The organism is Streptomyces sp. CNZ287 (assembly GCF_007827615.1).
In genome coordinates, this window is record NZ_VISV01000015.1 from 1 (window position 1) to 210,856 (window position 210,856).

Sequence of the window (210,856 nt, forward strand, 5' to 3'; positions counted from 1 at the left end):
AAATCCTCTACCTCCGCTTCTTCCGCGACATGACCCAAAGCAGCATCGCCGAACACCTCGGCATCTCCCAGATGCACGTCTCCCGCCTGATCAGCCGTACCTGCGAGCGGGTGTACGCGCGCGTGGAAATGGACCGGACCGCCGCGTAGATCGCCCTCCCCCCGCCGACCGCATCGGCTCCGGGAATCGGGGTACCCGCCGCGTCCGTACCCGCGAACGTCCCCGCGGGAGTTCACGGATCACACCGGCCGCGACGACGTGGTCGACCAGCTCCCTCGGCCCCGCCTGCTCGGTCATCATCGTGTATCCGATTTGCACCATAAGGGCAAGTCTCCCCGGTCGCGGCGAGCAGGGCACCTCTTGTCCGTTTGATGTCGTCCCGGGGGTGGCACACGATGGTGTGATCCGACCGAACGAAGCCGACAGGAGGCACACATGCCGAGCAGATCCAGCCAGAAACGGGAACGTCAGTACGAGCACATCAAGGAGGGTGCGCAACGGCGCGGCACCGGCACCCGGCGGGCGAAGGAGATCGCCGCCCGCACGGTGAACAAGGAACGCGCCCGCACCGGCGAGGCCCGCACCGCCAGCCGTACCTCCACCAGGGACATCTCCTCCGGCCGCAGGGGCGGTCTCCGCTCCCACTCGGGCCCCGGCGGGCCGACGTACGACCAGCTCTACGCGGAGGCCCGGCGCCGCAACATCCGCGGTCGCTCGTCCATGAACAAGGCCCAGCTCAAGCGCAAGCTCGGGCGCTGAGAGCCGCGGCCGGGACCCGGTCGCCACCCGTACGGCCGAGTGCGGGCGTCCGGGTCCCCGCACCCGCACCCGCGTCATCGAAAGGCCACAGCATGCCGACCAAAGTCTCGGACTACGTCCTCGAACGGCTGCGCGCGTGGAAGGTCGAGCACGTCTTCGCCTATCCCGGCGACGGCATCAACGGGCTCCTCGCCGCCTGGGGCCGGGCGGACAACAGTCCCCGGTTCGTCCAGGCCAGGCACGAGGAGATGTCCGCCTTCCAGGCCGTCGGCTACGCCAAGTTCTCCGGCCGGGTCGGCGTGTGCGCCGCCACGTCCGGGCCCGGCGCCATCCACCTCCTCAACGGCCTGTACGACGCCAAGCTCGACCACGTCCCCGTGGTCGCGATCGTCGGGCAGACCAACCGCAGCGCCATGGGCGGCTCCTACCAGCAGGAAGTGGACCTCCTCAGCCTCTACAAGGACGTCGCCTCCGACTTCTGCGAGATGGTCACCGTCCCGGAGCAGTTGCCCAACGTCCTCGACCGCGCCATGCGCACCGCCATCGCCCGCCGGACGGTGACCGCCCTCATCATCCCGGCGGACGTGCAGGACCTCGACTACTCCGCGCCCGAGCACGCGTTCAAGATGGTGCCCTCCAGCATCGACATGTCGAACTACGACCCCGTCCCGGCGGAGCCCGACATCGAACGCGCCGCGGAGTTGCTGAACGCGGGCGAGAAGGTCGCCATCCTCGTCGGCCAGGGCGCGCGCGGCGCCCGGCGGGAAGTCATGGAGGTCGCCGACCGGCTGGGCGCCGGCGTGGCCAAGGCGCTTCTCGGCAAGGACGTGCTCGACGACGAACTCCCCTACGTCACCGGGGCGGTCGGCCTGCTGGGCACCCGGCCCTCGTACGAGCTGATGCAGGACTGCGACACGCTGCTGGTCATCGGCTCCAGCTTCCCCTACTCCCAGTTCCTCCCCGAGTACGGCCAGGCGCGCGCCGTGCAGATCGACGTCGACGCGCACATGGTCGGTCTGCGCTACCCGTTCGAGGTCAACCTCGTCGGCGACGCCCGCGCGACGCTGCGGCGGCTCCTGCCGCAACTGCGGCAGGCCCGGGACGGCGGCTGGCGCAAGGGGATCGAGCAGAAGAACGCGCGCTGGTGGCAGGTCATGGAGCGGCGCGCCGCGGTCGACGCCGACCCGGTCAACCCCGAGTACGTGGTGCACTGCCTCAACGGCCTGCTGCCGGAGAACGTCATCCTCACCGCCGACTCCGGCTCCGCCGCCAACTGGTACGCACGCCACCTGCGGCTGCGCGACGGCATGCGCGGATCGCTCTCCGGCACGCTGGCCACCATGGGCCCCGGCGTCCCCTACGCGATCGGGGCGAAGTTCGCCCACGGCGAGCGGCCCGCGATCGCCCTGGTCGGCGACGGCGCGATGCAGATGAACGGCCTCGCGGAGCTGATCACGATCCAGAAGTACTGGCAGGACTGGGAAGATCCCCGGCTGATCGTGGCGGTCTTCAACAACCACGACCTCAACCAGGTCACCTGGGAGATGCGGGCCATGAACGGCGCACCCCAGTTCCTGCCCTCGCAGTCCCTGCCCGACGTGGCGTACGCGGACTTCGCGCGCTCCCTCGGCCTGGGCGGCATCCGCGTGGACAAGCCGGACAAGGTGCAGCACGCCTGGGAGACCGCCCTGGCCGCGGAAGAGCCCTGTGTCCTCGACTTCCACACCGACCCGGCCGTACCCCCCATCCCCCCGCACGCGACCCTCGACCAGATCGAAGCCGCCGCGGCCTCCGTCCTCAAGGGCGACAGCGACCGCGCCGCCATGCTCCGCCAGGGCATCAAGGCCAAAGCCCAGGAGATGCTGCCGGGCCGCGACCGCCGCGAGGAACGGTGACGCCCGCCCGGACCATGGGGAGACCGGCGACAGCCGTCGGCACCGTACGGGCCGAAGCGCCGGGGCAGACGGCAGTCGGCGGCGGTCACCGCCGCACCACCGGATAGGGCGGCGGCATGGATCACTCGCGCGCCCCGGTGCTTGAAGCACTCGGCCACTACCGGCGGGACGGCCTGCTCCCCTTCACCCCGCCCGGGCACAAGCAGGCCCGGGGCGCGGATCCCGAGGTGCGCGAGGTGCTGGGGGACGCCGTGTTCGCCTCCGATGTGCTGGCGATCAGCGGTCTGGACGACCGGCGGGCCTCAGGCGGCGTGCTGCGGGACGCCGAGCTGCTGATGGCGGACGCCGTACGGGCCGAGCACACCTTCTTCTCCACCTGCGGCAGCTCGCTGTCGGTCAAGGCGGCGATGCTGGCGGTGGCGGGGCCGTACGAGAAGCTCCTGGTGGGCCGGGACGCGCACAAGTCCGTGGTCTCCGGGCTCATCCTGTCGGGACTGCGCCCGGTGTGGGTCGAGCCGTCCTTCGACGACGAGCGGCACCTGGCGCATCCGCCGTCCCCGGCGGCGTACGAGCGCGCCTTCACCGAGCACCCCGACGCCCGCGGTGCGCTGGTGACCAGCCCGACGCCGTACGGCTCGTGCGCGGACCTGGCGGCGCTGGCCGGCATCTGCCACCGGCGCGGACGTCCGCTGCTCGTGGACGAGGCGTGGGGCGCCCACCTCCCGTTCTCCGACCGGCTGCCGACCTGGGCGATGGACGCCGGCGCGGACGTGTGCGTGACGAGCATCCACAAGATGGGCAGCGGTCTGGAGCAGGGCTCCGTGTTCCACCTGCAGGGCGACCGCATCGATCCCGCGGTGCTCCGATCCCGCGCCGACCTGCTGGGCACCACCAGCCCGTCGGTCCTCATCTACGCCGGCCTGGACGGCTGGCGCCGGCAGATGGCCCTGCACGGCCCCCGGCTGCTCGACCGCGCGCTGGACCTGGCCGCACACGTACGGGCGCGGATCGAGGACATCCCCGGACTCCACGTGGACGGCCACGCCGAATACGCCGGCACCGGGCTCGCCGCCGCCCTCGACCCGCTGCCCGTCGTCATCGACCTGGCCGGGCTGGACCTCTCGGGCTACGCCGCGGCCGACTGGCTGCTCCGGCACCACCGGCTCACCACCCACCTGGCCGACCATCGCCGCATCAGCACCCAGCTCACCCACGCCGACGACGAGTCGACCGCCGGCGCGCTGCTGGAGGCGCTACGGGACCTCGCCGCGCACGCCGCGGAACTCCCCCGGCCGGCGCGCGTCGCCGTGCCGTCCGCGGCCGAACTGCGCCTGGAGCAGACCTGCCTGCCGCGCGACGCCTACTTCGGCGCCGTGGCCGACGTACCGATCGGCGAGGCCGCGGGCCGGGTGGCGGCCGAGATGCTCACGCCCTATCCGCCGGGGATCCCCGTCGCCCTGCCCGGGGAGCGGCTGAACGGCCCGGTGCTGGACTACCTGGCCACCGGGATCCGCGCGGGCATGTACGTCCCGGACGCCGCGGACCCCCGGCTGCGCACGGTCCGGGTGCTCGCCGGCGAGGGGCCCGCACCGGGCGCCTGACACCGGGCCGGTAGCGGGTGTCTGAACGTCCGGCTGACGGGTACCGGGGAAGTCCGGCCCGACGGCACCGGGCCGTCGTACCCCCAGGCGAAGGAGACAGCCATGGCCGATCAGCAGGTCCACGAGATCATGACCGCGGCCCCGGTAGCGGTGGGCACGCTCACCGCGGTGCCGGAAGCGGCGCGCAGGATGCGCGACGACGACATCGGCGCCGTCCTGGTCACCGACGACAACGAGCTGCGCGGGCTGGTCACCGACCGCGACCTCGTGCTGCGCGTCCTGGCCGCGGGACGGGACCCCGGCAGCACCACCGTCGCCGACGCCTGCAGCCAGGAGCTGGTCAGCGTGGGGCCCCGCGAACGGGTGGACCACGCCGTGGAGTTGATGCGCGAGCACGCGCTGCGCCGGCTCCCCGTCGTCGACGAGGGCGGCGGCGTCCTCGGGGTCGTCTCCCTGGGCGACGTGGCGGTGGAACGGGACCCGGCGTCCGCCCTGAGCGACATCAGCATGGCGATGCCCAACAACTGACCCGCCCCCGCACCGGGCGCCGCCACCGGGACCGGACCCGTCACCGCCGGGTCCGGTCCCGTTCCGGCGCCTCGTCCGGGATGCCGAGTTCGTCTTCGAGTTGCCGGATGCGCTCGTGTACGTGCCGGGCGTCCAGGCGGCGCTCGTACCGGCTGCGCCTGGGACGTGCGGTGACGACGGTGACCACGATCCGCCCGGCGGCGTACACCGGGACCGTCAGCGGCCAGAGCAGCCCGGCGGCCACCGCGGCGGCCGTCACCCCGGGACGGTCGTGGGTATCGAAGTACCCGACCGGGTCCGTGCGCTCGCGGCCGTCGAGAAAGATGATCTGCCGCCGCAGGAGCCCGTAGAACAACCGGGCGGCAAGCGGTATGCCGGCCACGTAGCCGACCGTCCCCAGGACGGGGAACCACGACATCACGACGACGCTCCAGAACTCGACCGGCCGCGCGAACCCGCGGCCGCCTGAGCCGGGTACCGCGAAACCACCGCGGGCATGCGCCACGGCCGGGGCAGCCCGCCCTGCGGCGCCCGGCCGGGGCGGGCCCGCTCAGCGCGCGAGCAGGGTGCCGAGCGGCCCGAGGTCCAGGTTCAGGTCGTCGCGGGACAGCCCGTGCTCCGCGCAGAGTTCGTCCATGCGCTGGTCGAGCAGCATCAGCGTGGTGCCGATCCGCTCCACCTGCTCGTCGGTGAGGTCGTCCTGGTCGCAGCGGCGAAGCGCCTGCCGCTCCATGAGCTGACGGAGCAGTTCGACGACGGTCAGAACGAGGGAGACCAGGTCGCGGCCGACCCGGTCGGGGTCGAGGTCCAGCCGGCCGGCCGCCGGTTCGCGGGCCGTCCGGTGCGAGGTCAGCGTCACAGCGGACCCCCGTCTCCCCACGGAGCGGCCACGCGCTCGTTGATGGACGAGAGCAGCGCGTGCAGGGAAACGCGCACGAGCGGCACCTCCGCGATCGCCAGTACGAGGTCGCCGCTGACCACGACGCCCGTGTTGAGCACGCGGTCGAGCAGGTCCACCAGCGGCACCCCGATGGGGGCGCCGCGGTCCGGTTCCTCCCAGGCGACGACCTCGCCCACGTGTTCACCCACCGGCACCGGTCACACACCCGCTTCCGCGAACGAGTACGGCACCCACGGGCCGGTCAGTTCGATCTCGACGTCCCGGCACTCCGGTCTCTGCCGCAGGCGGCGTACCGCGTCGGCGACCTCGGCGGCGCGCGCCTCGTCGACCAGGTAGGCACCGTTCAGGAGATGCACGCCGCGCCCCGGGGTGTGGCCGGTGTCATGCGGACGCAGCCGCCGTCCGGCGACGGCGAGATCGGCGAAGACCCGGTCCACCTCCTCGACCGCCTGGAGACCGGCCTCCTGCCGCCGTTCCCGCTCATGCCGCGCGCCGCGCAGCCGGTCCAGATACGCGTGCCCCGGGCGGGCTGCCGTGCGCCCGTCGTCCCTGCGTTCCGGCGTGTGTGCGGCAGGCGCGGTGTGGCTCCCGGCCGGCCGCGCGTAGACCTTCACGCCCCACTCCGCCCGGCCAGCGATCCGCCGCAGGGCCGCGGTGAAGCGGTCCCGGTCGGCGCCGAGCGCGGCCGAGGCCCGCGCGTCGCCGCGATAGATCGTCGCCAGCGGGAGGGGCAGGACCGGTGCCGCGGTGGCCGCAGCGGCGACGACGGCGTGGTGGGCACGGGCGCAGCGTTCCAGCTCCGTACGGTCCGTCAGCCGCTCGCGCAGGGCGTCCTCGCCGAACTCCGCGGCCGGCACGTCCTGTACCACGGCGGCGAGATCGCCGAAGCGGAGCAGCCGCACGGGGGCGCCGGGCGCCTGCCCCGGCAACCCGGCCAGGGCGGACTCGTCACCGCCGCGGCAGACCGCGTAGACGTACGTGGCCGTGCTTGCGGGCGCGTCCGGCTGCGCCGCCCCGCGTACCGTCCCGGTCATCAGTGGTGCCCCTTCCGTACGGACTCCCAGCCGTCCGCCCCGGCACGCTCGGGCCGGTGGCCCTCCACGCTCGCCTCCAGCTCCGCGACGCGCTCGCGCAGCCGCGCGTTCTCCTCGTCGACGGCGTCGCGGTGCGCACGGGTGGAGAGCGCCGGATCGGTCTCCCACCAGTCGATGCCCGCCTTCTTGGCCGTCTCGACGGACGCGACGAACAGGCGGAGGCGGATGGTCAGCAGCTCGATGTCGAGCAGGTCGATCTTGATGTCTCCGGCGATGACGATGCCCTTGTCGAGGACGCGTTCGAGGATGTCGGCGAGGTTGGCCGGTCCCGAGGGGGTGGAGGGCAGGTGGGTGAGGGGCCGGTCAAGGACATGATCCGTCACCTTCTCCGGCCCCCTCGCCGCCGCCCGTCGTCCTCTTCTTCCTCGTCCTCTTCCTCCTCGCCGCCTTCGTCTTCCTCTTCTTCCTCGTCCTCTTCTTCCTCCTCGCCGCCTTCGTCTTTCTCTTCCTCCTCGTCTTCCTCGCCCTCGTACTGCTCGTCCTCCTCGCCTTCCTCTTCCTCCATGGCCTCCTCGTGGCTGCGCACGACCTCGCCGTCGCGGATCTCGCCGCGCCAGCCCTCCGCGTCCTCCGACTGGAGCGTGACGTAGCGCTGGAAGTGCTTGAGGTCGAGCCGGAGCCGGCGGCCCTGGGCGCGCCAGATGTTGCCGGTCTTCTCGAAGAACCCCGACGGGTAGTACTCGACGACCACCGTCACGCGCGTCAGCTCGTCGTCCAGGACGTGGAAGCTCACGGCGCCGCTCGTCGTTCCCTTCGACCCTTCGGACGACCAGACGATCCGCTGGTCCGGTACCTGCTCCGAGACGGTCGCGTCGAAGCTGCGGCTGGAGGGCCAGACGCGTACTTTCCAGGTGGTCTTGGTCTCGTCCTCGGGGTCCCGGGTGACGTTGCTGACGCCGTTCATGAAGCCGCCGAACTCCTCGAACTGCGTGAAGTGGTCGTAGACCACACGCAGTGGACGGCCGATGTCGACGTGCTCGATGATGTTGATCGCTTTGAGGTCGCCCGGCTTGCTCCCGCCGCCGTCCGCGCCGACGGCCTCCTTCGCCTTGCCCACGACCTTGTCCTTGGTGTCCTTCGCCTTCTCGGCCGCCAGCGCCTTCACGGGGTTCTCACCCTTGACGGCGCGGGCCGCGGTCTCGGCGAGGGCGCCGCCGCCGTCGTGCGCGAGCTTGCCCTCGGCGATGCCGGTGAGCTTGTCGGTGGCCTTCCCGACGGCGTGCTTGCCGACCGCGCCCAGGTACTCCAGGAGCTCGTCGCGCAAGCGCGCCAGCGGCGCGGCGTCTGCGGTCTCGTCGGTGTCGGTACTTCCGCGCTGCGGTGTCATGGCCGCTGCCTCCTTGAGGGCCGGTCGGCCGTCGTCCGCGCGCTCTTCGCGGTGCCGCGGCTGCCGCGCTCGGCACCGGCGGCCACCTTCTGCCGCGGCCCGGAGGTGGTGGGCCGGGCGGTGCCGGCCGTCTTCCTACGCGCCGGGGGCCTCCGCTTCGACTCGGCGGTGTGCCGGTCGCGGCTCTCGTCGTCCTCATCCCGCCCGGCATCTGCGTCACGGTCCTCGCGCTCCTCCCCCGGTGCGCCGAGGCGGTCCGTACGCTCGCGCAGCAAGTCGCTGAGGGACGCGACCCGGCGGTCGACGAGCGAGCCGATCGCCGACCGCGCGGCCGTCACCATCTGGTCCGTGCCCTGGCCGGACGCCGCCGCGAGCTGCGGCGAGTCCGCGATCCGCCGCGCGCCCGCGCCCAGCAGGTCCTGCGGGGCGAGCCGCCTGCCCGCGACGAGGGCGGCGACGGTGAGGGCGAGCTTGGCCTTCCTCGTCCTGCCGAGGAGGTAGCCCCCGGCGACTCCGGCAAGCATGGTCGTCCTGTAACTGTCTGTCATGACCCACTTCCTGGGCTCAGAGGGTGGTCGGGGTGGTGGGGGCCACCGGCGTGGCCGGGGCCGCCGGGTTCGGACGGCAGCGCCGCGAGGGCGGTGCCGGGCTGCTCCAGCAGGTCGAGAATGCGCTCCTCCTCGCGCTCGAACTCCTCCTCGCCGAGTTCCCCCGCCTCGTACGCTCGGTTCAGTTCGCCGAGCTGGACCCGCAGCGTGCCTGGGTCGTAGAGCTCCTGCTCCGCGGCGTCGAGCAGTCGGCCCGCGACCCACTCGACGCCCCGCACCGGCACCAGCGGCAGCAGCATCAGCCCGCTGAGCAGACCCATGTCAGCTCCTCACCGCTACGGGCCGCGGGGCGGTACCGGCGGCGGCACGGCCGCCCTCCCGGGGAACGAAGCTGTAGCACGGCAGCGGGCCCGTCAGCCGCAGCTCCACCAGGTCCCGCAGCTCGGCCGCCCTGCGGTCGACCAGCTCTCTGCAGCGTTCCGCGTGCGCATGCGGCATGAGATAGGAGGTGTTGAGCACGCACCCGGGCACCTCGGCGCCCTGGACGCGCTCGTCGGCGAGCACCGCCAGTTCCTGCGCGACGCCGTCGGCGGCTCGGGCGGCCCGCCGGGCGAGACCCTCGGCGATCGCCGAGCCGAGCCGGACGTTGCCCTCGTAGGTCGGCCGCCGGCGGACGTCCGCCGCCAGCCGCCGCACGGCCGGGTCGTCCCGTACGAGTGCTTCCACGCCGCCCTGTGCGGGCATGGCCTTGAGGTTCATCTCGGTGCGGCGGTCGAGCCGTCGCAGGGTGTCGAGGTGCGTCGCGGCCGCGGCGTCGAGGGCGCTCCGTACCGTCTCCTCGTCGTCGGCGACCATCCCGAACCGCATCGGCAGAACGGGGGCCGCCGCGCAGAGGGCCAGCAGCAGGTCCTGATGGCCGGTCAGATCGCGCCTGCGTGCGCGCAGATCGTGCGGGACGTCGCTGACGACCGCGGCCAGCTCGCCCGCGGGCAGCAGCCGGACCGGGGCCGGCGGCCTGCCCACGCCCCAGAGGCCGAGCGGCAGTGCCAGGTCGGCGTGGACGACCGCGTACACGTAGAGCGGAGAGGGGGCCACCGCTCACGCCGCCCTGGAGTGCCGGCCCGAACGGCCGGAGGTCTTCGAGGCGGTCTTCTTGGCGGTTTTCTTGGCGGCTTTCTTGGCGGTTGTGGAGCGGGTGCCCGAAGTACGTTTGCGGGGCGGTGCCTTCTCCGTCTCCTCCGCGTCCCGCTCGTCGTACTCGTCCTCCCGGTCGTCGTCCTCGTCGATCCCGATCGCCTCCTTCACTCGGCCGCCAAGGGACTTCGCGGCTTTCTTGGCCCCGGTGGTGGCGATGGTGCTGCGGGACATGCCGGCGAAGAGGTCCGGGACCGTCCTGGTGGAGGCGTCCTCGTTGAGGTCGAGGCGGTTGCAGATCTCGGCGAAGCGGAGGTAGGTGTCGACGCTGGCGACCACGATGCGGGCGTCGATCTTGAGGATCTCGATACCGACGAGCGACACCCGGACGAAGATGTCGATGACCATGCCGCGGTCGAGGATGAGTTCAAGGACGTCGTAGAGGGTTCCGGCGCGCGGGACACAGACTGCGGCCTCGTTGTATGTGGTGGTGGTCGTCGACATAGGGCTCTTCCTCTTCCAGGGGAACGGCGTCGCCGCCGTCAGTCGTCCCGCGCGCCGCGCCGGTAGCGCCTGATCCGCTCGTACTCGACGAGGCGCCCCCCGCTGTCGAGTTCCACCGCGTAGGTCGCGAGCAGGCTGGTCGTATCCGGGATCCGCGGCACCTCCAGCACGTCCACGTGTACCCGCCAGCCCTCCTCGGCCCGGCGCACGGCCGACACGCCTTCGGCTTCGTGGGTGATGAGGCGGGCCAGGCTGCGGCACGCGCGGCGGGCGGCCTCCTCGGGCTCGTCGACCGCGTGGTCGGCCTTGCTCCCGGAGGCGCGCTTCGAGGTTGACTTCGCGGCGGGTCGGGCCCGCCGTTCACGTTGCTCGGACACAGGGCCAGTCTGTGGCGGGTGCGACGCCCCCGCACGTGGTGGTGGTCCATACGGGGAGCGGGGCGGGCAACCGGCTTCGCGGCAGGTGCCCGCGTGCCCCGCGCGTACTCCCGGGCGGCACGAGCCCGGGGGTGCCGGCGTCAGGTGCGGCAGAGGCAGAAGGGGTGTCCGGCCGGGTCGGCGTACACGCGGAAGTTCCGCTCGCCGCCGTCGTCGTGAAAGTCCAGCGGCCGCGCCCCGAGCGCGAGGGCACGCGCCTGCGCTGCTTCCATGTCCGAGACGGTGAGATCGAGGTGGAGCTGCTGTGCGGTGTCGTCCGCGCGGGGCCAGGACGGCGGCCGGAGCCGGGCGCACGCTGGAAGCCGGTCCGGGTAGCGCCGGGCGTGCGGAGGTCGTACCAGATGTCGTTCACGCTGCGGGCCGTCGACGGCCTCGCGTACGGGCCCGCGCGACCCAGCGGGCAACGCGGCTCGGAGCCATACGGCTCCGGCATCGCGAGGCCGCCGGGCACGCCTCCCGGGTCAGTCGGTCGCCACCGCCTTGCCCCCGCGCGGCTTCTTGGCGCCCGCGTGCAGTACGTCCGCGTCACCCCGGACGTCCGCGGCGAAGGCTTCGGCGCTCGCCTCGGCGGCGATGTCGCTGATGTCCTCGTTGATCTCGTGCGCCGCCCGTTTCACATCGACCGCGAGTTTCACGGACGTCTTGATAGTGCCGCGGACGACCGGCCTGACCGCTTTCTTGACAAGAGGCGCGGAAACCACTCCGACCAAAAACACAGGAAGCACTGGGAGCATCGCCGACACCCGCCCTTTCACGTCCATTTCACGTTCCGACTGCCGATTCAGAGACTAGCGGACGAAGCGGACTTCCTACCACCATGACCTGCGAGCCTTCACTCTTTCGAGTGCCGCGGGATAGAGTCTTTCTTCCCCATCCCGGCTTGACCTATCGTTTCCCGCGTGAATGACCGAGAAAACCGGGACGACGACCTTCTCTATTCTGCGGAACTGCGGCATGCGGACGGCGAATACCTGCTCACCATCAACGACCACAGGTGCGGCGAAATCGAGGTCTTCCCGGTGTCACGCAAGGCCGTGAAGAGAATCCCCTTCTATCTTTCCGCGCTGCGCGGAAAGCTCCCCTGACCTCCGCTCAGACCCGCCGCTGCCGCACCACCCGCACACCCGCCCGGGGGCCTTCGAGCAGCGCGTGCGCCAGCACGCTGTAGAGGACGTCGTTCGGGCCGTCGGCGATACGGAGCCCGCGGATGTCGCGGAGGCGCTTCTCCATCGGAGTGTGGCACGTGTACCCGTCGCTGCCGTGGAGCTGGAGACCGAGGTCGACCGCGCGGTACGAGGCGTCCGTGGCCAGGGCCTTCGCCGCGGAGCACGCCGCCACGCCGGCCCCGTCCGCGTCCCGGTCGAGGCCCTCCAGCAGCGAGAAGCACCAGGCGGTGGCCGCCTGCACCTCCGCCGCCGCGGTACCGAGCCGGGACGCCACCGACGGGATGCTCGCCAGGGACGTCCTGCCGACGCTCTGCCGGCGGGTGCGCGCCATGGCCTCGTCGATCGCGGCGCCCGCCGCGCCCAGGCAGACCAGCGCCATCATCAGCCGCCAGCCGGCGAAGTGCGCGTCGAAGATCCGGCGGCCGTCGCCCGGGGCGCCGAGCAGCAGGTCGCGCCCGACCCGTACGCCGTCGAAGTGCAGATGACCCAGGCTCCAGCCGCGCAGGCCCAGCGGGGCGGCGGTCTGGGTGCGCACGCCTGGGGCGTCCATCGGCAGCCAGAGCGCCGACAGCGGCACCTCCCGCAGGGCCGCGCGGTCACCGGCGTCGGCGCCCTCCGCGGTCAGGGCGGCGGCCTGCTCGGGCGCGACCACCTTGCAGAAGACCACGAAGCCGACGGCCTCCTCCACCCGGCTCACCAGCCCCTTGGTGCCCGACACCACCAGGTGGTCGCCGTGGTCCACCGCCACGGTGCGCAGGCCGCGCAGATCCGAGCCTGAGTGCGGCTCGCTGGAGGCGACGCCCGCCAACTCGCCGCGCTCGACCACCCGGTCGCGTACCGCGTGGGCGACGGCGGGCGGACCGTAGCGCAGGGCCATCGCGCCGTGGCCGGAGCTGAAGACCTCGCGCGCGTCACAGTCGCGCCGTCCGGCCAGGTACATCGCGAGCCCCTGCGCCACCCGTTCGAGCCCCGGGGGCACGGCCGCGCCCCGGCCCCCGCCCGGCGCGTGGCCGGCGCCGTCGGCCGCGTCCCCGCCGCCGCCCCGCGCCGCCACGTCGAAGCCCGTCAGCCCGGCCCGGGCCGCGTGCCCGCGCAGTTCGAGCCAGGGCGGCCGGGGCGCCTCCTCCGTGACGGGCTCGGGCAGATGCCGGTCGAGGAAGTCCGTGACGCGGGCGGCGAAGTCCGCGAGCGCGGGGTGGCGGGCGAGGACGGCGCGGAGTTCCGGCGAGGGCACGTACGGGCCGCCGGGGGGCGGGAGTTCGCGGGCGGGGCGGGCCGGTGCGGCCCCCGGCCGTGCCGAGCCGGCCGGTGCGGAGGCCGCCCGTGGCGGTGTCATCGGCCACCGTCCACCGGCTCGGCGAGGCTGCGCGGCCGCATGTCGGTCCACGTCCTCTCGACGTACTCCAGGCACGCCTGCCGGGTGTCCTCGGAGAGGGCGACGCGCCAGCCCCGCGGTACCTCGGCGAAGGCCGGCCAGAGCGAATGCTCGCCCTCGTCGTTGACGAGCACCAGGAAACGGGCTTCGTCGTCCTCGAACGGATTGGTCGCGTGCGTCATTCCACGCTCCTGGTTCTCAACGGACGTTCACTGTCTCGGTTCAGCGGAATTTCTTGAGGCTCCGCGTGTCGTTACCGCCTGAAGGAATGACCACCTGCTACATGAGCGCCGGCCTGCCCGACCGGAGCTTCCACAGCGAGCTGTAGACGCCGCCGAGCGCGACCAGTTCGTCGTGCGTCCCGCGCTCCGCGACCGTGCCCCCGGAGCCCATGACGTAGATGCGGTCCGCGCACTGGACGGTGGAGAGCCGGTGGGCGATGACGAGCATCGTGCGGTCGGCGCCGAAGACCTGGAGGGCCCGCTGGATGGTGGCCTCGGTCTCGTTGTCCACGGCGGACGTGGCCTCGTCGAGGATGACGACCGGCGGGTCGCGCAGGACGGTACGGGCCAGCGCGATCCGCTGGCGCTGGCCGCCGGAGAGCGCCGCGCCCCGCTCGCCGACGCGGGTGTCGTAGCCGTCGGGGAGGCCGTCGATGAACGCGTGCGCTCCCGCCGTGCGGGCGGCGGCGACGAGTTGGGCCTCGGTCGCCTCGAAGGTGCCGTAGCGGATGTTCTCCGCGATGGTCGCGTCGAAGAGGAACGGCTCCTGTGCGACGTACCCGATCGCCCGGCGCAGGTCGGGCAGCGCCAGGGTGCGCACGTCGGTGCCGTCGAGCAGGACCTGTCCCCGCTCGGGGTGGCGAAAGCGCATGAGGAGCTTGGCGATGGTGGTCTTGCCCGCGCCGGTGGTGCCGACGAGAGCGGTGGTCCGGCCCGGCGGGATGATCAGCGAGGTGTCGCGCAGCACGGGTGCGCGGCCGGGATAGGCGAAGGTCACCTTCCGCAGCTCGATGCGCCCCCGCAGGCTGCGCAGGGGCAGTTCCCGGCCGGCTGCGGCCGGGTCACCGGTCCCGGCGCCCCCCTGCGGTTCCACGGGCAGCTCGTGCAGCCGCTCGATCCGCTCCAGGGCGGCGAGGGTGCGCTGGTAGTGGTCGGAGGCGCTGCCGACGCGGGACAGCTTCAGCATGGCGATGCCCGGGAGTTCGATCAGCGGGCCGAACGCCGCGATCGCCAGCTCGCCCCGCAGCACGGCCCGTCCGCCGAGCAGCACCGTGCCCACCAGCGCGGAGCCGCCGGCCAGCCGCAGGATCTGCGGCGGCAGCGCGGCGCTGCGCCCGGCGGACCTGTTGGCCTCGCTGCACCGGCCGTTCAGCTCGCCGATACGGGCGATCTCGTGCGCCTCCGTCGTGGCGGACTTGATGGTGGTGTGGGCGTGCAGGTTCTCGGTCACCCTGCTGTTGAGCTGCGCCCGGCGTTCGCCGCAGGCGGCGGTGTCGGCCACCGCGCGTTCGTGGAAGCGGAACGAGAGCCAGGCCACGAGCGGGATCGGCGCGAACGCGATCCAGGCGAGCTGCGGCGCGAGCAGCAGGAACATCGGGACGAGGAGCGCCAGTCCGGCGCACATCTGCACCACGTCGTGCATGTTCGTGCCGACGAAGGTGCCGAGCCGGCCGATGTCCTCGGACAGCACGGCGTTCACGCGGCTGACGCGCTCGTTCTCCAGGTCGGCCGGCGCCACGCTCTGGACGTGGGCGTAGGTGCGGGTGCGCCAGTCGTCCTCGACGTCCTGGGCCACCCCGCGCCAGGCGACTCCGGCGGCGTACCCGGTGCCCGCCATGACGGCGCAGGCGAGCGCGCCGGCGGCGGCGAGGGTGCCCAGTTGGGCGGAGATGCCGGCGATGCCGTACCGGGTGAGGGTGGCGCTGCCGCCGCGCGCGACGAGCAGCACGATCGAGGGGGTGAGCGCGAAGAGCGCCATCTCCGCCAGCGTGGAGAGGCCGGAAAGCAGCGCCGCCACGCCGAACTTGCGCCGGTGCCGCCCGACGATGCGCCGCACCGCGTGCCGCCGTGGTCCCGGCCCGTCCGGCCCTTCCCGGGCCCGGTCGGTTCTGCGCCAGGCACGCCGGACGACGACGGCCGTGGCGACGGCGGCGGCGCCGAGGGTGAGCAGGGGGCGCCTGAGGAACCGCAGCAGCAGCGGCCCGCCGGTGACGGCCGCCGCTGCCGCGCAGCCGAGGCCCAGGATCCGGGGAAGCCTGCGGGCGGTGCCTGCCGCACCGCGCGGTGGGCGGGCCTCGGGGAGGTACGCGGGCGGGGCGGCGGGGCCGTCGCCCAGGGCGTTCGCCGCGGGCGTGTGCAGGGCGGTGAGCACGCGGTCGACCGCGACGTACAGCAGCCGGGCGGCGTCGCGCGGGGCGAGGGTGTGGTCGTGCCGCAGCAGCACCCGGCCGGTGACCGGGTTGACGCGTACGTCCTCGATGCCGCGAGCCTGCCGCAGCGACGCCTCCGCGACCCGGGCAAGCCCCGGTCTGCCGCGGAAGAGGTCGACTTCCCAGCGCTGCCGGCCGGGCAGGATCGAGCGCGGCCGGGGCACGGCGCGGCCACCGTTCCCGCTGCGGGCGCGCGGTGCCGCCACGGCCACGCCGTTGGCGCGAGGGCCTGCGGCCAGGGTCGAGGTCATCGGAAGCAACCACCGGTTCTCTCATAAGGGGCGCCGCGGCGGCGGCGCGGACGGTCGGTCTCGTACGGCGGGCGTGCGCTAGCGCTTCATGAAGGTCCAGTACGCGTCGACTGCGGCCTCGTCGACGTCCGGGATCCCGACCCCGTACCGCCGCAGCAGCCCGACCGTCCGGCCGTTGTCGAACACCTGTTGGGCTCTCGTGCCGGCCGTCCCGGCCAGGTCCTCCAGGTATTCGCGGTACGGAGCGATCGGCAGCTCCCGGCCGCGTGCGCCCGCGGCGCGCAAGCGCCCCAGCCAGGAGGCGAGCGGGACCGCCGCGGAGCGCGTCCCGTGCAGCCGGCCGTGCCCCGCCATGAAGGCGCCGGGCCCGGTGCGGCGCGGGTGGTGCAGGTGGTGGACGGATCCCGGGCCGCCGTCGTCGCGCAGCACCAGCGTGACGACGGCGCGGGCGAGGACGTCGACGGGGAGCAGCGCCTCGTCGAGCGCGGGATCCACCGGGTGGCAGCCGAGTTCCGCGCAGCTCACCAGGAGCCGGGAGTACATGTCGTCGCGGTTGACGGCGCCGGTCGCGGAGTGCGCCCAGATGCGGCCCAGCCGGTGGATGCCGCCGCTCGCGCCGCGCGCGAACGCCCGCTCCACCAGCCGGTCGGCGACCCACTTGCTCGCGGAGTAGCCCTTGCCGTACGGGTGCTGCTCGCCGCCGGTCGGCGACTCCTCGGTGACGGGCGGGGCGCCGGCGCCGTACGCCCGGAACACCCCGAGGGTCGACAGGTGGTGGAACGCCTTCGGCCGCCCCTCCGCCGCCAGGCCCAGCAGGGTGCGGGTGCCCTCGACGTTGGCAGGTTTCAGCAGGGCGTACGGCGAGACGTGGTGGACGCGTGCGCCCGCGTGCACGATCGTGTCGACGCCGTCGCGCAGCCGGGCCCAGTGCTCCGGCCCCGCGCCGAGGTCGACGGCGCCGAGGTCGCCGGGGACGGCGACGGTCCGCGGGTCGCCCGCAGCGGCGCCGAGGCCGTACCCGCGCAGCGCCGCGGCCAGCCGCTCGTGTGCCTCGTCGGCGGTGCCCGCCCGGACGAGGCAGTGCACCCGGGCCGTCGTGGCCCCCAGCAGCTCCGCGAGCAGAAAGGCCCCGACGAAGCCCGTGGCGCCGGTGAGCAGCACCTCGCGGGGACCGCCGGCCGGCGGCGGGGCGCCGGTGAACCGCAGCGCGGGGCTGAGTTTCGCCTCGGAGTCCGGCACCCAGGAGGGCGCGGCCCGGGGTCCTTCCGCGCCGAGCTGCCGGGCGAGTCCGGCCGGGGTGGGGGCTTCCAGGAGCGCGGAGAGGCCGAAGGGGACGGCGAGCCGTTCACCGATGCGGCCGGCGAGCCGGGTGGCGAGCAGCGAGTGGCCGCCGAGCGCGAAGAAGTCGTCGTCGACGCCGACGGCGGGCAGGTCCAGCGCTTCGGCGAACAGCTCGCAGAGGGCCTTCTCGTACGGGGTGCGCGGCGCGCGGCCGGCGCCCGGGGACGCGGCGGGGGCCGGGGCCGGCAGGGCACGGCGGTCGAGTTTGCCGCTGGGCGTCAGCGGCAGCGCGGGCAGCGCCACGATCGCCGCCGGTACGGCGTGCGCGGGCAGCCGGGTGCGGAGGAAGGCGCGCAGCGCCGCCGTTTCCGGCTCACCGGCGGCGGGCACCGCGTAGCCGACGAGCCGGGTGTCGCCGCGCTGGTCGGCGCGGGCGACCACCGCGGCGCGGGCGACCGCGGGATGGGCGGCGAGGGCGGCTTCGACCTCGCCGGGTTCGACGCGGTGGCCGCGGATCTTGACCTGGTCGTCGGCGCGTCCCGCGAAGTCGAGCCGGCCGTCGCGGCGGGGGCGGGCGAGGTCCCCGGTGCGGTACATCCGCGCGCCCGGCGGGCCGTACGGGTCGGCCACGAACCGCAGGGCCGTCTCGCCTGGGCGGCGCAGATAGCCGCGCGCCAGGCCGGTCCCGGCGACGTACAGCTCGCCGGTCACGCCGGGCGGCACCGGGCGCAGCGCCGCGTCCAGGACGTACGCGCGGGCGCCGGGGACGGGCCGGCCGAGCACGGGAGTGCGAGTGGCGTCGAGCCGCGCCTGCACGCAGTCGACGGTGCACTCGGTGGGCCCGTACATGTTGTGGGCGGTCAGCCCGGGGACCGCGCGCAGCTCCCGCCACAGCCCTTCCGGCAGCGCCTCGCCGCCGAGGACGGCGAGGGCGGGCCGCGGTCGCCCGTCCGCGAACAGGCCGCGGGCGCAGAGGACCTGCATGTGCGAGGGCGTGACGTCGACGCTGTCGATGCGCCGTTCGGCGAGCCACGCCACGAACCGGTCCGCGTCCGTCCACGTACGGTCGTCCGGCAGGTGCAGCTCGTGGCCCGCGGTGAGGGCCGCGAGCTGCCCCCAGGAGGCGTCGAAGGACACCGAGGCGGTGAGCGCGATCCGCAGCGGCCGGCCGCCTGCGCGCCGGGCCACCGGGCCGAAGACCTGCTTCCCGTACCGCTCCGCGACCGCGGCGACGCTCGCGTGCCGCGCGACGACGCCCTTGGGCGCGCCGGTCGAGCCGGAGGTGTAGATGACGTACGCCGGGTGGCCGGGCCGCGGTCCCGGCGCGGGTGCCGTGCCGGGCAGCTCCGCCGGTTCGGCGGCCTGCGCCGGGTCGTCGAGCAGCAGCCGCGGGACGCCGGCACCGAGGGTGCCGGCGGAGGCGGTGGCGGTGTCCGTGAGCAGCAGCACGGGTCGGGCGTCGGCGACCATGGCGGCGAGGCGCGGGGCCGGGTAGCCGGGGTCGAGGGGCAGGTAGGCGGCGCCGGCCTTGAGGACCGCGAGCAGGGCCACGACGAGGTCGGCGGAGCGGGGCAGGGCGACGGCCACGATGTCCTCGGGGCCGGCGCCGCGGGCGGCGAGGGCGTGCGCGAGCCGGTTGGCGCGGGCGTCGAGTCCCGCGTAGGTCAGCTCCGTACCCGCCGCCGCGACGGCGACCGCGCCGGGGGTGGTGCGTACCCGCACGGCGAACAGCTCGGTGAGCGTGCGCGCGGGCGCCGCCTCGCGGTCGCCGTCCACGTCCGTACCGGCGTCGGCGTCCGCGTGGGCGTCGCCGTCCGCGTCTGCGTCTGCGCCGGTGCCGGCGCCGGCGGCCGCGCTGCCGACGAGGAGCCGGCGCTCGGCGCCGGACAGCACGTCGATGCGGCTGATCGGCAGCCCGGGTTCGGCCACGGCCGCCCGCAGCAGGCGCACCCAGCGGTCGGCGAAGTCCTGCACCGTGGCGTGGTCGAAGAGGTCGGTGGCGTAGTCGAGGGTGCCGGTCAGGCCGAGGCGTTCGCCCGCCGCGGAGCGCCGCTCGCCGATGCCGATGTCCAGGTCGAACTTGGCGGTCCGCGTGGGCACCCGGATCCGGGAGGTGCGCAGCCCGGGAAGCGTGAACTCCGCGGTCTCGTCGGCGTCGACGGAGAGCGCGATCTGGAACAGCGGGTGGCGGCCCGGGGCCCGGGGCGGGTTGAGCGCTTCGACGAGCCGCTCGAAGGGCACGTCCTGGTGGGCGTACGCGGCCAGCGCGGTGTCCCGTACCCGCTCCACCAGCTCCGCGAAGGCGGGGTCGCCGGAGGTGTCGGTGCGCAGCACCAGCGTGTTGACGAAGAAGCCCACCAGCTCGTCGAGCGCCTCGTCGGTACGGCCGGCGATGACGCTGCCGACCGGCAGGTCGGTGCCCGCGCCGAGCCTCGTGAGCAGCGCCGCGAGGCTCGCGTGCAGCACCATGAACAGGGTGGCGCCCGAGCGGCTGCCCACCTCCGCGAGCGCCGCGTGCAGTTCCGCGTCGATGTGCAGCAGGACCCGGCCGCCCGCGTACGAGGCGACGGCGGGCCGGGGCCGGTCGCGGGGCAGCGCGATCTCGTCGGGCAGGCCGGCGAGCGCCGCCGTCCAGTGGGCGAGCTGGCGGTGCAGCAGGCCGTCCGGGTCTTCCGGGGCGCCCAGGAGGCGGCACTGCCAGAGGGTGTAGTCGGTGTAACGGACCGGCAGCGGCGCCCAGTCGGGCTCCTCTCCGCGCAGGCGGGCGGCGTACGCGGTCGCCAGGTCGCGGGTGAGCGGGGCCATGGACCAGCCGTCGGCGGCGATGTGGTGGATGACCAGGCACAGGACGGCGTGAGCGGGGCCGAGCACGAACAGCTCGGCGCGCAGCGGCGGTTCGACGGCCAGGTCGAAGGTATAGCGCACGGCCTCCGCCAGCTTCCGCCGCAGCTCCCCCGCGCCGGCCACCTCGGTGACGGGCAGCGCGGGCCGGGCCGCGGCGGCGCCGAGGATCCGCTGCCGCGGCCCGGTGCCGTCGCCGCCGGTGTCGGGGAAGACGGTGCGCAGGCTCTCGTGCCGGGCCACGACGTCGCCCAGGGCCCGCTCCAGCGCGTCCCGGTCGAGTTCGCCGGTGAACCGCTGCGCGAGGGGGATGTTGTACGTGGCGGCCGGGCCCTCGGCGCGGTGCAGGAACCACAGCCGCTGCTGCGCGTACGACAGCGGTGCCGCCTCGGCCGCAGGCCCCGTCGCCGCGGTGAGCGCCGGCCGGGCCGGGCCGGCGCCGAACCGGGCCGCCAGCCGGGCGGGGGTCGGCGCTTCGAAGAGCGCGCTGAGCGCGAGGTCGGCGCCGAGGGCGGTGCGGATCCTTGCGACCAGGCGGATGGCCTGGAGCGAGTGGCCGCCGAGGGCGAAGAAGTCGGTGTCGGCGCCGACCCGCGGCACGCCGAGCACGTCGGCGAAGAGCTCGCACAGCAGCCGCTCGCGCGGGGTGCGCGGCGGCGCGCCCGCGGCCTCCTCCGGGTCCGGCTCGGGGGCGGGCAGGGCGTCGCGGTCGACCTTCCCGTTGGCGTTCAGCGGCAGGTCGCCGAGCATGACGAACGCCGCGGGCACCATGAAGCCGGGCAGCCGGGCGCACAGCCGCGCGCGCAGCAGGGGCCCGCTGAGGCCGTCCTCGGCGGCCACGACGTACGCGACGAGCCGCAGGTCGCCGCCCGGCGGGTCGCGGCGGGCGAGGACCGCGGCCCGGGCGACGCCGGGGCAGGCGAGCAGCGCCGCCTCGACCTCCTCCTGCTCGATGCGGAAGCCGCGGATCTTGACCTGGCGGTCGGCGCGGCCGACGAAGTCCACCTGGCCGTCGGCGCGCCAGCGCACCACGTCCCCGGTCCGGTACATCCGGGTGCCGGGCGGGCCGTACGGGTCGGCCACGAACCGCAGGGCGGTCAGCCCCGGCCGGCGCAGATAGCCGCGGGCCAGGGAGACCCCCGCGATGTACAACTCGCCGGATGCGCCCACGGGTACGGGCCGCAGCGCGCCGTCGAGGACGTAGAGGCGGGTGCCGGAGTGCGGCCTGCCGATGGGCGGGGCGGTGCCGTCGGGGGTGAGCGGGAGGCTGGTGGTCACCATCGCGGTGGTCTCGGTCGGCCCGTAGACGTTCATGAGCCGCCGGCCGGGGGCCCACCGCGCGACCAGCCCCGGCGGCACCGGCTCGCCGCCGACCGCGAGCGTCGTCACGGGGCTGTCCTGCTCGGCGACCGCGGTGAGCGCGGAAGGCGGCACGAAGGCATGGGTGATGCCGAAGCCGGGTTCCGTGAGGACGGCCAGCGGGTCGCCCCCGGGGGCGAGGACGAGGGTGGCGCCGGTGAGGAGGGCGACGCACATCTCCCAGGCGCAGGCGTCGAAGCCGGGCGAGGCCAACTGCGGGATGCGGCTGCCGGGGGTGATCCGCAGCCGCTCGGTGTGGAACGCGACGAGGGACGCGACGCCCGTGTGCGGCACCATGACGCCCTTGGGGCGGCCGGTGGAGCCGGAGGTGTAGATCACGTACGCGGGGCGGCGGGGGTCGACGACGATGCCCGGGTCGGTGGCGGGCTGCCCGGCGGCCAGCTCGGCGAGGGTGCGCGGGTCGTCCAGGACCAGCGCGGGGCGGGCGTCGGTGAGCATGAACTTCCGCCGCGCGGGCGGGTATCCGGGGTCGACCGGCAGATAGGCGGCGCCGGCCTTGAGCACGGCGAGTTCGGCGACGACGAGGTCCACCGAGCGCGGCAGCACGAGCGCGACGACGTCCTCCGCCCCGATCCCCCGGGCCGCCATGGCGTGCGCGAGCCGGTTGGCGCGGGCGTTCAGCTCCGCGTACGACACGGCGGTGCCGGCGGACTCCAGGGCGGGCGCCCCGGGCGTCCGGCGCACCTGTGCCTCGAAGAGCGCCGCGACCGGGGCGGGCGGTGCGGCGGCCGCGGTGGCGTCGCCGAGCGCGAGCAACTGCCGCCGCTCGGCGGCGGGCAGCGCCTCGAGCCGCCCGACGGGGAGGTCCGGATCGGCGTCGGCCAGATGTGCGACCGCGTCCAGCAGCCGCCGCTGGGTGTCCGCCAGTTCCGCCGTGCCGTACTCGCCGGGCGGGGCGTGCAGCCGCATGTGCGGGCCGGTGCCGTCCCGGCGGTCCCACACCATGATCATGAGGTCGGCGGCCAGCGGGAACGACAGGTTGTGGGCGGTGCAGCGGTGGCCGGCGAAGGAGATGTCGTAGTCGAAGCCGATGAGGTTGACCATCGGCGTGTACGCCGTGCCGGGGCCGCGGGACAGGCCGAGGTCGCGGTGCAGGTCCTCGGCGCGGTAGCGCTGGTGCTCGACGGCTTCCCGCATGCGGTCGTCGACCTGGGCGAGGAGGTCCCGCAGCGGCATGCCGGGCCGCACGGTCAGGCGTACGGGCACGCTGTTGGCCAGCATCCCCGGGGTGGTGCGGGAGGCCGGTCCCGTCCGGCCCGCGACGGTGAGGCCGACGACGACGTCGCGGGCGCCGGTGCGGCGGTGCTCGTACAGCGCGACGGCGGCGAACACCAGGCGGAAGCGGGAGACCCCGGCGCGCCGCGCGGCGGCGCGCAGCGCCTCGGGGCGCAGCAGCGGCAGCAGCGGGGTGCGCGGCACGGCCGGCTGCGCGGGGTCCGAGGCGACGGGCCCCTCCGCCCCGGGCCCCCCGGACGCCGGGCGCTGCTGCGGCAGCCGCGCGGCGGCGTCGTGCACGGCGCCCGCGTCGGCGGTGGCGGCGCGGGTCCAGCCGGCCAACTGCCGCTTCCAGTACGCCCGGTCCGCGGTCCGTTCCGCCGAGTCCTGGTACTTCCGATCGGCTTGGACCAGCGCCGCCAGCGGGCCGAAGGGCGAGGGCCCGGCCTCCCGGCCCCGCACGAGGGCCGTGTAGACCTCGGCGACCCGGCGGGCCACCAGCGCGTAGCCGAAGGCGTCGACCGCCGCGTGGTGGTACGTGTGATACCACCAGAACCGGTCGGGACCGAGCTTGAGCAGCGCGAAGCTGAACAGCGGTCCCCGCGCCAGGTCCATGGGCCGGGCCACGTCGGCGTCGGCCCACGCCCGCCCGGCCGCCTCGGGATCGGTTGCGCCGCTGAGGTCGACGAACGCGAGCTGCCACGGCGGTTCGCGCTCCAGCACCTGTACGGGACCGTCCGCGCCCGGCACCAGCCGTACGCGCAACGCGTCGGCCTCGCCGACGACATGGCGCAGCGCCGCCTCGAACAGGTCCCGCTCCACGGGCCCGTCGATCGCCAGGTACTCGCCGAGCCGCAGGGCGGACCGGTGGTGCGGGGAGTACTGCTCGGCGAGCCACACCTCCCGCTGCCCCGCGGTCACCGGCAGGGTGTCCGGTACATCGGCCGGCCGGTCGCGGACCGGCGCGCCGGCGCCGCCGTGCGCTGCGAAGACCTGGCTACGGGACAACGGCGTACCTCCTGCTGGTGCGGCAAACTCTGCTGGAGAACGGTGGCTTGGGGCGCTTAGGCCCGCGGAGGAAGATGTGGATCATCGTGCCAGCGGGTGCTGGACATTCCGGCACTCAGACCCACATAGCACTCGAAGGAGTGATCTGCGGTCCGATAGACCGACATCCGCCTCTCGCGGGACGATGCGCGCGCGTCGCCTCGGATGAAAGGACGGCGGCGCGAGTTCACCGCTCGGGACCCGGGGACATTCGAACGTACGAGTCGAGGGTGACGGCCACTCGTTCGGCGGTGAAGGGCCCGTTCGCGCTGCCAGACTTCAGGAGGGAACGCGCCGGTGGGGCGTGGGCGAGGCGGGAGCGGCACAGGGTGGGCGTGACCGAACGCGGTGCGGGCGGCCGTGCCGCTCCGGACGGGGCGGTGCGTGCGGGACCGCGGCACGTGGCGTGCGTGATGGACGGCAACGGCCGGTGGGCGCAGCAGCGTTCGCTTCCCCGTACGGCGGGTCACCGGGCCGCGGAGGCCGCGGTCATCGACGTCATCGAGGCGGCCAGGACCGCCGGCGTGGAGTGGCTCAGCCTGTACGCCTTCTCCACCGAGAACTGGATCCGCCCCGGCACTGAGGTCGAGTTCCTGATGCGGCTGGTGCGCAGGGTCGTGCGCACGCATGCGCCGCTGCTGCTCGCGCGCGGCATCCGCTGCCGTTTCCTCGGGGTCGCCGACCCGCGCATCCCCCGTGCACTGGCCCGGGACTTCTACGATCTGGCGGAGCTCACCGCCGGCAACCGGGGGATGACGCTCACCGTCGCCTTCGACCACGGCGGGCGCCGGGACATCGTCGAGGCCGCCAGGTCGCTGATCCGTAGCGGGACGCCCGCCGACGAGGTGACTGAGCGGCTCTTCGCGGACCACCTGCCCTTCCCCGACACCCCCGACGTGGATCTGGTCATCCGCACCTCGGGTGAGCAGCGCATCTCCAACTTCATGCTCTGGCAGGTCGCCTACGCCGAGTGGGTCTTCCCCCAGGTGCTGTGGCCGGACTTCCGGGCTCCCGACTTCCTCGCCCACCTGCACGCCTACCGGCGCCGCGACCGCCGCTTCGGCGGCGTACCCGCCCGGACGAACGGAGACCGGTCATGACCACCGAAACCACGGGAACGGCCGGCGGGGCGCCCCTGTTCGGCCCGGAATCGAAGTTCAGCGGCTTCTTCGACGACCCGCGCTGGGCCCTGGCCATCATCCGCGCCACCGTGCTGGAGGCGGCTCACCCGCAGATCGGCGCCGCCCTCGTCGACAACTCGGTCTTCGTCGCCCACCCCTGGCGCCGGCTCCGCAACACCTTCCTCAGCATGCGGCGCATGTTCGGCGCCGACCCGGCGGTACGCGAACGGGAGGCCGCCCGGCTCAACCGGCTGCACGCCCGCATGAGCGGCTCCGACTCCCGCGGCCGCGCCTACGACGCGATGGACCGCGCGATCCGCGCCTGGGTGGTCGCCACCCTCTTCGAGAGCGCCGTCACCATGTGCCGGCTGAGCGGCCAGCCGCTCGGCCAGGACACGATGGAGCGGATGTACGCCGAGTACCGCGCGTTCCTCGCCGCGCTCGACGGCGATGCCGCGGAACTCCCCGAGGAGCTGAACGACTTCTGGCCGTACTTCGACCGGGTCGTCGAGAACGAGCTGGAGAACACCGAGGCGGCCCGCGTCATCCTCTACCGGCTCTTCGACCACCTGCCCGCGCCCGCGCTGCTCGACGGCGCACCGGCACTGTGGGCGGCCGGGCGCGCCGTCGCCGGTCCGCTCATCGGCGCGATCACCGTGGCCTCGCTCCCCGAGCCGTACCGGCGCCGGGCCGGCCTGCCCGAGACGCCGGGCGCCGCCACCCTCATGCAGGGCGCCTACCTCGCCGCGGGGCTCACCCGCTTCCTGCCCGAGGGCTGGATCAACGCGGAGAGCATCATCGAAACCCTCTCGCTCCCGCCCGGCAGCGACGACCCCCGCGCCCGTACCGTGTCCGCCCTGCGCGCCCGGATGAATCGGGCTTCGGCCCTGCTCCGGCTCCTCACCCCCCTGGGCGGCGGCACCGGCCCCGGCCCGGCGCCTTCGGCGGCGACGGCAGAGCACCGGCGTTCGGCGGAGGAGTTCTTCCTCCGGGTGCTGGACCAGACCGGCGACGGCCACCTCGACTGGCCCGACCTCGCCGCCATGGCACGCGAACTCTCCACCCGCCTCGACCTGGACGAACCCGAGGAGGCCGGGCTATACGACGCCTTCGCCGCCTGGTGGCGCGAGCTCCAGGCCGCCCTCGACACGGACGGCGACGGCCGCGTCAGCGCCGAGGAGTACGCCACCGCCGTCCCCTCCCTCGCCGGACCCGCGCTCATCCGGGTCGCCGAGGTCCTCTTCGACGCCACCGACAAGGACGGCAGCGGAAGCATCGACGCGGAGGAATACCGAACCCTCTTCCGCACCGCCTTTCACCGCGATCTCACCACCACCGACGGCACCTACGGCCGCAGCGCCTTCGTGGGCGACTTCCTCTCCTTCATGGCGGGCCGCCGCGCCGGCACCCCGTACGACCCCCTCCTCGCCGACGCCTGACGAGTACCGGGAAGGCCGCGGCGCACCCGGCGGCCCGGGCGGGGCGAGCGTACGCGGACAGATACGAAACTTGCTTACGGTAAACATTTCCACCGGCTTCCTGGTCTGGCACCTGAATCTCCGCTGGCGGACGGCGATCGACCGGGCCCTCGCGCCGCTGGGACTGACGTCGTCGCAGTACGGCGTCCTGGCCTCACTCTCCGCGTTCTCGGCCGGCGGAGCCCGTCCGCGGCAGCGGGAACTGGCCGACTTCATCGGGCTGGAGCCGATGCACGTCTCCAAGCTGGCGCGGGCGCTGGAGCGGGCGGGGCTGGTGCAACGCACCGGCCATCCAGGCGACACCCGGGCAGTGCAGCTCACCGTGACCGAACGCGGCGCCGAGCTGGTCACCGCCGCCCGGGCAGAGGTCCTCAGGATCGAGGAACAGCGGTTGGCTCCCCTCGGCGGGCGCCACAGCGAGCAGAGCGCGGCGCTCACCGACATGCTGCTGACTCTGCTGCGCCACGCCGAGACCCTCACCAGCGAACCGGAACAGCCCACCTCGCACACAGAGGCACAGGACGAGGAGCTCTCATGAGCCTGCGACACACCGCCGGCCGCAACCTGACGGTCGCCGCTCTTCTGGTCGCCGCCGCCGGCTTCGCGGTCCAGATGGCGGCCGGAGTGACGGACACCCAGGCCATCCCGCCCGGGCTCGTCGCCATCCCGGCCGCAGCGGCGGTGGTCGCGCTCCCGCCCGGCCGCGGCCGGCGGCGGGCCGCTGAAGGCACCTCCGGGTGCTCCTCTCACCGCCCCCGGCGGGCAGCACCCGGAGCGTCGGCGACGAGCCCCACCGCCCGGCTTGCAGACCGCAGGTACACGCCACATGCTGAATGAGCACTCATGCGGAGGTGCGAATGGGCTGGACCGCAACCGACATCCCTGACCAGCACGGCCGCACGGCCCTGGTCACCGGCGCCAACGGCGGGCTCGGACTGGTGACCGCCAGGAACCTGGCGGTCAAGGGAACGCACGTCGTGATGGCCGTGCGGAATCAGAGGAAAGCCGCTGCCGCGGCCGAGAAGATCCGGACGACGGTCCCGGGTGCCTCGCTGGAGATTGTCGCGGTCGACCTGTCCTCGCAGGCGTCCGTGAAAGAGGCCGCCGGGCAGGTCCTCGCCTCTCACGACCGGCTCGACCTTCTGGTCAACAATGCGGGAGTGATGGCGATCGGCAAGGCGCGGACGGTCGACGGCTTCGAGATGCAGTTCGCCGTCGACCACCTGGGCCACTGGACCCTGACCGCGCTCCTGCTGCCCGCACTGCTGCGCACGCCCGGATCCCGCGTCGTGACCGTGACCAGCACCGCCCACCATCTGGGCCGCGCCGTCGACGTGACCAACCCCCATCTGGAGGGCCGCTACGGGCCGTGGCGCGCGTACGGGCAGGCGAAGCTGGCCAACTTCCACTTCGGGCTCGGACTCCACCGCGAGCTGCGGCGGGCGGGCGCGGGCACGGCAAGCCTGATCGCGCATCCGGGCCTGTCCCACACCGACTTGCAGGCGGTCAGCGTGCAGGGTTCGGAAGGCGGCGCCTCCCAGCGGTTCTTCCATGCCCTGGCACAGCGCACCGGCATGTCCGCCGACGACGGCGCGCTGCCGCAGCTCCGCGCCGCCACCGACCCGGCGGCCAAAGGCGGTGAGTTCTACGGGCCGCTGTGGGGCAACAACGGTCCCCCGGTCCGCAAGCCGGTGCTGCGCAGGATCGGGAGGGACCGGGCCGTCGCGAAGCTCTGGAAGGTCTCCGAGCGCGAGACCGGTGTCGCCCTCGACGTCCGCACCCCCGCCGGCGCGTAGCGGCGGCACCGGCCGACAAGGCGACCGCCGTCCACGCCGCCCTGCGCACCCTGGTGGCCCGCAACGACTGCCGCGGCGCGTCGATGAACGCGATCCCGATACCCGGGAGACGTCATGCGCGCAGTGCGTCCAGGCCCGCCAGCAGTTTGTCCGGGGTCGCCGGCAGGTCCCGCACGCGCACGCCCGTCGCGTTGTACACCGCGTTGATCACGGCCGCGGGCGAGCCCACGATCCCGATCTCGCCGATGCCGCGTGTGCCCATCGGGTTGCTGTGCGGGTCCTCCTCGTCCAGCCAGACCGCGTCCATGTCGCAGACGTCCGCGTGCGAGGCGATGTGGTAATCGGCGAGGTCGTTGTTCACCACGTGCCCGGTGCGCGGGTCCAGCACGGTGTGCTCGTGCAGCGCCATCGACAGGCCCATGGTCATCCCGCCGAGGAACTGGGAGCGGGCGGTGCGCGGGTTGACGATGCGGCCCGCGGAGAAGACCCCGAGCATCCGCGGCACGCGGATCTCGCCGGTGTCGGCGTCGACCCGCACCTCGGCGAAGTGCGCGCCGAAGGAGTGCAGCGCGTACGTCTCCTGGTCCGGGTTCTCCGGCGTGCCGGCGCGGGCCTCGGCGCCCGGCGCCGGGTCGTCGCCGTGCCGCTCGCGGAAGGCGCGGACGGCCGCGACCACCGCCGAACCCCAGGACGCGAGGCCGGAGGAGCCGCCCGCCACCGTCGCCGGGGGCAGGGCGGTGTCGCCGATCTGCAGCATCACGTCGTCGGGTGTCGCGTCCAGCGCGTCGGCGGCGATCTGGGTGAGCGTCGTCCAGGTCCCGGTCCCGATGTCGGCCGCGCCGATCCGCACCGTCCAGCGGCCCTCGCCCTCGTGGCGGACCAGCGCCTCCGAGCCCTGGCCCGCGTTGTACGGGTACGTGGCGGACGCCACGCCGAGGCCCACCAGCTCCCGTCCCTCGCGGCGGGCGCCGGGTGCGGCGGCGCGCCGGTCCCAGCCGAAGCGGCGGGCGCCCTCGCGCAGGCACTCCACCAGCTTCCGCCCCGACCACGGACGTCCGGTCTCCGGGTCCTCCGGCGGGTCGTTGCGTACCCGCAGCTCGACCGGGTCCAGGCCGCAGGCGGCGGCCAGTTCGTCCATCGCGCACTCCAGCGCGAAGAAGCCAGGGCACTCGCCCGGCGCCCGCATCCAGGAAGGCACGGGTACGTCCAGCGCCGCCAGCCGGTGCGACGTGCGGCGGTGGGCCGCGGAGTACATCATCCGGGTGCCGACGGCCGTCTGCTCGGCGAACTCCTTGATATGGGCCGTGTGTTCGACCACGTCGTGGCCGATCGCGGTGATTCGGCCGTCCGTCCCGCAGCCCAGCCGCAGGTGCTGGATCGTGGGGGTGCGGTGCCCGGCGAGCGTGAACATCTGCTGGCGGGTCAGCGCCAGCTTCACCGGCCGGCCCGGCACCGCCCTGGCGCACAGCGCGGCCAGCACGTCGTGCGCGTGCGGCATGCCCTTCGAGCCGAACCCGCCGCCGACGTGCGGAGAGATCACCCGAACCTGGTCGGCCTCCAGCCCGAACAGCGGGGCGAGGGCGGTGCCTACGGTGTGCACGCCCTGCGTGGAGGCGTAGAGCAGCAACCGCACCGCGGAGTCCGGCTGCCACACCGCCACCGTGGTGTGCGGCTCCATCGGGTTGTTGTGCTCCATCGGCGTCGTGTAGGTGACGTCGACGGTGACCGGGGCCCGGTCCATCGCCGCGTCGACGTCGCCGTCCTCGGTGTCGGTGGCGAAGAAGGGGTTGACGGTCTCCGGGGCGTACAGGTCGTCGCGGTCGGAGCGCAGCTCGACATCGGGTCGCTCGTCCTCGTAGGCGATCCGCACCAGGGAGGCCGCGTGCCGGGCGGTCTCCACGTCCTCGGCGACCACCGCGCCCACGAGCTGGCCGCGGAAGGCGATCATGCCGGACTGCAGCACCGCCAGTTCCTCGTCGCCGGTGTTCTCCAGCCGGGGTACGTCACGGGGGGTGAGCACGACCGCGACGCCGGGGCAGGCCGCGGCCGCCTCGGTGTCCACGCCGGTGATCCGGCCGCGGGCGACGGTGGCCTGCACGGGGTGGACGTAAAGCGGCTCTTCGAGGGGATGCTCGAACGCGTAGCGGGCGGTCCCGGTCACCTTGGCCGGGCCGTCCAGGCGCCGCAGCGGGGTGCCGACGGCGCGGGGGCGGAGTGTGGTCATCGCCTTGCCTCCGTGAGGTCGCGCAGGACCGCGACCATGGTGTTGCGCGCCAGCGGCACCTTGTACGCGTTGCCGTCACGTACCTCGGCGGCGGCCAGCTCGGCGTCGGCGGCCAGGCGGAAGGACTCCTCCGCCGCGGGAGCGCCGCGCAGCACGTCCTCCGCCCGCTCGGCGCGCCACGGCTTGTGGGCGACGCCGCCGAGCGCGATCCGCGCGTCCCGTACGACACCGCCGTCGTCCAGGTCCAGCGCGGCGGCGACCGACACCAGCGCGAACGCGTAGCTGGCGCGCTCCCGGACCTTGCGGTACGTCGACCGCCGGGTCATGCCGCTCGCCGGCGGCAGCTCGACGGCGGTGATCAGCTCACCGTGCGCCAGCACCGTGTCCCGTTCCGGGGCGTCTCCCGGCAGCCGGTGGAGATCGGAGAGCGGCAGCGTACGGGCGCCGTCGGGGCCCAGCACATGCACCGTCGCGTCCAGGGCGACGAGGCCCACCGCCATGTCGGAGGGGTGCACGGCGATGCAGAGTTCGGAGGCCCCGAGCACCGCGTGGTGCCGGTCCCAGCCGCCGATGGCGGCGCAGCCGGAGCCGGGCTCGCGTTTGTTGCACGGTGTGGTGACGTCCTGGAAGTAGCGGCAGCGGGTGCGCTGCAGCAGGTTCCCGCCGGTGGTGGCAGCGTTGCGCAGTTGCCCGGAGGCGCCGGAGAGGAGCGCCCGGGCCAGCGCCGGGTACCGCTGCCGTACCAGGGGGTGGGCGGCCAGGTCGCTGTTGCGTACCGTCGCGCCGATGCGCAGCCCGCCGCCGGGCGTCTCCTCCACCTCCGTGAGGGGCAGCCGCGACACGTCGACAAGCATGTCCGGCGTGGCGACGCCCAGCTTCATATGGTCGACCAGGTTGGTGCCGCCGCCGAGGAACACGGCGTCCGGGCGGGCGGCGACGGTGGCCACCGCCTCCCGGGCGTCTGCGGCCCGGCGGTACTCGAAGGGGATCACGACGCCCCCGGCGATGCCGTCACGGTCTGGCGCACCGCGGCGACGATGTTGACGTACGCCCCGCACCGGCACAGATTGCCGCTCATCCGCTCGCGGATCTCCTCGTCGTCCAGCGGTACGGGCGAGTCCGGCGCACCGGGCGGCATCAGGTCCCGGGTGGCGTGGCTGGGGTGGCCGGCCTCCGCCTCGTCGAGCATGCCGACGGCGGAGCAGACCTGGCCCGGGGTGCAGTAGCCGCACTGGAAGCCGTCCTGCTCGATGAACGCCCGCTGCACCGGGTGCAGTCCGCCGTCGCCACGCACCTCGCCGAGACCCTGGGCGGTGACCACCCGGTCACCGTCGTGCGCGACCGCGAAGGTCAGGCAGGCGAGCTGTCTGCGGCCCTCCAGCAGCACCGTGCAGGAGCCGCACTGGCCGTGGTCGCAGCCCTTCTTCGGTGAGGTCACCCCCAGACGCTCACGCAGCGCGTCGAGCAGCGTGGTGCGCGAGTCGACCGTCACGGACCTCTCCGTGCCGTCCACCCGAAGGGTGATCCGGTATTCCATATGCCGCCTCCCGGGGCGCGCTCCGGTGTCGGTCCCAGCGCTGGGGTACCACGCTGCGCCGGGCGAAACCCGGTGACCGCACCACGCGCACCGACGCTCACCACTGGACATTACAGACAAAAAATCCGGATCCGGGACCTATGGACCCGGGCGCGTGTCGGCGCGCCCCGACGGATCCGGCGCCGGGCCCCGCGACGACGGTGGAGGGCCGCCGCAGGCGGCCATGGGCGCGACGGGCGCCGTCCGGCCGCTACCGCGGAGGTGGGCGGGACGAGGTCCGGCCCGGCGTGGTTCACTCCCGGCCGTCGGGGATGCGCGGCGTCTCCGGGGAGGCGGTGTCCAGGGGTACCGACCAGGAGCCGACGAGCCCGAGTTGCACCGCCTGCCGCGGCAGCAGGGCGTCCATGGTCCAGTCGACCGCGACCCGGGCGCGCCCGGAGGGCATGGCCAGCAGGTGGTAGCCGCGGGTGAGGGCGGCGGCGAGCGGGCCCGCGATCTGGACGCCGAAGGGGTCGGCGGCCGCGTTGACGCCACCGAGGTCGACGGCGAAGCCGCGCGGACGGTGCCGGTAGGGCTGCTGCCGGCCGCCGGTGAGGGAGGCGGCGACGTTGCGGCCGGCGAGCCGGCCCTGGGGCATCGCGTGCTGCGCGGTCATCGTCGTGTACTCGCCGGGCCTGTCCGGGTCCGGCACGGCGGCGGCGTCGCCGCAGGCGTACACCTCGGGGTGCCCGGGGACGTTCAGGAACTCGTCGACGACCAGCCGGCCCTGCTCCAGCGGCAGGCCCACGGACTCCACCAGCGGGTCCGGCCGCACGCCCACGCACCAGATCAGCGAGCGGGTACCGACGAACTCGCCGTCGTCCAGGAGCACACCGTCGCTCGTCGCCTCCTTCACCGACCTGCCGGTGCGCACGTCGACGCCGCGCCGGCGCAGCACGTCGGTGGCGGAGCGGGACATCCGCTCGTCCATCTCCGGCATGATGCGCGGGGCGATGTCGAGCAGCATCCAGCGCGGGCGCGGGCCGTCGCGCCGGGCGTCGTAGCGGCGGTCCAGCGCCCTGGTGAACAGCGCGCCGTGCGCCGCCACCTCGGTGCCCGTGTAGCCGGCGCCGACGACGACGAAGGTGCGGCGCGCCGCGCGCTCCTCCTCGTCCTTGGTGCTTGCGGCCAGCTCGATCTGCCGGGTGACGTGATCGCGCAGGTACAGCGCCTCGGGGATGCCGCGGAAGCCGTGCGCGTGCTCGGCGACGCCAGGGACGGGCAGCAGCTTGCTGACGCTTCCGACGGTGACCACCAGCCGGTCGAACGGGGTCTCGCCGCGGTGGCCCTCGGGACCGGTCCACAGTACCCGTCCGGTGTCGAGGTCGACGGTGTCCACCTCGCCGAGCACCAGCCGCACGCGCGGCCGGAGCCGGGCCAGCGGGACGCAGATGTGGCGTGCTTCGAGCACACCGGTGGCGACGTACGGCAGCATGGGAACGTACAGGAAGTAGTCGTTCGGGTTGATGAGCACGATCTCGGCGCCGTCCGGCGCTCGCCGGGCCAGCGTGCGAGCAGCCTGGTAGCCGGCGAAACCGGCTCCCACGACCACGATCCGTTCGCGCGGCACGCGATCCGTCACCTCCGCGGGAAGACGACCACTCCTGCACCCGGGTCTCCCTGCAGCATGCGATCAAACATCCGGGGGCGCCACCCGGGCCCGTGCCCAGGTATCGCCACGGTCGCGCGGGCGGCTCAGCGGCCCGGTGTCCCCGGCCTCACGACGGGGAGCGCCGCCAGGCAGGCGGCGCCGATGAGCGCGGCGTCCGGGTCCAGTGCCGCGGTGAGCAGGGGCGGGGGCCGGGGCGGGCGGCGGTCGGCGGTGGTACGCGTGGTCCAGCGCGGTGCGCAGCCGCCCCGGTGCGCTGCCGAGGCCGCCGCCGAGGACGACCGCGGGCGGGTTCGAGGAGCCGGACCGCCATGGCGAGTACGGTGCCGAGCGCGGCGCCGGCGCCGTCGAGGACCCGGCCGGCCGCGGTGTCGCCTGCGGTCGCGAGGCGCGCCACCTCCCGGGCTCCGGGGGTGGCCGGGCCGCCGAGCGCGGCGTACCGCTCGCCGATGCCGAGCCCGGAGCAGGAGGACTCTCGGGCAACCGCCGCAACAGCGACCCGGGGGGCACCGCCGCCGCGGCCGTCCTGGTCGCCCTGCCCGTGCTCATCGCCTCCCTCGCCCTGCAGCGCCGCATGATCAGCGGCATGCTCGCGGGCGCCGTCAGGGAGTGACTTCGTGCCTGCCCCCTCGCCCCCCGCGTCTTCGCCACCCCCGACGGCCTCGGCGCGGCACTCGCCGCCGAGATCGCCGGCGGCATCGCCGCCGCCGGGCAGGCCGGCCGCCGCTACGTGCTGGGGTGCCCGGCGGTCGCAGCCCCCGCCCGGGCTACCGGGCGCTGGCCCGGCTGACCGGGGCCCGCGGACCCGACCTGCGCCACGTCGCGATCGCGATGATGGACGAGTACGTGCTGCCGGCGCCGGGCGGCGGCTTCCGGGACGTCGACCAGGCCGCGCACATCAGTTGCCACCGCTTCGCCGCCGAGGAGATCGCCGGACCGCTCAACGCGGCGGCCGGCCACGGCCGTTCGATGCCCGCCGACGCGGTGTGGTTCCCGTCCCCGCAGGAGCCGGCCGCGTACGACGCGAGGCTGGCGGAGGCCGGCGGGGTGGACCTGTTCCTGCTGGCCTCGGGCGCGTCCGACGGGCACGTCGCGTTCAACCCGCCGGGCACGGCGGCGGACTCGGGCAGCCGGATCACGGCGCTCGCCGAGACCACCCGCGCCGACAACATGAACACCTCCCCCGGCTTCTCCGACCTGACGGAGGTGCCCCGGCACGGCGTGACCGTGGGCGTACGCACCAACGTCGCGCACAGCCGCCGCGCGGTGATGGCCGTACACGGCCCGAACAAGCGGGAGGCGGCACGCCGGCTGGCCGCGAGCACCGAGTACGACCCGCAGTGGCCGGCGACCCTCGTCGTCGACTGCGGAACCCGGCGCTGTACGCCGGCGCCGCCGCCTTGGGCGGAGGGCCACGCCGTACGCGAGGAGCGGGGCGAGCGACTGAGCAGAACGCAGTGTGGCGTCTCCCGGCGGGCGATGGTTCCCCTGGCTCCGGACCGAAGTGCCGGTGCGGAGCCAGGGGAGAACCGGCGCACCGGGCGATGCCGGCAGGCCGTCCCTCCGTCAGGCGCGGGGGCCGTCGGAAGGCAGCGTGACGCGGTTCGGGATGGCGTCGTAGGCGCCCGTGTCGAGGGAGTTCACCGAGCCGTCCGCGACGGCGTCGACCAGGCCGCCGAGTCCGGTCTCGACAATCTTGGCGAGCATGCCGTTGCGCTTCATGCCGTCGTACTGGGTCTGCGAGGACGTCTCGAAGAGAACCACCGCGGAGCCGCGGAGCTGGTACGAACCGAGCGCGGTGCCCGGCAGGTTGGTGGACTGGGGGTAGAGGGTCAGCTTGCCGTAGGAAGACTCGCCCCGCTCCTGGAGAGCCTCGTAGACGGCGACGTTGGCCCGCTTGGAGGCGTCCAGGTCGAACTTGGGCCAGTTGCCGAACTCGGCCGGGTTGTCGATGAACTTGGCCGAGATGGACAGCGGCGACATGCTCTCCATGTCCTCGGTGGCGTAGCAGGACCACTGGTTGTGCAGGTCGACGAAGTAATCGACCGTGCCGAACTCCTGCTCCAGCGAACGGTAGACGTTCCGGGAGGTCTGCGCCTCGGGGGTGATGTACCAGCCGGTGTCGGCGCTGTTGCCCGGGAAGTCCTCTGCGGCGGGAACGTAGTCCAGGTTCGGGTTGAAGTCACGGTTGACGTCGAAACCGCCGACCCGGGAGTTGTAGTTCCACGCCGGGGACACACCCGCCAGTTGCGGGAAGTCGGCGACGACCTCGTTCCAGGTCATGTCGTTCTGCCGCTGGTCGAGCTCGCCTCCGTCGACGTTCAGCCGGGGGACGACCACCACGGTGACCTTCTCCCGCAGCTTCTTGGCCTCCGGGCTGTTGGAGCCCCACTGCTTGAGCAGTTCCAGGGCCGCTTCGGTGCCGTGCATCTCGTTGCCGTGGATCTGCGTCTGCACGTACACGACCTTGTCGCCCTCGCCGACGCGCGCGGTGTGGATGGCGCGGCCCTGGTTGGAGTACCCGGCCACCTCCACGTCGACGATGCCGCCGGTGCTGGTCTCCAGTTGCCGGAGAGCGGCGGTCAGTTGCCGGTAGTCGACGAAGCCGTTGTTGCCGGAACCGGATGCCTCGGTGCCGCAGTGGGACACCGGCGGGATCGCGCCGGCGGCGGGACTGTCGGCGGCGTTGGCGGCGAAGGTGGAGAGGCCGGCGATCAGGGCGGCGCTCGCCAGGGTGGCGGCCCAATTTCGTGCAGACATTCACTGCTCCTCAGGCGTCACAAGGCACTGCTGAGGGGGGCGTGCGTCACTCTAAACGCTCAAGAGACATCTGTGAACGGGACGACGCTCCTGTCGTATACGTACCTGGCCTGGTGGCGGCCGTCCTGCGCGCTGTGGGCCGCAGTCGCCGTCGAGGGGTGCGCAAGGTGGCTGCTGAACTCCGCCGAACGCGAAAGCACCGCCCGCGCCGGACACCGCTGCAGCACGGGAAATCAGGTCTACGCGCGGCCACCTGCGGGTACGTACTTGAAGCCAACTGCGCGTGCTGTCACGCTCGTTGGAGGTCCGGCACCCGGCCGGCCCACGCGCCACCCCCCACACCCGGCACCGGCAGGTGCCGACTCCCGGAGAGAGGTTCTTCCGTGGACACGTCCCGAATACCGCGCACCGCGCTGATCTCCGCCGTGGCTCTGGCCGCGGCGGCCACCGGTACCCTGCCCTCCGTCGCGGCGACGCCCGCCGAACCCGCAACGTCCTCCGTCGTCGCGTACGACGACACGTACTACAAGGACGCGCTCGGCAAGGAGGGCGACGAGCTCAAAAGCGCCCTGCACACGATCATCAGCGACCAGACCAAGATCTCATACAGCCAGGTCTGGGAAGCGCTCATGGAGACCGACGAGGACCCGGCGAACCCGGACAACGTCATCCTCCTCTACAGCGGTGTCTCGCAGAGCAAGGACTCCAACGGCGGCAACGCCGACGACTGGAACCGCGAGCACGTCTGGGCCAAGAGCCACGGCGACTTCGGTACCTCGACCGGTCCGGGCACCGATGTGCACCACCTGCGCCCCACAGACGTGACGGTCAACAGCACCCGCGGGAACAAGGACTTCGACTACGGCGGCAGCCCGGTCGACCAGGCCCCGGGGAGCTTCACCGACGACGACTCCTTCGAGCCCCGCGACGACGTCAAGGGCGATGTCGCCCGCATGATCCTCTACATGGCCGTGCGCTACGAAGGCAACGACGGCTTCGCCGACCTGGAGCCCAACGACCAGGTCAACAACGGCTCGTCGCCCGCCATCGGCAAGCTCTCGGTCCTCAAGGAGTGGAACGACCAGGACACGCCGAGCGATTTCGAGAAGAACCGCAACCAGGTGATCTTCGACCAGATCCAGCACAACCGGAACCCGTTCATCGACCACCCGGAGTGGGTCGACTCGATCTGGCCGTAACGATCCTCCAAGGCGTGACCGTGCGGTAGGGGAGTGACCGGATGACCAGGCCGGGGCGGGCGCTCCTCACCTCGGCCCGGGTGCCGGGGTGGACGGCCCCCGCGATGGAGTGGGCGACCAGCACGATGGTCGTGCCCGTCCCCCCTTGACGCGGTTCAGCTCCCGCGCCGGCGGGTCCACATCGCCGAACGGCTCGTCAAGCAGCAGCACCGGCCGCTCATGCAGCAGCGCGCGACACAGGACGACGCGCTGCTGCATGCCGCCGGAACGGAAGTGCCGGCACAGAAGAGCCAACTGGCGTTGCGTGGGCACCGACCGAGGAATTCGCCTGTTTGCGCGGCGGGCGCCGGGCCGGGTCAGCGCTGGGTGATCAGCGGTTCCCAGTCCCGGGGGGTGTTCTCGTACCGGGCTCCTGTGAGCGGGATCTTGTCGCGCCCCGCTGGGTCGGTCAGGACCAGCCGCTCGCCCATGCCCTGCACGCAGTTCCGATCCGGCGAGCATTCCCAGCGCACCAGGCGCCCGTCGTCGGCCCACGCGAGGGTCATGCTCCCGCTCGACCCGGGGACCGTCCGGCCGGTCCGTGTCTCCTTCACGGTCGCCCTCCATCCGTCGCCCACCGTGTAGTGGCGGCCGTCCGGGGACAGGCCGGCATGCGCCTGGTCCAGTCCCTCGTACGGGGGCGCCTTCTTCCTCGCCCGGCCTTCCAGGTCGTACCAGGTCACGATGGTGTCGCCGCCCGGCGCCCCCAGCACCCTCAGCGATGTGCCGTCCCGGCTCCACCGCACGTCCATACGGCCGACCCCGACGGACCTGCCGTCCGTGTCGACGCCCGTCGGACGGTACTCCTTCCGCCCCGAGTCGACGTCGACCAGGTAATAGCCGGTCCTCGCATGGGACGACGTATACCGATCCAGGTCATCCGTCTCGACATCCGGGTATCCGCGGTACGCGGTCACCACCAGCCGCTTCCCGTCCGGCGACCACTGCACCCCGCCCGCCTCGTGCTCCAACGGGATCCACTTCGTCACCTTTCCGGTGTCCAGCTCGAGGATCCCGACCCGGGACGCAGGCAGTGTCTTCTCCAGCACCGCCGCCTGCCGCATTCCGGGGGCGACGTCCAGCCAGCCCCAGCGCGTCTTCTCGTACTGCTGCGTCCCGGGGTCGTACAGATGCCAGGTGTACGTCGTCCGCTCGACACCGTCCCGCTCCTCGGTGCTCTGGTCCGCCTGGTACGCGGACACCGCGACGTTCCCGGCGGCGACCAGGCGGCGCGGCGGGGACTCGCGTGGGTGTGCGGACACGTCGTCGTTGATCATTCGCTCCGGCTCCGGGCGGACCGGCCGGTCGGTCTCCGCGAGCACCGGCACCGCCACTCCGCCCACCAGCAGCGCGAAGGCGGCGGCCGTCACCGTCACCGCGGTCGCCCGGCGCCGGCGGCGCCGTAGCAGGGCCCGGTCCGCCAGGTCCGGGCCGGGCGGGGGCGGTATCTCCTCGGCCCAATCGTGCAGGGTCTCCCGCAACAGCCGGTCAGCGTTCATTTCCGCACCTCCGAGGGTGAGTTGCCGAGTTCGGGGCTGCGGGAGGCGGCGCCGGGGTCCAGCTCCGGCACCAGCTTGCGCAGTTTGGCCAGGGCCCGGTGCGTCGTGCTGCGGACCGTGCCCACCGAGCAGCCGAGCAGCTCGGCCACCTCCCTTTCGGGGGCGTCCTCGAAGTAGCGCAGCACCAGCATGGCGCGCTGGTGTGGCGTGAGCCGGGCCAGCGCCCGGCGTATCTGGATCCGCAGCTCGGCGGCGTCGGCAGGGTCGTCGCGCACGGCTTCGGGAAGTTCGGCCACCGTGGTCTCGCGGCGCGTGCGTAAGAGCCGCCACAGGCTCACCTGCTGCCGGTAGAGCACCTGCCGCAGATACGCCTCGGGACTCTCCAACCTGCCCCACCGCGCCGCCGCCTTCACCAGCGCGGTCTGCAGCAGGTCCTCGGCGGCGTGTACGTCGCCGCCGGTCAAGAGGGTCGCCGTACGCATCAGCGCGGGCGAGCGCGCCGCGACGAACTCGCGGAAGCGGCGCTCTTCCTCATCATTCATGGTTCCCCGTGTTCGGTTGTCCTCGGCTCGTGGTCGCCTGTCACCCTCATGGACGCGTACGGGACCGCCCCGCTATGCCGGGTCCGTCGAGAAAATTCGAACAGCTCCGCCGCCCGTCCGCCCCCGTCAGCCCCCGTCAGCCCTCGCCCAGCGTCCGCCGCAGGCGGTCGGCCTCGGCCGGGGTGAGGGTGAGGGCTGGAGAACGAGCCGTTCAGGCGGCCGGGCCCTCGTCCACCTTGAGCGACGCACCGGTGACGTATCCGGCGTCCCGGTCCGGCCGTGGGCCAGCCATTCCGCGATCTTCCGCACTGCTGGCGGCAAGCCTGTGGACCGATGTGGGCAGGGGGTTGGCACGCGATGCAGACCCCTGGGGCCGATCAGACTGATCACAAAATTACACCCACTTGGGTGGCCCGGTAGGTGTCCTCGTTTTCGACCGGACTCTGTGGAGAAATCACAAGCGAGGCGGGCTGTCTGTTCATCGCCGATACCGCTGGGCAGGGTTCAGCTTCTCACGTTGCTCGCGCCGGTTCCGCTCTCGCCCGGCGTGCTCTTTCCCGGGCTCCGTCCCGGAATTGCTCCCCGCCGATACGAAGGCCGGTGCTCGATGGCGTCCATCTCCGCAGCCAGTCCTCTCTTCACTCTCGTCAACGTCTTCCCCGTGCATCGCCATGAGCAGAAACAGCTCTGCGATCGCATGGCCCAGGTGACGGAGGAGCTGATCCGCCACCTGCCCGGGTTCGTCTCGGCCAGCTTCCACCTGAGCCACGATGGCGAGCACGTCGTCAACTACGCCCAGTGGCAGTCGGAAGCGGATTTCCGGTCCATGCACGACGACCCGCGGCTGGCGGAGTACTTCGCGTACTGCCGGTCGGTGTCCCGGCCTGTCCCACTCTCCTGCGACGTCGTCCACTCGTACGACGCGGGCCGACCCGACGGAGCGTGACCATGGCGTATCGCGCTCTCATGGTGCTGAGGATGAACCCGGCGGACGCCCCGCACGTGGCGGCTGCCTTCGCCGAGCACGACGAAACCGTGCTGCCGCGCGAAATCGGCGTGCGAAGGCGCGTGCTCTTCCGGTTCCACGATCTCTACATGCACTTGATCGAGGCCGACGACGACATCATGGACCGCCTCTACCGGGCCCGGAGCAGCGCGCTGTTCCAGCAGGTCAACGAACGCGTCGGCCGGTTTCTCACACCATACGACGCCGCCTGGAAGGAGCTGAAGGACTCCCGGGCCCACATCTTCTACACCTGGGAAGCTGACACCCCCTGACCGGTCGTGAGGATCTCGACACCGCAGAAAGCGAAAGGACCAGTCATGGCTGAGACAAAGGGCGCCAGCGCCGCCGTGGCGAACGTGGCGCCGACCCTGCGGCAGGCAGGAAGCACACGGCCGTTGCTGACACCCGTCGACGGCGAAGAAGTACCGCTGGAATCGGACCAGGCGCTGCTCATCACCCGCGGCCAGCGCAACCGCATCGAGAACCGAACCCGGGCCCATCAGGACCCGGAGAAGCGCGAACGACAGCGAGGAAGGCGTGAGCGAGCAGGGCCAGGGTGACCCAGCGAGACCACGAGGTGAAGCGGCGGACTGGTGTTCGTCCAGTCCGGCCAGGCCCTTTCGGACTGAAAGGTCTCCTCCACCCGCCATCTTGACCTGGCGACGCGGACCAGCATGGTCAGGGGCACAGGGGCGGCGACCAGCAGCGGTAGTAGGCCAGTTCGCCAGTGGTGCGATTGCGGAGGAGCAACAGCTGGCGGCTGCGGACCCGGGGGTCGGCCAGCTCGATGACGGCCCAGTCGTAGAAGCGCTGTCCCTTGGCGCCAGCCCCGGCCGGCAGCTTCTGCCAGGCCCGCCTCGGCACCTTGGCGGCCAGGGCATCGGCCCGGAACGTCCCCGCACCGGTGGTGGCTTCAGCGGAGCAATCGACAGCGAGCGCGTAGCCGACCCCGCGCTCTTCCAGCGCGGACCGCAGCTTCGGGTTGCCGCCGTAGACCTCGCCCCCCGCGACCCAGCCCACGCGGTGCCCGGCGTCAAGGAACCGGCCGATCATGCGGGCAGCCGGCTCCGGCTTGGTCGCGAAGACGGTGTCCTCACCCAGGCCCGCGGCCCGACAGCGGGCCGGGTCGCCCGTCCATGAGCGCGGGATGTACAGCTCACGGTCCACCGCCGCATGCCCACGGCGGCCCGCGTAGGCGAGGTAGACCGCGACCTGCGCGCTCTCGATCCTCCCGGCTGTGCCGGTGTACTGACGCTGGACACCGACGGTGTGCGTGCCCTTCTTCACGTCCCCGGTCTCGTCGACCAGCAGTTCTTGCGCGGCAGGTCCGACAGCAGCCCCAGCACCGGATCCCTCACCCGGCGCCGGGGCTCAACCCGCGCGAACCGGCCCGCTATCCGGCCCATCAGTACCTCGAACGCCTCCTGCCAGCGGGCGGGGTCTACGCTGTGGCCTGCGGCCCACCGCATGATCTTCAGTCTTCACACACCGATGATCACCGGTGGCCGCACCCCTCTTCGCTACGCCTCGGTCACGACGTGCGAAGCCGGGGCCGCATCCCTTCCGCGTCCCACTCAGGGCACGCAGGTTCACCCGCCGGCTCGTGCCAGGAGTCTCAATGACGAAGTCAAGCCGCGTGCGTGACCGGCGGGGCGGAGGTGAAGACTCGTCCGTCACGCAGGAGTGCCCACAGCACGCTGGCTCGTCGCCGGGCCAGGGCGATGACGGCCTGAACGTGCTTGCAGCCCTCGCCGCGCTTCTTGAGGTAGAAGTCCCGGTTCGGCCCTTCGCGGATGATGCTGGTCTGTGCGGACAGGTAGAAGACCCGTCGCAGGCGGCGGCTGTAGCGCTTGGGCCGGTGGAGGTTGCCGGTGCGCCGGCCGGAGTCACGTGGGACGGGCACCAGCCCGGCCGCCGAGTCCAGATGGCCGGCATCCGCGTAGGCCGACAGGTCACCGGCCGCGACGATGAACTCGGCGCCAAGGATCGGGCCCACGCCGGGCAGCGACTCGATGATCTCGGCCTGCGGATGGCTGCGGAACCTCTCACGGATCTGCTTGTCGATCCGCTTCAGCCGGTCGTCGAGATCCAGGATCTGTGCCGCCAGGTCGGCGATGATCTGCGCGGCGACGTCCTCGCCGGGCAGGGCGCTCTGCTGCGCTCGGGCGGCTTCCAGCGCGGTCGCGGCCACCGCGTCGGCGCCGCGCACTGCGCGGTTGGCCAGCCAGGCCGCCAGCCTCGCCCGGCCACGGCGGCGGATCGCGGCCGGGGTCTGGTAGCCGGTCAGCAACACCAGCGCGCCCTTGTGGGCGGAGTAGTCGAAGGCCCGCTCCAGCGCGGGGAAGACGCCGGTGAGCACGTCGCGCAGCCGGTTGATCATCCGCACCCGGTCGGCCACGAGGTCGGTGCGGTGGGCGGTCAGCAGCGCGAGGTCGGCGGCCAGCTGGGCGGGCACGTCGATGGTGGCGAAGTCGTTGCGGTGACGGGTGGTCTCGGCGATGACGTAGGCGTCGCGGGCATCGGTCTTCGCCTCGCCCCGGTAGGCGCCCGACATGCGGTTGACGGTGCGGCCGGGCACGTAGACGGCCCGCTGACCGTGGGCCGCGAGCAAGGCCAGCAGCAGCGCGGAGGACGTGCCGGAGATGTCCACCGCCCAGTGCACCTCGTCCGCCAGGCCGAGGATCTCCCCCAGCGCGGTCAGGATCGCGGACTCGTCATTGTCGATCTTCTTCGACCACAGCGTCGCACCGGTCTCGTCGACAACAGCCGCCCAGTGGTGGCCCCTGCCGGCATCGACACCGGCCCAGACCTGGGCTTTCCGCTCGTTCACTCGATCCTCCTCGGACCATCCGGCATGTCGTCGGCCCGAGGAACACCCCGCTGTCGTCTCCGTAATCAGCGACCGCACACAGCGCGCACATCTCAATCAGCAGCCAGGGCGCCCCGGAGAACCGGACGGCCACTCCTGGGAAGCCACTGAAGGCAAGGACACATAAGCCACATCCGGCCCTCCCGGGCCGCCTAACAACCTACGGAGGACACATGCAACGCGGCGAAGTCTGGTGGGTCGCCTTCGACGAGCGACGCCCGGTCGTGCTGCTGTCGGACGAAGAGTCATCCGGGTTCCAGGCGATGCAGGTCGTCCCTCCAGCAGGTGTCGACATCAGCGGCCTCGGCGTTGAAGTGGCCGTAGGCCCCCTGGAAGGAGTGCCCTTCGACGGCGTGCTGCGGTTCGCGTTCCCGCGTCCAGGGTTGACACCTTGCACATGGCTGACCACCGTGGCCCGGGACGACCTGATCGAGCGGGTGGGCGTGTTGTCCCCCGCGAAGCTCAGCGAGATTGAAGAAGCCCTCCATGCCGCTGGACAGAGCAGGGAGTGGACCCCGATGACGGCTGCCAGACTCCACGAGATCAAAGATGCCCGCCGTCTCGGAAGACTCGATGAGTAGCGGACGCCTCTGCTGCCCAGCTCGATCTCGACCATGACCGACGGCAACCCCCTCCCCCCCAGGGCGTGTACAACAGACGGTGGAACTGGATCACGGAGTGACACCGAATGACTGATGTTGTACTCGAGGTTGGGAACGAGGGGCTGGCGGGGCGGGATGCCACCGCGGTGCCGGTCGTGGACGATCGGCTGGTCGGGATGCTGGTCGACCGGGTCCGGGCCGAGGGCTGCATCTGACCGGCGAGGGCGGGCTGCTGCCGCAGCTGACCAAGCGGGTCGTCGGGTCCGCTCTCGATGGCGAGATGACCGACCACCTGGGTTACGGGAAGCACGAGGCGGCCGGCCGGGATGGCGGCAACTCCCGCAACGGCCGCCGCTCGAAGACGGTGACCGCCGACGTCGGCCCGGTCGAGATGGGCGTCCCGCGGGACGTCGAGGGCAGCCTGGAGCCGCAGATCGTGAAGAAGCGGCAGAGGCGGCTGACCGGGGTGGACGAGATGGTGCTGTCGCTGTCCGCCAAGGGCCTCACGCACGGCGAGATCTCCGCCACCTGGCCGAGGGCTACGGCGCGGGCGTGTCGAAGTCGACGATCACCACGATCACCGACAGCGTGATGGACGGCATGGCTGAGTGGCAGAACCGGCCGCTCGTCTCGGGACGGTCTACCCCGTGCTGTTCGTGGACGCTATCCACGTGAAGATCCGCGACGGGCAGGTCGCCAACCGGCCGGTCTACGTCGTGATGGCCGTGACCGTCGAGGGCCACCGCGACATCCTCGGGATCTGGGCCGGCGACGGCGGCGAGGGCGCGAAGTTATGGCGGCAGATCTTCACCGAGCTGAAGAACCGCGGCCTTAACGACGTGCTGATGCTGGTCTGCGACCAGCTCAAGGGATTGCCTGATGCGGTGGAGACTGTCTGGCCCCGCACCATCGTGCAGACCTGCTTCATCCACCTCATCCGCAACAGCTTCCGATACGCCTCCCGCGCGGACTGGGACAAGCTCGCCAAGGACGTGAAGCCGGTCTGCACCGCGCCCAGCGAGGACGCCGCCACCAGCCGCTTCCTGGAGTTCTCCGGAGACCTGGGGCAAGAAGTATCCGGCGATCACCGGCTCTGGGAGAACGGCTGGGCCGAGTTCGTACCGTTCCTGTCCTTCGACGTGGAGATCCGCAAGGTCATCTGCTCAACGAACGCGATCGAGAGCGTCAACGCCCGCATACGCAGGACCGTCCGCGCCCGCGGCCACTTCCCCAACGAGCAAGCCGCCCTGAAATACGTCTACATGGCACTGATGTCGCTGGACCCCACCGCGAGTAATTGTCAAGACCTGTGGATGGGGTGGGGATGCCGCGTCGGGCTGCGCCGCGCCCGTCCCGAAGCGAAGCTTCTTTACTCCGCTCACTGAACCGCTCAGGAGAAGTCCGCGGCGGTGATGCCGTCGGGGTGTCCGGGCGGCCACTCCACCAACTCGATCCGGTAGCCATCCGGGTCGGTGAGCCACGACGTCTTCGGGCCGCGAGGGCCGCCCGGGTACTGGACAGGTTCTGGCTCCAGGCCGGCGTCGGTCAGCCGCTCCAGGGTGGCGGCCAGTGTGTCCACCTGGATCGCGAGGTGGTCGAAACCGCTGCCCACGTCGACGCGTCCGTCGACGGGGCGGTGGACCAGTTCAAGCGAGGCCGCTGGTTCGTCGGGGAGCTTGAGGATCACGAGGTGAGCCCCGTCGCCGATCTCGACGCTGCCCAGTTCGACGTAGCCCAAGGCGGTGTAGAAGCGGAGTGAGCGGTCCAGGTCGGTGACGCGGTAGGAGACGAAGAGCGTCTTCATGCGGCTTTCCCGGGTCGGCGCACCTGGTAGCGGAGGTGTGTGACGTCTCGGTCCTCCAGCCGTCGGACGAGGTCGAGTTCGATGTGATCACCACCGAGGTGGTCGAACAGCCGTCGACCGCCCCCGAGGAGGACCTGCACCAGGTGGATCTCCATCTCGTCGATCTGTCCGGCGCGGAGGAGTGCTTGGGCCGCCCCCGCCCCATGGACCATGACCGGCCGGTCCCCGGCGGCGGCGCGAGCCTGACGGGCGCATTCTTCGACGTCGGTGACGAAACGCGCGTGGCCGGGAGGCACGTCCCCGTCATCCACCTGATGGGTGAGGACGAGGATCGGCACGCCGTCGTGATGGTCGCCCTGCCAGCGCCCGGCGAGTTCGAAGGTCCGTCGGCCGGAGATCACCGCGCCGGTCGCCAGCGCTTCGCGGTAGACCTGGCCGCTCGGACCGTCGGATTCCCGGTCGTCGAGCCAGTTGAAGAGCCGTCCGCCGTCGCGTCCGAGCTCCTGACCTGGCCGATCGTCCGGGCCGGCGATGTAGCCGTCAAGCGACATCGACATGTACAGCCGAATCGGATTGCTCATTCTGGCTTCCATCTCTCCTCCATGGCATGGGCATGCTCTCCTTCTCGCCCCATCGGGGCGGAAGTGTCACGGTGGAAGACTTCAGGCAGCAGGCAAACTCATCGCACTGGCGAGGCGTACATCCAGAGCAGTCGATCAGTTGCGGTCATTCAGGCTGCGTGAGCCTCAGGGCGTTCGACGAGCCGACCGCGTTCGAAGCAAGCTCCGGCCCGTACGAGGGCGACCAGGTGGGGCGCGTTCACGGCCCGCCAGCGGGCCTGGGCGGACTCGACGAGCTTGAAGACCATGGCAAGCGCGGCGGCCGCACTGCCGGCGCCCTTGGTGACCTTGGTCCTGAGACGTACCGTCGCGAAGGTTGATTCGAGGGGATTCGTCGTGCGCAGGTGAACCCAGTGTTCGGCCGGCAAGTCGTAGAAGGCGAGCAGTTCGTCGACGTCGTCGGTGATCTTCTTGGCGGCCTTGGGCCACTTCGTGCCGTACGTCTTGTCGAACGCAGCGACGGCCTCGACCGCGTGCTCGCGGTCCTCGGCGTTGTATATGTCCTGCAGTGCCTTGCGCGCACCAGGCTGGGCCGACTTCGGCAGCGCGTTGAGTACATGGGCCGTTTTGTGAACCCGGCACCTCTGATGGCGGGCGTCGGGAAACACCCGGGCGAGGGCCTTCCAGAATCCGAGTGCTCCGTCGCCGACCGCGAGGACGGGGGCCCGCATGCCGCGCCAGGCGGCGTCTCGGAGCAGGTCGGCCCAGGACTCGGCGGACTCGCGGTAGCCGTCGGCCATCGCGATCAGCTCCTTGGTGCCCTCCGCGCGTACGCCCATGATGACCAGCACGCAGGATTTGGCCTCGGTCAGGCGTATGCGCAGGTGGATGCCGTCAGCCCAGACGTAGGCGTAGTCAGACCCGGTCAGGTCACGCTCGCCGAAAGCTTTGTCGTCGGCCTGCCACTGCCCGGTGAGCCTCGTGACGGTGGCGGGCGAGAGGCCGGCGGAGGAGCCGGGGAACTGCTCCAGAGCGGGCACGAAGTCACCCGACGACAGGCCGTGCAGATAAAGCAGAGGCAACACCTCGCTGATCTTCGGGGACTTGCGGGCCCAGGGCGGCAGGATCGCCGGGAACCGCTTGCGCTCTCCGGTCGCCTCGTCGACGCGCTTGTCATTGACCCGTGGGGCCCTCACCTCGATCGCCCCGGCCGAGGTCGTGACCTTCCGCGCCTGGCGGAAGCCGTTGCGCACGACCAGCCGCCGCCCGGACTCGTCCCGTTGATCGGCCAACTCGGCCATGTAGGTGTGGACTTCGGCTTCCAGCGCGGCGGCCAGCGTCCGCCGTGCGCCCTCACGGACGATCTCGTCAATCAGGGAGCCGCGTGGTGTCGTTCCGTCTTCGTTGACTAAGGGCTGTCCCGTAAATGATCTTTGAAGGGCTGAACGGCCTGCTGGTTCTGCGTCACCCGGCAAGGACGAGGTTGTGCAGGCGGGCGATGCCGAGCACGGCGTGGTGAACGCCGTCACCTTTCAGTCGGCAGTCGCGAAGGATCTTCCAGCCCTTCATCCGGGCGAAGGCGTGTTCTGCGCGGGCGCGGACTTTGCGGTGGGAGGCGTTGTGCTCCTCCTTCCAGTCCGGGAGTTCGGTCTGGCCTTTGCCGCGGCGGTGCGGGATGACCAGGCCGGTACCCGGTAGCCGCCGTCTGCGATGACGGTGGTCTTGCCGACGGCGTCTTTCGCCCCGGACAGTTCCCACGCCTTGCAGTCGTTGCGGTTGCCTGCGACTGGTCGGCCGACCGCGACGACGAGCCGGGTGTCGGCGTCGATGACGACCTGGTGGTTGGTGGAATACCGGTAGTTCTTGGACTCCTCGGCGATGGTGTGGTCGCGGGTGGGAACGAGGGTCCCGTCCACGATCAGCACGGTGTCCTTGCCGAACCGTCTGCGGGGCTGGAGCGCGAGCGCGGGCCGAGGTGGTCGATGATGCGGTCAGCGGCCGACTTGGACACCCCGAACAGGGGCGCCAGTTGGCGAAGCGTCAGGTTCGTGCGCCAGTACGCGGCGACCAGGAGCACGCGGTCCTCCAGCGGCAGGCTCCAGGGCCGGCCCTTGCGCACCGGATCCCGCACCCTCGCGCCGCAGAGCGGTGATCAGCTTGCCGAACTGCCGCGGGCTCAGCCCGGTGAACGGGGCTATCCAGGCCGGCTCCGACGCCGTGATCACACCAGACACGGCAAGATCATCTCACCCGTGACCAGCAGTTACGGGACAGCCCTTACCGTGAGCACGGGCGTGCCTTCCCGACCGACGTTCGCAGCGTCGGCCTACTCGATGACCATCACAGGATCATTCGGGAAGGTACGCCCTTCGAGCGCCAACCCGTGGCTGATCCACAGGTCTTGAGCATTGCTCCCCCACCGGCAAGGGCCGCCGACGCTGGACGATGCGCTGGAAAGCCCTCTTGAACGCCTTCGAGAGCGCCTTCGAAGGACGCCTGGCCACAGCCAGGCACAGACCCACCACAACCACAGATCAGCCATCTACTGGACACACCCAGCCGAGGACGACCGGCGATACGGAACCTGGCCGGCGGCGAGCGGCGCAGCACGGCCGGGGTCGGTCAAGGTAACGGGCTGGGCGACGTTCTGGGGCGGCTGGTGTCCCGGGCGACCAGGCCGGCTGCCCTCCAGCCGTCGCAGTTCGGCGTAGGGGATGCTGGCGCCGGAGTCCGCCGTCACTGATACCGCCCGCTGAGCAGAAATGATTACCTTCATGCCCCTCGCACTCGCATTCGTTGAACCTCCTACGCCATAGCCTCACTTCCTGTCGCGCGGGTTGCTCCGTATAGGTGAAATCTGCGGATTCACCGGCGCGTCTACCCCGAATTACCTGCGTTTCGGGTGAGGAATTGAAAGTTCCGCTACTTTCTGACCGAGGAGGATACATGGCTGAACGCATCGTTCGTCGACGCGGGTATCGAGAAGGACTCGGCGGCGAGATGGCTGCCGAGTTCCTGGGCACGTTCGTCCTGGTTCTGCTGGGTGTCGGGTCGGTGGCTGTCGCAGTCGCCGGTCTGCCGGGATCGGGCCGGCAAACCGGGGACTTCGGGCCCGCCAACTGGCTCATCATCTCGTGGGGATGGGGCCTCGCCGTGGTATTCGGCGTGTATGTGGCAGGAGGTATCAGTGGAGCTCACATCAATCCCGCAGTGACCCTCGGCTTCGCGGCTCGACGCGATTTCCCCTGGAGGAAGGTCCTGCCCTACTGGCTGGCGCAGGTCATGGGCGCCTTCCTCGCCGCCGCGCTCATCTACGCGACCTACAGGTGGGCCATCGACGCGGCCATCGAAAAGGAGGGTGTCCCGCGAGACGAATCGCTTCCCACATTCTCGATCTTCGCCACGTTCCCCGCTGAATACTTCGGAGACTCCTGGTGGGGTCCCTTGCTCGACCAGATCGTGGGGACCGGCATCCTGCTTCTACTGATCTGCGCACTCATCGACAGGCGCAATACTGCTCCGATGTCCAATCTCCATCCGTTCCTCATCGGTTTGGTGGTCGTCGCGATCGGTTTGTCCTTCGGCACAAACGCAGGGTACGCGATCAATCCCGCACGCGACCTCGGACCCCGATTGTTGACGTATTTCGAAGGCTGGGGCTCTATCGCTCTCCCCGGTACGTTCGAGTGGTTCAGCGGCTATTGGTGGATCCCCCTTGTCGGCCCGCTCATCGGCGGACTCGTCGGTGTCGGGGTGTACGACCTGCTCATCTCTCCGCTGATCAAGGCCAGGGGTGTTGAGCCCGAAGAAGGTCCCGCCACCGAGGAGCCGTAGAACACGGAGCAGGCTCCGTCCGGCAGTGGCGGCACCCGCCATGGAAACGACGCTCACCCCGCGCCTCGGTCGCCCGGATGACCGTACTCCACAGGCGCGCCCGCGCCACGACAATTCCATGGTCCGGTGCGGGCGCACTGCGTGACCAGGCAGCTGCTGGCCGAGCCGCCCCAGGCCTGGACCGCGGACTGGGCGGCGGCCGACCCGGACCGCTTCACCGTCCCCGACCAGCGCCTGTGGCCCAGCGACTCCTGACCGCCGGCCCCGATCCCGGCGCCCGGCTGTTCACCGGACCCCGCGGCGGCCGGATCACCACCGCCGTGCTGCGGGATGCCGCCCACTGGGACGACGTGGTCACCGAACTCGGCTACGAGCACTCCGCCGGCACGACCTCCGCCACACCGGCCTCACATGGATGGCCGACGCCGGAGTCCCCCTGCACATGCTGCGGATCATCGCCGGGGCACGGCTCACTGCTCACCACCCAGCGCTACCTGCACCCCGATCTCCAGGCCCTGACGCGGGCGGGGCAGTCACTCAGTGCCCACCTGTCGGGTGCGCCGCCCGCCTCGAAGGCGCTCGCGGCCACACTCCGCGCCTTGCAGGAACCACACGATTCGTCGAGGACCTGGACCATCTCCTCGGCGGTGGAGAGCCGGGGCAGGTGCCCGGTGACCGGGTGCTCGTCGTCGCGGGCGGCCGGGACGTGGGCGCGGGCCCACTCGTCGAGCTGCTGGCCGGTCCGGGTCGGTTCGAGCGCGGCTTCGTGGATGCGCGCCGGGCGGTAACCGGGTGCCGCCTGCTCGTACGGCTCGACCAGGCTCAACTGCCACTCGTCGACGGCGGCCTTGTACCGCTCGTGGGCGGACTGCCGCGTGATGCCGCGAGCCGCTCGCCGATCTCCTCCCAACTGGTGTGCTTCTGCCTCTCCCAGATGACGGCCCAGCGCAGCACGGTCTGGGCCTGCTCGACCGGGGCGAGCGCCTCGGAGACCATCTCGCCGGGGCGGATGAAGCTGTCGTCGGTGGCGACGCCGGCGGCGGCCTGGACCGCGAGGTCCTTCTACTCGAAGGACAGGACGATGCGGGCGAGGGCGGCGCGGCTGTAGGCGAACCGGTCGGTGTCGGGGTCGTTCCCCGGACTCGTTGGCCTGCTGTCAGGCTATGCCGGACAGCAGGCATCCGTCAGGCTGTACCTGACACATGCCTGGATGGCATCGGCCTGCGTCCGGAAGGGGGTCGGCCCTCCCTTCTGCTCAGTTGTCGGAATCCCAGTGCTCGTCTCCGATCGCGTTGGCCGCGAACTCACGGACGTTGTCGTTCACCTGACTCTGGTGGTCGCTGCCGAGCTGGCGATAGAGGTGCTCGAACTCCTCTTCCGACAAGGTCTCGACGTTCACCGCCAGCTCCATGACGATGGCGTCCTGCTGGTCTTCACTCAACGGTTCCTTGCCCATCTGCTCCCTCCCGAGGTCGTCCCCGACAGCACGCGGCCGGCGCCCGGGTACCTGTCACCAGCCGCAAACGTACTCTGGCCCACAGAAGGTACGTGAGGCAGAGAATGCCCTGTCGGGCGGTACGACGGGGGCCCGGAGACAGCTCGGATGTCTCCGGGCCACCACCTCCCGCGACGCGCCTTTGAGAGGCCGCGGGCGCGAGCTTCCGCGGTGGGCCGGGGCAAGGATCAGGCGCGTGCATCGAAGGGCCCTCGCGCTAACAGCGGCTACCACAATGAGGTGGATCCGTCCTGCTCGCCGCGTCCAAGGCGGCTGTGGGGACATCGCCATGGGTCGTGTCGGACGAGCTGCGGGATCGTGTTGAGCCGTTGCTGCCGCAGCGTGAGCGCAGGTTCAGGTATCCGGGCCGCGGGCCGTTGCCGGACCGGGGGTGCTTGTGCGGGATCCTGTACGTGCTGCGCACCGGGATCCAGTGGATGTACCTGCCGAAGGACCTCGGTTTCGGCTCGGGCATGAACAAGGCAGGCGTGTGGCAGAAGAGTCAACCCGCCGGGCTCCCACAGCGTTACGGTGACGGTGCATCCGCCGCGATCGTCCGCAAGCGGGTGGGCAGGGGAAAGATCACCCGTTGCGGGACACCCGGCCGTGGGGGTTCGACATCGAGGAGTTCGTGGCGATGGCCGAGCGACGGCAGAGCTAGTCAGGCAGCAGCGCCGGCCAGGCGCAAGCGCTGGTCAGGTCGGTTCGCACGCCCGGGGTCGCCTTCCGGACGGTCGACGCCCACGCCGACCGTCCGGAAGGCGACCCCGGCCAGCAGATTGGTCACTTCCATGGAAGCGAGTAGGGCCTCGGAAACCGAGGCACGCCAGCTCACGACGCTGGCTATGACCAACTACGGTCACTTCACCACCATGCGCGTGGAGAGCGGACGGGTGCGCGGGCTCTCCCTCCACCTGGAGCGCCTGCGGCGTGACTGCCGCGCCGTCTTCGGCACGGGGCTGGAGAAGGACCGTGTACGGGCCGCCGTCCGGGACGCCCTCGTCGACGCCCCGGACCCGGTCACCGTGCGGGTGACCGTGCTCGACCCCGGGCTGCGGCTGGAGCGACCGGGAGCCGAGGCACACCCGCAGTTCCTGGTGACATGCCGGCCGGCTGCCGTGGAGCCGCCGCCCCTGCGCGTGGGCACCAGGCCGCACTGCCGGGAGGTGCCGACGGTCAAACACACCGGCCTGTTCGGCGCGCTGCACGAGCGGCGGCTCTCCCAGTGCGCCGGATTCGACGACGCCCTGTTCCTCGACGGCCGGTCCGCCGTGTCGGAGGGCCCGACGTGGAACGTCGGCTTCTTCGACGGCGCCGGCCTCGTGTGGCCGACCGCAAACGTCCTCCCCGGCGTCACCATGGCCCTGCTGCGGCGGCACCACACCGGCGCGCAGCGCGCGGAGCTGATCGACACCGCACGCCTCGGCGGGATGGAGGCGGCCTTCGCCACCAACGCCGCGGTCGGCGTCCGCCCCATCGCCTCGATCGACGGGGTCGCGTACGACCCGGAACACCCCGTCCTGCACACGCTGCGCAAGGAGTACGAGTCCGTCATCCCTGAGCCCCTGTGACGCCGCCCCGGCGGAGGACCTTTCCCGGGGGACGACGAGCGGCCGCTAGAGGACGACGAGCAGCGTGGGGACGAGTAGTCCGACGAAGCCGAGGTCGAAGGCGTACAGCCCCAGCCTGCGGGCGGTCAGCCACTCCTCCCGCAGCGGGCCTTCGCGCAGTTGCCTCAGGTGGAGCCCGAGCGCCGGCAGCAGCGTCAGCAGGGTCCACCACGGCCAGCGCTCCGTCGCGGCGAGGAGGCAGGTGCTCCCCGCTGACAGGACGAAGAAGGCGACCATCGCCGACTTGTAGACCTGTTTCGGGGCGGTGGCCGCCAAAGTCCGGCGGTTGACGGACCGGTCCCCCTCCACGTCGTTGACGTTGGAGTAGCTGCTCACCATGACGAGCCACAGCCCGAGCAGGGCCGCCACCAGCACGGCGTCGGCGGACCATTCGTGCTGCGCGGCGGTGAAGGGCGCGAGGAGCCCGGACATCGTGCCCAGGAACAGGGCCGCCTCTCCCCCGCCCGGGTAGTAGCTCAGCCGCATCCCGCCGGAGTACTGGATGCAGCAGAGCATGACCCCGTACAGGACGTACGACTCCAGCGGCGCCTGCCAGTCGAGCGCCCAGAACGCTCCCAGCCCCGCCAGGATCGCGACCGTGGCCGCCGCGCTGACGAAGCCCACGGCCTCGCGCTCCGTCACCCGCCCGCTCAGAAGCGGCTTCATGGAGAAGTTGCGCTTCGTCTCGCCGCTGTTGTAGTTCCTGGCGTCGCTGCCGTTGCGGAAGCCCACCAGGTCGTCGAGCGAGCACGTGCAGGTGACGACCCCCATGGTGCCGACCAGGAACAGCAGCATCGCCAGCGTGGTGCCGGGGCGTTCGCGGGCCTGGGGTGTCAGCAGCAGCCACGCCATGCCCCACCCGTAGTAGTGCTGGTAGACGAAGAGCTTCGAAAGCCGGAAGAGGCCGCGCAGCAGTTCCCCCGTGGAGCGTGGCGGTGCGTCGGTGGTGCGCTGCGGGGCTATGCCTGGTTCCACGACCACGCCCCTCCCTCGCGACCCGAGGTCTGTCGTGACAGGCCCACATACCGCTCCGCGAGCTGCCGTGCCACGGTGTGGGAGTTGACGACCGCGTCCAGCCGTGCCTGTTGCAGCCGTACCGCGTACGGGTCGTCGTCCGGCGGCCGGTGCAGCAGGTCCGCCATCCAGTCGGAGAACTCCTCGGCCTCCCAGACGGCCGGCAGGCGCGTGGCGGAGTAGCCGTCCAGCGCGGCGCGGTCGCCGGTGGCGTACCAGGAGCGGAAAGCCTCGTTCAGCACGTGGACGTCCTCGACCGCGAGGTTCAGTCCCTTGGCGGCCGTGGGCGGGACGATGTGCGCGGCGTCCCCGGCGAGGAACAGCGGCCCGTGCTGCATCGGCTCGGCGACGTAACTGCGCAGCGCCACCAGGGACCGTTCCAGCACCCGTCCCTCGGTGAGGGACGTCTCGCCGTCGACGGCCAGGCGGGCGTGCAGTTCCTTCCAGATCCGCTCGTCGGGCCAGTCGCTCAGGGACTCCCCGGGCCCCACCTGGAGGTAGAGCCGGCTGATCTCGGGCGTGCGCATGCTGGCTAACGCGAAGCCCCGCTCGTGCACGGCGTAGACCAGTTCGCCGGATGTGGGTGGCGTGGCGGCGAGGATGCCCAGCCAGGCGCTGGGGTAGCGGCGCTCGTGCGCCGTCAGCAGCGCGGGCGGAAGGCACTGGCGCGAGATCCCGTGGAACCCGTCACAACCGGCGACGAAGTCGCAGGTGATCTCGGTCGGCCGGCCGTCCATCGAGCACCGCACCGTGGACGGGCCCTCGTCCTCGGCGAGGTCCAGGGCGACGTCCGCGACGCTGAAGCGGAGCTGACCGTCCGCCTCCTCTCGGGCCCTGATCATGTCCTTGACCAGCTCCTGCTGGCCGTAGACGTAGGTGCTGTGGCCGGTCAGCGCGGCGATGTCGAGCCGGTTCCGGTGGCCGGCGACGCGCAGTTCGAACCCGCCGTGCCGCATCCCCTCCCGGTCGAGCCGGTCTGCCAGCCCGCACTGCCTCAGCAGTTCGACCGTGGTGTGCTCCAGCAGCCCGGCGCGTACCCGCCTCTCCACGTACTCCCTTGTCCGGCGTTCCAGAACGACGGACTCCACGCCCTGACGGTGCAGCAGGTGCGACAGCAGCAGTCCGGCGGGACCCGCGCCGACGATGGCCACCTGTGTCCTGAGCTGTTTCACGGCCTACTCCCTGATCCTCTTTCGCCGGCGTTCGCGGCCGGTGGGCGCGTTCGCTGTGGCATCAGCGGGCGTCCTTCCTTTCCTGTCCTGGGAGGTTTCCGGCCCCGGGGGGCGGGATCCGGCCGGGCGGCTGCACCAGCCCGGCGTCCCTGCCCCGCGTGCGTGTCCCCCGGTGCCCTCTTCCCGGTGTCGCGGTCCCGGTGCTCAGCGCCCCGTCCTGATGAGGTCCACCGGCAGCCGCCCGGGGAACTCCGCCCCCAGCAGCCGCAGCAGCGGCGTCGCCTTCACCGCGATCTCCTCGAACTCCTCGTCCGGCTCGGACAGCGCGACGATCGCACCGCCCACCCCGTACTTCACCCGGGACGGGGTGACGACCAGGGTGCGGATGACGATGCTCAGGTCGCATGCGCCAGACAGTGAGAAGTAGCCGATGGCTCCGGAGTACACACCGCGCGGACCGGCCTCCAGCGAGTCGATGATCTTCATCGTGCGGATCTTCGGTGCCCCGGTCATGGACCCGCCCGGGAAGGCCGCACGCACGCACTCCACCGCCGAAACCGACGGCCTGAGCTGGGAGGTGACCGTGCTGACCAACTGGTGCGTGGTCGGGTGGGTCTCCACGTCGTAGATCCTGGGCACGCGGACGGACCCGACCTCGGCAGTGCGGCCGAGGTCGTTGCGCACCAGGTCGACGATCATCAGGTTCTCGGAGCGGTCCTTCTCGCTGGCCGCCAGGTCCTTGCGCAGCAGAATGTCCTCGCTCTCCGAGTCGCCGCGCGGCCGGGTGCCCTTGATCGGCTTGGATTCTGCCGTGCCGTCCGCCGAGATGCGCAGGAAGCGCTCGGGGGACGTGCTCAACACCGATATCTCCCCGAAGCGCAGCAGCGAGGCGAACGGCGCCGGCGTCAGGCGCCGCAGGAACTGGTAGCTCTGCCACGGCGGCACCGCGACGTCGGCCTGAAGCAGGTTGGTGAGGCAGATCTCGTACGTCTCGCCCGCCGCGATCTGCTCCTGGCAGTGCGCGATGAGCTCCAGGTACCGGTCCCGGTCATGACGCAGCCGCAGCGTCGCGTCCTTCGCAGGTGGCGGAACGTAGTGCGGCTCCTGCCCGGCTATCTCTCCCAGCCGCTCCGCGGTGTCGGCGAGCCACGCCCGGCCCGGGCCCTCGTCGCCGTCCTCGGTGAGCGCGAGGAGGTGGGTGGTGGACGTCGCGTGGTCGAACACCAGGGCCCGGTCCGCGAAGATCATCGCGGCGTCCGGCTCGTCCGACCGGTAGCTGGCGGCACCGCCGCACTCCGCCTTCAGCTCGTAGCCGAGATAGCCGACCCAGCCGAGCGCGAAGTCGCAGGGCAGCTCGGGGAGTTCCACACTGAGGGAGCGCAGGTCCTCCTCCAGCCAGGTGAATAACTCACCCCGCACGGTCTCGACGCCGGTGGACCGCTCCACCGTGACGCTCCCGTCCCAGGTGTCCGCCCGGGCGACCCGGGCCAGCGGACCCGAGGCATCACCCATGATCGAGAAGCGGCCGTGCTCGCTGGCCGCCGCGCTGCTGTCCAGCCAGAACGCGTGCTCGTGCGCCCCGAAGAGACGGTCGAAGGCGACCTCGTCGGACCAGCGGGTGGGCAGAGCCGTCGTCAACACGCGCAGACGCCGCGGACTCCGGGAGCGGGGAGCCACGGACCGGGAGGACGCCCTGGACGTCCCACCGGCTGCCGGCGTCGGCGCAGCGACGACGGCCGTGCCCCTACCCGCACCGCCGAACTCCTCGGCCAGCTCCCGGAAGTTGCGCAGCAGCCGGTGGCCGTGGGCGGTCGAGATCGACTCGGGGTGGAACTGCACCCCCCACAGCGGGCGGTCCCTGTGCTCGATCCCCATCAGCACGCCGTCGTCGGTCCACGCCGTGGGCCGCAGCTCCCAGGGCAGGTCGGTCACTGCGAGGGAGTGGTAGCGCACCACGTCGAACGGCTCGGGAAGCCCGGCGAACAGCCGATTGCCCTCGTGGAACACCGGTGAGACCCGGCCGTGTCGGGGTTCGGGCGCCCGCGTCACCCGGGCGCCGAACGCGTGGGCGATGCCCTGGTGGCCGAGGCACACGCCCAGGATCGGCAGCGAGCCATTATCGATGATCTCCTGGCATATGCCGAAGTCCTCCGGGCGCTCCGGCCTCCCCGGGCCAGGGGAGATGAGGACGCTGTCGAACTCCGCCAGCATCCCGGGGTCCCAACCCGCGTCGTCGTTACGGAGCACCACAGGCTCCCGGCCGTTTACTTCGGCCAGATAGTGAAACAGGTTGTAGGTGAATGAGTCGTAGTTGTCCACTAATAACGTGCGCATTGCAACCTCGAAATCCTTATGGGTCGGCCGCCTGAAAGCCGGATTCTCTCCGTTTCATCTGTGAACGGTGATGCGAGCACGTACCGGGGTCTGTTCACCTGCCGTGGAAGACGCACGGTGGAGGCGTGAAAAGGTGTGAGAGCGGCGCCCTTTCGTCACCATTCCACGAGGGCGAGCCCCACCGACATGCCGCCGCCGAAACCGGCGACGAGGACGAGTTCGCCCCAGTGTGCCCGCTCCGGCGGCGGTGTCGAGGAGGATGACGGGCATCGAGACGGTTCCGGTGTTGCCGCACTCGGTGAGGGTGAGGTGCAGGGAGGGCGTCGGGCAGGCCGAATTCCGCCTCGTGCGTCCGACGGGTCACGGGGAGGCGGCCGCAGCCCGCCGGGACGGAGTTGAGGTCGGCGAGCTTCCCTGAGGTGTGTGACGCGAGGTTGCGCAGTCCGGCGCCGTCCCGGCGCCGTGTACCGACGACCGGGGCTCCAGCGCAGGCTCCGAAGAGCACCACGGTGCGACGGTCGCGGGGGTTCAGTGGGCGCGAGTAAGTGTCGGCGCCGACGACCAGGGCGGGGCCCCCGGTCCGGGCGAGGAACGTCTCGACGGCGGCGAGGGCGAACACCTCGCCGGAGCAGACGGCGTTGACGTCGAGGTGGCGAAGACGACGGCCGAGAGGTCACCGGAGGTGCGGTCGGCCGGGTCGAGGGCGTGACGGGCCGCCGCGGTGGCCAGGTCCGCAGTCGCTTCCTCGGGAGCGGGCCAGCGACGCCCGTGGATGGCGGCCCTGCGGGCGATCCAGGCATCGCCGACGCCCTCGGCGGCGCCCACCTCGTCGTTGGTGCCGACTTGGTCGGGAATGCAGGGGAGCCGGTGCCGCGTATCGCGACGTCGGGCATGCGACTGTCCCAATCTCTAGAGCGGACGTGGGCGAGGGACCTCGTGGCCGGGGGCGCCGGCGTGAGAACCGGGGGGCGGACGCTACCCGCGGAACCCGCGCCCGGGCCAGACGGCGGACGCACCCGATTCGAGGCTGAACAGGCCATACCCCGACCGCGGCAGTTATTTGCCATAGGAGACGTGCCCTAAGCGTGACACCCAAGCGCCGCCCAATGGCAAGCCCGTCAGCCGCGATCGAGGACATCCGGAGTCATCTGTCCGACGAGTTCTGGTTCTTGACGGCATGACGCACAGTGAAAGGCGGAACGAACCGACGGAACCTGACCACAACCCCCCTTGCATACGGGAGTGCGGTCTGCAACCATGTTGCGCTGCCATGAGTCAATCGATCATGAATCCGGGCTTGCCGGGTGCTGATGAGCAAGAGGTGTTCTTCACGCGTTCCGACATGCGAACTCCTTTTCAGTTGAGCCGGTCGACAGCATGAATTGCTGGATCTCACCGAATCCCACCTCCCGCCCCCTTTGCATTGGGCTTCCCAGACTCTCCTCAGGGCCTAACGGAAGAAAGTAGTAAGTCATGCGTTTACCGCAGTCAGCCGACCTGCTCTACGGTCAGCTCGTCGCTCTGTCCGGCAAGGCGAAGCGCACCTGGGCAGCGGACCACACCTCGGCGGCGGTGCCCGTCCGGGACGGCGAGATCGACGTCGGCGAACTCGCCGAGGCGACACGGCGCTTCGCCCGCGGGGTGCAGGCCGCGGGCATCGCGGCGGAGGACTGGTGCGTCGTGCGCCTGGAGAAGCCGCTCGACGTCCTGGTCGCGGTCTGCGGCCTGACCGCCGTCGGCGCCGTGCCCGTGCTCCTCAGTCCGGGGCTGGAGGCCGATGCCGCCCACACGGCGTTGAAGACCGTGCCGCACTCCATGCACCTGCTGGTCGCCCGGGCACGCGCGGAGGAGTTCCCCGACGCCCTGGCCGTGGATGCCGCCCGGCTGGTCTGGGAGGACATCTGGGAGCAGGACGGCGAGGCCGGCACGGCCACGGACGCCCTCCCGCAGCATGGCGTGGAGCGCTCCCCCGACAGCCCGTACCTGGTGACGCACACCTCGGGCACCACGGGTGTGCCGAAGCTCGCCGTCCACACGCGTGCCAGCTTCTACCAGCAGTCGGTCATCCAGACGCGCATGCTGCGCCTGCTGCGGCTGCGCGGCTACGCGGCGTTCGCGACCTCACCCGTCCACATCCGCACCCTCTCCGCCCTCCTCACCGGGATCACGGCGGGGGTGTCCCTGCTGATACTGGGCTCGGAGCAGCGCGACAGCGTGCGTGAGCAACTCGAGCGCTGGCGGCCCGAGTACCTGGAGACCCACCCGAACACGTTCGTCACCTGGGAGGACCTGGCCGACGCGGGCGTGATGTCCTCGGTGCGGGTCTTCCTCGCGACGTTCGACGCCACGCACCCGCGCACGGTCGACCGCCTGCTCGCGGGCTCCCGCCGCCGGTTGGCGGTGTTCATGGAGGTGTACGCCCAGTCCGAGGTCGGCCCCATAGCCTTCCACGTGCGCACCCGCCGCCGGCGGCGCGCCGGCGTGGAGACTGAGCTGGCCGGCCACCGCGTAGGCCACGCCATCCCCGGGTACGCCGCCATCCGCGTCGTCGACGAGAACGGGACCGCGGTGCCGCGCGGTCAGGCCGGCAGGATCCAGGTGCGCGCGAAGGGCCGGTTCGCCGGATACCTCAACTTCCCCGAGAAGTTCACGCAGAACCTGTTCGAGGAGCGCTGGTGGGACACCGGTGACTGGGGTTCCCTGGGGCGTGGCGGCACGCTGCGGCTGCTGGACCGTCAGGTGGAGCGCCTGGAGGGCGCGCCCAGCGGGATCGCCCTGGAGGACGTGCTGCTCTCCCGGATCCCGGACCTCGCCGAGGTGGTGGTGCTGGAGACGGAGGAAGGACTGCTGCCCGTCATCGCCGGCCGGCCCGGTGCCGAGCCCGTCGGACCCGAGGAATGGTCCGCCGCGACCGGGGACATGCCCGCGCTGGCCGCGCCCCTCAGCGTCGCCTGGGAGGAGATTCCCAGAACGGCCACCGGCAAGGTGCGGCGCGAGGTGCTGCGAGGCCGCCTGGCCGACATGGAGAGGTGACCACGGTGAGTCGCCACGGATCGCTCACAGTAGGATTTCCACAACAACACACCGTTGCCATACACGAGAACCCACAGGGACGGTCCGTCGAGTGACAGCGAACGACATAGTTTTGCGCGGCGAGCTGCTGCGCAAGGAATTCCTCAGCGGTGACACCACCGTGGCGGCGCTCAAGGACTGCACCATAGAGGTCCTGGCGAGCGAGTTCGTTGCCATCGTCGGCAAGAGTGGTAGCGGTAAGTCCACGTTGGCGAACGTACTCTCCGGCCTCGACCGACCCACCTCGGGCACGGTCACCCTGCTCGGCAGGGACATCTCCTCGCTGGGCGAGGCCGAGATGGCCACATTACGAGCACGCAAGATCGGGTTCGTGCTCCAGAAGGACAATCTCATCCCCTCACTCACCCTTGCGGAGAACGTGGCCGCCCCCCTCGTCATGAGCGGTGTGAAGCTCTCGCAGGCTCTCAGAAGCGCCCGCGACATGCTGGGCGAGGTCGGCCTCGACCACCGCGCCGCGCAGTGGCCGAGTCAGGTCTCGGGTGGCGAGGCGCAGCGCGCCGCGATCGCCCGTGCCTGCGTCGTGGAGCCCGCGGTCGTGTTCGCCGACGAGCCGACGGGCGCGCTCGACGAGGAGAACGGCAGTCGAGTCCAGGAGTTGCTGCACAAGCTCGTGAGCACGCTCGGCGCCGCCGGGTTGATCATCACTCACGACATGGACCTCGCGACCGGCGCCGATGTGGTCGTCACCATGGCCGACGGTGCGATCGTCAACACGAAGCGGAAGGCGTGATGGCCGACCTCGACTCCGCGCGCCTCGTCGCGCGTGCCCTCGGGAGGAGTTGGCGGCAACGGCCGGCCCGGATGGCCTCGGCGATAGCCGCCGGCATCGGCGGCGTGCTGCTGACCACCGCGATGCTGCTGGTCTCCGTCTCCGTGCTCGATGCCATCAAGGGCGCGTCCATCAGCGGGATCCGGCCCGACGTCGTCGCCGTCGAGGCCCGTGCCCCCGGCGGCATGGACAGCAGCCTGATGGACCGCGCGGAGCAGCGGACGGGCGCGGAGGGCTCCCGCTCGGTGGTCCTCAGCACCACCGCGCAGACGTCCGCCGGCTCCGACAACGAGCCGGTCGTCCTCTTCGGTGTCGACGAGGCGCTCGCCGGCTTCGTCGACGACCAGCTCGCCGCGGAGGTCGGGGGCACCCCGCTCGGCGCCGACGAGGTCTTCCTCTCCGAGACGTGGGCCGGCGACCACGGCGTCCGCGAGGGCGACACGGTCCGCATCAGCTCGCCGGAGGGCGTCCAGACGTGGCGGGTGGCGGGCCTGCTCAGCGGGGACGTCGCCAACCGCGGCTCGGTCGTCATCGCCCCCCTGCCCACCGTCGCAGCCGCGTTCGACCGTGGCGACACCGCCGACGTGCTGCTCCTCGACCCCGGGAACGGCGACCGGGACACGGTCGCCGCCGAGGCCGAGGCGGCGGTCGACGGCGCCGCCGACGTCAAGCACCCCGAGGACCTGCTTTCCGGCTACAGCAAGACCTTCCAGACATCGGTCACCATCCTCGCGCTGTTCGCGGTGATCGCCGTGCTGACCGCCGCCGTGGTGCTCTTCCTCACCTGGCGGCTCGCCCTCGACGACGCCCGCTCCACGCTCGCCCGGATGCGGCTGTTCGGCGTCCGCACCCGTCACCTCATGCTGGGCTCGGCCGCCGTCATGGTGCCGCTGCTGCTCGGCACGTACGTCGTCGGTGCGGCCCTCGGCGTATGGGTCGGCACACTGCTCAGCTCGTTCACCGAGCAGATCACCAACCTCACGGGGCAGGCCGTGACCCCAGGCGTGCCCTGGCAGGTGCCGGTGGCGGGGGCATTCGCCGCCGCCGTGGTGATGTTCGCCGCCGCCTGGCTGTCCGGTGTACGCCGTTTCACGGCGATCACCGCGATCGAGGCGGTCACCGGTCGCGACCGGATCGCGCTGATGCCGGGCGGCACACGCCGGCCGCTCGTGGCCGGGCTGGTCACGGTCGCCATCGGGGTGCTGCTGGTCGCGTTCGGCGGCGAGATGGTCAGGTCCGCCAGCCTGCTGTTCCTGCTCGGCGGTGCGGCCTTGCTCTGTGTCGTGCTGCCCGTGGTCGTGGGCGCGTTGCTGCGGCGGGGCGAGCCGGGGCCGATGCGTCTCGGTGCCGGCAGGCAGCTCCAACTGAGCTGGCGGCGGAACGCGGTGCTCAGCATCACGTTCACCGTCGCCGTGGTGACCTCCATCGCCATGGCAGGGGTGTCCAGCAGCATCAAGGACGATGTGGGCGCGTCGGTGGACCGCTGGACCCAGAGCGAGCTGGTGGTCCAGGCCGCCGGGGTCGGGGAGAACCTCCAGAACGAGAAGTTCCCGCTGTCCCTCGGCCAAGAGCTGGGCGCCGTGGACGGCGTCGACGGCGTCACCCCGTTCACGTACGCCTACGTCACCCTGGACGGCAAGAAGACGCAGGTCTGGAACTGGCCCTCCGACCACGAGCTGTCCACGGACCTGGAGGTGGCCGAGGGCGAGGAGGACTTCCTCACCGCTCTCGGACCCGACGAGATCGCCATCTCCTCCAACTTCGCCCGCACCCAGGACATGGAGGTCGGCGACACCCTCGACATGCCGCTGCCCAGTGGCCAACGAGCCTTGCGGGTGAGGACGATCGTCGAGGACTCGGCCTCCGACGGCGGCATGCTGATCGCGAGCACCGCGCTCTACCGGGAGCTCGCCGCCACGGACGGGGTGTACGAGTACTTCGTCGGCGTGCGCGAGGGCGCGGACGTCTCCGAGGTCGCGGCAACCCTGGAGAACACGGTCGCCGAGCGCTACCCGCGGGCCAAGGTGCGCACCCAGGAGGAGGTGCGGGCCGCCTTCGGCGGCATCACCGCCCGCCTGGTGAGTGCCTTCGAGGCGTTCGCCTGGGTGATGTTCCTCCTCGCGGTCATGGTCGGGGGCGCCACGCTGGCGTCCGGGCTGGTCGAGCGGCAGCGTGGCCTTGCACTGACCCGGCTCGTGGGCGCGACGCGCAAGAGCGTCAGCCGCCAGCTCACCGCCGAGACGCTGCTGATCGCGGTGAGTTCATGGGTCGTGGCGCTGCCGGTCGGCCTCCTCGCCATCCCGGCGATGCTCGACGCGCAGGCGGGGCAGAGCGGGCTGTTGCCGCCGGTGACCGTGCCCCTGCTGCTCACCGTGGCCAGCCTGCCGCTGGTGGCGCTGTGCATGCTGCTTGCGCTGTGGGTCGCCGGTCCCCGCCGGGCGAACCCGCCGCTGCGGGAGCTACTCGCCCAGGAGTGACCTCCTCGCGCCTTGGTGACCCCGCCGGGGAGTGACCCGTTGTGGTGACGGCGCCGGGGCGATCGCAGGGTCGCCCCGGCGGCCTCCGCCCATTTCGCGGGGGCCGCTCCCGGCGCGGAGCGCCGCCGCGTTCGACGTCCTGCCGCCCCTTGGTGCGCGGCATCCTCTGCGCGGGGTGGTGGGGACCCCGCCGGCGAGTCGGGAAAGCCACCGGTGTACCCGCGCCCTGGCTCGCGTCGCCGTCCGCTTCCTGGGGCAGCGCAGCGCGGAGGTCAAGCCGTGCCACTCGTCTCGCTCCTCGACGCACACGGCGCCCGATACCGTCATCGACCACGCCCCCGGGGGGGCGCACCGAGGTGGTCAGCCGGCGCCGCGGCCACCCCGTGGCCCACGCGTGGCCCGGGACAAGCGCACGACCCTCGGGCTGACCACCGGCGTAGCGTGCTGGCCGGTGGGTGGTCAGGAGATCACTCGGGTGAAGAACGTCGCTTGGTGCCCCGGTGCTTTCCTGGCAACTGTGTGCCTGGATCAGATGGGAGCCGTGTCCGTCCCGCTTCCGAGACCTCCCTGGCGCGTGGTCGGCTCCGCGCTGGTACGTGCGCCTCTTCCCGGCCGTCCTCCTTTGCATCGCGGTCCTCCTCAACCTCGTGACCCCTGTCCACCTGACCTTCATCGGTCGGTTCGTTGCCGCGCCGCTGATCGCCGCGGCGATCGACACCCCACGGATCACCCTCGCCACCGCGGTGGCCACCATCGCGATCACCACGCCCTTCCTGACCGTGGTCAACGAACCTCCCAACCTCTCGGTGACGGAACGATGGGTGGTTGTGAGCACCGTCGTGGTGGTCTCGGGGCTCGCGCTGGCCGTCAACGCCGTCGTGACCGCAGCGCAGAGGCGCATGGTCAGTGACGAGCTACTTGCACGCACGACGCAGATTCGCCTCCGGCCCAGCTCGACCTAAGGGCTGGGGACTGCTGCATGACCGGGTGACAGCAGGGTTTATGCAGCCAGAGCTGCGGGCGGGCTCATGATGGTCTCGCACTCGGCCGAGAAGGCAACCCGAGAGGCAACCTCGATCAGCGCCACTGCCGAGCGACTGCGCGCCGCCACAAGAAATCCGGCCTCAGCCGAGGTCCACGTCGAGACGGTCGATGTCGGTGACCGCCACCTCCAGGCCCGCCGCACGGCGGCCGTGATCCTGGAAGTGGACGTGGCCGGCCTCGCGCCGAGGAGGGTGCGCAGCTCCGCCTCGGCTGCCCCGCGGTGGTCAAGTCCCGTCCAGCTGCTCCAGGCGGGCGAGCCACGTGGTCAGGAGGGTCCGCAGCTGGGCTGCCTCCTCGGGGGAGACTGCGTCGAGGAGGCCGCGCTCGTTGCGCATGTGGTCCGTGAAGGCCCGGTCGATCAGCTTGCGACCGGCCGATGTGAGGGCAACCACGCGGCCGCGACCATCGCTCGCCGAGCGGCGCCGGGTAACCAGCCCGTTGCGTTCCAGACGGTCGATCCGCTTGGTCATCGCGCCCGTTGTCACCATGGTGTGCGCAGCCAGTTCGCCGGGCGCCCGCTCGTACGGGTCGCCCGCCCGCCGCAAGGCCGCCAGCACGTCGAACTCGCCCTCGCTCAGCCCGTACTGGTCGTAGACGAGGCACAGTCGCCGGGTCAGCAGGGCACCCAGCCGGTGCAGCCGGCCGATCACCGCCTGCGGGGTGACGTCCAGGTCCGGGCGCTCCCGAGCCCACTCGGCCTGGATCCGGGCGACATGGTCCAGGGGTGCTGCGCTGTTCTCCTCCACAAGGTCCATACTAGCGCACTAGCTTCCAGGGAAGGTATATTTGCTTCCATGGAAGCTACCTTGCGCTGGTCGGTGATCACCGCGATCGCACCGGTGGCGTGGGGCACGACGTACTACGTCACCGGGGAGTACTTGCCGCCCGAACGACCGCTGTACGGCGCGGCGATACGGGCCCTGCCGGCCGGGCTGCTGCTGCTCGCCGTGCGCCGTGCGCTGCCGCGCGGCTCCTGGTGGTGGCGGTCCCTGGTGCTCGGTGTGCTGAACATGGGCGGGTTCTTCGCCCTCGTCTACGTGGCCGCGCAGCGCCTGCCGACCAGCGTGGCCTCGACCGTCATGGCCACCGCCCCACTGGTTATGACGGTGCTGGCCTGGCCCCTGGTCCGCGAGCCGCCGCGGGCACGCCATCTGGCAGCGGCGGTGGCGGGCGCGGCCGGCGTGTGCGTCATGCTGCTGACCGCGAGCGCGTCGATCGATCCCGTCGGCGTCCTCGCATCGGCGAGCGCCATGGCGATGTCCTCGTGCGGCTACCTCCTCGCCAAACGCTGGAGCGACGGCGCCGACACCCTAGCCACGACGGCATGGCAACTCGCGGCCGGCGGACTGATCCTGCTCCCGGCGGCCGCGGCCATCGAGGGCCGGCCACCGGCGCTCGATGCTCCGGCACTGCTCGGATTCGGCTACGTCGCCCTCGTCGCCACAGCGCTGGCCTTCGTCGCCTGGTTCGCCGGCCTGCGCCGGCTGCCGGCTGCGACCGTTGGCCTGGTCGGCCTCCTCAACCCGGTCACCGGCGTGCTGCTGGGCACCGCGGTCGCGGGCGAGACGCTGACCGGTCGCCAACTAGCGGGGCTGGCACTGACCTTGGCGAGTGTGACCCTCGCCCGTCCCACCACACGCCGAGCCGAGCGAGAGCGGACAGCCGACGCACCGCGGACCACCTCTGCATGCCCTCCAGGATCAAGGACAGCAGGCGGTTGATGTGGTCGATGACCAGGCGCAGTCAGGTCATCAGCGCCTCGAACGCCGGCTGGCTGGTGCAGGTTTCCTCGGCGGCCGCACGCACTCGGCGCAACCGGTCGTCGTACACGGCCGCGATCAGCGCTTGACGCGTCGGGAAGTGCCGGCAGAGCGTCGCGTTGCCGACGCCGGCGGCCGCGAGCGATCTCGTCCAGTGAGGCGGCACCCCACACAGGCGACCTCTTCGGAAGCCGCCCACCGGCCGGCACTTCGAGATCGCCTCATGGACAGGCCCGCGTGTCGGGACGGTCTGCTCCTCGAACACTCGATGACCGCAGAGCCCATCTGACCATGGACCGGCCCCGGCAATCGGTGCACGTGGCCGTCGGTACCGGCCCTCGCAGCCGCCGCTCCCCCGCGGGAGACGCACATCGGCGGCCCGAACGCCTTCATTGAGTACGGCTATCGGCTCCGCGTGGACCTCGGCCAGCAGGTCGGCGGTCTCGTAGGTGCGGGTGCACGACTTGGGGTTACCGACGAACTGGATGCTTTGGCTCCGCATGGGTGAATTCCAATTCACCTGATACGGTGAATGGAAATTCACCGCATCGTGTCGACTCGCCGGAGCGCGTAAATGACGGAACCCGCCCCGATACCCGGCCTGCGGGGTCGGTTCACCATCCCGTCACTGGCCTTCGGCGGGATCCTGATGGCGGTCATGCAGACCGTCGTCGTACCGCTCCTGCCGGACCTCCCGAGGCTTACTGGCGCCTCGGCAGGAACGGTGTCCTGGACGGTGACCGCGACACTGCTCGCCGGCGCAGTACTCACTCCGGTGCTCGGCCGGGCCGGCGACATGTACGGCAAGAAGCGGGTGCTCATCTCGGCGCTGACGCTGATGACGGTCGGGTCGGTGATGTGCGCGCTCTCCTCCGATATCACCGTGATCATCACGGCCCGTGCGCTACAGGGTGCGGCGGCCGCCGTGGTACCGCTGTCGATCAGCATCCTGCGCGACGAACTGCCGCCGGAGCGCCGCGGATCGGCCGTCGCGATGATGAGCTCCACCGTCGGGATCGGTGCCGCCCTCGGCCTGCCGCTGGCTGCCCTGGTGATCCAGTACGCCGACTGGCATGTGATGTTCTGGCTGACCAGCGCCCTGGGTGCGCTGGGGGTCGCAGCCGTCGCCTGGGCGGTACGTGAGTCGCCGGTCCGCGAGCCGGGCCGCTTCGACGTCGTCGGCACCCTGGGGCTCGCCGCTGGTCTGGTGTGCCTGCTGCTGGGCGTCTCCCAGGGCGGGCAGTGGGGCTGGACCAGCGGCCGCATCCTCGTCCTCTTCCCCGCCGCCGTGGTGGTCCTGGCCCTGTGGTCGTGGCATCAACTGTGCGCGAAGGCGCCACTGGTGGATCTGCGACTCGCAGCACGGCCGCGGGTCGGCCTGCCGCATGTGACTGCCCTGCTCACCGGCTTCGCGTTCTACGCCAACACCCTGGTGACGGCCCAGTTGGTGCAGGCGCCGAAGGCCACCGGCTACGGGCTCGAACTGTCCATCGTCGCCACCGGCCTGTGCCTGCTGCCCGGCGGTATCACCATGCTCCTGTTCTCGCCTGTCTCCGCCCGGATCTCCGAGGCCCGCGGGCCACGCGTCACCCTGGCGCTGGGCGCCGTCGTCATCGCCTGCGGCTATGCGGTGCGCATCGCCGACAGCCGCGATCTGTGGATGATCATCGCGGGTGCGGCGGTGGTCTCCACCGGCACCACCCTGGCCTACTCGGCGCTCCCCACCCTGATCCTGCGCGCCGTCCCGGCGGAGCAGACGGCCTCCGCCAACGGCGTCAACGTTCTGATGCGCACGATCGGCCAGGCCACGTCCAGCGCCGCCGTCGCAGCCATCCTGGTACACCACACCAGTGGAGTCGGCGGTACCCAAGTCGCCACGCTGCACGGTTACCTGCTGACGTTCACCATGGCCGGTGCAATCGCCCTCGTGGCATGCGCCGCAGCCCTGGTCATCCCGCGCGACGCGGCGGCGGCCAACCCGCCGCGCCAGGCACGCCGCAGGGTCCCCGCCGTCGCCCCGGAGAGGACCGGGAAGGGAGCGTAAGGGCATGAGCACCCCCGCACCCGCCCCCCGGCGGGACGCCGAGACGAGCAAGCTCGCCATACTCCGCGCGGCCCGGTACCTGCTGGCCCGGCGCCCGCATGCCGACATCACCTTGAAGGACGTTGCCGAACGCGCCGGGGTGAGCCCACCCCTGATCGTGAAGTACTTCGGCAACAAGAACGCTCTGTTCGCCGGAGTCATGTCCTTCGAAACCGACGCCAGTGCTCTGCTGGATGCCCCCCTCGGCGAGCTGGGTGCCCACATGGTCCGGCACATCCTCGAAGGCCAGCGCGAACGAGGTGTCGACCCGCTCCTGCGGATCGCTTTCGCTCCGCTGCACGGCCAGGACGGCGATGTCCTGCGGGTGAACTTCCGTAATCAGGTGGTGGATCATCTCGCCCTCCGCCTGGCCGGCCCCGACGCCGGGTTGCGTGCCGAGCTGGCCGTGGCCCAGCTGGTGGGCCTGGGCGTGATGTACGGGATCGCGCGCGGCCCCGCGCTGCGCGCGGGGGCGGCCGAGGACGTGGTGCGGCGCTTCGCCCCGACGGTGCAAATGCTGCTGACACCATGACGCTGTCAGACGGGCACCGTTCCAGCCGGCCTGCACAGCCTTGCCTCGCGCCCGTCGCCAGTCCTCCCCAGATCGCACGCGAGACCGGTCTCTCCGCCAGCAGCGGGCGCACCTGGTCCCCGTCGGCCGCGTTGTCGAGCACGGCGAGTACACGCCGGTGGGCCAGCAGATCCCGGTACCTCGTGGCCAATCGCGTCTGGTCGAGTCCAGCGAGGTGGCTGCCCGTCACCCCCGGCAGCCGCAGGAAACCTTCGAGGACGGCCGCCGGATCGGCGGGTGGCCGGCCGGGGTCGTGGCCCCGTAGGTTCACCCACAGGACGCGCTCAAAGTGCCCCTCGTCGACGAGCCGGCGCCCTGCATGAACCGTCAACGTGGTCTTGCCGACGTCAGCCATACCGTGCACGGCCACCACCACGGACGGTCCGGGCCGTGTGTCGCGACGGATCGTGCCGCCGCCGGTTCCCAGCGACGCTCTAATCCTGGCCTCAGGTTGATCGGGGACAATGAGCGGCAAAAACATCGACTGGAAGGGGGCGGGCCGGCGTGCGGATCATGATCGCGGATGATGAAGCGGCCATCCGTGAGTCGCTGGAGCGGGTGCTCCAGGTCGAGGGTTACGACACCAGCACCGTCGCCAACGGTTTCGCCGTGCTCGACGGGGTCGTTGGGGCCGACGGCGACACCCTGGATCTGCTGATCCTCGACGTGATGATGCCCCGCCTCGGCGGGTTGGAGACCTGCCGGCGGTTGCGGGCCGCGGGTCGGGATCTGCCGGTGCTGATGCTGACCGCCCGTGACCAGGTCTCCGACCGGGTCACAGGGCTGGACGCGGGCGCCGACGACTACCTGCCCAAGCCGTTCGCCACCGAGGAGTTGCTGGCCCGGGTGCGGGCCCTGCTGCGCCGGCGCACGCCGACCGACGGGGAGTCGCAGATCCTGTCGTTCGCCGACGTCCGGCTCGATCCCGACAGGTTCGAGGCGTGGCGGGGCGAGCGGCCGCTGCGCCTGACCCGGACCGAGTTCTCCCTCCTGCACCTCTTCATGAGCAACGCGACCCGGGTCTTGACCCGCGACGCGCTGTTCGAGGCGATCTGGGGCTTCGACATGAGCGCCACCGCCAACAACCTCCAGGTATACGTGAGCTACCTGCGCCGCAAGATGGAGGCCGAGGGTGAACCGCGATTGATCTACACGCTGCGCGGCCTGGGATACACGTTGCGGGAGACTCCTCCGTGAGCAGGCCCGCCGGCCGGGAACCGCGCCGGCTGACCCGATGGTGGCGGCGGCGGTCTCTGCGGAGCAGGCTGACGGTGATCGCGGCGACGGCCATCGCGGTCAGCGTGTTCGTGGCCTTCCAGGTGGCCAGCGAGCTACTGGCCTGGGAGCTGCAGGACACCGCGGAGGATCAGCTACGCGCCGACTCCCGCGTCCTGGCGACGAACGCTGAGCGCGCCGGTCTGGCGCAGGTCCAGCTACCGCCGTATCCCGGATCCGGTCGGCTGGTGCGGGTCATCCTGCCCGACGGCTCGATCCGGACGCCGGCCGGCCAACCCGCGCTGCCCCCGGTCAGCGAGCGCGCCGGGCGCGTGGCGCAGGGCGCGTCGGCCGACCTGATGGAGTCGGGCGACAGCGAGGAGGACGGCTACCTCATCTACACGCTGCGGGCGGGCGACGGCGCGGTCCAGGTGGTCCGCGTCACCGACGACGAACCGATCAACGAGTTCGGGTTGGGCATGCTGCTGATCGGGCTGCTCTGCGTGGTCGGCGGCGCCCTTGTCGGGCGGACCGTGGCGCGGACCGGGCTGGCACCGATCGACCGGCTGACCGCCGCCGCGGTACGTGTCGCGCACACCCGGGATCTCGACACCGACATCCCGGATGAGGGCGGTGGGGAGATCCGGCGGCTGATCCAGTCGATCAACGACATGCTCGCCGCGCTCCGGGACTCCCGGCGGGCCCAGCGGCTGCTCGCCGAGGACGCCGCCCACGAGCTCAAGACCCCGCTCACCAGCCTGCGTCTCAACGTCGAGCTGCTGATCCGGCTCGATCGGCGCGGCACCCTGGACAGCGCACTGCCGGCGGAGAGCCGGACCCGGCTGCTCAACGATCTCGGCGCGCAGGTGGCCGAGTTGAGCACCCTAGCCGCCGAGCTGACCGACCTGGCGCGCGGTGACGTCAGCGACGAGAGCACCGAGGTGCTCGACTTCGCCAACGTGGTGGTGGCCGCCGCGACCCGCGCGCGTTCCCGCGTGCCGGACATCGAGGTCGCGCTCGACGTGACCTCCGTGTGGGTGAGCGGGCGTCCCGCTGCGCTCGAGCGGGCGGTGCTCAACCTCATCGACAACGCCGGCAAGTGGTCCCCCGCGGACCAGCCGGTCCAGGTCCTGCTCCGTGCCCAGGGCGCGTCGGCGGTGCTTGAGGTCAACGACGCCGGGCCAGGCATCGACGCCGCCGACGTACCGCGGGTGTTCGACCGGTTTTACCGTGCCGACAGCGCCCGGGCGCTGCCGGGATCCGGTCTGGGGCTGTCGATCGTGCAGCGGGTCGTCGACGCCCACGGCGGCCGGGCCACCATCGCCCGCTCCGCACGCGGTGGCGCGCTGCTTCGGGTCGACCTTCCGGCCGCGGCCCCGCCCGCGATCACGCGGCTCACCTCCGGGGATGACACCGCGGTGCGCTGACCCGCCCCGGCGGCACGGCGCAGGACACGGGAGGGCGGCCCTCGGGCATGGCCCCGCGCGGCTCACCACCGGGGCAGGACACCGCGGTGCGCCGACCCCAGCCCGGCGCGTGGCGCAGGACCAAAGGGCGGCGACCGTCGGCCCATGAAAAGAATCCGGGACGGACCTGGGGCCCGTCCCGGATCTCGTCCGTGCCGCTGCGCTCACCGTTGCAGCGCGGGCTCCTTGTCGTCGGCGAGCGACTGTTGACCGTCCGGCGGCTCCGCCGCTGGACGGGACAGTCGGCTCGGCCACCAGATCCGCCGGCCGACCAGCAGGGTGAGGGCGGGCACCAGCACCGACCGCACCAGCAGGGCGTCGAGCAGCACGCCGAAGGTGACCAGGAACCCGACCTCGATCAGCATCACCAGGGGAAGTGAGGTGAGGACCGCGAACGTGGCCGCCAGGACAAGGCCGGCCGAGGTGATGACGCCACCGGTGGCGGAGAGGGCTTTGAGCATGCCCGCTCTGGTGCCGAGACGCACGGTCTCCTCCCGGGCCCGGCTGGCCAGGAAGATGTTGTAGTCGACGCCGAGCGCCACCAGGAACAGGAATGCCAGCAGCGGCACCGAATAGTCGACACCCTTGAACCCGAGGATCGTGTCGAAGACGAACACGCTACCGCCGAAGGCTGCGGCGAATGAGACGATCACGGTGGCCATCAGGACCAGCGGGGCCAGGATCGCGCGCAGCAGCAGCCCGAGGATGATCAGGACGACGGCGAGCACCAGCGGGATGACCAGCTTCTCATCGCGCTTGGTGGTCACCTCGGTGTCGAGGTTCTCCGCACTCGGCCCGCCGACGATCGCCTCCGCCCCGCTCACCGCGTGCACGGCGGTGCGCACCCGCTTGATCGTGTCGTACTCCGCGGCGGTGTCCGGCGCGTCCTTCGGGAACGCGGAGATGTTGGCCCATCCCTTGCTGGTCTGCTCCGGGATGGCCAGGGCCACACCGCGAGTGTCCTTGACGATGTCGAGCACCCGCTCCTGCTGCGCCGGCCGCGTGAAGATCGTCATCGGCTGGCCGCCAAGCTCCGGGAAGTGCTGGCGGAGAACGGTGAAGCCGGTGACCGAATCCGGCGCGGACAGGAACTGGTCCTGCTCCCGCAGGGCGCCGGTGTTGCCCGCCAGCCCGAGGGCGAGCACGCCGAGGACTCCGAGCGAGCCGAGCGTCGCCACCCACCGGCGGCGGCTGATGGCGGTGCCGAGCCGTCCCCACAGCCCCGGCTTCTCCTCCACGGCCGTGCTGAACCGCGGGATGGCCGGCCAGAAGATCCGCCTGCCGAGCACCACGAGCACCGCCGGGAACAGCGTCAGCATGGCCACCAGTGCGCACAGGATGCCGGCCGCGCCGATCGGGCCCAACCCGCTGGTGCTGTTCAGGTCCGCGACGAGCAGGCAGAGCAGGCCGGCGACCACGGTGGCCGCGGACGCGACGATGGCCGGCGCTGCGCCGCGTAGCGCGTGGACCATCGCGACCCGGACGTTCTCGTGGTGGTGCAGTGCCTCCCGATATCGGGCGATGAGCAAGAGCGCGTAGTCCGTGCCGACGCCGAATACGAGGATCGTCAGCAGCGCCGAGTTCTGGTCGTTGACCACGATGCCGAAGCCCTTGACGAGTAGGTAGACGGTCGCCATCGCGGTCAGTGCGGCCGCGCCCACGGCCACGAGCGGGATGAGCCACAACACCGGGCTGCGGTAGGTGAGGATGAGCAGGAGCGTGACGACGACGATGGTGGTGAGGAGGACCTGCAGGTCGATGCCGTCGAAGACGGCTTCCATGTCGCCGTCGATCGCACCCGGGCCGGTCACGTCGAGTTCCAGGCCGGAGGGGCGGTCCTTCGCGGCGTCACGCAACGGGCCGACGACGTCCTCCGGTGGGCCGTAGGTCGTGCTCACCTCAAGGCTGAACATCATCGCCTTGCCGTCAGTGGAGGGGCTCGTGGGTGAGCCCTCGTCGTCCTCGCCGGCCGCCGCCGTCGCCTTCGGGGGGTACCGCTTGGCAAGGGTGTTGTAGTGGCGCTCGACCGTCGCGCGGTCGGCGTCGGTCATGCCGCCGGCGCGGTGGTACACGAAGACGAACGTGTTGCTGTCACCGCCGGGGAGACTGTCGTCCAACGCCGCCACCTTGGTGGACTCGGCACTGGCCGGCAGGGTGTCTACGGCGCTGTCGGTGGTGACCGAGCTCAACTTTCCGCTCAGCGGCACCATGACCACCGCCAGCGCCACCCACAAGCCAATTACCAACCACGGCACCCACCGGCCCGCCAACCGGCCGGGCGGCGCTTCCCCGGACGGCGCTGCGTTGACTGCCATCACTGGCCTCCTACATACGGGTTGCATCGCCTATCTGGATGCCTGCTTGCTACCGAGCGAACCTGAGACGACTGTTAATACGCTGCTCAGGCCGGTTGGCCGAACCATGTGCCCAGCGCACGCACCAGCGTGGTGGTGTCGAGGTCCTGCCCGGTGGGCAAGGCCCGGGCGACACAGCCGTCGGGCCGGATGGGCAACGCGTCGACGTCCACCCGGCCCGTGCGGGCGGTGACGGTGCTGCCCCGTCCGCTCCACGCGGCCGCGGCGTCTCGGGCCTCCGCGCGGTCGACGAGGTCGAGCAGGGGCCCCCGCCCCTCACGCAGCAGGTCCGCCGACCGGTTCACCGCGGTGAGGACGTCCGGGTCGGGCCGCTCCAGCGTCAACTTCATGTCCGGGCACAGGGTGCCGACGAACCGGTGACCGTCACCCAGGTCGTACCGGGCGTCCATGCCGGCGAGCAGGTCGGCGACGTACCGGTGGGCGTCGTCGAGCAGGTCGGAGAACATCTCCCACAGCGCCCTCGTCTGCGGGCCGGGTCGCATCAGGGCCTCTGTCGGGCTGGTACGGCTGCCGAGGCCCTCGATCAAGGAGTACGCCCTGGCCTGTCCCCGGGCGGGCGACCGCCGAAGCACGGCGAGGAGTCCCGCTTCGCCAACCCCGAGACCTGGCCCGAGGCGGCGATCACCGCCCTCACTGACACCACCAACTACGGCAAGGCCGAAGCCCAGGCGTGGGACCGGGTCCACCCGAGGTCCTGGCAGGGCGCGCCGGTCGGCCCATCGCGCCCGCGCCCGCTGCCATCGGTTCGGAGGCGGAGGCCCTGTCGGCGGCGGGGGCGCAGGCGGTGCAGACACACGATCACGGTGGGGGACGTATCGCCCGCCTGGCAGGCGCACGGCAGCCTCCACAACGGCACCTTGCATGACGTCTCTGCTGGAGCGCCGGGCCTCGGTGTACGCGCCGACGAGTGGAACGGTTGTCCTGCGCCACCGGACCTTGAGCTCGTGCCATCGCAGGTTGAGTGACCCGTCAGTCCCACGAATTGAAGATCGCCGCGCCAGGAGTCGCGGGCTGCCAGTGCTTGATCTGGCGCCACTCCGCCGCCTTGGACAGAGCTGAAGTGTCTGCGTCCTCCAGCGAGGACAGGAGTTCCGCCGCAGTCGTCGAGCATCCGTCCGGCCTCTCCATCGCGACGATTGCGGACGGGTTCTAACGTTCGTCTCAGGTTCGCTCGGTAGGAAGTAGGCATCCAGATAAGCGATGCAACCCGTATGCAGGAGGCTGGTGATGGCAGTCGACGCAGCGCCGTCCGGGGAAGCGCCGCCCGGGCGGTTGAAGTTCGGGACGGCCACCAGGGCGACAGTGTTCCCTGTCGCCGCCCGCGGGTCGCACGCCGACAACAGTGCGGGGCCCACCGCGGCCGGCCCGCACAGCGCGCACGCGGGCGGGTCGTCAGTTCCACCCCAGCCGCTGCGCGTCGGCGAGCGGTTCCTCGACCTGAGGATGGCCCACCCCTAGACACCCGCGCCGCCGGAGGGTGGCGGCTCGGACGGGTACCGGTGCCAGGTGATCGATCCGGGCCTGACCACGACGGCGTTCCTGACCGGGACCCAATTCGCACCGGAGAACGTTGTCATCGCGCACCACGCCGTCGTGTACGCGGTGCCGTCGGGCGGCGCTGCCGTGGTGCGCGAGCAGGACGCGAAGACCCGTGGTCTCGGCTGGCTGGCAGTGTTTCGGCGGGACCGGCGTGGCCGGCGTCGAGGTCGAAGGGGGGCGCGGCGTGGGTGGACACCTGGGCGCGCCTGGCAACGACGAAGGGTCGATCTGAAGCATCTCGCAGACGGATGCCGTACGGATACCGCACCACACAAACACCTGAGGAGAGACTGACATGAAGTCTATGGGACGTCGCGGCTTTCTAGCCGCTTCCACGGCACTTGGCGCTGGTGCCGGCTTGTCCGCGTATGCCGCCGTTTCGGCAGCGGACGGGAACAAGACTGCGGACAAGACTGCGGACATTGCATTGCGAGACCGGGACCTGCCCTTCATCGGCACGGAGGAGACCTTTTCGACTCCCACGTTGTTGAAGCTGAACTCCATCAATCAGGATCACATAGCGTTCCTTGAGGAAATTGGCCTTTCGGATCTAGGTCAACGCCGCATCGGCGATATGGATGCGGGGGGACTCAACGTTCAAATCCTCTCTGCTCATACACCCTCCGTGCAAAATGTCCCTGAGCAAAGGGGCATCGACCTTGCCTATCGTCTTAACCGGCAACTTGTAGACGGGCCAATCGCTAAATATCCGGGCCGCTTCAAGGCTTTCGCCACCTTGCCCTTGCAGAGCCCGGAGGCGGCGGCGGACGAACTGGAACGCTCGGTTCGGGAAGATGGCTTCTTGGGCGCACTGACCAACGGACACATCGCGAAGAAGTATCTCGATCATCCCGATTTCGAGCCTGTGCTGGCACGTGCCGTTGCTCTCGATGTGCCGATCTACCTGCATCCCGGCTATCCAGCTGACGAGGTCTTCAAGATCTACTACAGCACCACACGGTCTGAATACACGGAAGACTACCAAGACTACATTCTCAGTGGGTCTGGATATGGCTGGCACCAGGAGGTGCTGACCCAATGCATTCGGATGATCACGTACGGGGTCTTCGACAGATTCCCCAAACTGAAAATCATCATCGGCCACATGGGCGAAGGTCTTCCCTTCTACTACGAGCGGATCGTCAATGACATGGGCGAGCCAACAGAAGACTCGCTCGAGAAGCCCATCGGGCAATACTTCCAGGACAACTTCTGGGTCACAACCAGCGCATTCCCCCAGACCGAACTGCTCCATCTCCTGCTGAATTACATAAGCGTGGATCGAGTGATGTTCGCAACCGACTACCCGTTCGCGGACATAAAGGAGCAGACCGACTGGTTCCGCGGAGTCGATTTGCCACGCGAAGACAAGGAAAAGATTGCGTTCCGAAATGCAGAGAAACTGTTCGGAATGAAAGTGCCCGTGAAGTGATACGCCAGCGTCGGCCGTAGTGAAAGAATGCTTTGCTGTGAGGCGAGAGTACGGCCGAAGTATGCGATGCGCGGCTGCCGCATCACGCGGTCCTCATGCAACGGCTCTGCTGGTTGATGGCTGCCGCTCGCCTCATCGGGGAAGCTTCGCGGTGCGTTCGGGGTGAGCCGCAGTCAAGTACCGCATTGCGGTCTGCGAGGAGATACCGAACAGGCGCATCAGGTGCAGCGGGTCGTCGACCTCGAGTGCCTCGTCGCGGATCCGGTCCTGCCGTAGCGTCTGCATCGTGAGTACGGTGGGCCGGAAGACGGCGGTGAACGTGGTCCGATGGGCGAGTGAGTGGTGTCTACCGCGGTCCATCGGTTGATCAGCAGATGCGGGTTGGTGGTCACTGGCCAGCGGCGGTGACGTTCGCGGAGCCACGCGGAGGCGCAGCGGTAGGTGAGTTCGTCCAGGTAGATGATGTGCCGTTTCCCGGGGCGCCGGACGATGAGGCGCTCACGGGACAGGTCGAGGTCGGTGAGCAGCAGGTGGCGGATGTCGGTGCCGCTGAGCGCATGGACGCAGACCAGCACCATCACGAAGCGCTGGAAGTCGTTCTGCGCATGGCTGAGGACGTCGGCCAGTCGGTCTGAGGGCACGGAAGGCGGGATCTTGTTGATCCCGGCGAAGACGAGGCCGCGGGTGGGATCGCGGAAGGTCACGCCCTCTTGCCGAAGGGCCCGGAAGACATTCCGCAGGACGATGTGGATTGAGCGGGCCGGCGTCCCCTTGCGGGTGGCGATGGCCCTTCTGACGTCGTCACGGGTGATCTCGCGCAGGCTCTCGGCGCCGTCCGCGAGCCAATCCTTGAGGATCGGGTCGAGGACATGCCGGTAGCGGGCATCCCGCTCGCGCTCCACAGCGGGATCGCCTGGGAGCACCTGCCGGAGGAACTCGGTGCCGGCTCCGGCGTGACCTGCTGACGCCGATTGGTCAAGTGGTCCGAGTGGGGCCGACGCGGGAGTGTGGCACCGGCTGTACGAGGTCCTCCTCGCCGAGCCGCGGTCGACGGCTCTCCCGCCCCCGCGTTGAAGGGCGAGCCAAGACCGGACGAAGTCTCGTCGGCCAGGGCAGGACGGGCAGCAAGCGTCACCCGACGCGCCGGCGCCATATCGGCGGCTTTCAGGTGGGGAGTCAAGGTGACCAGGTCTGTCCCACCCCCGAGCGCAGGGTAGGGAAGTTCGACGAGCCTCATCAGCCCCGGGTGGCCGATGGCCGCGTGGACGGTGTGGTCGCTACCCGGCGGGCCACCTCGGGGCGAACGTGCGGCACCGCGGAGTGGGGGCGTGCGTCGAGGGCGGTGAGGAAATCGGCCACCTCTTCGCCGGGCACGCCGGTCGTGAAGTAGGCCGACCACTCGGCCGGGCCGCTGGTGTCCCTGCGGGCGGCGCGCGGCGTTCGCAGTCCACTCCCGGAGCAACCACCTGTGTTGCCTCCTCACACCGATGATCCGCGCGCGGTCCCGTTCGTCCAGCGGCGATCGGGTTTCAGCCGGTCGTGACCACGAACCGGCTCCCGCCGCCGCGCGACCGGATCTCAGTGGCGGCTCGGCCGGGCGAGTGACGGCGGGACGTCCACTCGCCGTTCGCGGCACCCGGGCCTGCGCCTGCGCCGGCCCTCGTGCATGGGCGAGCGGCCGTGGTGCCGCGGCGGTGGAGTCCGGTGCCGCGGCCCGAGAGGGCGCCGGGGCGGAGCTGCGGCTCGAACCGCTCGGCATGGTGCCTCCCCGGCTGTTGCGTTCAGCCGGCCGGCCTCGTCGTCGGCTATCCTCATTCAGGATCAAACTCACAAAATACGCGTCCGCGCTCCGGCTCCTCAGGAGGTGCGTGGCCCGCTCCCCCGGGCGTAACCGGACGTGGCAGCAACACACCCGCCATGAACGGAAGTCCGCGTCATGGGGCTCGGCGGGAGCAACGGGCGCTCGGGGCCGGAAAGGTGAGCGACGCACATGACGAGCCACTGGATCGAAACCGCACCCGGAGAACCACGACCGCCGCTGCGTGAATGCGTCGCCGTGGACCTCGCCGTGGTCGGCGCCGGTGTCGTGGGCCTCTCCACCGCGTGGGAGGCGGCCGCCGCCGGCCTGTCCGTCGCCGTGGTGGAGGCCAGCCGGATCGCCGCAGGGGTGACCGGCCACACCACTGCGAAGCTGTCGGCGCTGCACAGCGAGGCGTACCGGAACGTACGGCGCGCGCACGGCCGCACCGCCGCCCGGCACTTCGCCGAGTCGCAGGCCGACGCGGTCCGCCGGGTGGCCGACCTCAGCGCGGAGCTGGGGATCGACTGCGAGCTGGAGCGGGCGCCCGCTTTCACGTACGCGCAGAGCAACGAGAGCCTGCCCGAGGTGCGGGAGGAGGCCGAGGCGGCGGCCGAGGCCGGGCTGGCCGTGGAACTGGTCGACGGCGACGGAACAACGGGACCGCCGTTCCCGGTGCGGGCCGCGGTCCGGCTCGACGACCAGATCCAGTTCCACCCCCGCAAGTACCTCCTTGGGCTGGCAGACGACCTGGCGGCCAGGGGCGGGCTGGTCTTCGAGGGCTCCCGGGTCACTTCGGTCTCCGCGGCCGACCCGTGCGTCCTGACCACGGCCGACGGCACCCGGCTGCAGGCGCGCGACGTCGTCGTCGCCACCCACTACCCGATCCTCGACCGCGCCCTGCTCTTCGCCAGGCTCAGGCCGCGGCGCGAGTTGGTCGTCACCCGCGTCATCCCGGAGGCCGACGACCCAGGCGGCATGTACCTCACGCAGGAGCAGCGCACGCGCTCGGCACGCACCGCCCCGTACGGTCCGGGCCGGCGACTGCTGATCGTCACCGGCGAGAAATTCACGCCGGGCGCACGGGACGTACGGGCGCGGCTGGAGCGGCTGAACCGATGGACGGACGAGTACTTCCCGGGCACCGAGCCGGCGGCCGGCTGGGCCGCCCAGGACAACTGGACCGGCGACCACGTTCCCTTCGTCGGCCGTCTGCACCCGGGCGCGCGTCACCTGTACGTGGCGACCGGCTTCGCCGGGTGGGGCATCAGCGGCGGCGTCATGGCCGGCCGGCTGCTCACCGGGCTGCTCACCGGCGACGAGCCGCCCTGGGCCGGGCTGTACGACCCGCGTCGGCTGCACCCCTTGCGCGAGGGCCCGCACCTGCTCGGCAACCAGGCCCACGTGGCCCGGCGCTTCGCCGGCGACCGGCTCTCGGGCGCCACGGCGGCCTCCGCCGACGACGTGCCGCGCGGCGGCGGCGCCGTCGTCCGCCACGGCACGGGCCACGTCGCCGTCCACCGCGACGCGGACGGCAAGCTGCACCGCGTCCGGGCCCGTTGCACCCACCTGGGCTGCCTCGTGCGCTTCAACGACGCGGAGACGACGTGGGAGTGCCCGTGCCACGGATCGCGCTTCGACGTCGACGGGCACGTACTGCAGGGGCCCGCCACCCGTCCGCTGCGGCCCACCGGACGCGAGGAGTCACGCGAAGAGGCGTGACGCCCGCCGCGCCGCCGCCACGGCTAGGGGTGCCGGCGGGCGGGAGAACCCGAGCGGTGGCGCGGCCTGAGACGGCGTCAGAGGGCGGCGTTGCTGTCCCTGTTCTCTTCGCGGAACGGGGACGATGCCGACGACGGCGAAGGCCATCGTGGAGTACGCGGCCGCCATCGAGGTGCCGAGGCCCTGGACGAGCGCATCGATGACGGCCGGGGTAGTGCCGCCGAAGACCGCGACGGAGAATTTGTAGCCGATGGAGAGAGCCGTACCGGATGTCCGTGGGGGAGAGTGCGGGCAGCGTCACCGACATGGTGCCCTGGAGGCAGATCAGGCTGCCGCCGAGCAGCAGCATGCCGCCGAGGACGGCGACGGCGGAGCCCTCGCGGAGCAGGAGGTAGGCGGGGGCCGTCACCACGACGAAGCCGACCATGTCGGCCATCAGCAGCGGCTTGCGGCCGACGCGGTCGTTCAGCCGCCCGACGGTGGTGACGACGGCGATCACCGCGACCATGGTGACGATGACGACGCCGAGTCGCTGGGTCCTGGGCCAGTCCAGGGCCTCGGTGAGATGTATCGGCATATAGGTGAAGCACCATGTCGTTGGCCCCGTTGGACGCGGCCACCACCGCGATGCACGGCAGGAGGGCCCGCCACTGCCCCGCCACGATCTGCTTGAGGGCGAGCAACTCAGCGGCGCGCCATGGCGCTACGAAGCCCGAGGCGGAGGGCCGGCGCAATGGCAAGGCCCGGCACTCCCTGGCGAGGATGAAGAGGTCCCGGACGGCTAGCGGATCGAAGCGGGCGGAGGAGTCGGCCAACTGCCGTGTCCGCCAGATGGCGCAACGCCTCGTGTGAGCGGAGAAGCGACGGGGCACCTGATGTGCATGCGTGTCGCGATTACCGGGGCGAGCCGGACCATCGGTTCCGTCGTCGTGCAAGGTCTGCGTGTCGAGGACGCCTACGGCCTCGCATGCCTGGCCCGGCGGCGGTCCGAGGGCCCCGACAGCCGTGGCGTCGACTGGCGCTCGGTGGACTTCAGCACCGTGGCTTGCCAGGACACGCTCGTCGGGGCGTCCACGGGCGCGGTCGTTCACTCGGCTTGGGGCTTTCAGCTGCCCCACGACCGCGCCTGCCTCACCGAACTCGGAATCGGCGGTATCCGCCGGATGCTCAGGGCCGTCGCCGAGACCGGCGTCCCCCACCTGGTCCACAAGTCCTCGTTCGGCGCCAGCTCTCCCAAGAAGGACAACCGTGGGGTCGAGCAGTCCTGGCCCGCCAAGGGCATGCCCAGCTCCTGGCACAGCCGGCATAAGCCGGCAGCCGAACGCCTCCTCGACCAGCACGCGGCCTCCGGCACCGGCGCGCTCGTCACCCGACCGTGGCCGGGGTTCGCCGGGCAGGGTGGCGCCGGCCTGCTCCCCGCTCTGGTATGCAGTGTCCGCCCTCGTACTCAGCAGGATGCCCGGCCTGCTGCCGGCCCTGCTGAGGGACCGAGGGCTGACTACCGCAACGGTTCACCCGACGATGTCGCCGTGGCGCTCCGCCAGCGCGTGGCGGATCCCTTCCATCTCACCGCCGATACGCCCGTGAGCGCGGCGGTCATCGCGGACGCGCTCGGTGCCAGGCCGGTGCACGTGCCCTTGGCGGCGGTCCGCGCCGTCATGCCGGCTGCTTGGCATGCGCGCCTGCAGCAGTTCGAGACCGGGTGGCCGGGTATGGCCTTTCGGACGGCCCGGACGCGCCTGCCGGGATGGTCGGGGGCATGAGGGAGGCCACGTCCGGCGGGGCGCCCGTGTTGCAGCCGCGCACCCGGCTTGGCGCGCTTGGCGACGCCACCCGCCGGGGTCCGGTGGCGGTGCGGCGACTCCAGTGACCACCGATGCCGCTCCGGCACGCCCCGGACCGTCGCCCGTGCTTGCGCTGCTCGCCGCAGCCCACGGCGGGCCCGCCCTGGCGGTCACCGCCGTCACGGCCCTGCTCGCGGTCCGCGCGGACCTGCAGCCGCTCGACGCCGTCGTCGTCACCGGAGCGGTGTTCACTGGTCAGTTGACGATCGGCTGGGGCAACGACCTGCGTGATCTCTCTCGCGACCGTGTTGTCGGCCGCACCGACAAGCCGCTGGCCACCGGCGCCCTCCCGGTCGGCTGGGTGGTGCGTGCCGTGGTCACCGCCGCGCTCGCGTGTCTCGTACTGTCCATGCTCTGCGGTTGGCGCAGTGCGCTGGTCAACGTCGTCCTCGGCACCGGTGCGGGCCACGTCTACAACCTCGGGCTCAAGGCCACCTCGTGGTCCTGGGTACCGTACGTCAGCGGCTTCGGGACGCTACCGTCGATCGTCACCCTCGCCGGCCCCACCCCGGTCTGGGCACCGCTGTGGATGATCGGTGCCGGGGCCGCGCTCGGCGTCGGGGCACATCTGCTCAACGCCCTGCCCGACCTCGCCGACGACGCACGCACCGGCGTCCGCAGCCTGCCCCACCGGCTCGGCGGACGGCGCTCGCGCGTCCTGGCCGCGGTGCTGCTGCCGGCAGCCTCGCTGCTCGCCGTGCTCGGTCCCGCCGGTACCCCCTCGTGGTGGGCAGGGGTGTCCCTCGCTCCGGTGGCCGTCCTCGCGGTGTTCACGCTGGTCGCCCGGGGGCGCACCCCCTTCCGGGCCGCGTTGGCCATCGCCCTGCTCGACGTCGTGCTGCTCGTGGCCGGCTGATGGCGTCAGCACCCGCTCACCCACACCGTCGAGCTCGGCCTCGGCCGGGCGCTCGTCGTACCCACTCGTCCGACCGGCCCGACCCGGGAGCCAGCATGACCATACGCGTCCTCAGCGTGCGCGGCATCCTGCCCGAGCACCGCTACCGGCAGGAGGAGATCACCGAGTCATTCGCCACCACGCTCGTCGAGGGCACGCTCGATCGCCGCGTCGTCGAGCGGCTACACCGCAACGCGTGCGTCGATTACCGGCACACCGTGCTCCCCCTGGAGGAGTACGCCCGGCTCGGGGACTTCGGCCGGTCGAACGATGTCTTCATCCGGGCCGGCGTCGAACTCGGCAGTCGCGCAGTGGTCGAAGCGCTCAAGGACGTCGGCCTCACGTCGGCCGACGTCGACTACATCGTGTCGTGCACGGTGACCGGCCTGGCCGTCCCCTCGCTCGAAGCCCGCGTCGCGGCCGAGATCGGGCTGCGCCCCGACGTGGTGCGCCTGCCCCTCGTCGGCCTCGGCTGCGTCGCCGGCGCGGCCGGCATCGCCCGCCTGCGCGACCTGCTGCGCGGCAACCCGGATGGGGTCGCGGTGCTGATGTCGGTCGAACTGTGTTCGCTCACCCTTCAGCGTGACGACACCTCGTTCGCCAACCTCGTGGCGAGCGGTCTCTTCGGGGACGGTGCCGCGGCGGTGGTCGCAGTCGGCCCCGAACACCCGCTGGCGCAGTCCGACGACCCCGCCCGCCCCGAGGTGCTCGCCTCGCGCAGCCGTCTCTACCCCGAATCGGAGCGCGCGATGGGCTGGGACATCGGTGCCGGCGGCTTCCGGATCGTGCTCGACTCCTCGGTCCCCGACCTGGTGCGCCGGTACGTCGGCGAAGACTTCCGCGGCTTCCTCGCCGAGCACGGACTGACCAGCGACGACCTCGGCTGGTACGTCTCGCACCCCGGCGGCCCCAAGGTCCTGGAGGCCCTGCAGGAAGCCCTCGGCGTCGAGCGGGACGCCCTGAGGGTGACCTGGGACTCACTGCGCCGGATCGGCAACCTGTCTTCCGCCTCGGTGCTGCACGTCCTGGCGGACACGCTCGCCCACCGCCCGCCCCCGCCCGGATCCCACGGGCTCATGCTTGCCATGGGCCCCGGATTCTGCTCTGAACTCATCCTCCTGCGCGCCCCCGGGGGTGAGGTGTGAGCGGCGAGATCCTGTTCACCGCCCTGGTCCTGGCCGTCGGCCTGGAGCGGGTCGCCGAACTGGTCGTCTCCCAGCGCAACGCCGCCTGGAGCATCGCGCGGGGCGGCCTGGAGTCCGGGCGAGGCCACTACCCGTTCATGGTGGTGCTGCACACGGGCCTGCTTGCCGGCGCGCTCGTGGAGGTGTGGGTGCGGCGGCCGGACACCGCACCGGTCCTCGCCTGGGCCATGCTCCTGCTCGTCGCGGCCTCACAGGCGCTGCGCTGGTGGTGCATCGCCACCCTGGGCCGGCAGTGGAACACCCGGGTGATCGTTGTGCCCGGCAGTCCGCGCGTGACCGGCGGCCCCTACCGCTGGTTCTCGCACCCGAACTACGTCGCCGTCGTCGTCGAGGGCCTCGCGCTGCCGCTGGTGCACTCGGCCTGGATCACGGCAGTCGTCTTCACCATGCTGAACGGATTCCTGCTCACCACCCGCATGCGGGTCGAGGACGCCGCCCTAGCGCGGCTGTCCTGAGGAGGCGCGCGTGGACCTGCTCATCGCCGGCGCCGGACCCGCCGGTCTCGCCACGGCCCTGCACGCGGCCCGGGCGGGGCTCGACGTCGCCGTCTGGGAGCAGCGCGCCGGCACCGTCGACAAGGCGTGCGGCGAAGGGCTGATGCCGAGTGCCGTCGCCGCCCTGACAGCGCTCGGCGTGCACCCGCCGGGGCACGACCTCCGGGGCATCCGCTACGTCGCCGGACCCCACCGGGTCCACGCCGACTTCCGGGCGGGCCCGGGCCGCGGGGTGCGTCGCACCGCGCTGCACACGGCGCTGCACGAGGCGGCACTTGCCGCGGGCGTGCGGGTCGAGCAGCGCGCTGTCCGCCGTATCGAGCAGGACGACGACGGTGTCGTGGTCGACGGCACCCGCACCGGCCACCTCGCCGCTGCCGACGGCCTGCACTCCCCGATCCGCCGAGCCCTGGGCCTGTACCGGCCGCATCGGGCCCACCGGAGGCACGGGCTGCGGCGTCACTACAGGCTCGCCCCCTGGAGCGATTACGTCGAGGTGCACTGGGCCCGTGACGCGGAGATCTATGTGACGCCGGTGGCCGACGACCTCGTAAGCGTCGCGGTGCTCACCACCGCCCGCAGACCGTACGACGACCACCTTGCCGCCTTCCCCGCATTGCAGGAGCGGCTGGCCGGAGTCGGCACCGCAGGGCCGGTGCGCGGGGCGGGCCCGCTCCGCCAGGCTGCGAGCGCGCGCACGGCCGGCCGGGTGCTGCTCGTCGGCGATGCCGCCGGCTACGTGGACGCGCTGACCGGCGAGGGCATCGCCCTGGCGCTCGCCCAGGCGTCGGCGGCGGTGCGAGCAGTCGCCGGCGGCGACCTGATGGCCTACGAACGGGAATGGCGGCGAATCACCCGGCGCTATCGCTGGCTCACCCGGGCACTGCTCGGCGCGACGAGGATGCCCCCGGTCCGGGCAGCACTGGTGCCCGCGGCGCAGCGGCTCCCGTGGTTGTTCGCCGCGGCCGTCGACGCGCTCGCGCATCCGGCACGGACGTGACTACGGGCATCTTCGCCGGCCTGATCTCCGCCACACCGGCCTCACGTGGATGGCCGACGCCGGGGTCCCCCTGCACGTGCTGCCGATCATCGCCTGACGCAGCGTCAGACTGACAACGCGTCAGCGAATCGCAAAAGGCCCTCTGATCTGGGATTTCTCCCACTCAAAGGGCCTCTTCACCACCGTCGGGACGGCGGGATTTGAACCCACGACCCCTTGACCCCCAGTCAAGTGCGCTACCAAACTGCGCCACGTCCCGGTGCCCGGACGACCTGGGGTTTCGCCCCGGCCGATCGCGCACGAGAACCATACCGCATCCACCCCCGGTTCCCGCAAAGCCGATTGTCCCGGCGGCTTCCGGGGGTCAGAAGAGCCAGAGGGCCGTGATCGCGGTGTTGTGGACGGTGTGGGCGACGATGCAGGGGACCAGCGAGCGGCGCCACAGGAGCAGGGCCGTGGTGACCGCCGCCAGGAAGGCGGCGAAGATCAGGTTGACCGGGCCGCCCAGTTCGTGGCCCGCGGTGAAGACGAGGGCGGAGAGGGCCGCGGCGGCGGTGAAGGTGGTGCGGCGCAGGCGGGGGGTCGGGATCGTCTCGCGGGCTCCCGGGGTGGCGAGGAAGGTGAGGAGGAGCAGGAGGGGAGCGCGGAAGAGGAGTTCTTCGTGGACGGGGGCCGAGAGGGCGCCGTCGAGCAGGTGGACGGTGGTGGAGGTGCCGGCCACGGCGGCGTTGCGGGGGTCCTCCGACGCGGGGGTGGCGGACAGGGCCGGGATACGGACGAGGAGTTCGGCTGCCGCCAGGCACAGGGCGCCCGCCCCGAGGCCGGCGGCCAGGCTGACCGTCGCCGTGCGGCGGGTGCCGGGGCGCAGGCCCAGGGCCGTGACGAAGCGGGCGGCGGCTGCTTTCAGGGACGTACGGGAGCCGGCGAGGAGCGCCGCGGCGAGGGTGAAGCCCGCGGCGAGGCCGATCGCCGGGGCGATGTCGCGGGTGGTGAACTTCCACGCCTCGTAGCCAGGCAGCAGCGTGAGGCTGATCGGGATCAGCAGTGCGGTGCACGTCAGCGCCACCCACAGGAACGTCACCGACAGCAGCCGCAGCACCCCTGGGTCGAGGTCGAGGCGGCGCATCAGCGCTGCTGTGCGGGTGGTCACGCGGGCGGGCTCCAGCGGGTCTGCACCGTGCGGGGGACGGCTCAACCGTAGGGACCGGGCCCGCGCGACGACCACGGCCTTAGGTCCCGAAGTGCCCCGCCGCTACTCCAGGCGCGCCACCCTGCCCTGCTCCCCCGCCGCCCAGCAGCCCAGGTCCGCGGAGCAGTCCACGGTGTCGTACGAACCGGAGTCGAAGCCGTGCCACGTGCGCCCGGCGTCGAAGGTGACGTCCGAGCCCGTCGGGCCCACGGCCAGGGCGGCGCCGCGGCTGTGCGGCAGCCAGGCCACGCCCGAGCGGTATTCCGGCGGCGGCTTGCGGGCGTCCGTCCAGCTCGCGCCGCCGTCGCCGGTACGGGCCGCCGCGTCGGGCGACGGGTTGCCGGGCTGGAAGTCGCCGCCGACCGCGAGGCCGTGGCGGGCGTCGCGGAAGGCGAGGGCGAAGACGCCGCGCGCCGGGTCGCCGGCCGGGATGCCGGACTCGGCCTCCGTCCACGTACGGCCGCGGTCGGCGGAGTGGAGGACGCGCGCGGTCGCGCCGCCGCCGGTGGCGAACCAGGCGTCCGAGCGGCCCGCGCTCACCAGGCACTGCCCGCTGGCCGCGAACGCCGCGTCGCCCGGCTGCGCGGGCGGCATGCCGTCGTCGGGGAGCACCTTCCACGACCTGCCGCCGTCGGACGTCGACAGGATGCGGAACCGGCCGTCCACCGGGTCGCTGAGCGCGAGCCCTTCGCGGCCGCCGGCGAAGAACGTGACGCAGTCGTAGAAGGCGCCGGGGTGGTCGTTGCGGAACGTCTCGGTCCAGGTCGCGCCGGCATCGTCGGTGCGGTAGATGCGGGAGTCCTCGCCGGGCCCGATGGACAGGGCGACCGCGCTGCGCCGTCCCAGCGCCTCGATGTCGCGGAACTCCAGCGCCTCGGTGCCCGGCGGCGACACGTCCCGCCAGCTCCGCCCGCCGTCCGTGGTGCGCAGCACCGTGCCGCCCGAGCCGGACACCCACGCGGTGTCGCGGCTGACCGCCGACAGCCCGCGCAGCCGCGCCTTGCTGCCGGTCTCCTTCAGCTCCCAGCCGGGCAGGTGCCGGGCGACCGGTTCGCGGTCGGTACCGGTGTCCGCGCCGGCGGCGGTATCGGTGGCGTCGACCGGTCCGGCGGCGAGCACGCACACGCCCAGGCAGGTGGCGGCCCTGTGCCTCAGAGTTCCCCGCAGCGTCATGGCGGAGGAACGTACCAGCCGCCGCACCGCTTGACGAGGGTGCCGCAGCGGGCGCGGGACGCGGCGGCCGGGCGCTCGCCGATCCCGTACGGCGCCCGTGCGGAGTCCGTACGGGCCCGGCTCACGCCTGCTCCGGCCACGCCTCCGGTGACGGGGACTGGCACGGGGCGGCGTCGAGGAGCCGGGCGACCGCGTCCGTCAGCGCGGCGCGCTCGCCCGCGGCCAGCCCCGCGGCCATGGCCGCGATCCGGGCCGTCACCCCGGCGTGCGCGCGGCCCGCCAGTTCCTCCCCCGCCGCGGTCAGCGCGATCCGGCACGCCCGGCCGTCGTCGGCGTCCGGGATACGGGCCACCAGGCCCCGCCGCTCGACGCGGTCCACCAGGCCGGTCAGCCCCGACTTGCCCAGGCGCAGCCAACGGCTCAGCTCGCTCATCCCCACCGGGCCGCTGCTGAGCGCGCACAGCAACTGGACCTGCTGCGGCGTGAGGCCGTGGTCGCGCCCGGCCTCCGCGAGAACGTGCTGCAGCGTGTGCGTCAGCCGTACCAGCGCGCTCGCCAGCGCGGCCGGGCCGGCGTCGACGGACGTCGCCGCCGCCGGCGCCGTCCGTCCCGTCCGTTCGCTCGTCATGGCACCTCCCGGGGACACGCCCCAGTTTGACACTAGTTCGCGGTGCGAAATAATCTGGTTCGCAGCACGAACCAAATTCCCTCCGCTGAGGAAGCGCCATGCCCGACTACGGCCACGATCTCCGCTTCGGCATCAACCTCATCCCCTCCAGCCAGGCCCCGGAGGCGACCGTCGCGCTCGCGCAGCTCTCCGAGCGCGCGGGGGCCGACCTGATCACCTTCCAGGACCACCCGTACCAGCCCGCGTTCCTCGACACCTGGACGCTGCTCTCGTACGTCGCCGCCCGTACGGACTCGGTCACCCTGTCCGGCAACGTGCATCCGCTCCCCCTGCGCCCGCCGGCCCTGCTGGCGCGCAGCGCGGCGAGCCTGGACCTGCTCAGCGGCGGCCGGTTCGAGCTGGCGCTGGGCGCCGGCGGGTTCTGGGACGCCATCGCGGCGCTCGGCGGGCCGCGGCGCTCGCCGGGCGAGGCCGTCGAGGCGCTGGACGAGGGGATCCGGATCATCCGCGACACCTGGGACACCGAGACCCGCGGCGGGATCCGCTTCGACGGGCGGCACTACCAGGTGCGGGGCGCCAAGCGCGGGCCGCGGCCGGCGCACGACATGCAGATCTGGCTCGGCGCGTACAAGGCACGGATGCTGCGCCTCGTGGGCCGCGCGGCGGACGGGTGGTTGCCCTCACTGCCGTACCTCGACTCGCCCGCCGTGCTCGCCGACGGCAACGCCGTGATCGACGAGGCGGCGGTGGCGGCGGGGCGGGCGCCGGGGGACGTGCGGCGGCTGCTCAACCTCGGGGAGGAGCACCCGGCCGACCAGCTCGCGGAGTTCGCGCTGACGTACGGCACGGGCACGTTCCTGATCATGACCAGTGAGCCGCGGGAGATCGAACGCTTTCTCGGCGAGGTCGCCCCGGCGGTACGCGAACTGGTGGCCGAGTCGCGTGGCAGCGGGGCCTGAGCCCGTGTCCGACGAGCGGGCGACGGCCCGGGTGCCGGCACCGCGGGATGGCGGCGGCCCGTACCGTACGGAGGAACGAGAGCACCGGTCCACTTCGAGAGCGGTGCTCTGGAACGAGAGCACCCGTCCCACCGTGCCCGAGGCGCGCGCACCCCGCCCCGGCGAGGACGTCTCCGCGGGACACCACCTCGTCGAGGTCCACGACCACCTGCGCGAGGAGCTGGTGCGGCTGCGCGAGCTGGTCGTCCAGGTGGCCGACGGCGCCCTCACCGCCTCCGCCGCCCGCTCGCACATCGCGACGATGACCCTGCGCCGGAACAACTGGTCCCTCGGCGCCCACTGCGCCGCGTACTGCCGGTTCGTCACCCTCCACCACACCACCGAGGACCGGCAGTTGTTCCCGGAGCTGCGCCGGTTCGACCCGCGGCTCGCGCCCGTGCTCGACCGGCTGTCGGAGGAGCACCTCGTCATCCACGACGTCCTGGAGCGCGTCGACCGCGCGCTCGTCGCCTTCGTCGCGGGCCCGGAGGGGACGGCGGAGCTGCGCGGCGCGGTCGGCCTGCTCGCGGAGGCGCTGCTGTCGCACCTGTCGTACGAGGAGGACGAGCTGGTGGCGCCGCTGGGCCGGTTCATGGCCGGCGGCTGACCCGGGCCCGGCTCCCCCCACCGGCTCACGGCCCGCACCGCTGTCCGCCCCTCCGGCGTCCGTCGCGGGGCGGATGTCAGCGGGGTGGGTGACGATGGGGACATGCTCTTCGCCGACCTCGCCCGTACCTCGCGGGAGATCGCCGCCACCCGGGCCCGCTCGGAGAAGACCGCGCTGCTCGCCGCGCTGTTCCGCGAGGCCGACCCCGCCGACGCGCCCCTCGTGGTCACGTACCTGGCGGGCCGGCTGCCGCAGCGCAGGACCGGCGTGGGCTGGAGCGCGCTGAAGGACGCGCCCGCCGCCGCCCGGCAGCCGCGGCTGACCGTGCGCGAGGTGCACGACGCGTTCGACGCCATCGCCGCCGTCTCCGGCAAGGGCGCCCAGGCCGAGCGGCGCCGGCTGGTGCACGAGCTGCTGGGTGCCGCCACGACGGAGGAGCAGCGCTTCCTCGCCGGGCTGATCGGCGGCGAGCTGCGGCAGGGCGCGCTGGACGCGCTCGCGGTCGAGGGCCTGGCGGCCGCGGTGGACGCCGACCCGGCGCGGGTGCGGCGCGCGGTGATGCTCGCCGGTTCCGTGGGCGCCGTCGCCGAGGCGCTGCTCGCCCGCGGGCCGGAGGCGCTGGCGGACTTCAAGCTGTCGGTCGGCAGTCCCGTGCAGCCGATGCTCGCGCAGTCCGCGAAGGACGTGGACGAGGCGATCGGCCGGCTCGGGCCGTGCGCCGTGGAGGAGAAGCTCGACGGCATCCGGGTGCAGGTGCACCGGGACGGCGACGACGTACGGATCTACACCCGCACGCTCGACGAGATCACCGCCCGGCTCCCCGAGGTCGTCGCCGCCGCCCGCGAGCTGACCGCGGCGGACGCCGTGCTCGACGGCGAGGTGATCGCCCTCGGGGACGGCGGGGACCCGCGGCCGTTCCAGGAGGTCGCCGGCCGGGTCGGCTCCCGGGTGGACGTGGCCGGGGCACAGCAGACGCTGCCGGTGTACCCGGTCTTCTTCGACCTCCTCGCCGTCGACGGCCGCGACCTGCTGACCGCGCCGATGCGCGAGCGCCAGGCCGAGCTGGCCCGGATCACGCCGGAGCCGCGCCGGGTGCGCCGGGTCGAGGTGGCCGACCCCGAGGACGCGGCGCAGCGGGCGGCGGCGCGGGAGTTCGCCGCGGTGACGCTGGCGCGGGGCCACGAGGGCGTCGTCGTCAAGGCGCTGGACTCGGAGTACAGCGCGGGCCGCCGCGGCGCGGCCTGGCTGAAGGTGAAGCCGGTGCACACGCTGGACCTCGTGGTGCTGGGGGCGGAGTGGGGCCACGGGCGGCGTACGGGCACGCTGTCGAACCTGCACCTCGGCGCGCGCCGCGAGGACGGCTCGTTCGCGATGCTCGGCAAGACGTTCAAGGGGATGACGGACGCGCTGCTGGCGTGGCAGACGGAGCGGCTCCAGGAGCTGGCGGTGGCGCAGAAGGACTGGGGGGTGGTGGTGCTGCCCGAGCTGGTGGTGGAGGTCGCGTTCGACGGGGTGCAGCGCTCGCCGCGCTATCCGGAGGGGGTGACGCTGCGGTTCGCGCGGGTGGTGCGGTACCGGGACGACAAGACGGCGGCGGAGGCGGACACGGTCGCCTCGGTCCTGGCGATGCTGCGCTGAGAACGGCGCCCGCCCCGCCGGGCCCGGGCGGTGGCGCGGGGTGGGTCGTTGCGGATCCGGCCGCCCGGCGGGACCAGGGGCGGCGGTCCGCGCGACCGCCGACCCCGGCCCCGTACCGGACCCGGGAGATCCCAACTCCGGCGAGCCCCGGCCACACGCGCCGGCCCGCAGCAGCGCCGGCGCGCGTCCCGCCCGCCCCACGCGACGTAAGCTGCCACTTCCTGGACACGCGATACGGGGCAGAACATGCAACTGGGGGACAACGGGGCGGAAGGGCCTGGGCGGATACTCGCCGGGCGCTACCGGGTGGTGACGCAGCTCGGACGCGGGGGCATGGGCACCGTGTGGCGGGCCGTCGACGAGCGGCTGGGGCGCGAGGTCGCGGTGAAGGAGCTGCGCGCGTTCAGCGATTCGGACGCGCGCGACCTCGCCGAGATGAGGCTGCGTACGGAGCGGGAGGCGCGCGCCGCCGCACGGGTGCGGCATCCGGGCGTCGTCGCCGTGCACGACGTGACGGAGCACGACGGCCGGCCGGTCATCGTGATGGAGCTGGTCGACGGCCCGTCGCTGGATGACGTGCTGCGCGAGCGCGGCGGCGTCACGCCGGCCGAGGCGGCGCAGATCGGGCTGAAGGTGGTCGATGCGCTCGGCGCCGCGCACCGTGCGGGGGTGCTGCACCGGGACGTGAAGCCGGGCAACATCCTGCTGGAGCGCGGCGGCCGGGTCGTGCTCAGCGACTTCGGCATCGCCGCCATGGAGGAGCCGGCCGACGGCAACAGCACGCATCTGACGCGCAGCGGCGAGCTCGTCGGCTCGCTCGACTACCTGGCGCCGGAGCGGGCCCGCGGCGAGCAGCCGGGGCCGCCCTCCGACCTCTGGTCGCTGGGCGCCACGCTGTACGCAGCGGTGGAGGGCATCTCGCCGTTCCGCCGTACGTCGACGTGGTCGACGATCACCGCGATCATCGTGGACCCGCTGCCGGAGCCGCGCCGGGCGGGGCCGCTCGCGCCCGTGCTGCAGGCGCTGATGGCCAAGGATCCGGGCGAGCGCGCCGACGTCGACCGGGCACGCGCCCTGCTGGAGCCGATCGCCGGGACGGCGGGGCCGCCGGCGGCGCAGGGGCCGGACACGGTGCGGCTGGGCCGGGTCCCGGCAGCGCCGCCGTCCGGCGCGTACGGGCCGCCGGCCGGGCTCGCGGCTCCCGGAGCCGCGGCCCCGCAGGGGCAGTTCGGCCCGCCGCAGCTCGGGCCGCCCGGGACGGAGTCACGTACCGCCGAGCAGACCGCGCCGCAGCGGCGCCGCGGCGGACGCCGGTGGGTGCCGGTCGCCGCGGCCGCGGCGGCTGTCCTGCTCGCGGGCGGGGGCGTGACGTACGCGCTCGCCGGGGGCGACGACGGCGAGCCGGCCGCGCGCGAGGAGACGGAGGAGCCGGCCGCCGAGGTCGTCTCGCCGTCGCCCGGGACGGGCGACGAGGGTAAGGAGCAGGACGGCAAGGGCGAGAAGGAAGGGAAGGAAGGGAAGGAAGGGAAGGACGGCAAGGACGACAAGGGCGGGGAGGAGAACGGGCCGGCCGCCGACGGCGACGGCTCCCCCGAGGAGGAGGGGGCCGCGGGCGGCGGCACCGGCGGTACGGACGGCGGTGGCGACAGCGGCGCGGACGACGGCTCCGGCGGCTCCGGCTCGGACGGCGGCAGCACCGGAGACGGCAGCGGCAGCGGTGGCGGCGACGCCGGCGGCGGGAGTACGTCGGGCGGCGGCACCGGCGACGGCTCGGCCCCCGACCCGTCGTGCACGCCCATCGGCGGCGGGAAGTACAACTGCGAGGTGTGGCGGACCGCCTCGTCGTACGACGCGGCGCACAACCCGGTGGGCACGCTCTACGCCGGCACCAACTACTTCTTCTGCCAGGAGAAGAAGTCCTACCGCGAGACGTCCGGCGAGTGGACCAACGTGTGGTGGGGCAAGACGGATGACGACTCGGGCAACGCGGGGGTCTGGGTCAGCGTCGTCTACATCAGGGGCGGTGCCAACGACGCCCCCGTCCCGGGGCTGCCGGTGTGCTGAGATGATCCCGGCGTGACCGACCTGAACGCCGCCGCCGTACGGGACCAGCTCGGCCTCGACGGCACGTACACGCCGTGGACCGACGCCCTGGCCTCCGCCCACCCCGCGCCACCGCCCGCCGATGTGCCGCGGGGCGCGGAGCTGACCGCGCTGCTGCGCGCCGTCGGCGTCCCCGAACGCGAGGACGCCGAGCTGACCGCCACGCTGGCGGAGGTGACCGCCGCGGGGTCGCCGTACGCGTGGCTGCTGGACCGCGCCGTCGCCGCGATGGCCGCCGCGATGGGGTCGGTCGGCGACGACCGGGGCGGTCCCGGCAGCGGTCCCGCGCTGCCCGCGGCGCTGGGCGCGGCGGGGCGCTGGTCCCACCGCGGTCTTCCTCGCCGCCGTGCCGGAGGTGCGGGCGTACCATGCGCGCCGCGACGTGCCGGACGACGTGTCCCGGGCGACGCTCGCCGACCTGGGCAACAAGGTGGGCGTCCACCGCCGGCTGCACGGCGAGGGCGGCATGGGCAACCAGCGGTGGATGACGCTCCCGTACGGCGGCATCCTCTACCGGCTCGGCCGGCTGCAGTTCAACCTCGACCGCGATCCGGACGCCGGCCACGGGCTCGAGGTGCACGTCCCCGAGGGCGGCCCGCTGGACCCGCGGGCGTGCGAGGAATCGTACGCGCGGGCCGCGGAGTTCTTCCCGCCCCGCTTCGGCACGTTCCTGAAGAGCGCGCCGGGCGGTGAGCTGCGGCTGAACTGCGCGTCGTGGCTGCTGGATCCGCAGCTCGGGGACTATCTGCCGGCCGACAGCAACATCATGCGCTTCCAGCGCAGGTTCACCCTCGATCCGCGGGAGCCGGCGCGCGTGCCCGAGCCGGACGAGCACGGGCTGGCGGTGCCCGACCGCGGGATCGTCGAGTTCGTGTTCCGGCGGGTGGTGCGTACGCCCGCGGACGTCGCGGCGCTCCCGGCGCGTACGACGCTGGAGCGCGCCGTGGTGGCGCACATCGCGGACGGGGGCCACTGGGGCGCGCCGCGCGGATCGTTCATGCTCCCGGTCCCCGGCTGAGAGACGCCGCGGCTCAGAACGCCCCGTGCCGCCCCTCCCCCGCGGCGAAGCGACCGGCCCCGGCCGCCGCCTCGCCGAGCGCGGCGGTGCCGTGGCGCAGCTCCGCCGCCATCGCCTCCGCCTCCGGCAGGCCGTGCTGCTCCAGCACGGAGGCGCGGTCGGCGCGCAGGCAGGTCTGCGGGAACCGGGCGATCTCCGCGGCCAGTTCCTCGGCCGCGGCGCGCGCCTGACCGGTCGGCACGAGCCGGTTGGCGAGCCCCATCTCGTACGCCTCGGGGGCCGGGACGGGGCGGCCGGTGAGGATGAGGTCGAGGGCGCGGCCGGTGCCGACGAGCCGCGGCAGGCGTACGGTGCCGCCGTCGATCAGCGGCACGCCCCAGCGGCGGCAGAAGACGCCGAACACCGCGTCCTCCTCCGCCACCCGCAGGTCGCACCAGAGCGCCAGCTCCAGCCCGCCGGCGACGGCGTGCCCGCTGACGGCGGCGATGACGGGTTTGGTCAGGCGCATCCGGGTGGGGCCCATGGGCCCGTCGCCGTCGGGCGCGACGCGGTTGCCCGAGGGGCTGCCGACGGCCTTGAGGTCGGCGCCCGCGCAGAACGTGCCGCCCTCGCCCCAGAGCACGGCGGCGCGGGCACCGGGATCGGCGTCGAAGTCCCGGAAGGCGGCGGCGAGTTCGGCGGCGGTGGGGCCGTCGACGGCGTTGCGGACGCCGGGGCGGGCGAGGACGACGGTGGTGACGTGGCCGGTGCGCTCGATGCGTACGTGTCCGCTCATGGCCGGACGTTACCAGCGCGTAGGGCGGCGGGAGTACGGGCCGGTGCGCCGCCGGTACGCCCGGTCCGTACCGTACGGGCCGGCCCCTTCGCTCAGGCCGGCCGGCCCGCGACGAGGTCCAGCGGCCCGCCGCCGTCCTCCAGCGCGCCGAGGCCGGCCCGCGCGATGGCGGCGCCGCGCGGCGGCAGCAGGTCGTCGAACTCGTCGGGTGCCGCCAGCCGCCAGTCCACGATCTCGGTGCCGTCGACCCGCACGCCTGCCAGGTCGGCGGCGTCCAGCACCCCGCCGTCGTACACGTACACGACGAGCGCGGGCGCGGGCCTGCGCGAGGCGAAGTCGACGGCGAGCAGCCGGCCCAGCGGCCGGTCGAGTCCGGTCTCCTCGCGCAGCTCACGCCGCGCCGCGGGGCGGGGGGTCTCGCCGAGGTCGCTGTCCACGCCGCCGCCCGGCAGTTGCCAGCGGCCGTCGTCGCGGTAGCCGGCGCGGACCAGCAGCAGCCGGCCCGCGCTGTCGCGCACCAGTGCGCCGGCGCCGACGAGCACGCGCGGGCGCACGGCGAGGTACGAGGACGGGTCCAGCGCGGCGGCGTGCTCCAGCTCCGCGCGGCGGCGTGCGGAGACGGCGGCGCACGAGCCGGGCTGCGGTTCGCCGCCGACGAGGTGGGCGACGGCGCCGGTGTCCCAGGCGTCGAGCGCGGCGCGCAGCCGGCGGGCGTCGAGGGCGGGCAGGGCCGCCAGAGCGGCGTCGCGGTCCAGCCAGCTCGTGGTGAGCCCGGCCGGGTCCCCGTCACCGGCGGCGCCGGGCGCGGCGGTCAGGGCGGCGGGCGGCGGCGCGGCCGCGTAGAGGTGGGCGAGCCCGGCGCGACCGCCGGCCGCGGGGACGGAGTCCACGGCGAGGAGCCGCCCGGCGGGCAGGTCGGCGCCGAGCGCGTCGCGCAGCGCGCGGGTCAGCGCCTCCTCCGGCGTCTGCCTGCCGGAGACGGCGACGCCCGGCAGCACGGGCTCGGCGTCGGCGGCCGGCTCGGCGGGCAGCAGCACGAGGACGCGTCCCGCGCGGTCCTGCACCACCGCGGTCGCGGTCACCGCGGGCCCGTGGGCGGCCTCGGCGTGCGGGGGCGGGCTGTCCGGCTGCGCGGCGGTCCCGGCGGTCGTGAGCATGTGACGGCTCCTCGGTTCGTGATGGGCGGCGGGCGGCCGGGCGTCAGCCGGGCCGGCCGCGTGCGTCAGGGTCTCCCGGAGACGAAGAGGTCGTCCGTGCCCGCGGGCCGCTGCCGCGCGAGCAGCTTCGCGGTCTGCGGCAGGTCGGCGCCGAGCCGGTCGTGGTAGCGGTGGTACGCCACCTCCAGCTCGGGGCCCATGGTGCGCTCCACCCGGCCGCCGCGGAGCGACGCGGGCGGGCGCTCGCCGAGCTGGTAGCGGGCGTGCAGCTCCAGCGCGTCGGTGATCCGCGGCTGCACCTCCGCGTACAGGTCCGTGCCCTGGTGGCAGGCGGTCTCGGCGATGTGCGCGGTGGCGGCGAGGGCGTGGCCGACGTGCATCAGGTTGCGGCACGCCTCCCGGGCCAGGCCCTCGGGGCAGGTGCGCTGGCCGAACCAGTGGGTGGTGATCTCCTCGGCGGTGTCGATCTGCCCGCCGGGCGGGGGCGTGGGCCGGGGCCCGTCGGCGCGGACGTAGAAGTACGCGGGCACGCGGGCGCGGAAGCGGCGCAGCGCAGCGTCGCAGGCGGGGCGGTCGTCGGGGAAGGCGGCGATGCAGGAGAGCCGGCCGTAGCGGCTGCGGCGCATCGCGCGGAACGCGCGGAAGGGTCTGTCGCCGTCCCTCACCCGGGAGCGTATGGCGCGCAGTCGGGGGCCGCTGACCAGCACCCCGGGGTGGCGGAACGGGGCCGCCTCGCGGTGCTGCCCGCGGGGCGGCGTCTCGGCGGGGCCGCCGGGCGCCACGACGGTGAGCAGCGCGAGGAGCAGGACCGCGAGGCGGCGGGGGAATCGACCGGGTGCCATGGCACACCTCCACCGTCAGACTCGAACGCCCGCTGTCCGTACGCATCCACAGTGGGGCCGAACGGGGGCGGCCGGGGGACCCCGTTCGGCGGCACGGTCCCGTCCGGCGTCAGCGCAGGTAGTTGTAGACCGTCGCCCGCGACACCCCCAGCAGCCCGGTGACCAGCCGGACCGCGCTCCTCACCTCCAGCAGTCCGCGGTCGCGCAGGTCGCGGACCAGCTCGCGGCGGTCTGCGGAGCCGAGCGCCCGGGGTGTCTGGCCGCGGGCGGCGGCGAACTCCTCCACCGCGGCGCTCAGTTCGTCCGCCGTACGCGCCCGCAGGGTCTCGGTCAGCGGCAGGCCGGGGTCCTCCACGGCGGTGAGCGCCTGGAGCGTACGGGCGGTGCGGTCGAGGACGGAGACGTCGAGGTTGAGGCAGAGGGCCGCGACGTAGGCGCCGGAGGAGTTCCGGATGCCGATCGACGTGCTCTTCGCGGGCCGGCCGTCGGGGAAGCGGTTGGGGTAGTTCTGGATGACCTCGGGGTAGTCCGGGTCCTCGATCCGGGCGAGGCCCAGCTCGGTGGCGGGGTCGCCGGGACCGCGGCCGGAGAGCGGGTTCTCGATGGTACGGACCGCGTGCCGCGGGTCGCGCAGGTCGTGCAGGACGACCTCGCAGACGCCGGGGAACATCCGGCCCAGGGCGGTGACGATCTTCTCGGCCTCGCGCAGCAGCAGTTCGTCCTCGGTGCTCATGCGCCGCCCCCGAACACCCCGGCGAGCACCGGCGCCGCCTTCAGCCCGGTGCCGGTGAGCAGCACGGCCGTCGTCTCGCCCGGCCGGATGGCGCCGCGGGCGCGGAAGACGTCGACGGCCGCGGCGGCGGTGGCGCTGGTCGGCTCGGCGTAGAGGCCGAGGGCGGCGAGGCGGACGACGGCGGCGCGGATGCCGTCCTCGCCGATCGCCGCCATGTCCCCGCCGGAGCGGCGCACGGCGCGCAGCACCTCCGGCAGCCGGACGGGCTCGCGGATGGCGGTGCCCTCGGCGATCGTCGGGGCGAAGCCGGTGGGTACGGGCCCGTCGGCGCCGGCGGCGAAGCTCGCGTGGATCGGGGCGCAGTTGGCGGGCTGGGCGGCGAGGATGCGGGGGCGGCGGTCGATGTGGCCGGCGGCGAGGAGTTCGCCGAAGCCGGCGTCGAGGCCGAGGACGGTGCTGCCGGCGCCCGCGACGGTGACGACGCAGTCGGGGGCGGCGAAGCCGAGGTCCTCCCAGAGTTCGTAGGCGAGGGTCTTGGTGCCCTGGAGGAAGAGCGGGTGCCAGTTGTGCCCGGCGTAGGGGACGGTGGCGGCCCTGCGTACGGCCTCGGCGGCGGTGGCGTCCCGGCCGCCGGGCACCAGCTCGACCTCGGCGCCGTACGCGCGGGCCTGCAGCACCTTCGCCGGGGAGGTGCCCTCGGGGGCCAGGATGCGGGCGCGGATGCCGGCGGCGGCGCAGTAGGCGGCGACGGAGGCGCCGCCGTTGCCGGAGCTGTCCTCGATGACCTCGGCGACGCCGAGCCGGGCGAGCGCGGAGATCATCACGGTGCTGCCGCGGTCCTTGAAGCTGCCGGTGGGGCCGAACCACTCCGGTTTGAAGAACACCTCGCCCCCGCCCCAGCGGCGGGCGAGCAGCGGGGTGCGCCCCTCGCCGAGGGAGACGGGCGCCTCGATGCCGAAGGGCAGGGCGGCGCGGTAGCGCCACAGGGAGCGCTCGGCGGTGTCGATGTCGTCCCTGCCGATCCCGGGCACGCCGCCGACCTGGAGGGGGGCGCCGTCGTCTGCGCGCCAGCGGAGGGCGTCGAAGGGGTACGTACGGCCGGATCGCTCGTCCACCAGATGAGTCATAGTGTCCAACCCTAGACGATCCGTCCAAGTCGTCGGGGACGCCGTTCCCGAACGGTCCCCCATGCCCCGGTGACGGCGGGCGCCGCGGTCACCACAATGGGCCGGGTCCGTGACGCCCACCCGGCCGGGAGGCCCGCATGCGGTTGCGCCGCCCCACCGTTCCCCTCGCCCTCGCCGCGATCCTCGCCACCGCGGCGGCCGCCGCGCCGCCGACGGCCGCCGGGACGGACGCGGCCGCGCCGCCGAAGTCCGCGGTGGCGACGGGCTACGGCGGCGCCGTGGCCAGCGTCGACGCCGACGCCACCGCGGCCGGGATCGAGGTCCTGCGCGACGGCGGCAACGCGGTCGACGCCGCCGTCGCCACCGCCGCCGCGCTCGGGGTCACCGAGCCGTACTCGGGCGGCATCGGGGGCGGCGGCTACTTCGTCCACTACGACGCGAGGAGCGGCCGGGTCGCCACCCTCGACGGCCGCGAGAAGGCCCCCCTTACCGCCGACGCGGAACTCTTCACCGAGAACGGCGCGGCGATCCCGTTCGACCAGGCGGTGACCAGCGGCCTGTCCGTCGGCGTGCCCGGCACGCCCGCGACCTGGGAGCAGGCCCTGCGGCAGTGGGGCACGACCTCGCTCGGCGAGGCGCTGGCGCCGGCGACGCGGCTGGCGGCGGAGGGCTTCACCGTCGACGAGACGTTCCGCGCGCAGACCGCGGCCAACGAGGCCCGCTTCCGCGACTTCCCCGCCACCCGGGAGCTGTTCCTGCCCGGCGGCGCCCTGCCGACGGTGGGCAGCACACTGCGCAACCCCGACCTGGCCGCCACCTACGGGCAGTTGGCCGACGAGGGCGCGCGGGCGATGTACCGCGGCGACCTGGGCGCGGACGTGTCGGACACGGTGCGCCGCCCGCCGGTCGACCCGGGCGCCGACCGGGTGGTTCGCGCCGGCGACCTGCGCCCGGCCGACCTGCGCGCGTACCGGGTGGCGCAGCAGCAGCCGACGCACGTCGGCTACCGCGGGCTCGACGTCTACGGGATGGCGCCCTCGTCGTCCGGCGGCACCACCGTCGGCGAGGCACTGAACATCCTGGAGGGCACCGACCTCGGCGAGCTGTCCGAGGCCCAGTACCTGCACCGCTTCCTGGAGGCGTCCCGCGTCTCCTTCGCCGACCGCGGCCGGTGGGTGGGCGACCCGCGCTTCTCCCGGGTACCGACGCGGGAGTTGCTCTCCCAGTCGTACGCGGACTCCCGCGCGTGCCTCATCTCCCCCGACGCGGTGCTCACCAGCCCGCTCGCCGCGGGCGACCCGCGCCGCCCGGACGCCTTCTGCACGGCGAAGGGCGCGCCGGAGGGCACGTCGTACGAGGGTCCGAGCACCACGCATCTGACGACCGCCGACAAGTGGGGCAACGTCGTCGCGTACACGATGACGATCGAGCAGACCGGCGGCAGCGGCATCACCGTGCCCGGCCGTGGCTTCCTGCTCAACAACGAGCTGACGGACTTCTCCTTCACGCCGTCCGTGCCGGGCGTGCCCGACCCTAACCTGCCGGGTCCGGGCAAGCGGCCCCGGTCCTCGATGGCGCCGACGATCGTCCTCGACGACGGTGAGCCGCTGCTCGCGACCGGCTCGCCGGGCGGTTCGACGATCATCACCACCGTGCTCCAGGTGCTGACGGGCCGGCTCGACCGCGGGCTGACACTGCCGGAGGCCATCGCGGCGCCGCGCGCCAGCCAGCGCAACACCGCCTCGACATCGGCGGAGCCGGGATTCCTCGGGCTGCCGGCGCGCGGTGAACTGGCGGAGCTGGGGCACCGGTTCACCGACGGCGGCGAGATCGGCGCGGCGACCGGCGTCGAGCGGCTGCCCGACGGGCGCTGGGTCGCGGCGGCGGAGCCGGAGCGGCGCGGCGGGGGCGCGGCGGCGGTGGTGCGGCCCGCCGGGCGGGACTGACCCGGGGCGGCGGTCACGACCGGGGCGGGGCGCGCGACGCCCCGCCCCGGTCGTCGTGTGTGCGGGTCATGTCCCGGCCCTTGACGGGCAGTTGGTACGTACCTAAGGTCACGGGCTGTCACGGTGTTCATGTGAACACTCAATGTTCATATATGCGAACGGATGGACCCCACCATGCAGGGCACCCCCACACCCGCACGCCATCGCCGCAGACCGCGTGCCGCACTGTTCGCCACCCTCGTCACGGCCGTCACCGCCCTGGTCGCCTCACTCCTCGCCGGGCCCGGCACCGAGCGCGCCGGCGCCGCGCCCGCGGCCTTCACCCACCCGGGAGTCACCGTCTCCCGGGGCCAGTTGGACTTCACCCGGGAGAAGGTCAACGCCGGCGCCCAGCCCTGGAAGGGCGCCTACGACCAGATGATGGGCAGCAGGTACGCGAGCCTCAGCCGTACGCCCAAGCCCCGCGCGGTCGTCGAGTGCGGCTCGTACTCCAACCCCAACTACGGCTGCACGGACGAACGCGAGGACGCGATCGCCGCGTACACCACCGCGCTGGCCTGGTACCTCACCCGCGACGAGCGCTACGCGCGCAAGTCCATCGAGCTGATGGACGCGTGGTCCGCGACGATCAGGGACCACACCAACAGCAACGCGCCGCTGCAGACCGGCTGGGCCGGCTCCTCCTGGCCGAAGGCCGCCGAGATCATCAAGTACACGTACGACGGCGGCTGGGCGAACGAGGGACGCTTCCGGGCCATGCTGCGCGACGTCTACCTGCCGGAGATCATCGGGGGCTCCAACTCCAACGGCAACTGGGAGCTGACGATGATGGAGGCGGCCGTCGGCATCGCCGTCTTCCTGGAGGACAAGGGCGCGTACGACCGGGCGATGCAGACTTTCCGCACCCGCGTGCCCGCGTTCGTCTACCTGGAGTCCGACGGCGAGCTGCCCCGGACGGTGCCGAAGCAGAACCTCGACACCCGGCAGAAGATCATCAACTACTGGCAGGGGCAGTCCACCTTCGTCACCGGGCTGACCCAGGAGACCTGCCGGGACTTCACCCACACCGGATACGGCCTGGCGTCGATCTCGCACGTCGCCGAGACCGCCCGGATCCAGGGCGAGGACCTGTACCGGACCGACGTCGGCGAGCGGCTGCGGCACGCGCTCGGCTTCCAGTCCCGCTACGAGCTGGGCGAGGCGCCGCCGGCCTGGCTCTGCGGCGGCAGCGTCGACCGCGGCCTCGGCCCGGTCACCGAGATCGGCTACAACGCCCTGCACCACCGGATGGGCATCGCCATGACCAACACCGGCCGCTACACCGAGCAGAGCCGGCCCGCCGGGGCGAACAACCTCTTCGTGGCCTGGCAGACCCTGACCCACGCCGAGAACCCGGCCTGACACACCACCGGCCCGCACGCGGGGGGCACGTGCGGGCCGGGGCAGGGGCGGGCGCGGCGGGCGGCGGCAGTGACGGTGCCCGCCGCGGGCCGCGGCCGGGAGGACCGCGGACCCGACGGGGGGACGGATCCGCGGCCGGCTCAGGAGCGGCGTCGGCCGATCCGCGTCAGCTGATGCGGTGCGAGCGGAAGAACCACGCCTGCTGCTCCAGGTCCTGCGTCGCGGTGATGAGCAGGTCCTGCGTGATGAGGTCGGTGTCGTCGGTGTCCGCCACCCGCTGCCGCATGCGTGCGGACGCCTTCTCCAGCATGTCGGTGACGTCGTCGATGACCTTCTGGTCGGAGATCTTCCCGGGCCCGATGTCGGGCAGCGGGCTGTTGGCGGCAATGGTCTTCGCCCGGCCGTCCGGGCTCACGCCCAGGGCCGCGGCCCGTTCGGCGAGGGTGTCGGCGTGCCCGCGGGCCAGCTTCACCATCTTGTCGAGCTGGAGGTGCAGCTCGCGGAAGAGGGGGCCGGTCAGGTTCCAGTGCGCCTGCTTGCCCTGGAGGGAGAGATCCAGCAGATCAACCAGCGCGCCCTGCAGCGCCTCGCCGGTGACGTCCAGGGCCTTCTTGTCGAGGATCGTGGTCATGTGTGGGCGCCTCCTTGCTCGTGCTTGTGGATCCCATCCTACATTAGACTTTGTCTAACTTCTTGTCAGGCTACGCCATTCGGGGACAAGGCGCCAAAGGCGGGGGCGGGGAGCGGCCGGGGCGGCGGTCGCGTACGAGGTCACGGAGGCGGCGGCGTACGCCCTCTTGTCCAACCGTATGGGCACTTCTATCGTTCGCTCAGGTCTCGGCGCACGGAAAGTGACTCAGTCATGTCAGAGCGCACAGGGCGCGGCAGGCACCGCCGCTACCGCCCCGGCCCGGTGTCGCGGGCCTCCCTCACCGTCACCGCGAGCGGCGCGGGGCTCGCGCTGCCGCTGGTCGCCGGCGCCGCCGCGCCGGCCGCGGGCACACCCGCGGACGCGCTGCACAGCCCGGCGAAGGACCGGGCGCAGGAGGGCCTGAAGCCGCCGTCCGACGGCGCGTTATCCGACCGCGCCGATACGGAGACGGCGGCGGACGGCAGCGCCGCCGCACCGCAGGGCGGGCGGGCCGGCACGGTCGGCAAGAAGCCCGGCCACCACGAGGTCGCCGCCGGGGAGACCCTGTCCGGCATCGCCGACCAGCACCGCGTACGCGGCGGGTGGCCCGCGCTCTACGAGCGCAACCGCGGCGTCGTCGGCGCCGACCCCGACCTCATCCTCCCCGGGCAGCGCCTCACCCTCCGCGGCGGTGCCGCGGCCCCGCCGAAACCACGCGCCGACTCCCCCGCGGCCGGGAAGAAGAAGTCCGGCGACGACGGGGCGAAGGCGGCCGGGACGAAGTCCCGCCAGTCGCAGGAGAAGGCGAAATCCGGCGGCAAGGCGAAGCCCGAGAAGGCCAAGCCCAAGGCCAAGCCGGCGAAGAGCAAGCCGGACCGGACCAAGCCGGACGCGAAGAAGCGGGCCCCCGCACCCCAGGCCGAGGCCGAGGCCGAGGCCAAGCCGAAGCCGAAACCCGAGGCCAAGCCCGCCGCCGATTACACCTCCCCGCTCGCCGGCGCCTCCATCGGCACCCCCTACGGCGCGAGCGGCAGCAGTTGGTCCAGCGGCTACCACACCGGGGTCGACTTCCCGGTCCCGGTCGGCACCGGGGTGCGCTCCGTCGCCGACGGCGAGGTCGTCAGCGCCGGCTGGGCGGGCGCGTACGGCTACGAGGTGGTCATCCGGCACCGCGACGGCCGCTACAGCCAGTACGCGCACCTCTCCGCGGTCACCGTGAGCGCCGGCCGGCCGGTCAACGCCGGGCAGCGCATCGGCCGCTCCGGATCGACGGGGAACTCCACGGGACCGCATCTGCACTTCGAGGTCCGCACCGGACCCGGCTACGGGTCCGACGTCGACCCTTTGCGCTACCTGCGCGGGCGCGGGGTGCGCATCTAGCCCACACGCGCACCGCGCTGACCTGGGGCTTGACGATTCGTCACGAGACTTCACGTACGAAGGCTTGACCCTGCCGCGCTCCGGGTGCTTAAACGTATCATCATGAAGAAGACGCGTCCCACGGTCCGCGACGTCGCCGCCCTCGCCGGGGTGTCCGTCGCGACGGTGAGCTACGTGGTCAACGGGCGGGACAACCGGATCGGCGCCGACACCCGCGAACGGGTGCTCGCGGCCGTACGGGATCTCGGCTACGTGCCGAACAGCTCCGCGCGCGGGCTGCGCAAGCGCCGCACCGAGCGGGTCTGCCTGGTGATCGGCTCGCTGGGCAGCCCCGTACAGGAGCAACTGGTACGCGATCTGCACGCGGCCGCGGAGGCCGACGGCTACGGCGTCCTCACCCTCATCGTCGACTCCCCCGCGCACGCCGCGCACGCCGCCCGGCTGCTCCGCCAGGGCCTGGCGGACGGCGCCGTCTTCTTCGACTCGGCGCGCCACTTCGGCGACTTCGGCGAGCTGGCCCGGGGCCGGCTGGCGATGGTCGTGGTCGACAACTCCGTGGCGCCGGACGGCTTCGACGTCGTGCGCACCCCGGAGTATGAGGCGTGCGGCGAGGCGCTGGACCACCTGCTCGCCGCCGGCCGCCGGCGGATCGCCTTCCTCGGCCACCGGCACGACCTGGAGCTGGGCGACCGCTCGGCGCGGCTGACCGCGTACCGGGACGCGCTGCGGCGGCACGGCCTGCGGCCGGACGGCCGGCTCGTCGGCGCCGGTGCCGACAGCCGCGTCGAGGGCTACCGCGCCACCGCCGCGCTCATGGCCCTGCCCGAGCCGCCGGACGCGCTGTTCGTGGCCTCCGACCGGGCGGCGATCAGCGCGATCTGGGCGGTCCGCGACACCGGCCGCACGGTGCCCGCGGACGTGGCGGTCCTCGGCGTCGGGAACCTGGAGGAGGGCTCGGTGATCCGCCCCGCGCTGAGCACCGTGGGGCAGCGGCAGATCGACTTCAGCCGCGTCGCCGGGCTGCTGTTCGAACGGCTGGCGGCGGCGGAGCCGCCTGCGGCCCGCGAGATCGTCCTGCCCTGGTCCTTCATACCCAGGGAGTCGACGTGAACGAGCGCGCGTCCGACGGGCGCATGACCAACCGAATGCACGGCGAGAGGAGCACCCGCATGTCAGCAAGGCCAGCCATCAACGGTCAGTGGATGACCCGGCGCAGGATGCTGGGCGTCGCCGGCGGCGCCGCCGCGGCACTCCCCCTGGCCGCCTGCGGCTCGGGCGCGCCCGAGGCCGAGCCGGGCGGCGGCGGGGGCGGCGGCACGTTCCTCGCCTACTGGAACAACGCGCACGAGTACGAGGCGTACAAGGACGTCGTCGCGCAGTTCGAGAAGGACCACGGGGTCACCGTGGAGCTGCAGAAGTTCCAGTGGGAGGACCTGCGCACCAAGCTGGTCTCGGACTTCCAGTCCGGCAACGTGCCGGACGTGGTGGAGGAGCCGGGAAGCTGGGTGCAGGAGTTCGCGCTCAGCAAGGACGCGCTGTCGCTGCAGAAGTATCTCGACAAGGACGGCACGAAGATCGGGTTCCCGGACGACTGGCTGGACGTCGCCGTCTCCGACAACACCCACGAGGGCCAGGTGTACGGCATCCAGATGCACTACACCTGCACGCTGCTGTTCTACAACCGCAAGATGCTCGACGACGCGGGCATCGAACCGCCCGCCACCTGGGACGACTTCCTCTCCGCCGCGCGCGAGCTGACCTCCGGCGACGTCAACGGCACGGTGCTCAACGACGGGCTCAGCTACTCCTACCCGTGGATGCTCCAGAACGGCGTGCACGAGTACGACGCGGACAGCGGCGAGCTGCTGCAGCCGCGCGCCGCCGCGATGGAGGCGATGCAGTTCCAGCGGGACCTCGTACACGAGCACAAGGTCTCCCCCAAGCCGACGACGTCCCTGGACGTGACGCGCGCCGCGAAGTTCTTCGCCGCCGAGCGCACCGCCATGATCCTCACCGGCCCCTGGGACATCCCGATCATCAAGCAGTCCAATCCGGACCTGGAGTACGGGATCGCGCCGGCGCTGACGGGCAAGCGGCAGTCGACGATCGCGGGCGGCACCACGCTGTTCATCCCCGCGCAGGCCAAACGCCCCGACCTCTCCTGGGACTTCATCAAGCGGATCACCGCGCTGAAGACCGAGACCGCGGCGACCGAGGAGTCCAGCATGCTGATGCCGCGCAAGTCGTGGGCGAAGGAGCCGGCGGTCCAGGAGAACCCGGACGTCAAGCCGTTCACGGAGGGGCTGCCGTACGCCGAGGAGTTCCGCACCGGCGTCTACACCACCGGCAAGGCGGGCGAGCTGGAGGACATCTACAAGACGCTCTACGAGAGCATGCTGATCGAGGGAGCCGGCGCGGAAGAGGCGTTCGCCGCCTACGACGACGCGGCCAAGAACATCCTCAAGGGCTAAGTGCACATGGCAACCCCGGCCGAACTCCCCCAGCTTCCGGAGCCCGTGGAGCTCCCGAAGCGCACCAAGCGCACCAAGCGCTCCCCGATCGCCCGGCGCCAGGCGCGTACCGCGTACGTGTTCCTGGCGCCGGCGCTGATCTTCTTCGCGATCTTCTTCTACTACCCGATCGCCGACATCCTCAACACCAGCATGCTGACGGGCCAGCGGACCGACGAGTTCGCCGGGTTCGACAACTACACCAACGCCTTCGAGGACCCCCAGGCGCGCAACGCCTTCAAGGTCACGCTCCAGTTCGCCGTCGCCACCACCGTCGGCGCCATCGTGCTGGGCATGGGCCTCGCGGTGCTCATCAACCAGAAGCTGCGCGGCAGCCTGGCGTTCAAGCTCGCGCTGCTGGTGCCCTACCTGACGTCGATCGCCGTGGTCGGCCTCATGTGGCGCAACATCCTCGACCCCGAACTCGGCATCCTCAACCGGATACTGTCCGACCTCGGCCTGCCCACCCAGGAGTGGCTGAACACCCACCCGGTGGCCACCATCGTCGCGGTGACGCTGTGGATGACCACCGGCTACACGATGATCCTCTTCCTGGCCGGGCTCCAGGGCATCCCGGACGTGTACTACGAGGCCGCCAAAGTCGACGGCGCCAACGGCTGGCAGCGCTTCCGGCGGATCACGGTGCCGCTGCTCACCCCGACCACGCTCTTCGTCTCCGTGATGGCCGTGATCACCGGGCTCCAGGCGTTCGGGCAGGCATACATCATCACCCGCGGCGGTCCGGGAGAAGCCTCCGACCTCTTCGTCTTCCACATCTTCGAGCTGGCGTTCCGCGCCCGCAACTTCGGCTACGCGTCGGCGCTCTCGGTGCTCCTCCTGCTCGTCATCGTGGCCTTCACGCTGGTGCAGTTGCGCATCGGCCGGGACCGGGAGGTGCAGCACTGATGACCGCCAGGACGTACAAGACGATCGCCTACGTGCTGCTCACCGTCGCCAGCCTGATCACCGTCGTGCCGCTGCTCTACACGGTCTCGCTGTCGCTGCAGACCGAGAAGGAGATGCTGTCCGCGGAGTCGGTGCTCTGGCCGGAGTCGCCGCAGTGGGGCAACTACTCCACGCTCTTCGAGGAGGCGCCGTTCGGCAGCTTCATCCTCAACAGCCTGGTGGTCGCGGGCGCGATCGCGCTCTCCCACCTGATCTTCGACCCGCTGGTGGGCTACGTGTTCGCGAAGTTCGACTTCCCGTTCAAGAACACGCTGTTCGTCGCGATCCTCGCCACGCTGATGATCCCGCTCTTCGTCCGCATGATCCCGTTGTACGTGATGATGTCGGACCTCGGCTGGCTGGACAGCTACCAGGGGCTCATCGTGCCGTTCCTCATGGACGGCTTCGGCATCTTCCTCATGCGGCAGTTCATCCAGCCCATCCCCGACGACCTCATCCACGCGGCCCGGGTGGACGGGGCGAACGAGTTCACCATCTACTGGCGGATCATCCTGCCGCAGTGCAAGCCGGCGCTCGCCGTGCTGGGCCTGTTCACGTTCGTCTTCCAGTGGAACGAGTTCCTCTGGCCGCTGGTCGTGACGACCTCGGAGCGGATGCGGACGATCCCGGTGGGGCTGACCCAGTTCAGCCAGGAGCAGTTCCAGCTCTGGCATCTCACCGCCGCGGGGTCGGTCATCATGTTCGTACCGACGGCGCTGCTGCTCATCTTCAGCCAGCGCTACTTCGTCCGCGGAATCGCCCTGACCGGCCTGAAGTGACCCCCCACCCGACCGTGCGGAAAGGACCCCGATGCCCGACCGGCGTCCCCATGTCATCGTCGTCTTCACCGACCAGCAGCGCTGGGACACGACGGGCGCGGGCGGCAACCCGCTCGACCTGACGCCCGCGTTCGACCGGATGGCCCGCTCGGGCACGTACGCGTCGGCGGCGATCACCCCGCAGCCCGTCTGCGCGCCCGCCCGGGCGGCGCTGCAGACGGGCCGGTGGCCCACCGGCACCGGCTGCTACCGCAACGGGATCCCGCTGCCGCGCGACGCCCGTACGCTCGCGCACCACTTCGGCGACGCCGGCTACACCACCGGCTACATCGGCAAGTGGCACCTGGCCGGCGAGGACCCGGTGCCGCCGGAGGACCGCGGCGGGTACCAGCACTGGCTGGCCTCCAACGTGCTGGAGTTCACCTCGGACGCGTACCGCACGGTGATGTACGACGAGGACGGCGACCCGGTGCGGCTGCCCGGCTACCGCTCGGACGCGCTCTTCGACGCGGCGATCCGGTTCGCCGCCGACCACCACGAGGAGCCGTTCTTCCTCTTCCTCTCCCTCATCGAGCCGCACCACCAGAACGAGGTCGACGACTACCCCGCCCCCGACGGCTACGAGGAGCGCTACACGGGCCGCTGGCTGCCGCCGGACCTGGCCGCGCTCTCCGCGGAAGGCGGCACCGCGCACCGGCACATCGCCGGCTACTGCGGCCAGATCCGGCGCGTCGACGAGGGCCTGGGCCGGCTGCTGGACGCCCTGCGCAGCATGGACCTGCTCGACGACACGATCGTGGCGTTCACCTCCGATCACGGCAGCCACTTCCGTACCCGCAACTCCGAGTACAAGCGCTCCTGCCACGACGGTTCGATCCGGGTGCCGCTGGCCCTGCATGGCCCCGGCTTCGCCGGCGGCCGGGTGCTCGACGCTCCGGTCAGCACCCTGGACCTGCCGCCGACCCTCCTGGACGCCGCGGGGCTCGACGTCCCGGAGGAGATGCACGGGCGCTCCTTCCTGCCGCTGGTCCGCGACCCGGATGCCGACTGGCCGGAGGACGTCTTCGTCCAGGTCAGCGAGTCCGAGTGCGGACGGGCGCTGCGCACCTCACGGTGGAAGTACTACGTCGTCGACCCGGCGGCCGACGGCTGGCGTACCCGCTCCGGCAGCAGGTACGTCGAGACGGCGCTGTACGACCTGGCCCACGACCCGTACGAGCTCGACAACCTTGTCGGGCTCGCCTCGCACCGCGCGCTCGCCGACGGGCTGCGCGCGCGGCTGCTGGCGCGGATCACCGCGGCGGGCGAGCCGGAGCCGGTGATCGAGGCGGCTCCGGACCGGCGCGCGATGCAGCGCCGGGTCGATCCCACCGTGCACGGATTCAAGCTCGACGGCGTGCGCTTCGGACACCAGCGCAAGCACCCCTGAACCCCGGTGGGGCGAGCCCGTGGCGGCCGCTCAGGCGGCCGCCATGGGCGGGCAGATGCAGCGGACGCGACCGCAGCGCGGGCACACCGGCACGAGCGCGGTGGCATGCTGCTGCTGGGGTTGGTGACAGGTCATCTCGGATCCTCCGCCCGGCTGTGAGAACGTGATCTCCTACTCGTTAGACGCACCGGGGAGCGATCAGGTTTATGGACAGCGGCGCCTGGGACGAACGCTATGCCGCGAAAGACCTCGTTTGGGGCGGTGAACCGAACCGCTGGGTGGCCCGCGAGGTGGCGGAAATCACGCCCGCGCGGGCCCTTGACCTGGCCGCCGGCGAGGGGCGCAACGCGCTGTGGCTCGCGGCCCGCGGCTGGCGGGTGACGGCGGTCGACTTCTCGCAGGTCGCGCTGGAGCGGGGCCGCCGGCGGGCGGCGGAGCTGCCGCAGGAGGCCGCGGAGCGGATCCGGTGGGTACGGGCCGACCTGCTGGAGTACGCCCCGGAGGAGGGCTCGTACGAGCTGGTGGTGGTGGCGTACCTGCACCTGCCGGGCGCGCAGCGGCGCCGGGTGCTGCGGCGGGCCGCCGCCGCGCTCGCCGGCGGCGGCGAGCTGCTGGTCGTCGGGCACGACTCGGCGAACCTCACGGAGGGCACCGGCGGGCCGCAGGAGCCCGCGGTGCTCTTCACGGCGGAGGACGTGCTGTCGGACCTGGCGGACGACCCGCTTCGGACCGTACGCGCCGAGCGGGTGCGCCGCCCCGTGGCGCAGGAGGAAGGGCCGCCGAAGGAGGCGATCGACGCCCTGGCCCGGCTGCGCCGGGCGCCCTGAGGCCGCCGCCGGCCCCCCGGCCCCCGTGTGACCAGCCGTTGTTGACGTGAACCATTCTTCAAGTTGCACGGTGGGACACATGACGACTTCCACCGCCGTACGACAGCGAACGCCCGCCGGCTACGACGATCTGCCGCGCCTCATGGGCCTGATGACCGGCGACGAGAAGCACGGCCCGGCCGCCACCTCCACCCTCGACGCACTGTGGGTCCTCTACGACCGCGTCCTGCGGGTCACCCCCGGGACCGCCGAGGCGCCGGACCGCGACCGGTTCCTGCTCTCCAAGGGCCACGGCCCGATGGCGTACTACGCCGTGCTCGCCGCCAAGGGTTTCCTGCCCGCCGACTGGCTGCCGGGATTCGGCGCGTACGACTCGCCCCTCGGCCACCACCCGGACCGCACGCTGCTGCCCGGCGTCGAGATCGGCAGCGGCTCCCTCGGCCACGGCCTGCCGCTGGCCGTCGGCACCGCGCTCGGGCTCCGCGCCCGGGGCCTGTCCGAGCCGCGGGTGTGGGTGCTCGTCGGCGACGCCGAGCTGGACGAGGGCAGCAACCACGAAGCACTCGCCTACGCCGGCGCCACCGGCCTGGACTCCCTGCACACCCTCGTCATCGACAACGCCTCCGCCAGCCACGCGCTGCCCGGCGGCATCGCCGCCCGCTTCGAGGCCGCCGGCTGGTCCACCGCCACCGTCGACGGCCGCGACCACGAGGCGCTCTACGCCGCGTTCACCGCCCCGCACCCCGGGCGGGCGCGCGCCGTCGTCGCCCGCGTCGAACCCGCGTACGCCTGACCGCCCCGCACACTCCCCGCGCCACCTCCCGCCTGGAAAGGACACCCGACCATGGACACGATGCGCGAGCGCTTCGCCTCCGTCACCTCCCGGCTGCTGGACGAGGACCCCCGGCTGGCCGTCGTGCTCGCCGAGATCGGCACCGACGGCTTCGCGGAAGCGGCCCGGCGGCACCCGGACCGCGTCATCAACGTCGGCATCCGCGAGCAACTGCTCGTCGGCGTCGGCGGCGGGCTCGCCCTGGCCGGGATGCGCCCGGTGCTGCACACCTTCGCCAGCTTCCTCGTGGAGCGCCCCTTCGAGCAGGTCAAGCTGGACCTCGGCCACCAGGACGCGGGCGCGGTGCTGGTCAGCGCCTACGGCTCGTACGACTGGCCGGCCGGCGGCTACACCCACATGGCGCCCGGCGACATCGCGCTGCTGGACACCCTCGACGGCTGGACGGTGCATGTGCCGGGCCATCCGGACGAGGCCGCGACGCTGCTGCGGCACGCGGTCGCCGCGGGCGACGACAAGGTGTACGTGCGGCTGTCGCAACAGGCGAACGCGGCGGGCCGGCCGGTCGACGGCGCGGGGTTCCTGACCGTGCGCGAGGGCCGCGCGGGCGTGGTCGTGGCGGTCGGCCCGCTGCTGGACGACGTGCTGGCCGCGGCCGAGGGCCTGGACGTGACGGTGCTGTACGCCACCACCGTGCGCCCCTTCGACACCACCGCGCTGCGCGCCGCGGTGGGCCCCGGCCCCGCGGACGTCGTCCTGGTCGAGCCGTACCTCGCCGGCACCTCCACCGCGTACGCGAACGACGCCCTGGCCGACGTGCCGCACCGGGTGCTGGGTCTTGGCACCGCCCGGGGCGAGCTGCGGCGCTACGGCACGGTCCCCGAACACCTGCGGGCGCACGGGCTCGACCCCGCGTCCCTGCGCGAGCGGATCGCGGCGTTCACGGGCCCCCGGGACGGGGCCCGGGCCGCGGCCTGACCGACGGGGGCCGGGCGGGTCAGGATTCGCCGGCCAGCTCCGGGTGCTCCTCGAGCAGCCGGGGCGGGGCGGCCTGGCGCCAGGAGTCGGCGACGATGATCTGCAGCTCGTCGCGGTCCTCCAGGGCGGCGATCCGCACCCGTACCCACGCGAACGGCGCCTCGTGGTCGGCGACCCAGAACTTCTCCGGCTCCGCGAGCGCGAGTTCGTCCCGCTCCACCTTGGGGCAGCGCACCGCGAACGACGTCTCGTCCTCGGGCAGGGTGAGGAACATCTTGCCCTTCACCCGGAAGGTGGGCATGCCCCACGCCAGCTTCTCCGCGGTCTGCGGCAGCGCGAGGGCGGTCTTGCGTACGTCCTCGGCGGTGAGGGTCATCGGTGCTCCCCCGTCGGTCACACGTGCTTGTCGAGCCAGTCGAGCAGGTCCGCCTGGACCTCGGCGCGGTTGGTCTCGTTGAGGATCTCATGGCGGGCCCCGGGGTACGCGCGCCAGGTCGGCTCCCGCAGCCCCGCGTAGCGGAAGTCCTCCAGCAGCTCGGCGACGTGCGTGAGTCCCTGGTTGCACGGATCCCGGTCGCCGACGGCGATGTGCACGGGCAGGTCGACGGGGATCCGGGCCACGTTGTACGGGTCGTTGATCTTCCGGGTGCCGAGCACCCAGCCCAGTGACAGCGCGACGTCGAAGGGGAAGCCGCAGCGCTCGTCGGCGACGTAGGCGTCGACCTCGGCGGTGTCGCGGGAGAGCCACTCGAAGCCGGTGCGGTGCTCGTACGGGTCGTTGAACGACGCGAAGATCTCCGGCACGAAGTCCGAGAGCGCACCGCGCCCGCGCTCGGCCGCCTCCCCCGCCAGCCGGCGCACCGCGGTCTCCGTCTCCACGCCCGGCAGGCTCCGCAGGATGCCGGTGAGCACGAGCCCCGCCAGGCCCTCGCCGTGCTCCTGGGCGTAGTCGCGGGCGAGCATCGAGCCCATGCTGTGGCCGAGGAGGACGAAGGGCAGCCCGGGGTGGTCGGCGCGCAGCCGGTCGCCGACGGCGGTGAGGTCGTCGACGACGGCGCGCCAGGGGTCCGCGTCGCCGGTGCCGGTGACGCCGTAGCCGCCGGTGGCGGCGGTGGCGCCGTGGCCGCGGTGGTCGGAGGCGGCGACGGCGTAGCCGTGGGCGGCGAGGAAGCGGGCGAACCGGTCGTAGCGCAGGCCGTGCTCCGCGGCGCCGTGCACGATCTGCACCAGCGCCCGCGGCCGGCCGTCCTCGGGCAGCCAGGTGTACGAGGCGACGGGCGTGCCGTCCGCGGCCTGAAGGTGGTCGGAGTGCATGCGGCTCGCCTTCCTCGCGATCGGTCGGGTCCGGAGCGGGACTTCCGGGGGTCCAGCCTCTCTCGCCGGGGCGCCGGACACCAGATCAGCCGTCGAAGGAGATCACGACGTGGTCCTCGACGGGCTCGTACCCGAGGCGCTGGTACAGCGCGTTGCTGGTGGGGTTGGCGAGGTCGGTGAAGAGGAGCACGTCGCGGGCGCCGGCGGCCGGCGCCGCGCGGCTGACGGCCGCGGTGACGGCGGCCGCGTAGCCGCGGCGGCGCAGCGGGGGCGGGGTGTAGACGGGCGCGACACGCACCATACCGGCGACGGTCCGGGTGAGGCCGGCGTACGACACGGGCCGGCCGCCGTCCTCCCAGAGCGTCGCGCCGCCGTAGGCGAGCCGGTCGGCGACGGCGCGGGCCGGGTCGCCCGCGCCGCCGCCGGACTCGGCGGCGAACTCCCGGGTCCACGCGACCAGCAGGTCCCGGTCGGCCTCGGTGGCGGGTCTGGCCCGTCCGGGCGGCGCCGGGTCAGGGGGCACCAGCTCTCCCAGCCGGTAGAGCCGGTGCCGCTCCTCCACGGTGCCGGCCGCACCGGTGCGCGCGGTCCAGGCGCCGGCGAACGCCTCGGCCGCCGCCCGCCCGGCGTGCACGTCCGAAACGGGCGGCCCCCCGGCGGACCGCAGCTCCGCCAGCTCCACGGCGGCGGCCGCCGGCATCCGGGACAGCACGAGCGGATACGGCGGGGTGGCCAGATACGCCCCGGCCACCCGTCCGTCCGGGGCCCGCCACCATCCGAACGCGGGCGTGCCGCCGCCGTACCGGTCGAGGCCGGCGGCGTCGAGCGAGGCGGTCACCGTCAGCAGGACGGTGTGCGGGGCGGGCTCCGCCCGCAGGAAGGGGCCCGCGGCGGCGGTGAAGGCGTCGAGATCGTGCGTCGTGGTCCAGCTCATGCCCCACCCTGCACCGCCGCCGCGTACGAAAGCACCCGCATTTCCGTGCCCCGCCCCCGCGTTGGCGGCCCCGGCGCCGCCGCCTCGCGCTCCGCCGGGGCCGGCTCAGGGCTGCGGGACGGCTAACTGCTCCACCTCCCGGATGCCGGGGCGGCCCGCCGCCACGTGGACGCGGGCGCGGGTGGCGACGGGGGCGCCGGGGGTGGAGACGTACGGGACGACGCGGTAGTCGGTACGCCAGCTCTCCCGGGTCACCTCGCAGACGCCGTAGCCGCGCTGGACGTTGTGGAACTTCATGTGCGGGTTCTCCTGCAGCCAGATGCGGCCCCACTCGTCCTGGTCGGAGCCGTTGCCTCCGGAGGAGACGGAGGTGCCGAGGAACTCGACGCCGACGGTGGCGGAGGCGGGGTCGTCGAAGTCGTGCTTGAGGTCGGCGGCGACGCTGCGGTGGGCGTCGCCGGTGACGACGACGAAGTTGCCGATGCCGCGCTTCTCCACGCCGTCGAAGAGGCGCTGCCGCGCGGCGGCGTAGCCGTCCCAGGTGTCCATGCCGAACGCCTGCTCGATGCCCTCGGCGGAGTCGCCCTGCATGGTCATGATCTGGTTGGCCATCACGTCCCAGGTGGTACGGGACCGGGTGAGCCCGTCGAGCAGCCACGCCTCCTGCTCGGCGCCGAGCATGGTGCGCGCCGGGTCCAGCCGGTCGTCGCAGTCGAACTGCCGCCCGTCGCCGCACGCCTGGTTGTCACGGAACTGGCGGGTGTCGACGACGTGGAACTGGGCGAGGGTGCCGTAGGACAGCCGGCGGTAGAGCTGCATGTGCGGTCCTGCGGGCAGCGAGGAGCGGCGCAGCGGCAGGTTCTCGTAGTACGCCTGGAAGGCGGCGGCGCGCCGGGCCGCGAACTCGGCGCCGCCGACGTCGTCGCCGTCGAGGCCGTCGGCCCAGTTGTTGTCCACCTCGTGGTCGTCGAGGACCACGATCCAGGGGTGGGCGGCGTGCTCCGCCTGGAGGTCGGGGTCCAGCTTGTACTGGCCGTAGCGCACCCGGTAGTCGGCGAGCGAGTGGATCTCGCGGGCGGGCAGGTGGCCGCGGCCGACGGTGCCCTGGCCGCCGCCCTCGTAGATGTAGTCGCCGAGGTGGACGACGACGTCGACGTCCTCCCCGGCGAGGTGGCGGAAGGCGGTGAAGTGGCCGTCGGGGTAGTTCTGGCAACTGACGAAGGCGAAAGCCATCGAGGCGATGCCGGCGTCCGCGGCCGGGGCGGTCCTGGTGCGCCCGGCCTCGCTGACGTGCCGGCCGGCGCGGAAGCGGTACCAATACTCCCGGTCCGGCTCCAGCCCCCGGACCTCGGCATGGACGGAGTGACCCAGCTCGGGTACGGCCCACTCCACCCCGGCGCGCCGCACCCGCCGGAACCCCGGGTCCTCGGCGATCTGCCAGGTCACCGGCACCTTGTACCCGGGCATCCCGCCGCGTCCGTCCGCGGCCAGCGGGTCGGGCGCGAGCCGGGTCCAGAGCACGGCGCCGTCGGGCTCCGGGTCGCCGGAGGCGACGCCGAGGGCGAACGGGTCGCCGCTGAAGCGGGGTTCGGCCCGGGCGGGCGCGGCGCACAGGCCGGCGACGGGCAGCGCGGCGGCCAGGGAGAACCCTGACCCGAGCGCGAGGAAACGGCGGCGGCTGAAACCCGGGGTGCTGGTGAAACGAGACACGGGGCCTCCCAGTGAGCGGTACCTGAGTCCTGAGCGACGCGTGGGGGGCCGCCCCAACATAGGGGCGCGCGGGCGCGGTCGGGCACCTGTTGCGGCTGTCTCGGCGGAATCGCGGGCCCGCTCGAGTACGCGCTGTCCGATATTGCTCGGCGCATTCCGTCGTAGGTATAGCCAAAGAAGATGCGAACAGGTTGCCGGAGGCAGGCGCACGGGCAGGTTCGGCAGGTCACTGTCGAATCCCGGTCCCGAGGAGACAGAACATGACGCTCAAGAGGAACAGGAGTGGCGTAACTTCCCACAAATTGACTCCAGTAGAGGTCACTTTTCCGCCGATCTGGTGTCCGTTTCCGGCACGGCTGCACCCCGAGGCGGCCGGTCTGGACGACCACGTCATCGCCTGGGCGCGCCACGCCGACCTGATCCGCGACGGGTCCGCCGTCACCCACTTCCACCGCGCCGGCTTCGGCCGGTTCGCCGCCGCCGTCTACCCCCGCGCCGGCCGTCTCGAACTGGTCGCCGAGTGGCAGGTCTACAACTGGATCGTCGACGACCAGCTCGACGAGGGCCACATGGCCCGCACCCCCGCGCAGCGGCTGCGCACGGCCACCGAGCTGGGCGCCCAACTGGACCCCGACCTCGATGCGCCGGCGCCCGCCGGGCCCCTCGCCGCCGCGCTCGCCGACCTGTGGGAGCGTACGGCCAAGCCCTTCTCCCGCGCCTGGCGCGAGCGGTTCGCCGCGCACTACCGCGACTTCCTGTGGTACACGATCCTGCCGCACGCGGAACCCGCCCGGATCCCCGGCCAGACGCTCGCGGACTTCACGCGGCGCCGGCGGCTCAATTCCGGCTGCGAGATGAGCTTCGACCTGATCGAGCCCGCGAACTCCACCGAAATCCCGGCCGCCGTCGCCGCCAGCGACGCCTACCGGGCGGCCCGGGACGCCGCCAACGACGTCATCTCCTGGACCAACGACATCTACTCGGTGCACAAGGAGACCGCCCGCGGCGACCACGACCACCTCGCCGCCGTGCTGTGGCGCCTCGAAGGCGGCACCCGGCAGGCGGCGCTCGACCGGGCGGCCGCCATGGTCGGGCGGCGCACCGAGGACTTCAGGTCCGCCTGCCAGGACGTACGCGGCATGAAGCCGCTCTTCGGCCTCGACCCCCACGGGTGGGCGGTGGTCGAGGACTCGCTCACCGACCTCGGCTCATGGATCGCGGGCAGTCTCGAATGGCACGGCTGGTCGCCGCGCTACCGGGAGGTGGCCGCCACGAGGGCCGGCAGTGCACCCGCGTACGTAGAGCCGCACCTGGGTTAGCCGCGGCTCAGCTCCCGCGCCACCACGCGACCAGCGTCCGCCACAGCGACGGCCGCCGCCGGCGGCCCGGCTCCGTACCCGCCGGGAGGCCGTCGGGCTGCGCCTCGGGCCCGGGGGTGGTGGCCTGGGCGGCCGGGGCAGGCGCGCTCGCCACCGCCGCGGCTACGGGTTCCTGCGCGGCCGGCGCCGGCGCCGCGCCGGCGGGCCCGGAAGGACCCGGCACGGATGCGGCGGGCACCTGCTCCCGCCGGACCGCGCCCGTGGCGGGGCCCGGCGGGGTGAAGGTCACCGGCAGCTCGACCAGTTCGCGGGAGAGCAGCGAGGTGCGGTGCTTCAGCTCCTTCTCGTCGACCGCCAGGCTCAGGTCCGGCAGCCGCGACAGCAGCGTGTCGATCCCGGTGTCGGCGATGGCCCGGCCGATGTCCTGGCCAGGGCACTCGTGCGGCCCGCCGCTGAACGCCAGGTGCGAACGGTTCCCGTGCACCGGCACGTCGAGGTCGGGGCGGATCTCCGGGTCGAGGTTGCCCGCGGCAAGGCTGAGGATCAGCAGGTCCCCCGCCTTGATCTGCTGCCCGGCCAGCTCCGTGTCGCCGGTGGCGTACCGCCCGTAGACGGCGGTGAACGGCGGCTCGTCCCACAGCACCTGCTCCAGCGCGTCCGGCAGCGTCATGTGGCCGCCGGCCAGGTTGCCGCGGAAGCGGCTGTCGGTGAGCACCATGCGCAGGGTGTTCGCGATCAGGTTCGCGGTGGTGGAGTACGCGGCGATCAGCACCAGCCGCAGGTGCTCGACCAGTTCGTCGTCGCGAAGGCCCGACTCGTGCGCCACCAGCCAGGAGGCGAAGTCGTGCCCGGGCGCCGCCTGCTTGCGCGTCACCAGGTCGCGCAGCGTCTGCACGATGTAGTCGTTGCTCGCGATCGCCGTCTCGGAGCCCTTGACCATGTCCCGCGCGGCCGCGACCAGTTGCGGGCCGTACGACTCGGCCATGCCGAGCGCCTTCGTCATCACCAGCATCGGCAGGTGCTCCGCGAACTGGCCCACCAGGTCCGCCCGGCCGGTGGCCGCGAACTCGTCGATGAGCTGCCCGGAGAAGCGGGTGACGTGGCGCCGGATGCCGTGCCGGTCGAAGCGCTTCATGCTGTCGGTGACCGCGGAGCGCAGCCGCCGGTGCTCGGAGCCGTCGACGAAGGAGCACATCGGCACCCAGGTCACCAGCGGCAACAGCGGGTTGTCCGGGCCTACCTGGCCGTCCCGCAGGAAGCGCCAGTTGCGCGAATCGCGGGAGAAGCGGGTCGGATTGCGGGTGACGTCCAGCAGCTCGCGGTAGCCGAGGACCAGCCAGGCGGGCAGGTCGCCGTGGACGAGGACGGGCGCGACGGCGCCGTGCTCGGCGCGCAGCTTCTCGTACAGCCCGTACGGGTTCGTCGCCGCCTCGTGGCCGTCCATCCGGGCCGGGCCGCCGGTGCCGCCGGCGTGCGCGGGGCAGCCGGGCGGTGGCGCCGCGGCCTGGCCGGCGCTCTGCTCCTGCGGGTCTGCTGCCGGTACGGGATCGGATTCCGTCGTCACGACGCCTCCGTGGTCAGGGCTATGGAGTGCAGGAAGCGCACCAGGGACTTCAGGACGCTGCGGGAGGACTCCTGATCGCGGGCGTCGCAGGTGACGAGCGGTACGTGCGCGGGCAGGTCGAGCGCGGCCCGTATCTCGTCGAGGGAGTGGGACGGGGCGTCCGGGAAGCGGTTGACCGCGACGAGGAACGGTACGGCGCCCTCCTCCAGCCGGCCCAGCACGTCGAAGCAGGCTTCGAGCCGGCGGGTGTCGACCAGCACCACGGCCCCGAGCGCGCCCTCGAAGAGGCCCTGCCACAGGAACCAGAAGCGCTGCTGGCCGGGCGCGCCGAAGAGGTAGAGCACCAGCCGCTCGTTGAGGCTGATCCGGCCGAAGTCCATGGCGACGGTCGTCTCGCTCTTGTCCGGCACGCCGGCGAGGTGGTCCACGCCCTCGCCGGCCCGGGTCATCGTCTCCTCGGTCGTCATCGGGTCGATCTCGCTGACCGCGCCGACCATGGTCGTCTTCCCGACGCCGAACCCGCCCACCACCACGACCTTGACCGACGTCGTCGCCGAGGCGGGCAGGAGGTCCTCGCCGCGCGGACCCACGACGGCGTCAAAGCTGTTCGAGTCCATCCATTACTTCCTCGAGGAGTCGCAGGTCTGCCACGGGCGGGACGGTGGAGCGGGTCTCGACCGCGCCCTCCGCCATCAGGTCCGCGACGAGCACCGCCACCGCGCTGAAGGGCAGGCGCAGATAGGCGGTCAGTTCGGCGACGGACAGGGGCGCGCGGCACAGCCGGACGATGGCCGCGCGCTCGGGCTGCATCCCGGGCGCCGGCTGCGTCCGGGAGATGACGAGCGTGACCAGGTCGAGTGCACCCTGGGCGGCGGTGCCGCTGCGCCCGCCGGTGATGACGTAAAGCCGTTCGGGACCGTCGTCGTGCCACTCGTGGTCCGCTTCCTTCATATGGCCTGTCCGTCGCTCCGCGGTGGGCTTGTCAGATGGGCCCCGATGCGAGCGACGAGATCACGCATGCGCTGGCCCATGAGGCCCGCGTCGACTCCTTCGTCGGCCGCGACCGCCAGATAGGCTCCGGCGCCCGCGGCCATGAGATAGAAGAATCCGCCGCTCACCTCGATGACCAGCATCCGCATCTTCCCGTTGCTGTTCGGGAAGACGCCGGCGATCGACTTCGCCAGGCTCTGCAGCCCGGCGCAGGCGGCCGCGAGCCGGTCGGCCGTGTCCGGCTCGGTGCCGTGCTGGGCCATCCGCAGCCCGTCGGAGGACAGGACCACGACGTGCCGGGTCTCGGGGACGCTCTCGGCCAGATCCCGGAGCATCCAGTCCATGTCCGCTCGCTGCGCCACGTCAGTCCTCCTCGCCCGATGATGGATTCGACGGCCCCGGTGCGCCGTCGCCGTGCCGGAGGCGGGCGGGGCGTTCCGGGCGTATCGACCCGGCTGCCTCGTCCTCGCCGCGGGCGGTACCGCCCGGCTCTTGCGGCTCCGCGGCCGCGCCCGCGTCCCCGCCCTGCGGCTCGCCCTCCAGGCCGCGGGTGAAGTCGCCGAGCCACAGGCCCGGTTCGACGCCGCGGCCCTCCGCCGCGCCGTTCTCGGTCCCGGCCGGGGACGCGGTGGCCGTACGCCGTCCGGACGGCTGCCCGCCGGCCGCCGGGGCGGCGGGCGGCGCGACCGGTGCACGGCGGCGGCGCTGCGGCAGGCTGCCGGCGACCGGCTCGGGGTGCGCGGGCGGCGAGGGCTGCGGGCCCGCCTGCCGCGCCGGCGGCACCCGGTCCCGGCTGCGCTTGAGGCCCGCGCGCGCGTCGGCGCTGCCCTCGACGCCGGCCGGCGGCGGGGTGGGGTTGCGCAGCGGCCGCGGTCCCGAAGTGGCGCCGATGCCGTGGGCGGTGCCGGTGGCGGGCGTGGTGGTGAGCAGGACCTGCGGCACGACGAGCACCGCGCGCACGCCGCCGTACGCGGACGGGCGCAGCGAGACGCGGAAGTCGTACGTCTGCGCCAGCCGGCCGACGACCGCGAGCCCGAGCCGCGGGGTCTCGCCGAGGTCGTTGAGGTCGATGCCGGCCTGGGCCTCGGCGAGCATGTGCTCGGCGCGCTCGCGGGCCTCTTCGCTGAGGCCCACGCCGCCGTCCTCGATCTCGATGGCGACGCCCGACTGCACCTCGGTGGCGGAGAGATGGACCTTGGCGTGCGGCGGCGAGTAGCGGGTGGCGTTGTCGAGGAGTTCGGCGACGGCGTGGATCAGCGGCTCGACGGCGGAGCCGACGACGGCGACCTCGGCCACGGGGTGCAGTTCGACGCGCTGGTAGTCGATGATCCGGGACATGCCGCCGCGCAGCACGCTGTAGAGCGCGATGGCCTTGCCCCACTGGCGGCCGGGGCGGTCGCCGCCGAGCACGGCGATGCTGTCGGCTAGCCGGCCGACCAGCGCGGTGCCGTGGTCGAGCTTGAGCAGGTCGGCGAAGAACTCGTGCCGCCGGCCGTGCCGGTCCTCCATCTCCCGCAGGCTGCGCGCCTGCTGGTGGATGATGGCCTGCACCCGGCGGGCGATGTTGACGAAGCCGCGCTCGGCGGAGACGCGCAGGTCCTCGGCGTCCTGCACCGCCTCGACGACGGAGCGCAGCGCGGCCGCGTGGGCGGCGCGCACCTGCGGGGTCAGGGACTTCTCCGCCTCTATGTCGGCGAGCACGTCCTCGGCGTACTCACCCCGCTGCAGCCGCGCGACGGCCTGCGGCAGCAGGCCCGCGAGCCGGATCATCTCGGCTTCCCGGGCGGCGAGCCGGCGCTCCCACGCGGCCTCGTGGTCCGCCTGCTCCGCGGACGGCGCGCCTGCGGCCCGCCCGCGGCGCTCGGCCTCGGCGGCGGCGAACGCGACCACGAGGGTGGCGATCGCGCCGCACACGGCGACGGGCGTACGCGCGTCGGCGGAGACGAGCGGCAGGGCGATGGCCGTGCTCACGACCACGACGGCGGTGGGTATCAGCCACCAGCGGACGAATCCCGTCCGCCGGCCGCCGGTGGCGGGTCCCGCTGGATCCATGAGCATCCTCAGGGTCGAACGACTGTGTGACGCCGAGCGGTCACGCTGAGCATCGCAAGCAGCTTAGTGCGCTCCGCTTGCCGCTGGCATAGGTTCTCTGCATGTCCAACCAACGCCTACCTCACGTTAGTTGACGGTCACTCAGCGAACGGGTCGCGACCGTTCCTCAGCCAGTACCGAGCAGTTCGAGCACATCGGCATCCGTGAGCTGCTCGAACTCGTCGTACCAGAGCCCTACCGCGCCGAAGTCCGGCGGCGCGTACAGGCACGTCACATCGTCCGCCTCGCCGCGCACGGCACTGAGCCCGCCGGGCGACGCCACGGGCACGGCCAGGGTGAGCCGTGCGGGCCCCGCCGCGCGGGCCGCGCGCAGCGCCGCGCGGGCGGTCGCGCCGGTGGCGAGCCCGTCGTCCACGACGACGGCCCAGCGGCCGGCGAGCGCGGGTGCGGGCCGGCCGCCGCGGTAGAGCGACTCGCGGCGGCGCAGCTCGGTGACCTCCCGGCGGGCGGTCGCCGCGAGGTCACGCTCGGTGAGCCCGGCGCCGGCGAGCGCGTCGGGGTCGTAGAGCGGCGGGGCGTCGCCGGCCACCGCGCCGAGGCCGTACTCGGGGTGGTGCGGGTGGCCGATCTTGCGGACGAGGAGCACGTCGAGCGGGGCGCCGAGGGCGCGGGCGACCTCGTACCCGACGGGCACGCCGCCGCGCGGCAGCGCGAGCACCACGGCGTCCCGCGGGGCGCCGGCCCCGGGCCGGCCGTCCCGCAGCCGCCGGGCGAGCGCGCGGCCCGCCTCGCTACGGTCGTGGAAGCGCATGGTCCCGCTCCGTCGGGGTCCCCCGGGTCACGTCACATTGTGCGACGGCCCGGGGCGTCACGCACCTCGCGCGCACGGTCCGGGGGTACGGGACCCGCCGCCGTCAGCGGCGGCGCAGGTGCACGACCGCGGCGTCGAGGTCCCCGTGCAGCCCGGTGTGCAGCCCCCGGTGCGCGAGCACCCCGCCCCGCAGCACCTCCCCCGGCTCGCCGCCGGCCAGCACCTCGTACTCCGCGGCCGGGTCGACCGCGGCGAGGCGCAGCGGCGGGAGCGACTCGTTGTAGCGCTGCGACTGCAGCCAGGCCAGGACGACGACCTCGTCGGCACGCTCCGGGTCGTCGCCGAGGACGTACTGCACGGCGCTCAGGCCCTCCTGCGGCTCCCGCAGCCGGTAAAGCCGGCCGAGCTGGACGGCGGGGCGGATCCGCTTGTACAGCTCCACCCAGCGCCCGGCCTCGGCCAGCTCCTCGCCGCTCCACCGGGCGAGGTCGCCGCCGACGCCGAGCACGCCGGCCATGGCGCTGACGAAGCGGTAGCGCAGGCTGCTGACGCGGTCCTGCATCTGCTCGTTGGGGCTGTCGGTGACCCAGGCGGCGGTGACCCGGGCGGGATGGATCTGGCCGATGCCGTGCTGGATGGGCAGCCGGTCGAGCGGGTCGGTGTTGTCGGAGGTCCACACCTGGTCCGTACGGGACAGGATGCCGAGGTCGATCCGGCCGCCGCCGCCGGAGCAGGACTCGAAGGCGACGTGCGGGTGCGCGGCGCGCAGCCGGTCGAGGAGGTCGTACAGCCCGCGTACGTGCGGCACCGAGGGGTCGGCGTGCGCGCCCGGCTCGGTGAGGGAGCGGTTGAAGTCCCACTTGACGTAGTCGATGGGCGCGGAGCGCAGCAGTTCGTCGAGCTGCTCCCACAGATACGTCCTGACCTCGGGGCGGCCGAGGTCCAGCACGAGCTGGTGGCGGAACTCGGTGCGCCGGCGGCCCGGCCGGTGGTGCACCCAGTCGGGGTGGGCGCGGTAGAGGTCGCTGTCGGGGTTGACCATCTCCGGCTCGACCCAGATGCCGAAGTGCATGCCGAGGGCGTGGACCTCGTCGGCGAGCGGCTTCAGCCCGTCGGGGAAGCGGTCGGGGTTGGGCGTCCAGTCGCCGAGGCCGGCCTTCGCGTGCGTACGGGAGCCGAACCAGCCGTCGTCGACGACGAAGAGCTCCACGCCCATCGCCGCGGCCCGCCGCGCCAGCTCGCGCTGGTGCTCCAGCTCGACGTCGAACTTGGTGGCCTCCCAGGAGTTGTAGAGAACGGGCCGGGGGATGTGCGCGTCCGGTACGACGTGCGCGAGCTGCCAGGCGTGCCAGGCGCGGGAGGCGGCGCCGAAGCCGCCGTCGGTGTAGAGGCCGGCGAAGACGGGCGCGGTGTACGACTCGCCGGGCGCGAGCAGGACCAGTCCGGAGTCGTCGTGCCCGGCGCCGCCGACGGCCTGCACGACGCCGTCGTCGAGCTGCTGGACGGCGATGCGCCACGATCCCGACCAGGCCAGCGCGCAGCCGTAGACCTCGCCGTGCTCCTCGCCCGCGGTGCCGTCGTCCAGGGCGATCCAGGGCAGGTGGCGGTGGGAGGTGTGGCCGCGGCGGCTGCCGATGACGGTCTCGCCGGGGGTCAGCTCGGCGCGGGCGAGCAGGCTCTCGGCGGCCCAGCGGCCGTGCAGGTGGGAGAGGCGGCGGCGGTCGGCGCGCGGCAGGGTCCAGGCCGCGGAGTCGAGCCGCAGCAGCTCCAGCGCGGAGTCGCCGGGTCCGCCCTCGTGGACGGCGGTGGCCCAGCGCTCCAGCACGTCGGCCCCGGCGCGCATGCGGTAGTGCAGGGTGACGGCGAGGCGGTGCACGGGGTCGTGGAAGGTGAGCCGCAGCACGCCGCTCTCGGTCTCGGCGCCGCGGAACTGCCACTCGCTGCCGCGCCCGCCGCCGCCGTCCGCGGCGCGTACGGCGAGCGCGGGCCGCACGAAGCGGGGGCCGCCCTCGACGGGGTACTCCTCGCGGCCGTCGAGGCGCGATTCGAAGGAGCGGAAGCGCGGCGCCGGTTCCGCGGCCAGCGCCTCGGCGTCGGCGAGGGTGAGCCGCGGTCCCCAGTGGAGATGCAGCAACTCGTCGCGCCGGTTCAGCCGCAGGGCGTAGCTGCTGTGCGGGCCCGACAGCAGCCAGAGCCGACCGTTCCCACCGACCTCGACCATCTCATCTCCCATAACTCAACAGAGATACACAACATCGCAGCCGGGGGGATCCTTGTCCAGCGTGCCTTTGTCGTACTGTCGAAGTGCCTCGTCCTCCCTACGCTACGGAGCCCCGATGACGCAGACGACCGAGCCGGAGCTGACCGGTGTCCGCAACTTCCGCGACGTCGGCGGGCTGCCCACCACCGGCGGCGGCCGGACCAGGACCGGCCGGCTCTACCGCAGCGGCCACCTGGCCCACGCCACCGCCGAGGACACCGCCTTCCTCGGCTCGCTCGGTCTGCGCACGGTCTACGACTTCCGCAACGCCGCCGACATCCGCCTCGACGGCCCCGACGTCGACCTTCCGGGCGTACGGAACGTCAACGTGCCGCTCAACGACCCGGCGGAGGGCAAGGAGTTCTGGAAGCTGGTCCGCGACGGCGACATACCGACGCTGCGCTCGCTGCTCGGCGACGGCCAGGCGGCGGCGCGCATGGAGGACTCGTACCGGGACATGATCCTCCACCGCAACGCGGAGCACTCCCGGGTCCTGCACTCGCTGGCCGACGACGGCGCCCCCGCGCTGCTGCACTGCGCGGCGGGCAAGGACCGGGCCGGGCTGACCATCGCGCTCGCGCTGCTGGCCGTGGGCGTCGAGCGGGAGGCGATCGAGGCGGACTACCTGGAGTCCAACGCGCAGCACCGCCGCTACCGGGTCCAGCGCGGCGAGGGCGCGCAGGGCGGCACCTCGCCGGAGGTGATGGAGCTGCTCAGCCCGCTGTTCGACGCCCGGGCGAGCTACCTGGGCGCGGCCTTCGCCACCATCGCCGAGCGCTGGGGCACCGTCGACCGCTACTTCCACGAGGCCCTTCGCCTCAGCCACACCACCCGCGACCGCCTGCGCGCCAGCCTGCTGACCGGCTGAGCGCCGCGCCCGTCCGAGCGGGCGGGCGGAGGCGCTTCCCTGCGGCGGCGCCGCTACGCGGTGTCCGCCGCCGCCTCCGCCGGCTCGGCGACCCAGCCCGCCGCGAGCACGAGCCCCGAGGCGCGGTGCACGGCGACGAACGCGAAGGGCCGGTCGTAGCGAACCAGGACGAGCTTCGCCTCCCGGTTCGGCAGCCCGGCCGCCGCGACGCCCGACGCGGTCACCGCCGCGGCCCGGAACCCGACCGCCGTGAAGGTGGCGGTCGCGGCCTGCTGCGCGGACGTGACCGCGAGCGGCTCGCTGCCGGTGACGCCGGGGAAGTGGCCGCGGCTGTCGTCGGAGGCGGACTCCAGGCCGAACAGCCGAGGCATGGCCAGCAGATCGTGGTCGCCGGCCACGGTGAACGGCACCGTGCGCACGACCAGCCGGGGCTCCGGGTCCATCGACGCGTGGTACGCGACCTGCACCCCCGGCGCCCGCGTGCCCTCGCGCAACTCGCCGCCCGGCGTCAGTCCATACGCGCCGGCGACCGCCTCGACGGCGGCGCCCGCGACCTCGCCGCCCGGCGCGCCCTCGGGGCCGAGGGCCAGGTGGACGTCGATGCTGTACGCGCCCTCGACTTCGTAGAGCGTCAGCGGGCCGAGCGGGGTATCGGCGACGCGCAGCCGGTCGGTCCGGCCGTGGGCGTGCAGCAGCTCGTTCACCTCGCGCCCCGCCCAGGGCCCGTGGCGCAGTGGCGCCGCCCACTCCTGGTCGAACGGAAGGATCCAGTCGGTCCGTACGATCAGCGCGGACGCCAGCACCAGCCGGGTCCACTCCGAAAGCTCCACGGGCATCGCGGGGATCCGCCCGTCGGTGCGCCCGGCCGCCCAGGCGTCCAGCGCAGCCCGGTCCGCCGCGCCGTCGCCGGTGAGCAGTCCGCGTACGCCGGGCGGCAGTTGCCCGGCCCACTCGGGTCGCAGCTCGATCCGGTCACCGCGGAACCAGAGCCCGAGCGCGGCGTCCACGCCCGTCATCCCGTCGAGGGCGGCGAGGAGTTCGCTCCCGGCGGCGGCCGCGTCCTGCGCGGGTACGCCGAGGGCGCCCTCCAGCTCCGCGCGGGCGGGCCCGTCCGCCGCCCCGGCGAGCAGCGCGGCCGGCGGCCACAGGCCCGCGGCGGTGAACACCGTGCCGTGGCCGTCTCGTACCGCGGCCCGTGCCCAGCGCGCCGTCATGGTTCCCACCGCGAGGACCGTCGACCGCGGGATCTCCGCACCCATGCGGGCAGCGTAACAACGACGCTCAGGCGCTTAGCGGCCGGAGACCGCCTGCTTGGCCAGGGTGCGGCCGAACTCCCAGATCAGCCCGCCGCCCGCGTGCGCCTCGTCCATCACCGACGTGAACGCGTCCAGGAACCGCTGCACCTCCGCCTCGCCGATCACCAGCGGCGGCAGCAGCTTGATGACCTCCTGCCGGTCGCCGGAGACCTGGGTGAGGATGCGGTGGCGCTGCAGCAGCGGCACGACGATCAACTGCGCGAACAGCCCCTTGCGGGCGGCCTGGAGGAGCGTCCAGCGCCCGCGCAGCTTCAGCGACGCCGGCTTGCCGAACTCGATGCCGACCATCAGCCCGCGCCCGCGCACGTCGTGCAGCAGCTCGTACCGGTCGATCAGCCCGGCGAGCTTCGTGCGCAGCAGGTCGCCGGTGTGCCGGGCGTTCTCGACGAGCCGCTCGTCCTCCAGCACGTGCAGGGTGGCGAGCCCCGCGGCCATCGCGGGCGCGTTGGTGCCGAAGCTCGCCGAGTGCACCAGCACGCGGTCCATGGACGAGTAGACCTTCTTGAAGATCCACTCCCGGCCCAGGGTGGCGCCCACGGGCACGTACCCGCCGGACAGCGCCTTCGCCACGCAGACGAGGTCCGGCTCGACGCCCTCCTCGTGGTCGTACGCGAAGAACATCCCGGTACGCCCCATGCCCGTCTGCACCTCGTCCGCGACGAGCAGCCCGCCGTGCTTGTGCAGCAACTCCCGCGCCGCGCTCAGATACCCGGGCGGCGGCGCGTGCACGCCCTTGCCCTGGATCGGCTCGACCACGAGCGCCGCGACGTCCCCGGCGCGCAGCTCCCGCGCCAGCGCCTCCAGGTCGCCCAGCGGGACCGAGGTGTCCGGCAGCAGCGGCGCGAAGCCGTCGCGGAACGCCTCCACGCCGTTGACGGAGAGCGAGCCGGTGGTCAGCCCGTGGAACGCCTGGTCGCAGTAGAGGACGCGCGGCTTGCCGGTCGCGTAGCGGGCGAACTTCAGCGCGGTCTCGACGGCTTCCGTGCCGCTGTTGGAGAAGAACACCCGGTCCAGGTGCGGCGCGTAGCCCAGCAGCTTCTCCGCCAGCAGCCCGGGCAGCGGCTGGCAGTCGAAGCGGGTGAGGTCGGCGAGGTCCAGGTCGAGCACGTCGTGCAGGGCCTTGCGGACCACCGGGTGGTTACGGCCGAGGCCCATGACGCCGAAGCCGGCGAGGAGGTCGAGGTAGTCCCGGCCCTCCTCGTCGTAGAAGTACGCGCCCTTACCGCGCACGTACGTCTTGTCGAAGCCCAGCGTGTGCAGCATCCGCGGCAGTTGATGGTTGAGGTACCGGGCGTGCAGGTCGTAGCGCTCTCCCCCGCGCTCGGCCAGCAGCGCCCCGATGTCGAAGCTCATCGGGTGCTTTCTTCCCTCTCCCTGGTACGGGCCGGTTCCCCCGCCCGGGCGGCGGGCACCCCGCCGACGGCGGCGGCGATCCGGGCCGGGGTCAGCCCGGCCCCGGCCAGGACCTCGGCCCGCGTGCCGTGCGGCAGGAACTCCTCCGGCAGGCCGAACGTGCGCAAGGGTACGTCGGTTTCGGCGTCGCGCAGCGCCCGCCCGACGGCGGCGCCCACGCCCGAGGCGACGCAGTTGTCCTCCACCACGGCGACGGTGCGGAACCGGCCGGCCAGCGGCGGCAGGTGCCCGTCGACGGGCTTGACCCAGCGCGGATCCACGACCGTGCAGCCCAGCCCCCGGGCGGCGAGCAGGTCCGCGGCCTCCAGGCAGACGGACACCATGGCGCCGACGCCGACGAGGAGTACGTCCTCGCGCTCGTCGCGGCGCAGCACGTCCATGCCGCCGACACGCGCGAGGGCGGGTATCGGCTCGGACACCGTGCCCCGCGGGAACCGCACGACGGTGGGCGCGTCGTCCACGGCGACGGCCTCGCGCAACCGGGCGCGCAACTGGTCCGCGTCGCGCGGCGCGGCGATCAGCAGCCCCGGCACGACCTGGAGGATCTTCAGCTCGACGACGCCGAGGTTCGGCCCGAGGCGGCCGCCGGTAGGGGCGACGGCGTGGACGAGGAACTCGCGGATCTCCCCCGCCGGTTCGTCCAGCCGCTCCGGCGGCAGCGCCTTCAGGTCGCGGGGGCCGCCGATGCTCTCCAGGAGCGGCATCTCACTTCCCTCGGGTGCGGTTACCGCCGACGGTCTCCCGCGCGGCGCGCAGCGACTCCTTGAGCGACGAGGTGGTGGCGAGGATGGAGGTGGGCTCGTAGCCGCAGTGGGCCATGCAGTTGGCGCACCGGTCGTCCCGGCCGCGGCCGTACTTGTCCCAGTCGGTGTCCTCGACCAGCTCCCGGTACGTCGGCACGTACCCGTCGCTCATCAGGTAGCAGGGGCGCTGCCAGCCGAAGAGCGAGTAGTTGGGGATGGCCCAGGCCGTGCACGGGAAGTCGACCTTGCCCTCGAGGAAGTCGAGGAACAAAGGGCTGTGGTTGAGCCGCCAGCGCTTGCGGTTGCCGCCGGCGAACGCCTTCTTGAACAGCTCGCGGGTCTGCTCGACGCCGAGGAAGTGCTCCTGGTCGGGCGCCTTCTCGTAGGCGTACGCGGGCGAGATCATCATCTCGTCCACCTGGAGGTCGTCGTTGAGGAAGTCGAGGACCTCGACGACGGTCTGCGGGGTGTCGGTGTTGAAGAACGTGGAGTTCGTCGTCACCCGGAACCCGCGCCGCTTGGCCTCCTTCATCGCCGCCACGGCCTCGTCGAAGACGCCTTCCTTGGCGACCGACTCGTCGTGGCGCTCGCGCAGCCCGTCGATGTGCACGGCGAACGCGAAGTAGGGCGAGGGCTCGAACTTGTCGAGCTTCTTGCGCAGCAGCATGGCGTTGGTGCAGAGGAAGACGAACTTCTTGCGGGCCACGAGCTGCCGCACGATCTCGTCGATCTGCGGGTGCATCAGCGGCTCGCCGCCCGCGATCGAGACCATCGGCGCACCCGACTCAAGCACGGCGCCGACCGCCTGGGCCACCGGCATGCGCTGCTTGAGCACGCCCGCGGGATGCTGGATCTTCCCGCAGCCTTCGCACTTGAGGTTGCAGGCGAAGAGTGGTTCCAGCTCCACGATCAGCGGGAACTTCTCCCGTCGCTTGATCGTCCGCTGCGAGAAGAGATAACCGGCAACCTTGAGCGATTGGCGCAGTGGCATGGCCATCAGGTTCGCCTCCTGGGGATCGTCACATGACGGTGCCATTCGAAAAATGCAGGAAGAACTGAGCTGAGCACGCGGTACGCGGTGATGCCACCGCGCAGCGTTCCGAAACGGACGAGTTCATGCTCGGGCGCGTCCACGACCACCCGTACGGCGGCCACCGGCCGGGTCCCGGAGGTCGCCGCGGCCGTGCGCAGCGTGGCGGCCGACTCCATGTCCGCGGCGACCGCGCCGCGCTCGCGCAGCGCCGCGCGGCCGGCCGCGCCGCGTACGACGTGGTCGGTGCCGAGCAGCAGCCCGGTGTGCACCCGGGCGTCGAGGAGCGCGAGGGCGTCGAACAGCGGCCCGTTGTCCGGGCAGCCGGTGGTCTCGGTGCCCTCGCCGTCCCGTACGGCGTCGGCGACGACGACGTCGCCGGGGCGCATGTCGGGCAGCAGCCCGGCGCAGAAGCCGGCGGCGATCACCGGCGCCTCCCGGTACGGCTCCTCCGCGAGCCGGCGGGCCACGGCCCGCACGGCCCGCTCGGGCCCCATGCCGGTGCGCAGCACGTGGACAGGACCCGCACCGCCGGCCGCGCCCTCGGGGCGGCCGGTGCCCGACGCCAGCGCCCGGCGCTCGATGCCGAGGGCGCAGACGGCGAGCAGCGGCGCGGGTGCGTCGGGCATCAGACCTCCCGGCCGTCACCGGCGGCCGGTGTCAGGCCGGCGGTCGCGGACAGATAGCGGCCGAGCGCAGTGAGCGGGAAGACCATCCGGTACAGGTGGTAGTTGATGGAGAAGTCCCACGGGAAGCCGGTGCCGGTGAACTGCGGCTCGTCCCAGGACCCGTCGGGCAGTTGGGTGCGGACCAGCCAGGCGACGCCGCGCTCCACCGCCGCGCTGTCGTGCTCGCCCGCGGCCAGCAGCGCGAGCAGTGCCCACCCGGTCTGCGAGGCGGTGGAGTCGCCGCGGGCGATCCACTGCGGGTCCGGGTACGAGCGCAGATCCTCGCCCCAGCCGCCGTCCTCGTTCTGCACGCTCTCCAGCCACGAGACGGCCCGCCGGATCGCCGGGTGCGACGTGGGCAGCCCGGCGGCGACCAGCGCGGGCACCGCGGAGCCCGTGCCGTACACGTAGTTGACGCCCCAGCGGCCGAACCAGCCGCCGGCCGCCTCCTGCTCGGCGAGCAGCCAGGCCACGCCGCGGCGGGCGTGCGGGTCGTCGCCGAGCTTCTCGCCGGCGAGCATCTCCACGACGTGCGCCGTGACGTCGGCCGACGGCGGGTCGATGACCTCGCCGAAGTCGCAGAACGGCAGCTTGTTGGGGAGCGCCGAGGTGTTGTCCGCGTCGAACGCGCCCCAGGCGCCGTTCTTCGACTGCATGCCCGCAAGCCAGCGCACGGCGCGCTCCACGGCGGCGTCGACGCGCGCCTGGTCGGGGTGGGCGACGCGGCGCAGGGCCAGGACGACCTCCGCGGTGTCGTCGGTGTCGGGGTAGTTGTCGTTGTGGAACTCGAACGCCCAGCCGCCGGGGGTGAGTCCCGGGCGGCGTACCGACCAGTCGCCGGTGGCCAGCACCTGTTCCGCCAGCATCCAGTCGGCGGCCTTGACGAGCTGGGGGTGGTCGGCGGGCACGCCGGCGTCGACGAGCGCGATGGTCGCCAGGCAGGTGTCCCAGACCGGGGACTGGCACGCCTCGATCATCCGGACCGGGCCGTCGTCGCGCGTGTCTCCCGTGTCACTCGCGGCGCCGGTGTCGGCCGCGGGCTTCTCCGCGGCGTCGGTCCAGACCGCGAAGCGGTCCAGGGACTCGAGCCCGGCCTTCAGCACCGGGTGGTCCAGGTCGTAGCCGAGCAGGTTCAGCGCGATCACCGAGTAGACGGCGGGCGGCTGGATGCCGCCCCAGCAGCCGTCGCTCTCCTGGCGCTCGATGATCCAGCGGGCGCAACTGCGCAGCGCCGCCTTGCGCAGCGGGCGCACGGCGACCTTGCGGTACACGTGCAGCGCCCGGTCCAGCCGCTGGAAGAGGCCGTCCCAGCTCGTCGCCGGCGCCTGCCGCCGGGGCGGGTTGGGCACGGCGGGGTCGGTGTGCAACTCGTCGAGGGCGAACGGGGCGGGGTGCACCGGGCGCTTGGCGGAGACGACGGTCAGCGGCACGATCGTCTGCCGGGCCCAGCAGCCGAAGTCGTAGATGTTCAGCGGGAACCAGGACGGCAGGTAGATCAGCTCGGGCGGCAGCTCGGGCAGGTCCTCCCAGCGCCACCAGCCGAAGAGCGCCAGCCAGATGCGGGTGAAGACGCGGGTGGCGGCGATGCCGCCGTGCGCGCGCACCCAGGCGGCGGCCTGCGCCATGTGCTCCTCGTCGGGCGCGTCGCCGGCGAGCCGCAGCGCGACGTACGCCTCCACGGTCGCGGAGATGTCCCCGGGGCCGCCGTGGAACGTCGCCCAGGCGCCCTCCGCGCCCTGCCGGCCGCGGATGAAGCGGGCGGCGGCGCGGGTGGTGTGCTCGTCCCGTACGCCCAGGAACTCGCGGAGGAACAGATCCTCGGCGTCCATGGTGACGTTGGTCTCCAGGTCGCCCTTCCACCAGCCTTCGACGTCCTGCCGGCCGAGCAGGTTGGCGCTGGCCCGCTCGACGGCCTGCCTCGCGGCCAGTAAGGAAGCCGCCGCCCCCGCGGGGGCGGTGTCGTTTGCGTTGCCGCCATCGGCAGTGGCTTTCATGCACACCCCTTTCGAAGGGACGTCCGGGCCCGGGGCCCGGGCGTCGGTGTCAGTGCCGGCGTACGACGACGAAGTCGGCGAGTGCGACGAACCGTTCGCGGATGTCCTCTGGCATCTTCACCCCGTCGAGCGAGGCGAGAGCGCTCTCGTGCTGTCTCTGTGCCTCCTCCTGAGTCCACCGGCGTCCCCCGGCTTCTTCGATCAACGCGGCCCGGGCAGCGAATTCTTCCTCGTCGAAGTCACTTTTTGCATCGGTATTCCGGCCGTCGGCGCGTTGGGCGTCGGCGGCGAGCGTCTTCGCCAGCTCGGCGGAGGCGGGGCCGCCCGCGGCCAGCGCCGCGCACACCGGCAGGGACTTCTTGCGCTGGCGCAGATCGCTCCAGGTCTGCTTGCCGGTGACGGCGGGCTCGCCCCAGATGCCGAGCACGTCGTCGACGGCCTGGAAGGCCAGGCCCAGATGGAGGCCGAAGCGCTCCAGACCGTCGGCCGCCTCGTCGCCGGCGCCGGCGAGCACGGCGCCGATGGAGCAGGCGCAGGCGAGCAGCGCGCCGGTCTTGTTGCCCTCCATCTCCAGGCACTCGGCGACGCTGACGCTCTCGCGGTGCTCGTACGAGATGTCCTGTGCCTGGCCGTCGATGAGCCTGCGGGTGGCGGTGTTCAGCCGGCGGGCGGCGCGTGCCGCCTCGGGCGTGTCGAGTTCCAGCAGCAGTTCGCAGGCGAGCGCGAAGAGGGCGTCGCCGACGAGGATGGCCTGCGCGGGACCGTACGCCTTCCACACCGTGTCGCGGTGGCGCCGCTGCTCGTCGCCGTCCATGAGGTCGTCGTGGAGGAGGGAGAAGTTGTGCACCAGCTCCACGGCGACGGCGCCGGGGACGCCGGTCTCCGGGGAGGCGCCGGCGGCCTCGGCGGCGAGCAGCGAGAGGAGGGGGCGTACGGCCTTGCCGCCGTCTCCGTCAGCGGGGTCGCCCTGCGCGTCGATCCAGCCGAAGTGGTAGGCGGCGACGGTGTCCATGGGGGGTACGAGCCGGTCGACGACGGTACGCAGCACGGGGTTGGTCAGCTCCCGGGCATGGTCCAGCAGGGCCAGGACTTCGGCGGCGCCGGGGGTGGCCGCGGTGTCGGTGTCCGGTTCTGGACGGGGCACGTTCTCTCCTCCGATGACGGATCTCAGACTGCTTCCAGCAGGTTCCGCGGCACTTCTCGACCCAGGCCGCCGAGGGTCTCGCGGACCGCGGCGAGACCGCTGAGAACGGCGCTCTCCATGGTCGCGGGCCAGCCGGTGGCGGTCCACGCGCCCGCGAGTGCGAGGCCGGGCGCGTGGGTCCGGGGACCCGGACGCAGCCGGCCGACGCCCGGTGCCGGGGCGAAGGTCGCGGTGCGCTCGCGGGTGACGAAGAAGTCGCGTACCTCGGCGCCGCGGGCGTCGGGCAGCAGCTTCGCCAGTTCGGGGAGGTAACGCTCGCGCAGCTCGGCGACGGGCCGCTCGATGTCGTCCTGCGCGGCGGACTGGGAGACCGCCACGTACTGGCAGCCCCGGCCCCCGGGGGTGCCGGCGAGGCCGGAGGTGTCCGTGCGGTCGAAGATCCACTGTACGGGCGTGTTGATCGCGGCGACGAACGGGGAGTGCAGCACCCGCCGGTCGTACACGACATGGAGGTTGAGGATGGGCGCGGTGCCGATCTCCAGCAGCCGGTCCTTGTGGTCGAGCGCACCGGCCGGCAGCAGCCCGTGCGCCTCGCGCTGGGGTACGGCGAGGACCACCGTGTCGGCGTCGAGCGTCGCGGGCGTGCCGCCCGCGCGTTCGGGTCCGGTGGCGACGTCGACCTGCCAGCCGCCGGCGGGGCCGCGGCGCAGCTCGGTGGCGCGGGTGCGCATCATGATGCGGGTGCCGGAGCGCTCCAGCCGGCGGCGGGCCAGCGTGTCGTGCAGCTCGCCGAGCGGTACCCGGGCCCAGCCGATGTCGGCGGCGCCGCGCTCGGTGAGCAGGCCGGTCCTGAAGACCATCGCGGCCAGCCCCAGGGAGACCTGCGGGGCGAAGGCGTTGAGGGTGGCGACGCCGACCATGTCCCACAGCGCCGAGACGGCGCGCGGCGACTGGCCGTGCTTGTGCAGCCAGCTGGCGAAGTCCACGCCGTCCAGGGCGGGGTCCGCGGGGTCGAGCCGGCGCATCGCCAGCGCGGCGCGGCCCACGCTCGCGCGCTCCGCGAGCGACAGGTGGGGGTAGCGCGCGAGGCCGGCGGCGAGGTGCAGCGGGACCGGCAGGTCGGTGCGGCCGAGCGTGCCGGTGCGCGGGCCGGGGCCTTTGCGGGCCGTGGTGGCGGCGTCCAGCACGCGCACGTCCAGGCGCTCCTGCAGCGGCGCGAGTCCGGTGCCGCCGACCTGGTCGAGGAACCAGCGGTACGCGGTGCAGCAACGCAGGTAGACGTGCTGGCCGTTGTCGACGGACAACTCGCCGCGGCGGAAGGAGAAGGCGAGCCCGCCCAGGCGCGGCCTGCCTTCGAGGAGCGTGACGTCGACACCGGAGTCGGCGAGTCCCATCGCGGCGGTCATCCCGGCGAGCCCGCCGCCGACGACCACGGCCCGCGGCCGTCTGTCCGGGCCGGGATCAGCCATCACCGGCCACCTCCCCACCCGTATCGACACCCACTATGTCTGGCCCGCCACGCCGCGCCGCACACCTTGGCGGGCCGCGGCGCACCACCCTGCGCCCCCTGCGCCCCGTGCGCCGCGGCGCACGCCGAGGGCGCCTCCGGGCGCTCCCGATCCGTCTCGCGCGCCGTGTTTACGGGGCCTTCCCCGCGTACGTCCGGCGGGGCCGCGGGGGCGCCGGACGCGGGGCTCACCGGGACCTCCGGCTCGCCTGCCGGGCGTCGACCCCGGCCAGTCCGCGGACCGCGACGTACGCCTTCTCCCGGCCCGGCAGCGACACCCGCCCGCGCAGCACGGCCTCGGGGGCGGCGGCGATCCGCTCCAGCAGCCGGTGGTAGATCCCTGCCATCGCGGCGACGCAGGCGCCGCTGCGCCGGTCGAGCATGGGCAGCAGCCGGTAGCCGTCGGCGAAGAGCGCGCGGGCGCGGCGCACCTCGAACTGCACCAGCCCGGGGAAGTCCGAGCCGGCCGGCGCGGTGTCGCCGTGGAAGCCCGCGGAGCAGCCGAACTTGGCGAGGTCGACCGCCGGCAGGTAGCTGCGGCCCTCGGCGGCGTCCTCGCGCAGGTCCCGCAGGATGTTCGTCAGTTGCAGCGCGAGTCCGAGCGTGTCGGCGTGGCCCGGGGCGCGCTCGGAGTGCCGGGTGCCGGGGACGGTGCCGAACACGCCGAGGGAGAGCCGCCCGATGGCGCCGGCCACGCAGCGGCAGTAGTCCTTCAGGTCCTCCCAGGTCTCGTACTCCTGGCCGCGTACGTCCGCGAGGACGCCGTCGATCAGCTCGTCGAGCCCGCCGAGGGGGATCGGGAACCGGCGTGCGGCGTGGGCGAGCGCCACGGCGACGGGGTCGGTGTCGTCCTCGGCGACCTGGCCGGCCCGGATGCGGTCGAGCTGGCCGCGGGTCTCCTCCAGCCGGGCGCGCTTGGCCTCCGGTGGCAGCTCGCCGTCGCCGATGTCGTCCACGCGGCGCGAGAACGCGTACAGCGCGGACATCGCCAGCCGTTTGTCGTACGGCAGGAGCCTGATGCCGTACGCGAAGTTCCGGGCCTGCCGGCCGGTGACGGCCTCGCAGTACCGGTACGCGGTGAGCACCTGTGCGGATGCGTAGGCCGCGCGCGACGGTGTCGTCACGGTGCGGTCACCCCTCTCGTCGCAGGGTCGACCCCACCTCGCGCAGCAGCCTGCGCCGGGTGGGCTTCGGGGGTCCGGGGAGCACGTCGTGACCGGCGGCGGCGACGGCGGCGAGGGCCGCGCGCCCGCCGGCCACGAAGCCGCCGAGCAGCAGCCGCAGCCGGCCGCGCACGCTGGCGACGAGGGGCGCGCCCTCGTCGAGGAGCCGCGCGGCGCGGTCGGCTTCGTACCGGATCAGGGCGCGCACCGGCTCGCCGGCGCTGGTCCTGGCGAGGTCCGCCTCGGTGACGCCGAAGCGGCGCATGTCCTCCGCCGGAAGGTAGATGCGGTCCCGGCCGAGGTCCTCTGCCACGTCCTGGATGTGCTCGACGATCTGCAGAGCGGTGCAGATCGCGTCCGAGCGCCGGATGCGCTCGGGACTCTCGGTACCGGTCACGGCGAGGACGAGCCGGCCGACCGGGTTGGCGGACAGCTCGCAGTAGCCCTCCAGCTCGGCGTACGTCTCGTAGCGCCGGACCTTCTGGTCCTGCCGGTTGGCCTGGAGCAGGCCGTGGAACGGCTGCGGGGACAGCCGGTGGCGGCGGACCGTGGGCCGCAGCCGGCGCATCAGGGGGTGGCCGGGCGTGGCCCCGGGGGTGAAGACCCGCTCCAGGTCGGCCTCCAGCGCGTCGAGGAGCGCGAGCGTGTCGTCGGCCTCGTCCGGGCCGAGGCCGAGGGCGGCGGCGTCGGCGCCGCCGGGGGCGAGGTCGCCGTCCCCGATGTCGTCGACGAGCCGGGCGTAGCCGTAGAGCGCCATGAGGTCCGCGCGCCAGGCGCGGGGCAGGAAGAACGGGGCCACGGGGAAGTTCTCGTCGGCGGCCTGGCCGAGTACGGCACGCGACGGAGCGTCGTCCGCCGGGGTCACCGGCGACTGCCCTGGGCTGCCGCCCCCGGGGAGCAGACGGCGGGCGCACCTTGGAGCTGGGGTTTCGTCTTCGCCATAGCCGTCACGCCTCCCGTTCTACACCGCGGACCCAGATGTGCCCATTCCGGACACGCCGCCGCCGGCGTCGTGACCCCGAGCAGGTCCGGGCGACCCCCAAGCTCCCTTATCGCCCACATGCCGCCAAACAGCACCGGTCCAGCGTACGCCGTACAGGACGAAGACGCGGCATGCGGTGGTCACCTCAATCCGTGCAGGCCGGAAGAAGCGCGAAACGCCGTCGTGCGCAAGGCGTTTGCCGGGTCACACGGTGAGACCGTCCAAGATCATGGTGAGCGTGCGGGTGACGATCGCGTCCCGCTGCGGGGGCGGCAGGCCGCTCAGCGGCCCGTCGAGGAGGAGCATCGCCAGCCCGTGCACGGAGGACCAGGCGGCGAACTCGGCACCGGTCCGTACGCCCGGTCGCATCACGCCGGCGGCGTCGAGGGCGTCCATGGCGCCGATGAGCAGCCGGAAGGAGCGGACGTCTCCCGGGTGGAGGTCCCCGACGCCCTCGCCGTGGTTCCACGGCTGCCGGTCCTGCTCGACCCGGCAGAAGGCCACGCGGTACATGCCGGGCTCGGTGACGGCGAAGCGCACGTAGCCGAGGCCGAGCGCCATGAGCCGGCCCTTGGCGGCCTCGGCGGGATCCCCGCCCGGGGGACCCTCGGTCTCGGCGATCACCTTCTCCATGGAGTCCGCCAGCCGCCGCTGCCCCTCGTCCTTGACCGCCTGCAGCAGATCGGCCTGGTTGGCGAAGTGGCGGTACGCGGCCGTCGGCGACACGCCGACGCGCCGGGCCGCCTCGCGCAGCACGACGGCCTCGGGCCCGCCGCCGCGGGCCAGCTCGGAAGCCGCGTCGACCAGCGCGTTCCGCAGGTCGCCGTGGTGGTAACCGGCCTTCCCGCTCCTGACCTCGCTCATCATTGCATCATGCCTCATGTTGACAGCATTAACATCACCTGCAAGGGTCAATGTTAACGTCATAAACATAGGAAGGGGAGCACCGTGCTGACACCCATTGCGGAGCTCGTACTGCGCAGGACCCGGCTCGTGCTCGCGCTCGCCGTCGTCGCGGTCGTCGCCATGGCGGCGCTCGGCTTCGGGGCCTTCGGCAAGCTCAGCGCCGGCGGCTTCAGCGATCCGGGATCGCCGTCGAGCAAGGCGCAGGAGGTGATCGACGACAGATTCGGGGGCGATACGAACCTGGTCCTGCTCGTCTCCGCCGAGTCCGGAGGGCTCGGCGGGGACGCGGCCCGCGAACGCGGCCTCGAGGTGACCGAGGGACTCCGGGCGGAGTCCACCGTCACCAGCGTCATGTCGTACTGGGACCGCGGCGGCGAGGGCCTGACGTCGCAGGACGGGAGCCAGGCGCTCGTCCTGGCGCATGTCGCCGGCGGCGACGAGAAGGAGGCGGACCACGCCAGGACGCTCACCGACGCATACGCCGGCACCCGCGACGGCGTCACCGTCAGGGCGGGCGGCGGGGCGGCGGTGAGCAACGACGTGTCCACGCAGGTCGCCGCCGACCTGGCGCTGGCCGAGGCGATCGCCGTACCCCTCACCCTCGTGCTGCTGGTCCTCGCCTTCGGCAGCGTCATCGCGGCGCTGCTGCCGCTGGCGATCGGGCTGGTCGCCATCTTCGGCACCTTCGCCGAGCTGTGGGTACTGGGCAGCCTCACCGACGTCTCGGTGTTCTCCGTCAACCTCACCATCGCCCTGGGGCTCGGCCTCGGCATCGACTACGGACTGCTGCTGGTCAGCCGGTTCCGCGAGCAGCTGGCCGCGGGCGACGAGGTACCCGCGGCCGTCCGGCGTACGGTGGCGACCGCGGGCCGTACGATCGCGTTCTCCTCCGCGACGATCGTCGCCGCGCTCGCCGCGCTGCTGGTCTTCCCGCAGTACTTCCTGCGGTCCTTCGCCTACGCGGGCATCGGCGTCGTGGCCATCTCCGCGATCAGTGCGCTGGTGATCATCCCCGCGCTGCTCGCCGTCCTCGGCCACCGCGTCAACCGCGGCCGGATCCCGGGCGCGCGGGCCATGCGGCGCCCCGACGCGCCGCTGTGGGGGCGGATCGCCGGCGCCGTCATGCGCCGCCCCGCGCTCACCGCGCTGCCGGTCCTCGGCGTGCTGCTGCTGGCCGCCTCCCCGCTGCTGGGCGTCAGCTACGGCACCCCGGACGAGCGGGTGCTGCCGGAGAGCGCGCAGAGCCGGCAGGTGGCCACCGAGCTGCGCGAGGACTTCGCCGTCGACGACAGCACCGCCATCGACGTGGTGACCACCGGCGCCGTCGCCGGGCCCGACCTCACCGCGTACGCCACCGAGTTGTCCCGGCTGGACGGCGTCGCCCGGGTCACCGCGAGCAACGGCACGTACGCCGGCGGCGCGGCAGGACCGGCGGGCCCGGCCGCGGAAGCGCTCGGCCGCCCCGACGCGCAGCGGCTGACCGTCTCCGTGGAGCCCGCGCCCAAGTCGGGCGCGGCGCAGCGCCTGGTCGAGGACGTCCGCGCGGTGCCCGCACCCGGCGGGGTGGAGACCCTGGTCGGCGGCACCGACGCGGAGCTGGTCGACGCCAAGGACAGCATCGGCAGCCGGCTTCCGCTGGCCGTGGGGATGGTCCTGATCACGACGTTCGTGCTGCTCTTCCTCTTCACCGGCAGCGTCGTCCAGCCGCTGCGGGCGGTCGTCCTCAACGCCGTCAGCCTGGGCGCGGCCATGGGCGTGATGGTGTGGATCTTCCAGGACGGCCATCTCAGCGGGCTGCTCGGCTTCACGCCGCAGCCGATGGACACGGCGATGACCGTCCTGATGTTCTGCATCGCCTTCGGTCTGTCCATGGACTACGAGGTCTTCCTCACCAGCCGGATCAAGGAGCTGCACGACGCGGGCGCGGACCCGGCTACGGCGGTGACGAGCGGGCTCGCCCGCACCGGCCGGATCGTGACCATGGCCGCCGGACTGCTGGCCGTCAGCTTCTTCGCCTTCGGCACCGGCCAGGTCAGCTTCATCCAGATGTTCGGCCTGGGCAGCGGGCTCGCCATCCTCATCGACGCGATCGCGGTCCGCGGCGTGCTGGTGCCGGCCGCCATGCGGCTGCTGGGCAGGCACGCCTGGTACGCGCCGCGCTGGCTGCGCCGGGTGCACGGCCGGGTGGGCCTCAGCGAGGCCGGGCCAGGGCCCGCCGCGCCCGAGGGGGAGTCGGAGCGCGCCCCGGCCGGGGTGTGAGCGCCGAGGACGCACGGCAAGGGCCCCGCCGGCGGGGCCCTTCTGCGCGTACGCGCGGCTACCGCCTGGAGAACTCCTGGTACTCCTTCAGCACGTCGTCCGTCGGCCCGTCCATCACCAACTCGCCCTTCTCCAGCCACAGCACCCGGTCGCAGGTGTCGCGGATGGACTTGTTGGTGTGGCTCACCAGGAACACCGTGCCGGCCTCCTTGCGCAGCTCGCGCAGCCGGGCCTCGGAGCGCTTGCGGAACCTCAAGTCGCCGGTGGCCAGCGCCTCGTCGATCATCAGCACCTCGTGGTCCTTGGCCGCGGCGATGGAGAACCGCAGCCGCGCCGCCATGCCGGAGGAGTACGTCCGCATGGGCAGGGTGATGAAGTCGCCCTTCTCGTTTATGCCGGAGAAGTCGACGATGCTCTGGTACCGCTCGCGGATCTGCTCGCGGGTCATGCCCATCGCCAGCCCGCCGAGCATCACGTTCCGCTCGCCGGTGAGGTCGTTCATCAGGGCCGCGTTGACGCCGAGGAGCGAGGGCTGGCCGTTGGTGTACACCTTGCCGCTGTGCGTGGGCAGCACGCCGGCGATGGCCTTCAGCAGCGTCGACTTGCCGGAGCCGTTGGAGCCGATCAGGCCGATGGCCTGGCCGCGGTACGCCGTGAAGCTCACCCCGCGCACCGCGTGCACCTCGCGCACCCTGCCGCCCTTGTCCCGGCGCAGGATGCGGTTCAGCGCGGCGGCGCCGCTGCCCTTGCCGCGGGCGCCGCCCTGCACCCGGTACACGATGTGCACGTCGTCCGCGATGACCGTCGGCACCCGCCCGTCGGCGGGCGTGTCGGTCTCGGCGCGGCTCGTCGGATGTTCAGCCACGGCCATATCGCTCCTCAGCCTTCCAGAAGAACACGAATCCGAACGCGCCGACCACCACGGCCCAGCCCGCCGCCAGCAGCCAGACGTTCGGCGGCAGGTACGCCTTCGGGAAGTCCCCCATGAGGGCGTAGCGCATGAGGTCCATGTATACAGCGGCCGGGTTCATCGCGACGAGGTCGGCGGCCCACTGCGGCGCGTCCGCCCGCACCGTCATCATGTACTGCAGGGGGAACATCACGCCCGAGCCGTACATCCAGGCGCGCAGGATGAACGGCATGAGCTGCGCGAGGTCCGGCGTGTCGCTGCCCAGCCGGGCCACGACCATCGCCAGGCCGGTGTTGAAGACGTACTGGAGCGCCAGGATCGGCACGATCAGCAGCCACGTCCACGTCGGGTACCAGCCGAAGGCGACCAGGATGACGGCCAGCACCGTCATGGAGTAGAGCAACTGCTGCAGTTGCTGCAGCGAGAACGAGATCGGCAGCGCGGCCCGCGGGAAGTGCAGCGCCCGCACCAGGCCCAGGTTCCCCGAGATCGACCGGACTCCCGACATCACGGACTGCTGGGTGAACGTCCAGACGAACACCCCCGTGACCAGGAACGGGATGTAGACGTCGTTGCTCATCCCGGCGCGGCCGCCGAGCAGCACGCCGAAGATGAAGAAGAAGACAGTCGCGTTCAGCAGCGGGGTCAGCACCTGCCAGACCTGGCCCAGCTTCGCCTTGCTGTACTGCGCGGTGAGCTTGGCGCGCGAGAAGGTCAGGATGAAGTGGCGGCGCGCCCAGAGCTGCCGCACGTACTCGGGCAGTCCGGGTCGCGCGCCGCTCACCGTGAGGCCGTACTTGGCGGCCAGCTCGGCCGGGGTCAGCCCGTCATCGGGATGGCGCTTGGGCGGAGCGCCCACTGCCGTTTCGCTCACAGTCGGTAACTTTCGTCCTCAGACACTCAACGGTACGAGCTTGTCAGATCACGGGCGGTCGTCCCAGCCGGGTCAGCCGCCACACCGTACGCCACTTCATGGGTTTGCGCGGCCCGCACGGCGCGCGCCAGCCCTCTCGGAAGCCTACGAGCCATGATTTCAGCACAGCCGGGGAGGGGCTGCGTGCCACTGTGAGCAGGAACCAGACACCGAGATAGACCGGGACGAGCGGCGCGGGCAGGTTCCGGCGGGCCAGCCAGACCCGGTTGCGGGCCACGTTGTGGTGGTACGTGGCATGCCTGCTGGGCGGCATCGTCGGGTGGTGCAGCACCATGTCGGCGCGGTAGTCGATGTGCCAGCCCGCGTCCAGCGCCCGCCAGGCGAGGTCGGTCTCCTCATGGGCGTAGAAGAAGTCGTCCGGCAGCCCGCCGACCTCCTGGAACACCTCCGTGCGCACCGCGTTGGCGCCGCCGAGGAAGGTGGTGACGCGCGAGGAGCGCATCGGGTCGGAGGCGCGCAACCGGGGCACGTGCCGGCGCTGCGTGACCCCGGTCTCGGGATCGGCGATGCGGAAGCTGACGATGCCCAGGCGCGGGTCGGCGGCGAACGCCTCGCGCACCAGCCGGGCCGTGTCCTGTTGTGGCAGAAGACCGTCGTCGTCGAGAAAGAGCAATACGTCGACATCGCGGCCGCTCTCGCCGAACGCTTCGATGCCGACGTTGCGCCCGCCGGGGATCCCCAGGTTCTCGGGCAGTTCCACGACCCGGACGCCCTGCGGGATGTTCGGCACGGTCACGCCCTGGGCGACGACGACCACCTCGACCGGCGCGCCGTCCTGCTTGGCGACCGACTCCAGCAGCGCCCGCAGCTCCTCGGGGCGCTGGCCCATCGTGATCACGACGGCGCCGACCCTGACGTCCTCCGGACGCTTGGCCTCCGGCTGCCGGGACTGGTGTTCATATGTCATTCGGCTCACCGCAACCTGCTGGAGGCCAGAATGCTGACCAGGTGGAGGAGGGTCTGCAGCATCGCTATCGCGGCGAGTACGGCGACACCGAGCCGGGAGAAGTAAAGGTCCCCCTTGATCAGGTCGAGGATCGCCAGCAGGAGGATGAGGAGTGACGCCTCGATCCCCAGGATCAGCCGGTGGAACTTCAGCGCCGACGCCGCCTTGCGGGCCACGGCGACTCCCGACGAGCGCGGCTCGGCCGCGGACTCCTTGACCGGCGGCAGGCCCTGCTGGTGGCGGGCGACGCCGACGAGGTCGGTCTCCGCCTTGATCAGCACGGCGCCCAGCGCGGCGAGGGTGCCGAGGAAGGCCCAGAGCCAGTCGACGGAGCCCTCGCCCCACGGGTCGGCGGCGCGCAGGCCGAAGCCCACCAGCACCGCGGCGTCGCAGAGGTACGCGCCGACCCGGTCGAGGTACACGCCGCCGATGGAGAACTGCTGCTTCCAGCGGGCGACCTCCCCGTCGACGCAGTCGAGCAGCAGGTACAACTGGACCATCAGCACGCCCAGCAGGGCCCCGGCGATCCCGGGGACCAGCAGCGCCGGGGCGGCGAGGACGCCGGCGAGGGTCATGACGTACGTCAGTTGGTTGGGCGTGACCCGGGTGTTCACCAGGTGCCGGTCGACGCGCAGCGAGATCTCGCGCATGTAGAGGCGGCCGGCCCAGTGCTCCCCGCTGCGCCGGTCCTTCACCCCCGGGGGGTGGACCACGGGCCGTAGCTCAGCTACCGATGGCTTTGGCATAGTCGGCGTAGGCGTCTCTGATCTCGTCGGTGGACAGGTCGAGGTGTTCGAGGATCGTGTACCGGCCGGGCCGGGTCTGCGGCGCGAACTCGATGGCCTTCACGAACTCGTCGTCCGCGAAGCCGATGTCGTCGGCCAGCACCGGCAGCCCGTGCCTGCGCAGCACCTGGGCCATCAGCAGTGCCGTCTCCCGGTCACCGCGCAAGAACGTGGCGAAGGTCCCGCCGATGCCGCACTGCTCGCCGTGGAGCGCGCAGCGCTTCGGGTAGAGCAGGTCGAAGGCGTGGCTGATCTCGTGGCACGCACCGGAGGCCGGCCGGCTGTCGCCGGCCACCGACATCGCGATGCCGCAGAGCACCAGCGCCTCGGCGAGGATGACGAGGAAGTCGTCGTCGCCGATCCCGCCGGGGTGGCGCAGCACCGAGTCGCCGGCGCTGCGGGCCATCGCGGCGGCCAGCCCGTCGATGGGCTCACCGGTCTCGCGGTGGGACAGCTCCCAGTCGGCGACGGCGGACAGCTTGCACGTCACGTCGCCGATGCCGGCCCGGACGAAGCGCGCCGGCGCCTCGCGGATGACGTCGAGGTCGATGACGATCGCGATGGGGTTCGGCACGCCGTACGAGCCGCGGCCGGCGTCGTTGTCGAGTGTGGAGACCGGCGAGCAGAGGCCGTCGTTGGCGAGGTTGGTGGCCACGGCGACCATCGGCAGGCCGACGCGCGCGGCGGCGTACTTCGCCGAGTCGATGACCTTGCCGCCGCCGAGGCCGACGACGGCGTCGTAGCGGCCGGTGCGCTTGATGGAGTCGGCGAGCCGTACGGCACCGTCGATGGTGCCGTCGGCGTCGGCGAACCAGTCGGCGCCGGGCAGCGCCGGCGCGAAGCGGTCGCGCAGCGCCTGCCCGGAGCGCGGGCTGATGGCGAAGGCGAGCCGGCCCGACGGCGCGACACGCTGGTCGGAGAGGAGGTCAGCGAGGTCGTCCAGCGCCCCGGCCCGGATGTCGACCGTCAGCGGCGACGGGATCAGGCGGGTCAGTACCGGCACGCGATCTCCCTGCCCTTGGCGAGGTCGTCGTGGTTGTCGATCTCGACCCAGGCGACGTCGCCGATGGGCTCGACGTCGATCCTGAAGCCGCGGTCGACCAGCTCCTGGTAGCCGTCCTCGTAGTAGAGGTCGGGGTCGCGCTCGAAGGTGGTCTTCAGCGCGTCGGCCAGCTCGTCGGCCGCGCCGCCCTCGATGAGGGTGACGCCGATGTACTCGCCGGTGGCCTCGGCCGGGTCCATCAGCTTGGTGATCTTCCGGACCCCCTTCTCGTCGGCGACGACCTTCATCTCCTCGTCGGCGAGCTGCTTGACCGTGTCGAGGGCGAGGATGATCTTCTTGCCGCCGCCGCGGGCGGCGAGCAGCGTCTTCTCGACGGAGACGGGGTGGACGGTGTCGCCGTTGGCGAGGATCACGTCGTGCCGGACCGAATCCCGCCCGCACCAGAGGGAGTAGGCGTTGTTCCACTCCTCTGCCTTGTCGTTGTCGATCAGGGTGAGCTTCAGACCGTACGTACGCTCCAGGGCCTCCTTGCGCTCGTACACCGCCTCCTTGCGGTAGCCGACGATGATCGCCGCCTCGGTGAGCCCGATCTCGGCGAAGTTGCCGAGGGTGAGGTCGAGGACGGTGGTCTCACCGTCGACGGGCACCAGGGCCTTCGGCAGGGTGTCGGTGTAGGGGCGCAGACGCCTTCCGGCGCCGGCCGCCAGCACGAGGCCGATCATGCGGGTTCTCCTGTTTCGTCGTGTACAGCGGGGGCTCCGGAGGAGACCCAGAAGCGGATGCTCTCGGTGAGCACCACCAGCGCCACGGCCGCGGCGATGGCCGCGAGCGCGAACATGAAGCGCGTTCCGGTCAGCAGGGCTGCCGCCAGCGTGACCGCCAGCACCCGTCCCTCGTGCCCGCCGATCGCCCGCACCAGCAGGCGCGGGGGCGCACCCGTGCCGCCGCGGATGCGGTACACGGTGTCGTAGTGATGGTAGGCGACCGCGGCCACCAGCCCGAAAGCCGCAGGAAGCGCTCCGTTCACCTCGGAACGGGCCGCGAGCGCGAGGACGAGGCCGTACTCGGCGGCCCGGAAGACCGGCGGCACGAGCCAGTCCAGCGGGCCCGCGAGCGGCCGGGCGACGGCGAGTGCCGAGGTGAGGACGTAGCCGGCGGCGCCTATCAGGGGCCACCAGGTGCCGTACGGGGTGAAGAGCGCCAGCGCCACGAGGAGCACGCCGCCGGCGGCGGCGAGGGCGGGCGCGGCGTACGACGGCAGGGAGCGCACCGGGGCGCGTAGGGAGCGGGCGGCGGCTTCGGCGAGCGGGCCGGTGTCGGTGAGCTCGTCCAGCGCCTTGAGGGCCTGCTCGGTGCGCGGGACGCGGCGCTTGAGGGAGCGCAGCACCCGGCCCGCGGTGGTGTAGGAGGCGGCGAGCCCCATGCCGACCAGCAGGACGACGAAGACGACGCGCGGGGTGGTGACGGCGGTGAGCACGGCGATCAGCGCCCAGCGTTCGCCGATCGGCAGCACCACCATGCGGCGCAGCCACACCGTCCAGCCGAGGCGGTCGAGCCGTTCGGAGAGGGCCGCGGTCGGGCTGGTGTTGGCCGCCGCGGCGGCGGTGCCGGCGATGGACTCGTTGAAGGCGAAGTCCACGACGTGCCGGCAGGTCTGCAGCACCATGGCGGCCAGCGCGAGGGCCCACACGTCGTCGCCGTCGGCGTTGGCGGCGCCGATGGCGAGGCCGGCGAAGTAGGCGTACTCCTTGGCGCGGTCGAAGGTGGCGTCGAGCCAGGCGCCCATCGTGGAGTACTGCAGCGAGTAGCGGGCGAGCTGGCCGTCGGTGCAGTCCAGCACGAAGGAGAGCAGGAGCAGCACGCCGGCGGCGACGAAGCCGCCGCGGGTGCCGGTGGCCGCGCAGCCGGCCGCGAGCACGGCGGTGGCCAGGGAGGCGGTGGTGACCTGGTTCGGGGTGAGGCCGCGGTTGGCGCACCAGCGGGCGAGGTAGCGCGAGTAGGGGCTGATGAAGAAGGTGGTGAAGAACCCGTCGCGGCTCTTGACCGCGGCGCGCAGCCGGGCCTTCTCCTCGTCCACGGCGGCGACCGCGTCCGTGGCCTTCGCCCGCGCGAGGGCGTCCTCGGGTACGGCCGCCACCAGGACGCCCAGCTCAGGCCGGGCCAGCCGCTCGTCCGCCTCCGCGAGCTGCGCGGCGGTCTGCTCGGCGACGCCGTCCAGGGTGTGGCTGCGCATCACCGCGCGGGAGAGCGCGCTGCGGGCCGCGGGCGTCCGCGCCGCGACCACGCCGGGCAGGGCGGCGGCGGGGAAGCGGGGGTCGGCGAGGGTGAGGCGCAGGCTGTGCCGGTGGCCGACGAAGCGGCTGTCGACGAGCGCGACCCGGGCGTCCTCGGGCAGCAGCGCGAGGACGGTGGCGGCGTCGGCCACGTCCGCGGCGGTACGCACGTCGTCGTAGCCCAGCGACCTCAGGTCGCTCTCCAGGGGGGACCCGTGGACGGGCGGGCCGATCAGGATTGCGGTCCGCAGACGAACTCACTCCTTGGCAAGCGGGGCGGCAGGCGGGACCGCCCCTCCCCCGTCCGGCCGGGCGGCTGTCGGCAGAGGTTAGCGGATCCCTGGAACCACGGGTTCACCGCCCGTTCGCCTCGACCGGGTGGCGATCATCATTTCGCAGCTCGCACCCGTGCTCCAAACCGGGGCGGTAGTGTTCCGGCATGACGTGGTTGATCACCGGCGGGGCCGGTTACATCGGCGCGCATGTCGTGCGGACCATGGCGGGTGCCGGGGAGCGGGTCGTCGTGCTGGACGACGTGTCCACCGGCAATCCGGCCCGGCTGCCGGCGGACGTACCGCTGGTGCGGGGTACGTTCCTGGACCGGCTGCTGCTCGACCGCACGATCGCCGAGTACGACGTCACCGGCGTGCTGCACCTGGCGGCGAAGAAACAGGTCGGCGAGTCGGTGGAGCAGCCGCTCTCGTACTACCGGGAGAACGTGCACGGCCTGGGCGTGCTGCTGGAGGCCGTGGTGGCCGCGGGCGTCCGCCGCTTCGTCCTCTCCTCCTCGGCCGCCGTCTACGGCATGCCCGACGTCGACCTCGTCACCGAGGACACCCCCTGCCTGCCGATCAACCCGTACGGCGAGACCAAACTCGCAGGTGAGTGGCTGCTGCGGGCCACCGGGCGCGCGCACGGGCTGGCGACCGCCTGCCTGCGCTACTTCAACGTCGCCGGGTCGGCGGCCCCCGGGCTGGCGGACACCGGGGTGTTCAACGTGGTCCCGATGTTCTTCGCGCGGCTGACCGCGCACCAGCCGATGCGGATCTTCGGCGACGACTACCCCACCCCGGACGGCACCTGCATCCGTGACTACGTGCACGTCGTCGACCTCGCCGACGCCCACCTGGCGGCGGCCCGCCGCGTCGCCGCCCCGGCGGTCTCCGGCGACCTGACGGTGAACCTCGGCAGCGGCACCGGCGTGTCGGTGCGTGAGCTGGCCGCCATCGTGGCCGAGGTCACGGGGCGGAGCGGGCACACCCCCGAGGTCCTCCCCCGCCGCCCCGGGGACCCGGCCCGGGTGGTCGCGTCGTACGACCTGGCGGCCAAGGAACTGGGCTGGCTGCCGCGGCTGGACGTGCGCGCCATGGTCGAGTCCGCCTGGGCGGGCTGGCTGCACAGCCATCCGGAGGCGCGGCGCGGCTGACCAGCCGAGACTCCCGCATGAGCGTTTCCGCAGGTCAGGCGATGAAAACCGACTTCATGTCAAGGTTTGGCGAATACCCCCTGCCCGTAGTTCACTGAGATCGTCGGGCAGGCACGAGGGCCTGTCCGCGACCGCCTGGGAACCGGAGGGCACGCGGCATGGGTGCAGGGCACGACCACTCCCACGGATCGTCAGGCGGCACGGCCTCCGCCGCCCACCGCGGCCGGCTGCGCATCGCCCTGCTCCTCACCCTGTCGGTGCTGGGGCTGCAGGTGGCCGGTGGGGTGATCACCGGCTCGCTGGCGCTGGTCGCGGACGCCGGGCACATGGCGACCGACGTGGTCGGGCTCTCCATGGCGCTGCTGGCGATCCACTTCGCGAACCGGCCGACGAGCGAACGGCGCACCTTCGGCTTCGCGCGGGCCGAGATCCTGGCGGCGCTGGCCAACTGTCTGCTGCTCTTCGGCGTCGGCGGCTACATCCTCTACCAGGCGGTCATGCGCTTCATGGACCCGCCGGAGATCGAGGGCGGGCTGACCTTCGCCTTCGGTGCCGCGGGCCTGGTGGTCAACCTGATCTCGCTGGCCCTGCTCATGCGCGGCCGGCGGGAGAGCCTGAACGTGCGCGGCGCCTTCCTGGAGGTACTGGCGGACGCGCTGGGCTCGGTCGCGGTGATCATCTCGGCGCTGGTCATCGTCACCACCGGCTGGCAGTACGCGGACCCGGTCGCCTCCCTCGCCATCGGCTCGATGATCATCCCGCGGACGTTCCGGCTCCTGCGCGAGGCGCTGGACGTGCTGCTGGAGGCGGCGCCGAAGGACGTGGACGTCTCCGAGGTACGGACGCACATCCTGGCGCTGCCGGGCGTGGTGGAGCTGCACGATCTGCACGTGTGGACGATCACCTCGGGGATGCCGGTGATATCGGCGCACGTGGTGGTGAAGGAGAGCGTGCTGCAGGCGGTGGGGCAGGAGAGGTTGCTGCACGATCTGCAGGGGTGCCTCGGCGATCACTTCGATGTCGCCCACTGCACGTTCCAGATCGAGCCGGTCGGACACGCGGAGCATGAGGCAAATCTCTGTCATTGAGCCGTCACCGGTAAGGCAGACTGAATGAGGTGTCCCGCCGTCTCCGCCCGCCGCGGAGGCCGGGACGCCCGTGCCCCGGACGCCGTAGATCGGACGCAAAGGATGGTCATGCCGGCCGCTACCACCGAAGAGATCATGCTGGAGCTCGTCGACGAGAACGGCACCACGATCGGCACCGCCGAGAAGCTCTCCGCGCACCAGGCGCCGGGCCGGCTGCACCGGGCGTTCTCCGTGTTCCTCTTCGACACCGCGGGCAGGATGCTGATCCAGCAGCGGGCGCTCGGCAAGTACCACTCCCCCGGCGTGTGGTCCAACACCTGCTGCGGCCACCCGTATCCCGGCGAATCGCCGCTCGCCGCCGCGGCCCGCCGCACCTTCGAGGAACTGGGCGTCTCGCCCGCGCTGCTCGCCGAGGCCGGGACGGTCACGTACCACCACCCGGATCCCGCCTCGGGGCTGGTGGAGCACGAGTACAACCACCTCTTCGCCGGGCTGCTGCGAGCCGAGCCGCGGCCGGACGCGGACGAGGTCGGCGCGGTCGCCTTCGTCACGCCGGACGAGCTGGCAAAGCAGCACGCCGAGAACCCGTTCTCGGCGTGGTTCATGACGGTGCTCGACGCGGCCAGGCCGGCCATCCGGGAGCTGACGGGGCCGTCCTCGGGCTGGTGACGCCGGCGAGCGGGAGGGAGGCCCAGATCACCTTCCCGCCGTCGACGGTGTGCTGCACGTCGCAGGCGCCGCCGGCCTCACTCGTGATCACCTTGACCAGCAGCAGTCCCCGGCCGCCCGTCTCCTCGTCGTCCGCCTGAAGGGCCCTGGGGCGGTACGGGTGCTGGTCCCGGACGGCGACGCGGACCCAGCCGGCACCGACCGACAGCTCGACGCCGATCTCCGGGGAGAGCACGCCGGCGTGCCGGACCGCGTTCGTCACCAGCTCCGAGACGATCAGCAGCACGCCCTGCAAGAGGTCGTCACCGATGGGGACGCGCCGCCGGACGAGGAGGTCGCGTACGGCGTGCCGGGACTGGGGCACGGAGGAGTCGAGCGCCGGGGCGTCGAACTTCCAGGTGCCCTCGTACGCCGCCGGGACCACCTGGCCGGACTCGGGTCTCAGACTGCCGCCGTCGCTCACCGCCGGTACCTGCTTTCGCCACCACTCACCCTCCGAGTGTTGGCAATCCCCCGAGCCCAACCCCCCAGCGCGCAGAACTTGACTGGCTTTCGTCACCTTCCGACCGGCTGCGCAATGACCGGTCTTCGTTGAGATCGAAATAATCGGTTGCCGATTCCCGTTGAAGGTCGTACCTTCGCAGTGCCCTACAGTCGACGATTGGAGAAGGTGTTGCTCGTCTGAGGTCTCCACGGCACCGTGCCCGCGGCATTCCCCGTGTGCGGCACGTGCGACCTCATGGCTTGAGCCACCTTCCTCTGCTGCAGGGCACCCGGCCCCGCTCCCGTTCCACCCGGCTCTCCCAGGTCGCCGTACGGTGCCGACGCCGCCCCGTCGCACCCCTTCGAGCCCACCGGGAGACGCCATGTCATTTCCCTCCACGCCGCGCGCCGCGGCGTCCGTCATCTGCGCCGGGCTGGCCTTCACCTGGCCCGACGGCACCACCGTCTTCGAGGACTTCGACCTCGCCGTCGGCCCCGGCCGCACCGGGCTGATCGGCCGCAACGGCACGGGCAAGTCCACACTGCTGCGCCTGATGGCCGGGGAGCTGGCCCCCGCCGCCGGCACGGTCAAGGCCGCCGGCACGGTCGGCTACCTGCCGCAGAACCTCGTCCTGGACACCGCCGCGCGGGTCGACGAGGCGCTGGGCATCGACGGGGTGCGGCGTGCCCTGCACGCCATCGAGTCCGGTGACGTCGCCGAGGAGCACTTCACGGCCGTCGGCGACGACTGGGACGTCGAGGAGCGCGCCCGCGCCACCCTCGACCAGCTCGGCCTGGCGCACGTCGGCCTCGACCGCACCATCGGCGAGGTCTCCGGCGGCGAGTCGGTGCTGCTGCGGCTGGCCGCGCTGCTGATGCTGCGGCCGGACGTACTGCTGCTGGACGAGCCGACGAACAACCTCGATCTGAAAGCCCGCCGGCGGCTGTACGCGGCCGTGGAGTCGTGGCCGGGCGTGATGGTGATCGTCAGCCACGACCGCGAACTGCTCGACCGCGTCGACCAGGTCGCCGACCTGCGGGACGGCGAGGTCGCCTGGTACGGCGGCAACTTCACGGCGTACGAGGAGGCGCTGGCCGTCGAGCAGGAGGCCGCCGAGCGCACGGTGCGCTCCGCGGAGGCGGACCTGCGGCGGCAGAAGCGCGAGCTGGCCGAGGCGCACGAGAAGCTGAGCAAGCGCAAGCGGTACGCCGACAAGCAGTTCGCGAACAAGCGCGAGCCGAAGATCATCATGAACCTGCGCAAGCGCGAGGCCCAGGTCTCCGCGGGCAAGCACCGCATCATGCACGAGGAGCGGCTGAGGGACGCCAAGGAGCGGCTCGACGAGGCGGAGGCGGCGGTACGGGACGACGACGAGATCCGCGTCGACCTGTCGTACACCGCCGTGCCCGCGGGCCGGGACGTGCTCATGCTGCGCGAGCTGGAGCTGCGTTACGGCGCGCGGGTCCCGGCGCTGCAGGTGCGCGGCCCGGAGCGGATCGCGCTGACCGGGCGCAACGGCGCGGGCAAGTCCACGCTGCTGCGCACGATCGCCGGTCAGCTCGCGCCGGTGGCGGGCTCGGCCTCGGTGCACGTGCCGCTGCGCTACCTGCCGCAGCGGCTCGACGTGCTGGACGACGCGCTGAGCATCGTCGAGAACGTGGCCCTGCTGGCGCCCGCGGCGACCAACCAGGAGATCCGCTCGCGGCTGGCCCGCTTCCTCTTCCGGCAGGGCCGGGCGGACCAGATCGTCGGCACGCTGTCCGGCGGGGAGCGCTTCCGCGCCACGCTGGCGGCGCTGATGCTGGCGGATCCCGCGCCGCAGTTGCTGATGCTGGACGAGCCGACGAACAACCTGGACATGGCGAGCGTGCGGCAGTTGGTGAAGGCACTGGAGTCGTACGAGGGCGCGCTCGTGGTCGCCAGCCACGACGTGCGGTTCCTGCGCGACATCGGGATCACACGCTGGCTGGTGCTCGACGAGGAGCTGAGCGACATCGAGCCGCTGTAGTCGGGTGCGCACCCGGGAGGCGCCAGCGGCGGGTCCCGGGTGCGCGGCCGGCCGTGAGAGGCTGCCGGTCATGAGCGAAGGCGAGCTGCGGTGCGGCGTCGACGGCGGCGTGGCGACGGTGGTCATCAGCAACCCGGCCAAGCGCAACGCGATGACGCCGGACATGTGGCGCGCGCTGCCCGGGCTGCTGGCGGGGCTCGCCACCGACCGGGCGGTGCGTGCGGTGGTGCTCACCGGCGCCGGCGGCACGTTCTGCGCGGGCGCCGACATCGGCTCACTGCGGACCGGCAGCGAGGGCACGCAGGGCCTCGCCGAGGCCGCGGAGGAGTCGCTCGCCGCCTTCCCCAAGCCGACGCTCGCTGCCGTACGCGGGCACTGCGTGGGCGGCGGCTGCCAGCTCGCGGCGGCCTGCGACCTGCGGTTCGCCGCCGAGGACGCGCTGTTCGGGGTCACCCCGGCGAAGCTGGGCATCGTCTATCCGGCGGGTGCGACCCGCCGGCTGGTGCGTCTGGTGGGTCCGGCGACGGCGAAGTACCTGCTGTTCTCCGCCGAGTTGATCGGCGCCGCGCGGGCGCTGCGCACGGGCCTCGCGGACGAGGTGCTGCCCGCGGCGGAACTCGGCGCGCGGGTAGCGGAGTTCACCGCGGTACTCGCCGCCCGCTCACAGCTCACCCAGGCGGCGGCGAAGGACTTCGCCGACACGGCCGGGGCGTACGGGGACGGGGGCGCGGCCGGCGACGCCGGGGCGGACGCGGCGCGTATCGCGCACTGGGCCAGGCAGGCGCGCGCGGCGGGCGACACCGCGGAGGGCGTCGCCGCCTTCCTGGAGCGCCGCGAGCCGCGCTTCACCTGGTCCGTCTGACGGCCGCGCGGGCCCCGGGGTACGAACGGGAGGCCCCGCCCCCTTCTCGGGCTAAGCGTCCGCTCAGTAGCCTGGCGGCATGACGTCACTCCCGCCGCGCGCCGGCCGCCGCTGCCAACAGGTCCTCAACCCGCTGCACTCGGCGATCTACTTCGCGCCGGAGTTCACCGAGGAGTTCGCCGGCATCGGCATCGACGGCTGGCACGCGGCGTACTTCACCGCCCGGTCCGCCGCCATGGGCCCCGTCGGACCCGGCGTGGTGGCCGCCGTCTTCTACAACTACAGCCACAAGCTGGCCGCCCGGCACCTGCCCGCCGCCTGGACGGCCGCGGACCCGGCCACCGTACTGGCGACGCGGCTGCGGGTCGCCGACGCCGTGCTGCGGCGGCTGCTGGGCGAGGAGACGATCGCCTCGCCCGAGCTGGCCGAGGCGGCGGAGCTGGCCCAGCGCGCGGCGGCGGGCGGCGGGCGCGCCGGGCGGCCGCTCTACGCGGCCGAGGCGGACCTGCCGGTGCCGGACGCCCCGCACCTGGCCCTCTGGCACGCCGCCACCCAACTGCGCGAGCACCGCGGCGACAGCCACGACGCGGTGCTGGCCCACGCCGGGCTCGACGGGCTGGAGTCCCAGGTGACCCACACCGCCTCCGGGTTCGGCTTCACCCCGGAGTTCGCCCGGTACTCGCGCGGCTGGGAGCCCGAAGAGTGGGCCGCGGCGCAGGACCGGCTGCGGGCCCGCGGGCTGCTGGCGGCGGACGGCGAGCTGACCGAGGCGGGAACGGCGCTGCGCAGGGAACTGGAGGACGAGACCGACCGGGTGGACCTCGGCCCGTACGCGCAACTGGGCGCCGCCGGGGTGGCACGGCTGACCGAGCTGGCCACCGGCTACACCACCGCCGCGCTGGCCGCGGGCGCGATGCCGAAGGACATCTTCGGCAAGGGCTGAGGCGCGGCCGGGCCGCGGAGCGGCGGATGGCCGGTGTGTACGCAACGCTGTGCCGGTTACCCGCAGTTCTCGACCCGAGTTGCGAGGTGAACAGCCATGCGAGCCATCGCCGACGCCCTGCGCATGATCGGCGGCGCCGTTGCCGCGATCGTGACGCTCCCCTTCCGACTGGCCGCCCGCCTCTTCGGCGCCGCCTCCCGGGGCGGCCGCAGGGCCCGCCGCCGCACCGTCTGACCACACCTCGGCCGGGGGCCCGCGGCGCGTCTTCGCCGCGGTCCGGCGCCCATCCGGCGCTGTTCCGACCCGCCGGGCGACCGGGGCAGGTCCCGCCGGGCGCCCGGCTGTCAGTCGGACCTGCCACAATGCACTCCGCCACAGATGACAGAAAGCGGGGCGGACGTGACGGCGTCGGTATCGATTGAGGCCAGGATCGCCGAGGAGCTCGGCGTACGCGAGCGGCAGATCACGGCGGCGGTGCGGCTGCTCGACGACGGCGCCACCGTGCCGTTCATCGCCCGCTACCGCAAAGAGGCGACGGAGATGCTCGACGACGCGCAGTTGCGCACCGCCGAGGAACGGCTGCGGTATCTGCGGGAGCTGGAGGAGCGGCGGGCGGCGATCCTGGAGTCCGTGCGCGGCCAGGGCAAGCTCACCGAGGAACTGGAGGCGCAGATCCGTGCCGCCGACTCCAAGGCGCGGCTGGAGGACGTCTACCTGCCGTACAAGCCGAAGCGGCGGACCAAGGCGCAGATCGCCCGCGAGGCCGGCCTGGAGCCGCTGGCCGACGGGCTGCTGGCCGACCCCTCGGTGGCGCCGCTCGCGGCGGCCACCGCGTTCGTGGACGCCGACAAGGGCGTGGCCGACCCGGCAGCGGCCCTGGAGGGCGCGCGGGCCATCCTCACCGAGCGGTTCGGCGAGGACGCCGACCTCATCGGCGAGCTGCGCGAGCGGATGTGGACGCACGGCCGCGCGGTCGCCAAGGTGCGCGAGGGCAAGGAGGAGGCGGGCGCGAAGTTCTCGGACTACTTCGACTTCGCCGAGCCGCTGACCGACCTGCCGTCGCACCGCATCCTCGCCCTCTTCCGCGGCGAGAAGGAGGAGGTCCTCGACCTCGCCCTGGAGCCCGACGCGCCCGGCGAGGCGGAGCAGGAGGGCCCGTCGGCGTACGAGCGCGCCATCGCGGCCCGGTTCGGCGTGGAGAACCGGGGCAGGCCCGCCGACCCCTGGCTCGCCGAGACGGTCCGCTGGGCGTGGCGCACGCGCATCCTGGTGCACCTCGGCATCGACCTGCGGCTGCGGCTGCGCACGGCCGCGGAGGACCAGGCGGTGGACGTCTTCGCCGCCAACCTGCGGGACCTGCTGCTGGCCGCCCCGGCGGGGACGCGCCCCACGCTGGGCCTGGACCCCGGGCTGCGTACGGGCGTGAAGGCCGCCGTCGTCGACGCCACCGGCAAGGTCGCCGCCACCGCGACGGTCTACCCGCACGCGCCGGCCCGCAAGTGGGACGAGGCCCTTGCCGTCCTGGCCGAACTGGCGCGCGTCCACGCGGTGGAGCTGGTCGCGATCGGCAACGGCACGGCCTCCCGGGAGACCGACAAGCTGGCCGCCGACCTGATCGCCGCGCAGCCCGAGCTGAAGCTGACGAAGGTGATGGTCTCGGAGGCCGGGGCGTCGGTCTACTCGGCGTCGGCGTTCGCCTCGCAGGAGCTGCCCGAGCTGGACGTGTCTCTGCGCGGCGCGGTGTCCATCGCGCGGCGGCTCCAGGACCCGCTGGCCGAGCTGGTGAAGATCGACCCGAAGTCGATCGGCGTCGGCCAGTACCAGCACGATCTGTCGGAGGCGAAGCTGTCGCGGTCCCTGGACGCGGTCGTGGAGGACTGCGTCAACGGCGTGGGCGTCGACCTCAACACCGCCTCGGCGCCGCTGCTGGCCCGCGTCTCCGGCATCGGCACGGGGCTCGCGGAGAACATCGTGGCGCACCGCGACGCCCACGGTCCTTTCCGCAGCCGCGCGGCGCTCAAGGACGTGCCGAGGCTGGGGCCGAAGGCGTTCGAGCAGTGCGCGGGCTTCCTGCGCATCCGCGACGGCGAGGACCCGCTGGACGCCTCCGGCGTGCACCCGGAGGCGTATCCGGTGGTGCGGCGGATGGTGAAGGCGGGCGGCGCGGAGGTGGCGGCGCTGATCGGCGACACGCGGACGCTGCGGTCGCTGAAGCCGCAGGACTTCACCGACGAGCGGTTCGGGCTGCCGACGGTGACGGACATCCTCAAGGAGCTGGAGAAGCCGGGGCGCGACCCGCGGCCGGCTTTCCGGACGGCGGTGTTCAAGGAGGGCGTGGAGAAGATCGGCGACCTGCAGCAGGGGATGGTGCTGGAGGGCGTGGTGACGAACGTGGCCGCGTTCGGGGCGTTCGTGGACGTGGGCGTGCACCAGGACGGGCTGGTGCACGTGTCGGCGATGTCGAAGACGTTCGTGAAGGACCCGCGCGAGGTCGCCAAGCCCGGCGACATCGTGAAGGTGAAGGTGCTGGACGTGGACGTGCCGCGGAAGCGGATCTCGCTGACGCTGCGGCTGGACGACGAGCCGGGCAAGCCGGCGGGCGGCGGCGGCCGGGGCGGCGGGCGCGAGCGCGACCGGCAGGGCCCGCCGCGGCAGCGCGGCGGTGGCCCAGGCGGCGGCCAGGGTAGTGGCGGCCAGGGCGCGGGCGGCGGCCGGCAGCGCGGTGGCGGCGGCGGTGGCCGGCGCCGTGAGACGCAGCCGGAGAACAGCGAGATGGCGGACGCGCTGCGCCGCGCCGGGCTGCTCGGCGGCGGCGGCCGGAGCGGCGGCGGTGGCGGCAACGGCCGCCGCGGCAAGCGCTGACGGCGGTACGGGGACTCCCCGCCCCGCCCACGGGGCCGCCGTGGGCGGGGGCCCGGCTGCGCTCCGGGTCCCCGCCTCAGCCGGCACACCGGTGCGGCGGCCGTCGTGCGCGGTCGCCGGCCGTGCGCCGGCGTCAGTGGGCGCCGGCCGTGAAGCCGGCGGTGGCGAGCAGCAGCGCCGCCGAGACCGCGCTGAGCCGGCGGGCCGCCCGCGGGTTCCTGCCGAACGTGCTGCCGGCGCGGGCGGACACCAGCGCCACCAGCACGTAGCCGAGCGTGCAGTTGACGACGTGCAGCAGCCCCAGCACCGCCGTCTGCACGCCCAGCGGCAGCGCCGCGTCCGGGTTGATGAACTGCGGGATCAGCGCCAGGTACAGCAACAGCCCCTTGGGGTTGAGCAGCGCCGTGAGCAGGCTCTGCCGCAGCACCGTCGCCGCGCTCGGCCCTGCGTCGGACTCGACGAGCCCGTCCGCCGCGCCGCGCAGGCCGCCCGTGCGGCGCAGCGACCGCAGCAGTTGGACGGCGAGAATCACCAGGTACGCCGCCCCCGCGTAGCGCAATGCCGGCAGCGCCCCGGGCACGGCCCCCAGCGCCGCCGCGAGGCCGACCGCGGCGAGCACGGTGTGCGCCGCGTAGCCGGTGCCGATACCCGCGACGGCGTACAGCGCCGCCCGGCGGCCCTGGCCGAGCCCGCGGGCGACGATGTAGAGCCAGTCGGGACCGGGGGTCGCGATGAGCAGGAGGTCGACGCCGAGGAACAGCACCAGCAGATGGGTGTCCATACGGGCGACGCTAGCCGCCGGGCCGGGGCAGCCGATGGCCGATCTCCGCGCCACAGGCCCGTTCCGTAGCAGAATATGGCGCCATGGACGCCATAGACCGCGCGATCCTGCGCGAACTCCAGCAGGACGGTCGCCTCAGCAACACCGAGCTGGCCGAGCGGGTCCGTCTGACCCCCTCCCCCTGTCTGCGCCGGGTGCGGCAGTTGGAGCGGGACGGCGTGATCCGCGGCTACCGCGCGCTGCTCGACGGCGAAGCCGTCGGCCGGGGCTTCCATGCCTTCGTCACGGTGGCGCTGGCGCAGGAGGACCGGGCGACGGTGGCCGAGTTCGAGAGCACGATCCGGGAGCGTGCCGAGGTCGTGGAGGCGCACCGCGTCTTCGGCGACACCGACTTCCTGTTGCGCGTCGCGGTCAGGGACCTGCCCGCGTACGAGAAATTCAACACCGAGGTGCTGCTCGCGCTCCCGGGGGTGGCCCGGGTGACGTCGCACCTGACGATGAAGACCGTCAAGGAGGACCGGGGGCTGCCCGTACGGTGACGGGCCGCGCCCCCGACGCCCGGGTCAGAGACCCAGGAGGCCCTTCGTCAGGGTCGCCGCGCCGCCGGCCAGCCCGAGGATCAGCACCAGCCAGCGCGCGGGCGCCTCGGGCACCCGGTCGCCCAGGGCGCGGCCGATGAGCGCGCCCGCGGCGACGGCCGCCGCGCACAGCGCCCACGCCGCGGCCGAGAGGTCGGGCGGGCCCTTCGCGGCGACCGAGAAGATGTTGATGACGACGCCGTAGAAGAGCGCGTTCGGCACGAACTCCCGCACCGTCCAGCCGGCGTTCACGGCGTACAGCGAGACGGCGGGACCGCCGATGCCCGCGGAGGAGTTCATGAAACCGCTCACCGCGCCGGCCGTGACCGCCCCGCCGGTGCCGCGCAGGGACTCGGCGCGGGCCCCGGCCATGACGAGCCCCACGGCACCGCAGACCATCGCGCCCATGCCGGTCAGCAGGACGGGCGCGGGCAGCCGGGACGCGGTGACGGCACCGATCGGCACTGTGCAGACGGCGGCGGCCAGCAGCGGCACCATGGCGCGTGGCCTGACCTGCCGCCAGACGGCGGCCAGGCCGAACGCGCTGATGGCGCCCGCGGCGCAGTTGGAGAGCCGGACGCCCTCCGCCGGGCCGAGGACCAGCGCGAGCGCCGGCCCCGCGACCAGCGCGAGGCCGATGCCCGCGAGCCGCTGCACGGACGCCCCGAGCAGCAGGACTCCGGCCATGAGCAGGACGTCACCGGTCACAGCAGCCCGGCCAGCCGGTAGAGGACGAGGGAGCCGGCCACGGCGACGTTGAGGCTGGCGCCGGTGCCGACCATGGGTATCTCGACGGCCTCGTCGAGCAGGTCGAGCGCGTCCTGCGGGATGCCGTGCTGCTCGTGGCCGAGCACCATCACCGTGGCGCGGCGGGCGGCCGGCAGATCGGCCAGGCGCACCGCCTCGTCGGCGAGTTCGACGCCGAGGACGCTCTTGCCCGCGGCGCGCTGCCGCTCCAGCCAGCGCAGCGGGTCGCCGGTCCAGTGCACGCAGACGGGGCGGCGCAGCGTGTTGCCGCGGGCCAGCGCCTCGGGGACCCAGGGGAAGCGGGGCACGACGAGGCAGGCGCCGACGGCGTCACAGGTGCGCAGGAGCGTACCGAGGTTGGCGCCGTGGAGCGGCCAGAGCGGGGCGGCGTAGAGGTGGTCCCAGCAGGAGTGGGCGCGGGGGCGGCGGCTGCGCTTCACCTCACGGGGGGTGCGGGTGCGGATGGCCGGCGCGTCCCTGCCGGACCGGCTGGCCCCCGGGCGGGCGCTCATCGGCGCGGGGCGCGCGCCCCCCGATCGCTCGGAGTACTCACGTAATTCGACATGCGAACAGAGTAGCGATCATCCTCGGCTGTCCACCACCCCGCGCAGGCTCCCGACCGGTGCGGCAGACTGCCGTGATGGATTCCGAAGTCATCGTGCTCGGCAGCGGCATCATCGGCCTGACCACCGCGGTCGTCCTGGCGGAAGGCGGGCGGCGGGTCGCGGTGTGGGCGCGGGAGCCGGCGGAGGAGACGACGTCTGCGGTCGCGGGCGGGCTGTGGTGGCCGTACCGGATCGAGCCGGAACACCGGGTCGCGGACTGGTCGGTGCGGTCGTTCGACGTGTACGCGCAGCAGGCGGAGCACGCGGCGGTGACGGGCGTGCGGATGCGGACGGGGCTGCAGCTCGGCGCCGAACTCACCGGCCTCGGGCCGTGGCGGCGCGCCCTGCGCGACGTGCGGTCGGCCGACCCCGCCGAGTTGCCCGGGGAGTACGCCACGGGCGTGCGCGCGACGGTGCCGATCGTGGACACCGGCACGCACCTGGCCCACCTGCGCGACCGGCTGACCGCGGCCGGCGGCCGGGTCGACCGGCGCGCCGCCGGCTCGCTGGATGAGGCCGGGCGCGCGGCCCCGTACGTCGTCAACTGCACCGGCCTCGGCGCCCGCGAGCTGGTGCCGGACCCCGATGTGCGCCCGGTGCAGGGGCAGCTCGTCGTCGTGGAGAACCCGGGCGTCGAGGAGTGGCTGGTGTCGGCGTACAAGGACGCGACGGCCACGCTGTACGCGCTCCCGCAGCCGTACGGGCTGGTGCTCGGCGGGACGGCCGTGGAGGACGCCTGGGGCACCGAGCCGGACCCCGCGGTGGCCGCCGGCATCGTCGAGCGCGGCGCGGCCATCGTGCCCGAGGTCGCCAGAGCCCGGGTCCTCGGCCACCGCGTCGGGCTGCGGCCAGCCAGGCCCGCCGTGCGGCTGGAGGCGGAGCGGCTGCCGGGCGGGGCGCTGTGCGTGCACAACTACGGGCACGGGGGCGCCGGGGTGACGGTGGCGTGGGGCTGCGCCGAGGAGGCCGCCGAACTCCTGGAGGCATAGGACCCGCACGAGACCGCACCTCCCCGCAGGCCCGGTACCTCCCCGCACACCCGCCCAAGGGTAGGCGGGCCCACCGACAGCCGAGCCGCCCTCCGTACAGCCTGGCCGCCGCCCCGGGTACAGCCCTCGTGCGCCCCACGCGCCGAAACGGCGGCGTCCGGCCGCACCGCCCCGCTCAGCGGCAGTGTTCGAGCGGCCTGCCGTCCGCCAGCTCGTAGACCGCCCGCTGGTCCAGCAGCAGCGGCACCAGTGCGCGCAGCGGCTGCCGCAGCTTCACCAGCGCGCCGCCGTCCGGCCGTTCGCGGACCTCGATGCCGTGCAGCGCCAGCTCATCGCCGACCGCACCGTACTGCGCGGCGTCGAGTTCGTAGCCGCAGGGCGGGTCGTCGATGATCTGGCCCGGCGCGGGCGGCTCGTTGTCGGCGCCGCCGAGGTAGACGGGACCGGTGTCGGCGAGGCCGCGGGCACGGGCCGCCGCGGTCGCCGTGGCCAGCCGGCCGCGGTGGTCCGCGGCGTAGGTGAACGTGGCGTCGAGCGCGGTGAGCTGGGAGGTGACCCGGCGGCGGTGGTTGGCGGCGGGGTCGCCGCGCTCCTCGTCGGTGAGCGCCGTGATACGGGTCTCGACCAGCAGCCCGGCCGCGTGCTTGAGGCCCGCGGCGTTGCGCAGTATGCGTTCCTGGCCGTCGCCGGCGACCTGGCGGATCGGCTCGCCGGTCTGCGGGTCGGTCCAGATGCCGTAGACGCCGCTGCTGTAACCGGCCTCCTCGACGCCCGCGCGGACGTGGTCCTCGGTCAGGTGGCGGGCCTCGCGGTGGACGCCGTCGTGGGTGTTGAGGTTGCGCGGCCAGAGCGCGAGCACGTCCTTGACGTAGTACGGCTCGGTGGCGTCGAACTCGTGCAGGTCGTGGACGACGTCGGGGCGGTAGTCGCGGATGACGGCGGCCATGGCGCGGCCTTCCGCGGTCTCCAGGGCGACGTGGTCGCGGTTGACGTCGACGCCGTCGGCGTTGCCGCGGGTGTCGGCGGCGCGCCCATCCGGGTTGGCGCTGGGAACGACGAGAACGGTGTTGCGGGCCAGGAAGCGGCGGGTCCCGGCGTCCTTGGCGTAGGCGAGGTCGCGGAGGCTGGTCAGGCACGCCTCGCGGCCGGCCGGTTCGTCGCCGTGCTGACTGCAGATGAGGAGCACGACGCTGCCGCGGACGGCCTCGGCCGGCGTGGGCGGTCGGGGGGCGCCGATGCGGACGAGGTTCAGGGGGCGGCCCTGCTCGGTGGTGCCGATGCGGTCGACGGCGACGCGCCTGCTGTCCTCGGCGACGGTGGCCAGGAACTCCGCCTCCTCCTGCTCGCTGGTCCAGCGGGCGCCGCCGCTCTCCTCGAAGCCGGTACGCGGCGGGTTGGCGGCCTCGGCGGGCGGGCCGGAGGGCGGCGCCAGCACGACGGCCGCGGCGCAGGCCGCGAGGGTGGCCGTGCGGAGCACGGTGAGACGGGGGGCGCGTATGCGCATGAGCGGTCTCCCGGAGGCGGAGCACGACGAGGGTGGCCAGAAGATAGCCGAGGGTGACCCGCCGAAGAAGCCTCCGCGCACGAACTCTCGACGGCGGCCCGGCATCCGGAGGGCGCCGCGGTCTTTCACAGGACCGGTGAGACAGCAATATTGTTGGACCATGACCCAGGAGACGGAGGCGGCCGGGCTGACCGTGGACGAGCTGGCCGCACGCGCGGGCGTCACCGTGCGCACGGTCCGCTTCTACTCCACCCGCGGGCTGCTGCCCCCGCCGGTCATCGGCCCACGGCGGGTGGGGCGCTACGGCCCCGAGCATCTGTCCCGGCTCGCGCTCATCGAGGAGTTGCAGCATCAGGGGCTGACGCTGGCGGCGATCGAGCGGTACGTGCAGCAGTTGCCGCCCGGGCTGAGCGCAGAGGACCACGCGCTGCACCGCGCGCTGGTGGCCACCTGGGTGCCGGACGCGGAGACCGAGGTGAGCCGGGCGGAGCTGGAGCGGCGCGCGGGGCGGTCGCTGACCGACGACGACGTGGCGCGGCTGGCGGCGATGGGCGTGCTGGAGCGTACGCCGCCGGGGCCCGGAGCCTACGACGCGGGCTCGGGTACGCACGACGCCGCGGCCGCCGCGTACGACACGGCATCCGGCGCGGACGGCGGCGATGACACCTTCCGCGTCGACCCGGTGGTCCTCCACCTCGGCGTACGGCTCCTCGACGTGCCCATCCGGCTGGAGACCGTCCTCGCCGCCCGGGACGTGGTGCATGAGCACTCCCGCGCGGTAGCCCGCGAGCTGACCCGGCTCTTCCACGACGAGGTGTGGGAGCCGTTCGGCGAGGCGGACCCCGACCCGGAGCAGGTCGAGACGATGAAGTCGCTCTCCGCGCACATGCAGCCGATGGTGGTGCAGGCGCTCGTGACGGCCTTCCAGCGGTCCATGAAGGCGGAGCTGCGGGCCTCCTTCCCGCCCGGCTGACCCCCTTCCCCGCGTCCCTCCCGGCGGAGTGACCTTGCGCACGTACGCCCGTGACGGCTGAGGTCCGACCGGCGTTCTTTGCGCAACGACATGTGCGAACCCCGCGGCCGCTCTTGCCCGGGCCCGACGGCGTTGTCATGCTCATCCGCGTCGCAGTCGCAAACCGCCGTCCGCGCCGAGGAGTTGGAGCATGAGCGCACGCCCCCGACGGGGACGCCGCTGGGCCTTCCCCACCAACGGCTGGAACGACATCGGCTACAACTTCCTCGTGGACAAGTGCGGCCGCGTCTACGAGGGCCGCCGCGGCGGCGTCACCAAGCCGGTCACCGGCGCGCACACCCTCGGCTTCAACAAGAACACCAGCGGCGCCGCGGTCATCGGCTCCTACGGCTCGGCGTCCGTCCCCTCGAAGGTCACCGGCGCCCTGGCCCGGCTCTCCGAGTGGCGCCTCGACGTCGCCGGTCACACCCGCACCGGCAAGGTGAGGCTGACCGCGGGGAAATCCAACGGCAAGTACGACAAGGGCGACTCGACCACCGTCTACCGCGTCACGTCCCACCGCAGGCTCTACCCGACCGCCTGCCCCGGCGCGAAGCTCTACGCCAAGATCGGCACGATCCGCACCATGCGCGTCGGCTGACGACGACCCCGCCGCACGCCGGGGCCCCGCCGGGACCGGCGCGGCGGGGCCCCGGCTCGGTCAGACGGCGTCCATGAACGGCTCGCCCCGCTCGGCCTTCGCCAGCAGCAGCGCGGGCGGCTCGAAGCGTTCGCCGTACGCCTCCGCCAGCTCCCGTGCCCGCGCCACGAAGCCGGACAGCCCGCCGTCGTAGCCGTTGATGTACTGCAGCACGCCGCCGGTCCAGGCGGGGAAGCCGATGCCGAAGACCGAGCCGATGTTCGCGTCCGCGACGGACGTCAGCACGCCCTCCTCGACCAGCCGGACGGTGTCCAGCGCCTCCGCGAACAGCATCCGCTCCTGGAGGTCGCGCAGCGGCGGCGGCTCCCGGTCCGCCTTGGTGAAGTGCTCCCGCAGCCCCGGCCACAGCCGGGTCCGCTTCCCGTCCTCGTAGTCGTAGAAGCCCGCTCCCCCGGCCCGCCCGGTGCGGCCGAACTCGTCGACCATGCGGTCGATGACCGCCTCCGCCGGGTGCACGGGGTAGCTGCCGCCCGCGGCCTCGACGGCCGCGCGCGTCTCGTTGCGGATCTTCCGGGGCAGCGTGAGGGTCAGCTCGTCGAGCAGGGACAGCACCTTGGCCGGGTAGCCGGCCTGGGCGGCGGCCTGCTCGACGGTCGCGGGCTCGATCCCCTCGCCGACCATGGCCACGCCCTCGTTGATGAAGTGGCCGATCACGCGGGAGGTGAAGAAGCCGCGCGAGTCGTTCACCACGATCGGGGTCTTGGCGAGCTGCCGTACGAGGTCGAAGGCGCGCGCCAGCGCCTCGTCGCCGGTGCGCTCCCCCTTGATGATCTCGACCAGCGGCATCTTGTCGACGGGCGAGAAGAAGTGCAGCCCGACGAAGTCCTGCGGGCGGGCGACGCCTTCGGCGAGCAGCGTGATGGGCAGGGTGGAGGTGTTGGAGCAGAGCAGCGCGTCGGGCGCGACGACGTCCTGGATCTCCTGGAACACCTTGTGCTTGAGCGCGGGGTCCTCGAAGACCGCCTCGATCACGGCGTCACAGCCGGCCAGCTCCGCCGGGTCCGCGGCCGGCGTGATGCGGGCCAGCAGTGCGTCCCGCTTCTCCTGCGTCGTACGGCCCTTGGCGAGCTGCTTGTCGAGCAGCCCGGCGGAGTACGCCTTGCCCTTCTCGGCCGCCTCGGGCGACACGTCCTTCAGCACGACCTCGATGCCGGCGCGCGCGCAGGCGTAGGCGATGCCGGCGCCCATCATCCCGGCGCCCAGCACGGCGACCTTCGCCACCCGCCGCTCGGGGACGCCGGACGGGCGGGAGCGGCCGGCGTTGACGGCCTGGAGGTCGAAGAAGAACGCCTGGATCATGTTCTTGGCGGTCTGCCCGACGGCCAGGTCGACGAAGTAGCGGGCCTCGATGACCTGGGCGGTCTCGAAGTCGACCTGGGAGCCCTCGACCGCCGCCGCCATGATGCTGCGCGGGGCGGGGAACGGGGCGCCGCCGAGCTGCTTCTTCAGGTTGGCGGGGAACGCGGGGAGGTTGGCCGCGAACTTCGGGTTCTGCGGCGTGCCGCCGGGGATCCGGTAGCCGGGCTCGTCCCAGGGCTGCCGGGACTCCGGGTGGGCGTCGACGAACGCGCGGGCGGCGGCGCGCAGTTCCTCCTCGGTTTCGACGACCTCGTGCACGAGCCCGTTCTCCAGCGCCCACCGCGGCCGGTACTGGGTGCCCTGGAGCAGCACCTTCAGCAGCGCGTCGGTGATGCCCATCAGCCGTACGGTACGGGTGACGCCGCCGCCCGCGGGCAGCAGGCCGAGGGTGACCTCGGGCAGCCCGATCTTCGAGCCGGGCGCGTCCAGGGCGACGCGGTGGTGGCAGGCGAGCGCGATCTCGTAGCCGCCGCCCAGTGCCGCGCCGTTGAGGGCCGCGACGACGGGCTTGCCGAGTGTCTCGATGCGGCGCAGCGCGTGCTTGACGGCCATGCCGGCGTCGAACGCCTCGCGCGCGTGCTCCCGGTCGATGCGGATGAGGTCGTGCAGGTCGCCGCCGGCGAAGAAGGTCTTCTTCGCGGAGGCGAAGACGACGCCGCGCACGCCGTCCCGCTCGGCCTCCAGCCGGTCGGCGACGACGGTGAGCGACTGGATGAAGTCCGCGTTCATGGTGTTGGCGGACTGGTTCGGGTCGTCCAGGACGAGGGTGACGACGCCGGTGTCGTCCTGCTCCCAGCGGATCGTGTTCGTGTGGCTCATGGTGATGAGATGGTCTCCGTAGGCGGGGGCGGGACGGGGTCAGACACGCTCGACGACGGTGGCGATGCCCATGCCGCCGCCGACGCAGAGGGTGGCGAGGCCGTAGCGCAGGTCGCGGCGCTCCAGCTCGTCGACGAGGGTGCCGAGGATCATGGCGCCGGTGGCGCCGAGGGGGTGGCCCATGGCGATGGCGCCGCCGTTGACGTTCACCTTGTCCGGGCTGACGCCCATGTCCTCGATGAAGCGCAGCACGACGGCGGCGAACGCCTCGTTGATCTCGATCAGGTCGATGTCCTCGATGCCGAGACCGGCCCTGGCGAGCGCCTTGCGGGTCGCGGGCGCGGGCCCGGTGAGCATGATCGTGGGCTCGGAGCCGGTGACGGCGGCGGAGACGATACGGGCCCGGGGGGTGAGCCCGTACCGCCGGCCGACCTCGGCGGAGCCGACGGCGACGAGGGCGGCGCCGTCGACGATGCCGGAGGAGTTGCCCGCGTGGTGGACGTGGTCGATCCGCTCCACCCAGTGGTACTTCTGCAGCGCCACGGCGTCGAAGCCGCCCAGCTCGCCGATGTCGGCGAACGCCGGCTTCAGCTTGGCCAGGCTGTCGGCGGTGGTGCCGGGCCTGATGTGCTCGTCCCGGTCCAGGACGGTGAGCCCGGCGCGGTCCACGACCGGCACCACGGAGCGGTCGAACCGGCCCTCCTTCCACGCCTCGACGGCCCGCTCCTGCGACAGCGCGGCGAACTCGTCCACGTCCCGGCGGCTGTAGCCCCCGATCGTGGCGATGAGGTCGGCGCCGATGCCCTGCGGTACGAAGCCGACCTCCATGTTGGTCATCGGGTCGTTGAACCAGGCGCCGCCGTCCGAGCCGATCGGCACCCGCGACATCGACTCGACGCCGCCGGCGAGGATCAGGTCCTCCCAGCCGGAGCGGATCTTGGCCGCGGCGATGTTGACGGCCTCCAGTCCCGAGGCACAGAAGCGGTTCTCCTGCACCCCGGCGACGCTGTCGGGCAGCCCGGCGGCGATGGCCGCGATCTTGGCGATGTCGGAGCCCTGGTCGCCGTGCGGGCTGACGACGCCGAGCACGACGTCGTCGACGGCGGCCGGGTCGAGGCCGGGGAGGCGGCGGCGCAGCTCGTGGACGAGGCCGACGACGAGGTCGATCGGCTTGGTCCCGTGCAGGGCGCCGTTCGCCTTGCCGCGGCCGCGGGGAGTGCGGATGGCGTCGTAGACGTAGGCGTCGGTGACGGACGGCCTGGCGGTTGTGGTCACGGTTGGTGCGCCTCTCAGGAGAGCAGGGAGCGGCCGATGATCTCTTTCATGATCTCGGTGGTGCCGCCGTAGATGGTCTGGACACGCCCGTCGGTGAAGGCGCGGGCCACGGGGAACTCGCTCATGTAGCCGTAGCCGCCGTGCAGTTGCAGGCAGCGGTCCGCGGTACGTTTCTGCAGCTCGGTGGCCCACCACTTGGCCATCGAGGCGTGCACCGCGTCCAGCTCGCCGGCCGCCAGGTCCTCGATGCAGCGGTCGACGAACGTCCGGGTCACGGCGCACTCGGTGGCCATCTCGGCGATCTCGAAGCGGATGTGCTGGAACCGGCCGAGCGGCCTGCCGAACGCCTCTCGCTCCCTGACGTACGCCGTGGTGGCCTCGACCAGGTGCTCGGCTGCGGCGACCGCGGCGACGGCGATGGCCATCCGCTCCTGCGGCAGGTGGGCCATGAGGTGGCCGAAGGCGCCGTCGCGCTCCCCCAGCAGGTTGTCCTTCGGCACCCGTACGTCGGTGAAGAACAACTCGGCGGTGTCCTGGGCCTTCTGGCCGATCTTGTCGAGGTTCCGGCCGCGCTCGAAGCCGGCCGCGCCGCGCTCGACGACCAGCAGGCTGAGCCCGTGCGCGCCGCCCTCGGGGGTGGTCCTGGCGACCACGACGACGAGGTCGGCGAGGATGCCGTTGGAGATGAACGTCTTGGCGCCGTTGAGCAGCCAGTGGTCCCCGCGGTCCTCGGCGGTGGTGCGGATGCCCTGGAGGTCGGAGCCGGCGCCCGGCTCGGTCATGGCGATGGCGGTGATCAGCTCGCCGGTGCAGAAGCCGGGCAGCCAGCGGCGCTTCTGCTCGTCGGTCGCCAGGGAGGTCAGATACGGGCCGATGACGTCGTTGTGCAGGCCCACGGCGAGTCCCGGGGCGCCGGCGCCGGCGAACTCCTCGGCCAGCACGGCCGCGAAGCGGTAGTCGTCGTGGCCCCCGCCGCCGTACTCCTCGGGGACGGCGAGGCCGAGCAGCCCCTGCCGCCCGGCGGCGCGCCAGGCGTCGCGGGAGACGATGCCGTCGGCCTCCCATCGCGCGTAGTGCGGGGTGACCTCCTTGGCGAGGAAGGTCCGCACGGTCTCGCGGAAGGCCAGGTGCTCGGGCCCGTACAGCCGGCGCTTCAACGCTCCTCCTGGGTCGGGGCAGGGGTGGGGGTGGGGTCGGGCAGGCCGGAGAGACCGGGGACGTCCCAGTCGCGGGCGACGGCCGCGGTGTCGGCGCCCGGGGCGGCGGGCGGACGGCGTACGGCGCCGGGGGTGGCGGAGAACCGGGGCGCGGGGGCGGGCTGGACGGTGCCGTACTCCTCGGTGAAGGTGCCGCGGGCGGCGAGGTGCGGGTGGTCGCGGGCCTCGCGCAGGGACAGCACGGGGGCGACGCAGGCGTCGGAGCCGGCGAAGACCTCGGTCCACTCCGCGCGCGTACGCTCCCGGAACCGCGCGGCAAGCCGCTCGCGCAGCTCCGCCCAGGCGGCGGGATCGCCACGGTCGGGCAGGTGGCCCGGGGCGCCGAGGAGGCGGACGAACTCCTCGTAGAACGCGGGTTCCAGCGCGCCGACGGCCATGTACTGCCCGTCTGCGGTCTCGTAGACGCCGTAGAACGGCGCGCCGCCGTCGAGGAGGTTGGCGCCGCGGCGGTCGGTCCAGGCGCCGGCGGCGACCATGGCGTGGATCATCGCGGTGAGGTGCGCGGTGCCGTCCACGATGGCCGCGTCGACGACCTGCCCCTCCCCGGTGGTACGGGCGTGCTGCAGTGCGGACAGCACGCCGACGACGAGGTAGAGCGAACCACCGGCGTAGTCACCGAGGAGGTTGGCGGGGACGGCGGGCGGGCCGCCGGCGGGGCCGATCATGCCGAGCGCGCCGGTGACGGCGACGTAGCCGATGTCGTGCCCCGCGGTCTCCGCCAGCGGCCCCTCCTGGCCCCAGCCGGTCATCCGCCCGTACACCAGCCGGGGGTTGCGCGCCAGGCAGTCGCCGGGGCCGACGCCGAGGCGCTCGGCGACGCCGGGGCGGAAGCCCTCGACGAGGATGTCGGCCCGCTCGGCGAGGGCCAGCGCGGCGGCGGCGCCGGACGCGGACTTGAGGTCGAGGACGACGGAGCGCTTGTTGCGGTTGGTGAGGTCGTGCGCGGGGTCGATGCCGAGTCCCGGGCCGCCGGGCCGGTCGATCCGTACGACGTCGGCGCCGAGGTCGGCCAGGAGCATGGCGGCGAACGGCCCGGGGCCGATGCCGGCCAGCTCGACCACGCGTACGCCGTGCAGCGGGCCGTGCCCCGTGCTCCCCATCAAGCCCCCAGCGGTGTGACACCAACTGTGTAACACCAGAGATGATAAGAACACGTTTCAGTGGGCACAAGTGCGGGGACACCCCGCGCGGGTCGGACGCCGCCGCGGGGGCACGGAACGGGAATCCACCGTCCGGCGCGTATACGTGACGGCGCCTCATGAACCACCCTGGGTGCCATGGCAGACGAGCCCCGGCCGCACGACCTCATCCTCTTCGGCGCCACCGGCTTCACCGGCGGACTCACCGCCGAGTACCTGGCCCGGCACGCGCCGGCCGGCTGCCGCTGGGCGCTCGCCGGGCGCGACACCGGCAGGCTGGCGGAGGTACGCGACCGGGTGGCCGCGATCCGGCCGGAGTGGGGCGACCTGCCGCTGCTCACCGCGGACGCGGCGGACCCCGCGGCGCTGCGCGGGCTGGCCGAGCGGACCCGGGTGGTGGCCACGGCGGTCGGCCCGTTCCTGCGACACGGCGAGCCGCTGGCCGCCGCCTGCGCCGCGGCCGGGACGGACTACGCGGACCTGACCGGCGAGCCGGAGTTCGTCGACCGGGTGTACGTGCGCCACCACGAGCGGGCCCGGGAGACCGGGGCCCGGCTGGTGCACGCCTGCGGGTTCGAGTGCACGCCGTTCGACCTCGGCGTGCGGTTCACCGTCGGGCAACTGCCGGAGGACGTGCCGCTGCGCATCGACGGCTTCCTGCGCGCCGCGGGCGGGCTCTCCGGAGGCACGCTCGCGTCCGCGCTCGGGGTCGTCTCCCGGCCGCTGCCGGGGGCGCGCGCGGCGCGGGCCCGCCGCCGGATGGAACCGCGGGTGACGGGGCGCCGGGTGCGGGCGCCGCTGGGCGCGCCGACGCGCAGCGGCGCGGTGCGCGCGTGGGGGCTGCCGCTGCCGACGCTGGAGTCGCGGGTGGTGGCGCGGTCGGCGGCGGCGCTGCCGCGGTACGGGCCCGACTTCCGCTACCGCCACTACGCCGCCGTCAGGCGGCTGCCGGTCGCCGCGGGCAGCGTGCTGGGCGCCGGGGCGTTCGCCGCCGCGGCCCAATTGCCGCCGCTGCGGAAGCTGATGGCGTCCCGGCTGGCGCCGGGCACGGGCCCGGTGGAGCAGCGCCGGGCGCGCAGTTGGTTCTCGGCCCGCTTCGTGGGCACGGGCGGCGGCCGGCGGGTGGTGACGGAGGTCAGCGGCGGGGACCCGGGGTACGACGAGTCGGCGAAGATGCTGGCGGAGGCGGCGATGTGCCTGGCGTACGACCCGCTGCCGGAGACGTCGGGGCAGGTCACGACGGCGCAGGCGATGGGCGAGGCGCTGACGGCCCGGCTGGTGACGGCGGGGCTGGGCTTCCGGGTCTGGGTCGCGTCGCCGTAGCGGGGGCGAGCGGGCCCGCGGTGAACGGGCCCGCCGCGCTCCCGTACGAGCCGGCGCCCCCGGTCCGTACGGCCTACTCGGGTGCCGTCTGCACTTCGAGGGCCGCGTCCCGCACCTCCCGCTCCGGGTGTGCGCGCAGGGTGCGCAGCGTGGCCCGCCAGGGCTCCGGCCAGCCCGCGCGCGTACCGCCGGACTTGGTGAGCGCGACCGCGAAGAGGCCCTCCGCGTGCCCGCCCGCCGCCGCCAGCGCGCGGGCCGCCTCCGCCCGGGCGTCCGGCGTGCCCGGCCGGCCGTCCCCGTCCAGCCGGCGGCCCAGCGTGCCCGCCGTCGTCTCGGCGAGCACGGGGCGCCCCTCGTGGAGCGCCGCGAGGTCCAGCAGCGCCGCCGTCAGCTCCGCGGTTCCGGCCTCCAGGTCCAGGGCCTCCGTGCGCAGCACCGCCGCCTGCGGCACGAAGTCGTCGTCCGCCGCGAGCACGTCGGCGAACGCGTGCACCGTGGGCCGCAGCAGGGGGCGCAGGGTCCGTGTCCGCGTGGTCAGCCGCCACACCAGGGAGGCGAGGCGCCGGCGTGCGGGCAGGTCGCGGTCCTTCTCGGCGTCGGGCTGGCCGAGGGCGCGGACGCGGAGTTCACGCGCGGCGCGTACGACGGGCTCGCGCGCCGGGTCGTCCGCGGGGGCGTTGATCGCCAGGGTGACGAGGGCGTCGGCCGCGGGCTCCCACGTACCGCGGTTGCCGAGGTCGGTGACCGCGCGGCACAGCACGTCCGCCGCGGTCGGCGACCACGGCGCCCAGCCGGCGAGGCCGGTGTACGCGGCCCAGGCGAGCTGCGGATCCTCGGTGCGGCTCGCGGCCTCCACCAGGCCCGCGTACCGCGGCCGGTACTCCTCGCGCAGGTCGCGCGGCTGCGGCCGGAGCAGGGGGAGCCGTACCTCCGGGTCGTCGGCCGCGGCCGCCTCCAGCATCCCCCACACCTCCGGCCTGCCGAGCAGGCCGCCGGCGAACGCCACGCACGCGGCGCGGACGTCGCGGTGCTGCTCGGGCAGTTCGTACGCACCCGCCACCAGCACCGCCGCGCGCTCGGCCGGCAGCCGGGCGGCGGCGAGGCGGACGGCCTCCTTGCGGCTCGTCACCTTCGCGACGGACCCGTCGGGGCCGGGCAGCAGCAGCGGGCGCAGGGCCGCCTCGACGCGCGAGGGTGCCGCGTGCCGGGTGGCGCGGGTGGCGGCGTAGACGGCGACGCGGGCGCGGTCGCCGCCGGCGTGCGCGAGCAGCAGCGGCAGCGCCTCCGCGGGCCGGTCGGTCCAGACCAGGGCGGCGAGCGCGGCCTCGGCGAGCACGACGTCGTCCGCCCCGGTGTAGCGGAAGACGACGTCGAAGCCGTGGCCGGGTATGCGGGCGACCTCCGCGAGGGCCCGGGCGCGGTCGTGCAGCGGCAGCCCGGCGTCGGCCGCCGCGCGGGCCAGCAGCCGGGCGGCGGCGGCCTGCTGGGCGGGCGTCCAGCGCTCGGGCGTGATGACGGGCGGCGTCCAGGAGGCGCGCCGCGTCAGGAACCTGCCCCACGGCGGGGTGTCGCCGAGGACGCCGTCCAGCAGGTCCGTACGGCTGCGGGCGAGCACCGCGTACACCGGCGGCAGGACCGCCGCGGACGGCTCCAGCGCCAGCAGCCGGCCGACGCGCTCGCCGCGGCCCGCCCGCGGCTCCAGCCACAGCGACACGGCGGTGCTCACGGTCGCGTCGTTGCCGAACTGCACCGCCTGCCACAGGTACTCCTGCAGTTTGGGCATTCCCCAGGCGCGCCGCCCGAGCGCCCGCGCGAGCGCGAACGTCAGCCCGTGGTCGACCTTGTCCGCGCCCGCCTCCAGCCACGGTTCGAGGGCGTCGAACACCTCGTGCTCCTGCCCGCGGCGCAGCGAGGTGTCCAGCCGGCCGAGGTCGGCGCCGCCGGTGTGGCCGGTGAGCCGGGTGATCGTACGGAGCGAGAAGCTCACCAGCTCGGGCCGCCCGCCCGCCACGTGCTCGCGGAGCAGCGCGACAGCCAGCGTGCGCAGCGCCCCGCGGGTGAGCGACGAGGAGTCGCGGGCGGCGATCGCGTCGGCGGCGATGAGGTGGAGGTGGTCGGCCGCGTCGGCGGTGAAGAGCGCGGGATGGGTCCCGGCGAGCTGCCGCAGCGCGACGGAGCGCACCGGGTCCTGGTCGTTGCGCAGCCGCTCGGCCAGCAGCCGGACGGCGCTGGTGACGTCCTCGGGGTGGCCGGAGCGGGCGGCGTTGGCGACGAGCAGCCGGTACGCCTCGGCGCGCTCGTCGGCGTCGGAGCGACGCAGGGCGGCGAGCAGTTCGCCGCGGGCCTCGGCGACGGGCAGGCAGGCCACCGCGCGCAGCACGACCGACGGGTGCGCGTCGCGCTCCCGGGCCTGCGCCGCCATGCGGCGCGCCTCGGCCGCGCGGCGCGGGTGGGGCAGGGCGTCGAGGAGGTCGGGCGGGAAGTCGTCGCGGGTGGTGTCCCGTCCGGCCATGGCGGCGTCGAAGAGCGCCTCGCGGCGGGACGGCGGGGTGCGGCGCAGCAGGTCGGTGAGCGAGGAGGTGTTCTCCTGCCAGAGCCGGGCGAGTTCGGTCAGCTCGGGCGGCGCGGCGGCGACGAGCCGGTCGAGCACGGTGCGCGGGAGCCGGGTCGCGGCGGTCCCCCGGCGGCGCTCCGGGGCGAGCAGCAGGCGCAGGGTGCGGCCGGGGTCGGCGGCCACGAGGCGGTTCAGCCGCTCGTGCACGAGCGGCTGGAGCCCGCCGTGGCAGAAGCGCTCCAGCAGGTCCAGCACGCGCTCCGGGGCGGCGTCGGCGAGCGGGGCGACGACGCGGGAGTTCGCGGTCCACCATGCCGCCCGGCCGCCGCGCGCCAGCGGGGCCAACTGCCGCTCCGCCTCGTCCAGTACGGCCCCGGGGTGGCGGCCGGCGAGGGCGGCGGGGCCGCTGAGCGCGGGCCAGAGCGCGGGCAGCAGGCGGCGTACGGTCTCCTCCGTGCAGGCGGGCAGCAGCCGCGCGGCCTCGGCGTCGCCCCACCGCTCGCCGACCGGCCCGATCAGCGCCTCCGCCACGGCGGTGCGGCGGCCGCGGACCACGGCGCGGACGAGTTGCCCGCGCACCACTGCGGGCGCGTCCTCGAACGCGGCGACGACGGCGTCGTCGGGCAGCAGGCCGCGCCGTACGGCCTTCATCCCCTGGGCGCGCACCGCGCGGTCGGGGTGGGCGAGCCGGGCGGCGAGGAAGGCGGTGTCGCGCCCGACGAGGGCGGCGAACGCCGCGAGCCGGCGGCCGTACCCGCCATGACCCTCCAGCCCGTCGAGGAGCGCGGCCAGTTCGCCGCGGCCGGCGGCCCGGCGGGCGGCGAGGGCCAGTTCGCCGAGGCGCCGCGGGTACGGCAGGGGTTCGAGGGCGCGGATGAGGTCGTCGGCGTGAGGCTGCATGGGACGGCATTGTTCCGTGCCGGTGGCCGCTCCGGCGCCGAATTCCTGTACGAGCCGGACCGCCGCCCGGCCGGCCGGGCGGCGGTCAGTCGAACGACGGCATCGCGCGGGTGCGGGTGCGCTTGATCTCGTACAGGCCGGGCACGCCGCCCAGCGTCAGCAGCCCGTCCCACAGCCGCAGCGCGTCGGCGCCGCGCGGCGCGGGCGAGCCGACGGGGCCGAAGAAGGCGAAGCGGGCGCCGCCGGGCGGGGTGACGGCGAGGACAGGGCTGCCGACGTCGGTGCCGACCAGCGCGATGCCCTCGGCGTGCGAGGCGCGTAACGCCTCGTCGTACGCCTCCGACTCGGCGGCCGCGGCCAGTTCCGCGGGGAGCCCGGTGTCGTCGAGCGCACGGGTGAGGCCGTCCCACTCGCCGCGCTCGTGCAGCCTTACGGCCAGCGCCGCGTAGTAGCGGCCGAGGGCGTCGGACCCGTGGTGCCCGGCGACGGCGGCGCAGACCCGCACCGGCTGCCGGAGGTAGTCGCCCCACTCCCCCTCGGGATCCTCGGGGTTGACCTCGCGGCCCTCGCCCCGGACCGCCAGGCTCATGACCCGCCAGCGCACCCGGATGCCGGTGAGCAGCGGCACCTCCGTCAGCCAGCGGCCGTCGTCCACGTCCAGGGGCACACGGGGTCGAACCAGAAGTCGACGGCGGGCGGGCCGTCTCCGGGATCCGCCGCCTCGTCCGTCCTCATCACTTCACCGTATCGAGATGCAGGCGGACGAACCGCGGGCGGTACAGGGCGACGTTGCGGTGCACGTTGGCGGAGACGTCGTCGGCCGAGGCGTCCAGCCAGTTGACGTCGTAGCCGAGGAGCAGCCCGTCGCCGGAGCCGACGCCCGGATGCGCCTGCGGGTTGTACGCGGTGGCGCCCGAGCCGCCGGCCGCGTCCTCGGGCAGCGGCGCGGTGAACGCCTTGTCCGGCCCGTGCCACGGGCCCTCCGGCCGGCACGCCCAGTACGACGCGACGGTCGTCAGCCCGCTGCCGCCCGGCCCGCCCGCGTCCATCGTGAAGAGCACCCAGGTGTCCCCCTGCCGCACGACGCTGAACGCGCTGCCGACGCCCTTGCGTCCGCCGTCCCCCAGCACCGGCCGGGAGCTGGCCGCCTCCCGGCTCCACCGCTCGCCGTCCCAGTACCGCCACGCCGACCGGTCCCCGAGCCGGCCCACCGGCACCCGCGCGAGGTGCGCGCGGGAGCTGCGCTCGGCCTGCTCGGGGGTGCGGCCGTCGGTGCCGCCCCACACGTACGTGAAGTCCCCTCGCCGCACCGCCGCCGCGCCGTAGACGAGGCGGTCGGCGGGGTCGGCGACCCGCGACTGGTCGTCGACCTGGGTGATGCCCTCCAACCGCAGGTCGGGCAGCGAGAGCGTGGCGACCTCGGTGGCCAGCGGCACGCCGTAGATCCACGGCTGCTGCGCCTCCTGCCGGTGCCAGAGGAGCACCCGCAGCACCTGCTCGGCGGAGCCGGGCGCCCGCGGCTCCACCACGGCGTGCACCGGCCAGCGCCACTGCCGCACCGGGGCGCCGGGTTCGGGGAAGAGGGAGGCGGGCGCGCCGGGGGCGCCGCCGAGGAGGGTGCGTTCGAGCCGGCCGTCCGGGGACATGACGAGGGCGGCGTTGCGGGTCCACGCGGGGGTGCCGAGGGAGGTGTCGCGCCAGGCGTGCGGCTGGCCCTGCTTGTTGGGCGGCGGCTGGACCCGGCCGAGGTACGGGTCGGAGACCAGCCACAGGGTGCGGCCGTCGGGCAGCCGGACGGAGTGGTTGCCGTCGCCGCCGGTCCAGTCGTCCGTGCGGGCGGCGTCGTCGCCGTAGCGCGCGAACTCGTCCGTCGTCGCGGCGTCGGCGCTCCAGCCGGAGACGGCCAGGCCCGTACAGGCCCCGGCGTCATCGCCGGAGTCGTCGTCGGTGAGCACGACGACGAGACCCACGACGAGCAGCAGGGCGAGGGCTATCCCGGCGCCGGCGGTCTGGCGTCGCTCCATCGGGGCACGGTAACGGGCGTGGCCGGTGATCCGTAAGGCACCCCGTGGGACGCTGCCCGCGGGCGCCCGTAGGCTGGCGGCGTGGCGAAGCGAGACCTTGCGGTGTTCGACCTGGACGGCACCCTCACCGACACCCGGCACCGGCTGCACCACCTCGCGTCCTCCCCCAAGGACTGGGACGGCTTCTTCCGCGCGGCCCCTCTCGATCCGCCGCTGCCCGAGGGCGTGGCGCTCGCCCTCCGATGGGCCGGGACCTGCGAGGTCTCCTACGTCACCGGCCGCCCGGAGCGCACCCGCGGGGACACCGTGGCCTGGCTCGCCGCCCACGGCCTGCCCGAGGGCCCGCTGTGGATGCGCCGCGCAGGCGACCGGCGGCCGGCCCGGGTGGCGAAGCCCGACCTGCTGCGCCGGGTGGCCCGCGGGCGGACCGTCGCGGTGGTCGTGGACGACGACGAACTCGTCTGCCAGGCGTACGAGAAGGCCGGCTTCCCGGTCGTACGGGCCGACTGGATGCCGTCCGCCGAGCCGCTGCGCGCGGCGCAGGAGGACGAGGGCCGCACGTAGCGTCCGCTCCCGCGGGCACCCGCGGGAGCGGCAACGCCCGCTCAATCCCGGGCCGGATCGCGGCCCGCCCCTCCCGCGCCGCGGCCGGGCGACTACGCTCGGCGCACATGACCTCCCGCGACGACACGGACATCGACGACACGGGCCTCGATGAGACCGAAAAGACCGGAAACGCCGGAAAGACCGGTATAGCCGCGGCCGGCACCGACACGGGCGACCTCCACACGCCCGGCGCCGGTGACTCCGATGAGACGGCGGGACTGCCCGGCCCGCTCGACGGCGAGGAGGGCGAGGACGGCGAAGAGCCGCCGCCGCCCCGGCTCACGCCGCGGCAGGCGCGCCGCGTACGAGCCCTGACCTCGGCGGGCGTGATGGTGGCCGTCGGCGTGGCGATGGTGGTGCGGTTCCGGACGGAGGCGTCGCTGCTGACGTTCGCGCTCTACGGCGGCGCGCTCATCCTCTCCGGTACCGCCATCATGCTCAGCCGCGCGGGCCGCACCCGGGTCGCGATGGCGGTGCTGGCCGCCGGCTTCGCGTTCGTCGTCGCCGACCAGTTGCTGCGCTAGCTCCGCCGCGGTAGAGGGCGGCCGGGGCGGGTAGGTCATCGGTAGTACGCCGAGTGGGGGGTTCGTTGAAGAAGAAGCACGCGGCCGCAGCGGCGGCGCTCCTGGTGCCCGCGGTCGCCGTCGCCGCGGTGCTGTTCGCCCGGTCGCACGGCGGCACCGAGGAAAGGGCGCACCGCCCCCAGGCCCGCTCCTCCCCCGTCTCCCCGGCCGTTTCCCCCTCGCCGACGCCCGCACCCGCCGACGAGCCGCCCGCGCCCGAGGGCCCGGTGCTCGGCGTGAAGCTGGACAACGCCGCGGCCGCCCGGCCGCACACCGGCCTGGAAGAGGCCGACGTCGTGCACGTGGAGCGCGTCGAGGCCGGCATCAGCCGGTTCCTCGCCGTCTACGCCTCCGGGCTCCCCGACGTCGTCGGGCCGGTGCGCAGCGCCCGCGAGACGGACCTGGAGCTGCTCGCGCAGTACGACGACCCCGTCCTCGCGTACTCCGGCGCGCAGTCCAGGCTCAAGCCGTACATCAACAGCGCCCCGCTGCGCCCCGTGCCGCCCGAGCAACTGCCCGGCGCGTACTTCCGCGGCACCGACCGCCCCATACCCCACAACCTGTACCTGCGCCCCGAGCGCGTCACCGACGCCGCCCCCGAACTCGCCGGCATGGACGCCGCGTCGCTCTACGGGACCGGCGAGGCCCCGGCCGGCGGCCGGAAGACCGGCACGCGCACCGTGGAGATGCCGGCCGCGAGCTTCACCTTCGACTGGTCGGCCGAGCGCCGCGGCTGGGAGGTCTCCATGGACGGCACGCCCGCCACCAGCGGCGGCACGCGGCTCGCGCCGCCGACGGTGGTGCTCCAGGAGACGACCATCCGCAAGGGCGGGTTCGGCGACCGGTGGGGCAACAACTCGCCGTTCACCGAGACCGTCGGCGCCGGCGACGCGACGGTGCTGCGCGACGGCCGCGCGTACGCCGCCGAGTGGGACCGCCCGACGGAGGCGGACCGCACGGTGTTCACGACGCCGGACGGCGAGCCGATGCCGGTGGCGGAGGGCCAGGTGTGGGTCGTCTACGTGCCCCGCGGCTGACCGCGCCGGGCACCTCTCCCGTCGTACGCGCCCTCAGCCCGCGTCCATCCGCAGCACCGCCGCGCCCCTGACCCGGTCCGCCGCCAGGTCGTCGAGCGCCTCGTCCGCCCGGTCGAAGGGGTAGGGGGTGACGGTCGCACGCACCCCGTGCGCGGCCGCGGCGGCGAGGAACTCCCGGCCGTCGGCGCGGGTGTTGGCGGTGACGCTGCGCAGTACCCGCTCGCGGAAGAGGTGCCGCTCGTAGTCCAGCTCCGGAATGGTGGTGAGGTGGATGCCCGCCACGCTGAGCGTCCCGCCGGCGTCCAGCGCCTCCAGCGCGACCGGCACCAGCTCGCCGGCGGGCGCGAAGAGCACCGCCGAGTCGAACGGCTCCAGCGCCGGCTCGTCGGCCCCCGCCGCGGTCGCGGCGCCCAGTTCCAGCGCGAGCCGCTGCGCCGCCCGGGAGCGGGTGCGCACGTGCACCTCGGCGCCCTCGGCGAGGGCGAGCTGGGCGGTCAGGTGCGCGGAGCCACCGAAGCCGTAGAGGCCGAGCCGGCCGCCGGGCGGCAGGTGCGCCAGGCGCAGCGCGCGGTAGCCGATGATCCCGGCGCACAGCAGCGGTGCCAGGTCCTCGGCGGCGGGCTCCTTGGGCAGCGCGTAGGCGTACGGGGCGGGCACCACGGCGTATTCGGCGTAACCGCCGTCCGCGTCCCAGCCGGTGTAGCGCGAGAAGGGGCACAGGTTCTCCTGGCCCCGCTCGCACCAGCGGCACTGTCCGCAGGTGTGGCGCAGCCAGGGGATGCCCACGCGGGATCCGATGCGCCGTTCGGCGGCGGCTCCGGCCGCGACGACCTCGCCGACCGCCTCGTGGCCGGGCACGACCGGCGTCTTGTGCGGCGGGAGGTCGTGGTCGCGGACGTGCAGGTCCGTACGGCACACGCCGCACGCCTCGACCCGGACCAGCAGTTCGTCGGGCCCCGGCTCGGGCACCGGCAGCTCCACCGGCTCCAGCCGGCCCTTCGCGGTGACGACCCAGGCCCGCATGGACGTCGGCGGCGTGGCTCCCATGCCCCCATCCTCGCGGGCGCCGGTCCCCTCCGTCCACGACGCGCCGGGCGGCGCACTCCCCTGCGACCTCGGATGCCCCCGGCTGTCGGCGCGGGCGTGTGCGATCGCGCCACGCCGGGTACCCGCGGGTCGCACGCCCGCGCGGAGATCGGAGGTGATCATCGGCAGCATGCGCCGTGACCGGTGACCACCATGATCGTCGAAAGGACGTGCCCGTATGCGCATCGCATTCCTCGTCGCCCCCGAGGGGGTCGAGCAGGTCGAGCTCACCGAGCCCTGGCAGGCCGTCACGGAGGCCGGCCACACGCCCCGGCTGGTCTCCACCCGTCCGGGCCGGGCCCAGGGATTCCACCATCTGGACAAGGCGGACACCTTCGAGGTCGACCAGGTCGTCGCCGGCGCCAGCGCCGACGAGTACGACGCGCTGGTGCTGCCGGGCGGCGTCGCCAACCCCGACTTCCTGCGGATGGACGCGGACGCCGTCTCCTTCGCCCGGGAGTTCTTCCGCACGGGCAAGCCGGTGGCGGCGATCTGCCACGCCCTGTGGCTGCTGGTCGAGGCGGACGTCGTCCGCGGGCGCACGCTCACCTCCTGGCCGAGCCTGCAGACGGACATCCGCAACGCGGGCGGCACCTGGGTCGACGTACCGGTCCAGATCTGCTCCGACGGACCGAACACGCTGGTCACCAGCCGCAAGCCGGGCGACCTAAAGGCGTTCGGCGAGGCGTTCCTGGCGGAGTTCGCCAAGGCTGCGCAGGGCTGAACCGGCGGGCGTCCCCCGGATCAGCCCCCGGGGCGGATCCTCGCGGTCCGGGTGACGCGGCGGACGCTCCACTCGAAGCCGCCGCGGCACACCACCGCGTGCCGCTCGTCGGTCACCACGCCCTGGGTGCTGATGCGGGCCCGGTCCGCGGTGCCGGCGAGCACGGGGCGCAGCACCTGGACGGCGGACGAGCTGAGCTTGCAGGAGGCGATGAGCCGGCCGCGCGCGGGCGCCAGGTACTCGAACGAGGCGGACGCGCCGAGCGGCAGCACGCCGTCCAGTTCGCCGGGCGCGTCGCCGGCGGAGAGGATCGCGGCCAGCGCGGCCGCGTCGACGAGGGTGGCGAGGCCGCTGGAGTGCAGCGAGCCGATGACGTTCCCGAGCACACCGGGGGCCTCCACGGCGACCTCGGCGGCACCGTCGATGGCGCGCAGCACCGTGAGTCCGGCGGTGCGGTGGGCGGGCACAGGCTCTAACAGCGAGCGCGCCAGGGCGGTGGCATCCATGGAGACATGGTGCCGGGGGCCGGCGAAGGCGGCGGGTCCGCCAGGCCAACTCCGGCTGACCGGTAGGTTCCGTCCGGCCGTCGGGAACCGGCCGCTCACTCCTCCTTGGGGGTGGCCAGCACCTCGTTCAGGTCGTACGTGACCGGCTCCTCCAACTGCTCGTAGGTGCAGCTCTCCGGCGTGCGGTCGGGGCGCCAGCGGCGGAACTGCGCGGTGTGCCGGAAGCGGGCCCCGTTCTCCATGTGGTCGTACGCGACCTCCAGCACCCGCTCCGGCCGCAGCGGCACCCACGACAGGTCCTTCTGCCCGCTCCACCGGCTCGGCGCCCCCGGCAGCCGCGCCGACTCGTGCGCCTCCTCCTTCGCCCAGTCGGCCCACGGGTGCGCCGCCTGCTCCTCGGGCGTCTCCATCCGCAGCGGCGCGAGCTCCTCGACCAGCTCGGCCCGCCGCTTCATCGAGAACGCCGCGCACACCCCCACATGCTGCAGCACGCCCTTGTCGTCGTTGATGCCGAGCAGCAGGGAGCCGACCACCGGCCCCGACTTGTGCCAGCGGAAGCCGGCGAGCACCACGTCCGCCGTGCGCTCGTGCTTGACCTTGACGAGCACCCGCTCGTTCTGCCGGTACGGCAGGTCGGCCGGCTTGGCGATTATCCCGTCGAGCCCGGCGCCCTCGTACTGCTCGAACCACTCCCCCGCGACCGCCAGGTCCGTCGTCGCCGGCGCGATGTGCACGGGCGCCCGGGCGCCGGCCAGCGCGCGCAGCAGCGCCGCGCGCCGCTCGGACTGCGCGGTGTCCAGCAGCGAGTCGTCGCCGAGGGCCAGCAGGTCGAACGCGACGAAGCTCGCCGGGGTCTGCTCGGCGAGCATCCGCACCCGCGAGTCCGCGGGGTGGATGCGCTCGGTGAGGGCGTCGAAGTCGAGCCGGTCGCCGCGCACGATGACGATCTCGCCGTCCAGGACGCACCGCTCGGGCAGGTTGGCCTGGAGCGCCTCGACCAGCTCGGGGAAGTAGCGGGTGAGCGGCTTGCCGGTGCGGCTGCCGATCTCGACCTCGGCGCCGTCGCGGAAGACGATGGCGCGGAAGCCGTCCCACTTCGCCTCGTAGAGCATCCCGGGCGGGAGCTTCTTCTGCGGCTTGGCGAGCATCGGCTTCACGGGGGGCATCACCGGCAGATCCATGTGCGTAACGGTAGGGCGGGATTCGGACATCCGCCTTACCGTTACGCACATGGGTGCAGCGATTCAGCTCCAGGCGGGCGACAGAACAGTGCGGCTGTCCAGCCCCGACCGGGTCTTCTTCCCGGCGAAGGGCTACACGAAGCTCGACCTCGCGAGGTACTACGTCGCCGTCGGCGACGGCATCGTACGGGCGCTGCGGGACCGGCCGACGACCCTCGAGCGCTATCCCGAGGGGATAAGCGGTGAGTCCTTCTTCCAGAAGCGCGCGCCGAAGAACACCCCCGACTGGATCCCCACCGCCCGCATCACCTTCCCCAGCGGCCGGTACGCGGACGAGATGTGTCCCACCGAGCCGGCGGCGGTCGTCTGGGCGGCCCAGTACGGCACGCTGACGTTCCACCCGTGGCCGGTGCGGCGCGGCGACACCGAGCACCCCGACGAGCTGCGCATCGACCTCGACCCGCAGCCCGGCACCGACTACGCCGACGCCGTGCGCGCCGCGCACGAGATGCGCGCCGTCCTCGGCGAACACGGGCTCACCTGCTGGCCGAAGACCTCCGGCGGCCGCGGGATGCACCTGTTCGTGCCGATCGCGCCGCGCTGGACCTTCGTGCAGGTGCGCCGCGCGGTGATCGCCGCCGGGCGGGAGCTGGAGCGGCGGATGCCGGAGCAGGTCACCACCGCGTGGTGGAAGGAGGAGCGCGGCGAGAAGGTCTTCGTCGACTACAACCAGATGGCCCGCGACCGCACCATCGCCTCCGCCTACTCCGTGCGGCCGCACCCGCATGCGCCCGTCTCCGCTCCGCTGCGCTGGGAGGAGGTGGACGCCGCCGAGCCGGACGACTTCGACCTGGTGACCATGGTGAAACGCTTCGCCGAGGTCGGCGACGTACACGCGGACATGGACGAGTACGCCTTCGACATCACCTCGCTGCTGGAGCTGTCCGCGCGGCAGGAGCGGGACCACGGCCACGGCGACATGCCCTACCCGCCGGACCACCCGAAGATGGCGGGCGAACCGAAGCGCGTACAGCCCAGCCGGGCGCGCCCGGAGGAGTGAGGGTCCCGCCGACGCCGGGGCGGGCCACCCGGCGGTGGTGATCCGGTGCGGGCCTGCGCGAGCGGGCGCCGGGCTGGCGAGGAGGGCCGCCCGACCTGCGGCGTACGGGGTGATCGTAGACTTCGCGCATGCGATTCGGACTCCTCGGCACCGGCCCCTGGGCGGAGCGGGCGCACGGCCCAGGACTGCAGGCACACCCGCGGGCGGAGATCGCCGGCGTGTGGGGCCGGCGTCCTGAGGCGGCCCGTGCGCTCGCTGACCGCCTCTCCACGCGCGCGTACGAGGACGTGGACGCTCTCCTCGCCGACTGTGACGCGGTGGCCGTCGCGCTGCCGCCCGACGTGCAGGCGCCCCTCGCGGAGCGGGCCGCCGCGGCGGGCTGCCATCTGCTGCTGGACAAGCCCGTCGCCACCGAAGTGGCCGCCGCCAGGCGGGTGGTGACCGCGGTCGAGCGGGCCGGAGTGGCGTCCGTGGTCTTCTTCACGCTGCGCTTCCGCGACGAGACCGCGGGCTGGCTGGCCGAGCGGGCCGGGGAGGAGGGCTGGCTGGTGGGCCGCGCCGACTGGCTCTCGCCGGTCTTCGCGGGCGCGGACAGCCCGTACGCGGCCTCGCCCTGGCGCGGCGAGAAGGGCGCGCTCTGGGACGTCGGGCCGCACGCGCTGTCGATGCTGCTGCCGGTCCTCGGCGACGTGGACCCGGCGGTGCCCGGCGCCGTCACCTCCGCGCGCGGCCCGGGCGACACCGTGCACCTCACGCTGCGGCACGCCTCGGGTGCGTCGAGCACGTGCACCCTGAGCCACACCATCCCGCCGCAGGCGTCCGGCGTCACCGTGGAACTGCACGGCACTCCGGGCGTCCAGACGGCGCCGGACCGGGACGACGACGGGCCCGTGCCCGCGTTCGTACGGGCTGTGGACGCCCTGCTGGAGGCGGCCGAGAGCGGCCGCCCCGACCCCCGCGACGTCCACCTCGGGCTGCGCGTGACCGAAATCCTCGCGGCGGCCCAGGAAGGGCTGCCTGCCGCGGGCGAGTGATCCCGCGGTAGCCGCCGGGCCCGCGCCCCGGAAGGGCCGTGGCCCCGCCTCTGCGGCGGGGGCCACGGCTGTCACCTCCGGCCGCCGTCAGGACCCCGCCGGGGCCCGCGCGGCGGTACGGGCCTGGGGCACGACGCCGAGCAGGCGCAGCCGGTCGAGTGCCGTCTGCCGCGAGGCGATCCCCGCGGCCCCGGCCGCCCACTCGTCCCACTCCGGCCAGCGCGCGCGGTCGAACCCGGCGTCCTCATACGCGTCCTCGGCGAGCAACTCCCCCACCGTGCACATGCCCTCGGCGTCGCCGAGCCCGGGCCACCCGAGGTACTCGGTGCGCCACGCCAGCCGGTTCCCGCCGCCCACGGAGCGGTGCAGCAGGTGGGCGTCGAACGCCAGCACGTCGCCCGGCTCCGTCGGCAGCACGGTCTCGGGCACCGGCCAGCCGGGGAAGCCCTGGTTGGCGGGGTCGAGATCGTGGTACGCGGCCAGTCGGCGGGCGTACGCCGGGTCGTGCGACCCGGGCACCACCCGCAGCGCGCCGGTCCGCGCGGTCCGCGGCTCCAGGTGGGCCAGGAACGTCACCCCGGGCACGTCCGGGCCGACGTCCGTGTGCCAGCCGGAGTTGCTGGTGAAGCACACCGCGCTGGGCACCGCGGGCACGGTCATCCGCCCGCACAGTTCTGCCGAGCCCTGGAACAGCCGCGGGTCGTCGGCGATCAGCGACTGGCTGAAGGGCGTCCGGTCGGCGGCAAGCGGCAAGTAGTCGCCGCGGATGCCGCCTTCGCCGTTCGGGTCGGTGTCGGTGCCGAGGCCCCCGTAGGCGTCGGTGAGGGCGGTGGTCACCTCGGCGGTGAGCCGGTCGGTCTCCTCGTACGTGAGCAGGCCGCGCAGCACCACGTACCCGAAGGCGCGGAAGTGCTCGATCTGCTGGTGGCTGAAGAACGACGTCATGACGTTGTCTCCTCTCGTCTCGATGGCAGGTCGTCTCGCGCATCGGACGGGAGGAGGGCCACGGGCCCGTCAGCGTCAAACGAATCCGGATCGCATGGCGCCCATCGTAGCCACGCGGCTCCGGTGTCCGCCACGTGGTTTACCCGTCAGCGGTGTTCGGGGGTAGGCGCGTACGCCACCGGACCAGTGCTTAGACTCGCCCCGACCACTGATCTTGACCGCATCGGGGGGTTAACGCCCATGGGCACGAAGAAGACCGCCGTCTCCACCGCCGCCGCAGGACTGACCGCGTTGCTGCTGGCCACGGGGTGCAGCGGCGGTTCGGACGACGACGGGGGCGGCGCCGGCGACGAGAAGGCGCAACCCCGCCCGGTGATCAGTGAGGGCCAGGCCCGCAAGGTGCTGGAACGCTACGTCGAGACCAACAACGCGGCCAACGCCGCCCTGGACCGCAAGGCGCTCGGCGAGGTCGAGGGCGGCGCGCTCTACCAGCAGAGCCAGGCGCAGTACCGGCAGTTCCCCACGTACGAAAAGAAGTACCAGGCGCTCTACAAGAAGCCGTTCCGCTACCGCGCCGACGAGGCCCAGTACTACATACCGGCCCGCGGCGACTGGTACATGGTCGACGCCCCGGTGGAGGGCCCCGGTTACGACGAGGGCGACCGCAGCCTGCTGGTCTTCGAGCGCGCCGGCGGCGGCACGTGGAAGAACGTCGCGTCCGTCGGCATCCAGGGCCGGATCCCCGAGGTCGCCCGCGGCGACGGCGGTCTGCCCACCGTGCTGCCCGCCGGCACCGAGGTGGGCACGACCGCGCTCGACGGCCTGGACGACGCGGTCAACGACCTCTATGTGTCGGGCGGCAAGAAGGACGGCAAGCTCCTCGCGGACAGCGAGGTACGCAAGAACATGGTGAAGGACCACGCCACCCGCCGGGACTGGATCAGGCCCGAGCACGACGGCTACTTCGAGACCGAGTTCGAGTCCGAGAACCACAAGTGGGACGACGCGTACAAGCCCGCCTTCCCCGACGTCTACGCACTCCGCACGGCCGACGGCGGCGCACTGACCGTCTTCAACTCCTACGACGCGCGCGTGGACTTCGCCACCCGGCCGGGCTTCCACGTCATCCCGGGAGATGCCACCAGCCTGTACGTGAAGGAGAAGGAGCCGCTGGGCGTACGGGAGTACTACGCCGTGCAGAACGCGGCCCACGTACCCGAGGAGGGCAAGGTCGAACAGCTCGGCGGCGAGGTGGAGATGATCGGCGCGAGCTGACCCGCCTCGTCCCCCGTCCTCCTCCCCCGTTCCGCTCACAAGTCCGCCGGGTCCGGCGGCGGGAACTCCACCGTGACCGCCAGCCCGCCCTCAGGACCCGGCACCGTGGTCACCTCCGCGCGGTGCGCGGCGGCGACGGCGCCGACGATGGACAGCCCCAGCCCGTAGCCGCCGCCGGCCGCCCGCGGCTGCAGCCGCTGGAACGGCTCGTACAGGTCGGGGATGCGCTCCGCGGGGATCACCGGGCCGCTGTTGACCACCCGCAGCATCGGATAGCCCGTCTCCTGGACGTCCGTGGCGACCCGCACCCAGCCGCCGGGCGGCGTGTAACGCAGCGCGTTCTCCACCAGGTTGCCGGCGAGGCGGGCGATGAGGCGTCCGTCGCCCGAGGCGACCGCGGGGCGCAGCGAGGAGTGCAGGTCCAGCTTGCCGGGCGCGGCCCGGGTGCGGTCGTGCAGCACCTCCCGTACCACCCGGGCGAGGTCGACGGGGCCGGCGGCGACCAGCCCGCTCTGGCTGCCTGCCAGCGTCAGCAGGGCCTCGATCAGCCGCTCCTGCTCCTCCCCCGCGGCGACGACCCGCTCGCACACCGCCCGCAGCGACGCCGCGTCCGCGCCCGGACGGGAGAGCGCCACCTCGACCATCGCGCGCTGGAGCGTCAGCGGCGTGCGCAGTTCGTGGGAGGCGTTGGCGACGAACCGGCGCTGGGCCTCGAACGCGGCGTCCAGCCGGGACAGCAGCCCGTCGAAGGTGTCGCCGAGGTCCTTCAGCTCGTCGTCGGGGCCCGCTATGGCCAGCCGCGCGTGCAGGTTGTGCTCGGAGATGCGCCGGGCCCGGCCCGCCATGATCCGCACCGGCCGCAGCACCCGGCCGGCCATCACCCAGCCCAGGGCGACGGAGACGGCGGTCATCAGGGCGAGCGCGATGCCGGACTGGGCGAGCAGGGCCTGCAGCGCGGCCTCGTGGCGCTCGGTGGCCACGTGCTGGATGTCCGGGTCGCTCCCGCCGCCGGTCTGGGTGGAATCGAATGTGACGAGGACGCCCTTGGTGGCGTTGCCGCGGGCGACGAGCGCGTACGTGATGGCCAGCAGCGCGACGCCGGAGACGAGGAACAGCGCGCCGTACAGCAGCGTCAGCCGGAGCCGGACGGTCCAGCGGAGCCGGCGGCCGGCGCGGCGGGCGGGCTCAGATGCGGTATCCGGCATGGGGGACGGTCTCGATCACCGGCGGGTCGCCGAGCTTGCGGCGCAGCCTGCTGACGGTGACCTTCACGGCGTTGGTGAACGGGTCCGCGCCGCCGTCCCAGGCCCGTTCGAGAAGCTCCTCGGCGGAGACCACGGCGCCCTGCGCGGACAGCAGCAGCTCCAGCACCGCGAGTTCCTTACGGGACAGTTCGAGCCGGCGCCCGCCGCGGCTGGCGAGGTGCTGCGCGGGGACGAGGGTCAGGTCGCCGCGGGTGAGGACCGGCGGCACCGCGTTCGGCGGGCGCCGGCCGAGGGCGCGGATGCGGGCGATCAGCTCGGCGAAGGCGAAGGGTTTGGTCAGGTAGTCGTCGGCGCCGAGGCCGAGGCCGTCGACGCGGTCGGCGACGGTGATGGAGGCGGTGAGCATCAGCACCCGGGTGCGACTGCCGTGCCGGGTCAGCACGCGGCACACCTCGTCGCCGTGGAGCCGGGGCAGGTCGCGGTCGAGCACGATCACGTCGTACTCGCTGCTCGTGGCACGGTCGATGGCTTCCTGGCCGTCGTACGCGAGGTCCGTGTCCATGCCGTCCTCGCGCAGTCCGGTGGCGACGGTCTCGGCCAGCTCCCGGTGGTCCTCCACGATCAGCACGCGCATGCCGTCAGCGTGCCGGAGACCGCGTAAGCCCCCGGTAACAGCCGAGGTCACAGGGCTGGGCGGCGCGAAGGCGGAGCCCCCGCTGCTCGGGGGGACAGCAGGGGCACCGCGGTCTGCGTGGACGGATCCACGTATCGGTGCACCGTGGCGCCTTCCCCGGTCGGTGCACCGGGACGTCAGGTGGTGGCCAGCGCCTCGGTGGGAGGCAGCCGGGCGGCGCGCACCGCCGGGTAGAACCCCGCGAGGCCGCCGATGAGGAGCGTGGCCCCGATGCCGCCGGCCATCGCCCATATCGGCACCACCGTCGCCCAGTCCTGGGACGTGGCGTAGCCGACGGTCACGCCGATGCCCAGGACGACGCCGCCGAGGCCGCCGAGCGCGGACAGCAGCAGCGCCTCGCAGAGGAACTGGCTGCGGATCTGGCCGCGGGTGGCGCCCAGCGAGCGGCGCAGGCCGATCTCGGAGCGGCGTTCGAGGACGGAGATGACCATGGTGTTGGCCACGCCCACGCCGCCGACGATCAGCGCCACCCCGCCGAGTCCCAGCAGCAGGCCGCTGAGGGTCTCGTCGGTGGCCTCCTTGGCCGCCAGGGCGTCGGAGGGGCGGGAGACCGTGGCCTCGTTCGGGTTCTCGGGGTTGGCGGTGGCGCCGAGGACCGACTGCACGTCCGCGACGGCGGATTCGTCGGTGCGGGTGTAGATCGTCGTCGGGGTGCCGGCGAAGCCCAGCTCGTCCTCGGCGACGTCCCAGCCGACCAGCGCGGCCGAGTCCAGCTCGGGCACCAGCTCGTTGTACGCCGTGAGGCCCACGACCGTGAACCACCTGCCGCCCAGCCACACCTGCGCGTCGGGCCCCGCCTCGTAGATCCCGAGCTGCTCGGCGGCCTTGGGGCCGAGGACCACCGCGGGGTAGCGGCTGTTCGCGTCGTTCAGCCAGCGTCCTTCGGTGATCTGCAGCCCCACGGACTCCGGCAGGTCGACGCGGGCCGCGCTGACGCTGAGGCCGCCGGTCTGCTCCTCCGGGATCCGGTCGTTGCGGAAGACGTTGGCGTCGACCCGTCCGACGGCGGAGACGTTCCCGACCTCCGGGATGGCCCCGATCATGCCCACGGACTCCGCCGGCAGGCTGGCCTCGGAGCCCGAGAACGACTGCCCGGGGGTGACGGTGAGCAGATTGGTGCCCAGCGCGTTCAGCCGGCGGTCCAGATCCTCCGTGGAGGAGGTGGAGATGCCGACGACGCCGATCATCGCGGCGATGCCGATGGCGATCCCGAGCGCGGAGAGGAAGACCCGCATGGGGCGCGAGCGCAGCCCCGAGCCCCCGACCCGCAGCATGTCCGCCGGGGTCATCCGGGCGGGCTTCGGCGGGGTGGGCGGCGGCGGTACGGGCGGCTGCGCGCGGTCCAGCTCCGCCGCCGCGTGCGGCGCGGTCATCGGACGGCCTCCTGGGAGAGCCGGGCGGCCGGGAGGGCCGCGACGGGGGCGGAGTCGTGCTCGATGCTGCCGTCCTTGAGGCGGACTTCGCGGGGCAGGGAGGCGGCGATGTCGCGGTCGTGGGTGATGACGACGACGGTGGTGCCGGCCTCGTGGAGCTGGTGCAGCAGCTCCATCACGACCGCCCCGGAGCGGGAGTCGAGCGCGCCGGTGGGCTCGTCGGCGAGCAGCAGGGGCGGGTCGCCGAGGACCGCGCGGGCGATGGCGACGCGCTGCTTCTCGCCGCCGGAGAGCTGGTGCGGCTCGTGGTAGAGGCGGTGGCCCAGGCCCACGCGGCGCATGGCACGCTCGGCGAGGCGGCGCCGCTCGGCGCGGGTCCGGCCGCTGTAGAGCAGCCCGTCGGCGACGTTGTCGAGCGCCGGGACGCCGGGGGCGAGGTGGAACTGCTGGAAGACGAAGCCGATCGTGCCCGCCCGCAGGGCCGACAGCTCCCGGTCGCCGAGCCGGTCGATGTCGTGGCCGTCGATGCGGACGGTGCCCGCGGAGGGGCGGTCGAGCGTCCCCATGATGTTGAGCATGGTGGACTTGCCCGAGCCGGACGGGCCGACGACGGCCAGCAGCTCGCCGCGCCGGATGACGACGTCGGCGGAGCGGAGGGCGGCGACGTCCCCGTAGGTCTTGGTGACCCCGGTCAGCTCGACCACCGGATGGGACGTGACGGTCACTTCGGAACCCCCACGGACATGCCTTCCTCGATGCCGTCGCCCGTGATCTCGACGAGCCCGTTGGCGAACATGCCCAGCTCGACCGGCACGGACTCCGTGCTCCCGCCCGCGGTGACCTTCTGCACCGCGTAGCCCCCGCCCTGCCGGGCGACCAGTGCGTTCACGGGCACCGCGAGCACGTCGTCGCGGGTGTCCGCCTTGAGCACCACGTCGACAGGCGCGGCCTGGTAGCGGCCGAGCTTGTCCTGCTCGCCGACGGTCAACTGCAGGGGCAGCGTGGACTCCTGGTCCTCCTCGCCCTGGCCGCCGGCGTCGCCGGAGCCGGAGCCCGAGGCGGCGGGCGGGGTGCCGATGTCGGTCACCTTGCCGTCCACGGTGGTGCCGTTGGGCAGTTCGACCTCGGCCTTGGTGCCGACCCGTACGAGATCCTCGAACTGCGCGTCCAGCTCCACGGAGACGACCCGCTCGGTGCCGGTCCAGTCGAGGACCGCGCCCTCGGCCTTGGCGCCGGGCCAGGTCTGCAGCGCGGCGACGCGCCGGGCGCTCTCCGCGGTCACGGCGTCGCCGGCCTCGACGACGCCGGTCTGCTCCCGGCCCATGTCCTCCTGCCAGGCGGAGACCGCGTCGGCGGTGTCCGGGCTGTACGTCTCGTCGACGGTGAACCCGGTGTAGCCGAGCTTGTCGAGGTTGCGTTCCAGCAGCTTGACATCGCCGCCCTCGCTGCCGTCCGACAGCGTGCGGTACAGCGGGGTGTCGCCGTAGAACAGCGGGACCTTCTCGCCGTCGACGCTGTACACGGTATCGCCGCGCTTGATCGTGGAGCCCTCGTTGGGCGTCCAGGTGACGATCCCGGCGCCCGCGTCCGCGGCGTCGCCGCCGGAGCCGGCCGCGGTTCCGCCGCCGCCTGCCGGCTGGCCGGTGCCGGTGTCCGCGCCGGGGTCGGCACCGCCGGCCGCCGGGGCGATGGCCTCGACGGTGGACACGTCGCCGTAGCCCAGGGTGCCGGCTACGGTCTCGCTGCTGGTGAGCGTCGTCCGTTTCACCTCGGCCGTCGCGGCCGGTCCCGAGGGGCCGGCGGCGGGCTCTTCCGAGTCCTCGCCGCCGAGCGCGCCGGTGGCGGCGAGCCCCGCCGCCGCGGCGGCGCCGATCGCGATCACCACGATCAGCGCCATCCGCAGCTTGCGGCTCCTGCGTGCCGGCTCGGGGCCGCTCGGCGCGCCGTCGCCTTCGGCGGGCGGGGCCGCGCCGGCGACTTCGCCGCCGGGACCGCCCCCCTCGGGGTCGCCGCCCGCGGTGAGCGGCCCGGGCGGGCGGACTTCCAGCGCGCCCGGCGGCCGTTCCCGCAGGTTCAGCTCCTCCGTCTCCTCCCGGCTGGTCACTGCGGGCCCCCGCCGATCCGCATCCCGCCGCCGGGGTACTTGTCCTGGCACGCCTGCCTGGCGGGCTCGAACGTCGTCGGGTCGGCGGCACCGATGTCGACGACCATGCTGTTGCCCTCGATCTCCGGGTCGGGGAAGTCGGGCACGCCGTTCTGGCGGATGCACTCGGCCCACTCCGCGACCTTCTCGGAGTCCAGCGGCTCACCGCCGTTGGGGCCGCCCTGGCGCTGCGGCTGCTTGTCGCGGCAGGCTTCCTCCGCGGCCTTGAACTCGGCGGACTCCGGGTCGAAGCCGCCCTGGTTGAACATGACGCCGCCGGTGTCCTGCACCGGGTCCTTGAACTCCGGCACCCCGTTGTCACGCATGCACTGCGCGTACTCGACCGCCTGGTCGAACGGGCTGCCCGGAGAGGCGGACGTGCCGCCGTCGGAGGAGGCGGCCTCGGAATCGTCGGAGCACCCCGCCAGCACGACGCTGACGACGAGTGCGGACGAGGCGAGCAGGGTCTGCGCGAATGCGCGTTTGCGTGTGGTGAACATGGGCCCAAGTTCTACGCGAGCGCCGGTCACAGGGCGGATACAGAACGCCGCCGACGAAGGGCGCCGGCGGCGGCCTTGATGAGAATTCCATGAATGGCGTTCTGTCGGCGGTGCTCAGCGCGCCGCGGGGGCGCGCTTTATCCTCAGAAGAACTTCAGGCAAGACTGCCCGAACCGGTAGTCGTGTCGGCCCTTTCGGTGCCGGCGGCACCGTCGGAGTCCTCGCTCCCGGCCCCGTCGTGCAGCGAGATGGCCCGCCCGGGGCACCGGCCGGCGGCGGCGCGTACGGACCTGGCGAGCGCGGGGCCGGGGCGCGCGGTGGTGAGCAGCACCTTGCCGTCGTCCTCGGACTGGTCGAAGACCGCGGGCACATGCATCATGCAGAGCCCGGCCCCCACGCACCTGGCGCGGTCGACCCGTATCTCCATCGTCGTCTCCTCCCCGGCCGCCGGTCACCAGGCGACCGGCAGCCGCTCCAGGCCGTAGGCGGTCGTGTGCAGCCGGAACGGCACCTCCGCGGCCGGCGCGGCGAGGCGCAGGCGCGGGAAGCGGCGCAGCAGCGCCGTGTAGCCGATGCCGAGTTCCATGCGGGCGAGCGCGGCGCCCAGGCAGTGGTGGATGCCGTGGCCGAAGGCGAGGTGGGCGGCGGGCCCGCGGGCGGGGTCGAAGCGGTCGGGGTCCGCGGTCAGGGCCGGGTCGCGGTTGGCCGTGGGCAGGGAGACGACGACGTGTTCGCCCGCCCTGACGAGCTGTCCGCCGACGGTGACGTCCTCCAGGGCGGTGCGGGGCGTGGGCGCGTGCGGCACGGTCAGGTAGCGCAGCAGTTCGTCGACGGTACGGTCCACGGCCCCCGGGTCCGCCCGGATCTCGGCGAGCCTGCCGGGGTGTTCGAGCAGCACCAGGGTGCCGAGGCTGAGCATCCCGGAGACGTTGTCGAGGCCGGCGAGCATCAGGAGCACGCAGACGCCGCGGAGTTCCTTGTCGGTGACGTCGGCTCCGTGGTCCCGTACGAGCATGCCGAGGAACCCGTCGTCCGGGTCCCGGCGCTGCCCGGCGACCAGGGCGGCGAGGTAGCGCGAGAAGGCGGCGCCGGCGGCGGCCCGCGCCTGCCGGCCGCGGCCCTGGTCGAGGTGGTGACGGGCGCGGCGCAGGAACGCGTCGCGATCGTCGCGGGGGACGCCGATCAGCTCGCAGAGCACCGCGCCGGAGACGGGGGTGGCGAACTGCTCCACGAGATCGGCGGGCGGTCCCGCGCGCTCCACGGCGTCGAGGCGGCCGGCGACGATCTCCTCGATCCGCGGGCGGAGGCGGCGGACCCGGCGGACGGTGAACTCCGGGGTGAGCATCTTCCTCAGCCGGGTGTGCTCGGGCGGGTCGTAGTCCATGAGCTGCCCGATCATGTCGTCCGGGCGGTGGTCGTCGGGGTACGTCCCGTCGGCGCGCGCCGCGCGGCCGAAGCGGCGGCGGGTGGAGAACCGGACGTGGTCGCCGAGGACCTGGCGTACCTCGTCGTATCCGGTGACCAGCCAGACGTACTCCTCGCTGTCGCCGGGACCGACGTCGATCCTGGTGACGGGCCGTTCCGCGGCGATCGCGCGCAGCTCGGCGGCGGGGTCGAAGCGCGTTCTGCGGGTGTGGGCGGGCGCGGGCCCGGGGCGGCGTGGCATCGGCTCGCCTACCAGGTGACCGGCAGCGCTTCGACGCCGTAGTTGGGCGCGAGCGTCCGGTAGCGCAGTTCTTCCGGCGGTACGGCCAGGCGCAGCCCGGGGAAGCGGTGCAGCAGCCGCGGGAGCGCGATCCTGAGCTGCACACGGGTCAGCGGGGCGCCGAGGCAGTAGTGGATGCCGTGGCCGAAGGCCATGTGGGAGGTGACCTCGCGGGTGATGTCGAAGCCGTCATGTCCTGCGCCGTCCCTGGCGGCGCGGTTGACGGCGAGCAGGGAGCAGACCACGACGTCGCCCTTCTTGATCACCGCGTCGCCTACGGGCACGTCGGCGAGGGCGGTGCGCGGCGAGGAGGTGGCGATCACGGAGACGTACCGCAGCAGTTCCTCCATCGCGCGGTCGGTCAGCTCCGGCTTCTCCAGCAGGAGCGCGAGCTGGTCGGGGTGGCCGAGCAGCAGCATGGTGCCGAGGCCGAGGGTGCCGGCGACGTTCTCGTATCCCGCGGCCATCAGCGAGGTGCCGATGCCGGTCAGCTCGGTGTCGCTGACGTCGTCGCCGTGCTCGCGGATCAGCATGCCGAGCAGGTCGTCGCCGGGGTCGCGGCGCTTGCGCGCGACGAGCTGGCTCATGTAGCCGACGTACGCCTTTCCCGCGGTCATCTGCTGTGTGCGGCTGCGGTTGCCGGCCCGGCTGATGTCGAGGTTGCGGGCCAGCTCCGCCTGGTCGTCGCGGGGCACGCCGAGCAGCGCGCAACTGACGAGCCCGGGGATGGGCCAGGCGAAGTGGCGCATGAAGTCGGCGGGCCGTCCCGCGCGTTCGAGGGCGTCGAGGCGCTCGGCGACGATCTCCTCGATGAAGGGCTCCAGCCTGCGCATCCGCCGGTTGGTGAACTCGGGGGTGAGCATCTGGCGCAGCCGGGTGTGGTCCGGCGGGTCGTACTGCAGGAGGTTGCCCTCCTGGATCTGGCGCCGCCGGTCCTCCTCGGTGTCGGCGGGCGGCATGGTGCTGAAGCGGTCGGCGTCGCCGAGGATCCGGCGCACCTCGGCCTGGCCGGTGGCAACCCAGTCGCGCGGGGTTTCGAGCAGCGGCGTCTCCCGACTCATCCGGCGCAGCTCGGGCAGGGGTTCGAGACCGTCCCTGCGGTTGTGTACGGGAATCTCGGGTGACTTGACCATGCGCGCGCTCCTTCTCCCTGAATTCGTGCGTCATTTCTGCACGCCGCCGAGCCTGAGGGCGCGCTTTTCCGGGCCGCACCGCGGGATGCGGAATCCGGGTTGCCGGATTCCGTATCCCGCAATGCCACGCTCATTTCTCCGTGGTCCCGCCGGGAATGCCCAGTCGCTCGGCGAGAATGTGGCCGATGTGCGCCGCGGGGGCGGATTTCAGCATTCCGAAGTGGTCGGCCCCGATCTCGTGCGGCTCGACGTTTCCAGCTACGTACGGCTTCCAGCTCTCGACGGCGTCGGCGACGGGGAGCCCTGCCGGGCGGTCCTCGGTGGCGACGAAGAGCAGCAGGTCGCCCGTCGTACGGCGCGGGGTGTGCTCGGGGGCGAACCCGGCCGAGTTGCGCATGACCTGGTCCATCCGCGAGCGCAGCCGGCCGCTGACCCCGGGCACCGCGGCTTCGTCGCCGCCGGGGCCGAGGAGCCGGCCCCGCGGGGCGGAAGCGGCGGCGGCGCGGCCGGCGGCGTCCTCGTTGGAGAAGAGCGAGGTGCCGGCCCCGCCGTCGGGGTACGCGTCCAGCAGCGCGAGCAGTTCCACGCGCTCGCCCTGCTCCTCCAGCCGGGCCGCGACCGCCTGCGCGAGCATGCCGCCGAAGGACCAGCCGAGCAGGTGGTACGGGCCCTCGGGCTGCACGGTCCGCATCTCGTCGGCGTAGTCGGCGGCCATCTCGGCGACGCTCTTCGGCATCGGCTCGGGCCCGGCGAGGCCGCGCGCCTGGATGCCGTACACCGGCCGGTCCCGCGGGAGGTGCGGCACGAGGACCGCGTAGCTCCAGGCGAGTCCGGTGGCGGAGTGCACGCAGAACAGCGGCGCGCCGCTGCCCTCCTGTCGCAACGGGAGCAGCACGCCGAGGTCGCCGCCGCCCTCGGGGCGGCGGGCCTGCGCGAGCGCCGCGTCGTGCTCCTCGGCCTGCCGGTCGCGTACGGTCAGCAGACCCGCGGTGCTCCACCTGGCGCGCTCGCCGGTACGCAGCATCCGCTCCCCCGCCGGGCCGTACGGGCAGGCCACGAAGTGCTCGCCGGTGAGCCGGGTGCTGCCGTGGTAGCCCCGGGCGAGGGTGGCGCCGGCGACGTACAGGTCGCCGACGGCGCCGGGCGGGACGGGGCGGAGCCGGTCGTCGAGGACGTAGGCGCGGGTGTGGGGACCCAGGCTGCCGGTGGGCACCTCGGGGGGCAGGGGCGCGCCGGGGGCGGTGCGGTGGTGCAGCCAGGGCCCCGCGGTGCCGGCCGGGCCGTAGCCGGTGACCAGCGCGGCGTCCGGGTGCCGGGCGCGCCATTCGCGGGCGTCGACGTCGGAGGCGGCGGCGCCGTCCTCGATGACGGTGACCTCCGCGAACGACGGGTCGCCTGCGGGCAGTTCCGCCAGGGTCCAGAGCAGGTCGCGGGTGGTGAGCGCGCGGTGGGCGGCGCGGGGGTCGGGCTTGCCGATCAGGACGCTCTCGCCGGCGCAGAGCGCGCGGAGCAGCGGGGTGACCATGGCCTCGACGGGGGCCCGTTCGTCCAGGGTCAGGTGCCGCGGGCCCTCGTCCGCCGCGCGGTCCGGGACCTCGTCGGCTCCGTCCGCGAGGTGGCCGACCAGCGAGCGGTGCTCGACCACGACGCCCGCGGGCACGCCGTGCGGCGTCGTGGAGTCCAGCAGCAGCGCGGCGTGGCCGGGGCGCGGCACCGCGGTGCCCGTCTCACCGTCGGGTCCCGGTCCCGCGTACGTGCCGCGGGCGGCGGCCAGGACGGGATTGCCGAGGGGGACGACCGTCATCGCGTGGTCGGCGGGCAGCAGTCCTGCGGTGGTCGCGGTGCAGATCAGCGCGCCGGGCCGGTGGCCGCGCAGCGGTGCGAGCGCCTGCATCGGCCGGTCGGGGCCGGTGAACAGGCAGGCGGCGCCGGCCTTCAGCACCCCGAGGAGCGCGACGGCGAGCCGGGCGCCCAGCGGCAGCGCCACGGCGACGACGTCCTCCGCGCCGACGCCGCGGGCGGCCAGCCGGCGGGCGAGCATCCCGGAGGCGGTGTCCAGCGCCCCGTACGTCAGCGCGCCGTCCTGGTCGGTGACGGCGACGGCGTCGGGGGTGCGGGCCGCCCGGCCGGCGAGGAGGCCGACGACGGTGGTGTCCGGCCGCGGGGCCGCGGTGTCGTTCCACTCCCGTACGAGCCGGTGGTGCTCTGCCGGGTCCAGCAGCACGTCGACGTCGCCGAGGCGTACGTCCGGGTCGTCCGCGACCTGCCGCAGCACGCGCACGAGGCGGCGGGCGAGCGCGGCGGCGGTGTCCGCGTCGAACAGCTCGGCGGCATAGCGCAGATGGCCGTCGAGGCCGTCCCCTGAGCCGTCCGCGCGATACCACTCGCAGAGGCTCACCGACAGGTCCAGCTCGGACGCGGCGGGGCCGAGGTCGAGGCGGCCGGTGCTCAGCCCGGGCAGCTCGGAGGTGTCCTCCTCGCCGGTGGTGCCGTCGCGCACGTCGAGCATGACCTGCACGACGGGGTGCCGCGCCGCGGACGGCGGCAGCTCCAGCACGTCGACCAGGCGCTCGAACGGCAGGTCCTGGTGGCGGCGCGCTTCGAGGTTCGCCTCCCGTACGCGGCCGAGGAGTTCGCGGAAGGTGGGGTCGCCCGAAGTGTCGGTGCGCAGCGCGACCGGGCCGGCGAAGGGGCCCACCACGCCCTCCAGCGCGCCCTCCTCGTCCCGCCGCGGCAGCAGCGCGCCCACGGTGATGTCGGTGCCCGCGCCCAGCCGGGTGAGCAGCAGCGCCAGCGCCGCCTGCACGACGGTGAACGCGCCTTCGCCGGCCTCGTCGAGCTCCGTCAGCCGCTCGTGCACGTCGCCCTCGACACGCAGCGGCACCTGTCCGGTACGGTGCGTCGCGAGCTGGGGCCGCGGCCGGTCCGCGGGCAGCCGCAGCTCCGGGGCGAGCCCGGCGAGGGTGTCCTTCCAGTACGCCAGTTGGTCGCTGATCAGGCTCTCCGGGTCGTCCTCGCCGGCGAGGAGTTCGCGTTCCCAGAGCGCGTAGTCGGCGAACTGCAGCGGCAGCGGCGCGCGTTCGGGGGTACGCCCCTCGCGGCGCGCCCCGTACGCCGCCGACAGGTCGCGCAGCATGACGTCGAGCGACTCGTCGTCGGCGGCGATGCGGTGCACGACGAGGAGCAGGATGTGCTCCGTCTCCGACAGGGTGAACAGGGTCTGCGTCCACGGCGCTTCGACGGTGAGGTCGAAGGCGTGCGCGGCGCGGGCCGCCAGCAGCTCCGGCAGCTCCGCCTCGGTGGCGGGGACGACCTCGGGCGCGGGCCGCGCGGCGGCCGGGCCGAGGACGCGCTGCCACAGGTCGGCGCCGCCTTCGGCGGCGAAGGTGGTGCGCAGCGCGTCGTGGCGGGCCGCGACGTCGCCGAGTGCCGCGCGGAGCGCGTAGCGGTCCAGCTCCCCGGTGAGGCGCAGCGCGACGGACGTGCGGTACGCGGCGGAGTCCTCGGCGAGCCGGGACATCAGCCACGTGCGCACCTGGCCGGCGGACGCCGGCACTTCGTCCGGGTGCTCGACGGCGCGCAGCGCGGGGCGGGTCTTGGACGCCAGCATGCGCGTCACGCCCACGGGGGTGGGGGAACCGAAGAACTGCCGCATGTTCAGCTCGGTGCCGAAGTCCTCCCGGATCCGGCCGGCGAGGCGCATCGCGAGGCCGGAGTCGCCGCCGAGGTCGAAGAAGCTGTCGTCGGCGCCGACCCGTTCGACGCCGAGGACGTCGGCGAAGAGCGCGCACAGCGCCTCCTCGGTCTCGCCCTCGGGTGCACGGCCGGTGGCGCGCTCGGCGAAGTCGGGGGCGGGCAGGGCGGCGCGGTCGAGCTTGCCGCTGGGCGTCAGCGGCAGGCTCTCCAGGGCGAGCACGGCGGCGGGCAGCATGTGCGCGGGCAGCCGGGCGGCGGCGTGGGCGCGCACCGCGTCGATGTCCGCCTCCCGGCCGCCGGGGACGACGTAGGCGGCGAGCCTCTTGTCGCCGGGCCGGTCCTCGCGTACGACGACGGCGGCGCGGGACACGTCGGGGTGGGCGGCGAGGACGGCTTCGATCTCGCCGGGTTCGACACGGAAGCCGCGGATCTTGACCTGCTCGTCGGCGCGGCCGCGGAAGGCCAGTTGTCCGTCGGGCGTCCAGGCGGCGAGGTCGCCGGAGCGGTACATGCGTGTGCCGGGTTCGAAGGGGCAGGCGACGAAGCGTTCTGCGGTGAGCCCGCCGCGGCCGATGTAGCCGCGGGCCAGGCCCGGTCCCGCGATGTACACCTCACCGGCGACGCCCTGCGGCACGGGCCGGAGGAAGTCGTCGAGCACGTAGGTGCGGGTGTTGCCGATGGGGCGGCCGATGGGGGGCGGCGGGTCGGCGGGGGTGAGGTCCGCGTCGAGGGGGGTGGCGGTGGTGATGACGGTGGCCTCGGTCGGGCCGTACGTGTTCCACACCTTGGCCTGGCCGGTCCAGCGGGACGCCAGGTCGGCGGTGAGCAGTTCGGCGCCCAGCACCCAGTTCCGTACACCCGTGACCGCGGCCGGGTCGAGGGCGCTCATGAGGGACGGCACCACGCTGGCCACGGACACCCCGGCGCTACGGACCATCCCGGCCAGCGCCGCGGGCTCCACACGCTCCTCGTCCGATGCGATCGCCAGCGTGCCGCCCGCCGCCAGCGTGACGGCGACGTCCAGAACCGCGGCGTCGAAGCTGAACGACGCGAACTGCAGCGCCGTCACGTCCTCCGCCATCCCCAGGACCGGCCGCATCGCCTCGGCCAGGTTCGCCGGGCCGCGGTGGGGCACCGCGACGCCCTTGGGGCGGCCCGTGGATCCGGAGGTGTAGATCACGTACGCAAGCTGCCCCGGCTCCGGCACCGTGCCCAGCGGCTCCACCGACTCCGCCGCGATCTCCCCCGCGGCCTCGTCCAGCCGCACCGCACCCTCGGGCGCCAGCTCTCCCGTGCTCAGCACGACCTGCGCCCCGCTGTCGGAGGCCATGAACGCCAGCCGCTCCGCCGGATAAGCGGGATCGAGCGGCACGTACGCGCCCCCGGCCTTCCACACCGCGAGCATCGCCGCGATCATCTCCACGCCCCGCGGCAGGCACAGCCCCACCCGCGACTCCCGGCCCACCCCGAGTCTCTGGAGATACCGCGCCAGCCGATTCGCCCGCGCATCCAGTTCCCCGTACGACAACGCCTCCGCACCACACCGCACGGCCACCGCCTCCGGAGCCCGCCGCGCCCGCGCCTCGAACCGGTCCAGCACCGAACCCGACGGCACCGCCAGCTCCGTCGCGTTCCACCCCGACACCACCGGCGTCCGCTCCCCTGCCGCCAGTACGTCCACGTCTCCCACCCGCACCGACGGGTCCGCCACCACCTGCTCCAGCACCCGCACCACCCGCTGGAAGATCGCCGTGGCGGCGGCGGGGTCGAACAGGTCGGGCCGGTAGTCGAGTTTGCAGCGCAGCCGGTCCCCGGCCGGGGTCACGACCAGCGTCAGCGGGTAGTGCGCCGCGTCCCGGGACATGCCCGACGGGCGGATGGTCAGCGCGTCCGGACCGCCCGCCCCGGCGGGCGGCGGGGGGAAGCTCTCGTAGAGCACCAGGGTGTCGAAGACCGCGCCGGGGCCCGCGAGTCGCTGTACCTCCGGCAGCCCGAGGTGCTGGTGCGCCATCAGCTCCGACTGGCGCCGCTGGAGGCCGGCCAGCAGCTCCGTCACCGGCTGCCCGCCGTCGAGCCGTACGCGCACCGGCAGGGTGTTGAGCAGCAGGCCCACCATCGACTCGACGCCCGCCAGCTCCGCGGGCCGCCCGGCGGCGGTGGCGCCGAAGACGACGTCCGTGCGGCGCGCCAGCCGGGCTAGGACGAGCGACCAGGCGCCCTGCACGACGGTGTTGAGGGTGAGGCCCTCTGCGCGGGCCAGGTCCCGCAGGCCCTTCGTGACGTCCTCGGGGACGTCACCGAAGACGTGCTCGGGGAAGACGGCCGCGCGCGTCGGGTCGGCGGGGACGACGAGCGTCGGTTCGTCGGCTCCCGCCAGCTCCGCCCGCCAGGCGGCGCGCGCCGCATCCTTGTCCTGGCGGCCCAGCCACGCCAGGTACTGGCCGTACGACGGCACCCTCTTCAGCTTCGAGGCGTCGCCCCGGGCGGCGTAGACGGCGGACAGCTCGGTGAGCAGGACGGGCATCGACCAGCCGTCCATGAGGATGTGGTGGAACGTCATCACCAGCCGGTGCCGGTCCGCCCCGAGACGGACGAGGAGGAAGCGCATCAGCGGCGCGCTCGCCAGGTCGATCCGCTCGGCGAGCCGGCGCGCCGTGAGCCGGTCCAGCTCGGCCCTCGCGTCGTCCTCGGTGAGCCCGGACAGATCCTCCTCCCGCCACGGCAGCGCCACGTCACCCGCGATGACCTGCACCATCTTCGCGCCGCTGACCTGCCGGAAGCAGGCGCGCAGCGCGGCGTGCCGGGCGAGGAGCGCCTGCCACGACGCGCGCAGCCGGGCGGGATCCAGGGGACCTTCGATGTCCAGGGCGGACTGCACGGTGTAGACGTCGGGTCCGGTGCCGGCGAGCGCCGCGTGGAAGAGCATGCCTTCCTGCAGCGGCGACAGCGGCCACACGTCCTCGACCAGGGATCGGCTCATCGCACTCTCCTCATCAACGGCTTCGCGCCGGTCGGCCCGGCTGGGACTGCTCGTCGGCGAACGCCGCTTCGAGCTCTTCGATCTGGTTCTGGGCGAGGTCGAGCAGGGGGAAGTCGGAGGGCGTGTGCCCGCCGGCGTCCGGGTCCTCGGTGTGCGCGGCGAGTCCGGCGAGCAGCTCCAGCCAGGCGGCGCCGAGGCGTTCGGCGTCCGCGTCGGCAAGCAGCCCGCTGACCCACGACAGGGTCACCGTCAGCGCCGGGCCCGCGGGCCCGTCCTGCACCACGGCGCCCGCCTCCAGCGCGTGCGCCACGGGCATACCGGCGGCGGCGGAGCCGCCGACCGCGGTCTCGCCGGCCGGCTGCCAGGCCCGTACGGGACCCGCGGGGCCGGCGGCGGGGAAGCGGCCGAGGTAGTTGAAGCCGATCTGCGGCTGCGGCAGCGCCGCCATCACCTCTGCCGTCTCGGGGTTGAGGTGGCGCAGCAGCCCGTGGCCGAGGCCGTCGCCGGGGATCTCCTGCGCCTGTTCCTTGACGGACTTCAGCAGCTCGCCGGCCGCGGCGCCCCCGCCCCGTACGGCGTCGAGGTCGATGCCCGAGGTCCGCAGCCGCAGCGGGTGCACGCCGGTGAACCAGCCCACTGTCCGCGTGAGGTCGAGGTCGCCGACCGGCTCGCGGCCGTGCCCCTCGATGTCCACGAGGACGCCGTCGTGCGCGCCCGGCCGCCACCCCGCGACCGCCCCGGCGAGCGTGGCGAGCAGCACCTCGTGGACGCCGCAGTGGAACACCCCCGGCGTACGGCCGACAAGCGTGGCGGCCTGGTCCGCGGGCACGGTCCAGGAGCGGTTGCGCAGCGTGGGGGCGGTGTCGACCGCCGGATCGAGCGGCCGGTGGCCCAGCGGCGGCTCGGGCTCCCCGAGCAGCGCCGTCCACTGCGCCGGCTCCGCCCGCCGCCGCTCGCTCGCGGCCTCGGCCACGAGGGTGCGGGCCCAGCGGCGGAACGACACCGGGACCGGGTCGAGCACGGGCTCCTCCCCCGCGGCGGCGGCCTCGCACGCGGCCCGGAGGTCGGGCAGCAGGATCCGCCAGGACACCCCGTCGACCACCAGGTGGTGCACGGCGAGTACCACCCGCCCGACCCGGCCGGGGCCGGCGTCCAGCCAGACCGCCTGCACCATCACGCCCGCCGCCGGGTCCAGCCGCGCGACCGCCTCGCGGGCCACGCCGCTCGCCGCCTCGTCGAGGCCGTCGTCGGGCACGCCCACGGCGTCGGTACGGGTCACCAGTCCCGCCGCGTCGTACGTACCGCGCCCGGCGACGACGAGCCGGGGAGCCGCCGCGTCGGACAGGTCCGTGCGGGCCCGCAGCATGTCGTGCGTGTCGAGCAGCGCTCCGAGCCCCGTGGCCAGCACGTCCGCCGTGAGGTCCGCGGGGGCGCCGACGACGGTCCACTGCGCGAACCGGCCGCCCGCGACGCCCTCGCCGAGCCGCCGCATGACCGGGGTCCACGGCACCTCCCCGACGCCCACGTCCGCCACCGCCGGCGCACCGTCCGCCGCCTGCACGACCAGCGCCAGCCGCTCGGGGGTCTTCTCCTCGAAGATCTGCCGTGGCGTCAGCACGTACCCCGCGCGCCGGGCGCGGGAGGCGAGCTGCATCGAGGTGATGGAGTCGCCGCCCAGCGCGAAGAAGCTGTCGTCGGGCCCGACCCGCTCCAGCGCCAGCACCTCGGCGAACAGCGCGCACAGCGCCGCCTCGGCCGCCGTGCCCGGCTCGCGGTCGGAGACCAGCCGGGCGAAGTCGGGGGCGGGCAGCGCCCCGCGGTCCACCTTGCCGTGCGGGGTGAGCGGCATCCGCTCCAGCGGCACGACGGCGGCCGGCACCATGTACTCCGGCAGCCGCTCCCGCACATGCTCGCGCAGCACGGACGGCAGTTCGCCGTCGTCGTACGGTCCTGAGGGGACGACGTACGCGACGAGTCTGCTCTCGCCGGGACGGTCCTGCCGGGCGGCGACCACGGCCTGGGCGACGTCCGGGTGCGCGCCGAGCGCGGTTTCGATCTCGCCCGGCTCGATGCGGTGGCCGCGCACCTTGACCTGCTCGTCGGCCCGGCCGGCGAAGACCAGTTCGCCCTCGCCCGTCCAGCGCGTCAGGTCGCCGGTGCGGTACATCCGCTCGCCGGGCGTGAACGGGCAGGCCACGAACCGCTCCGCGGTCAGCCCGGGACGGCCGCGGTAGCCGCGGGCCAGGCCGGGCCCGGCGACGTACAGCTCGCCGGTGACACCCGGCGCGACCGGCTGCAGGAAGGTGTCGAGGACGTACGCGCGGACGTTCGCCATCGGGGCGCCGATGGGCACGGGGTCGGTGCCGGGCGTCAGCGGGACGCTCATCGTGGCGCAGACGGTGGCCTCGGTGGGGCCGTACGCGTTGACCATCCGCCGCCCCGCAGACCAGCGGCCGACCAGCCCGGGCGGGCACGCCTCACCGGCGACGACGAGGGTTTCGAGGGTGTCCGGCAGTTCGTCGGTAACGGCGGGCACGCTCGGCGGGACCGTCACGTGGGTGGCACCGGCGGCACGGAGGGCCTCGCCCAGGGAGAGGTGCGGCGGCAGTTCACCGGCGGCGGGGACGACGAGCGCCGCACCCGACAGCAACGCCATGCACAGCTCGGAGACGGCGGCGTCGAAGCTCGCCGACGCGAACTGCAGGACCCGAGATTGCGGACCGACCGCGAAGCGGTCGATCTGTGCGCGGGCCAAGTTGCCCAGGCCGCGGTGGGAGACGACGACGCCCTTGGGGGTGCCGGTGGAGCCGGAGGTGTAGATGACGTACGCGGCATGATCGGCCGTCAGCGGACCCCGCCGCTCCTCCGCCCGCAGCACCCCACCCGGATACGCGACCACCTCGGCCGCCACCGCCGGATCGTCCAGCACCACCGCCCGCACGTCCTCCGGCAGTACGTCCCGCGTCGCCACCGTGCACAGGACCACCGCCGGATCGGCATCCCCCAGCACGAACACCACCCGCTCAGGCGGATAGCCGGGATCCACAGGCACGAACACACCCCCGGCCAGCGACACCGCAAGCAACGCCTCGACCAGCAACGCCGACCGCTCCACCACCACCGCCACCCGGACCTCGGGCCCCACCCCCGCCGCCACCAGATACCGGCCCAGCCGCCCCACACGGCCCCCCAGCTCCCCGTACGACAACGACTCCCCACCGGCCACCAACGCCACCGCCCCCGACGACCGCCCCACCTGAACGGAGAACAGCTCGGGCAGTGGTGCGGCCGGCAGCGGGGCCCCGGTGCGGTTCCACTCGCCGGTCACCAGCGCGCGGCCCGCCTCCGTCACGGCGGCCACGCGTCCTACGGGAGCGGCGGGATCGGCGACCAGTTGCGCCAGCACGTGCTCGAAGGAGGCGAGGATGCCCTCCGCGCGGTCGCGGTCGAAGACGTCGGGGCGGTAGATGAAGTCGCCCTGGATGCGCTCGCCGGGGACGGCGATCAGCGTCAGCGGGTAGTGGCCGGTGTCCTCGGTGACGCCCGCGGGGCGGATGGTCAGCGCCTCGGGATCGCGCGGACCGGCGGGCGGCGCCGGGTAGTTCTCGAAGACCACGAGCGTGTCGAACGTACCGCCCGGGCCCGCCGCCTTCTGCACCTCCTGGAGCCCGATGTGCTGGTGCGCCATCAGCGCCACCTGCCGCTCCTGAAGCCCGGTCAGCATGTCGGCCACGCGCTGCGCACCGTCGAGACGGACACGCACCGGCAGGGTGTTGAGGAACAGCCCGATGATCGACTCCACGCCCGGCAGCTCGGGCGGGCGGCCCGCGGCGGTGGCGCCGAACACCACGTCGTCACGGCCCGCGAGCCGCGCCAGCACCAGCGCCCAGGCGCCCTGCACCACGGTGTTCACGGTCACCCCGTGTGCCCGGGCCAGCTCCGCCACACCCGCCGACAGCTCCGCGCCGAACTCGTAGCGCACCCGCTCCGGCAGCACCGGCGCCCGCACCGACTCCGCCGGCACGACGAGCGTCGGTTCGTCGGCCCCGGCCAGCTCCGCGCGCCACGCCCCCCGCGCCGCGTCCTCGTCCTGGCGGGCGAGCCATCCGAGGTAGTCGGCGTACGAGGCGACGGCGGGCAGCCGGCTCCCGTCGCCGGCCGCGGCATAGGCGGCGGAGACCTCGCCGATCAGCAGGGGCAGCGACCAGCCGTCCATGACGATGTGGTGGTTGCCGACCAGGAGCTGGTGCCGGTCCTCGCCGAGACGCACCAGCAGGAACCGCAGCGGCGGCGCGGTGGTGAGGTCGAACCGCTCGGCCCGGTCCTCCTCCGTCAGCCGCCGCAGCTCGCGCGCCGCTTCGGCCGCGTCGAGTCCGGAGAGATCGGCCTCGCGCCAGGGCAGCGGTACGTCGCGGGCGATGACCTGCACCGCCTCGCCCGACGCGAGCCGGTGGAAGCTCGCGCGGAGGATGGGGTGCCGGTCGAGGACCGTCGCCCAGGCGGCGCGGAGCCGGTCGGTGTCCAGCGGGCCGTCGAGCGCGAGGGCGCGGCGGCCCTCGTAGACGTCCGGTCCCGCATCGTCGAAGTCGGCGTGGAACAGCAGCCCTTGCTGGAGCGGCGACAGCGGCCACACGTCGGCCAGCGCGGGCACGGCCGTCTCCAGTTCCGCCACGGCGTCCTGCGTGAGCGCGAGGAGCGGGAAGTCGGAGGGGGTGTGCCCGCCCGCGGCCGGGTGCGCGGCGTGGGTGGCGAGACCGGCGATCATGCGCAGCCAGGTGGCGCCCAGGCGGTCGGCGTCCGCGTCGTCCAGCAGCCCGCCCGCCCAGGAGAGCGTCAGTGTGAGCTCCGGTCCGTCGGGCCCGTCCTGGACGACCGCCCCCGCCTCCAGGGCGTGCGCCACCGGCATGTCGGGGGCGACGGAGCCGCCGAGGGCGGTGTCGCCGGCGGGCTGCCACGCACGTACGGACGAAGCCGGCGCGGGGGCGGGGAAGCGGCCGAGGTAGTTGAAGCCGATCTGCGGCCGCGGCAGCGCGGCCATGGCGTCGGCGGTCTCGGGGTTGAGATGCCGCAGCAGGTCGTGCCCGAGGCCGTCGCCGGGGATCGCCCGGACCTGCTCCTTCACGGACTTCAGCAGACTGCCGGCGGCGGCGCCTCCGGCAAGGGCGTCATCGAGGCGTGCGCCGGAGACGTCGACGCGCACCGGGTGGGAGCTGGTGAACCAGCCCACCGTGCGCGACAGATCCACGTCCCCTTCCGACTCGCGGCCGTGCCCTTCGATGTCGACGAGCACGCCGTTGTCCGTCGTGTCGGGGCGCCAGTGGACGACGGCCCCGGCGAGGGTCGCCAGCAGCACTTCGTGCACCCCGGTGTGGAACGCGGCCGGTACCCGCCCGGCGACGAGGGCGGCCTGGGCGGCGGGCACGGTCCACTCCCGGCGGCGCTGAGTCGCGGCGGTGTCGGTGGTGGGGTCGAGGGGGCGGTGGCCGAGGGGTGGTTCGGGGGTGGCGAGGAGGTCGGTCCAGGGCTGGAGTTCGTCGGT

181 protein-coding genes, 1 tRNA gene and 11 pseudogenes are annotated in these 210,856 nt (G+C 73.3%); 82 read left to right on the forward strand and 111 right to left on the reverse strand.

Going from position 1 to position 210,856, the window contains the following annotated elements; genetic code table 11:
- From FB457_RS24310 to FB457_RS24335, 5 genes are all read left to right on the forward strand, one after another.
- A partial coding sequence (locus FB457_RS24310) for a sigma factor-like helix-turn-helix DNA-binding protein (protein ID WP_486589131.1) occupies positions 1 to 149 on the forward strand: 149 nt, incomplete at its 5' end.
- Positions 150 to 435: 286 nt separating this feature from the next.
- Positions 436 to 759: a plasmid stabilization protein gene (locus FB457_RS24320; RefSeq protein ID WP_145783278.1), complete on the forward strand. Its 324-nt coding sequence runs from the start codon at positions 436 to 438 to the stop codon at positions 757 to 759.
- Positions 760 to 851: 92 nt separating this feature from the next.
- Positions 852 to 2,654 carry a thiamine pyrophosphate-requiring protein gene (locus FB457_RS24325; protein ID WP_145783280.1) on the forward strand — a complete coding sequence of 601 codons (1,803 nt, stop codon included), beginning with the start codon at positions 852 to 854 and terminating at the stop codon, positions 2,652 to 2,654.
- A 116-nt stretch (positions 2,655 to 2,770) separates the two neighbouring features.
- Complete coding sequence (locus tag FB457_RS24330) at positions 2,771 to 4,255, forward strand: aminotransferase class I/II-fold pyridoxal phosphate-dependent enzyme (RefSeq protein ID WP_047019439.1); 1,485 nt, start codon at positions 2,771 to 2,773, stop codon at positions 4,253 to 4,255.
- 102 nt (positions 4,256 to 4,357) lie between these two features.
- Positions 4,358 to 4,783: a CBS domain-containing protein gene (locus FB457_RS24335; RefSeq protein WP_145783283.1), complete on the forward strand. Its 426-nt coding sequence runs from the start codon at positions 4,358 to 4,360 to the stop codon at positions 4,781 to 4,783.
- Between the two features lie 40 nt (positions 4,784 to 4,823).
- Here FB457_RS24335 and FB457_RS24340 read toward each other — a convergent pair whose 3' ends face one another.
- The 13 genes and pseudogenes from FB457_RS24340 to FB457_RS24400 all read right to left on the reverse strand — a co-directional run bounded on the left by FB457_RS24340 (position 4,824) and on the right by FB457_RS24400 (position 11,429).
- The gene (locus FB457_RS24340; RefSeq protein WP_145783285.1) at positions 4,824 to 5,201 is read right to left on the reverse strand and encodes a hypothetical protein; all 378 of its coding nucleotides are present in this window, start codon (positions 5,199 to 5,201) and stop codon (positions 4,824 to 4,826) included.
- A 132-nt stretch (positions 5,202 to 5,333) separates the two neighbouring features.
- Entirely contained in the window at positions 5,334 to 5,642 is a 309-nt protein-coding gene (locus FB457_RS24345; RefSeq protein WP_047019437.1) for a gas vesicle protein K, read from the reverse strand.
- Positions 5,639 to 5,878: a gas vesicle protein gene (locus FB457_RS24350; RefSeq protein WP_047019436.1), complete on the reverse strand. Its 240-nt coding sequence runs from the start codon at positions 5,876 to 5,878 to the stop codon at positions 5,639 to 5,641. The genes FB457_RS24345 and FB457_RS24350 overlap by 4 nt, the downstream gene beginning before the upstream one ends.
- Positions 5,879 to 5,881: 3 nt before the next feature.
- Entirely contained in the window at positions 5,882 to 6,718 is an 837-nt protein-coding gene (locus FB457_RS24355; RefSeq protein WP_047019435.1) for a GvpL/GvpF family gas vesicle protein, read from the reverse strand.
- Positions 6,718 to 7,101: a gas vesicle protein gene (locus tag FB457_RS24360; protein ID WP_047019434.1), complete on the reverse strand. Its 384-nt coding sequence runs from the start codon at positions 7,099 to 7,101 to the stop codon at positions 6,718 to 6,720. Before FB457_RS24360 ends, FB457_RS24355 begins: the two co-directional genes overlap by 1 nt.
- A complete protein-coding gene (locus tag FB457_RS24365) occupies positions 7,098 to 8,105 on the reverse strand; it encodes an SRPBCC family protein (RefSeq protein ID WP_047019433.1) in 1,008 nt (335 codons plus the stop codon). Before FB457_RS24365 ends, FB457_RS24360 begins: the two co-directional genes overlap by 4 nt.
- Positions 8,102 to 8,653 (reverse strand): hypothetical protein, encoded by a 552-nt coding sequence (locus tag FB457_RS24370; protein WP_253911548.1) that lies wholly within the window; start codon positions 8,651 to 8,653, stop codon positions 8,102 to 8,104. The genes FB457_RS24365 and FB457_RS24370 overlap by 4 nt, the downstream gene beginning before the upstream one ends.
- Positions 8,650 to 8,973 carry a gas vesicle protein GvpG gene (locus FB457_RS24375; protein WP_164492619.1) on the reverse strand — a complete coding sequence of 108 codons (324 nt, stop codon included), beginning with the start codon at positions 8,971 to 8,973 and terminating at the stop codon, positions 8,650 to 8,652. The genes FB457_RS24370 and FB457_RS24375 overlap by 4 nt, the downstream gene beginning before the upstream one ends.
- Position 8,974: 1 nt before the next feature.
- Entirely contained in the window at positions 8,975 to 9,748 is a 774-nt protein-coding gene (locus tag FB457_RS24380; protein WP_145783286.1) for a GvpL/GvpF family gas vesicle protein, read from the reverse strand.
- Positions 9,749 to 9,751: 3 nt separating this feature from the next.
- Positions 9,752 to 10,291, reverse strand: coding sequence for a gas vesicle protein GvpJ (gvpJ, locus tag FB457_RS24385; RefSeq protein WP_047019431.1), 540 nt, complete (start codon positions 10,289 to 10,291; stop codon positions 9,752 to 9,754).
- A gap of 38 nt (positions 10,292 to 10,329) precedes the next feature.
- Positions 10,330 to 10,668: a gas vesicle protein GvpO gene (gene gvpO, locus FB457_RS24390; protein ID WP_047019430.1), complete on the reverse strand. Its 339-nt coding sequence runs from the start codon at positions 10,666 to 10,668 to the stop codon at positions 10,330 to 10,332.
- A 140-nt stretch (positions 10,669 to 10,808) separates the two neighbouring features.
- Positions 10,809 to 11,074 (reverse strand): annotated as a pseudogene (locus FB457_RS24395) (VOC family protein); the annotation flags it as partial.
- A 115-nt stretch (positions 11,075 to 11,189) separates the two neighbouring features.
- Entirely contained in the window at positions 11,190 to 11,429 is a 240-nt protein-coding gene (locus FB457_RS24400) for a DUF5132 domain-containing protein (RefSeq protein WP_486589132.1), read from the reverse strand.
- 198 nt (positions 11,430 to 11,627) lie between these two features.
- Between FB457_RS24400 and FB457_RS24405 the strand changes: the two genes are divergently transcribed.
- Entirely contained in the window at positions 11,628 to 11,813 is a 186-nt protein-coding gene (locus FB457_RS24405) for a hypothetical protein (RefSeq protein ID WP_145783288.1), read from the forward strand.
- 7 nt (positions 11,814 to 11,820) lie between these two features.
- Here FB457_RS24405 and FB457_RS24410 read toward each other — a convergent pair whose 3' ends face one another.
- From FB457_RS24410 to FB457_RS24425, 4 genes are all read right to left on the reverse strand, one after another.
- Positions 11,821 to 13,230 (reverse strand): acyl-CoA dehydrogenase family protein, encoded by a 1,410-nt coding sequence (locus FB457_RS24410; protein ID WP_047019428.1) that lies wholly within the window; start codon positions 13,228 to 13,230, stop codon positions 11,821 to 11,823.
- On the reverse strand, positions 13,227 to 13,451 hold the full coding sequence (locus FB457_RS24415; protein WP_047019427.1) for an MbtH family protein: 225 nt from the start codon (positions 13,449 to 13,451) through the stop codon (positions 13,227 to 13,229). Before FB457_RS24415 ends, FB457_RS24410 begins: the two co-directional genes overlap by 4 nt.
- 97 nt (positions 13,452 to 13,548) lie before the next feature.
- Entirely contained in the window at positions 13,549 to 15,951 is a 2,403-nt protein-coding gene (locus FB457_RS24420) for an ABC transporter ATP-binding protein (RefSeq protein ID WP_145783290.1), read from the reverse strand.
- 78 nt (positions 15,952 to 16,029) lie between these two features.
- Positions 16,030 to 23,676, reverse strand: coding sequence for a non-ribosomal peptide synthetase (locus FB457_RS24425; protein ID WP_145783292.1), 7,647 nt, complete (start codon positions 23,674 to 23,676; stop codon positions 16,030 to 16,032).
- A gap of 419 nt (positions 23,677 to 24,095) precedes the next feature.
- Between FB457_RS24425 and uppS the strand changes: the two genes are divergently transcribed.
- The 5 genes from uppS (at position 24,096) to FB457_RS24450 (ending at position 28,110) form a co-directional block, all read left to right on the forward strand.
- Complete coding sequence (gene uppS, locus FB457_RS24430; protein ID WP_145783399.1) at positions 24,096 to 24,815, forward strand: polyprenyl diphosphate synthase; 720 nt, start codon at positions 24,096 to 24,098, stop codon at positions 24,813 to 24,815.
- Positions 24,812 to 26,275 (forward strand): oxygenase MpaB family protein, encoded by a 1,464-nt coding sequence (locus FB457_RS24435; protein ID WP_145783294.1) that lies wholly within the window; start codon positions 24,812 to 24,814, stop codon positions 26,273 to 26,275. The genes uppS and FB457_RS24435 overlap by 4 nt, the downstream gene beginning before the upstream one ends.
- Positions 26,276 to 26,345: 70 nt before the next feature.
- Positions 26,346 to 26,852, forward strand: coding sequence for a MarR family transcriptional regulator (locus FB457_RS24440; protein ID WP_222439518.1), 507 nt, complete (start codon positions 26,346 to 26,348; stop codon positions 26,850 to 26,852).
- Entirely contained in the window at positions 26,849 to 27,151 is a 303-nt protein-coding gene (locus FB457_RS24445; RefSeq protein ID WP_145783296.1) for a hypothetical protein, read from the forward strand. The genes FB457_RS24440 and FB457_RS24445 overlap by 4 nt, the downstream gene beginning before the upstream one ends.
- Positions 27,152 to 27,171: 20 nt before the next feature.
- A complete protein-coding gene (locus tag FB457_RS24450) occupies positions 27,172 to 28,110 on the forward strand; it encodes an oxidoreductase (protein ID WP_145783298.1) in 939 nt (312 codons plus the stop codon).
- Between the two features lie 112 nt (positions 28,111 to 28,222).
- On the opposite strand, the gene FB457_RS24455 is transcribed toward FB457_RS24450, so the two are convergent.
- From FB457_RS24455 to FB457_RS24470, 4 genes are all read right to left on the reverse strand, one after another.
- Entirely contained in the window at positions 28,223 to 30,334 is a 2,112-nt protein-coding gene (locus FB457_RS24455; RefSeq protein WP_145783300.1) for a xanthine dehydrogenase family protein molybdopterin-binding subunit, read from the reverse strand.
- Entirely contained in the window at positions 30,331 to 31,326 is a 996-nt protein-coding gene (locus FB457_RS24460; protein WP_047019420.1) for an FAD binding domain-containing protein, read from the reverse strand. The genes FB457_RS24455 and FB457_RS24460 overlap by 4 nt, the downstream gene beginning before the upstream one ends.
- On the reverse strand, positions 31,323 to 31,871 hold the full coding sequence (locus tag FB457_RS24465) for a 2Fe-2S iron-sulfur cluster-binding protein (RefSeq protein WP_145783302.1): 549 nt from the start codon (positions 31,869 to 31,871) through the stop codon (positions 31,323 to 31,325). The genes FB457_RS24460 and FB457_RS24465 overlap by 4 nt, the downstream gene beginning before the upstream one ends.
- A gap of 292 nt (positions 31,872 to 32,163) precedes the next feature.
- Positions 32,164 to 33,480, reverse strand: a complete 1,317-nt coding sequence (locus FB457_RS24470; RefSeq protein ID WP_486589122.1) for an NAD(P)/FAD-dependent oxidoreductase — start codon at positions 33,478 to 33,480, stop codon at positions 32,164 to 32,166.
- A gap of 274 nt (positions 33,481 to 33,754) precedes the next feature.
- On the opposite strand from FB457_RS24470, the gene FB457_RS36375 reads away from it, so the two are divergent.
- Together FB457_RS36375 and FB457_RS24480 are read left to right on the forward strand one after the other, a co-directional pair.
- Positions 33,755 to 34,132, forward strand: coding sequence for a hypothetical protein (locus FB457_RS36375; RefSeq protein WP_047019418.1), 378 nt, complete (start codon positions 33,755 to 33,757; stop codon positions 34,130 to 34,132).
- 125 nt (positions 34,133 to 34,257) lie between these two features.
- Positions 34,258 to 34,821 (forward strand): annotated as a pseudogene (locus FB457_RS24480) (6-phosphogluconolactonase); the annotation flags it as partial.
- 264 nt (positions 34,822 to 35,085) lie between these two features.
- Here the strand turns inward: FB457_RS24480 and FB457_RS24485 are convergent.
- The gene (locus tag FB457_RS24485; RefSeq protein ID WP_145783304.1) at positions 35,086 to 36,279 is read right to left on the reverse strand and encodes a M14 family zinc carboxypeptidase; all 1,194 of its coding nucleotides are present in this window, start codon (positions 36,277 to 36,279) and stop codon (positions 35,086 to 35,088) included.
- Between the two features lie 383 nt (positions 36,280 to 36,662).
- On the opposite strand from FB457_RS24485, the gene FB457_RS24490 reads away from it, so the two are divergent.
- Positions 36,663 to 37,478, forward strand: a complete 816-nt coding sequence (locus FB457_RS24490) for an endonuclease (RefSeq protein WP_145783306.1) — start codon at positions 36,663 to 36,665, stop codon at positions 37,476 to 37,478.
- A gap of 43 nt (positions 37,479 to 37,521) precedes the next feature.
- On the opposite strand, the pseudogene FB457_RS24495 reads toward FB457_RS24490, so the two are convergent.
- The 3 genes and pseudogenes from FB457_RS24495 to FB457_RS24505 form a co-directional block, all read right to left on the reverse strand.
- Positions 37,522 to 37,754: pseudogene (locus tag FB457_RS24495) on the reverse strand (ATP-binding cassette domain-containing protein); the annotation flags it as partial.
- Between the two features lie 80 nt (positions 37,755 to 37,834).
- Positions 37,835 to 39,016: a hypothetical protein gene (locus FB457_RS24500; protein ID WP_145783307.1), complete on the reverse strand. Its 1,182-nt coding sequence runs from the start codon at positions 39,014 to 39,016 to the stop codon at positions 37,835 to 37,837.
- The gene (locus FB457_RS24505) at positions 39,013 to 39,558 is read right to left on the reverse strand and encodes a SigE family RNA polymerase sigma factor (RefSeq protein WP_047019414.1); all 546 of its coding nucleotides are present in this window, start codon (positions 39,556 to 39,558) and stop codon (positions 39,013 to 39,015) included. The genes FB457_RS24500 and FB457_RS24505 overlap by 4 nt, the downstream gene beginning before the upstream one ends.
- Before the next feature lie 607 nt (positions 39,559 to 40,165).
- Here FB457_RS24505 and FB457_RS35355 point away from each other — a divergent pair.
- The 3 genes from FB457_RS35355 to FB457_RS35360 are packed head-to-tail and all read left to right on the forward strand — an operon-like array spanning position 40,166 to position 41,124.
- Positions 40,166 to 40,504, forward strand: coding sequence for an antibiotic biosynthesis monooxygenase family protein (locus FB457_RS35355; RefSeq protein ID WP_047019413.1), 339 nt, complete (start codon positions 40,166 to 40,168; stop codon positions 40,502 to 40,504).
- 2 nt (positions 40,505 to 40,506) lie between these two features.
- Positions 40,507 to 40,836, forward strand: coding sequence for a TcmI family type II polyketide cyclase (locus tag FB457_RS24515; RefSeq protein ID WP_047019412.1), 330 nt, complete (start codon positions 40,507 to 40,509; stop codon positions 40,834 to 40,836).
- 45 nt (positions 40,837 to 40,881) lie between these two features.
- Positions 40,882 to 41,124, forward strand: coding sequence for a cupin domain-containing protein (locus tag FB457_RS35360; RefSeq protein ID WP_186462047.1), 243 nt, complete (start codon positions 40,882 to 40,884; stop codon positions 41,122 to 41,124).
- On the opposite strand, the pseudogene FB457_RS24520 reads toward FB457_RS35360, so the two are convergent.
- A pseudogene (locus tag FB457_RS24520) lies at positions 41,018 to 41,970 on the reverse strand (IS701 family transposase). The gene FB457_RS35360 and the pseudogene FB457_RS24520 overlap by 107 nt on opposite strands.
- Before the next feature lie 221 nt (positions 41,971 to 42,191).
- On the reverse strand, positions 42,192 to 43,394 hold the full coding sequence (locus FB457_RS24525) for an IS110 family RNA-guided transposase (RefSeq protein WP_145783309.1): 1,203 nt from the start codon (positions 43,392 to 43,394) through the stop codon (positions 42,192 to 42,194).
- A 212-nt stretch (positions 43,395 to 43,606) separates the two neighbouring features.
- Here FB457_RS24525 and FB457_RS24535 point away from each other — a divergent pair, with 212 nt between their 5' ends.
- The 3 genes and pseudogenes from FB457_RS24535 to FB457_RS24540 form a co-directional block, all read left to right on the forward strand.
- Entirely contained in the window at positions 43,607 to 44,014 is a 408-nt protein-coding gene (locus FB457_RS24535) for a type II toxin-antitoxin system PemK/MazF family toxin (RefSeq protein WP_145783310.1), read from the forward strand.
- A 107-nt stretch (positions 44,015 to 44,121) separates the two neighbouring features.
- A complete protein-coding gene (locus FB457_RS36380) occupies positions 44,122 to 44,250 on the forward strand; it encodes a hypothetical protein (RefSeq protein ID WP_301540193.1) in 129 nt (42 codons plus the stop codon).
- A pseudogene (locus FB457_RS24540) lies at positions 44,202 to 45,330 on the forward strand (IS256 family transposase); the annotation flags it as partial. The gene FB457_RS36380 and the pseudogene FB457_RS24540, both read left to right, overlap by 49 nt.
- A gap of 95 nt (positions 45,331 to 45,425) precedes the next feature.
- Here FB457_RS24540 and FB457_RS24545 read toward each other — a convergent pair.
- From FB457_RS24545 to FB457_RS24560, 4 genes and pseudogenes are all read right to left on the reverse strand, one after another.
- Positions 45,426 to 45,839: a VOC family protein gene (locus FB457_RS24545; protein WP_047019406.1), complete on the reverse strand. Its 414-nt coding sequence runs from the start codon at positions 45,837 to 45,839 to the stop codon at positions 45,426 to 45,428.
- Entirely contained in the window at positions 45,836 to 46,420 is a 585-nt protein-coding gene (locus tag FB457_RS24550; protein WP_047020634.1) for a dihydrofolate reductase family protein, read from the reverse strand. Before FB457_RS24550 ends, FB457_RS24545 begins: the two co-directional genes overlap by 4 nt.
- Positions 46,421 to 46,569: 149 nt before the next feature.
- On the reverse strand, positions 46,570 to 47,775 hold the full coding sequence (locus tag FB457_RS24555) for an IS256 family transposase (RefSeq protein WP_145783405.1): 1,206 nt from the start codon (positions 47,773 to 47,775) through the stop codon (positions 46,570 to 46,572).
- 88 nt (positions 47,776 to 47,863) lie between these two features.
- A pseudogene (locus tag FB457_RS24560) lies at positions 47,864 to 48,633 on the reverse strand (transposase).
- Positions 48,634 to 49,345: 712 nt separating this feature from the next.
- Between FB457_RS24560 and FB457_RS24565 the strand changes: the two are divergent.
- Positions 49,346 to 50,233, forward strand: a complete 888-nt coding sequence (locus FB457_RS24565) for an MIP/aquaporin family protein (RefSeq protein ID WP_145783312.1) — start codon at positions 49,346 to 49,348, stop codon at positions 50,231 to 50,233.
- A 490-nt stretch (positions 50,234 to 50,723) separates the two neighbouring features.
- Here FB457_RS24565 and FB457_RS35365 read toward each other — a convergent pair whose 3' ends face one another.
- Positions 50,724 to 51,143 carry a hypothetical protein gene (locus tag FB457_RS35365; RefSeq protein ID WP_186462040.1) on the reverse strand — a complete coding sequence of 140 codons (420 nt, stop codon included), beginning with the start codon at positions 51,141 to 51,143 and terminating at the stop codon, positions 50,724 to 50,726.
- A 24-nt stretch (positions 51,144 to 51,167) separates the two neighbouring features.
- Here FB457_RS35365 and FB457_RS24575 point away from each other — a divergent pair, with 24 nt between their 5' ends.
- Positions 51,168 to 51,341: a hypothetical protein gene (locus tag FB457_RS24575; protein WP_164492498.1), complete on the forward strand. Its 174-nt coding sequence runs from the start codon at positions 51,168 to 51,170 to the stop codon at positions 51,339 to 51,341.
- 147 nt (positions 51,342 to 51,488) lie between these two features.
- Here the strand turns inward: FB457_RS24575 and FB457_RS24580 are convergent, their stop codons facing one another.
- Complete coding sequence (locus FB457_RS24580) at positions 51,489 to 51,689, reverse strand: hypothetical protein (protein WP_047019400.1); 201 nt, start codon at positions 51,687 to 51,689, stop codon at positions 51,489 to 51,491.
- A gap of 290 nt (positions 51,690 to 51,979) precedes the next feature.
- Here FB457_RS24580 and FB457_RS35715 point away from each other — a divergent pair.
- Positions 51,980 to 52,228, forward strand: a pseudogene (locus tag FB457_RS35715) (transposase); the annotation flags it as partial.
- A gap of 291 nt (positions 52,229 to 52,519) precedes the next feature.
- A complete protein-coding gene (locus FB457_RS35720; protein ID WP_145783316.1) occupies positions 52,520 to 53,299 on the forward strand; it encodes an aminotransferase class IV in 780 nt (259 codons plus the stop codon).
- 45 nt (positions 53,300 to 53,344) lie between these two features.
- Here the strand turns inward: FB457_RS35720 and FB457_RS24595 are convergent, their stop codons facing one another.
- The 4 genes from FB457_RS24595 to FB457_RS36385 all read right to left on the reverse strand — a co-directional run bounded on the left by FB457_RS24595 (position 53,345) and on the right by FB457_RS36385 (position 58,477).
- Complete coding sequence (locus FB457_RS24595; RefSeq protein WP_047019398.1) at positions 53,345 to 54,319, reverse strand: UbiA family prenyltransferase; 975 nt, start codon at positions 54,317 to 54,319, stop codon at positions 53,345 to 53,347.
- Positions 54,298 to 55,524 (reverse strand): 4-hydroxybenzoate 3-monooxygenase, encoded by a 1,227-nt coding sequence (locus FB457_RS24600; protein ID WP_145783318.1) that lies wholly within the window; start codon positions 55,522 to 55,524, stop codon positions 54,298 to 54,300. The genes FB457_RS24595 and FB457_RS24600 overlap by 22 nt, the downstream gene beginning before the upstream one ends.
- Before the next feature lie 204 nt (positions 55,525 to 55,728).
- Positions 55,729 to 57,858, reverse strand: coding sequence for an aminodeoxychorismate synthase component I (gene pabB, locus FB457_RS24605; protein WP_047019396.1), 2,130 nt, complete (start codon positions 57,856 to 57,858; stop codon positions 55,729 to 55,731).
- A 94-nt stretch (positions 57,859 to 57,952) separates the two neighbouring features.
- Positions 57,953 to 58,477 carry a hypothetical protein gene (locus tag FB457_RS36385; protein WP_486589123.1) on the reverse strand — a complete coding sequence of 175 codons (525 nt, stop codon included), beginning with the start codon at positions 58,475 to 58,477 and terminating at the stop codon, positions 57,953 to 57,955.
- An 854-nt stretch (positions 58,478 to 59,331) separates the two neighbouring features.
- Between FB457_RS36385 and FB457_RS24615 the strand changes: the two genes are divergently transcribed.
- The 4 genes from FB457_RS24615 (at position 59,332) to FB457_RS24630 (ending at position 65,159) form a co-directional block, all read left to right on the forward strand.
- Positions 59,332 to 60,891: a class I adenylate-forming enzyme family protein gene (locus FB457_RS24615; protein WP_145783320.1), complete on the forward strand. Its 1,560-nt coding sequence runs from the start codon at positions 59,332 to 59,334 to the stop codon at positions 60,889 to 60,891.
- Positions 60,892 to 60,982: 91 nt separating this feature from the next.
- Positions 60,983 to 61,681, forward strand: a complete 699-nt coding sequence (locus FB457_RS35375; RefSeq protein ID WP_047019394.1) for an ABC transporter ATP-binding protein — start codon at positions 60,983 to 60,985, stop codon at positions 61,679 to 61,681.
- Positions 61,681 to 64,197 (forward strand): ABC transporter permease, encoded by a 2,517-nt coding sequence (locus FB457_RS24625; protein WP_078898568.1) that lies wholly within the window; start codon positions 61,681 to 61,683, stop codon positions 64,195 to 64,197. The genes FB457_RS35375 and FB457_RS24625 overlap by 1 nt, the downstream gene beginning before the upstream one ends.
- Before the next feature lie 647 nt (positions 64,198 to 64,844).
- Complete coding sequence (locus tag FB457_RS24630) at positions 64,845 to 65,159, forward strand: hypothetical protein (RefSeq protein ID WP_145783324.1); 315 nt, start codon at positions 64,845 to 64,847, stop codon at positions 65,157 to 65,159.
- Positions 65,160 to 65,465: 306 nt separating this feature from the next.
- Here the strand turns inward: FB457_RS24630 and FB457_RS24640 are convergent, their stop codons facing one another.
- On the reverse strand, positions 65,466 to 65,996 hold the full coding sequence (locus FB457_RS24640; protein WP_173534907.1) for a MarR family winged helix-turn-helix transcriptional regulator: 531 nt from the start codon (positions 65,994 to 65,996) through the stop codon (positions 65,466 to 65,468).
- A 39-nt stretch (positions 65,997 to 66,035) separates the two neighbouring features.
- Between FB457_RS24640 and FB457_RS24645 the strand changes: the two genes are divergently transcribed.
- Entirely contained in the window at positions 66,036 to 66,962 is a 927-nt protein-coding gene (locus FB457_RS24645) for an EamA family transporter (RefSeq protein ID WP_347614183.1), read from the forward strand.
- A gap of 22 nt (positions 66,963 to 66,984) precedes the next feature.
- On the opposite strand, the gene FB457_RS24650 is transcribed toward FB457_RS24645, so the two are convergent.
- A complete protein-coding gene (locus FB457_RS24650; RefSeq protein ID WP_145783326.1) occupies positions 66,985 to 67,266 on the reverse strand; it encodes a TetR/AcrR family transcriptional regulator in 282 nt (93 codons plus the stop codon).
- 309 nt (positions 67,267 to 67,575) lie between these two features.
- On the opposite strand from FB457_RS24650, the gene FB457_RS24655 reads away from it, so the two are divergent.
- Positions 67,576 to 69,045: an MDR family MFS transporter gene (locus FB457_RS24655; RefSeq protein ID WP_145783328.1), complete on the forward strand. Its 1,470-nt coding sequence runs from the start codon at positions 67,576 to 67,578 to the stop codon at positions 69,043 to 69,045.
- Positions 69,046 to 69,049: 4 nt separating this feature from the next.
- A complete protein-coding gene (locus FB457_RS24660; protein ID WP_047019388.1) occupies positions 69,050 to 69,616 on the forward strand; it encodes a TetR/AcrR family transcriptional regulator in 567 nt (188 codons plus the stop codon).
- A gap of 139 nt (positions 69,617 to 69,755) precedes the next feature.
- On the opposite strand, the pseudogene FB457_RS36390 reads toward FB457_RS24660, so the two are convergent.
- Positions 69,756 to 70,136, reverse strand: a pseudogene (locus tag FB457_RS36390) (NB-ARC domain-containing protein); the annotation flags it as partial.
- A 23-nt stretch (positions 70,137 to 70,159) separates the two neighbouring features.
- On the opposite strand from FB457_RS36390, the gene FB457_RS24670 reads away from it, so the two are divergent.
- A complete protein-coding gene (locus FB457_RS24670) occupies positions 70,160 to 70,852 on the forward strand; it encodes a response regulator transcription factor (RefSeq protein WP_047019387.1) in 693 nt (230 codons plus the stop codon).
- On the forward strand, positions 70,849 to 72,297 hold the full coding sequence (locus tag FB457_RS24675; RefSeq protein WP_047019386.1) for a HAMP domain-containing sensor histidine kinase: 1,449 nt from the start codon (positions 70,849 to 70,851) through the stop codon (positions 72,295 to 72,297). The genes FB457_RS24670 and FB457_RS24675 overlap by 4 nt, the downstream gene beginning before the upstream one ends.
- Before the next feature lie 203 nt (positions 72,298 to 72,500).
- Here the strand turns inward: FB457_RS24675 and FB457_RS24680 are convergent, their stop codons facing one another.
- Positions 72,501 to 74,651, reverse strand: coding sequence for an MMPL family transporter (locus FB457_RS24680; protein WP_145783330.1), 2,151 nt, complete (start codon positions 74,649 to 74,651; stop codon positions 72,501 to 72,503).
- A gap of 86 nt (positions 74,652 to 74,737) precedes the next feature.
- Complete coding sequence (locus tag FB457_RS24685; protein ID WP_164492613.1) at positions 74,738 to 75,193, reverse strand: aromatic-ring hydroxylase C-terminal domain-containing protein; 456 nt, start codon at positions 75,191 to 75,193, stop codon at positions 74,738 to 74,740.
- Between FB457_RS24685 and FB457_RS36395 the strand changes: the two are divergent.
- A pseudogene (locus tag FB457_RS36395) lies at positions 75,186 to 75,403 on the forward strand (NF041680 family putative transposase); the annotation flags it as partial. The gene FB457_RS24685 and the pseudogene FB457_RS36395 sit on opposite strands and share 8 nt — an antisense overlap.
- Before the next feature lie 277 nt (positions 75,404 to 75,680).
- On the opposite strand, the gene FB457_RS35385 reads toward FB457_RS36395, so the two are convergent.
- Positions 75,681 to 75,839 (reverse strand): hypothetical protein, encoded by a 159-nt coding sequence (locus FB457_RS35385; RefSeq protein ID WP_164492612.1) that lies wholly within the window; start codon positions 75,837 to 75,839, stop codon positions 75,681 to 75,683.
- Between the two features lie 99 nt (positions 75,840 to 75,938).
- On the opposite strand from FB457_RS35385, the gene FB457_RS24695 reads away from it, so the two are divergent.
- Both FB457_RS24695 and FB457_RS24700 read left to right on the forward strand, forming a co-directional pair.
- A complete protein-coding gene (locus FB457_RS24695) occupies positions 75,939 to 76,169 on the forward strand; it encodes a hypothetical protein (protein ID WP_052770572.1) in 231 nt (76 codons plus the stop codon).
- A gap of 376 nt (positions 76,170 to 76,545) precedes the next feature.
- Entirely contained in the window at positions 76,546 to 77,682 is a 1,137-nt protein-coding gene (locus tag FB457_RS24700) for an amidohydrolase family protein (RefSeq protein ID WP_145783332.1), read from the forward strand.
- A 218-nt stretch (positions 77,683 to 77,900) separates the two neighbouring features.
- Here the strand turns inward: FB457_RS24700 and FB457_RS35390 are convergent, their stop codons facing one another.
- Positions 77,901 to 78,584 carry a site-specific integrase gene (locus FB457_RS35390; RefSeq protein ID WP_186462042.1) on the reverse strand — a complete coding sequence of 228 codons (684 nt, stop codon included), beginning with the start codon at positions 78,582 to 78,584 and terminating at the stop codon, positions 77,901 to 77,903.
- A gap of 334 nt (positions 78,585 to 78,918) precedes the next feature.
- A complete protein-coding gene (locus tag FB457_RS24715; protein WP_145783409.1) occupies positions 78,919 to 79,128 on the reverse strand; it encodes a DUF317 domain-containing protein in 210 nt (69 codons plus the stop codon).
- Between the two features lie 544 nt (positions 79,129 to 79,672).
- Here FB457_RS24715 and FB457_RS24720 point away from each other — a divergent pair.
- The 7 genes and pseudogenes from FB457_RS24720 to FB457_RS36400 all read left to right on the forward strand — a co-directional run.
- Complete coding sequence (locus tag FB457_RS24720; protein WP_145783335.1) at positions 79,673 to 81,202, forward strand: FAD-dependent oxidoreductase; 1,530 nt, start codon at positions 79,673 to 79,675, stop codon at positions 81,200 to 81,202.
- Positions 81,203 to 82,083: 881 nt separating this feature from the next.
- Complete coding sequence (locus FB457_RS24730; RefSeq protein WP_486589124.1) at positions 82,084 to 82,965, forward strand: NAD-dependent epimerase/dehydratase family protein; 882 nt, start codon at positions 82,084 to 82,086, stop codon at positions 82,963 to 82,965.
- 103 nt (positions 82,966 to 83,068) lie between these two features.
- Positions 83,069 to 83,902: a UbiA family prenyltransferase gene (locus FB457_RS24735; RefSeq protein ID WP_052770569.1), complete on the forward strand. Its 834-nt coding sequence runs from the start codon at positions 83,069 to 83,071 to the stop codon at positions 83,900 to 83,902.
- Between the two features lie 95 nt (positions 83,903 to 83,997).
- Positions 83,998 to 85,086 carry a type III polyketide synthase gene (locus FB457_RS24740; protein ID WP_047019380.1) on the forward strand — a complete coding sequence of 363 codons (1,089 nt, stop codon included), beginning with the start codon at positions 83,998 to 84,000 and terminating at the stop codon, positions 85,084 to 85,086.
- Positions 85,083 to 85,601: an isoprenylcysteine carboxyl methyltransferase family protein gene (locus FB457_RS24745; protein WP_047019379.1), complete on the forward strand. Its 519-nt coding sequence runs from the start codon at positions 85,083 to 85,085 to the stop codon at positions 85,599 to 85,601. The genes FB457_RS24740 and FB457_RS24745 overlap by 4 nt, the downstream gene beginning before the upstream one ends.
- 10 nt (positions 85,602 to 85,611) lie before the next feature.
- Positions 85,612 to 86,640 carry an NAD(P)/FAD-dependent oxidoreductase gene (locus FB457_RS24750; RefSeq protein WP_047019378.1) on the forward strand — a complete coding sequence of 343 codons (1,029 nt, stop codon included), beginning with the start codon at positions 85,612 to 85,614 and terminating at the stop codon, positions 86,638 to 86,640.
- Position 86,641: 1 nt separating this feature from the next.
- Positions 86,642 to 86,734: pseudogene (locus FB457_RS36400) on the forward strand (tyrosine-type recombinase/integrase); the annotation flags it as partial.
- A 91-nt stretch (positions 86,735 to 86,825) separates the two neighbouring features.
- On the opposite strand, the gene FB457_RS24760 reads toward FB457_RS36400, so the two are convergent.
- The 4 genes from FB457_RS24760 to FB457_RS24775 all read right to left on the reverse strand — a co-directional run bounded on the left by FB457_RS24760 (position 86,826) and on the right by FB457_RS24775 (position 89,630).
- A tRNA-Pro gene (locus FB457_RS24760) sits at positions 86,826 to 86,899 on the reverse strand.
- Between the two features lie 105 nt (positions 86,900 to 87,004).
- Entirely contained in the window at positions 87,005 to 87,790 is a 786-nt protein-coding gene (locus tag FB457_RS24765; protein WP_145783337.1) for a CPBP family glutamic-type intramembrane protease, read from the reverse strand.
- Positions 87,791 to 87,892: 102 nt separating this feature from the next.
- Entirely contained in the window at positions 87,893 to 89,002 is a 1,110-nt protein-coding gene (locus FB457_RS24770; RefSeq protein WP_145783339.1) for an oxidoreductase, read from the reverse strand.
- A gap of 121 nt (positions 89,003 to 89,123) precedes the next feature.
- A complete protein-coding gene (locus tag FB457_RS24775; protein ID WP_047019375.1) occupies positions 89,124 to 89,630 on the reverse strand; it encodes a MarR family winged helix-turn-helix transcriptional regulator in 507 nt (168 codons plus the stop codon).
- A gap of 98 nt (positions 89,631 to 89,728) precedes the next feature.
- On the opposite strand from FB457_RS24775, the gene FB457_RS35395 reads away from it, so the two are divergent.
- The 5 genes from FB457_RS35395 to FB457_RS36405 all read left to right on the forward strand — a co-directional run bounded on the left by FB457_RS35395 (position 89,729) and on the right by FB457_RS36405 (position 95,994).
- A complete protein-coding gene (locus FB457_RS35395) occupies positions 89,729 to 90,589 on the forward strand; it encodes an LLM class flavin-dependent oxidoreductase (protein WP_047019374.1) in 861 nt (286 codons plus the stop codon).
- A 103-nt stretch (positions 90,590 to 90,692) separates the two neighbouring features.
- Entirely contained in the window at positions 90,693 to 91,235 is a 543-nt protein-coding gene (locus FB457_RS35400; protein WP_186462043.1) for a hemerythrin domain-containing protein, read from the forward strand.
- 102 nt (positions 91,236 to 91,337) lie between these two features.
- Entirely contained in the window at positions 91,338 to 92,873 is a 1,536-nt protein-coding gene (locus FB457_RS24785; protein ID WP_047019372.1) for an ATP-dependent DNA ligase, read from the forward strand.
- A gap of 246 nt (positions 92,874 to 93,119) precedes the next feature.
- On the forward strand, positions 93,120 to 94,937 hold the full coding sequence (locus tag FB457_RS24790) for a serine/threonine-protein kinase (protein ID WP_145783342.1): 1,818 nt from the start codon (positions 93,120 to 93,122) through the stop codon (positions 94,935 to 94,937).
- Between the two features lie 421 nt (positions 94,938 to 95,358).
- Entirely contained in the window at positions 95,359 to 95,994 is a 636-nt protein-coding gene (locus tag FB457_RS36405) for an acyltransferase domain-containing protein (protein WP_486589125.1), read from the forward strand.
- A gap of 13 nt (positions 95,995 to 96,007) precedes the next feature.
- On the opposite strand, the gene FB457_RS24800 is transcribed toward FB457_RS36405, so the two are convergent.
- From FB457_RS24800 to FB457_RS24820, 5 genes are all read right to left on the reverse strand, one after another.
- The gene (locus FB457_RS24800; RefSeq protein WP_145783344.1) at positions 96,008 to 96,769 is read right to left on the reverse strand and encodes a crotonase/enoyl-CoA hydratase family protein; all 762 of its coding nucleotides are present in this window, start codon (positions 96,767 to 96,769) and stop codon (positions 96,008 to 96,010) included.
- 92 nt (positions 96,770 to 96,861) lie between these two features.
- Complete coding sequence (locus FB457_RS24805; protein ID WP_047020630.1) at positions 96,862 to 97,926, reverse strand: NUDIX hydrolase; 1,065 nt, start codon at positions 97,924 to 97,926, stop codon at positions 96,862 to 96,864.
- A 65-nt stretch (positions 97,927 to 97,991) separates the two neighbouring features.
- Positions 97,992 to 98,768: an alginate lyase family protein gene (locus tag FB457_RS24810; protein ID WP_253911538.1), complete on the reverse strand. Its 777-nt coding sequence runs from the start codon at positions 98,766 to 98,768 to the stop codon at positions 97,992 to 97,994.
- 109 nt (positions 98,769 to 98,877) lie between these two features.
- Positions 98,878 to 99,501, reverse strand: a complete 624-nt coding sequence (locus tag FB457_RS24815; RefSeq protein WP_047019368.1) for a helix-turn-helix transcriptional regulator — start codon at positions 99,499 to 99,501, stop codon at positions 98,878 to 98,880.
- The gene (locus tag FB457_RS24820) at positions 99,498 to 100,628 is read right to left on the reverse strand and encodes a pyridoxal-phosphate dependent enzyme (protein ID WP_186462044.1); all 1,131 of its coding nucleotides are present in this window, start codon (positions 100,626 to 100,628) and stop codon (positions 99,498 to 99,500) included. Before FB457_RS24820 ends, FB457_RS24815 begins: the two co-directional genes overlap by 4 nt.
- A gap of 137 nt (positions 100,629 to 100,765) precedes the next feature.
- Here FB457_RS24820 and ggt point away from each other — a divergent pair, with 137 nt between their 5' ends.
- Both ggt and FB457_RS24830 read left to right on the forward strand, forming a co-directional pair.
- Positions 100,766 to 102,574, forward strand: coding sequence for a gamma-glutamyltransferase (gene ggt, locus FB457_RS24825; RefSeq protein WP_145783346.1), 1,809 nt, complete (start codon positions 100,766 to 100,768; stop codon positions 102,572 to 102,574).
- A gap of 162 nt (positions 102,575 to 102,736) precedes the next feature.
- Positions 102,737 to 103,975 (forward strand): alginate lyase family protein, encoded by a 1,239-nt coding sequence (locus FB457_RS24830; RefSeq protein WP_486589126.1) that lies wholly within the window; start codon positions 102,737 to 102,739, stop codon positions 103,973 to 103,975.
- A 166-nt stretch (positions 103,976 to 104,141) separates the two neighbouring features.
- On the opposite strand, the gene FB457_RS24835 is transcribed toward FB457_RS24830, so the two are convergent.
- On the reverse strand, positions 104,142 to 104,606 hold the full coding sequence (locus FB457_RS24835) for a Dps family protein (protein WP_047019364.1): 465 nt from the start codon (positions 104,604 to 104,606) through the stop codon (positions 104,142 to 104,144).
- A 282-nt stretch (positions 104,607 to 104,888) separates the two neighbouring features.
- On the opposite strand from FB457_RS24835, the gene FB457_RS24840 reads away from it, so the two are divergent.
- From FB457_RS24840 to FB457_RS24880, 9 genes are all read left to right on the forward strand, one after another.
- Positions 104,889 to 105,986, forward strand: a complete 1,098-nt coding sequence (locus tag FB457_RS24840; RefSeq protein WP_145783417.1) for a peptidoglycan DD-metalloendopeptidase family protein — start codon at positions 104,889 to 104,891, stop codon at positions 105,984 to 105,986.
- Positions 105,987 to 106,088: 102 nt separating this feature from the next.
- A complete protein-coding gene (locus FB457_RS24845) occupies positions 106,089 to 107,096 on the forward strand; it encodes a LacI family DNA-binding transcriptional regulator (RefSeq protein ID WP_253911537.1) in 1,008 nt (335 codons plus the stop codon).
- A gap of 59 nt (positions 107,097 to 107,155) precedes the next feature.
- Entirely contained in the window at positions 107,156 to 108,457 is a 1,302-nt protein-coding gene (locus FB457_RS24850; protein ID WP_253911536.1) for an ABC transporter substrate-binding protein, read from the forward strand.
- A gap of 6 nt (positions 108,458 to 108,463) precedes the next feature.
- Positions 108,464 to 109,402, forward strand: coding sequence for a carbohydrate ABC transporter permease (locus tag FB457_RS24855; protein WP_052770646.1), 939 nt, complete (start codon positions 108,464 to 108,466; stop codon positions 109,400 to 109,402).
- Positions 109,402 to 110,220, forward strand: coding sequence for a carbohydrate ABC transporter permease (locus FB457_RS24860; protein ID WP_047019362.1), 819 nt, complete (start codon positions 109,402 to 109,404; stop codon positions 110,218 to 110,220). Before FB457_RS24855 ends, FB457_RS24860 begins: the two co-directional genes overlap by 1 nt.
- 31 nt (positions 110,221 to 110,251) lie before the next feature.
- Complete coding sequence (locus tag FB457_RS24865; RefSeq protein WP_145783348.1) at positions 110,252 to 111,649, forward strand: sulfatase family protein; 1,398 nt, start codon at positions 110,252 to 110,254, stop codon at positions 111,647 to 111,649.
- Between the two features lie 206 nt (positions 111,650 to 111,855).
- The gene (locus tag FB457_RS24870; protein ID WP_107086177.1) at positions 111,856 to 112,476 is read left to right on the forward strand and encodes a class I SAM-dependent methyltransferase; all 621 of its coding nucleotides are present in this window, start codon (positions 111,856 to 111,858) and stop codon (positions 112,474 to 112,476) included.
- A gap of 79 nt (positions 112,477 to 112,555) precedes the next feature.
- Positions 112,556 to 113,269: a thiamine pyrophosphate-dependent enzyme gene (locus tag FB457_RS24875; RefSeq protein ID WP_047019360.1), complete on the forward strand. Its 714-nt coding sequence runs from the start codon at positions 112,556 to 112,558 to the stop codon at positions 113,267 to 113,269.
- Positions 113,270 to 113,320: 51 nt separating this feature from the next.
- Entirely contained in the window at positions 113,321 to 114,244 is a 924-nt protein-coding gene (locus FB457_RS24880) for a transketolase (RefSeq protein ID WP_145783350.1), read from the forward strand.
- Positions 114,245 to 114,263: 19 nt separating this feature from the next.
- Here the strand turns inward: FB457_RS24880 and FB457_RS24885 are convergent, their stop codons facing one another.
- From FB457_RS24885 to FB457_RS24900, 4 genes are all read right to left on the reverse strand, one after another.
- Entirely contained in the window at positions 114,264 to 114,620 is a 357-nt protein-coding gene (locus FB457_RS24885; protein WP_145783352.1) for an MmcQ/YjbR family DNA-binding protein, read from the reverse strand.
- Between the two features lie 17 nt (positions 114,621 to 114,637).
- Positions 114,638 to 115,558, reverse strand: coding sequence for an alpha/beta hydrolase (locus tag FB457_RS24890; RefSeq protein ID WP_145783354.1), 921 nt, complete (start codon positions 115,556 to 115,558; stop codon positions 114,638 to 114,640).
- Between the two features lie 85 nt (positions 115,559 to 115,643).
- On the reverse strand, positions 115,644 to 116,492 hold the full coding sequence (locus tag FB457_RS24895) for a GNAT family N-acetyltransferase (protein WP_047019357.1): 849 nt from the start codon (positions 116,490 to 116,492) through the stop codon (positions 115,644 to 115,646).
- Positions 116,493 to 116,597: 105 nt separating this feature from the next.
- Complete coding sequence (locus FB457_RS24900) at positions 116,598 to 118,202, reverse strand: alkaline phosphatase D family protein (RefSeq protein ID WP_145783356.1); 1,605 nt, start codon at positions 118,200 to 118,202, stop codon at positions 116,598 to 116,600.
- A gap of 302 nt (positions 118,203 to 118,504) precedes the next feature.
- Here FB457_RS24900 and FB457_RS24905 point away from each other — a divergent pair, with 302 nt between their 5' ends.
- On the forward strand, positions 118,505 to 119,521 hold the full coding sequence (locus FB457_RS24905; RefSeq protein WP_047019355.1) for a terpene synthase family protein: 1,017 nt from the start codon (positions 118,505 to 118,507) through the stop codon (positions 119,519 to 119,521).
- A gap of 7 nt (positions 119,522 to 119,528) precedes the next feature.
- Here FB457_RS24905 and FB457_RS24910 read toward each other — a convergent pair whose 3' ends face one another.
- From FB457_RS24910 to FB457_RS24940, 7 genes are all read right to left on the reverse strand, one after another.
- On the reverse strand, positions 119,529 to 120,965 hold the full coding sequence (locus tag FB457_RS24910) for a cytochrome P450 (RefSeq protein ID WP_047020625.1): 1,437 nt from the start codon (positions 120,963 to 120,965) through the stop codon (positions 119,529 to 119,531).
- 116 nt (positions 120,966 to 121,081) lie between these two features.
- Positions 121,082 to 121,702 carry a GTP-binding protein gene (locus FB457_RS24915; protein WP_047019354.1) on the reverse strand — a complete coding sequence of 207 codons (621 nt, stop codon included), beginning with the start codon at positions 121,700 to 121,702 and terminating at the stop codon, positions 121,082 to 121,084.
- Entirely contained in the window at positions 121,683 to 122,036 is a 354-nt protein-coding gene (locus FB457_RS24920; RefSeq protein WP_047019353.1) for a DUF742 domain-containing protein, read from the reverse strand. The genes FB457_RS24915 and FB457_RS24920 overlap by 20 nt, the downstream gene beginning before the upstream one ends.
- Positions 122,033 to 122,419, reverse strand: a complete 387-nt coding sequence (locus FB457_RS24925; protein ID WP_047020624.1) for a roadblock/LC7 domain-containing protein — start codon at positions 122,417 to 122,419, stop codon at positions 122,033 to 122,035. Before FB457_RS24925 ends, FB457_RS24920 begins: the two co-directional genes overlap by 4 nt.
- Positions 122,420 to 122,438: 19 nt before the next feature.
- A complete protein-coding gene (locus FB457_RS24930) occupies positions 122,439 to 124,127 on the reverse strand; it encodes an ATP-binding protein (protein WP_145783358.1) in 1,689 nt (562 codons plus the stop codon).
- 166 nt (positions 124,128 to 124,293) lie between these two features.
- Positions 124,294 to 124,938 carry a phosphoribosyltransferase gene (locus tag FB457_RS24935; RefSeq protein ID WP_047019351.1) on the reverse strand — a complete coding sequence of 215 codons (645 nt, stop codon included), beginning with the start codon at positions 124,936 to 124,938 and terminating at the stop codon, positions 124,294 to 124,296.
- Between the two features lie 103 nt (positions 124,939 to 125,041).
- Positions 125,042 to 127,159, reverse strand: a complete 2,118-nt coding sequence (locus FB457_RS24940) for an alpha-galactosidase (protein ID WP_047019350.1) — start codon at positions 127,157 to 127,159, stop codon at positions 125,042 to 125,044.
- Positions 127,160 to 127,274: 115 nt separating this feature from the next.
- On the opposite strand from FB457_RS24940, the gene FB457_RS24945 reads away from it, so the two are divergent.
- On the forward strand, positions 127,275 to 128,066 hold the full coding sequence (locus FB457_RS24945) for a tyrosine-protein phosphatase (protein WP_047019349.1): 792 nt from the start codon (positions 127,275 to 127,277) through the stop codon (positions 128,064 to 128,066).
- A gap of 53 nt (positions 128,067 to 128,119) precedes the next feature.
- Here the strand turns inward: FB457_RS24945 and FB457_RS24950 are convergent, their stop codons facing one another.
- The 11 genes from FB457_RS24950 to FB457_RS25000 form a co-directional block, all read right to left on the reverse strand.
- Positions 128,120 to 129,325, reverse strand: coding sequence for a serpin family protein (locus FB457_RS24950; RefSeq protein ID WP_047019348.1), 1,206 nt, complete (start codon positions 129,323 to 129,325; stop codon positions 128,120 to 128,122).
- A 30-nt stretch (positions 129,326 to 129,355) separates the two neighbouring features.
- Positions 129,356 to 130,735, reverse strand: coding sequence for a class-III pyridoxal-phosphate-dependent aminotransferase (locus tag FB457_RS24955; protein ID WP_145783360.1), 1,380 nt, complete (start codon positions 130,733 to 130,735; stop codon positions 129,356 to 129,358).
- Positions 130,732 to 131,499, reverse strand: a complete 768-nt coding sequence (locus tag FB457_RS24960) for a transketolase C-terminal domain-containing protein (protein ID WP_145783362.1) — start codon at positions 131,497 to 131,499, stop codon at positions 130,732 to 130,734. The genes FB457_RS24955 and FB457_RS24960 overlap by 4 nt, the downstream gene beginning before the upstream one ends.
- Position 131,500: 1 nt before the next feature.
- Entirely contained in the window at positions 131,501 to 132,535 is a 1,035-nt protein-coding gene (gene hpnH / locus FB457_RS24965; protein WP_047019346.1) for an adenosyl-hopene transferase HpnH, read from the reverse strand.
- Complete coding sequence (locus FB457_RS24970) at positions 132,535 to 133,197, reverse strand: phosphorylase family protein (protein WP_047019345.1); 663 nt, start codon at positions 133,195 to 133,197, stop codon at positions 132,535 to 132,537. Before FB457_RS24970 ends, hpnH begins: the two co-directional genes overlap by 1 nt.
- On the reverse strand, positions 133,197 to 135,230 hold the full coding sequence (shc, locus tag FB457_RS24975) for a squalene--hopene cyclase (RefSeq protein WP_047019344.1): 2,034 nt from the start codon (positions 135,228 to 135,230) through the stop codon (positions 133,197 to 133,199). Before shc ends, FB457_RS24970 begins: the two co-directional genes overlap by 1 nt.
- Before the next feature lie 49 nt (positions 135,231 to 135,279).
- Complete coding sequence (locus FB457_RS24980; RefSeq protein WP_047019343.1) at positions 135,280 to 136,374, reverse strand: polyprenyl synthetase family protein; 1,095 nt, start codon at positions 136,372 to 136,374, stop codon at positions 135,280 to 135,282.
- 23 nt (positions 136,375 to 136,397) lie between these two features.
- The gene (gene hpnE / locus FB457_RS24985) at positions 136,398 to 137,843 is read right to left on the reverse strand and encodes a hydroxysqualene dehydroxylase HpnE (RefSeq protein WP_047019342.1); all 1,446 of its coding nucleotides are present in this window, start codon (positions 137,841 to 137,843) and stop codon (positions 136,398 to 136,400) included.
- Positions 137,844 to 138,069: 226 nt separating this feature from the next.
- A complete protein-coding gene (gene hpnD / locus FB457_RS24990) occupies positions 138,070 to 139,005 on the reverse strand; it encodes a presqualene diphosphate synthase HpnD (protein WP_145783364.1) in 936 nt (311 codons plus the stop codon).
- A 7-nt stretch (positions 139,006 to 139,012) separates the two neighbouring features.
- Positions 139,013 to 139,909, reverse strand: a complete 897-nt coding sequence (gene hpnC / locus FB457_RS24995) for a squalene synthase HpnC (protein ID WP_145783366.1) — start codon at positions 139,907 to 139,909, stop codon at positions 139,013 to 139,015.
- A gap of 321 nt (positions 139,910 to 140,230) precedes the next feature.
- On the reverse strand, positions 140,231 to 140,908 hold the full coding sequence (locus FB457_RS25000; protein WP_253911535.1) for a TetR/AcrR family transcriptional regulator: 678 nt from the start codon (positions 140,906 to 140,908) through the stop codon (positions 140,231 to 140,233).
- Positions 140,909 to 140,974: 66 nt separating this feature from the next.
- Here FB457_RS25000 and FB457_RS25005 point away from each other — a divergent pair, with 66 nt between their 5' ends.
- Positions 140,975 to 143,191 (forward strand): MMPL family transporter, encoded by a 2,217-nt coding sequence (locus FB457_RS25005; RefSeq protein WP_145783368.1) that lies wholly within the window; start codon positions 140,975 to 140,977, stop codon positions 143,189 to 143,191.
- A gap of 58 nt (positions 143,192 to 143,249) precedes the next feature.
- Here FB457_RS25005 and FB457_RS25010 read toward each other — a convergent pair whose 3' ends face one another.
- Genes FB457_RS25010 through FB457_RS25040 form a run of 7 tightly spaced genes read right to left on the reverse strand, consistent with a single transcriptional unit; the run spans position 143,250 to position 150,293 of the window.
- On the reverse strand, positions 143,250 to 144,062 hold the full coding sequence (locus FB457_RS25010) for an ABC transporter ATP-binding protein (RefSeq protein ID WP_047019338.1): 813 nt from the start codon (positions 144,060 to 144,062) through the stop codon (positions 143,250 to 143,252).
- Positions 144,049 to 144,975 carry an ABC transporter permease gene (locus FB457_RS25015; RefSeq protein ID WP_486589127.1) on the reverse strand — a complete coding sequence of 309 codons (927 nt, stop codon included), beginning with the start codon at positions 144,973 to 144,975 and terminating at the stop codon, positions 144,049 to 144,051. Before FB457_RS25015 ends, FB457_RS25010 begins: the two co-directional genes overlap by 14 nt.
- 43 nt (positions 144,976 to 145,018) lie before the next feature.
- Entirely contained in the window at positions 145,019 to 145,942 is a 924-nt protein-coding gene (locus tag FB457_RS25020) for a glycosyltransferase (protein ID WP_145783370.1), read from the reverse strand.
- A gap of 5 nt (positions 145,943 to 145,947) precedes the next feature.
- Positions 145,948 to 146,727, reverse strand: coding sequence for a CDP-alcohol phosphatidyltransferase family protein (locus FB457_RS25025; protein WP_047019335.1), 780 nt, complete (start codon positions 146,725 to 146,727; stop codon positions 145,948 to 145,950).
- On the reverse strand, positions 146,705 to 147,769 hold the full coding sequence (locus FB457_RS25030; protein ID WP_047019334.1) for an iron-containing alcohol dehydrogenase family protein: 1,065 nt from the start codon (positions 147,767 to 147,769) through the stop codon (positions 146,705 to 146,707). Before FB457_RS25030 ends, FB457_RS25025 begins: the two co-directional genes overlap by 23 nt.
- A complete protein-coding gene (locus FB457_RS25035; protein ID WP_047019333.1) occupies positions 147,757 to 148,491 on the reverse strand; it encodes a phosphocholine cytidylyltransferase family protein in 735 nt (244 codons plus the stop codon). Before FB457_RS25035 ends, FB457_RS25030 begins: the two co-directional genes overlap by 13 nt.
- Entirely contained in the window at positions 148,488 to 150,293 is a 1,806-nt protein-coding gene (locus FB457_RS25040; RefSeq protein WP_047019332.1) for a DUF5941 domain-containing protein, read from the reverse strand. Before FB457_RS25040 ends, FB457_RS25035 begins: the two co-directional genes overlap by 4 nt.
- 188 nt (positions 150,294 to 150,481) lie before the next feature.
- On the opposite strand from FB457_RS25040, the gene galE reads away from it, so the two are divergent.
- The 3 genes from galE to idi all read left to right on the forward strand — a co-directional run bounded on the left by galE (position 150,482) and on the right by idi (position 153,225).
- Positions 150,482 to 151,468, forward strand: coding sequence for a UDP-glucose 4-epimerase GalE (gene galE / locus FB457_RS25045; protein ID WP_047019331.1), 987 nt, complete (start codon positions 150,482 to 150,484; stop codon positions 151,466 to 151,468).
- 158 nt (positions 151,469 to 151,626) lie between these two features.
- On the forward strand, positions 151,627 to 152,556 hold the full coding sequence (locus FB457_RS25050) for a cation diffusion facilitator family transporter (protein ID WP_047019330.1): 930 nt from the start codon (positions 151,627 to 151,629) through the stop codon (positions 152,554 to 152,556).
- A gap of 108 nt (positions 152,557 to 152,664) precedes the next feature.
- Complete coding sequence (gene idi, locus FB457_RS25055) at positions 152,665 to 153,225, forward strand: isopentenyl-diphosphate Delta-isomerase (protein WP_047019329.1); 561 nt, start codon at positions 152,665 to 152,667, stop codon at positions 153,223 to 153,225.
- On the opposite strand, the gene FB457_RS25060 is transcribed toward idi, so the two are convergent.
- Positions 153,158 to 153,688: an ATP-binding protein gene (locus FB457_RS25060; RefSeq protein ID WP_047019328.1), complete on the reverse strand. Its 531-nt coding sequence runs from the start codon at positions 153,686 to 153,688 to the stop codon at positions 153,158 to 153,160. The two genes, idi and FB457_RS25060, sit on opposite strands and share 68 nt — an antisense overlap.
- Positions 153,689 to 154,091: 403 nt before the next feature.
- On the opposite strand from FB457_RS25060, the gene FB457_RS25065 reads away from it, so the two are divergent.
- The 5 genes from FB457_RS25065 (at position 154,092) to FB457_RS25080 (ending at position 160,384) form a co-directional block, all read left to right on the forward strand.
- The gene (locus FB457_RS25065; RefSeq protein ID WP_047019327.1) at positions 154,092 to 155,717 is read left to right on the forward strand and encodes an ABC-F family ATP-binding cassette domain-containing protein; all 1,626 of its coding nucleotides are present in this window, start codon (positions 154,092 to 154,094) and stop codon (positions 155,715 to 155,717) included.
- A 70-nt stretch (positions 155,718 to 155,787) separates the two neighbouring features.
- A complete protein-coding gene (locus FB457_RS25070; RefSeq protein WP_047019326.1) occupies positions 155,788 to 156,579 on the forward strand; it encodes an enoyl-CoA hydratase/isomerase family protein in 792 nt (263 codons plus the stop codon).
- Between the two features lie 79 nt (positions 156,580 to 156,658).
- Positions 156,659 to 157,522 carry an SCO6745 family protein gene (locus FB457_RS25075; protein WP_047019325.1) on the forward strand — a complete coding sequence of 288 codons (864 nt, stop codon included), beginning with the start codon at positions 156,659 to 156,661 and terminating at the stop codon, positions 157,520 to 157,522.
- A gap of 96 nt (positions 157,523 to 157,618) precedes the next feature.
- On the forward strand, positions 157,619 to 157,756 hold the full coding sequence (locus FB457_RS35405) for an LPFR motif small protein (protein ID WP_164492610.1): 138 nt from the start codon (positions 157,619 to 157,621) through the stop codon (positions 157,754 to 157,756).
- A 144-nt stretch (positions 157,757 to 157,900) separates the two neighbouring features.
- On the forward strand, positions 157,901 to 160,384 hold the full coding sequence (locus tag FB457_RS25080) for a Tex family protein (RefSeq protein WP_047019324.1): 2,484 nt from the start codon (positions 157,901 to 157,903) through the stop codon (positions 160,382 to 160,384).
- Positions 160,385 to 160,517: 133 nt separating this feature from the next.
- On the opposite strand, the gene FB457_RS25085 is transcribed toward FB457_RS25080, so the two are convergent.
- Positions 160,518 to 161,165, reverse strand: a complete 648-nt coding sequence (locus tag FB457_RS25085) for a LysE family translocator (RefSeq protein ID WP_047019323.1) — start codon at positions 161,163 to 161,165, stop codon at positions 160,518 to 160,520.
- Positions 161,166 to 161,248: 83 nt separating this feature from the next.
- On the opposite strand from FB457_RS25085, the gene FB457_RS25090 reads away from it, so the two are divergent.
- Positions 161,249 to 161,704 carry an Lrp/AsnC family transcriptional regulator gene (locus tag FB457_RS25090; protein WP_047019322.1) on the forward strand — a complete coding sequence of 152 codons (456 nt, stop codon included), beginning with the start codon at positions 161,249 to 161,251 and terminating at the stop codon, positions 161,702 to 161,704.
- 24 nt (positions 161,705 to 161,728) lie between these two features.
- Here FB457_RS25090 and FB457_RS25095 read toward each other — a convergent pair whose 3' ends face one another.
- Together FB457_RS25095 and FB457_RS25100 are read right to left on the reverse strand one after the other, a co-directional pair.
- Complete coding sequence (locus FB457_RS25095; RefSeq protein ID WP_047020621.1) at positions 161,729 to 162,430, reverse strand: sulfite exporter TauE/SafE family protein; 702 nt, start codon at positions 162,428 to 162,430, stop codon at positions 161,729 to 161,731.
- Between the two features lie 17 nt (positions 162,431 to 162,447).
- Positions 162,448 to 163,002 (reverse strand): TrmH family RNA methyltransferase, encoded by a 555-nt coding sequence (locus FB457_RS25100; RefSeq protein ID WP_047019321.1) that lies wholly within the window; start codon positions 163,000 to 163,002, stop codon positions 162,448 to 162,450.
- A gap of 128 nt (positions 163,003 to 163,130) precedes the next feature.
- Between FB457_RS25100 and FB457_RS25105 the strand changes: the two genes are divergently transcribed.
- Positions 163,131 to 164,084, forward strand: a complete 954-nt coding sequence (locus FB457_RS25105) for an FAD-dependent oxidoreductase (RefSeq protein ID WP_047019320.1) — start codon at positions 163,131 to 163,133, stop codon at positions 164,082 to 164,084.
- Between the two features lie 175 nt (positions 164,085 to 164,259).
- Here FB457_RS25105 and FB457_RS25110 read toward each other — a convergent pair whose 3' ends face one another.
- Positions 164,260 to 165,588, reverse strand: a complete 1,329-nt coding sequence (locus FB457_RS25110; protein WP_047019319.1) for a M14 family metallopeptidase — start codon at positions 165,586 to 165,588, stop codon at positions 164,260 to 164,262.
- A gap of 160 nt (positions 165,589 to 165,748) precedes the next feature.
- On the opposite strand from FB457_RS25110, the gene FB457_RS25115 reads away from it, so the two are divergent.
- Both FB457_RS25115 and FB457_RS25120 read left to right on the forward strand, forming a co-directional pair.
- Complete coding sequence (locus FB457_RS25115) at positions 165,749 to 166,561, forward strand: MerR family transcriptional regulator (protein WP_047019318.1); 813 nt, start codon at positions 165,749 to 165,751, stop codon at positions 166,559 to 166,561.
- Positions 166,562 to 166,751: 190 nt separating this feature from the next.
- The gene (locus tag FB457_RS25120) at positions 166,752 to 167,201 is read left to right on the forward strand and encodes an N-acetylmuramoyl-L-alanine amidase (protein ID WP_253911533.1); all 450 of its coding nucleotides are present in this window, start codon (positions 166,752 to 166,754) and stop codon (positions 167,199 to 167,201) included.
- Between the two features lie 60 nt (positions 167,202 to 167,261).
- Here FB457_RS25120 and FB457_RS25125 read toward each other — a convergent pair whose 3' ends face one another.
- The 4 genes from FB457_RS25125 to FB457_RS25140 are packed head-to-tail and all read right to left on the reverse strand — an operon-like array spanning position 167,262 to position 173,031.
- Positions 167,262 to 169,439 carry a 3-hydroxyacyl-CoA dehydrogenase NAD-binding domain-containing protein gene (locus FB457_RS25125; protein ID WP_145783372.1) on the reverse strand — a complete coding sequence of 726 codons (2,178 nt, stop codon included), beginning with the start codon at positions 169,437 to 169,439 and terminating at the stop codon, positions 167,262 to 167,264.
- Positions 169,440 to 169,478: 39 nt separating this feature from the next.
- A complete protein-coding gene (locus FB457_RS25130) occupies positions 169,479 to 170,714 on the reverse strand; it encodes an acetyl-CoA C-acetyltransferase (protein WP_047019316.1) in 1,236 nt (411 codons plus the stop codon).
- Between the two features lie 14 nt (positions 170,715 to 170,728).
- Positions 170,729 to 171,871, reverse strand: a complete 1,143-nt coding sequence (locus tag FB457_RS25135) for an acyl-CoA dehydrogenase family protein (RefSeq protein ID WP_047019315.1) — start codon at positions 171,869 to 171,871, stop codon at positions 170,729 to 170,731.
- Complete coding sequence (locus FB457_RS25140; RefSeq protein WP_145783374.1) at positions 171,868 to 173,031, reverse strand: CoA transferase; 1,164 nt, start codon at positions 173,029 to 173,031, stop codon at positions 171,868 to 171,870. Before FB457_RS25140 ends, FB457_RS25135 begins: the two co-directional genes overlap by 4 nt.
- Before the next feature lie 177 nt (positions 173,032 to 173,208).
- On the opposite strand from FB457_RS25140, the gene FB457_RS25145 reads away from it, so the two are divergent.
- A complete protein-coding gene (locus tag FB457_RS25145; protein ID WP_145783376.1) occupies positions 173,209 to 174,393 on the forward strand; it encodes a saccharopine dehydrogenase NADP-binding domain-containing protein in 1,185 nt (394 codons plus the stop codon).
- Between the two features lie 73 nt (positions 174,394 to 174,466).
- Here the strand turns inward: FB457_RS25145 and FB457_RS25150 are convergent, their stop codons facing one another.
- The 3 genes and pseudogenes from FB457_RS25150 to FB457_RS25160 all read right to left on the reverse strand — a co-directional run bounded on the left by FB457_RS25150 (position 174,467) and on the right by FB457_RS25160 (position 179,871).
- Positions 174,467 to 177,847, reverse strand: coding sequence for a hypothetical protein (locus FB457_RS25150; RefSeq protein ID WP_145783378.1), 3,381 nt, complete (start codon positions 177,845 to 177,847; stop codon positions 174,467 to 174,469).
- Between the two features lie 85 nt (positions 177,848 to 177,932).
- A pseudogene (locus tag FB457_RS25155) lies at positions 177,933 to 178,582 on the reverse strand (mycothiol-dependent nitroreductase Rv2466c family protein).
- Positions 178,582 to 179,871 (reverse strand): DUF4185 domain-containing protein, encoded by a 1,290-nt coding sequence (locus tag FB457_RS25160; RefSeq protein ID WP_145783380.1) that lies wholly within the window; start codon positions 179,869 to 179,871, stop codon positions 178,582 to 178,584. Before FB457_RS25160 ends, FB457_RS25155 begins: the two are co-directional and overlap by 1 nt.
- Positions 179,872 to 179,952: 81 nt before the next feature.
- Between FB457_RS25160 and FB457_RS25165 the strand changes: the two genes are divergently transcribed.
- From FB457_RS25165 to FB457_RS25175, 3 genes are all read left to right on the forward strand, one after another.
- Positions 179,953 to 180,435 carry a phosphatase domain-containing protein gene (locus FB457_RS25165; RefSeq protein WP_486589128.1) on the forward strand — a complete coding sequence of 161 codons (483 nt, stop codon included), beginning with the start codon at positions 179,953 to 179,955 and terminating at the stop codon, positions 180,433 to 180,435.
- A gap of 107 nt (positions 180,436 to 180,542) precedes the next feature.
- Positions 180,543 to 181,001, forward strand: a complete 459-nt coding sequence (locus tag FB457_RS25170) for a hypothetical protein (RefSeq protein WP_047019309.1) — start codon at positions 180,543 to 180,545, stop codon at positions 180,999 to 181,001.
- Positions 181,002 to 181,066: 65 nt separating this feature from the next.
- A complete protein-coding gene (locus tag FB457_RS25175; RefSeq protein ID WP_145783382.1) occupies positions 181,067 to 182,077 on the forward strand; it encodes a DUF3048 domain-containing protein in 1,011 nt (336 codons plus the stop codon).
- A 33-nt stretch (positions 182,078 to 182,110) separates the two neighbouring features.
- On the opposite strand, the gene FB457_RS25180 is transcribed toward FB457_RS25175, so the two are convergent.
- A complete protein-coding gene (locus FB457_RS25180; RefSeq protein ID WP_145783384.1) occupies positions 182,111 to 183,124 on the reverse strand; it encodes a zinc-binding alcohol dehydrogenase family protein in 1,014 nt (337 codons plus the stop codon).
- Between the two features lie 217 nt (positions 183,125 to 183,341).
- Between FB457_RS25180 and FB457_RS25185 the strand changes: the two genes are divergently transcribed.
- A complete protein-coding gene (locus FB457_RS25185; protein WP_047019306.1) occupies positions 183,342 to 183,887 on the forward strand; it encodes a type 1 glutamine amidotransferase domain-containing protein in 546 nt (181 codons plus the stop codon).
- Positions 183,888 to 183,907: 20 nt separating this feature from the next.
- On the opposite strand, the gene FB457_RS25190 is transcribed toward FB457_RS25185, so the two are convergent.
- Together FB457_RS25190 and FB457_RS25195 are read right to left on the reverse strand one after the other, a co-directional pair.
- Positions 183,908 to 184,393 carry a hypothetical protein gene (locus tag FB457_RS25190; protein WP_047019305.1) on the reverse strand — a complete coding sequence of 162 codons (486 nt, stop codon included), beginning with the start codon at positions 184,391 to 184,393 and terminating at the stop codon, positions 183,908 to 183,910.
- Between the two features lie 95 nt (positions 184,394 to 184,488).
- Complete coding sequence (locus FB457_RS25195; protein WP_145783386.1) at positions 184,489 to 185,574, reverse strand: ATP-dependent DNA ligase; 1,086 nt, start codon at positions 185,572 to 185,574, stop codon at positions 184,489 to 184,491.
- Positions 185,575 to 185,623: 49 nt separating this feature from the next.
- On the opposite strand from FB457_RS25195, the gene ligD reads away from it, so the two are divergent.
- The gene (ligD, locus tag FB457_RS25200; RefSeq protein ID WP_145783388.1) at positions 185,624 to 186,634 is read left to right on the forward strand and encodes a non-homologous end-joining DNA ligase; all 1,011 of its coding nucleotides are present in this window, start codon (positions 185,624 to 185,626) and stop codon (positions 186,632 to 186,634) included.
- A gap of 128 nt (positions 186,635 to 186,762) precedes the next feature.
- Entirely contained in the window at positions 186,763 to 187,668 is a 906-nt protein-coding gene (locus tag FB457_RS25205; protein WP_047019302.1) for a Gfo/Idh/MocA family protein, read from the forward strand.
- A gap of 87 nt (positions 187,669 to 187,755) precedes the next feature.
- Here the strand turns inward: FB457_RS25205 and FB457_RS25210 are convergent, their stop codons facing one another.
- Complete coding sequence (locus FB457_RS25210; protein WP_145783390.1) at positions 187,756 to 188,613, reverse strand: phytanoyl-CoA dioxygenase family protein; 858 nt, start codon at positions 188,611 to 188,613, stop codon at positions 187,756 to 187,758.
- A 240-nt stretch (positions 188,614 to 188,853) separates the two neighbouring features.
- Here FB457_RS25210 and FB457_RS25215 point away from each other — a divergent pair, with 240 nt between their 5' ends.
- Positions 188,854 to 189,888: a DUF8094 domain-containing protein gene (locus FB457_RS25215; RefSeq protein WP_047019300.1), complete on the forward strand. Its 1,035-nt coding sequence runs from the start codon at positions 188,854 to 188,856 to the stop codon at positions 189,886 to 189,888.
- Positions 189,889 to 189,923: 35 nt separating this feature from the next.
- Here the strand turns inward: FB457_RS25215 and FB457_RS25220 are convergent, their stop codons facing one another.
- The 11 genes from FB457_RS25220 to FB457_RS25270 form a co-directional block, all read right to left on the reverse strand.
- On the reverse strand, positions 189,924 to 191,093 hold the full coding sequence (locus tag FB457_RS25220; protein ID WP_047019299.1) for a sensor histidine kinase: 1,170 nt from the start codon (positions 191,091 to 191,093) through the stop codon (positions 189,924 to 189,926).
- Positions 191,074 to 191,727, reverse strand: a complete 654-nt coding sequence (locus FB457_RS25225) for a response regulator transcription factor (RefSeq protein ID WP_145783392.1) — start codon at positions 191,725 to 191,727, stop codon at positions 191,074 to 191,076. The genes FB457_RS25220 and FB457_RS25225 overlap by 20 nt, the downstream gene beginning before the upstream one ends.
- Positions 191,728 to 191,903: 176 nt before the next feature.
- Positions 191,904 to 193,160: an ABC transporter permease gene (locus FB457_RS25230; RefSeq protein ID WP_047019297.1), complete on the reverse strand. Its 1,257-nt coding sequence runs from the start codon at positions 193,158 to 193,160 to the stop codon at positions 191,904 to 191,906.
- The gene (locus FB457_RS25235) at positions 193,157 to 193,885 is read right to left on the reverse strand and encodes an ABC transporter ATP-binding protein (protein ID WP_047019296.1); all 729 of its coding nucleotides are present in this window, start codon (positions 193,883 to 193,885) and stop codon (positions 193,157 to 193,159) included. The genes FB457_RS25230 and FB457_RS25235 overlap by 4 nt, the downstream gene beginning before the upstream one ends.
- Positions 193,882 to 195,264 (reverse strand): peptidoglycan-binding domain-containing protein, encoded by a 1,383-nt coding sequence (locus tag FB457_RS25240; RefSeq protein ID WP_145783395.1) that lies wholly within the window; start codon positions 195,262 to 195,264, stop codon positions 193,882 to 193,884. The genes FB457_RS25235 and FB457_RS25240 overlap by 4 nt, the downstream gene beginning before the upstream one ends.
- Positions 195,261 to 195,803 (reverse strand): hypothetical protein, encoded by a 543-nt coding sequence (locus tag FB457_RS25245; protein ID WP_047019294.1) that lies wholly within the window; start codon positions 195,801 to 195,803, stop codon positions 195,261 to 195,263. The genes FB457_RS25240 and FB457_RS25245 overlap by 4 nt, the downstream gene beginning before the upstream one ends.
- 154 nt (positions 195,804 to 195,957) lie before the next feature.
- Entirely contained in the window at positions 195,958 to 196,230 is a 273-nt protein-coding gene (locus tag FB457_RS25250; protein WP_047019293.1) for a ferredoxin, read from the reverse strand.
- A gap of 24 nt (positions 196,231 to 196,254) precedes the next feature.
- A complete protein-coding gene (locus FB457_RS25255) occupies positions 196,255 to 197,469 on the reverse strand; it encodes a cytochrome P450 (protein WP_047019292.1) in 1,215 nt (404 codons plus the stop codon).
- Between the two features lie 8 nt (positions 197,470 to 197,477).
- Positions 197,478 to 198,641: a cytochrome P450 gene (locus FB457_RS25260; protein WP_047019291.1), complete on the reverse strand. Its 1,164-nt coding sequence runs from the start codon at positions 198,639 to 198,641 to the stop codon at positions 197,478 to 197,480.
- Positions 198,642 to 198,771: 130 nt separating this feature from the next.
- Positions 198,772 to 205,317, reverse strand: coding sequence for a non-ribosomal peptide synthetase (locus FB457_RS25265; RefSeq protein WP_486589129.1), 6,546 nt, complete (start codon positions 205,315 to 205,317; stop codon positions 198,772 to 198,774).
- Positions 205,318 to 205,330: 13 nt separating this feature from the next.
- On the reverse strand, positions 205,331 to 210,856 hold a 5,526-nt coding region (locus tag FB457_RS25270; protein WP_486589130.1), incomplete at its 5' end, for a non-ribosomal peptide synthetase family protein.

Coding starts and splice junctions, on each gene's coding strand:
- FB457_RS24805 (WP_047020630.1), bottom strand. CDS start 97,926: ATGCTCACGACCGCCGGGACCGCCGCGCAGCCGGACAGCCCGCCCCCG.
- FB457_RS24930 (WP_145783358.1), bottom strand. CDS start 124,127: ATGGATCCAGCGGGACCCGCCACCGGCGGCCGGCGGACGGGATTCGTC.
- FB457_RS25265 (WP_486589129.1), bottom strand. CDS start 205,317: ATGAGCCGATCCCTGGTCGAGGACGTGTGGCCGCTGTCGCCGCTGCAG.
- FB457_RS24950 (WP_047019348.1), bottom strand. CDS start 129,325: ATGGGTGCGGAGATCCCGCGGTCGACGGTCCTCGCGGTGGGAACCATG.
- FB457_RS24645 (WP_347614183.1), top strand. CDS start 66,036: ATGGAAGCTACCTTGCGCTGGTCGGTGATCACCGCGATCGCACCGGTG.
- FB457_RS25160 (WP_145783380.1), bottom strand. CDS start 179,871: ATGGAGCGACGCCAGACCGCCGGCGCCGGGATAGCCCTCGCCCTGCTG.
- FB457_RS25190 (WP_047019305.1), bottom strand. CDS start 184,393: ATGGATGCCACCGCCCTGGCGCGCTCGCTGTTAGAGCCTGTGCCCGCC.
- FB457_RS25180 (WP_145783384.1), bottom strand. CDS start 183,124: ATGGGAGCCACGCCGCCGACGTCCATGCGGGCCTGGGTCGTCACCGCG.
- FB457_RS24935 (WP_047019351.1), bottom strand. CDS start 124,938: ATGCGCTTCCACGACCGTAGCGAGGCGGGCCGCGCGCTCGCCCGGCGG.
- FB457_RS25105 (WP_047019320.1), top strand. CDS start 163,131: ATGGATTCCGAAGTCATCGTGCTCGGCAGCGGCATCATCGGCCTGACC.
- FB457_RS25000 (WP_253911535.1), bottom strand. CDS start 140,908: ATGAGGCATGATGCAATGATGAGCGAGGTCAGGAGCGGGAAGGCCGGT.
- FB457_RS25095 (WP_047020621.1), bottom strand. CDS start 162,430: ATGGCCGGAGTCCTGCTGCTCGGGGCGTCCGTGCAGCGGCTCGCGGGC.
- FB457_RS24875 (WP_047019360.1), top strand. CDS start 112,556: ATGACGACTTCCACCGCCGTACGACAGCGAACGCCCGCCGGCTACGAC.
- FB457_RS25085 (WP_047019323.1), bottom strand. CDS start 161,165: ATGGACACCCATCTGCTGGTGCTGTTCCTCGGCGTCGACCTCCTGCTC.
- FB457_RS24970 (WP_047019345.1), bottom strand. CDS start 133,197: ATGCCCGACGCACCCGCGCCGCTGCTCGCCGTCTGCGCCCTCGGCATC.
- FB457_RS24770 (WP_145783339.1), bottom strand. CDS start 89,002: ATGACGCTGCGGGGAACTCTGAGGCACAGGGCCGCCACCTGCCTGGGC.
- FB457_RS24890 (WP_145783354.1), bottom strand. CDS start 115,558: ATGCACTCCGACCACCTTCAGGCCGCGGACGGCACGCCCGTCGCCTCG.
- FB457_RS25070 (WP_047019326.1), top strand. CDS start 155,788: ATGAGCGAAGGCGAGCTGCGGTGCGGCGTCGACGGCGGCGTGGCGACG.
- FB457_RS24940 (WP_047019350.1), bottom strand. CDS start 127,159: ATGGTCGAGGTCGGTGGGAACGGTCGGCTCTGGCTGCTGTCGGGCCCG.
- FB457_RS24880 (WP_145783350.1), top strand. CDS start 113,321: ATGGACACGATGCGCGAGCGCTTCGCCTCCGTCACCTCCCGGCTGCTG.
- FB457_RS24730 (WP_486589124.1), top strand. CDS start 82,084: ATGCGTGTCGCGATTACCGGGGCGAGCCGGACCATCGGTTCCGTCGTC.
- FB457_RS24790 (WP_145783342.1), top strand. CDS start 93,120: ATGCAACTGGGGGACAACGGGGCGGAAGGGCCTGGGCGGATACTCGCC.
- FB457_RS24700 (WP_145783332.1), top strand. CDS start 76,546: ATGAAGTCTATGGGACGTCGCGGCTTTCTAGCCGCTTCCACGGCACTT.
- ligD (WP_145783388.1), top strand. CDS start 185,624: ATGGGTGCAGCGATTCAGCTCCAGGCGGGCGACAGAACAGTGCGGCTG.
- FB457_RS24420 (WP_145783290.1), bottom strand. CDS start 15,951: ATGACCTCGACCCTGGCCGCAGGCCCTCGCGCCAACGGCGTGGCCGTG.
- FB457_RS24325 (WP_145783280.1), top strand. CDS start 852: ATGCCGACCAAAGTCTCGGACTACGTCCTCGAACGGCTGCGCGCGTGG.
- FB457_RS24915 (WP_047019354.1), bottom strand. CDS start 121,702: ATGGACTCGAACAGCTTTGACGCCGTCGTGGGTCCGCGCGGCGAGGAC.
- FB457_RS25145 (WP_145783376.1), top strand. CDS start 173,209: ATGGCAGACGAGCCCCGGCCGCACGACCTCATCCTCTTCGGCGCCACC.
- FB457_RS25010 (WP_047019338.1), bottom strand. CDS start 144,062: ATGGCCGTGGCTGAACATCCGACGAGCCGCGCCGAGACCGACACGCCC.
- FB457_RS35385 (WP_164492612.1), bottom strand. CDS start 75,839: ATGGAGAGGCCGGACGGATGCTCGACGACTGCGGCGGAACTCCTGTCC.
- FB457_RS25080 (WP_047019324.1), top strand. CDS start 157,901: ATGACAGAAAGCGGGGCGGACGTGACGGCGTCGGTATCGATTGAGGCC.
- FB457_RS24335 (WP_145783283.1), top strand. CDS start 4,358: ATGGCCGATCAGCAGGTCCACGAGATCATGACCGCGGCCCCGGTAGCG.
- FB457_RS25065 (WP_047019327.1), top strand. CDS start 154,092: ATGTCATTTCCCTCCACGCCGCGCGCCGCGGCGTCCGTCATCTGCGCC.
- FB457_RS24535 (WP_145783310.1), top strand. CDS start 43,607: ATGCAACGCGGCGAAGTCTGGTGGGTCGCCTTCGACGAGCGACGCCCG.
- FB457_RS25140 (WP_145783374.1), bottom strand. CDS start 173,031: ATGGGGAGCACGGGGCACGGCCCGCTGCACGGCGTACGCGTGGTCGAG.
- FB457_RS24465 (WP_145783302.1), bottom strand. CDS start 31,871: ATGGAATACCGGATCACCCTTCGGGTGGACGGCACGGAGAGGTCCGTG.
- FB457_RS24740 (WP_047019380.1), top strand. CDS start 83,998: ATGACCATACGCGTCCTCAGCGTGCGCGGCATCCTGCCCGAGCACCGC.
- FB457_RS25245 (WP_047019294.1), bottom strand. CDS start 195,803: ATGTTCACCACACGCAAACGCGCATTCGCGCAGACCCTGCTCGCCTCG.
- FB457_RS24820 (WP_186462044.1), bottom strand. CDS start 100,628: ATGACTCATCTGGTGGACGAGCGATCCGGCCGTACGTACCCCTTCGAC.
- idi (WP_047019329.1), top strand. CDS start 152,665: ATGCCGGCCGCTACCACCGAAGAGATCATGCTGGAGCTCGTCGACGAG.
- FB457_RS24910 (WP_047020625.1), bottom strand. CDS start 120,965: ATGGACGGCCACGAGGCGGCGACGAACCCGTACGGGCTGTACGAGAAG.
- FB457_RS24375 (WP_164492619.1), bottom strand. CDS start 8,973: ATGGGTCTGCTCAGCGGGCTGATGCTGCTGCCGCTGGTGCCGGTGCGG.
- FB457_RS24410 (WP_047019428.1), bottom strand. CDS start 13,230: ATGACACCGCCACGGGCGGCCTCCGCACCGGCCGGCTCGGCACGGCCG.
- FB457_RS24340 (WP_145783285.1), bottom strand. CDS start 5,201: ATGTCGTGGTTCCCCGTCCTGGGGACGGTCGGCTACGTGGCCGGCATA.
- FB457_RS25100 (WP_047019321.1), bottom strand. CDS start 163,002: ATGAGCGCCCGCCCGGGGGCCAGCCGGTCCGGCAGGGACGCGCCGGCC.
- FB457_RS24615 (WP_145783320.1), top strand. CDS start 59,332: ATGCGTTTACCGCAGTCAGCCGACCTGCTCTACGGTCAGCTCGTCGCT.
- FB457_RS25255 (WP_047019292.1), bottom strand. CDS start 197,469: ATGCCACGCCGCCCCGGGCCCGCGCCCGCCCACACCCGCAGAACGCGC.
- FB457_RS25120 (WP_253911533.1), top strand. CDS start 166,752: ATGAGCGCACGCCCCCGACGGGGACGCCGCTGGGCCTTCCCCACCAAC.
- FB457_RS24445 (WP_145783296.1), top strand. CDS start 26,849: ATGAGCCTGCGACACACCGCCGGCCGCAACCTGACGGTCGCCGCTCTT.
- FB457_RS24800 (WP_145783344.1), bottom strand. CDS start 96,769: ATGAGCGGACACGTACGCATCGAGCGCACCGGCCACGTCACCACCGTC.
- FB457_RS25035 (WP_047019333.1), bottom strand. CDS start 148,491: ATGATCGGCCTCGTGCTGGCGGCCGGCGCCGGAAGGCGTCTGCGCCCC.
- shc (WP_047019344.1), bottom strand. CDS start 135,230: ATGAAAGCCACTGCCGATGGCGGCAACGCAAACGACACCGCCCCCGCG.
- FB457_RS24575 (WP_164492498.1), top strand. CDS start 51,168: ATGACGGCCCAGCGCAGCACGGTCTGGGCCTGCTCGACCGGGGCGAGC.
- hpnE (WP_047019342.1), bottom strand. CDS start 137,843: ATGGCTGATCCCGGCCCGGACAGACGGCCGCGGGCCGTGGTCGTCGGC.
- FB457_RS35720 (WP_145783316.1), top strand. CDS start 52,520: ATGGAAGCGAGTAGGGCCTCGGAAACCGAGGCACGCCAGCTCACGACG.
- gvpJ (WP_047019431.1), bottom strand. CDS start 10,291: ATGTCGACGACCACCACCACATACAACGAGGCCGCAGTCTGTGTCCCG.
- FB457_RS24500 (WP_145783307.1), bottom strand. CDS start 39,016: ATGAACGCTGACCGGCTGTTGCGGGAGACCCTGCACGATTGGGCCGAG.
- FB457_RS24330 (WP_047019439.1), top strand. CDS start 2,771: ATGGATCACTCGCGCGCCCCGGTGCTTGAAGCACTCGGCCACTACCGG.
- FB457_RS25185 (WP_047019306.1), top strand. CDS start 183,342: ATGCGCATCGCATTCCTCGTCGCCCCCGAGGGGGTCGAGCAGGTCGAG.
- FB457_RS35395 (WP_047019374.1), top strand. CDS start 89,729: ATGCCCGACTACGGCCACGATCTCCGCTTCGGCATCAACCTCATCCCC.
- FB457_RS24370 (WP_253911548.1), bottom strand. CDS start 8,653: ATGACAGACAGTTACAGGACGACCATGCTTGCCGGAGTCGCCGGGGGC.
- FB457_RS24485 (WP_145783304.1), bottom strand. CDS start 36,279: ATGTCTGCACGAAATTGGGCCGCCACCCTGGCGAGCGCCGCCCTGATC.
- FB457_RS25115 (WP_047019318.1), top strand. CDS start 165,749: ATGACCCAGGAGACGGAGGCGGCCGGGCTGACCGTGGACGAGCTGGCC.
- FB457_RS24505 (WP_047019414.1), bottom strand. CDS start 39,558: ATGAATGATGAGGAAGAGCGCCGCTTCCGCGAGTTCGTCGCGGCGCGC.
- FB457_RS25250 (WP_047019293.1), bottom strand. CDS start 196,230: ATGGAGATACGGGTCGACCGCGCCAGGTGCGTGGGGGCCGGGCTCTGC.
- ggt (WP_145783346.1), top strand. CDS start 100,766: ATGCGGTTGCGCCGCCCCACCGTTCCCCTCGCCCTCGCCGCGATCCTC.
- FB457_RS24945 (WP_047019349.1), top strand. CDS start 127,275: ATGACGCAGACGACCGAGCCGGAGCTGACCGGTGTCCGCAACTTCCGC.
- FB457_RS24320 (WP_145783278.1), top strand. CDS start 436: ATGCCGAGCAGATCCAGCCAGAAACGGGAACGTCAGTACGAGCACATC.
- FB457_RS36380 (WP_301540193.1), top strand. CDS start 44,122: ATGACTGATGTTGTACTCGAGGTTGGGAACGAGGGGCTGGCGGGGCGG.
- FB457_RS24545 (WP_047019406.1), bottom strand. CDS start 45,839: ATGAAGACGCTCTTCGTCTCCTACCGCGTCACCGACCTGGACCGCTCA.
- FB457_RS25170 (WP_047019309.1), top strand. CDS start 180,543: ATGACCTCCCGCGACGACACGGACATCGACGACACGGGCCTCGATGAG.
- FB457_RS25225 (WP_145783392.1), bottom strand. CDS start 191,727: ATGCGCGTGCTGATCGTGGAGGACCACCGGGAGCTGGCCGAGACCGTC.
- FB457_RS24785 (WP_047019372.1), top strand. CDS start 91,338: ATGCTCTTCGCCGACCTCGCCCGTACCTCGCGGGAGATCGCCGCCACC.
- FB457_RS24580 (WP_047019400.1), bottom strand. CDS start 51,689: ATGGGCAAGGAACCGTTGAGTGAAGACCAGCAGGACGCCATCGTCATG.
- FB457_RS24865 (WP_145783348.1), top strand. CDS start 110,252: ATGCCCGACCGGCGTCCCCATGTCATCGTCGTCTTCACCGACCAGCAG.
- FB457_RS25025 (WP_047019335.1), bottom strand. CDS start 146,727: ATGCCAAAGCCATCGGTAGCTGAGCTACGGCCCGTGGTCCACCCCCCG.
- FB457_RS24550 (WP_047020634.1), bottom strand. CDS start 46,420: ATGAGCAATCCGATTCGGCTGTACATGTCGATGTCGCTTGACGGCTAC.
- FB457_RS24655 (WP_145783328.1), top strand. CDS start 67,576: ATGACGGAACCCGCCCCGATACCCGGCCTGCGGGGTCGGTTCACCATC.
- FB457_RS24920 (WP_047019353.1), bottom strand. CDS start 122,036: ATGAAGGAAGCGGACCACGAGTGGCACGACGACGGTCCCGAACGGCTT.
- FB457_RS24365 (WP_047019433.1), bottom strand. CDS start 8,105: ATGACACCGCAGCGCGGAAGTACCGACACCGACGAGACCGCAGACGCC.
- hpnH (WP_047019346.1), bottom strand. CDS start 132,535: ATGGCCATGCCACTGCGCCAATCGCTCAAGGTTGCCGGTTATCTCTTC.
- FB457_RS24860 (WP_047019362.1), top strand. CDS start 109,402: ATGACCGCCAGGACGTACAAGACGATCGCCTACGTGCTGCTCACCGTC.
- FB457_RS25210 (WP_145783390.1), bottom strand. CDS start 188,613: ATGACGTCGTTCTTCAGCCACCAGCAGATCGAGCACTTCCGCGCCTTC.
- FB457_RS25195 (WP_145783386.1), bottom strand. CDS start 185,574: ATGGATCTGCCGGTGATGCCCCCCGTGAAGCCGATGCTCGCCAAGCCG.
- FB457_RS24830 (WP_486589126.1), top strand. CDS start 102,737: ATGGACCCCACCATGCAGGGCACCCCCACACCCGCACGCCATCGCCGC.
- FB457_RS24895 (WP_047019357.1), bottom strand. CDS start 116,492: ATGAGCTGGACCACGACGCACGATCTCGACGCCTTCACCGCCGCCGCG.
- FB457_RS24435 (WP_145783294.1), top strand. CDS start 24,812: ATGACCACCGAAACCACGGGAACGGCCGGCGGGGCGCCCCTGTTCGGC.
- FB457_RS24515 (WP_047019412.1), top strand. CDS start 40,507: ATGGCGTATCGCGCTCTCATGGTGCTGAGGATGAACCCGGCGGACGCC.
- FB457_RS25050 (WP_047019330.1), top strand. CDS start 151,627: ATGGGTGCAGGGCACGACCACTCCCACGGATCGTCAGGCGGCACGGCC.
- FB457_RS24955 (WP_145783360.1), bottom strand. CDS start 130,735: ATGAGCTTCGACATCGGGGCGCTGCTGGCCGAGCGCGGGGGAGAGCGC.
- galE (WP_047019331.1), top strand. CDS start 150,482: ATGACGTGGTTGATCACCGGCGGGGCCGGTTACATCGGCGCGCATGTC.
- FB457_RS25090 (WP_047019322.1), top strand. CDS start 161,249: ATGGACGCCATAGACCGCGCGATCCTGCGCGAACTCCAGCAGGACGGT.
- FB457_RS25205 (WP_047019302.1), top strand. CDS start 186,763: ATGCGATTCGGACTCCTCGGCACCGGCCCCTGGGCGGAGCGGGCGCAC.
- FB457_RS25020 (WP_145783370.1), bottom strand. CDS start 145,942: ATGACATATGAACACCAGTCCCGGCAGCCGGAGGCCAAGCGTCCGGAG.
- FB457_RS24870 (WP_107086177.1), top strand. CDS start 111,856: ATGGACAGCGGCGCCTGGGACGAACGCTATGCCGCGAAAGACCTCGTT.
- FB457_RS24775 (WP_047019375.1), bottom strand. CDS start 89,630: ATGACGAGCGAACGGACGGGACGGACGGCGCCGGCGGCGGCGACGTCC.
- FB457_RS25220 (WP_047019299.1), bottom strand. CDS start 191,093: ATGCCGGATACCGCATCTGAGCCCGCCCGCCGCGCCGGCCGCCGGCTC.
- FB457_RS24835 (WP_047019364.1), bottom strand. CDS start 104,606: ATGACCACGATCCTCGACAAGAAGGCCCTGGACGTCACCGGCGAGGCG.
- FB457_RS25230 (WP_047019297.1), bottom strand. CDS start 193,160: ATGACCGCGCCGCACGCGGCGGCGGAGCTGGACCGCGCGCAGCCGCCC.
- FB457_RS24810 (WP_253911538.1), bottom strand. CDS start 98,768: ATGGCACCCGGTCGATTCCCCCGCCGCCTCGCGGTCCTGCTCCTCGCG.
- FB457_RS24925 (WP_047020624.1), bottom strand. CDS start 122,419: ATGGACTGGATGCTCCGGGATCTGGCCGAGAGCGTCCCCGAGACCCGG.
- FB457_RS25125 (WP_145783372.1), bottom strand. CDS start 169,439: ATGAGCCACACGAACACGATCCGCTGGGAGCAGGACGACACCGGCGTC.
- FB457_RS24415 (WP_047019427.1), bottom strand. CDS start 13,451: ATGACGCACGCGACCAATCCGTTCGAGGACGACGAAGCCCGTTTCCTG.
- FB457_RS24855 (WP_052770646.1), top strand. CDS start 108,464: ATGGCAACCCCGGCCGAACTCCCCCAGCTTCCGGAGCCCGTGGAGCTC.
- FB457_RS24355 (WP_047019435.1), bottom strand. CDS start 6,718: ATGACCGGGACGGTACGCGGGGCGGCGCAGCCGGACGCGCCCGCAAGC.
- FB457_RS24680 (WP_145783330.1), bottom strand. CDS start 74,651: ATGGCAGTCAACGCAGCGCCGTCCGGGGAAGCGCCGCCCGGCCGGTTG.
- FB457_RS24660 (WP_047019388.1), top strand. CDS start 69,050: ATGAGCACCCCCGCACCCGCCCCCCGGCGGGACGCCGAGACGAGCAAG.
- FB457_RS24885 (WP_145783352.1), bottom strand. CDS start 114,620: ATGACCCTCACCGCCGAGGACGTACGCAAGACCGCCCTCGCGCTGCCG.
- FB457_RS35405 (WP_164492610.1), top strand. CDS start 157,619: ATGCGAGCCATCGCCGACGCCCTGCGCATGATCGGCGGCGCCGTTGCC.
- FB457_RS24850 (WP_253911536.1), top strand. CDS start 107,156: ATGTCAGCAAGGCCAGCCATCAACGGTCAGTGGATGACCCGGCGCAGG.
- FB457_RS24815 (WP_047019368.1), bottom strand. CDS start 99,501: ATGAGCACCGAGGACGAACTGCTGCTGCGCGAGGCCGAGAAGATCGTC.
- FB457_RS24640 (WP_173534907.1), bottom strand. CDS start 65,996: ATGGACCTTGTGGAGGAGAACAGCGCAGCACCCCTGGACCATGTCGCC.
- pabB (WP_047019396.1), bottom strand. CDS start 57,858: ATGCGCACGTTATTAGTGGACAACTACGACTCATTCACCTACAACCTG.
- FB457_RS24845 (WP_253911537.1), top strand. CDS start 106,089: ATGAAGAAGACGCGTCCCACGGTCCGCGACGTCGCCGCCCTCGCCGGG.
- FB457_RS24685 (WP_164492613.1), bottom strand. CDS start 75,193: ATGCGACCCGGCCCGCAGACGAGGGCGCTGTGGGAGATGTTCTCCGAC.
- FB457_RS35355 (WP_047019413.1), top strand. CDS start 40,166: ATGGCGTCCATCTCCGCAGCCAGTCCTCTCTTCACTCTCGTCAACGTC.
- FB457_RS25110 (WP_047019319.1), bottom strand. CDS start 165,588: ATGCGCATACGCGCCCCCCGTCTCACCGTGCTCCGCACGGCCACCCTC.
- FB457_RS35360 (WP_186462047.1), top strand. CDS start 40,882: ATGGCTGAGACAAAGGGCGCCAGCGCCGCCGTGGCGAACGTGGCGCCG.
- FB457_RS24625 (WP_078898568.1), top strand. CDS start 61,681: ATGGCCGACCTCGACTCCGCGCGCCTCGTCGCGCGTGCCCTCGGGAGG.
- FB457_RS24960 (WP_145783362.1), bottom strand. CDS start 131,499: ATGCCGCTCCTGGAGAGCATCGGCGGCCCCCGCGACCTGAAGGCGCTG.
- FB457_RS25215 (WP_047019300.1), top strand. CDS start 188,854: ATGGGCACGAAGAAGACCGCCGTCTCCACCGCCGCCGCAGGACTGACC.
- FB457_RS24455 (WP_145783300.1), bottom strand. CDS start 30,334: ATGACCACACTCCGCCCCCGCGCCGTCGGCACCCCGCTGCGGCGCCTG.
- FB457_RS25260 (WP_047019291.1), bottom strand. CDS start 198,641: ATGGTCAAGTCACCCGAGATTCCCGTACACAACCGCAGGGACGGTCTC.
- FB457_RS25150 (WP_145783378.1), bottom strand. CDS start 177,847: ATGCAGCCTCACGCCGACGACCTCATCCGCGCCCTCGAACCCCTGCCG.
- FB457_RS24565 (WP_145783312.1), top strand. CDS start 49,346: ATGGCTGAACGCATCGTTCGTCGACGCGGGTATCGAGAAGGACTCGGC.
- FB457_RS24450 (WP_145783298.1), top strand. CDS start 27,172: ATGGGCTGGACCGCAACCGACATCCCTGACCAGCACGGCCGCACGGCC.
- FB457_RS25075 (WP_047019325.1), top strand. CDS start 156,659: ATGACGTCACTCCCGCCGCGCGCCGGCCGCCGCTGCCAACAGGTCCTC.
- FB457_RS24720 (WP_145783335.1), top strand. CDS start 79,673: ATGACGAGCCACTGGATCGAAACCGCACCCGGAGAACCACGACCGCCG.
- FB457_RS24695 (WP_052770572.1), top strand. CDS start 75,939: ATGGCAGTCGACGCAGCGCCGTCCGGGGAAGCGCCGCCCGGGCGGTTG.